We start from the raw sequence: 198087 nt of genomic DNA on the forward strand, positions 1-198087 counted from the left end.
GCCTTTGCGACGGCTGGGTGTGCCAACCGAGCGAATCGCTCTCGGGATTGGTCTGATGCTGCGTTTCGCTGAAAATTTCACTGTCCAATGGCAACGACTGGATGACGCTCACAGGGCGCGCGGTGGTCGCAGCAGCAGCTGGCGACTACTGGCACCCTTAGCCGTGCGAGCGCTACAAAGTGCCGAGCGTGTGGCCGATGCACTGGCAGCGCGACTCGGGCATTAATTTTATTTTTCACTTTCAGGCAAGATACCGATGAACCGCACCGCCTCCCTGACTTCTACCCGCTCACTCTCCTATATTGCGCTGTTTGCTGCCGTGATGGCCGCATTCGGCCTGATCCCCAAAATCGATATGCCCTTCGGTGTGCCCATTACACTGCAATCGCTGGGTGTGATGCTGGCTGGTTGCCTGCTAGGCCCGCGCCGCGGCTTCCTGACCCTGCTGCTGTTTTTGACGGCGGTCGCGCTGGGCCTGCCCCTGCTGACTTCAGGTCGCGGCGGACTGGCCGTTTTTGTTGCCCCGTCTGCAGGTTTTTTGCTCGGCTGGCTGGTCGGTGCCTGGGTCTGCGGACTGTGCATGCGGCGCATGGCGCGGGCACGAGGCAAGGCACTGCTGGTTGCGGCCTTCGTCTCTTCGGTCATCGGCGGTATCGTGGTGGTTTACCTGTTCGGGATCGTTGGCCTGATGCTGGCAGCGCACATGGGCTTTGCCCAGGCAGCACTGGCAGTACTGGTATTCATCCCCGGCGATCTTGTCAAATGTGCAATTTGCGCTATTCTGGTCAATAGCGTGGTCCGTGCCATGCCAAGCTGGCGTCTCGACCGGGACTGATCATTTCGGTAGCGCGTTCTGCGCTACCAATCAATTTCCCAAAAACAATAAAAATCCCACTGCACTCTCGGTGCAATGGGATATGGCCCTTTTGCAGCCTGAATTGATCGTTTTTATTATCAAAAAGACAATTTTAAGCATCAAAATTTCTTATTACGGGCTAGTTTTTCACGAAATGCCCTCCCATATTATAAAATTGCAACGGAGCCGCATCAGTTTCGTGACAGGAAGCGCCATTACAATGAGGCAGGACAGTCAACTAACCGCAAGGACAATATCGTGACCGCAGATAAATCAACCATCATCTATACGCTTACCGACGAGGCGCCGCTGCTGGCGACGTACTCCTTACTCCCAATCATCCGCACCTTTACCGCACCGGCGGGCGTGAACGTGGTCGAGAGCGATATTTCGGTGGCGGCACGGATTTTGGCCGAATTTCCAGAATTCCTGAATGATGACCAAAAAGTCCCTGACAACCTGGCTGCGCTGGGCGCACTGACTCAGGATCCCAACGCCAACATCATCAAGCTGCCAAACATCAGCGCCTCCGTACCGCAGCTGCAAGCTGCCATCCGTGAACTGCAATCGCGCGGTTACAAGATTCCTGACCTGCCAGAAGATCCAAAGACTGACGCTGACAAAGACATCCTCAAACGCTACTCCAAGGTACTCGGCAGCGCCGTCAACCCAGTGCTGCGTGAAGGTAACTCGGACCGCCGTGCACCAGCCTCCATCAAGCGTTATGCACGCAAGCACCCACACAGCATGGGCGAATGGAGCATGGCATCGCGCACCCACGTTGCCCACATGAAACATGGCGACTTCTACCATGGCGAAAAGTCGATGACGCTGGAAGCGGCACGCGACGTCAAGATGGAACTGGTCACCAAGAGCGGCAAGGCGATCGTGCTCAAGCCAAAGGTCGCGCTGCAGGCTGGCGAAATCATCGACAGCATGTTCATGAGCAAGAAGGCACTGTGCGACTTCTACGAAGAACAGTTCGAAGATGCACGCAAGACCGGCATCATGCTGTCGTTGCACGTCAAGGCAACCATGATGAAGGTGTCCCACCCGATCGTCTTCGGTCACGCCGTCAAGATTTTCTACAAGGAAGCGTTTGCCAAGCACGGCAAGCTGTTCGATGAACTGGGCGTGAACGTCAACAATGGTCTGGTCAATCTGTACGAAAAGATTGATACCCTGCCGTCGTCCAAGAAGGAAGAAATCATCCGTGACCTGCACGCCTGTCACGAACATCGTCCTTCGCTGGCGATGGTTGATTCGGCCAAGGGCATTTCCAACCTGCACGCACCAAACGATGTGATCGTTGACGCCTCGATGCCTGCGATGATCCGTATCGGCGGCAAGATGTGGGATGCTAACGGCAAGCCACAAGATACCAAGGCGCTGATTCCAGAAAGCACTTTTGCCCGTATTTATCAGGAAATCATCAACTTCTGCAAAACCAACGGCAACTTCGACCCAACCACCATGGGCACCGTGCCAAACGTTGGCCTGATGGCGCAAAAGGCGGAAGAATACGGTTCACATGACAAGACCTTTGAAATCGCTGAAGACGGCGTAGCCAACATCGTTGACCTGGCAACTGGCGAAGTGCTGCTGTCGCAAAACGTCGAAGCGGGCGATATCTGGCGTATGTGCCAGGTCAAGGATGCGCCGATCCGTGACTGGGTCAAGCTGGCCGTCACCCGCGCCCGCAACTCCGGCATGCCTGCCGTGTTCTGGCTGGACCCATACCGTCCACACGAAGCGGAACTGATCAAGAAGGTACAAACCTACCTGAAAGATCACGACACAACCGGCCTGGACATCGAAATCATGTCGCAAGTACGCGCCATGCGTTACACCCTGGAACGCGTGATTCGCGGTCTGGACACCATCTCGGTGACCGGTAACATCCTGCGCGACTACCTGACTGACCTGTTCCCGATCATGGAACTGGGCACCAGCGCCAAGATGCTGTCGATCGTGCCACTGATGGCCGGTGGCGGCATGTACGAAACCGGTGCCGGCGGCTCCGCACCGAAGCACGTCAAGCAGCTGGTGGAAGAAAACCATCTGCGCTGGGACTCGCTGGGTGAATTCCTGGCACTGGCCGTGTCGCTGGAAGACATGGGCATCAAGAATGGTAACAACAAGGCCAAGGTACTGGCCAAGACGCTCGATGATGCGACCGGCAAGCTGCTCGACAACAACAAGTCGCCTTCCCCGAAGACCGGCGAGCTGGACAACCGTGGCAGCCATTTCTACCTGGCGATGTACTGGGCACAGGAACTGGCAGCACAAAAGGATGACGCGGAACTGGCAGCCAAGTTTGCGCCACTGGCAAAGACACTGACCGAGAACGAGCAAAAGATCGCTGCCGAACTTAAGGCAGTGCAAGGTCAGCCGGTGGAAATCGGCGGCTACTACCTGGCCGATGCGGCCAAAGTCAGCGCAGTGATGCGTCCAAGCGCCACCCTCAATGCTGCACTGAAGTCGGTAGCGGGCTAAAACCTGGCAGCCGGGGCGTATTCAAGCTGCCCCGGTTGCCTGAAGCCTGAAGCATTGTTGCCAGCAAGACCAGACAAGGCGGATCTGCACCGGTTGCAGATCCGCCTTGTTGCATCTGAGGCCTGCTTTACCATCGATTTAGTCAAGCAAGTTCAGACCAAACCTCCTGCCATCGGCGATTTTTCATTAGAATGCGCGTAGACAGTTTTTTGCGGCCATTCTGGCCGCTCACCTGATTCGATCCTCATCTGCATGGCAACCAAAAAAACCACTCCGTCCGATTACAGTGAATCCTCCATCCGCGTCCTCAAAGGACTGGAACCGGTCAAACAGCGCCCGGGGATGTATACCCGCACTGAAAACCCGCTGCATATCCTGCAGGAAGTCATCGACAATGCCTCCGATGAAGCACTTGGCGGCCACGGCAAGAACATCCTGGTCACGCTCAATGCCGACGGCAGCATCAGCGTTGAAGATGATGGCCGCGGCATTCCCGTTGGCCTGCATCCGGAAGAAAAGGTCCCAACGGTCGAAATCGTCTTCACCCGCCTGCATGCCGGCGGTAAATTCGACAAGGGTAGCGGCGGTGCTTACGCGTTCTCGGGTGGTTTGCACGGCGTCGGTGTTTCGGTCACCAATGCCCTCGCCTCCCGTCTGGAGATCACGGTATGGCGCGAAGCTGGCGTACACAATCTGGCCTTTGCCGATGGCGATCTGATCGAAAAGCTGCAATCGCGCCCAATGACCCGCGAGGACAAGAAGTCCGGTACCCGCGTGACTGTCTGGCCGAATCCCAAATACTTCGATTCCCCCAATATTTCGCAACAGGAACTGCAACGCCTGCTGCGCTCCAAGGCTGTACTGTTGCCGGGTGTCAAGGTCTCGCTGGCTAATGCCAAGACCGGCGACGTCCAAAGCTGGCAATACGACCAGGGCTTGCGCGGCTATCTGCTGGAGTCGTTGGCGCAATCAACCAGCGCCGAACCGCTGATTCCCCTGTTTGAAGGCGAGCAATATGCCGGCACCGACAACGATGGCTTTGCCGAAGGCGAAGGTGCAGCCTGGGTTGTGGCATGGACCGAAGAAGGCAACGTAGTGCGCGAATCCTACGTCAACCTGATCCCAACCTCCGCCGGCGGTACGCATGAGTCCGGCTTGCGTGAAGGCTTGTTTGGCGCCGTCAAGAGCTTCGTTGAAATGCACTCGCTGCTACCCAAGGGCGTCAAGCTGCTCCCGGAAGACGTGTTTGCGCGGGTCTCCTTCGTACTCTCGGCCAAGGTGCTGGATCCACAGTTCCAGGGCCAGATCAAAGAACGCCTCAATTCACGCGACGCGGTACGACTGGTTTCAACCTTCTCCCGGCCGGCGCTGGAGTTGTGGCTTAACCAGCATGTCGAATACGGCAAAAAGCTCGCCGATCTGGTCATCAAGCAGGCTCAAAGCCGCCTGCGCTCGGCACAAAAGGTCGAGAAAAAGAAATCTTCCGGTGTCGCCGTGCTGCCCGGCAAGCTGACCGATTGCGAGTCCAACGATATCACCCGCAACGAACTATTCCTGGTCGAGGGAGATTCGGCGGGTGGTTCCGCCAAGATGGGGCGAGACAAGGAGTTTCAGGCCATTCTGCCGTTGCGCGGCAAGGTCTTGAACGCCTGGGAAACCGAACGCGACCGCCTGTTTGCCAACAATGAAATTCATGACATTGCGGTTGCCATCGGTGTTGATCCGCATGGCAATCATGACAATCCAGACCTGTCCGGCCTGCGCTATGGCAAGATCTGCATCCTCTCCGATGCGGACGTTGACGGCTCGCACATTCAGGTCTTGCTGCTGACACTGTTCTTCAAGCATTTCCCCAAGCTCATTGACCACGGCCACATCTGCATCGCCCGACCACCGCTGTATCGGGTGGATGCCCCGGCACGCGGCAAGAAACCGGTGCAAAAACTGTATGCGCTTGATGACGGCGAGTTGGAGGCAATTGAAGACAAACTGCGCAAGGAAGGCCTCAAGGAAGGTGCCTGGAGCATCTCCCGCTTCAAAGGTCTGGGTGAAATGAATGCTGAACAGCTCTGGGAAACCACCATGAACCCGGATACCCGTCGCCTGTTACCGGTGGCGCTGGGCGAGTTCGACCATGATGCCTCCCAGGCGCGTTTCACAATGCTCATGGGCAAAGGAGAAGCCTCATCCCGCCGTGCCTGGATTGAGGAGCATGGTAATGAAGCAGAGGCAGATATCTAGCGAGATCGAGAACGGGATGCTCGCTGCGTTGCTGCCGACTTGCAGTACTTGCGTACCATCTGCGTCAGCGCCTTGCTAGCGGCCCGTTCTCGACCTCGCTGTCTTTTTTGAAATTGCGACTGGCTGCGCCGTCGCGCCGTATTCAACTGAACTGTAATCGCAAGCGATACCCATGACTGAACAAGCCAACCTGTTTGAAACCGCACCACCGCCAGACGGTGAAGCGCTAACGCTATCGACCTTTGCCGAACGCGCCTACCTCGACTACGCCATCTCGGTGGTCAAGGGGCGCGCCCTGCCGGATGTGGCCGATGGTCAGAAGCCGGTACAGCGCCGTATCCTGTTTGCCATGAACGAGCTGGGCCTGAACGCTACCGCCAAGCCACGCAAGTCCGCGGCAGTGGTCGGTGATGTGCTGGGTAAGCTGCATCCCCATGGTGACCAGTCCGTGTACGACGCGCTGGTGCGTATGGCCCAGGATTTCTCGCTGCGCTATCCCTTGATCGATGGTCAGGGCAACTTTGGCTCGCGCGATGGCGACGGTGCAGCAGCGATGCGCTACACCGAAGCACGCCTGACGCCGATCAGCAAACTGCTGCTTGATGAAATCGACATGGGTACGGTCGATTTCCAGCCTAACTACGATGGCTCAACCGAAGAACCGAAGCTGCTGCCGGCACGTCTGCCGTTCCTGCTGCTCAATGGTGCCTCCGGTATTGCAGTCGGTATGGCGACGGAAATTCCTTCGCACAATCTGCAGGAAGTTGCGCGCGCCGCAGTCGCCATGATCCGCAATCCACAGATCAGCCATGCTGAATTGATGACCTATATCACCGGCCCGGATTTCCCCGGTGGTGGCCAGATCATCACACCACAGTCAACCATTGCCGAGATGTACCAAAGTGGACGCGGCAGCCTCAAGGTGCGTGCACGCTGGAAGATCGAAGATCTGGCACGCGGTCAGTGGCAAGCGGTCATTACCGAACTGCCACCGGGCGTCTCGTCGCAAAAGGTGCTGGAAGAAATCGAGGAACTGACCAATCCCAAGGTCAAACTCGGCAAGAAGACACTCACGCCCGAACAGCAGGTCCAGAAGCAAAGCATTCTGGCGCTGCTCGATGCGGTACGCGACGAATCCGGTCGCGAAGCACCGGTACGACTGGTGTTCGAACCAAAGTCCAAGAATCAGGACCAGACCGAGTTCATGAACACCCTGCTGGCCCATACCTCACTGGAAACCAGTTCCTCGATCAATCTGGTCATGATCGGTGGCGATGGTCGTCCACGTCAAAAGGGACTGGGCGACATTCTTGGTGAGTGGATCAGCTTCCGCTTCGAGACCATCACCCGTCGTAGCCGCTTCCGTCTGCAAAAGGTAGATGACCGTATCCATATTCTGGAAGGCCGCGAAGCAGTCTTGCTCAATATCGACAAGGTCATCAAGATCATCCGCGAATCCGATGAACCAAAGCCGGCACTGATTGCCGCCTTCAAATTGTCGGATCGTCAGGCCGAAGACATCCTGGAAATCCGTCTGCGCCAACTGGCGCGACTGGAAGCAATCAAGATTCAGCAGGAACTGGCCGAGTTACGCAATGAGAAGGCCAATCTGCAGGATTTGCTGGACAACCCGAATTCGATGAAGAAACTGCTGATCAAGGAAATCGAAGCCGACAACAAGCAGTTTGGCGATGCCCGTCGCACCATCATCGAAGCGGCAGAAAAAGCCGTTGTCGAACAAAAGATCGTCGATGAACCGGTCACGGTCATCATTTCGCAAAAGGGCTGGGTGCGCGCACGTAGCGGTCACGGCCATGATGCCAGCCAATTCACCTTCAAGGCCGGTGATTCCCTGTACGGCGCGTTTGAATGTCGCACGGTCGACAACCTGCTGACCTTTGGCTCCAATGGCAGGATCTACGCAGTCGGCGTCAATGCCTTGCCTAATGCACGCGGGGATGGTGTGCCCATCACGACACTGATCGAACTGGCCAGCGGCAGCAGCCTGCTGCATTATTTTGCCGGCCCGGTCGACACGCCATTGCTGCTGGCCTCGGATGCTGGCTACGGCTTTACCGCCAAGCTGGGTGACATGCTGAGCCGCTTCAAGGGTGGTAAGGCCTTTATCACCGTTGACGAGGGTGACCTACCCTTGCCACCGCGTGTCATCCCGGCTGATGCCAGTGCCATTGCCTGCCTGTCGGCGCAAGGACGACTGCTGGTATTTGGTCTGGATGAAATCAAGAATCTGGCCAGCGGTGGTCGCGGTGTGATTCTGATGGAACTGGAAAAAGACGAGAAATTGCTGGCGGCACAAGCCATCAGTCAAAAGGGGGTGGTCGTCAGTGGTATAGGTCGTGGAGGCAAGGCCCAGGATGTTTCCCTGTCGGCAGCAGCACTGGGACTGCATATTGGTAAACGTGCGCGCAAGGGCAAGGCAATCGAATCGCGACTCAAGCCTGCGGCACTGACGGCACTGTGATCATATCCTCTATCGCGTGACCAGCGTGCTCACGCGACAGAGGATGAAATGGCAGGAGAAAACAACGCTGTTGGCAGTGCAAAGACTGCCAACAGCAGCACCAAACTCAGGTGAGTAACTCCACTCTGCCAGTGCTTAGATTATAGACACCACCGACAATTTTCAGCTTCTTCTCGGCGACCAGCTTGCTCAGCAATGGCGCCGCATGTTTCAGTCGCTCGACATTGAGCAGTACATTTTTGCGCGTTACATTGGCCAATCGGTCACCTGATTCTTTCGCGGTCGCCTTGACTGCCGGTGCAATCGCCGTCGTGATGGTCTGAATATGGCCAGGAAAATCCTGATGCTTTTCAGTGGCAGCGATCGAGGCGACTACCGCGCCGCAACCCTGATGACCGAGCACCATGATCAGCGGTACACCGAGCACCACTGCTGAAAACTCCAGGCTGGGCAGGATGTCGGCTGTCACGTAGTTCCCTGCCACCCGGGTCACAAACAAGTCACCGCGCTGCTCATCGAAACACAACTCTGGCGTAATCCGGGAATCGGCACAACTGACGATGCTGGCGTAAGGGTTTTGCCCATCCACCAATGCAGCACGATCACGCTGAAAATCAAACGGGTGTGAAGCGCCTGTCGCATAGCGTTCATTACCTGCCATCAGGCGAGCAAAAGCAGCTTCCGGTGTCATCACGTTGTCCGGCTTGGGTACTGCAGCAAGCACCTCCCGAGTTGACAGACCTGCCATTGCCAGCCCTGAAACAGAGATTGTCTTGAGAAAATTCCGCTTACTGATCTGATGATCGGAAACCGCTGATTCGTTATCGCATTGCTGGCACATAGTTGCTCTCCTCCCCCACTGCAGAAGCGGGACATCAATCCATCGATTAAATGAAACACGCCATTTATCACAGCGTGGCACAACAGTCGATAAGCCGTCATCGACCGTGCAGTCAATGCTAGGGCAGTACTAATGGAAAAATCGAATCACGCGGAAATCAGAGCTAGACCGACGATGCTGTCGACGCCATCCGTTGCAGATGGCACGTGCAATGCAAACCGCCCACACAGGGTGGGCGGCAATGACTACGAGCTAATTGCTAAACTTGGTGTGACGTTTCGATCAGGCTGCATCACGTTGCAGACGATGGATATTGTCGGCGTTGATTTCGATCTTGCGTGGCTTCAGTGCTTCAGGCACTTCACGTACCAGCTCGATGTTGAGCAAGCCATTTTCCAATTGTGCACCAACCACCTTGATGTGGTTAGCGAGCTGGAAGCGCTGCTCGAAATCACGCGCGGCAATTCCGCGATGCAAGAAGGTGGCGGAGCTTTCTTCCTTCTGCTTGCGACCGATCACCTTGAGTGTGTCGTTCTCGGCTTCGATGTCGATTTCAGCGCTGCTGAAACCAGCTACGGCCATGGTGATCCGGTATTTGTCGTCGGTGACCAGTTCGATGTTGTAAGGCGGGTAACTTGGTTGCGAATCAGCGCGTTGCGCATTATCGAACAATTGTGCCAGACGATCAAAACCGATGGCGGAACGATACAGGGGGGAGAAATCATAAGTACGCATGGCGATATCCTTTCAATAATTAAGCGATATATAAGCGATATAAAAACGCGAACCTCTCTTGAGCATCCGCTGGGGTAGCAACAAAAACATTCGTTATTTACACAGAATTTTTACTGTGTTGTCGCTGCCTTGTTTCCGATATACGGCCATGATTTTTGATTTCAAGAGTTTTTTATTGCGCTCACCAACAACCGCAACACGGCCGACGGTCGGGGCGCATTGACCTCATCGATCTTGCTGTGCAGCATCACTTGTGCCAATGGCAAGTTTGGCAAATCCAACTGTTTGCCAATATCGATCGCTCCCGGTGGACGTACCCTGTAGAGCAAGGCCGAGATGGCGAGACCTGCCGAAATAGCGGCCGCCACCGCATTGACACCACCACCAATGAATACTTCGGCCCAGACAATGCCGGCATCGTCCAGACGACGTACTGCCAGCTCACGGATGGCACAGACCGAGGAAAACATCGCCAGCGGCAGCGGTCGGCCCGGCTGCGGCTGCCAGTGCGGGGCAGCGAACCAGCCCATTTTCTCCACCTGGATCAGTTCACCGTCGTCGCGATCCCCTTCCCTGCGCACGATCACCGCAGCCAGTTCGCCGCGATCGTACATCGCCAGCAGGTCCCGCGAACTGGCGATACGCACCTCCAGTAAAACACCCGGATCAAATGCATTGACCTGCGCCAGCATGGCAGGCAGGCTGGCACCGGCAACGTGGTCACTGATACCCACGGCGAGCCGCTCGCTGGCAACCGTCACCTGCCCCAGCGCTTGCTCATGCGCAATCAGCAAGGCACGTGCTGCGTCCAAAAATTGCAATCCGTCAGCAGATAGCCTTACCAAGCGCGGGCTCCGTTCCAGCAAACGCCGACCGAGACGACTCTCCAGACGTTTCAGCTTGAGGCTGATGGCTGACTGTGTCGTTTGCAGCGCTTCGGCGGCGCGGGTAAAACTTTGCATTTCCGCGACCAGTACGAAGGCCTGTACAGCATCCAGATCGAGGGGGCGCAGTTGAGGTTCCATCGTGAATTTCTCTCACTCATTGATTCATTCATTTTCAAATGAAATTTCTGAAATATTCAGTGATATATTTTTAAAATGATACGCGATGTTTAGGATAAGGCCATACCGTCAATCAACCTATGACGCCATTTGTTTCATTCAATCTGGGAGAAACACCATGCCTTTCGTCCGAGTCCATCTACGCCGCGGCCAAACTCTCGCCTTCCGCCAAGCCATCGCGGAGAATGTCTATGAAGCACTGCGCGAGACCTTCAATGTGCCTGAGGAAGATAAATTCGTCGTGATCGACGAGATTGACCCGGCCAACTTCATCTATAGCAAGTCATATATGAACATCGCCCGCAGCGATGACTTCGTGCTCCTGCAACTGACGGTCAGCAATACCCGAACGGTGGAGCAAAAGAAGGCACTGTTTCAGCGTATCGTGGAGCGGCTGGTCGACAACCCGGGACTGCGGGCGGAAGATATCTTCATCAATCTGGTAGAGGTGCAGAAGGAAAACTGGTCCTTTGGCCTTGGATTGGCACAGTACGAGCTGTAGCGCACCTAAGAGCTGGCAAGCGTCCAATTGAAAACGGCGCACATGGTTGATGTGCGCCGTTTTCGTTAGATCAGAATGAACCCAGGTTACAGCTTGCTGGCGATCAGCTTGCCCAGACGTTCGATACCGACACGGATCTTCTCCGGCGGCACCGTCACAAAGCTCAGACGCAGCGTATTCTTCTGTGGTGCATTGGCGTAGAACGGTGCACCTGGTACGAAGGCGACATGCTGCTCCACCGCTTCCTTGAGCAGCTCGCCGGTGTCGATATGATCTGGCAGCGTCACCCAGATGAACATGCCACCTTCTGGACGGGTCCAGCTGGCGGCTGCCGGGAAGTAGGTCTGCAATGCATCCAGCATGGCCTGACACTGGTCGGCATACAGCTTGCGGATGGTCGGGATATGCTGATCCAGGAAACCATCCTTGATCGCTTCGTAGACCACCATCTGGGTCAACTGCGCGGTGTGCAGATCGGTTGCCTGTTTGGCCTGTTCCATCTTGGCGATCAGCGGCGTTGGTGCCACCACATAGCCCAGACGAATACCTGGTGTGAGGACCTTGGAGAAGGAACCCATGTAAATCACGCCACCTGGATTCATGTTGAGCATCTTCGGCAGCGGATCGTTGCGGTAGCTCAGCGCGCCGTACGGATCATCTTCGATCAGCGGCAAGCCATTGCGGGCGCAGGCCTCAACCAATGCCAGACGACGCTCCAGCGGCAATGTGCGGCCAGTAGGATTCTGGAAGTTCGGCAACGAATACAGCAGACGTGCATCCTTACCAAGAGTATCGACACCAGACGGAATCAAGCCTTGCTCATCGCTAGGCAACGAAACGAATTCGGGACCATACACCGAGAAGGCCTGCAAAGCACCCAGATAGCTCGGTGTTTCGACCAGGACCTTGCTGCCTTCGTCGATCATGACCTTGCCCAGCAGATCGAGACCTTGCTGGGAACCAGAGACCATCAGCACCTGCTCGGGCAGGATCTTGCCATCGCTGGTGGACAAGGAATTAGCCACCCATTCACGCAGTGGACCGTAACCATCGGTCGGGCCGTATTGCAGCGCGATCTTGCCTTGCAGCGATAGCACCTTGTCAAAGGCCGCCTTCATCTGCTCGACCGGGAAGGTCGCTGGCGACGGCAAGCCACCGGCAAAGGAAGTGATTTCCGGGCGCATGGTGATCTTCAGGATTTCCCGGATAGCGGAGCTCTTGAGCTGCTGCGAACGCTTGGAGAAATGCCATTGAAGCGGGTTAGGATTTTCGATTTTCATAGGAACCTGCGAAAAATAGAGGGGCAGTAGACAGATGGGAAGGCGCACGACAGCGCATCCCGATCAATATGACGCTGAGCTGGCAAGCACTACCGTGCTACAGTCATGCTCAACGTCGAGCACGCAAATCAGGCGATTTCAGCAATCAGTTCGATTTCTACACAAGCACCAAACGGCAGCTGGGCAACGCCAAACGCTGAACGCGCATGCTTGCCCTGCTCACCAAAGACTTCACCGATCAGTTCCGAGGCACCATTGGTCACCAGATGATGTTCGGTGAACTCGCCAGTGGAGTTGACCAGGCTGAGCAGCTTGACGATACGCTTGACGCGTGTCAGGTCACCACCACAAGCTGCCTGCAAGGTTGCCAGCAGATCGATTGCCACCGCACGCGCGGCTGGCTTGGCTTCTTCAGTGGTCATGTCCTTGCCCAATTGACCAACCCAGACCTTGCCGTCCTTCTTTGCCAGATGACCGGACAGAAAGACAGTATTGCCAGTTTGTGCGTACATGACGTAGGCGGCTGCCGGTGCGGCAACGGCTGGCAGTTCAATATTCAAGGCTTTGAGTTTCTCGTAGACGGACATGCGGTGCTCCTGTTGACAATAGCTGCATGACGGGCGCCATTAGATTGACGCCGGGCAAGACAACAAGTTAAAAAAAGTTTAGTCGGTCATTATCGCAAATATCCCAACTTTTTATCGGACAACGTAAGTAAAAACATCGACAACATCCTTAACGTTTAACGCTCATTCTTCGCCCTGTTGCCACAACGGCAAGTACCGCAGCAGCAAACACCAGATTGCGCGTATCCAGTGCCTCGCCAGCAATGAGGCTGGCTCCCAGCAGCGACAAAAAGGGCTGCAGCAACTGCACCTGCCCCACACGGGCAATCCCGCCCAATGCCAGACCCTTGTACCAGAAGAAAAAACCGATAAACATCGAAAATACCGAAACGTACGCAAATGCCAGCCAGGCCTGCGGCGACGCCGTTACTCCATAGTGCCAGCCTAGCCAGAGCGTGACCGGCAACAACAGGGGCAAGGACAGCACCAAGGCCCAGCAGATCACCTGCTCGCCGCCCATGCTTTGTGCCAGCCGACCACCCTCGGCATAGCCCATGGCAGCGGCGAACACCGCTGCCAGCAATGCCAGATCGGCAGGCTGCAGACTGCCCCCTCCCTGACGCAGGGCAAAAGCAACCACAATCGCACTACCTGCAGCGGCCGCCAGCCAAAAGCCGGTCGATGGACGTTCACCGAAGCGCAACGCGCCAAACAAGGCGGTTGCCAGTGGCAAGATACCCAACACTACCGCACCATGTGCAGCCGGGACCTGTTGCATGGCCATCGATGAGAACAACGGAAATCCCACCACCACCCCCAGCGAAGTGATCAGTAATGCCCGCCATTGCACCCTGCTTGGTAACGGCGTGCGGCGATACCAAAGCACACCCAGCGACAATCCAGCCGCCACGACAGCACGACCAAAGGCGATGAAAGCCGGGTTCAGTTCAGTCACCGCCAATCTCGTAAACGGTAACGTCAAACTGAAAATGGCAACGCCGACGAAACCAAGCCACATGCCTTTCGTTTCGATTTGTCTGCTCATAGCCAGATCGACAGTGCCGCGTAGATTGTCAGGAGCACCATCACCGCACTGAACAGCTTGCGCCACAATGCTTGCGTCAAAAAGCGACGCAGCAATGAGCCAGCCCCGGCCCAGACGCTCACACAAGGCAGATTGACCACACTGAACACCAGGCAGTACACGGCAATGGCCAGCCACGTCGGCCGCATCGATGGTAAAAATGCAGCGGCACCAGTGATGGCCATCATCCAGGCTTTAGGGTTAGCAAACTGAAACATGGCTGCTGCCGTGAAGCTCATCGGCTTCGCCGCGACGGGGGCTTCGCTCACCGCTCCCATGCTGCGCAGTTGCCAGGCCAGATACAACAGATAACCGGAGCCACCGACCTTGAGCACCACGTGCGCGGCCGGCACGGCCATCACCAGACTGCCTATCCCAGCGGCGCAAATAGCCAGCAACACCGCAAAACCGCAGGTGATGCCCAGCATATGCGGAATCGAGCGGATAAAGCCGAACCAGATGCCTGATGAAGTCAACATGATGTTGTTCGGCCCGGGCGTGATCGAACTGACAAATGCATACGTTGCCAGCGGCCAGAGAAACTCCATTTCACACCCCTTTTTGCTTAACGCGGTGACGTCTGAGCGGACGCCCCAGCAGATGGGATATCGCCCGCCCAAGCGTCGCGGCAACTTCAGAAAACCAGTTAGCGGCAGCGGCAAACTGCGCTGAGGGCGCAGGTTCCAGCGCCAGCTCACTATCGTGCTCAGCCTCAATCACCAGTAACTGCGTCGACGAGACAATGATGCCGTCACCGGCACGTAGCCAGAAGTCTTCGCTACGGCCTTCCTGCGTGATCCACACCATTCCGCGCCTAACGACCAGCAAGCGTGCGCTAGCCAGGCGGAAACTGACGACGTTACCTGCCGACAACTGATATTGCAGACGTTCTTGATCAAGTATCTTCATGCTGCTCTCCTGTCATCCTCAAAACCTGTCGTGCTACGACTTACCATTGCCGGACGCTGCAAAATACGGGCAAACATATCGTGGTCAACATTCCCGCCTGACAGCGTCAGGCCAATACGCTGCCCGCGCAAGCGGTGACGCTGCTGCATGGCCGCCGCCAGCGATGCCGCGCCGGCACCTTCGGCAACATTGTGCGTCGCTGTGAAATACAGCTTCATGGCCTCAGCAACCTCGTCGTCACTAACGGCCACTACCTCGTCCACCTGATCCATGATGACTGCCAACGCGGCGTCATCAGGCACCCTACAGGCCATGCCGTCGGCAATCTCGGTGGTGACTGGCGACTCCATCTTGCGACCTTGCTCGAACGACAATTTATAGGCTTGTGCATGCGACGACACCACGCCAATAATTCGGGTACGCAGATTCAAGGCACGTCGCGCTGCCACGGCGGCACAGATGCCCGAACCCTGACCAATCGCTACGAACAGCACATCGAGCTCTGGCTGGGCGCGCAACAGCTCCATCCAGTAAGTCGCCACGCCGCCAACCAGATCCCGATGAAACGATGGGATCATGTGCAAGCCCTGCTCCCTTGCCAGCAACGCAGCATGTTCACGACTTTCCTGAAACTCACCACCGTGCTCAATCAGCTGTACGCCAAGTGCCTGCATGGCAGCGTTCTTTTCCTTGCTGTTGCCACGCGGAACAACAATAGTGGCGGGAATGTCATAGCGACGCGCCGAGAGGCCGACCGACTGACCGTGATTGCCGCGTGTGGCCGAAATAACCCCAGCCACGCGCTGACTGGCTTGTGCCAGGCCGTGCAGATAAACCAGGCCACCGCGAATCTTGAAGGCACCGGTTGGCGTGTGGTTCTCATGCTTGACCCAGACTTGCGCGCCCAATGCTGCACTCAGCAGTGGCCAGCAATACTGCGGGGTGGCCGGCATCGCCGCGTAGACGATACGAGCGGCTTGTTCAATGTCGTCGTGATTTGGCAATAATTCGGTCATGCTGGCTCTCCATTGGGTCATCAATGTTGCAATAAAATTAGTCGTGATCGTCGTGGCCGATCAGGCAGCGTAGGCATATCAAAGTGTATCGATGCCTATCAACAAGATTGACTGCACTGGTGACATGGGTCTATCCTACTCGACATGACCGATACAGTACCAGTACAGTCAGTCAAATAATCTCACACAGTGTTACGGCAATATGACCAATACAGCTCCCTTACTCACACCTGCCACTTCCAGCGCTGTCGCGCCAGCCCTCCCCTTGTTGTCGCGCGAAAGCGGAGATTCTCTGGTCGATCAGATTGTGCGCACGGTCAAATCACGGATCGACGACAAGCTACTTCGCACCGGTGCGAGGATGCCATCCATCAGACAGTTCTCAGATACACACGGGGTATCGCGCTTTACGGTGGTGGAAGCTTATGACCGCCTGGTCGCACAGGGATTTCTGGAATCGCGCCGTGGTTCGGGGTTTTACGTGCGCGAACGCTCACCGGTTGCCGGCGGCAACAATACCAGTACAGTTGCCCGATCACTTAGTCAGGAGCTTGATCAACAAAGCTTCGACACCTCAGCACCTTCACTAGATGTCGTCTGGCTGGTACGTAACATGTTCCGTCAGATGCCTGCCTACAAAATGCCCGGAGCCGGGCTCTTGCCGCCCGACTGGCTCGATGGCGAACTGCTGGGTAACGCGGTACGCGCTGTTGGCCGCCAGAATCAAGCCTTGTTGCTGACCTATGGCACGCCGCAGGGCTTTTTACCGCTGCGTCAGCAGTTGCAGCTAAAACTGGCAGAACTTGAAATTGCAGCGCCGCCAGAGCAAATCGTCATGACGGCGGGCGTCACGCAGGGGCTGGATATTGTGGCGCGTCATTTTCTGCGTCCGGGCGATGTGATTTTCGTTGATGATCCGGCATGGTTCCTGATGTTTGGCTCATTTTCTGCCTTGGGTGCCAAGGTAGTCGGTATTCCCCGGCTCGCAGATGGACCCGACATTGTTAAACTGGCTGAACTGGCAGCGCTGCACAAGCCGCGTTTGTATGTGATCACGTCCGTACTGCACAACCCGAGTTCGACCTCGCTGTCTGCCGCCAAGGCCTTTCAGATCCTCAGGATTGCCGAGGAATACGATTTCACCATCGTCGAGGATGACGTCTACTGCGACATGCACCCTGGTGCTGGCATCCAGCCAGCGACCCGGCTGGCGGCACTGGACCAGTTGCATCGGGTGATATATCTGGGGGGCTTTTCGAAGACGCTGTCAGCCAATCTGCGCGTCGGATTCATCGCCACCTCTCCCGAGCTGGCGCGGCATCTGGCGGATCGCAAGATGCTCTCGACGCTGACCACCAGTGAACTGGGCGAACGCGTCATCTACAAGATCCTCTCGGAAGGCCATTACCGCAAACATACCGAGCGCCTGCGTAACCGCCTTGGCACCGTTCGCGACAAGGTTATCCGCCAGATGGAGCGGGTCGGACTGGATACCGGGAACCCCAGTCCGATCGGCATGTTTGTCTGGGTTGATGCCGGTCGCGACACCAATGTACTGACCGAAAAAGCCATGGCTCAAGGCTTTTTGCTGGCGCCGGGCAGCCTGTTCTCGCCCAACCAGTTGCCGTCCAGCAAAATGCGCATCAACGTTGCCGCCATGGCAGATCCTGGCATCTGGCGTTTTCTTGAGAGTGAAATCAAAAGCGCCTGAGGATGCAATCAGGCAGATCCGGCACCTGCCCCGGCTATTGCATTGCGGATCAGCTGGGCGACTGAGCCATCGTGGGTAAATCCCACCGCTTGTGCTGTCCTTGCATCGAGTGGCGGTTGCCGGCCAAAGCCTGCTTCTAGTTGTGCGTTCGGCGCATACTCCACCAGCGCCAGCCGGTCTGTGCCGTAAGTTTGCGCCAATGCGTCAATCAACTGCGCCATGCTCAGATGCAATACTGGCAGAGTGTAGTCACGCCGCTGCGCAAGCTGCTCTTGCGACAAGGTAGTCGCATGCAACAGATTGTCGACACAACAGTGAACAGACATCCACCAGGCAGTCGCCTCCCGCGATACCGGACAGACAAAGCGTTCACCAGCGGCCAACCGCCAAAACACCTCGCTCATGAAGGCCGACAATAGACCCGACGGTGCCGGTGGGCGGGCAACGATACCCGGTAGCCGGAGAATACGGCCGTCGACCCAGCCACGCCGGCTGTAATCCTTGATCAGAATTTCACTCGCCAGCTTGTGCGCACCGTAGCTAAGATGCGGCTGCATCGGTGTGGCATCATCAATCGTCTGCTGTCCCGGCTCACCGTAGACGGCAATGGAGCTGGAAAATATCATCATTGGGGCATGGGCATGCTGTTGCGCCTGCTTGCGCGCCTGTTCCAGCAAACCGAGGGTGGCACCAAGATTGACCTCCAGTCCAGCCGCAAAGTCCTTCTCTGCAGCCCCGCCTGGCAGGCTGGCAAGGTGAAACAGAATATCCACCGGTTGCGCAAAAGCTTGCTCCAGTATCGCAGGGTCAGTGATACTGCCAATAATCTGGTGTACCGCCGATGCTGCAGGCTCCGCCGCGAAACGGCGATCAATCAGCGTCAGCCGCGTCAATTTTTGCCCGGCCACCCCGTCTGCCAACAAGCGTTGCTGCAAAGCGCAAGCCACAAATCCGTCGCCCCCTGTAATCAAGACATGCATGCTTGCACCTCTGGTTTGGTCATCTGGATGCTCATGCCTGATCACCGGCAAAGAGCACATGCTGGTGGGTCAGTAAAATACTGCTCCTTGCTGCGACCAACGCATCTGGTGCAGTGGCGGCATCGGACTGATCGATCCAATATTGGCCAAGCGCCCGTGCGGCCTGATCATCACGCAGCCACACCTCATCGACGACATCGGCAGCCGCAGGCAGGCCATCTCGACGCAGGACGATATTGCGGACAACCGTATCGATAGCATTGCCAAAATCCTGCAAAGCCTTGTCCCATAAGGGAGTCGTTGCCGTTGCCAGGTCTTCTCCGCTCACGCCCTCGCCTGCGCGATGGAACACGAACAGCTTGCTGGTGCTACGACGCCTGCCTGCACCTTCTGCACCCTCTGCTCCCAGTGGCGAGCGTACTTCCAGCTCACGTACGGGAAGGCGAATCACACTCTCCTGATCGACAAAGCGATCTTCATCCGGCTGCAAATGACTGAGGTAAAACGGCGCCTGCATCGCCGCAGCAGCCTGCTGAGGATGATCGAACCAGACCTGCGTGACAAAGTCACGGTTCAGTGCGAAGAAATCATTGCGATCCACGCCGAGCCGATAACTGCCGTCGAATACGTGATTCTGGATATAACGCCGAGGCGCTAGCTCAGGCTGCTCACGAATCATCCCAACAACAGCCGTACCATGCACTTCCAGCATGTAACGATGCGCCTCTGCCAGCGTGATCCCTGCGCGACGTCGCCCTATGATCATCAGCTTCATTGTGTGTCTCCTTGGTAGTTAGTGGTCTGCAAGAGCGAGTGCAGGTGTCGCTACTGCCGGTATTGCTACCTGTCTTGCAGACAAGCTGACGACGGTCTGCTCAATCACACCAAAAGGACCTGCGCGGCCGTCATCGTGCCATGACTGTAGTCGGACCCGATCACCAAACCTGAGAAACGGCGTCTGTGCAGCACCCTGATCAATCATCTCAATCACACGGCGCTCTGCAATGCAGGCAGACCCGGCAGTACGCGCCTGATTCGAGACGGTACCTGAGCCGACAATGGTGCCAGCGTGCAAGCGCCGGGTACGTGCTGCATGGGCAATCAATTCGGGAAAACTGAAGTGCATCTCACCGCCATGCGGTGCGCCAAAATAGCTGTCGTTACGGTCAACCTGCAAGCGCAGGTGCACGCGCCCGTCTCGCCAGGCGTCTCCCAACTCATCTGGCGTCACTGCCACAGCAGCAAAACTGGTAGAAGGCTTGGCCTGCAAAAAACCGAAGCCACTCTTCATTTCACGCGGACCGAGTGCGCGCAAACTCCAGTCGTTGATTTGCACAATCAGGCGTACCGCGTCGAGAGCCTGACTGGTTGACGCCGCCATCGGCACCGGCCCCACAATGACACCAAACTCTCCCTCAAAATCAATCCCATCCTCTTCACTCGGTAAAACAACCTCGGCCATCGGCCCCAAAAAGTCATCGCTGGCGCCCTGATACATCACGGGAATACGATCAAAATCGGGGATGGGCGGCGTCTTGAAGGCTTGCTCCATCAAGCGGCCATGATGTAGAAAAGCCGACGCATCCAGCCATTGCGGTGCACGCGGCAGAGGGGCAAGGCAATGCTGCGCATGGAAATCAAACTGATCTGCGAGACTGCCCGCATTGAGCTCCTGGTAGCGTTTTTCCAGCAGCGGATTAACCTGCTCCCAGCGTTCCAGTGCCGTTAATAGATTCGGTGCAATCATGCTGGCATCAATTGCGCTGCGCAAATCGCGTGATACCAGCAGCAATTGACCGTCGGCAGTACCGTTATTCAAAGTAGCGAGTTTCATGGAATGACTTTCTATCAAGCGCCAGCGTGTGGCAGCGTTGCTGCAATGACTGGATCGTATTGTCCGCTCACCAGCACAAACAACATGCGACACGGACGCCCGGAGCGATTGGCCCAGGCGTGATTGGTGCCGCGCTGGATCACCACGCTGCCGGGCTTCAGAACGACTTCGCCGTCATCAACGATCAACGTCATTTCACCTTCCATGACCACACCGTAATCAACCGATTCGGTGCGATGCATCAGCGGATGCGGCGAGTCGGCTGCGACGGTCGAAGCGCTTGCATCCCCAATCTGGGTGAATGCATCTTTCATCCGGGCAGCACCATGCTGAAGCAGCTCTTCACTGTCCGGTGGAATATCAACGAAACGTAGACGGGTACCGCCGGCTGGTGGTGGCAGCGTCAGCGGACCCAGGGTCGGATCGACACCGTTATCGACCAAGGCCGGTGTACGGTCGGTACTCCAGACTTCGTGAAATACGGTACCCGGGATGGCTGCAATTTCAGCCACGCTCGGGAGCGGTCCGGCGCTACTGATAATGGCGCGACCACTATTATCGTGACCAGTCACCACACGGTGTATAGCGGGAAATGTCATACCTGAATCCTTCCTGTTCATTCAAAAATAGCAACTGCACGTGTCCAGCCGGCTGAGGCACGGCGGATCTTGTGGGGGAAACAACTGATGGTGAAACCGTGTGCTGGTAGTGCTTCCAGGTTATGCAGCTTTTCGAGATGGCAGTAACCAATGTCACGCCCGGCCTTGTGGCCTTCCCAGATCAGCGACGTGTCACCCGTTTCGGCGATTTTCTTTGCGGTATACGAGAACGGTGCGTCCCAGCTCCAGGCATCGGTACCGGTCAGACGGACACCACGTTCCAGCAAATACATGGTGGCCTCATAGCCCATACCGCAGCCAGCTCCCAGATAATCCTGATGCCCATAGCGTGCGCCAGCACGTGTGTTGACGACCACGATATCGAGCGGTGCCAACTGGTAGTCGATACGCTGGAGTTCGGCCTCAACATCGGCGGCAGTCGCTACATAGCCATCCGGAAAATGCCGGAAATCGAGCTTCACACCCGGCTGAAAGCACCACTCCAGCGGCACCTCATCAATCGTGATGGAGGGCTTGCGCTCACCCAGCGCAGCATCCATGGTTGAATGAAAGTGATACGGTGCATCCAGATGCGTACCGTTGTGTGTGGTCAGCGTGACCCATTCGGCAGCAGCAGCCTCGCCATCGGGATAATCGGATGCCTTGGTACCCGGCAACATGCTCATGAACTCGGGCAAGGTATCGGCATGACGCTGATAGGTAATTTTCGGCGCCAGTGGTGGTGGATCGGAGAGGACATCATTCTCCAGATAAATCGACAGGTCGACAAAACGGTAAGCAGGTTTGCTGCGCATAGAAACACCTCAGACAGAAGGAACAAGATCAGGATGCTGACGTACCTGACGAAAGCAGGTTATGGCCATCAATGCCAACAGCATCGCGGCAAAACCCAGACTGCCATAGCCCGCACTCTTGACCAGTGTGCCGCCCAGCACAGGTCCGATGGCGGCACCAATCATCAGCGTCGCCGGTGTCGAGGCTGCGGCGCGCCCGGTCGCATCCAGCTGGGCCAGTACGCCGAATGCAAACGTATGGGTGAAGATCTGAATACTCACCAGGACCGATGCCGCCAGCGCATACGGAATAAACGTCGAACTCTGGCTGATGACCAGCACCAGCATTGCCTGTAGCAATGGTCCTGCGAGCAGCACGGTATGCGGTGACAGGCGGCGCTGTAACAAGGCGGCTAGCGGAGCCGGTATCAGATTGACCAAGCCGAGTGCAATCAGCACAGCAGCGACCGCATCAAAGCCAAAGCCGCGATCAATACCAATGCGTTCAACAAAACTGAAGGTCATCGACTGCACAACACAGATACAGACCACTCCCAGCACCACGTACCAGACTGCCGGATCAAGACGGGCGTGAGTAGCAGTGGGGATGGTGGATACCTGCTCAGTTTGGGCATCGGAGGGAAATCCAAGTGCACTCATCAGCGTCGCAACGGCCATGACGAACGCAAACAGATAAAACATCGCCGATCCGCCAAGATGTTTCAGCAACTGGGGCGCCAAGGCATAGAACAGCACACCAAAGAAACCAATGGCAATACCGACCGTCGCAAACAGGCGGTGTGGATTTTTGCTGCGACCAATCATGCCGTGCGTAAAAGTCAGCCCGCAACCTGAGCACATCCCGGCCAGCGCATGCAGCAACAGCATCGCACCAAAACTTGATACCTGCGTGACGACCAGAAACCAGACGGTCGCCAGCGCGAATCCAATAGTCACCATCCTGCGTGCCTGAAAGCGCAGCACCAGAGGTGCAAAAATGGCGCTGCTCACGACCGTGCCCAGCAAGAATGTCGTTGCCAGCCCACCGGCCTGCTGCGGATCGAGGCCATAGTAGGAAATCAAAGCTCCCACCCAGACCGGTAGCGCCACCAGATCCAGCATTCCTGCGCAATGTGCCGTCATGAGAACCAGGCGGCCTTTCCAACTGTCTATTTTGATCATGCGTGTCTCCTGATGAAGTGCTGCAATGTGTTGGTCGTGTCTTCTTCGAGACTTAGATTGGTTCTGCCAACGACATCAATGAACTACGCATGATCCCCGCATGCTCCTGTTTATCACCGCCGGCGATCTCGATCTCGCCCAGGCGTGCCGAGTTTTCGACGACCATCCGGCAGCGCTCATAACGTCGCGCCTGAAACTGTTGCAAGCCCTGCATGACGTCGCTCGCACGACCCAACTCATCGGCCAGAACAAGACCATCCTCAATGCCGATACAGGCCCCAGAGGCAAGGTGTGGCGTTGTCGCGTGGACAGCATCGCCAATCAGGACAATGCGGCCATTGAACCAGGACTGTTTGATCAAGAGACTTTCAAGTGGGCGGTAGATGACCTGTGAATGCTCACCAATCTGCTCGCGCACTGTCTGCATCAGCGCTACCGGGAAATGTTGCAATAAATCGCGCAGCATCTGCGGTTGATCGGCTGCCGGAATATGAATTTTCTGTTCGCGATCTTCGGTTACAAACAGGTACATCTCGTTCTGAGTCACCGGACTGACGCCCGTTTTAACCTTCTGCCCCAGCCACATCGCTGGCCGCACCAGCTCCTGCGGGCGCGGGAACACGGCGCGCCATACCCCCTGGCCGGAATAGCCTGGTTGCGGTGCGTCCGGGAAAAATGTGCTGCGTACTCTGGAATACAGGCCATCGGCACCGATGACGACATCGTAACGCCCACTGGTGCCGTCAGTGAACACGACATCAACACCTGCAGCATCCTGCTGGATGTGACTGAAACTGCATCCGAGGCGAACATTGACACCTGCGCTTCGCGTCGCTGTCGCCATCAGTTGCGCCAGCGCTGGACGCATCACGCCAGCGCCACCAGGAACATCAGGTCCGGCCAGGCGCGGCGTCGGCAATTGGGCCAGAGAATGACCAGTCGGCGTATACAGATCGACGCCATCTGCGGCATACCCAATGCGCAGGAATGGATCGAGAATGCCCAGCTCCTTGAAGGCACGCAAGGTGGCGCCGCCAAGGCTGATGCCAGCACCATAGGAACGCCAGCCCGCATCAATCTCCACCAGATCGACAGCGACACCGCGTTTGCGTAAGGCGATCGCCGCCGCCATCCCGGAAAATCCACCGCCAATAATCAGTGCCTTGCTCAGGTGTTGTGGTGCAGTACTCATATTGTTGTCTCCTTATCGTTAGTGGTTATTCGTTATTCGTTATAGGTCTGACCAAGGTCAGCGCGCCATCTTCATGCTGCTGCAATGCCACTGTCGTGAGCGCCTGTCCCAGACAGGGCCCGAGCACACAAACGCCGGTGGCCGGTAAAAACTCAGCACCATGGGCGGCGCAGATAATGCGCGTGCCATCGGCATTCAAATACGCATCACGTCGCCAGGCCAGTGGTGTGTTGCCATAATGTGGGCAGGCATCCTGATAGGCATAGACCTGCCCTTGAACTCGCAGCACAAAAATCAGCTGCTGCTGGCCATCCGGCAAAAAGCCGCGACTGCTCCCTTCAGGTAGTTCCGCGACATGGCACAGATAGCCGGGTCGATTCATTTGACGTGTACTGCCAGTTCGTCAGGGGACACCGCAGCCGATTTCGGTGGCGGTCCGCCGGGAGCCCATTTGTCACGCTGCTGAAACAGGAATAACTGGGATGCATCAGCACTCATGCCAGCCTCACGGGCAACCCACTGTGTATCGTGCAAGTCCATATCGGCGTCATACTCAACATGACATCCGAGCGGGCTATTGAAGTACCAGAACCAGTTGGAGCCAAACCGATGGCGTCCCGGCCCCCAGAAAGATTGATACCCTTTGTTCACCATATTGGTACCGGCCTGCATGACCTCAGTGGGGCCACCCATGTGGAAGGTAAAGTGCTCACAACCCTTCATGACCGGCGGCGTCTGAATCAGGAACAAGGTGTGATGATCCTGCGTACCTGCTGGTCGTAGAAAAGGCCCGACGCCTGTGAAGCGGTCGGTACAGACGAAGCCAAGCCGCGTATAGAACGCTTCGGCATGGGCTGCATCCGGCACAAAATAAACAACGTGGGATAAGGAGCGTGGGCGTGGAATTGCGTCCGGGTTCACACCGAGCTGATTGATACCGCGCTGTGCCGGTGCACCGGGGGCGTTGACGGATTCCGCTGCCAACGCCAGTGGACGTCGGCAGGTAATCTGGAAGCCGAGCATGAAGCCCGCATTATCTTCTGCCTCGATAGCGCCATCGGCCAGACGGCGTACTGCGCGGTCGCGTCCGATCTCGGCAGCAATCGCATCCAGGCTGGCCTGATCAGCCACCCCATAAACCGTCTTGCGCAGTTTGCTAGCGGTTGGCATGGCAGGTGGCAATGTCAGATCATCGTGACGCGCCAGAATGACAGCTGTCCCATCGAGTGCTTCAAAGCGTTGGGGACTGACTTGCTGCAGACCATAATCGATCAGATACTGGATGCTCGCCGCCAGGTCATCGACCCCAAATACCAGAGCATCAGGTCCAATAATATTCATCAGTTTCTCTCGATCTGTCAGTGACTTTTGGTTGAAGGTTCGCTACCGGTATGTCCACCCAAGGCCTCAGCGACCCAATCGGCGATATACATGCCGGCGTTGGCTGAATTATCGAAACTTGAGTGCTGCACACCTCCCTCACGCTGGGTAAAAATTTTCAGTTCGCGTCGTGGGCTATTGGTCAGTTGTGCATAGGTGCGCTCGGCCCAATGCACAGGAATCTGGCTATCCTTTTCGCCGTGCGTGACCAGAAACGGCACCTTGATACGGTCGAGCACACCATCCAGATGCACCTGTTCGGCAATGCGCAGAAAGTCATCCATATCCTTGGCACCCCATACCCAGAAAACGTGTTCCCAGTAATGCGGTACCGGCAGATTGCCTTCGCGTGCCAGACGTTTTTTCTGGACATCACGCCAGTCGTGGTTGGCACCCCACACCACGCCGCAGGCAAACCGCGGCTCAAACGCCACTGCTCGTGGGCAGTAGTAACCGCCCAGCGAGACCCCTTCCATTCCGATCCGCTTGGGGTCTACATCGCGACGCTGTTCAAGCCAGTCAACAATACGGCTGGCCCAGTGCTCACTGTCATAACGCGCCGTCAGGCCGCGCAGACGCAATGCATCACCGGTCCCCGGCTGATCAACAATCAAGGAAGCTACCCCGCGCCGTGCCAGCCAGCCTGGCAGGCCAACCAGGTATTTCATTTCCTTGGTGGAATCGAGTCCATTGACCTGGACCAATACCGGAGCCGGTCCTGTGACTCCTTCTGCGGGTACGTACAGGGCACTCAAAAAGCTGTCGCCATAAGGAATCTGGACCTGCTCGCAACGCGCCCCAGACAGCGTGAGACCGCGCGCAAAGATCTCCTGAAAACGCTGGTACAGCGCGAGACGGCCCGGCGCATGGCGCCCCTGAAGCCGTTCACAGGTCAGCAGGTAATTGGCTGCCCGCAGATATTTCTCACCTGCTGAATAATGGCGCTGTGCCGCTTCATCCTCTGTGGCCAGATCACACAATTTCTCCGCCATGGTTTGCCAGGTGGCGCGAAAAGCCGCCGTACCGGCGGCATCGGGCTGGCGTGCGGCCTCTTGCAAAGGCGCGCACATCTCCTCAATCTCACCAATCCGGGCACCCATTTCTATGGAAAGGTCTACCGAAAGATTCCAGACGTAATTAGTAGGAAAATAACGAAACATAAAGTGATTCTCTTTGCTGTAAAAATTAATCGTGCTGCTGCCAACGCCGCGCACCCGCCGGTCAGCGATGGCGCCGTTGGTCAGAATTTGTAAAAGCCATTAATAAAGATCACATCTCCCTTGGCAGCATTACGGGCCACGACCTGACGCTGCCAGGCCGCGTAGGCACCATATTTTTCTGTTCCCCAACCAAACTGAGGCCCAATCACCAGTTCGCGTACGCGGTTACCTCCGTTGTAAGAAACACCGTTCTTGGTATCGTCCGTGAGCTGGTTGTGAAGGTAGCCTCCGAGACCTGCAAACCACTGCGGTCCAATGTGATAATTGAGCGCGTAGTCAGACTCGAACTCGACGCCGGAGCGATAGTTGGTTGCGTTATTTTTGGCGTTGTAGACCAGCTTGGCCAAGGCGCTCAACTCCCAGTCCGGCGCGAAGAACCAGGTCATCGCATAGTCCAGCTGCAGAGCGTAATAGTTGCGACCAATGTTGACGCTGCGATTCGCATCGTAAGCACCAGTGGGACTGATGGTCAGCAGCGACACCATCTGGTGGTAATTCTGTCCATGCCAGCCAATCGAGCCACCGACTTCAAGATCTCCGCCACCTTTGGCGCTACTGCTGCCATACAGAGAGGAGAGAGAGGACTCGACATAGGAACTGGATGTTTCAAACGCCGGTGTGCCGCCCAGAATATGAATATCGTCGAACACATGCAGATAACGCAGTGCATGTACTGCCACGCTCAGCGATGCACCCGGCAAGGCATTGTTACCCTTGCTATCGGTGATCTTGTAGGATTTGATCCACTCGTTGTAGGTCAACAGATAGTCACCAGGCTCCTGCAAGACGCCTGTCATAATGGTCTGCACTCCCACCGGAACTACCGACCCGCCACCCTCAGTGGCCTGTACCGCCGGTGCGAATGTTGCAGCTAATGTGGCAGCGACAGTGCCGGCCACGGCCCTTCCAAATGCGTGCTTCATGTTGTCTCCATGTTGTAGTTTTTGGATAACGCACGTTGTTGCACATTAGCAATCAGGCAAGCCGCTGCCACTGACTGGCAAAAGCGCTTCAGCCCAAGCCATTTCCTGAATGCAATAACCTCTTGCACCGGTCTCACCGGGCTGGTTTGCTGCCAGATGCATTGATGTCTCCAATGTGTCGTTGTTGTTCTGCTCTTGCGCCTGATTGGCGCAGTTATTTATGTGGATTCTTGAGCAGATGACGCAGTGTACGAAGCACAATCCATTTAGTAAAATTGCATCCATCAATACCATTCATCGATTTCATGAATGGGTTGATGTGCAATTTTTCTCAGAATCGGGAGAGCTCGACATGCGTTTAAACAAGCTGGACTTGAACTTGCTGGTCGCACTGGACGTGATGCTCTCCGAGGTCAGCGTGACTGCCGCTGCGGAGCGAATGCACATGAGCCAGTCGGCCATGAGCAATGCGCTGGGACGCTTGCGCGAGCACTTTGGCGACAAGTTGCTGGTCCAGGTGGGACGGCGTATGGAAATCACACCGCGTGGCTTGATGTTGCGCGAGGCAGTGCGCGACGTCTTGATGCGTATCGACACCAGCATCATGCAGCAGCCTGAATTTGATCCCGCCAGCGCCACACGGGAATTCAAAATTCTGGTTTCCGACTATTCACTCATGACCTTCATCCCCCACCTGATTACACTGGCAGCGCAGCAAAGCCCGGGTACCCGCTTCCACCTGCTGGCCCAGGTTGAGGGACCGGAGCACAAACTCGAGCATGGCGAAGCCGACATGGTGATCATCCCGGGCAATTACTGCAGCAAAGACCATCCGCAGGAGTTTCTCTGGCAAGAGGAATTTGTCTGCCTGATGTGGGATGGCAATCGCCTGGCGCAGGGAGCGCTGACGCTCAACGATTATCTCGCCGCAGGCCATATCCGCATGCAGCCCGCCATTACCACGCCCAGTATTGAATCAGCCTACTTAATGCGTGCCGGGATTGAACGGCGTATCGAAATTACGACCCATAACTTCCTTTCGGTGCCGGCCATGCTGATCGGTACCGAGCGCATCGCCACCGTGCACCGGCGTCTCGCGCATATGGTGCAGCGGATTATGCCCGTGGCAATCCAGCCGTTGCCGATCAACATTGCCCACATGGAGCAATGTGTGCAATGGCATAAATACCGCACCATGGACCCTGGTTTGATCTGGCTGCGGGACATGATGCAACAGGCGGTTAAACGCATGAATCATGATCTGCTGCCAGCGCCCTGAAAAATGCCGATGCGCGGGTTATTGAAATAACGTCTACCGCCCCAATAATGGCAAAATACGCCGCTAAATTGCTCACATTGAGCCCAAAACAACCCAGATAGCGTTATTCCAGTTGAATCAAGTAACGACAAGCAATTTCAGGTAATCAAAGCAGTCCTTTTTCCATTGATGAGGTAATTACACATGGCAACGTCCGAGACAACGTCCGAGAAACAAACCCTTGGCTTTCAGGCCGAAGTCAAACAGCTGCTACAGCTGATGATTCACTCCTTGTATTCCAACAAGGAAATTTTCCTGCGCGAGCTGATCTCCAACGCGTCTGACGCCTCCGACAAGCTGCGCTTTGAGGCCATCAACAATAGCGCCCTGTTCGAAAACGATCCGGAACTGAAGATCAAGGTCAGCTTCGACAAGGCTGCACGCACCATCACCATCTCCGATAACGGCATTGGCATGAGCCGTGATGAGGCCATCTCTCATCTGGGTACCATTGCCAAGTCGGGCACCAAGGAATTTTTCTCCAAACTGTCGGGCGACCAGCAAAAAGATGCGGCACTGATCGGTCAGTTCGGCGTCGGCTTCTACTCTGGCTTCATCATTGCTGACCGCATCACTGTGCATACCCGTCGCGCCGGCGCTCCCGCCAGCGAAGGCGTCAGCTGGGAATCCGAAGGTGCTGGCGAGTTCTCCATCGAAACCATCAATAAAGCCAATCGCGGTACGGACATCATCCTGCACCTGCGTGAAGGCGAAGACGAGTTCCTGTCGTCCTGGCAGCTCAAGACGATCATCCGCAAATACTCGGACCATATCTCCCTGCCAATCCTGATGCAAAAGGAAGAATGGGATGCCGAGAAGAATGAAACCGTGGTCAAGGACGAGCTGGAAACTGTCAATCAGGCCAGCGCATTGTGGACCCGCAGCAAGTCGGATATCACACCAGAGCAATACGAAGAGTTCTACAAGCATATTTCGCATGACTTTGGTGCGCCGCTGGCCTATACCCACAACCGCGTCGAAGGTCGTAGCGAATATACCCAGCTGCTGTACATCCCTACCCGCGCGCCGTTTGATATGTGGGATCGCAACAAGCGTGGTGGCATCAAGCTGTACGTCAAACGCGTGTTCATCATGGATGATGCCGAACAGCTGATGCCGGTCTACCTGCGTTTCGTCAAGGGCGTGATCGACTCGGCTGATCTGCCGCTGAACGTATCGCGTGAAATCCTGCAAGAGTCACGTGACGTCAAGGCCATCCGCGAAGGCTCAACCAAGCGCGTGCTGGGCTTGCTGGAAGAACTCGCCAACAGCGACGAACAGGCACAGAAAGACAAGTACGCCAGCTTCTGGGCCGAATTTGGTCAAGTGCTCAAGGAAGGTATCGGCGAAGATGCGGCCAACAAGGACCGTATTGCCAAGCTGCTGCGCTTTGCGTCGACCAGTCAGGATGGCGAAGCACAAACCGTCTCGTTCGCTGATTACATCGGCCGTATGAAGGAAGGTCAGGACAAGATTTATTACGTCACTGGTGAAACCTTCCATGCTGCAAAGAATAGCCCGCACCTTGAAATCTTCCGCAAGAAGGGTGTTGAAGTCCTGCTGCTGACAGATCGCGTCGACGAATGGATGCTGTCCTTCCTGACCGAATTCGATGGCAAGGAACTGGCATCGGTTGCCAAGGGCGGACTGGATCTGGGCAAGCTCGAGAACGAGGAAGAAAAGAAGCAGCACGAAGCGACTGAAACCGAGTTCAAGGACCTGGCCGAGAAGATGAAGACTGCACTGGCCGACAAGGCCAAGGAAGTGCGCGTGACGTTCCGCTTGACCGATTCGCCAGCCTGCCTGGTGGCCGACGAGAACGAACTCTCGGGCAATCTGGTGCGTATGCTCAAGGCGGCCGGTCAAAACGCACCAGACTCCAAACCGATCCTGGAAATCAACCCGGACCATCCGCTGGTGCAACGTCTGAAATACGAAGAAGCCAAGTTTAACGACTGGTCACACATCTTGTTCGATCAGGCACTGCTGGCAGAAGGTGGCGCGTTGGCGGACCCGTCCGGTTTCGTCAAACGCCTCAACGAGATGCTGCTCGGCATGGCATCGAGGTAATCAGCACTACATTGAAAGCCAGGCCCCTCGGGATCTGACCTGACAAACATGCAACGGCGACCATATGGTCGCCGTTGTTGCATTGGTCGCATTGGCGAGCATTTTCCGTTACATTTCATGACACATTTTGTATCATGCCCTGAACGAGCAATCTGGCTACCCTCACTGTCGACCATGGAACTGCCCACCCTGCCAACCATTACGCCGCGCAAAAATTCACTGGTTTATCTGGTCAAGATCCTGTCCGGATCACTGATTCTTTGGTTTGGCCTGCGCGCAATTGGCTTTACCTCGCCCTACTGGGCCATGATCTCGCTGATCATTGTGACTGAACCGGACATCACCCAGGCCAAAGCGAATTTTCGCGCACGTCTGATCAATACCCTTTCTGGCTGCGTAGTCGCCTGCGCGGCGCTAATCATTTTTGGCGCGACTTTCTGGGCCATGCTCATTGCGCTGACCGGTGCAGTCATCATCGCCATGCTGTGGCAAAACTATCCCAGCAACTGGCGTCTCGGCCCGGCTACCGTGGTGATTCTGATGTCAGCGGCGTTCAGTGGCGCCGGTCTGCATGAGGAACTCAATCTGGCGCTGCTAAGAGTGGTCGAAGTCATTGCCGGCAGCACCCTGGCCTTACTACAGACCGTGATTTACATTGGTCTGGTCAATCGCAGGCAGCGCCTTGGCTGAGCTCATGCTAGCCACCACAATCACACCGCTCAGAGGGCCGCGCGTGGTGTTACGTGCCTGGCGCAAGGAAGATCTGGCTGCTTGCGCAGCCATGAATGCCGATCCTGAAGTGATGCGTTATTTCCCGGCTCCGCTGACAAGCGCTGAAAATGACATCATGGTGCAACGTATCATTGCCCATTTTGCGCAACATGGATTTGGTTTGTGGGTACTGGAGATTCCCGGCGTGCTCCCGTTTGCAGGCTTCGTCGGCTTGCTGCAGGTCGGCTTTAATGCCCACTTCACACCTGCGGTGGAAGTCGGCTGGCGCCTGGTACGTTCGGCATGGGGAAATGGCTATGCAACAGAGGCTGCGCAATGCGCGCTACAGCACGCGTTCATGACGCTGCAACTCAAGGAAATTGTGTCATTGACGGTGCCTGCCAACAAGCGCTCACAGGCTGTGATGCAACGACTGGGGATGGTCAGCAGGGTTCTGGACACCTTTGAACACCCTAGACTACCTCACGGTCATCCCTTACGGGTACACCTGCTCTATCGATTGACTCGTGAAGACTGGCTGGCACAACGTTATGGTCGCGCCAGCCGTTACGTGACGATTCGCGATAACACCTGAACAACACTGTTCAGGCGGCAGCAATCAGTGTGTCACGCGAGTCACGCCGCCAGCTGTTAACAGTCGCACACGGTCACCGACGCGAAACATTTCATCCGCATCCTGCGTAATGGCACGCAATTCACCACTATCAAGGCGCACAGTAATTTCAAGACCAGGACGGTTGGCCCTGCTTGATTCGATCTGATTTCCGACGGCGCCACCGGCCAATGCACCGACGATACCGGCGGCCAATGCGCCATTGCCGCGACCAATCGTCGAACCTGCCGCAATACCACCCAATGCAGCCCCAGCAACGGTACCAACACCACTGGCACCCTTGTCGATGGTGACGTTGCGAACAGACTCGACCACAGCCATACGCACAGTTTGCTCACCCTGAGTCTGGCGTGCGCTATAGACATTCGAAGAGTTTGGGGTAACGGCACAGCCAGCGATACTCAGCGCTGCGGTGGCGATCAATAACAGTTTTTTCATACGAGAACTCCCAAGAAAATAGCCCACTTAGCGTGGGTAACAAGGCTGTTGAGAAGACGCAATAATTGACAATCTACCAGCCAACTTCGGCGCATAAACGGCCGCTATTTTAAAGGAGTGAAACTGTGGCGCTATCAAGAACTGTACAGATCGCATCGAGAATCGATCAGGTATTCATGGATACAATCCGCAGAGGAATTAGCGCCCACCGGAAACATCAATAAAGCTTCCTGTTGCATAGGAAGCTTCGTCAGAAAGCAGCCATAGAACAGCGTTAGCCACCTCCTGTGCCGTGCCACCGCGCTGCATTGGCACACCACTTTTGAGCCTCTCGACGCGGCCAGGCTCGCCGCCACTGGCATGAATATCGGTATGAATCAGTCCTGGACGCACAGCGTTCACACGTATTCCCTCTGCTGCCACTTCACGTGCCAGGCCGATGGTAAACGCATCAATTGCTCCCTTGGAAGCGGCGTAATCAACGTATTCGTTCGATCCACCGAGTTTGGCTGCCATCGATGAGAGATTCACGATCGCACCGCCCCTCCCGCCATGCCGGATCGACATCCGTTTTATCGCCTCTCTGGCACACAGAAAGCTACCCGTCACATTCGTCAGCAATACCCGATTGATGCGTTCCGCAGTCATTACCTCGACCCGTTGTTGCTGCTCCAGGATGCCCGCATTGTTGACCAGCGCAGTAACCGGCCCATACTCCCGGTCAACGGTCTCGAAGAGGTAATTGATATCAGCTTCCACGGCGACATCGGCACGCACGGCAATAGCCCTGCCTCCGGCTTGCTCAATGTCGCGTACGACGCCATCGGCAGCCTCACTGTTGCTCACATAGCTGATACAAACAGCGTAGCCATGCCGTGCAGCCGCGCGCGCAACTGCGGCACCAATACCACGACTACCTCCTGTGACGATAATGACTTTCCCCTGCATTAATCCACCTTTATCTGATTGTTCACGATTCAATGAGCAATAGCACAGCGAGAACGCCGGATGTTCAGAGCAATAGTGTAGCGCGGAGTACAGCGTCGATGCCAGCTACCCCGATTTCGGATGTGATCCCAGTCTGACTGGACTCACCCCAAAGATGAAGTTCGCCGCATAGGCCAAATTTGTCACATCTATTCGCGGGGAAACACAGACGCATTGCCAGCCATCAATCAGTGTTCTCCCAAAGGTCGCAAAACTTGTCGGAGTAAGCAATGAAATCAACCGATATCAACATCAGCACCAGACTAGGCTTCAGTTTTGGCACATTGATTCTCATCATGTGCATCATCGCAGGCATAGGTATCAGAAGCCTGTTGCGAGCCAGCGAAGCAACGGGAGAAATCGTCGGCGATCGCCAGGTCAAAGTCACACTTGCTACTGCCACAGCCGACCAGGTCAACATCTCCGCCCAAAACTTGAGGAACGCAATACTGGCACGCAATCAGCAGGAGCTCAATCTGTACCTCGACCACCTAGAGAAAAACACCGCTACTGTAGGCACCTTGCTGGCAAGGATAGAAAAGACGATCAATACATAAAGAGGACAATGCACAGCAAGCTAATACACTGGCGTTATCCGCATCCACGATTGCCATTGAGGGTGATAGCGTCGTCGGGCAAGTAGTAGAAGCGATGTGTGAAATCAACGAATCGTCACGCAAGATTGTCGACATCATCAGCGTCATTGACGGCATTGCCTTCCAGACCAACATTCTTGCATTGAATGCCGCTGTTGAGGCTGCTCGGGCCGGCGAGCAGGGGCGTGGCTTTGCAGTCGTCGCCTCCGAAGTACGCAGTCTGGCCCAGCGCAGTGCCGCCGCAGCCAAGGAGATCAAGGGACTGATTGATGCATCGGTGGAAAAGGTCGACAACGGCAGTCGACTGGTCGCTCAGGCCGGCACGACCATGGATGAGGTCGTCACCAGCGTCAAACGCGTCACCGACGTCGTAGCCGAAATCTCTGCAGCCAGCAAAGAGCAGAGTGACGGTCTGGAACAAATCAATCTGGCGGTCACCCAAATGGATGAGATGACGCAGCAAAATGCAGCACTAGTCGAACAAGCCGCGGCCGCCGCACAATCCTTGCGTCAGCAATCAAGTCATCTGATCAACACGGTCAGTGTCTTCAAGCTGGGGGCGATTCATGGTGAACTGGTTGGAGTTCATTAAGAGCGATGTTAACAATATCGATTTCGACTTTATTGTCTGTCCCAACGACAGACATGGCTTCGCACCGATAGCCTGTAACTTTTAATTTGCCATCTTCCTGATAGATAATCACGGACAGACTTTAACCGTCGGCATCTGTCCGCGCGATCATCACATGTCCTCCAAACAGAGTTTTCCACCTGTCGTCGATACCCACACCCACACGCTTATCCTTGGCAGCCTGCCGGGCGACAAATCCTTGCTGCAGCAGCAGTATTATGCCCATCCGCAAAATAAGTTTTGGAAATTGGTGGGCGATTCGATTGGAGTAGAACTAGCGACGCTGGATTATCCAGCGCGATTATCAACCTTACTGGTCCATCAAATAGGCTTGTGGGATGTGATTGCCAATGCACGACGTAGAGGCAGTCTCGACAGTGACATTCGAGAGCATACCCACAACGACCTGCCTGCGCTGATCGATACCCTGCCCGAACTGAAGACAATTGCATTCAATGGCGGCACTGCCGCCAGGATCGGGATGAAAACCTTGGGAGAGCGTGCCAGAGATTTCCGGATACTGCTACTGCCGTCAAGCAGCTCGGCATATGCGACGTTATCATTCGCCCAGAAACTCGACATGTGGCAACAACTAACAACAACTGGCAACAGCTGCTGACCTGAAGCCGGAAAGATGGACGCTACACGCCTTTTGCTTGCCCTTCACTGAAGGAGACATGCAGCCACAAAATGTGCTAATTTCGCTGTTCTTTTCCTCCTAAAATAACCGCCATGCGCTACCTGCTTTTACTACTCAGCCTGCTGTCATTGCACGTGCAAGCCGAGACTTATGCCACCGATCTGCACGAATCCGTCGCATCCATCGATGTGTCCGTGAAGGATATGTATGGTCGGGAAGCAAGTGGTAAAGTCACCATTACTCAATTCAAGCCGGATGGTGACGGGCCCTTCCCTATCATGATCCTCAACCATGGCCGCAGCGTCAGCAATCATGGTGAACCACCGCGCTTCCGCTATACCGCACAAGTCCGTTTTTTCACCAGTCGGGGGTTTGCGGTATTTGTACCAACCCGCATTGGCTACGGTGCCATGGGTACCAGTTTTGACCCGGAAACTAGCGGCAACTGCGTCTCCCCAGACTATGCCCCCATGGCTGAAGCCGCCAGCAAGGAAATTCTGGCAGTACTGGATTACGCCAAACAACAGCCCTACGTCGACCCGCACCGGGTACTTCTGGTCGGCCAGTCAGTCGGCGGCTACACCACCACCGCTGCGGCAGCCAAGAATCCAGATGGGTTAGTCGCTGCCATCAATTTTGCAGGTGGCTCCGGTGGGGATCCAGACAAACACCCCGGCATCCCCTGCCAGGGACAAAAGCTGGAAGAAATGTACAGCCATTTCGGTGCGACCACCAAGGTACCAATGCTGTGGATTTATACTCAAAATGATCGCTTCTTCAATCCTGATCACAGCCAAGCCTGGCACGCCGCTTTCGTCAAAGCGGGCGGCAATGCCGAGTACCATCTGATGCCAGCATTCAAAGAAAACGGTCATTTCCTGTTCGCCGGCGGCATCAATATCTGGTCGCCGGTCGTCGCTGAATTTCTGGGCAAGATGGGATTCCCTGCTGAACCACTGACGCATTAATTTTTTCGTGTCACGCTTCATGATCGGCATGTCGGCCGGCATTTTTTGGCCGGCTTGCTGGTCAGTACTGTGTTGACGAAATCCTGCCTGCAATGCACAGGCCCGATCAGCTAAACTTGCGAACATGCTCAAGAAAATTCTCTTCGTCCTCAAACTGGCACTGGTATTTGCTGCCATCGTTCTGTTCGCCAAGGCCATGGAGTTTCTGATTTTCAATGGCGGTTTTTCGGGCGCCTTCTACGACATTATTTTCTTCAGGAAATAAGATCCCGGTTCACACTTAGCAATACCGAAATGACATTAGCAAAACGCACCAAACTAGAACATTAAAGATACTGCCCATGATCTTTAATGGGGCAAGCACCCCATCAGTTTCCACAAGGAAACCACTCCTAATCCCCCGCGTCATCAAGTGTTGCGCCGACACCCCAAATTAGCGCCAGCACTTCCGTCATCGATAAAAACAGAGCTAAACTAAATGCACCAGGATGAAACATCCTGCACAAAAACAGAACAAGAACAGGAAAGTAATCGCCGTGATAACGCCAGTCATCTTTGTCGCCCAGTGCCACAGTAAAGGTACTGATGTCATTGAGGTAAAGCGCTCGAGAACGCATATCAACGAGAGTATTGACTTACAGAAAAACTTGTTCATTCCCCTCCACACCATAGCCTGAGAGAACCAGGAAAATGGTCATGCAACACTCCATCCTCTGCATGCTCTGCCCAGGTTTACCCTGTTTGCTTGCCACCGCCCTCAACTGGCTCGCCCGGTGCCACTCTCCTAAGACCCATGCTGACCGCAGACGCTCGCATTCCAGCGTTTTCCGCGACCAGCAATTGTTCCTGAATCGCTATCCATTGATGTTGTTAGAGAGCTGAGGTTACTTATCGAAGCTACTGATTGACTACTTTTTGGCTGCACATTGGCTGCTTATAAGCATGTATTGACCACAGGAGGGTAAAAACATGAAGTTGACGCTGAAGGCACGCTTGAGCGTGGTGGGACTCATTTTCATTTTATTGGCGGTAGGCGGCACCAGCATTGGCCTGTATGGGATGTACCGTTCAAATCAGGGCCTCAAAACGGTCTATGAAGACCGTACTGTGGCACTCGAACAGGTATCCCGAATCGACCGGCTCATGGTCAGAAACCGTCTCGCATTAGCCGAAGCCGTCCTCAATCCTAATGCTGACTGGCTCAAGTCAGAGATCGCTCTGATAGAAAAAAACGATGCTGAAATCAATCAGACCTGGGATGACTACATGGCGACCTATCTGACACCAGAGGAAAGTCAGATTGCACAAAAATTCACTATCGACAAAGCCAAACTGCTCAAGGAGTGGTTCATCCCGGCGGTAGATGCGTTAAAAAATGGCAAGTTCGATGTTGTCAACCGGCTGCAGCACCAAAGCGACTATCTGGTCAAGCCGACGACCGAAGAAATCTCTGCCTTGCGCCAGATTCAGGTCGACGTCGCCAAGGATGAATACGGTCTGGCAAGCAACCGCTACATCGTCATCAAAAATTGGCTGGTGGCTGGCATGATCATTGGCCTGAGCGCGGCATTGGCCATTGGTGCCCTGCTGATCCGCAATATCTATCGCGAACTCGGTGGCGAACCTGAATACGCAGCGCAGGTTGTACGCAGCATTGCCAACAGCGATCTGACCGTATCCGTGGTAACCCGCAACGACGACAACAGCAGCCTGCTGTTCTCCATGCGCCACATGCAAGAGAACTTGCTCAAGTCTGTCAAGGACATCCGTCTGGCCACAGAAACCATTGCGACCGCCTCCGTGCAAATTGCCAGTGGCAATCTGGATCTCTCTTCACGAACCGAGCAACAAGCCGGATCTTTAGAAGAAACAGCATCCGCCATGGAACAACTGACCGCTACCGTCAAACAGAACGCCGACCACGCCCGCGAAGCCAACACACTTGCCGAATCAGCTTCTGCCGTCGCCGTCGAGGGTGGCAGCGTCGTGGGCCAAGTGGTCAATACCATGGGTGCGATCAACGACTCCTCACGCAAAATCGTCGATATCATCAGTGTCATTGACGGTATAGCATTCCAGACCAATATCCTGGCACTGAACGCCGCAGTCGAAGCTGCCCGTGCTGGCGAACAGGGCCGAGGATTTGCGGTAGTCGCCACCGAGGTGCGCAATCTGGCGCAGCGCAGCGCCGGTGCGGCCAAAGAGATCAAGAGTCTGATTCATGCCTCGGTAGAAACCGTCGAGAACGGTACCCGACTGGTAGAACAAGCCGGTAGTACCATGCAAGAAGTGGTTGAACGAGTCAAACGTGTCACGGAGGTGATGTCCGAAATGACCTCGGCCAATCGTGAACAAAGCGAAGGCATTGAACAGATCAACCTGGCCATTACCCAGATGGATGAGGTGACCCAGCAAAATGCTGCTCTAGTGGAAGAAGCCGCCGCCGCTGCCCAATCGCTACAGGATCAGGCTGGCCGACTGAACCAGATCGTCAGAATCTTCAAGCTCAGCGCTAACGATCTGTTACCGCCGCCAGAAAGTCAGCCAGGTTCCTATGCCTTCAGTTCGCAAGGGATCGCACGCCCAGCAACGCATCTTTCAAGCTTGCCAGGCCGAGCCGCCTCACGATCAGCGCCGGGTGAGCTGGCTAACCCCGAGTTGAGCACAAGGCTAGAAACAACAGACGTCTAAGCAACAATACCAGGTACATCAGACAACATGACAACGCAACTCCGGCCCAACAGCCGGAGCTGCATTAGCTGCGCCGGACCATGCCGCGGCAAGGTATCATTCGGCAATTCGAATTCAGGCACCGTCATGTTGATCAAAAGAAAATCCATTGAGGCGCAAGCCAATACCAAGGCTGGCCCCGGCCCCAGCGCAGCCAAGGAAAAGTCGAAACCAAAAACAGGCGCAAGCACCGGCACCACCCGCAAGCCCAAATTTGCGCCGGTGACCCTGTCCGAGCAGGATGGCGTGCGCTTCCTGCATTTTGGGACGGAATGGGTACAAGGCGCGATGCGTATCCGTAAGCCGGACTGGATTGAACTCGAATATGCGCAGCAAATGATGAGCTGGATGCTCTTCAACGATCAGCCTGCCAGCATTGTGCAACTCGGCCTCGGCACGGGCGCATTGACCAAGTTCGGCTACCGTCAATTCCCGCAGGCACAAGTCACGGCGGTGGAGCTGAATCCTTCCGTGATTGCCATCTGCAACAGCATGTTCAAGCTACCGCCAGAAGATGCACGTCTGAACATTCTCGAAATGGATGCTAACGACTTCATTCATGACCCCAAACGTATCAGCACCATCGATGCGCTACAGGTTGACCTCTACGACGCGACAGCGCGCGGCCCGGTACTGGATACCCCGGAGTTTTATGCCGCCTGTCGCGACAGTCTCAGCGAGCATGGCGTGATGACGGTCAACCTGTTTGGCGACCATCCAAGCTATGCCAAAAACCTCAAGGCAATGCGCTATGCCTTCGACCAGGTGATTTCGCTGCCTGAAGTCCACGATGGCAACGTCGTCGCCATTGCTTTCAAAAACGCCGTTGCGCCAGACTTCCCGGCGCTCTATGAGCGCGCAGCAGCAATTACGGCAGCAACCAAATTACCCGCCAAATCGTGGGTGAACGGGATCAAGAGCAATTTTCAGGATGAGAGCAAGAAAAAGTAACCCCCGCAAAGTGCTGTGACGAGTGGCTGCGATGCGGGAAGACAATAATTTATGACAAAAGTATTAAAAAACACTTGCACAGCTAAAAACCTCATCCTATAATGCGTGCTCTCTCAAACAGAGAGGGGCGTTAGCTCAGTTGGTAGAGCAGCGGACTCTTAATCCGTAGGTCGAGTGTTCGAGCCACTCACGCCCCACCAGAACTCGAAATCCCAACCACCTGTGGTTGGGATTTTTTTTGCCCGTAGCGCCAGTCCTGGCGGGACATCCCGGATTGTTCTCTTGAACATGACTAGTCGACATGACTCAGTTTTGAGACGAATTATGGCGTTTCCCTCTCTCCGTTCTCTGTTTTTCTCTTGTACACTCAGCAACAAAATCAGCCATTCGAGCTGACTCACGAGCTGCCAGTTTGTTTTAACAACTGCCCAGGGACATGCAACCCAATCCCAAACTGAGCCAGACCACCTTACTCCTCACTCTTCAGGGGTGGCCGCATCGGCCGGGATGACGCACTGGCGGGCGAATTCCGTAGGTGTCATCCATTGCAATGCGGAGTGAGGGCGAGCCTCGTTATAGTACTCGCGCAGGGATGGTTCATAATGTCGCTGGGGATTAGTCAAAATCAATAATAAGGGGACGGCATGCAGCTCATTAAGGTCAAGATAAGAAACTTCCGGTCCATTGAGGATTTATCTTTGAGTTTCGACAGTCTGGCAGTGGTGTGCGGCCCGAATAGTTGCGGCAAATCGAACGTGATGCGGGCCATTCAGTTTGCATTGCAGGAAACGATTAGTACGTCTGATATCGCCCAAAACATTACTCAATGGAGGACTGGGGCACGCACTTCGATCTCTATTGAGCTGACGTTTTCGCAGTGTGATCCTATCTTGGCTGCGCTTGCAGAAGCGGATGGAACCTTGAAGTGCGTTTTCAAGTACCTACGTAGTGGAACAACCACAAGACAAATAGGAACTTCTTCTACCCCACAGGACTTTGCACTCCTAAGGAGTAGATTCCAGATCATGTATGTCCCTCCAATTCGTGATCTCAATGCTGGCGGCCTTGAACCTTTTAGAAGGTTACTGAAAGAAGCGCTTCTTCGAATAAAAGGTGCGGGGAACGTTAATGGACTACGCACACAAGCTGAAGACTTCTTTAAACGCAAAGCCCGTTTGGTGCTATCAAACAGTTCCGTCGGTGTATCCAAATTGCTCAGTGATTCTACGATTGAGCTAGATTTCTCCAGCATGGAAATAGATGCACTGGCGTCCCAGATATCCCTTAAGGTGAAACGTGCGAATGTCCAAATACCCCTCAGTTCTGTGGGAACCGGGCATCAGAGCACAGTGATCATGGACCTTTTCAAACAGCTCGGGAGCACCTATGAAGGTAGCCTTTTGTTTATGTTCGAAGAGCCGGACAATCATTTGCATCCATCAACGATTCGTTGTGTAGCCGACGATTTCATTGAGTTGAGTCAGCAACATCAAGTACTCCTTAGTACCCATTCACCATATCTTTTGAACCATTTTGAACTGACTAAGTTGAAACGCCTCGGAATCAAAAGTAATGCTACGACCTACTTTCCTCTTGATAACCTCTTAGCGAAGTACCCACCGAAGACACTCCATTACATCACCGAAACCTACGGACTGAAATGTATTGAACCATTGCTATCTAAACTAGTGATCGTGGTCGAAGGTGCCACGGATCGGACAGTCTTACAAACGTTATATGAGTTGCGCCAAGGAATGACAATTGACGCGGCCGATATTCTCATTATCACGGCAGGCGGAAAAGATCGGGTAGCTCAGTTCTGTGAGATTCTCAATTTGATGAAGGTGGAATGGCGTGCCGTCTTTGATTGGGACTCGGTGTTCTCAAGCGCGGTCCCACATTTCTTGCCGTTGACCCCCATAGAAAAGCCAGACCTGTTAGCAGCGGCCCAGCTTCTGCTATCAAAACTTGAAGTTGATAGGAAGCGTGGGAAAGTAGCGGCGAAAGCTGTCCACGCGTTCATTGATGAATTAAATGCAGCAGCACCCTTGATGGCTCAATTCGATGGTTCAGCAGTCGAAAACCTGATTACTTCATCGGGGGGATTAACTGTTGCGGAACGTACTGCATTGAAGAAAGCGTTGAAACAAGGTGCCGTGAAAACCTATCGGACACTTCTACAAAAGGCAAATTGCTGGATTTGGCCTGACGATTTGGAAGCTGAGTTATTAAGAAATGCGAACTCGCAGGATATAGTGGAGGCGGAGTTAATAGCGCTGGGTGCTATCAACGCTCCTTTTCCAGCTGCGACTCGACAGCGAGCCTTAGATAACAAGTTACACGGAATGGCAAACGAGCCAGATCGACTCGCGGCTATCATCACAAAGCTCCAAGAACAAAACGCATTTGCAAGAAGTGGAATGAATGCATGCTTCAAAATGCTGTTTGCCGAAACGTGAGCAAGAATGAGCCCCCGTCAACGCAATCTGGAATCTGGAATCTGGTAGGATCGTACTCCAAGCTGTTACACAACTATGCTCCACAGGGTTCAGTAACCCTAACGTAACTCATTGATTTTTAAAGACCTCGTGGTCCCCGGTTCGATTCCCGCCGGCTCCACCAAAACACGGTAGTACGAAAGACCATCAAAGACCACGTAAGACATTGATACTAAATGTTTTTTCGTGGTCTTTTTTGTTTGTAGGGGTGCTCTTTAATTGTCTCTGACTTAGCACGTATTTAGCACGCAAAAGCTAGGGATCCCCACTTCAAGAACTATTACAACAGCAATTTATGCAAGATGTTCTTGAAGAGAGTAATGCTAAACAGCTATTGGTTGATTGGCTTAAATCGCAATTCAATGTAAAACTTTCGCTAAAAAACAAAGCAGAACCTAGCGATAAATAATTTAGCTAACTCTAATTTATAACAATAGTCTTTTTGAATACTGGCTCGAGGACTTGCTCCCTGATTACGAATTGTAAGTGCAAGTCTAATCGGCGAGCGAAGCCCTTACTTCAGCGATGAACTCTTCAGCCAGTAATACTTGGTACTGTCCCTGAAATTTTATCGCTGCAGTCTTGATCATAGAAATTGGAATTGCCTTTTCTGACCACCACCACGTAGGTGACTTAGCAACAAGTCTTCCAGTATGCAATGACTCGATTGTTTCAAGCATTTCCTCATCACTGTACACGCCTAATGGGAAATGAGCCGTAACGTCCATTGCTAGGAGCTGAATAGGGTCATATGAGTCAATGACTCTCTTAACTCTATATTCTCCCCAAAGAGCATCGGGGATGTCGATTTCCAGCCTAACTTCCGTGTGGTCTACACAAAAATAGCCCCCATTGCCATCTGGATCCAAAGCGAAGTTGGCCGGTGCATTCTTCAGTAGATATTGAAACTCTTGGTCGCTGACTTTTCTTCCGTCTGGAAGACCATGCCCATCTGGTTGGTCCGACGTTGTAAGCGAAACTCCGGATCGTGCGGACAGCTCTTTTTCAAACGCGGGCAGTCTGCCCAATTGAATTTCGCTTGTTCTGACGATTTCTCGTGCACCGACAGCAGTTGTAAAATGATAGAAAATCAAAACAGTATGCAAAAGCTTGTGTATGTGCGCTTAGATTATAGCAACTGAAAATATTTTCCACCAATACGAAAACTTACACTCGAAAAATAGCTGGAATACAACATTGAAATACGGGTGGATTAGTTGAATGGCCAGCGATACACGAAACAAAAAAGGACTTGTGCCTTATCGATAACAAGTCCTTTTAAATATTAGCGCTAGCTACAGAGCTTGAACTATCCCCTAGTGACAAGTCAGACGAGCATGTGTAAAGCCTGCCGCACAGTGAAATTGCTCCATTTTCAGCCTCGACAGGCCGGCAGTAGTTGGCACTGGGCATGCCAGGAGAACGATATTTTTCGTCGCAAAAGCTGACTACCGTATAAGTGCTCATGACCAGCTAAGATAGATTCAATCAGTTCAGGGGCCAACTGTGCCAATCTGGCTATTCTGCTGGCCCTACCCAGATCAAGACCCTCAGCAGCCGCGATCTCGGTCACCGACTTGACAGCTCCATCATGCAGTAAGCGTTGCCAGTAATGTGAGAGACCTACTGCTCTTAGGATCCGGCTAACATCACTATACTCGTCAAGATGTCGCGTTCGTTTCACCTTACCTGCCAAATCCTGTGTTGGATCCAACGGCGTAATAACCGCCCTCTTCACCTCTCGTCGCACCAGCATCCATGGCATAAATGTCTCAATCTGCACTCCGCCTGCTGGCAGTGGTATCTCATACGCCATAGCTTTACCTGTAATTTTCCCTCGATGCTTAAAACTCATACATCTTCCTCAAAGCTGGCAATAAGCTGTCGCTGGACATGCCAGTCGACCTTCAGCCAACACCGCTGAAACCACGTCAACGTCAAGCTCCGTGGCTGTTCCCCTGTCATGAATTGCTCAATAATATCGGGAGCAAGTAAAGTCAAACGCAGGAGTTCGCAAACCACGGTGTGGTGCAGATTCTCGGCTCTGGCAATTGCCCGAGCGCTCGGCATGACGCCTGTATCAAGCAAATACTGCCAATAAAAAGCACGGCCTACGCCGGTTAGCAACGTAGCGTCATGAACACGGTTGTCGGCATTCACGTGTTTTATGCCTCGACGACGCAACGTCAGTGGCACAAAGCTTGGCATATCCTTGCTAATCATTTATCGACCTCCAGCAGTTCGGCACCGATACTGCCAGAAGAGAATTCCGCGATCAGTGTATTCCAGCCCAGCTCACGCCATTTCACCTTGATCCCCTGGATCTCTCCAAGATGAACCAGATCAATACGCTCAATCATCAGGTTCACGATGCGATGGCGCTCTACCTGGAACAATTGATCCCAGACATTGTTGAGTCGGCCCATTGCAAGCACGATCGTCGCCTCATCGACTTGTGCGCCGTTGCGCTGGATATGGCTCACTACTGCTGCAACCGCTTCTGGGCTTGTAAGAACTGAACGGATCTGGGCAACAACTGCAGCTTCTATCTCTGGCGCAGGAAGACGCTGGTGACTCTTACCAGCGGCACCGAACCTCGCCTCCGATTTTGATACGTAGTAGTAATACTTGCGTGTGTTCTTGTCACTGCTCTTGCGCGAGTAGGTCGAATACATCCGTTCCCCTGAGGGCGTGTATAGCAGGCCGCGCAGTAGCGCATCAGAGCGTGACCGGATTTTGGTTTCTACTGACCGCGCATGGCCATCGATGGATATTAACGTCTCAACCCGGCTCCATAACTCCGGGTCGATGATGGCCTGATGTACTCCCGGGTACCAGGTACCCTTATGCGGCATTTCACCCAGGTAGACACGGTTACATAACAGCTTCTGCACATACCTCGTGCTGATACGTCGGCCCGGGCGAACTTGCCCCTCTTGCGTGGTCCAGGCCTTGGTGGTGATCCCCTCTTCCGTGAGCCTGTTGGCAATCTTGGTCGGCGAACTAACCGTCAGCATGTCCTCAAAGACACGCCTTACCAATGCAGCTTCAGCCTCGTTGACGACCAGCAGGCGCTTGGCGACGTCATAGCCTAGAGGTGTCCGCGAAGAATTACGCGATCTCACCGGCACAGCCACCGCAGAGGACAGACGAGATGCTATCGGACGCCAATATCAATCACTGATCGAACGCTTGCAGGCAGAGGGAGATACTGAAGGACAAGCCGCCGTATCCCGGCTCATTGATGTCAAAGTGGCGGCAGCAGATCTGGCCGCCTACGAGCGTCAGTTCAACGAGACACTCAGCCGCATGCGCGCCAGCGAGGAAGCCATCAACCTGCAGCGGCAATCCGGCTTACTCAGCGAGTCACAGGCACGGTCACAAATCCTGGCGTTACACCGGGAAACAGGCGTCGCACTCGAGGCATTATTGCCACAACTTGAAGCCAGTGCGGCCGCCATCGGCCCGCAGGCGCTGACACACGTTCAGGCTTGGAAAAACGAAATTACACAGCTCAGACTGGTCGTGGATCAGGTCGCTGTGGCAATTGACGCTTCGCTTCACGACGGACTCACGCAGATGTTCACTGAGTTCGGCAGCGGTGCCAAGTCTGCGCAGGATGCCTTTGCCGGTTTTACCAAGTCCGTGCTTACCTCGATCAATCGTATCGCCTCCCAAAAACTCGCCGATGCCTTGATCGGGAGCTTATTCGGGGCCGCTCCAGGAGGCACAGGTGTTACTGGCGGTGCTGGTAGCGTGGGTGGAATGGGTGCACTGTTCTCATCCTTACTCAAAGGATTCGCCAGTGGCGGGTTGGTGACCGGCCCCGGCACATCGACTAGCGACTCGGTTCCGGCGCGCTTATCTGCAGGGGAATACGTTCTCAATGCCGCAGCAGTGAAACGGGTCGGCGTGGCATTTTTGCAGGGCATCAATGGTCTGTCCACAGGCCCTGAGGTGGCCGGTCCGATACGGAAGTTTGCTGCCGGAGGACTAGTGCCTGCGCCCGCGTCTTCCCCGGCACAGACGACGGGTCAGTCCATGCGTATCGTCAATGTGATTGATCCGGCAATGGCTGCCGATTATCTGACCTCATCGGCAGGAGAAAAAACTATTCTCAACATTTTGCAGCGTAACGCCGGTGCCGTCCGGCAGGTACTTGGCTAAATTGAAGGAGACTCACCATGACAGCTTACATTGATTATGTTGACAACACGATGATGCTGGCGCATTTCAAGATGCTCGAAGCAATCCGGGATGCCTGTCAGACGGAAGGCTGGACCATCCTGCGCTATGACAGTAACCTCCACGAACTGATTATGATGGCGCCGGGTTTGTCCAGTCGTGAACAAATCTTTTGCGGCATCTATTGCTATCAGGACCATGATGCGGATTACTACAATCTGGCGGTAGCCACCATGAAAGGTTATGTCGCTGCCAATGCATTTCTGACCCAGCCGGGAATTTCACCGGTACTCGGGGTACCGGCCCATAATCTGCGTATCGACTACTGGCTCGCTGTGAACGGACAGCGCCTGAATGTGGCCATGAAAGTCGGTACACCGGTCTATGAGTCGTTCGGGATTGGTAAATTTTTTCCGTATGCATCACCCGGCCAATATCCCCAGCCTTTATTCGCGGCAGGTATGCTGAGCACCGTGTCGGCCACCCGCTACTCGGAAATTACCCACACCATGCCATGGAAAGGTCAACGCAACAATCTTCGCATGCATTTCAACGATGGCAGCTGGAAGACGCCACAGGCAACGCCGTGGTGCTCACCAACCGACGCATCATGGGTCCTGCCGATATTAGCCCATAACTGCCGACCGACAGAAGATACCTACGCTTTGTACCCGGTCATTCTGTATGACGCAAAGAATATCTACGGTGTGCTCGATGGGATTTACCACATCACGGGATTTAACAATGTCTCTGAAAATACCCTCGTCATTGATGGCAAAAACTATGTAGTCCTGCAAGACGTCAGCCGAACCTCGTTTGGCGACTACTTCGCACTGGAGCTTTCCTGATGCCTTATGTCACCGGAATCGCCAATAGCGCCGCAGATCTGTGTAATGCCGTAGTCAGTCTCGCTACCGATCATGGCTGGCGCTGGGATAACAGCAACCACATACTGTGCAAAGGTGACATCAATGGACAGCTGACGTCCAGTGACTGCAATCTTCTGGTCCAGTTGGCTATCGGTTATTCGGGCAACACACTGGTCTCTCCCGCTCCTCAAAAAACAGGGATCACTGATCGCCTCGGTTATGCCGGCAATACACTGCTGAGCTACCCACTGACCTACCATATCTTTGTGCATACCGCGCCTGATGAGATCATTGTCGCGGTGAATTACCAACTGATGTGGTGGCAGTGGCTGGCACTGGGTCAGGCGAACAGTTTTGGTGTGCTAGGCAATGCAGTGTGGCAATGGGGCAGCACCACTTCTGATATGAAAATCCAGGCTGGTATCGCGCTGAACGTCGATGGCAGTAGCAGCGGCGGTTATTACGGACATACCTCTGGCGCACCGTTTTGGCAGCCCAATGATGGTAGCGGCGTACCAAATAGTTCAATTTACCTGAACGTCAATGGACACGGCTGGTGGAATAACTCAGTCGGCTACTACAGTGCCAATCCGAACAACGCCCGTGCCTCGATTACCGCAGCTCCTCTGCTGATGACACAACCCAATGCCTGGAACGGAGAAGCTGTACTGATACGCCTCCACATCATGGTGGCGCAACCATCTAATTTCTGGTCACTGGCCGCAGAACTTCCGCATCTCAGGATGCTACGTAACGATTACATCAGTGACGGACAAATCTTGACGATCGGTGCTGAACGCTGGTTTATCGCCCCGGTATATCGCAAGAATACCGTGAGCCGTAGCACATCAGCCTATAAAGATGCGACGCACTCCGGGACGATCGCCATCGCTGTCCGCTACGACGGCCCCTGAACATACATTGTCATGGCAGTCCTGATGGGCGCACGCATCGGCGGGCCACAAGGCGGATCGCATAATCCGAACCTGAGCAGGGACGCAGATTCGCTTATCGCTATTTATCCTTTCGCTGCCAGTGACACCGCGCCTGCGGTGCGCGGCACTTACCGTCGGCAGACACAGATCAGCGTGCCGGCGCGGCGGCAACTGCGTTGTCGTCTGGCACCTGGCTATTTCGAAGATTATTATTTTCGGATGCACCTGCGGCCCGGGCTGATTGATCTCGGAAGTGTGGCTTCTGAGCAAAGTCATACGATTGAGATCTGGAATGCCGGACTGACACCGAATCACCTGATGTCATCCGTCAGTACCGGAGCGCAGGGAATGCGCCTACTTGGCCCCATCCCTGCCCCAACCTGGTTTGCGGCCAATGAGTCCCGGATTTACACGCTGTCAGTCAAACCTGACGGGCCACCAACCGTGAATGCTGTTTTTCTGTTCACGTTCTCACATGGCACAGCCAGCTTGCGCGCCAGCGGACGTCGTATCGTTGCCTGGATTTTTGCGCCGAACTGGACCCGACCAGTCATTGAACGCCTGGAGTGGCTTACTGATGTGATGCAGTCTCATGCTGGCCATGAACAACGCGTGCGGCTGCGGGCTGGTCCCAGACGCAGTGTTGAGTATAGCGTCCTGGTCGGCTGCGACAGCGAACGGGTCCATTTAGAAAATCTGCTCCTTTCCTGGCAGGCCAAAATATTTGGCCTGCCGGTCTGGACCGACGTAGCCCTCGCAACAGAACCTCTCCTAGCTGGCAGCACATCCATTGCACTCACAACAGCAGGTAAAAATTTGACCGTCGGCGGATTACTGGGGCTGGTGTGCGGGATGGCGTATGAATTTGCCGAGATTACCGACGTCCTCCCTTCGTCAGTGACCATCAAAAGTCCCTTGATACAGCGCTGGCCAACAGGCAGTAAAATTCTGCCGGTCTTACCCGCTCGCATTCAGAATGAACTTGGCCTGATTTACCTCAGTAACGCCATCGCTCAGGCTACGGTCCGTTTTCAGTTTGAAGATGAATACTTGCTTCCCAATCTGCCGGAGACACCCGATTACAGAGCTTATCCGGTGTTACTCACGCCCTCGAACTGGGCTGAGGATATTGCGTCTGACTACTCTCGCAAGTGTCAGGAGCTGGACTTTCTGACCGGCCGAAGGATGGTTGACGACCTCTCAGGGATTGCCACAGTACGTCGTACTCACCACTGGTTCCTCAACGGACGCACCCAGATCATGGCGTTTCGCACGTGGTTAGAAAATCGTGCAGGAAGGCTGGGCGCATTCTGGCTACCCAGCTTTCTAGCTGACCTGAAGGTACTGCGTCCAATCAGTGCCTTCGATGCTGCCATCACGGTAGAAAACAGGGCTTACACCACAAACGTACCGGCAGTTGCCGGACGACGCGACATCATGATCACGACGCTCTCAGGCACTACTTACTACCGGCGCATTACCGGTTCGAGCGTGCAGTCTGCAAGTGCCGAGCAGATCGCCATTGACCACGCATTGGGGTGTTCACTGTTGCCGGAGGAAATCGTCAGTGTGTCTTTTATGAAACTGGTGCGTCTGGACAGCGATGCTGTCGAAATTTGTCATCACACCGATGCATTAGCAGAGGCCTCCATTTCCCTTCAAAGTCTGAGAGAGGATTGATGAGCTACGCTGACAAGGAAGCATCTGTTGATGGTGGTCATCCGGTTGAGTTATTCGAATTCCGCCGGGGCGGCAATTCCTGGTGTTATACCAGTGCGGCGCAGGATACCAGTTACGCTTCCTCGCGCTATCTGGCGATCCCGATGAAACGCGGCAGCATCGATCAAAGCGGCGAAATGGGCCGCGCGGGTCTGCGCATCTCGATGACACGTGATGCCGAGATCGTACGCACATTCATTGCCACACCACCGTCAGAGGTCACCCTGCTCACCATCTACCGCCTGCACCGTCACGATGCAGAAGCCATCGCGGTGTGGATGGGACGTGTACTCAATGTGGAATGGCGCGGGAGCGAGGCGGAAATGAACTGTGAGCCGGTCTATACCAGCTTGCAGCGGACCGGTCTGCGCCGGCTCTATCAGCGCAACTGCCCGCATGTTTTATACGGTACGTCATGTCAGGTCAGTTCGGTGATTGTGCGTCTCCCGGCCAAGGTCGCAGGGATAGAAGGCGTGGTGTTGAACGTGCCATCCGCAGCCGGATATCCGGAGGGACATTTTGCGGGCGGTTTTGCGACATGGGCCGCCAGTGGCCTGACCGAGAAACGCATGATCGTCGCCCATACGCGGGATCTCATCACGCTGTCCACGGTACCGCCCAGTCTCACCTCGGGTGATTCCATCCTGCTGTATCCCGGTTGCGACCACACACTGAGCACCTGTGACGCCAAATTTGGGAACAGCGCCAACTTCGGCGGCTTCCCTTTTATTCCCCCCAAAAATCCCTTTGGTGGCGGATCCGTTTACTGAATTCAGATCGTTTAAGTATTGAGATGCCCTGGAGCTACATCGCTGTATGGATCGTCACTGCACTGATCCAGTACGCACTACAACCCAAGCCGCCGCAACCGCAAGCGGCTGAACTCAAGGACTTAGACGCACCGACGGCGGATGAAGGTCGTCCGATACCGGTGGTTTTCGGTACCGTCCTGGTACGCAGCGCTAATGTGGTCTGGTACGGTGATTTACGGACGACGCCGATTAAATCTGACGGAGGAAAGAAATGAAAAATATCCTGGTTACCCACGGCGACATGCGCAGTCTGGGCTATTGCAACCGGGGCGCAAGAGCGTGGTTCAAAAGACACCAGCTCGACTGGTGCGTTTTCCTCGATCACGGACTCCCTGCCCCGACACTGCTGGCAACTCGGGACGGCATGGCAGAAGAAGTCGTCGCTGTGGCCAGGTCAAGAACTCAGGCATGGGAAAACGATGGGTGCTAACGGCAAAGCCCAGACCATCGGCTACCGCTACTACCTTGGCATGCATCTGGTGATCTGCCACGGTCCGGTCGATGCCATCACCGAAATTCAGATCGGAGAGAATATCGCCTGGAGCGGCCAGCTCGGCACCAGCGGCCAGATCCACATCGGCGCCCCCGGATTGTTCGGCGACATCAAACGTGAAGGTGGCGTTTCCGGCAAAGTCGATGTCGCGTTTGGATCAGCGGATCAGCTACCAAATGACTATCTCGAGTCAAAGATAGGCCGCCCCCAGCCAGCCTATCGCGGCGTGCTCAGCCTGATCCTACGCCAGCTCTACATTGCTGCCAATAATCCGTATATCAAACCATGGGCAATACGCGTGAAACGCTGCATGCGGGAATGGAACGGTGCCCAGGCAGAAATCAAGGGAGCGGCCAACCCAGCCCACATCATTTATGAATGTCTGACCAATGATACCTGGGGCATGGGTTATCCCGCAGCCAGTATGGATGAAGAGGCGTTCCGGGTGGCTGCCGATAAGCTTTTCCGGGAAGAATTCGTGCTCAACCTGATCTGGGTACAACAGAGCAAGATCGAGCAGTTCGTCAAAGAAGTGATCGATCATATCGGCGCTGTACTCACTACCTCACCATCCACAGGACGCTTCATCCTGAAACTGATTCGAGCCGACTACCAACTTGCCGGGCTTCCAGTCCTGAATGCGCGCAATGTCATCGAACTGGAAAGCTATCAGCGTGCCGCCTGGGGCGAGACAACCAACGAAGTCGTACTCATCTATACCAATCCAGACAACTTCAAAGATACGAGTATCACCGTACAAGACATTGCCAATATTCAGGCCCAGAGTGCCGTGGTCTCTCAGACCCGGCGCTACCCGGGAATCTGTTCAGACCAGCTCGCTGCCCGCGTAGCGATGCGTGATCTGGCGGCAGTCTCCAACCCGCTGGCCACCGTCAGGCTCAAGGTCAACCGCTCCGCGTGGAATTTAACGCCGGGTGACGTCTTTAAGCTCGAATGGCCGGCATTAGGTATCAATAGTTTAGTCATGCGGATTGCCACCATAGACGGCGGCACACTGACCAACGGCACGATCAGTATTGATGCGGTCGAAGATGTGTTCGGGCTACCTTCAGCGGCCTATACCGCATCGCAAGCAAGCGGCTGGATTGATCCTGTTCCGCTACCGTCGGTCATGCCTCACCGGCGACTGACCGAGGCACCGTATTGGGATCTGGTCCATGCGCTGTCAGCATCCGAGCTGGATTATCTGGATGCGAGCACCTGCTTCATGCAGAGCTTCGGTGTGCGTCCGGCTCCCGGCGCGATGAACTATGACCTGTACAGCAAGACAAGCTCAGCGACCGGCTATCAGCAACGCGGACAGGGCGAGTTTTGTCCGACTGCTGTGCTGGCTACGGCACTGTCACAGGAGACGATCAGTATCGCCAGCTACCACAGTGAACTGGATATCGATCTGGTGACCGTCGGCAGCTATGCCTACATCGGCAACGAAGTTGTTCAGATCAGCGCGCTCAATGCCATCAGTTGCAGTCTGACGTTGGGGCGAGGAATTCTCGACACGGTACCGGTTAAGCATGCAAACGGCAGCCGGATCTGGTTTGCCGATGGCACCCAAGGTACGGATCAGACTGAGTATGCAGCAGGAGAAAACGTCAATGCACGGCTGCTCACCGTCACAGGTAAAGGATCGTTGGCACTGGAGAGCGCACCAACTGACTCACTCACCATGCAGCGCCGACAAAACCGTCCCTACCCGCCCGGCAACGTCAGAATTAACGGTCTGTCCTACCCGCAGCAAGTCAAAGGTGACCTGTTGATCAGTTGGTCTCACCGTGACAGGCTGAGCCAAACAGTGAACCTCGTGCCACAAAACTATTCACATATCGGGCCTGAGCCCGGTGTGACCTACACCCTGCGCATCTATGGAGAAACCGGCAAGCTGTGCCGTACCTACCGTGGTTTGAGCGAAGCCAGTCAGAGCTATAGCCTGGCCGATGACACTACCGAGTCCGGATTGGGCAGGCCCAATACATCCTTGCGCATTGAACTTGAAGCGGACCGCAATGGTGTCGTTAGCCTGCAGAGACATTCCATTTCTTTTGAGCGAATGATCGACGACTCTCAGGCAATACAAGCTAAATAGATGATGTTTATAGAGGACGAACGAGAGCAGAACTTACTCCGGGCAGACCTCCGGAGCGCACGGCATTTGCGTTAGATAAATTAACAATACACAGAGGTGAATAGTGATCGAGACACTTTTTGGGGGACTGCTCGGAGGCGTGTTCCGGTTAGCACCAGAATTACTCAAATGGCTGGACCGTCAGGGCGAGCGCCATCATGAACTGGCTATGCAGGACAAGGCACTCGAATTCGAAAAGCTGCGCGGTGCGCAACGTATGGCTGAGATCGGTGCGAATGCAGATGCGGCGTGGAATACGGGAGCGCTGGCCAGCCTGCGTGAAGCCATACGCGCGCAAGGCGAATCAAGCACCGTACGCTGGGTGGATGCACTCTCCTCCAGTGTACGACCTGTGATTACCTATTGGCTGATGGCCTTGTACTGTGCAGCAAAGTCCGCAGTGTTCGTTGCAGCAATCAATGCTGGCGCAGGATTGATTACTGCCATCGTGCATGCCTGGACTGAATCAGATCAGGCGCTATGGGCCGGCGTATTGAATTTTTGGTTTCTCGGGCGTGTGTTTGACAAGGTAAAACTATGATCGCAGTCCCACAAACAGCAACTGATTTGGTTAAACAATTTGAAGGACTCGAACGCAGGATCAGACGCGGTAGCGTCATTACGGTTGTCCCCTACCGCTGCCCTGCTGGATTCTGGACGATAGGTTATGGTCATCTTTGCAACGCGAATCATCCGCCCATTTCCAAGGCAGAAGCTGATGCGTATCTGCTTGCTGATCTGGATAAGGCGCTTGCAGCTACCTTGCGCTGCTGCCCTGTTCTCTTGCTCGAGTCAGAGAAGCGATTAGCTGCGATGGTGGACTTTTGTTTTAACCTGGGGGCCGGGCGGCTGCAGACGTCTACTCTTCGTCGCAGAGTCAATCAGCGTGACTGGAATGCTGCGGCGCAAGAGCTACGGCGTTGGATCTACGCTGGCGGTAAAGTCTTGCCTGGCTTGGTGACCCGGCGTGAGACTGAGGTACGTATGCTCAGTGCCGGCAGCTGAGTCCAGCAGATCAGAGACACCTCGCGTTTGTAATAAAAGATTGATAACAAGACCTTGCTTTCAGAGAAAAATAGTTTATAAATAACAATGTTTCTCATTATGCAATTTCTCTCCTCACTAAGTGCTCAAGCTAGTCGAATCCGATGTAAGCCGTTCTGCAGACCAGCAACGGCTCTCGGAGAATTTCCACTCAGTGACGCGCGACCATTCTGATGGATTGAGTTCGCCATAAGAAAACAGATACCCAGAATATTCCAACGGTGTTAAGTGTCTGACGCTGGACGGAATCCGCTTACAACTCAGTCAGTAAGGAATAATCCGATGCCAGTCGATTTTGGAGGAGTTGCGCTTTATGATCTGACAGAGGTTCAAGAGCTAAAAAACGTAGTTCCCAACGTCTTGATGCTGCGCGTTTTAAAAATTGATGCGTCGGATTTTTTGATCGGAATCATCGCGGTCGACGATCAGTGTGATTTCACGACTGCGGATGTCTATGGCTTGGTTCGAGATCACGATTCTGAATACCCTTCAACCTACTCGCATAAGGCTATCAAATCTGCGATGACTGATCTGGCAGATTATTTGAAAGTGCCGATCGTCATGTGATTGAGATCATTACTTGAGACTGCGGACCAATTGGTGGTCGGCATCGTTTGGCACCGACTGCAAGGTGCGCGACTTAATCAACTTCCACATACCCGCCAGCCCAGTCTCGTCATGAAATATGCCTGGCTGCTGCCACAGACCCTAACTGAATTGAGCGCCTGCTTGCTCAGCCCGACGCGCCAGCAGGATGAACAGTGCTAGCTGCGCCAACCTTGGCGCTCCCAATTGCGCCGGTCCACCATCGAACAACCCGACGCTGCGCAAGGATTGCAGACGCAGGGCCGGTTCCGGGCCGATAAATAACAGCTCGCCGCTAGCGGCGCGACGAATCGAGTTTCTTGGTAGGGCTCATCCAAGTTGTAAAAATATAATTTTACGACATTGTGCATTTATGATTTAATTATAGAAAAAATTTCACACCCACCAAAATTAATATCCTTAGCTCCGAAAATATTATAGCCACCCGACCATCTTTCCTTAAAAAATATAACTTTTCAAAAAATTAAATCACATACAATAATAAATATAAATTTTATAAATTTACATAAACAGTTGATATGCTATTTTCCACAGAAAAAATAAAAAAAATATTTACAATTATTTCCTGCTCTGGACTGATTACTGTATTCACAAACCCAACTCAAGCAGTTGAACCAACTGCTGAATCTAATCAAATTCAATCCACTAGGCAGGAAATAAGTGCATGGAAAGTCGACACAATTCCATTACAAAAAATGACCGATATCGGGGATGCTAGCATTGATGTCGCCGTTCGCGAACCGTCTACAAACATTCCCATTAAGAGTATTCTTTTGTATGCATCTGCAGATAATAAATCTGCAATCAATCTTCATCTGAGAGCCAATACCCCTTGGATAAGAATATCGTCCAACCTGAATGATAAGGGTATTGTCGTTGCATTTTCTGATGTAGCCAGCGATGCTAACGGCAGATATCCTCAAGTACGTTCGAGCGAATTCAAAAGAGACCTGATACAAACCATAAAATATTTAAAAAATAAGTATCCAGACATTCCCATAGATCTAGGAGTTTATTCAAATACCGCAATACCTACTCTCGATGCATTAGATTCAATTGAAGATGTGCGCAAAACAATTATTCTGAATGGAGATTTTATTTTTGGTAGAACACATGAATGGGGAAATTTGAAATCACCTGTTTTATTGATTCAGACTCCAACATCAAAATGCTTCCGCTCCCCCACTTATGAAGCACAATTTGTTGCTAAGAAAAACCATTTTTTGTTTATAACTGCAGGCTATGCCGAAACTGAACTCAGTCCGACTTGTAATCTACTGTCCCAATACGGTCTGCACGGCTTGGATAAAGAACTTACAGAATCGGTTGCAAATTGGTGCAATGGTCAGGAAGCCCCCAAAAATATCGGCTATGCGCACCCGCAAGTTGCATGGCATGAAGAGATCGTCCATTACGAAGCACCGGGAATGATAGGAAAAAAACAATTGGAAATGACATTGATGTTCCCAGAAGGAACCAGTCCGTTTCCTATTTTCATATTCAATCATGGTGACATATTGCCTGCATCTACTGAGATGAAAGAAAAAGTAAGGGTACGCATAATGCAAGTTGCGTATGAGTTTCTAAAATATGGAATTGCGGTAGCATTTCCAAGTCGTCCAGGGGTTGGATTTTCTGAGGGAGTTTACCCGACCGGGCACGGCCCCAATGATGGCGACCCACTCTACATTGCAAGATTTCACACAGATAGTATTTTGCCTGCGATTGACTACCTTAGAAATCGGCGAGAGATCGACACCCATAAAATCATCATAGGCGGGCAATCTGCAGGTGCCTACGCCGCAATGTATATCGCCAGTCAAAATATTGATGGAATTATTGGAGCGGTCAATTTTTCTGGCGGTCGAACCGACGCGAATCTGAGACAGGCTGCAAGCTATAGCAATCCAACAATGATAGCTGGGTTCGAAGAACTCGGAAGGACTACACATATCCCGTCAATCTGGATCTATGCAGAAGACGATAGCAAATTTACTGTAAATACTATCCGTACTAGCTATAAAGTGTATACAGATGCTGGCGGTAAGGCGGACCTACTATTAGCGCCTTCGATACCAGGAGATGGTCACTTCGTATTCCTATATCCAACGCTGTGGAGTTTAGCCCTCACAAAATTTTTTGAAGAAATAGGGATTCCCAAACCAGAAAATATCCAATTGACCGGAAAAAGCGATACTTCTTCGCAATAACTAGAATCAAATTACGCAGCCTACTCAAGGCTGCGCAATATTCCACATCCCCAGTTTCCCGAGCGTAGCGGCCAACTGTAAACGAGCAGTGCGCCAGTCTGTCAGTGATTGAATACGCTGTTTCTTAGCTCCAGCCAATGCTGCTTGTGAGTTTAGTAATTCCAAAATATTTCCAACACCTGCCAGATAACGATGCAAAGAAGCGTCGAACGATCGTTGCGCAATATCTAACAGGGTCGCGCTATTGCCCACATTCTCCGTCGCTGTGCGCAAAGCATGCTCGCTCGACCAGACATCCAGCCCTACTTTCTGTCGCGCTTCTTCCAGCGTAGCACGTGCAAGTTCGGCTTGAGCTTCCGCTTGTCTCACTTGGTAGGTTCGAGCAAATCCCTCGAATATCGGCATTGTGAGCTGCACTCCAATATATCTGTCACTCGCTGTGGAGGGCAAACCTGGCTGCCCCAGACTAGGACTAACAGGCTGATTGTTCCAACTATACTTGCCCGTCATGCTCACCTGCGGTAGTCCTTCAGCAACGACCTGTCGCACTTTCTCCAGAGCGGCATTTAATTGTGCCTGCGCTGCACGAACATTGGGATGAGTCTGCTTGGCATCCAGAATCAAATCATCCAGTGACTGCCTAAATTCTGAGGGCGTCACCACGCCTTCAGTCACATCTGGCAAATCGATTGGCAAATTGGGATCAAGATCTAAATCCGACATCAGGGTACCCAAAGCAACTTCCCAGTCTCCTTCAGCCTTGGTCCGACTGAAAACTGCCTGAGCATAAACCGTCTGTGCCTGCAACTGGTCGCTGATGGGAGCAACGCCTTTGTCGACACGACCACTCGCAGCCTTGAAACTATCCTTGGCTGATTGCTCAATATCGTTAGCGGCAATCAAGCCACCATAGGCTGCCTGAGCCGCATAAAAGTCCTTGGCCGCCGTCATAAACGTGCTTTGCAATGCAGCCTCATGATTCGCTTGGGCAGCAGCCAACAATTCAGAAGCGTTGTTTAACGCCGCGCTACGACCACCAAAATCATAAAGTAACCAACTCAGAGAAACACTGGCCGAACGCTCAGATGCTGTTTGCCTGGAACTCAAGTCTGGGAAACCACTGATAGTCGTCCGGGAATTGTCCCTGATTGCCTGCCAGGTTGACGATACCGTCGGCAGGTAGGCTGCCTTGGCGATACCGACATTCGCCGTTTGTATCTTGACTGTCGCCCATGCTTCTCTGGTCTTGGGGTTATTGCATAAGGAGCGCTCTATCGCTTCCTTCAAAGTTAAAGGTTTGCCGACAGGACCAAAAGTGCACACGCCTTGTGAGCTCTCCGCTACCAACATCGAGCCCGCGACTTCTGGTGGTACCGCCAGATCCGTACGAAACACATCTAGTGCGCTAACTACCGGTGCCAAGGCCAGCAATGTAATTCCCAGCAATACTTGCCGATACTGTTTGCAGGTTTTACTTAAATCAACGCTCACGCATACTCTCCTGCGATGTCTGCATCAGCGGATCCAGGAAGTAATACACAACACTACGTTTGCCTGTTTTGATTTCAGCGGTTACTTCCATTCCGGGTGTCAGTGCAACCCATTTATCGTGAATATGCATCCTGTTCGTGGGCAACTTGATATGTGCCATGAACGTCAGCCCCAGCTTCTTGTCCTGCACGGCATCGTTAGAGACGGACACGACCTTGCCTGTCAGGTAGCCATATTGTGTATAAGGAAAAGCTTCGAGCTTGACCACCGCATCCTGCCCGACATTCACAAAGCCAATATCCTTGTTCTCGACACTGACTTCTACCTCTACGGCATCGTCTGGCACAATTTCCATTACCGATTGTGCGGCTGTCACTACACCGCCCAAGGTATGTACGACCAGTTGCTGTACCGTGCCAGACACAGGTGCCGTCAAGCTCATCAATTTTTGGCGAGTATCTGCCTTGGTTTCGTTATTGCTGCTTTGTGCAGCCTGCTGGCTCGCCTTATCCAATAAATCCAGTTGCTCGCGCCTGAACTGAGACGTAATCGAAGCAATCTCTGCATGCTGCTGGACGATGGCTGCCGAGAGCTGGTGGGCATGACTGCGTAAGGCCGTCAGCTCATGCTCCTGTCCGAGTGCGTTTTGTTCCTTGTCCAGATAGTCATTTTTAGCGACATATTTTTCAGCCAACAATGCCTGATAATTATCTGCCTGTTGTCTTGCAAGCGGTGCCGTCGCTTGCAGCTTGGCGATTTCTTTATTGGTGTTGTCCAGTTCTGCCTCCCGTTTGGCCAGTTCAGCCTGGGCACTGGCATATTTATCCTGATACTCACGGTACAAGCCATCTGCAAAATGTTGTGCTTGTTGTTGCTCTTCAGCAGAGGCACCTTGGACCATCGCGACCAGCGGTACTTTCTGTGCTTTCTGCGCATCTAGTAGCGCCTGCGATCTGACCATGGCCAGTTGCGCGCTGATTTTGGCGGATCTTGCGTTGTCGGCATCTGCCGCAGCCTGCGTCGGATCCAGCTCCATCAGCAATTGACCTGCTTTCACACGTTGGCCGTCACTCACCAGAATGCGTTTTACCACGCCAGTAATAGCTGGCTGAATGACCTTTACGCGCGCATCCGGTAATAACTTGCCTTTGGCCACAGCGACGATGTCGAGTTGACCAAAAATGGCAATACCAAGAATGATGATCGTTAACACAACGATGCTAATCATGGTCCAGCGCGGTAAGGGATGTACCGGTGTTTCAACCAGCTCGAGATTGGCTGGCAAAAATGCTAGCTCATGTGACTGGCGTGGTTGCGTATCGAGTTGATGACGTACCGCCCAGGCGGCCTTAAAAACAGCTTGATATCGGCGCATCAGATCAGTGAGCGCCTTAACTCTCAAAAATTGCATGGTTTAAATCGACTCAGCTATTTTGAAGGGAGACCAGATGGGCGTAGTAACCCGCTTGTTTGAGCAATTGGTCATGCGTGCCACTTTCCACAATCAATCCCTTATCCATGGCGACGATATGATCAGCATTACGGACCGCCGACAGGCGATGCGCAATGATAATCACCGTGCGTCCCTGGCAGATCGAACGCATGTTCTGCTGGACAATACGCTCCGTTTCAAAGTCCAGTGCACTGGTTGCTTCATCAAAAATCAGAATGCGGGGGTTACTCACCAATGCACGTGCAATCGCAATACGTTGCCGCTGACCACCTGATAAGCTAGAACCATGTTCACCAACCATGGTGTCGTAACCCTCTGCCAACTCCAGAATAAATTCATGCGCCCCAGCCAGCTTTGCGGCATGAATCACATGATCAAGCGAAATACCGGGATCGCTGACTGCAATGTTGTCCCGTATGGAGCGGTTAAACAGCATGTTTTCTTGCAACACGACGCCAATCTGCCTTCGCAGCCATGCAGGGTCGGCTAACGCCAGATCGATGCCATCAACACGGACTCGGCCATGCTCAGGTACGTACAGACGTTGCAGCAATTTAGTCAATGTACTTTTACCTGATCCCGAACGCCCGACGATGCCAATCACCTGCCCAGCATGAATATTTAAGGACACACCATTTAAAATTGGTGGCCCATCGGCCCGATAGCGAAAACGTATGTCTTCAAAACTAACATCGCCACGAATGGCTGGCAGTGCTTGACGACTTTGCGGCAACTCATTACGTGTATTCAAGATATCACCGAGTCGCCCCATCGAGATCCCGACCTGCTGGAAATCCTGCCATAGCTGGGCCAATCGCAACACAGGAGCGGCGACGCGCTGCGACATCATGTTAAAAGCAATCAACTGACCCACCGACAGCTTGCCGTCGATCACAAGTTTGGCACCAAAGTACAGGGTTAATAAGGTCACCAATTTACCGACCAGCTGAATCAGCTGCTGTCCGATATTACCAAGCGAACTGACTCTAAAACCTGCCGCAACATACGCTGATAGTTGGTTATCCCAGCGCCGCGTGAATTGTGGCTCGACTGCCATCGATTTCACTGTTTCTGCACTGGATACCGTCTCCACCAAGAAAGATTGGTTATCGGCGCTGCGTGCAAATTTCTCATTGAGTCGGTTACGCAGTATCGGATTGAGCACCATCGAGATCATGCCGTAGATCGGCAAAGAGATCACCACAATCAGCGTCAACCAGACACTGTAAATACACATCACCCCGATAAAGATGACGGAGAAGATCAAGTCCAGCACTGCCGTTAAGGCCTGACCAGTGAGAAAACTGCGAATATTCTCCAGCTCACGCATACGCGCTACGGTGTCACCAACACGACGTGAACCAAAATAGCTCAGGGGTAACGTCAACAGATGGCGGAACAAGCGCGCACCTAGCTCTACATCAATACGATTGGTCGTATGCGCAAAAACATAATTGCGCAGGCCTGTGAGTAATATCTCGAACACCGAGCTGACCAATAAGGCTACACAAACAACGTTCAAGGTACTGAATGCGCGGTTGACCAGCACCTTGTCCATCACCACCTGGAACATCAATGGCGAGACCAAGCCGAAAAGCTGCAATATTGCCGAGACGATAAATACTTCAAGCAATAGGCGGCGATATTTCACGACCGCCGGAATAAACCAGGAAAAATCGAAGCGAGCTAACTCTCCTGCAAGAGATGCCCGCGACGCAAATAGCAACATACGTCCATCGGATCTTGCGATAACTTCACTCGGTGGTTTTACCGTGGGACTGCTCTCTGTAACTTCCAGAACGAGCGCCTTCTCAGCATCGCAGCCCGCCAGAATAAAGTGCTGACCATCATGACTTAATACCAATGCGGGAAATGGCGTATGAGGGAGGCGCTCTGGATCTATTTTGACATTGCGGGTCTTCAACCCGATTGAGCGTGCGGCCAACGCCAAATCACGGTCACTGAAGGCCTGAGAGCTTGTACCTGCAGCGTGTTGCAACTGGGCGGCATCTACCGCAATGCCGTGATAGCGGGCGATTAAAACCAATGCGGCCAAACCTGGATCAATGGGTGGCGCCATTTCCACTGGCGCTTCTTGTAACTGGACGCTCATATTCTTAATACATTAACGTGATACTTGTTTTGGACGATATACAACCTGCCAAGCCCCATCATTAAAAATGCCCGTAACCGAAGTCACGGGCATTTTTTGCTGATGAAAAGAACGATCAATGCCAGTTGGCAGCGATCACTGGTTCGAGCTTGCTTTCGTAGGCGGCAGGTAATGCGGTACTACCAGCAGCTGGCGCGCTAAATGATGCCATTGCACTGACCAGGGCCTGTACCTGGGTATCCGCCAGGGTCTTGCCATCTGATGCGACGATGGATTGCACCTGATTACTGGTGGAACTAAACCAGGACGCCACATCAATCTTCGTCGAAGTACCAATCACACTAACGATCAGATCTTTCCCGGACTTGGTGAACCAAAGTTGACTGCTGCTAGCATCGGCAAACAAGAGTTCGCTGGTTCCACCCGAGTTAACCTGCAATTTTGCTTGTTCCACATCCTTGGTATTACCCGCATTGGCAGTCACTACGATGGTGTCAGCACCGCTCCCCATGTCAACCGTGTCCTTCTTATTACCAAGGACGACGGTATCGTTGCCGTTACCGAGGTCGACAAAGTTACCACCGTTACCAAGCGTGATGACTTCATTTCCGTTACCGGTATTGATCGAACTGGCACCATTGCCCACAGTGATCGTGTCCGTGCCATCACCGACCTGAATCGTATTGCTGCCGTTACCAGCGTAGACCGTATCGTTGCCGTTGCCAAGTGTGATGCTGGCCCCACCGTTACCAGCCGTAACACTGTCGTTGCCGTTACCAGCTGTAATAACATCGAAGCCATTACCTGCAATCACGACATCTTTACCATCGCCCACGGTAAGGTTAGTACCACCGTCACCGAGAGTAATGTTGTAATTACCATTGACGCCATTGGTCTGGTTATAGCCGCTACCCGAGGTCACCACATCCGTACCTTTACCGAGCGTGATATTGCTGGTTCCCGTGCCGAGCGAAATGTTGTCGTTGCCGTCACCGACAGTAACAACCTTATAGCCATTGCCAATGGAAATGGTGTCATTGCCATTTCCGACCGTAACAGTGGTGCCTCCGGCATTGCCCACAGTGACACTGTCCGTACCATTGCCCAGGGTGACTGAGCCATTGCCATTCATGGTAACTTGATCATTGCCGTCACCAGCAGTGATGCTGTCTCCGCCGGTACCGGTTGTAACAACATCATTACCACCGCCGAGCAAGACATTGGTGTCACCGTTACCCAAGGTAATTTGGTCATTGCTGTTGTTGCTCGACAAATCAATCGAGCTGTTGCCATCTCCAAGCTTGATCGTTTCAACGCCACCACCGTTGCTGGTCAAATTGACATCGGCATTGCCCGTATCGCCGGTCACTACGCTAGTGCCCTGACCCAAGGTAATGTCATCGTCGGCATTACCAAGAACATAGGTGTCGTTACCAGCACCGCCAATCAACTGATCATAGGCAGTACCAGCCACCAAAGTATCGTTGCCAGCGTTGGCCGTGATGACGTCAGCCCAGGCATTGCCGGTAAGTGTCAAGTTGGCGGTACCGATACCAGTCAGATTAACCACTTCATCGGAGGCGGTATAGCTGACTGACGTGAGCTCAGTATTATTACTGCTATTGTCTAGAGCATCGACTGTGTCTGCTACGTTGTTGATCACGAAGGTATCGTTACCGGAATTACCGATCAAGGTATCCACGCCGCTATTGGAAGTAATGACGTCACTGAGGGTATTACCTGTGAGGGTCAGATTGGCACTACCCGTTCCCGTCAATGCCTGTACGTTCGCCGATGCCGTGTAACTCACCGAGGTCGTAATGGTATTGCTCTTGGCACCACTTTGGGCTTTCACAACATCAGCGATGTTGTTAACAACAAAGTTGTCGTTACCCGAACCACCAGTCAGTGTTGCCACACCACTACCAGCAATCAGTGTGTCATTGCCACTGCCAACGGTAATCTGGGATGCCTGTCCGCCACCTTGCAGTACATCATTACCATTGCCTGCGACGATCTGTTCGGCACCACTGCCACCAACAACGGTATCGTTACCGTTGCCCAGTGTGATGGCATTGTTACCGCTGCCTACGGTTACCTGATCAGCACCATCCCCGAGTTGAATGGTGTTGTTACCATTCCCAACGACAATGGTGTCATTTCCACTGCCAGCAGTAAGAACGTCGTTACCGTTGCCAAGCGAGACATTGTTCTGGCCATTGCCAAGCGTAATTTGATCGTTGCTGTTGTTGCTCGCCAAATTGAGTGAGCTATTGCCATTAGCCAAAGTGATTGTCTCGACACCGCCACCGTTGCTGCTCAAGCTAAGGTTGGCATTGCCGGTATCCGCAGTCACGACGCTGTTGCCTTGCCCCAGAACAATGGCATCGCCTGCATTTCCCAAATCATAGGTGTCGTTGCCGGCGCCACCAATTAGTTGATCGTAGGAGCTACCCGCTACCAATGTGTCGTTACCCGTGTTGGCAGTAAGCGTGTCGTTCAAACCATTAGCTGTTAAGGTGACATCGCCGCTTCCGATCGCAGTCAAGATTTGTACATTGCTGGAAGCGGTGTAGCTCACTGAAGTTTCAATGACATTGCTATCGGCACTGCTTTGAGCCTCGACAACATCAGCTGCATTGTTGACAACAAAGACATCGTTCCCCGAGCCACCGATCAAGGTGGCCACACCGCTACCGGCGATCAATGTGTCGTTGCCGTTTCCTACCGTGAGCTGCGATGACTGACCACCACCTTGTAAGACATCATTGCCATTACCCGCCACGATCTGCACAGAACCGCTACCAGCAGTCACATTATCATTGCCATTGCCGAGGGTAACAATATCGTTTCCACTACCCAGAGTGACAATGTTTTGCCCATCTCCCAGTGTGATCTGGTCATTACCGCTGTTATTCGATAAGTTCAGCGAGTTGTTACCGTTGCCGAGATTGATCGTTTCAACACCACCACCGTTGGTGCTTAACGTGACATTGGCATTATCTGTATCAGTAACAAGGCTATTACCCTGCCCCAATACAAGGGTGTCAGCGGCATTCTCCAGCGTGTAGGTATCATTGCCTGAACCACCGGTAATCTGACCATACCCCGTGCCAGCGACTGACACCGCATCACTAGTTCCGCTGAGAACAACATTGTCACTCACGCCGTTAAGCACCACGGAGTCAGACGTACCGTTACCAGCCAAGGTCACAGTATTCGCATTGCCATTCACCGTCAGCGATAAGGCGTTACCCGTTACAGTGATCGCATTACCATTACCATTCGCAGTGATCGCACTGGAAGTGGCACTCATTGCATATGAACCGTTATTACCGCTGGCAGTGACGGTGTCGTGGCTTCCACTAACGTTTATGGATTCGTTGTCACCATTAGTATTGAGTACCGAATTATTACCAGCGAGCGTTGTCTGGAAGCTACCACCATTGATTGTCAATTGATCGTTATTGCCCAGAGTGACCGTCTCACTGGTGCCATCCAGCGTAGCCTGAGTGCCGTCAACAACATTCACACTGCCGTTGGCGTTGGTCAGCACATCGTTCAGTCCCGACAGCGTTACAGTATCCCCTTGACCATTGCCATTGAGATTGTCGTTGTTACCTGCGATAGACAACGTATCGTTGTTACCTGCTGCGACCACCGCTGAATTACTACCAGTAAAGCTCACGCTATTGCCGTTACCGTTGAACGTCACATTGTCGTTACTGCCTGTCATGGAAACGGTATTGGAATCACCTTGCCCCATCAACGATGATGTCGATGCTGTCAGTGTCAGCGTGTTTGACAAGCCATTCACAGCAACAGTATCCAAGGTGCCTGAGACAGAAAGCGTATTGTTGTTACCAGAAACAGTGACGGCCGAGCTGTTACCTGTAAAGTTCAAGCTATCACTTTGACCGTTGACTGCTACCGTGTCATTACTCCCCTGGACAGACAAGATATTGGTACTGCCATTGATGGTCACAGTACTGTTGTTGCCAGTCACAGTATCGTTGCCTGTGTTGACCGCAATAGTATTAGTACCCTGGTTCACGACAACTGTGTCAGCGCCATTACCCAGTACAATATTATTAATACCATTGCCAACAGCTAGCTGATCATTCCCGTTGCCAAGCGTGATGTTGAAACCGCCACTGCCAACCGCAATCGTGTCGGCACCATTACCTAAGCTGACGGTGCCACCACCATTGCCAACCGTCACCTGGTCATTGCCATCGCCTGCAGTAATTGTGTCGCTACCATTTCCTGCTGTGACTGTATCGCTGCCTTCACCGAGCGCAACGGAGTTGCTACCGTTACCTACAACAATGGCATCGTTACCATTGTTACTGGCCAGATTGAGCGTGCTATTGCCATTGCCCAAGGTAATGGATTCAGTACCACCGCCATTACTGTTGACATTGAGATTAGCATTATCCGAATCACCAGTTACGACGCTATTACCCTGTCCAAACGTAATTGAATCAGCGGCATTGCCAAGGGAATAGGTGTCGTTACCAGCACCACCGATCAATTGATCTTCGCCTGCTCCCACCACCAAGATGTCATTACCAGCATTAGCTGTAATCACGTCACTCAGTGTGTTACCAGTGAGAATCAAGTTAGCAGCACCCATTCCTGTCAATGCTTGTACATTCGCCGATGCCGTATAGTTCACGGACGTTGTAATCGTATTGCTAGCTGCACCGCTCTGGGCGTCGACCACGTCAGATACGTTGTTGACGACAAAATTATCATTGCCTGAACCACCAACAAGGGTAGCGACACCGGCTCCCGCTATCAAAGTATCATTTCCGCTATTTGCAGTGATGACGTTTGTTTCGCTATTACCAGTCAATGTGAGATTGGCATTACCAGTGCCTGTGATATTGCTCACACCGTTAGAAGCGGTATATGTGACCGATGTGAGTTCTGTATTCTTAACGCTACCGCTCAACACCTCGACAACGTCAGCTACATTGTTAATAACGAAGGTATCGTTACCAGAGTTGCCGATCAACGTATCCACACCACTATTGGAAGTAATGACGTCATTGAGGGTATTACCGGTAAGGGTCAGGTTTGCACTACCAGTACCAGTCAAAGCCTGAACGTTCGCGACGGCCGAATAAGTCACTGAGGTAGTGATTGTGTTGCTCTTTGCCCCGCTCTGCGCCTGCACCACATCCGCAGTATTGTTCACGACAAAATTATCGTTACCCAGACCACCGATCAGTGTAGCCACACCGGAGCCAGCGACTAGATTATCGTCACCGTTTCCTGCAGTAATTTGAGCAACGCCTGCACCGCCTTGCAGCAAATCGTTGCCATTTCCCGCAAAGATCTCGATTGAACTATTCCCTGCAATTACGCTGTCATTTCCATCACCGACAGAGATAAGGTCATTTCCGTTTCCAGCATAGATAAGATCATTACCGTTACCGGCAAAAATGATGTCATTGCCGCCACCTGCAAATATATTGTCTGCACCGTTGCCAGCAACGATCAGATCTGTACCACCACCAGTGTAGATAACGTCATTCCCATCGCCAACTTTGATGACATCCTTGCCGTTACCTGCATAAATTACATCGTTACCCTTACCCACAGTGATAGTGTCATCTCCATCTCCAGAGAACACAACATCGGTACCATTACCCCCCGTAATCGTTGTATTACCGATGTTACCCAGTAAAACACCGTCTCCAGACACTACTGCGTTAGACGCACTCGGGGTCTGCGCAACGATACTGGTCGTACCATTCGCATTTGTTATTTGCACCTGATTAGACATTTGCAAAGTGACCTCGTCAGCCTGAATCTGACTCCCATCAGTCATACTGACTGAAAAGCCACCGCTGATTACATTATTATTTTGGACACTGAAGGTTCCAGTGTTTTGTAATGAAATTTGGCTGATCCCTACTTGCGCCAGACTTTTCATTTCTCCAGGATCGACGGTTCCATTCCCATTTGCATCATCCCAAACAAATAAGTCGTTCCAAATCGCATCAGACGAATTTAGTGCACCGGTGTGATTTGTATCAAATGACGCCAATGCCGCGAGATCGCTAGTAGCGTCGGGTACATAGTTCATCAAATTGAGCTGTTTGCCGCTCGTCAACACTCCCTTCCCGGTTGGGTCATAGACGAGAAACGCGTCCTGCGCACCGATCCAGCCGACGCTGTTCTTATAGCCATCACCACTCAGGTCAAAATAGACATTACTATTTTGTGCGGAAGTCGTGACGATGCCCGTTTTATGGAGATCAAGAACGATTGGATCACCGCCCTCCCCGCCTTCCCCGCCTCCTCCTCCCCCTCCTTCTGCGCCTTCTGTTTCTCCCGACTCAGCTCCCGATCCGCCAGTGCCACCAACGCCAGTTCCCTCAGTATCTCCACCATCGGTTTCCCCGGACCCAGCCGTATCGTCGCCACCACCGCCTTCACCATAAGTTGGGCTAACAGCTGGAGGTATAGGCACTGTAATAGTATCAACAGCCGACATACCATAAGAATCAGAGACCTTCACCTGAAACGCATCAGTTTCAGTCGAATTGATAGTGTAATTACTGTCCAAAGAAAAGGACCAATTTCCATTTACGTCAATCGTAGCGACGCCATCACGTCCCTGATTTACTATCGAATAAGAAAAGTGAGTGTCATCTGGATCGACGACTTGGAGCTGTCCATTGTATGGAGCATTGGAGGTTGCACCTGTTCCAGTAATGGAGAGCGGCTGAGCAACAAAAGATACATCTACGCCGACCTTACCCTGGGCAATATTTCCGAGATTGTCTTGTTCTGTGTAGGTGAAGCTTGCCTGATTACCTGAGTAGTCAGAATTGGGATCAAAATGAACAACACCATTCACTAAAGATACTGTGCCGTCAACTGCTCCACCCACGGCAGTAATTGTCAATCCCGTGACACCTGGTCCTGTTGCAACGTCGACCTGCGTCAAAACACTAACAGGAATATCGACTTCCACATTCTCTGGTGTAGTCACCTGATGATTACCTGGCGTAATCGTTTGAATCTGACTAGTGTTATCGATAACCAATGTAACTTGGCCGTCACTAGCATTTACCAGCAGACCGTTACTGGTTTCTGTCGTCTTAACCCCTTGTGCATCGGCTGTCAAATCAGCAGTTGCCATTTGATAAACCTGCCCATTGCGAACCATTGTACCGTTCGCATAATCTAATTCTGTGATTCCTAGGCTACTCAATGAATGCAGCTCGCTCGCTTGAGCAATACCGTCGCCATTTACATCTTGCCAAACCTGCAGAGAATTCCATACAGGATCAGCAGAGGTCAAAATTCCATCATTATTAGAATCGATCCAACTCAGTGATGCGACTCCACGATCTCCTGGGACTACCTGTGAATTTGAAAATAAATCACTTCCAACATTAATATCGCCTGTACCATTTACGTCGAGCACTAAAAATCCGTCGTTTGGACTAAGCCATGCCGTATTTTTTAAATACCCTGAATCGTCGACATCAAACGACACATTACTCTGTGCCAGAGGAACCGTTTGAATACCATTTCCGGTCAAATCCAGGGCAATCGGATCAAACTGCTGGGTAGTTGCCGTAGCGGCGATAGGCTGAGCCAAACCGCCAGTTGCGGCATCACGCTGAACCTCTGATTCACCAGCTTGAGGCAGGCCATTTTGGGACTGATCAAACATGGTTCGAGCTTCCCACTCGGGCGCGATTGCATTATTCGCTAGAGCTGCCTCGACATACTGCTGGGTCAGACTCAGATAATAATTCTTCGATCCGACAGTGGCATCCAAAGGATTGCCATTTTGATCGAATTTAAAAGTCGACGTCACACCAGTGACAGGATTAATCTCCGTCAGAGTAAAGACATAATTGTTATAAGACAACGTCGGCAAACGGCTTGCGATGAGACCGACTTGTTCGTTCGGAGAATGTGAATTTGCAGAGCTGACTTGCTGTTCGAGATACCCCAATACTGCATTCATCTCGTTTGCTACATCATCTGCTCCGCCATTTTCCCCCGTAACTTGCAAGCCAACCGAACCATCACTATTCCATACAAAATTCCCTGATCCCCAAGGGACCGGAGGATCGTCATCCCCAAAAAGGCTAAAGATTGTATCAACAACATCTAAAGCAATTCCGAGTGGAGGATTCACGACGGTAATTGCGGCAATAGCAGCACCGACATAATTGTGTTCAGTAAGATCAACCGCAACACCAATGTACGATGCATCAGTAGCGATATTGGTTGCAGTAGCCGACGCTGCCTGTGCAGCCTCAGCTGCACTAGTGGCCGCAGCAGTGGCAGTACCTGCACTAGCCAAATCGGCAGCTGCTGATGCTTCAATCGAAGCATATAGTTGAGCTCCAGCAGCAACTGCGCTTGCAGCATCTCCAACTGCTGCTGCGTAGTTATCATTCTTTATAGCTTGCTCTAACCCAAGAAGCGAAACTGCACCACCAGCTACGCTCGCAGCTTCGTTGAGGTAAACGTTTGGTGACAAGGCATTAGCAAGTGTCAGCCCGGATGCAAGAATCGGAAGTGGCTGACCTTGTTGGATTGCCTGGACCAATTTCAAAGCATCATCAACATCCGATAAAGTTTGCAGTGTGGATGTGTTCGTAGATAACTGCACAACTGACTTCGACGTCCCATTGTCTTGAATGTAATACCCGGGAGTAGAAGTAGCTGTAGTACTGATGTCACTTAAAATATTTCCGTTTGAATCTTTTGTTATGACTGTCGTGACGTTGGGATCGTTTGCATTATTGTATGCCGTCGAAACACTTGAGCCATCTGGCTGAGTTACATTGACAGATTGAAGCGTGTTATTGCCGTTGTAATTTTTTGTTGTGACGGCCCCGCTTCCATCTGCATTAGATGAAGTTTCAATACGGCTGATAATCAATCCGGTGCCGTTGTAATTGACTTGAGTAACAGTTTTGATGCCATCAATACTAATCGCTATGGAAGTATCTTGGCTACTAATTGGATTGCCGCTGCCGTCTGTAACCGACGTATGATAACTATTTGAATCACTTCCGGCTGTCGTCAAAGAAATCTGTACGACTTGCCCAGTTTGATCTCGCGACGTTACTGTCGTGAGATTGCTATCAGTAGCACTGTTATATACCGTTTGTACCGAAGCACCGCTCGATTGTGTAACCGTCTGGGATTGCAGGAAGGTGCCAGTACCATCATAAACACTACTAACAACAGTGCCCGTGGCAGCGTCCAAATTAGTTTTAACAACACTAGTTGGAACCCCATTTAAATTAAAATTTGTCAAAGATGTTGCAGAGTTCCCAGTAATCGCATCAATTTTTGTCACGGAAGAATTGGTAATTAAATATTGCGAATCGACATAAGTGTACGAATTAGTCGATTGAGTTAAATTACCGTTGCTGTCTAATGAAAATGTATTATCGGTGCGAGAAATTGGCTGCTGGGAACTACCAAATGTAATCTCACTATAGCTACCAGCACTATCTATCTGAGTACGTTTCGTTCCAGATAAATCTGCATTAAAATTAATGATCACCCCATTGTCTCCAACTACAACAATAGTCCCATCGGCATTGTTCCCTATTTTAAAATTTCCAGTCATCCCAGTGAGTTGAGTACTGAGTGCCTGAGCAAGCGAGCTATTTGCATAGGCATTGACATTGCCACCAGAACTATTATCACCGGCAGAAATATTATTCTCTGGAAATATTATATCAGCCAAACTCTGTGCTGCGGCGACGACTGAATTATCATTTCCTGATGTTTGATCAGACGGTATATTTACTGCATCCCCTAGCAAATTGAAGCTGCTTGGATCCTTAATGCTACGAAGAAATGCGTTTCCAATTGCGTCGATATAGGGAGTAATACCTTGATCAATAGCATCAAAAACCTTTTTTACGGTTGCCAATATTTCTGGAGAATCGACAATAATACCGCCATAGGTAATAGTCTTACCTATAACAACTGCAGCAGTTGCAACAGGTTGCGCACCCGGTATAAACGTAGCAAAGGCACCAACCAACGAAATTCCATTACCAATAATTGTTAATCCATCGCTCACCAAATTACGGGGATCTGTACCAGATTTAAAATCTATAACAAACTTATAAGTTGCCGTAAGCATCAAGCCGGGCGCAGTTGCAATTGTTGCACCAGGTGACACTGAAGTTAAAACTCCAATTACTTGGCCAACAGAGTTTACGACTGTTGCTCCATTAAAAACACCTCCGTTAAATGCACTGCTTGCATTATCACCAATCGCTAGAGCATTAACTATTAAAGTTGAAGTTGTAGATGGCATTATAATAATCTATTAAAGAAAATAAATTCTGATTTTAAAAATAAAAACAAAAAACATTGCTATTAACAAACCAGCAATTAAACTGAATAAATTATTTCTTAAATAATTATTTTTATCCCGATCAAACAATCTAGAAAAAAATATAGGATATTTTTTTACACATTGATATATCAACCAAAAAACACAAAATATAATTAATGGAATCGAAAAAGCAAAAAATTTTATCTTCCAACTATCATAATCAACAACAAGAATCCATTCTCCATCAACAAATTCTTTGTGATTTCCAGTTGCCACACTAAAAATCCAAAGAATTATCATAGATACAGAAAATACATTAATTATTTTTTTCATTTTTTTTATAGGAAATAAAATTAAATATATTTTCTTCTATTCTTCTAACATCACTTAAGCAATTAATTTTAGAAATCAAATACATAAAATTTTCTTTCTCCTTCTCTGATTCTAAGAGAAGATTTTCATTATTAATTAAATCTTCCATCCATAATTTCGCTAAATCCCCTCGATCTTTACCCCACATGATTGCGATCTCATCTAAAAATTTAACATCTAACTTGTTTTCAGAAGGCGCATCACGACTTTTAATTATTTTTGCCAATTTAGCTTTGTAAATGACTATTTTCTCATTTTGCAAATAACGATTATCCCCTCGACCTCGTAATTCATTGATGCATTCCAATAGCATTGCTCTTAACCTAGACTTTTCATGTACAAGTGCTTGCTCAGACAGTGGAGTTTGATGATCCATTGGGATCGTGTTGCTGATGTTATATCGAAACTCTTTCGACAATTCTGGATATAACTCTTCCAGGAGCATACTTCGCAAAGTCAGTAGCTTTTCCTGACTATCAGCCTGCTCAACAAGCAAACTAAATCGCTCGCGCACACGCTCCGTCGAAATCATTACTTTTTCCGTTTTCTCTGCACGCCAAAGAATTAGCCTAGCGGCATCATGCATCGTCAAATTTCGCGCGACAGCAGTCGCTTCCAGATAAGGATAAGTAGCTTCTGCATCAGGCTGTTCAAGAAAAAGCTTTGCCTCCTGCCGCTTACGTGCCCGCAACTCGTATCCAAAGCTATCACTCGGCAAGTACGGCTCACGTAGGCGTTGAATTTTGTCCCGAAGAATATTTTTGAGCGCTCGCTTGTTAGTCTCAATAATCTCCTCTGTCTTATTTTTTCGAGCCTGATCACCGGCATGAACAAATGTATTTCCATTAAATCGCCACGCCCAGCAATTTTGTAGAGTCATTCCCTGAGGAAGGACTCCTTGGTAAGTAGATGCAAAATACCAATCTCCTTCCATGGGCGGAACATATTGCGGATCAGTGGTGAAATACACCACGCGATACGACTTTACTTGTGTCAATACAACGTACTGTTGGCCTTCCAATTGCTCAGCGGATGAGTCAATATTTACACTCGACTTGGCCTGCTCACTATCCACAACATCAGCCGAAATTATTGTATTCATTGTTGGTAAAATTCATTAACAGAATAGACTTTGAGCCCTGCATCATTTGTAGCCAACGCCAGCAAGCCGACACTTACTGCAGGTGGTTGAAATACTCTTCCGCCAGCATGCCCCTCCCAAACCTTCAACTCTTTTTCCGAGTCCATAACAGCAATCTGACCGTCCTGAGAGACCACGATTAAATATTTTCCCATCCGAACAGGAGCCCATACTCCTGGACTGCGCAATCGATTCAACCAACGAATAGCACCAGTCTTTATGTCCAACGCAACGAAATTCCATTTGCCATCGAGAATGTACACACAGCCTTCTCCAGTCTCGACAAAGTGATGTGCTCCAGGTTTTCCATAGCGTCGCTCCCACACGGTAGCCCCGTCGCGTATGTCAAGACAATGCAACATGCCAGTTTCCGTAGCTAAGAAGAGATTATCGCCATCAATCGCTGGACGCCCACGTACCAATCCCTTGGTGCGCTCCGTCCAACGAATTACACCGGTTGATGCATCCACACAAACCACAGTTTCGTCATTGCAGGTTGCAACAACGCATTGATGAGTTCCATCATAGACAGGACTACCCGGTGGCCAGTATCGATGGGATGCAGCCCAGAGTTGACGCCCGGTATCCAAATCCAGCGCCTGTAAGTGCCCGCATGGAGAACCTCCATTCCACTGCTCAGTATTAATGAAAAGGCGCTTTTTAACCAAATCAATAGCAGGCGTCGCATGGATACTAGATCCTTGACGCCAGCGCCACTGAACCTCTCCCGTTGACGCGCGCAGCCGCGTCACAGTCCCGTCGTAGCATCCGAAAATTAGACTCTCGTCAACGTGCTGTAAAAGCTGAACGATACCCTTCAGAGGACGCTCAAGACTTTGATATTCCCATTCAAGAGCTCCGGTTTTTGCGTTATATCGGCTTACCCTACTGCTATCGTCAGCACAAAAAATTGCCTCTTCAGTGACGATTGGCGTACTTTTATAGCGATATGATTTTGTTTCATTTAACTCGAATCGCCACCATAACGGCTTTTCGATGAAGTCAGGATAAGCCCCTCTCATTTTGGGAGGTTTTGCGTCGAAGGCATCCCGCGACAAGCCAATATCGTGGCGTTTGAAGAGTGGTATAACGGGGAATTTTCTGAGACTGATCTGGCGAGAGCCTAAAGGTTGCCACATGTCGAAAAAGACAATCATGGCCACGATATCAAGATCATGACCGTCCGCCTCCAACGCCTGCTCTACGAGAGAAACGACAGAGCCAGCGTCGATGAAGTCATCAACAATGACTGCCTTGGTTCCAGCTGGATGTAATCTTCCTTCAACCCATTTTTTCTTGTTATGTCCCTTGCGCTGATCACGTACCATAAGCACATCTAGCTCGTCACCATCTTCACGAGCAGCGTGTGCAATGGAGAATAAGAGAGGAGCAGCGCCAAATCCAGGACCGATCAACAACTTCACACCGAATGGCTTTATGAGCTTCCATAATAATTGAGCGGCACGCGACGCATTATCCGCATTAAACAACATCTCGCGGAAGTCAAATGTGACGCCAGAACCAGTTAATTGAATAGCTTTACGTAAAATCTCTTTGCGCAAATCAGCCCATTCGGGCTGAGATCGCACTGCATCGTACACAGGAGGGTACAATTTTTTCTCAAGCTGTTGGTGCTCAATGTGTTGATAGTCTGCGGTGACACTCATTATTAGATACTAGTTATATATACTATATTTTTATGCATGAATTACGTGTCACTAACGCACGTCACATTTTCACTTAACTATTTAATTCAATCGAACCAGAGATTTATCAGAAGATACTTGGTAGTATTTAAAATGATGCGATAGCTGTCAGGCAATTTTGTTGTTTAATTTACGTAAGTAACCTGTCGAATCGCTGACAACTGACACCTGCAAACATACATTTACAAGTCAACGTATCTTTTTTACACTTCGCCTTCGCTATAACTAAAAAATGAATCTAGACATATACGCTTGTAACTAAGATCACAATTTTAGCCACTAATATTTTATAAAATTCGCCAAAAAAATCAAAAAATTAACAAATAAATTATTAATTTTTTAAATTCAATTAATTTAATAGAATTGTATTTTTATTGCACAATTGGTTTAAAGTGAAAAAACTCGAATACATTCAATTTTCCAAAAAACATATGACAACTTGGCTTCTTAATTTGATAATCAAAAGCGTATAAGCAAGATTTAAAATATTCATATATTACATTCCGCAGTAATACCTACTTCAATCGATAACTAAGAATTATGGGTGAGTTTCTAAACCGACGTCCGCACCTAGAGCGTCTTGCCAGCTTATTTAAAGAGGATGCCGCGCAAGGCGCCGTGGTGGTCGCGTTTGGTGCTCCCGGGGTAGGAAAATCTGCGCTGTTGAAAGAGGCGACGAAGTCCCTTTCGTCGAAATATTGCTACGTTTATTGCGATAGAAAAACCGAAGGGATTTTAAGTGGCCAACCTCTACCGGAACTACTTCAAAGACGTTTATCTGCGCTAGCAGCAGAAAGTGGTTTCATGTCATTTGATGTTTTTGTGACAGATAAACATTGGGTCAAAACCTTCGTCCGAGGGGGCGAGGCCGTAGGTCTCGTCGTAGCGAAAACACTGCTTCCTAGCAGTACTGCTGATTTCGCAGTTGAGGGCTATCAACATCTCAGAACTACGTGGGAGAAGCGGGGGCGGAACTTACCGAAATCCTTCGATATTGACGACCAGCGGCTAGTATATGCATTGACGATTTTTGAGAAAAATCCGGCCATCATTCACATTGATCATGCGCAATACCTTGAGGATGCGGAGTTAGAGATCCTGCTGCATTTGGTAGATGCGACCAAGGCAGTACTTTTCTTAGAGTACGCCTCTCCGAGCTCCTTTTCACTATCCCATCTGCCTCCCCTATTGGCCGAGCGGCAGGTGTTGGCCTTAGCTGTCGAAAAACTGGGAGATCAATACGCAGATAGACTGTTTGCAACCTTACCAGAACGATTTGCAGCGGTACTGAGAAAGCAATTTGAGCAATCAGATGGAGATTTACGCTTATTTGACCAAGCAGTCGCTATTCAGTCCCGTAAGCACAATACGGTTGAGGTCTTTGATATTGCCGAAGATAGCTTGCAGCGTACTATTTCGCTGTCGCTAGAAAGACTAGATAAGGCTCACAAGAATTTACTTATTGCGCTTTCGGCTCACGCAGGTCCAGTAGAGCGAGCGCTCCTGCAAGATTTTATCTATTCACTGCCTCCTGAAGCGGGTCTGCCCGAGTCAATCGACATTGACCACGCTATAGATCAGTTAGATGGAGACTTGTTGGTCGTGGCGACCATCAACGACGTCATGAGTCAGACGCGCGTCAACAAGAAAATTGACCTTGACCGTCAACTGTCACTTGTCAGATTAACCTTCCGCAAGTACTGGAAAAATTTCTACCAGGATCTTCCTGCTAAGCAGCTATTTGTCTCCGACGAAGAACGTTGCCGACAACTACTGCATCAGTGTGCTGAACTCGATGATTTCGTCGGTATTGCCAGAACCCTCGAAGAAGTCGGGCGGAGAGGCATTTCCCGACGCAATCCACGAACCATTGTTTCATATCTGCAAAACATCGTCAGTAAGCTGAAGTTCACCGATGACCGTCGAGCACTATCGCGTATAGCCCTGTCTCAGTGCCTATTCTTCTATCAGACTGGCTGGTTCGATGAAGCACTGACTTGCTTGCTCATGGTTGAACCGATTCCACGCGCCTATAAATATCTGTTGGCAGAACTGTATGCGTCTACAGAACAACAGCAGAAGGGACTACGCTTGGCTCAACGCTATATCGAGCAGCTTGATTCTAACGAAAAGGACGCATTGGATGCTGAGTTATGTCTGCGACTGATTATCATGCATGCGTTACGCAATTCAGATCAACTAGAATCTGCCCGCGACTATTATCTCGAGACAATCGAGCGGAAAAAATATGCATCGCTGAAAGCTTTTCCCACCTTATTGAGATATGCGGATTTTTGTTTGTTTAAAGATGAAGATCAATCTCGTTGCCTGAAGTACCTGAGGCAGGCCGCAGAACTGACTAAGAAGAATCAAGAAAAAGAAGAATACGCAAGCATATGCCTGTCGCTAGTCCAACAACTCGGTTATACCGATGCGTTAGGCGAAGCCGAAGTCTACTTGCATGAAGTCGATAGCATTGCTCAAGACTCGTGGATTCAACAAGCGACATTGTTGACGAATTGGGCCGTCCTCTCGATGTATCGTGGCATTTCCGACGTCACTGATCGCGACAGCCTAAGACAGGCGCTCCTTTTGTCCTACGATCCGCTCGATAGAATTCTCATCCAGATCAATATTCTTGCTTGGCATGCTCTTGCCGGACAGTTCGATGAAGCGGCACGTGTCGCCATACCGCTATATCGCGTGGCCCAAAATGCCACAATCGATACGGAGATCCGACGCATTGCGTTGTACAACCTAGAGCAGTTGGAACGCGCGCAAGAAAAACAAGAACAAGCGCAAGAGTTATTTGAAACTTGGTCAAAAATGGACTCTGGTATCGATGAAAAATATTGGAAGTTTCGTCGAGGCGAAACGGTGGCCTCATCCTCTTCGCCGCGCTTTCAGATGCTCTTTCATCCCGTATATTTAGCGCATTGGCATACTGGCCTTGTACCCTTTAATGCTATTGCTGACAATGCGTGAAATGAAGTTATTAAACGTTTTCTCGTCGTAGCCGTAGGCGCTACAGAACTCTCCGTCGGCGCCGAGGTAAATGTCCGGTGTCAATTCGAGGATGATGATCTCGTTATCCTTGGTGATGCGTCCGTCAATTCGTAAGAGTTCGGTCTTGCCAAGTCGATGAAAGCAATCGATAAAGGCCTCGACGGTCTCTTCCTGAAAGGATGTTTTCAGGTCCTCGAAGGCGAATCGGTAACCACTGGGCATTTTGAGATCGAAGGTATTTAATCGGTTATTAAGGAAATTCGAATCGCCGTTGATCTTCCATCCACCGATTTCCATCGCAATTTGGTCGTGTTGATTTCCAAGTAAGCAGGCTGAGAATTCACGGCCCACGATAAACTCCTCGAGAATGACCGGCTGTCCTAAGTTCTCAAAGAGCTCCGCTGCGACTGCGGACACAGCCTCCCAAGAATTACAAAGGTTTCTGTCTGTAATACCAAGCGATGTACCTTCATAGTTCGGTTTTACTACGACTGGAAGCGAAAGATAGTTGGCATATTGAATGTCCTGCACTGACGTCAACACGGCTGAATTGGGTGTCTTTAATCTCGATTGTTTGCAGATGGCTTTCGTAAGCTCTTTATCATTACAAACTACCTTAGCGTACGCGTCAGCACCAACAAACATCACGTCGTTTGCTTCGCAAATTGCGGGAACGAGTCCGTGGCGGCTACGACTGCTTTCTCCGAACCAATAGGGAAAAACGAGGCAATCTTTATATTGCTCAAGCGCTGTCGTGAACGCGGTGAGATCTGAGAACTGCACCACGTTGTCGCAAGAAGCTTTCAGTCCTTCGTAAATCATTTTGACAGTGCCTTCTAGAGGCCGATCAATACGTCTGTCAAATTCAGTGGCGGGAACATCTCCTGTCGAAGGATCTGCCACTAGCAATACGGTTCCATCCCATGTTCGCTGACGATTAAATTCATCCATAATTCTTAGTTATCGATGCATTTCAAGCCGCTTTCTAATGTTGACACGCGAAATTCGCTCTCTAAGGGCGTGATCTGCCACATGCGTATAAATCTCAGTCGTTGTGATACTTGCATGCCCAAGTAATTTTTGTACGAAACGAATATCGACACCAGCTTCTAGTAACTGTGTAGCGGCCGTATGTCGCAACATATGAGGAGTAACCTTTTTCGTCAGATCTGCATTTTGAGCGAAAATTCGAATAATTCTGCGCAAATACTGATCTGTCGCAGGCCTTCCCAGACCGTTCAAAAGAAGCGCATCAGGTATGACCTTTCCAAATCTGACGATAGCACTCTGCCGATAGTCTCGAATTCTTGTAGACGTAACTCGGTCTGGGAAAAAAACTTGCCGCTCACGATTTCCCTTGCCGAGAATTTGAATTTTTCGCAATCCGTGATCTATATCATATATACCCACCTTTGCCAGTTCTCCAATTCTCATTCCTGTCAATGTGAGCACCTCGATTGCAAGTCTCGCTGTCAACATATCCCAGTCACGTCTTGCCCACTTATTATGTAAGCCGTTGTCGACATTTACAGTCAACATTTCATGATCTATAGAGACGAGCTTTTTCATATCACTCGTTTGTAAATGACGGGGAAGGCGTTTTGGCAGTTTGATATTCAAATGTAGGCGTTCAAGGCAGTTAGATTCAAGAAATTTGTGTTGAAACAACCAGCGCGCAAAGACTTTAATACATGCTACCCGCCGCTTTACTGTTGATGCTTTTAAGTCCTGGTCGCTTCGCCAAATATGAACTACGTCGTTTATCCATAGCTCTGAAAAATTGCTCAAAGGCTGAGATAGACCTATTCTTTGCCCGAACATAAGCAAATCTCCCCGATAAGCGCTAAGCGTATAGGGACTCAGTTTTTTTTCAATTTCACAAAATTTCAGAAATAAGCTAGCCGCTTCCGATAAAACCATATGCCCTCCTAAAAAATAAGGAGGTAATAGTAGGGCCTATTTACCCTGATATATACATATAGTGCTCATGCCAAGCCAAGCCATCACCTTCAACATTGGTTCGGACCATACTAGTTTAAATAGCATCTTAGATTGCCCCGTGCATCCAAAGGCCCATTGTTCCCATCTCTTGAATACCGTACGCTATAACCGCTGTCTTTCTTTGAGCGCCGAGTTCTTTCGAAGACCTATCGCCACAATCCTCAAGAGCAGTGGATGCTATTCGAATACAATCGGAATTAATACAAGAAGAAGTGATGAAAAAATCAGGATAACTTGATGGGGTATTGAATGCACCTAACTAGCCAATCGCTGATTTATCTTCGAGCGATGCAGTTTTTTCAGTTGGCACCTAGCGTTCCGACTAGAAGGGCGCCAAATCATAAATTATTAATAGCAAGATTTACTAGGGGGCTGTAGTGACAATGTTATTACCGAAAATAAAAGATCGATTTCTCTCAGGAGATTTTGTCCTTCACTGTTCCTTAATAACTTTGGAGCAGTGTGGCACTGAAGTAGAGCCAAAAATCTACGCAGGATCAGGTTCGATTGCGCTAAATCCCCGAAAAGGATTCACTGGGAGCTTTGTGTCGCCAGTGCCCTTGGATACATTCAGGCAACTAATGGATGACCAGCAACTGGTTAGCGGCGAAATTATTCCAGATTCATATTTCTATCGTCTTCAAGCAATTTCCCTAGATGGAACAGCATGGGGCAATCCTAAAGTTGCTATTGGGCTTGAATTCGATGCTACGGGGACATTAGTTACCTTCGAACCGGACTTCCTGTCGACATTACGCCCAATAACCGAAGCATCCCAGACAGTAGCCAATTTCGTTTTTCTGGAGACACTTCCCTTTCCTTTAACTCATGGCACGAATACTATCGAGAAGGGACTGGACGGAGAACAATCCCGTTGGAAACGAGATCAAGGTGAGGCTCGCACAGCTCGGATGCACTTGAAATATCGCGAATGGAAGGAGAAGACTACTCACTCCCAAGTCACAGCGATATTTTTCGATACCGCACCGTTGGGCTTCGAACACCGACTGTTAGAGGCGATCAGGTTCTCTACGGCCGTACCCGCATCGTGGGTCATGCTGGAGTACGTTCAAGATGGACTGGTACATTTCGAACTAAGTCCGTACAGGCCTGCGCTAAACCACTTAGTCGATGAACCGCTGCAAGCTCGCGAGAACGCGCTAGATTTTTTCCGATTGTTTGATTCCTACTACGTTCATTCAAGTGAAAATGCCAAGGGCGAGGAATTTTCGCAGCTGTCCGTCGCCATAGGTGCGTTGTTCAATCTTAAGGGACTGGCCATCGGCGAAATCAGTCTCGTGATCGGCGTAACAATTGAAGCGCTGTTGAAGGAAGGATTTTCGGAGCTAGAGGAAATTGATCCCGAGATCATCGTGGAAGTAGAGGTGGTGGAAGACGTTATTAATTCTCTGACCACCATACGTGAGAAGTCCCGAGGCCGTATGAAAGGTTCAATGAGCGGCATTAAGTCAATTCGCGCTCGGGACAAACTGGAAAAACTGCAGAAACTGGGACTAGTCAATCAAATGGAGCTGCAGCACTGGAAGAAACTCCGCAATACGTCGGCTCATGGATCCCTTCGGATCGATCCTCAAAAATGGCAGCAACATCTCCAGCGGATTTTTGCGGTGACTACACTGGCGTACAAGTTGACCTTCTTGCGGATCGGGTATTTCGGTCCTTATACTGATTACGGTTCGCCAGGTTGGCCAACCGCATGGTTTCCCACTAAGGATGATGCCCAGAAACTTTCGCGTGTGACTGAGGAGCTTGCTCAATTACCTGTAGCGGATGTTAAGGGTAAGTTATACGCTTGGAAAGCGGTGGAGACGGCCCTTCGAAATACGTTTCCAGAAGGTGATGTCGGTGCGTTGCGTGCATCGGCGAGTCTGGTTCTCCTGGCAGCAATGAGAAAAGTCGGCACGCTTAGACTAGCCGAGTTAGGTTCGGGTAACTAAGATTTCATACTGAGACCGTATGTACCGGAGAAACTTGCCTTGTCATCGTAAAAGTATCCCAATACAAATTGGGCGACTATGACCTACAATCTAGTCTGGAAAAATCATAGAATAAGTTTATTTTTTGACAAAAATACTCCATCCACTTCGCACAAAACGCAGACGCTCGCTTCCCCTCACACCACCAGAACTCAAAATCCCAACCATCTGTGGTTGGGATTTTTTTTGTCCGTAGCGCCAGTCCTGGCGGGACATCCCGGATTGCCCTCTTGAACATGACTAGTCGACATGACTCAGTTTTGAGGTGAAATATGGCGCTTACCTCTCTCCGTTCTCTGTTTTTCTCTTGCACACTCAGCAACAAAATCAGCCATTCGAGCTGACTCCCGAGCTGCCAGTTTGTTTTAACAACTGCCCAGGGACATGCAACCCAATCCCAAACCGAGCCAGGCCACCTTACCCCTGACTTGACCCTATCCCACAAAGCAGTACCGACGCTTTCAAGCAATCAGCGCAGCTATTTATTTTAACTAGAATACTTAAGCGGAAGACAGTCATCCCACCTCAAACAGGCGACACCGGGAGTACCGTCCGCAATGGAACAAAATCCGTTCCACAATCAAGCGGAACCGAAGTCCCAGCCATCCCGCTGATCGTCACGTCACGCGCAGATGAAGCCATCAGGCTGGATGTAAAACTCACCGCTTCCGGCCCAAGGAAAAATGGGTTGCCGCAGGAAGCTGTTCTGGAGCACCATTGCGGCCGCGGGAAAATGTCGGTGGCGTTGCGTCGAGGACGACATTGTCTAGCGCTATCTCAAGCGAATTCCGATATCCTGCATCATCAAACCCGGCAAATGTCAGCTGGCCGCCGCCCCATTTTGCGCTTCCTACAACATGCAGGTCGCTGAATATGTTCATTGTTAACGGTGCACCAACAAGGGCGCAGCGCCGAGTTTGGTCCGCAGGCTGGCGACATCTTTATCAGACACAGCAGATGCGGCATTCCCCCATGTATTGCGGACATAAGTGGCAATGGCTGCCGCATCGACATCGGATAATTTCCAGGCAAAGGCTGGCATCTGCGCACTCGTGGGATTGGTCTGCGTCGCTGCCCCTCTGCCGCCGAGCAAGATAGCACGAATCAGGTTATTGGCACCCGGTGCCTGCGCGCCAGGACTATTGGCCAGCGATGCCACCATGGCATCCACACCCTGCCCATTGCTGGCATGGCAGGCGGCACAATTGACCTGAAACAGTTGATGGCCCAGCAGCATCGTCTGATCCGTTTGTGCCAGCGGAGCCGGTGCGGTCTGCCCGGAGCCGGGCAGACTCTTCAGATAGACGGCAATTGCCTTGAGATCATCCTGATTCAGGTATTGCGTCGAATTGCTGACGACTTCCCCCATCGAACCAGCGGCCACACTGCTACGGTTACCGCCATTGTGAAGATAATTGACGGTCTCCTGTACGTTCCAGCTGCCGATACCAAGATACGTGTTGCCACTGAGTTCAGGCGCATGCCAGCCTTCGAGATCATTGCCAAGCAAGTAATCGTTGTTGGCACCTAACAGATTCTTGCCGCTATGGCAGGCGGCGCAATGGCCGACACCATCGACCAGATAAGCACCACGATTCCATTGCACCGATTTGGCCGAATCGGGCTTGAACGGTGAGGGATTAAAGAACAGCAGATTCCAGCCAAACATCAATTGCCGGATATTGAAGGGGAATGGCAACTGCGTCGGTGGTGCAGCTTCCGGTACCGGCGGGATGCTCTTCAGGTATGCAAAGATATCCTTGATATCCTGATCTGATATCACGGCATACAGGTTGTAAGGCATGGCGGGATAAAGCAGTTTGCCGTGCGGCGCTACACCCTGCTTGATGGCGCGTATAAATTCCTCCTCGCTCCAGCTGCCGATGCCATGTTCTTTGTCTGGCGTGATATTGCTCGACACGATCACGCCAAAAGGAGTCGCCATGCGTAAGCCACCCGCAAAATCCTTGCCTCCCTGAACGCTATGGCAGGCAATACAATCTGCTGCCTGCGCCAGGTATTTACCACGTTGCACGGTGTCTTTTGAGCCGCCATGCGCCAGATCATATTGTGTGACCTGATCAAGCAAGGCCGTATCGGCTACCGTGCTGTTACGCTGCGCGCTTCTCCATTGCATCAAGCCCAGCAACACAATCAGCGCCAGCACGAAAAGCGCCACCACATACTTGACCCATCGCCTGCTTGTTGAAGGGGGCTTGTTTTGTGTCGTCACCATGTCACACCTTCACCAAGGGTCCTGGGGATTTGAGATATTGCTCACGGATTGCCTGTGCGGCATGCAAGGTCAGTGCGGCGACGGTTCCTGTCGGGTTATAGCCACCATTATTGGCAAATGCCGACGCACCACACACAAAGGTATTCGGAACATCCCAGCTCTGCAGATACTTGTTGACCGCACTGGTGCGTGGGTCATCGCCCATGCAGGCACCACCTGTGGTGTGTGAGGAGAGATTGGTCATCGGTGTATATGGCTCGGCCGTCGGTTCGCTGCGATGTTTGGTTTCAACCCCGAGTGCATCGGCCATGTCCATGGAACGATCAGCCATGAATTTACCGATGCGCTTGTCGTTTTCATTCCAGTCAAAGGTAACGCGCAGCAGCGGACGACCATGGCGATCCTTGTAGGTCGGATCGAGATCGAGGAACACATCACGGTGCGGATAACTGTTGCCCATGACATAGATCGAGTTGTAGTTCTGGTAGGCCTTCTGATAGGCCTTTTTCCATTCCGCCCCCCATTGCGGCGTCCCGGGCGGCACGCCGCCGGTCAACCCGATAGGACGACCACCGGTGGAATGAATCAGCAAGGTGCCGCCACCGATGAAATCTTCTTTGCTATGGTCGAAATTATCACCATTGAAATCATCAACCGCCTGTGCCAGCGCACCGGCACCGATGAATGGATTGAGGGTTTCATTCTTGAACCAGATTGATGCACCCGAAATGGTCTGATAGGCATAATTGCGCCCCACCACGCCCTCTCCAGTCGTGTGATCGTAAGGCTTGCCGATCCCCGACAAAAGCATCAGGCGCACATTGTCGAACTGATAGGCCGACAGCACCACGATGTCGGCAGGTTGCTCCCATTCTTGTCCTTCGTTGTCGATAAAAGTGACACCGGTGGCCATTTTTTTATCGGCCGTCAGATTCACCTGCAGCACTTCCGCGTTGGGAATAACGCTAAAATTCTTGCGCATCATCAGCGCCGGTAATACGCAGGCTTGCGGGCTACTCTTGGACCAGTTACCGCAACCGAAGAATTCGCAGTAACCACAATACGTGCACGGTGCCATCTTCACACCAAGGGTATTGGTGTATGCACCGGAGGTATTACCCGCAGGGACCGGGAAGGGATGCCAGCCGAGACTTTTGGCGGCTTTGTCAAACAGCAGTGAGGCTTGGGTACGGGCCAGTGGTGGCAAAGGGTAATCACGTTGACGCGGCCCTTCAAAAACATTGCCGCCATCGATTTTGTTGCCACCAATATTACCGGCCTTGCCGGAAGTGCCGGCTATGCGCTCGAATTTGTCGTAAAAATGTTCCAGCTCGTCGTAGGTAACACCCCAGTCCTGCACCTGCAAACCCTCGACGAATCGTTTCTTGCCATATTTCTCGATGGTGTGGCTGTAGGTAACAAAATCAGTCGGCAGGAAGCGCCAGGTCATGCCGTTCCAGTGCGATCCCGCCCCACCGACACCCCAGCCGAACTGATAGGTGTTCATCTCACGCAAAGGCAAAGCCTCTTGCGAGGGCTTGTTGCGGAAGGTCATGGTCTCCACGCTCAACGGTTGCAACAACTCTCGCCGGCGAGCATAGCGCAATTCATCGGTATCGATGGTGGTGGGAAAGTCAGTACTGGTGTCGCGCCATGCGCCGCGTTCGATCGCCACCACGTTCAGGCCGGCGTCGGTCAGTTCATTGGCCATTAATGATCCTGCCCAGCCTAAACCAACGATCACCGCATCCACTTTGGGCCGTTTATTCGCCATGCAGCACTCCCGAGTGATAGTGAAATTTACGATTGTTTGCGAATAAAGCTGACCGGTTGAATATCCAGTTTTTTGCCGGGTTGATTGAGGTAATCGCGGAAGTCGTACTGGGCTCCGGGAAAACCGACCAGCTTCCAGCCCGCCATGTCTTTGTTGCCGCCATAAATGGGATCGGCAAAGTAGCCTTCACGGACGTTCCACAACACCAGATTGAAGAAGAGTTTGGCATCCACGCCATCGAGGGCGAGGCTGCCAGCTTCCCACTGATTGATCAAGGCATCCTGTTTGTCTGGTGACAGCTCGACAAATCGCTTGCCCTGGTATTGTCCGCGTACCGCCTTGTCCAGAGCAGCGAGTCCGACACGCCAGCGCGTTGCCGGGCCGTCCTTGAACTGTGGCCCGGCTTGCGGCAGACCTTGCTTGAGTGGACCGTCGAGATAGAGATAGCTTCCCTTGCCATAGTCGCCGGCTAACTGGGCATCTATGAAGACGACACAGCCGGCTTCTTTCGCGCCGATACTCAGTTCGTCAGCAGGAATCAGACGCTCGGCAATGGCCTCTGCCAAGGCAGCTTCATCGGTGGTGAAAAATTTCCAGCCATCGGCAATGACCGGCTGTGGTGGACTGGCGGGCGGCCCATTCCATGGCATCCCGCCCCAGATCACTTTGGCTTTGGCTATCACCGCCGTACCTGCCAGAACGGCCAGAGTGAGCAGGAAATAACGTCTGCGCATGAAGTACCTCGTTTGATAATGGATGAAAGCAACTGCTTGGGAAGTTACTTGACCGCAATACAAAACCAATACTGCATATTCTTAGCAATGTCGGCCCTGACCTGCCAGTGATACTGGCCCATATCGACCAGCGAAATGCCACGTAGCATTTATATTAGCGGCAAGTTGAGCAGATTGTGCTTTTTGCGTCGTCGGGCAACAACAATCAATCCAGAAAACAGGTAAGCAAGTTTAACGTCCTGTGCCAACACCTTATCCGCCGCTGGTGGCCCTGAGCACGCCCATTATCTCTTCTGCCAGCAACAGACTGGCCAAGCCATGTTCGCGCTTCGCCCGGCGCACCAGCGAGAGCACATTCTTGCTGAAGGCGCGGTCGCGAATCTGCCGATACACCAATGTCTCCTGCCGGTATTCCTCGGCAATATCAAACTTGCTAAGAAAGGCAATGCCATCGCCGTTGGCCGCCAGTCGCTTCATGGTTTCGATCGAGTTGGTGCTGAACGCAGGCTCGCAAGGCAAGCCCGCCTCCGCAAAGGTGTCTGCGACGATGCCATGCATGAGCATGGAGCGATCAGCGAAGATCAGTGGATACGGCGTGCAATACGCCAGCGGCACCGATTCCATGCGTGCCAGCGGATGCATCGGTGCCAGCACTGCACCCAGCGTGGTATCCATTTCCCAGAGACACTCCAGCTGCGGCGAAGGAGGCAAATTAAAACTCAGTCCCAGATCGGCATCGCCATTGACCAGTGCATCATGGATCTCGCGCATGAACATGACGCGGATCGTGATCTTGATGTGCGGATGCTGTGCCCCAAAACTGGCTGCCGCAGCCGAGGCAATGCCGCTGGCCAGCCCCGTCAGCGTGGCAATGATCACCTCACCTTTTGCCATGGTTTTGAGGTCACGGATTTCGGCTTCCACCTGACGGTATTCGAGCATAGTTCTGCGCACATGGGCGAGCAGAATCTCGCCCGCGGCTGTCAGCCGCAAACCACGTGGCAGGCGCTCAAACAACTGCTCGCCAATCTCTTCCTCCAGCTGTAGCAAATGTTTGTTGATGGCCGACGGCGCGATATGCAGTTTCTCGCCGGCAGCACGGATGGAGCCGGAACGGGCCACTTCATCAAGATAACGCAGCAGTCTGGAATGCAACATGGTTGTCCCCATTGAGTTCGGCTTATCGTACTCGAAAAGTGCACACTCCGAGCAAAAAATGGTTCTTTTTAGAAGCACTCACTTCGGTTTTAATGGCATCAGTCGTGATCGTTGATGACTGAATCGACAACCGGATAAACACGGATTCTGGCGTCAGGGCTTCGCCCCGGCTGCCAGCGATGCTGTCAAGTCAGTTGGTTCGGTGCGGCATGCAGCAAACAAAACTATTTGATGAAAGTGAGACAGCCATGTATCAAGAAGTCAGTGAAAGAAACGTCACCGCAGCTGGTCAAGAAGGTCTGGTTGCAGAACATTACGACAAAGTGCGCGCCATTTTCGAGGTGCTCAACGGCAAACGGGAGGCCGATCTGCTCCTGAAGAATTTGAATATCCTCGATGTCCACAGCGAGTCTGTGTATCAAGGGTCAATTCTGGTGTATGACCAACGCATCATTGCCTTGAATCCCAATGAAACCGAGATCAAGGTACGGCAGGTGTTCGACGGTCAGGGCTTGTATGCGATCCCCGGGCTGATCGACGCACACGTCCACTTCGACGCGCAATTGGCACACCCAGCCGCCTTTGCCGAAGCCATCGTCCCTTGCGGTACTACCACCATCTTTTCCGAATGCCTCGACTTTGTCAGCGCTGCTGGCCCTGAAGCAATTCCGGCGACCGAGCAACTGTTCAAAAACCATGAGCGCCTGCCTTACCGCGTTTATGCCTTTGCACCGGGCAAAAAGACCTCAGTGGAAGTCACCGATGCCCTGCTGAAGATGGAGCCGGTGATCGGTCTCGGTGAGCTGGCGCATCTGACCTACAGCGTCGGTAACGATGATGATTTCCGCAAATCGGCGCTGGGCCGGGCCAAGGGTGGCTTCATGAATACCCATTGGGGTGTGACCACGCTGTCAGAAATGATGTTGAATTACATGCCCGCCATCGGTGCCTTTGCTAACCACGACGTCTGGAAAGAAGACGATATCGAAAAAAGCGTGCGCTATGGCTTGCAGACTCAGATCAAGTTTGGCGTCGGCAGCCCGGAAGTGATCAAGATCATGCTGCGCGCTATCGTCAAACGGCGCTGGCCGGCAGAGAACTTTCAGCTCTGTGCCGATAATATCTCGGTCGACCGGCTCCTGACCAAGGGACATATGGACTGGATCGTCTCCCTGTGTGCCGAGATGGGGATTGATCCGATCAAGGCGATCAAGATGGCCACCCTGTACACTGCGCGGGCCTTCCGCATGGATAACAAGATCGGCTCACTCACACCGGGACGTTTTGCCGACATCGTGCTGACCGATAGCCTGTCGAAGATCAATCCGCGTTTTGTTTTCAAGGATGGCGAGCTGGTGGCGCAGGATCGCAAAATGCTCAAGCAGTCTGATCTGGATTATTCCGGCATGGCCAAAAAACCAGTGCCGGGACTGGTCGATCTGACGCCGCAACAACTCGATCTGACACCATTGGAAATCTCTGCCGATGGCAAGCAGGCCAAGGTCTATCTGTTTGACGTCTATGGCCGCGGCCATGAAAAGTTCTTCCAGGAAGTCTGGGTACCGTACCAGGATGGCAAGGTGGTGCCGGAAATCAACGGCGTCAGATACAACCGTATCACGGTCGTGCAGCGTTATGCCAAGGACAAGCGCCATGTGGTCAATGGCCTGTTCAAGGGCGTCTTCGTAGACCGTGGCGCAGTAGCCACCTTCTGGCCCGCACCGAAGGCTTACTTTGTCGCTGTCGGTCAGGACAGTGCCGACATGTGTTACAGCCTCAAGCAGGTCGACGCCTATGCCGGCGGTTGCGTGGTGACCGAGAACCAGCGGGTCAAAGCAGTATTACCGTTGGAGATTTATGGCGTCATGGCCAACATGAACCTGACTGATCTGATCACGGCCACTCGCAGTATCGATGCCGCGCTGGAGGAACTGGGCAACCGCAATGAAGGTGAACCGGTGGTCAACAAATTGCTGACCCTGTTTATTTCACTCGATCGCTTCGGTTTTATGGCGTAATACCGATGCCATAGGAGAAAACCGGCCAGTGTGCTCACCTTTCACTGGCCGGAGGCATCATCCCTTGCGACAGCCGACGACAATGTTGACGCGAGGGAGCGAGCAAACACCAATACAGTGAGGCAAGATCAGGCAGCCCAACGCCATCACATAACAGCAAAACAGCAAAAACAGCAGGAAGACACGAGGAGCGATCATGGCACACCACGCAGGGGAAGCAGAAGTCATCGATACCGGTAGTCTGAAACGACGCTGGATCACCTATCTCGCCGGCATTTACATTCTGACCTTCGGCCTGAGTCTGGCCATCAGAGCCGACATCGGCATTTCACCGCAAAGCAGTCTGACCCGCTCGATGACACTGGTGTACCCGCCGCTGACGCAGGGCACCTACAATTTCATGCTGGAGATGTTCATGCTGTTGCTAACCTATCTGGTCGCCCGCAAGGACTTCAGGCTCAGCAACTTCGCCTCCCTGATCCCCGCATTCGTCCTGGCCGCCTGTCTGGATGTGAATTTGATGCTGACCAAATCGATCCACTTGCAAAGCTATTCTCTGCGCCTGCTGCTGTTGACGATTGGTGATGCCGCGCTGGCGCTTGGCTTGTTTCTGATGATTCGCGCCAACCTGGTGCTGATGCCGATCGACATGTTCGTCAACACCGTCTTCAAACGGACCGGGCGCAAATGGGGCGATATCAAGACCACCTTTGACTGTAGCTTGCTGCTGCTCAGTGCAGTGATCGGTTTGCTGTTTCTGGGTGGCCCCAAATTCATCCGTGAAGGCACCTTCATGAATGCGATTCTGGTCGGGCAATATATCAAGCTCTATTTTTACCTGTTCCACAAAGCCAAAGCCGCCTTCGGCACCCACCAACGCCAGACGCTGGAACGACAATCGTCGTAGTCACGCAGCTGGATCACACCACTACCGATAAGCGATAGGCGATAGACGACAGATACCGCCTTCGTCAGCACCTCAACCTTCGGTAACCACTACACCATTCCCGCCTTTCTCCCCAACCAGGGGGAAGGCATTCCATCGTCCAATTTTTTTAAAGAGGATTTGTCATGCGCAAGAAACAGGCTTGTCTTACCCCCTTCTACCGTATTTTCTGGCTGCTGGCGTTGTGTCCCCCTATCGGCTACTGCGCTGCGGCGCAGGCGCAATCAAGCGTACAGCTATACGGCATCGTCGATGCCTGGGTAGGAAGCCAAAAAACACCGGGTGCAGCATCCAGCTGGCAGCAAGGCGGCGGTGGTATGTCTACCTCGTTCTGGGGTATGGGTGGGCAGGAAGACCTTGGTGGTGGCTATAAAACAAGCTTTGTGCTGGAGGGCTTTTTCCGTCCGCAAAATGGTGCCTATGGTAGCTTTAATGGCGATACGTTTTTATCGCGCAATGCCTATGTCAGCCTGACCGCACCGGCGGGTACCATCGCCCTTGGGCGGCGCAGCAGCCTGTTGTATCTGCAGTCCTGTGAGTTCAACCCGTTTTATGCCTCGTTCACGTTCTCGCCCACCATCGTCCAGCTATATTCCGGCCTCGGCACCTACCCGACCTACAAAACCGATCAGGGACTCGTCGGTGGCACCTCCTGGAGCAACGCCGTCGCCTACTACTCACCAGACATGGGAGGATTCTCCGCCAATGCCATGTATGCATTCGACGACAGCACCATCGCCGGCAAACAGATGGCGCTGCAAGCGTCGTACAAGAATGGCCCGTTGGCTGCGGGTGCTACCTACCAATATGCCAGCTTCAATTCTTCCGCGGCTGATCTGACCAACCTGATCAGCAGCATGCAAAGCCAGAGCGCGACCCAGCTCGCCACCTCCTACGATTTCACAGCAGTCAAACTGTATGCGCAATACACGCTGACCAACAATACTGTTCTCAATAAAAGCTACCACGTCAATGTCTGGGAGACTGGCGTGGCGGTGCCACTCGGCGCCGGTAAAATCCTGGCCGCCTACGGCTACTCACGTGATGCCGGTGGCCTCGATCAGACCCGGCAAACAGTCTCGTTCGGCTATGACTACGCGTTGTCCAAGCGTACCGATGTGTATGCCATGTATCTGCAAGACCATTACGCTGCCATCGGTTCTGGACGGACGGTCGGCGTCGGTATCCGGACCCGGTTCTGAGAGGGAAGACCGAGCTCGTCATCCTGATGCGCTCGGTAAAACCAGATAAAAAGGAGGCCCGATTTAAACCTCGATTCAGGTATCTCAACGGTCGTGAGGAAAAATTCGCCAACTTCATTGAACTCACCCGCGACGTCAGTGCAGGCATTCCCTCTTGCCTGCATATCATTTACGCCTGCGAGCTGGTCAATGAGCTCAATCAGGATGCCGACATTGATGCTGATTCAGCAGCGCGGGCGGCGTCATCGATTGGAAAATCCGATAGCGCCAACTTGTATCGCCTCTCGCTAGCAGCAGCGACGATGCTGCGTGATGTGTCCGAGGAACATATCGCGCAGCTCAACAAGTTTTGGGATGAGTAAATAATTAACGAAGGAAGGGGCTTGCACGGTGCTTGTTACGACCGTGCTAGTGACGCCGTTGCCCCGTTGATGTCTCTCGTTGCTCATCGACTTTATCCACAGATTTTGTGGATATGCCTGTGGAAAACCTTCTACACACACACTTCAAAGCCAATTCTGTAGCGGGTTTCCGCGAATACCCCCTTCCGTGCCAAGCCGAATCAACACCCTGTCGTCCTGTGAATAACGCGCAAATCAGCGCGCAAACGCCTGCGTAGGCATTTCTATGGCGTTGCAGCGACACAAGAACTGATCTATCACCTAGAATTCGTACCTTTCCGATAGACAAATAAAAAAATACAGGTTTCAACATGTTCAAAAAATGGGGTGTCTCTCTGCTGTTTGCCGTCAGTTCTTTTGCGTCGGCGCAAAAAATCGACTTCACGCAATGTCCACAATTCTTCGCCAATGGTGCGCCGCCGGTCGTGCGGGAGATTCAGCAGTGGCAACCGCGCGCACTCTGCTTTGACGCATTCGCGGTCATGCACGCGGGAAAAACCAAGACCCCGCTCTATGTCGCAGAGCGCCTCAACCGGGCGCAATTGAACGATGCGCTGGATGAGAAGCGCACCAACCGCTTCTACCCTGAAGCCCGACTCCCCTTCGCCGAGCGCTCACAACTCGATGACTACCGCGCCAGTGGTTATGACCGTGGCCATATGGCTCCTGCGGCAGATATGCCGACGGCGCAAGCAATGGCGCAGTCGTTCTCGCTGGCGAACATGGTGCCGCAGGCACCGGTCAATAATCGTAAATCCTGGGCAGGCATCGAACGTGCAACCCGCAATTACGCAATGCGGGCAGCAGGCGATGTGTATGTGATCTCGGGACCGGTGTTTGCGCCAACACCTGCGACGATTGGCGATGGCAAAGTGGCAGTACCGGCGTATCTGTTCAAGCTGGTGTTTGATGCAACGACCAAACGCGCCTGGGCGTACTGGATACAGAATACGGATGAGGCAAAGGCTGGCAAGCCGATCTCCTATGCGGAGCTGGTTAAGCGCACCGGGACCGACTTCCTGCCCGGCGTTGCTGGAGTGCAGTAACAGCGCGTGTCAGGCTGCTTTTACCGTCAACTCACCGACCACGCAGCCAGCGTACATAGCGGTCACCAATAACCTGTACCACGGTCACCAGCACAATCAGCACCGCAATCACGATCAGCATGACCTGTGTGTCGAAGCGCTGGTAGCCGTAACGGATCGCCAGATCGCCTAAGCCGCCTGCGCCGACAGCACCGGCCATGGCCGACGAGCTGATCAGGGCAACCAGCGTGATGGTGAAACCACCAATGATGCCGGGGAGCGCCTCGGGCAGGTAGACGTGGCGGACGATGTCCCATTTTTTGCAACCAAGCGCCTGTGCGGCTTCGATGAGACCGGGATCAACCTCGCGCAGGCTGACCTCGACAATCCGCGCAAAGAATGGCGTGGCACTAATCGCCAGCGGTACGATGGCGGCCCAGACACCGATGGTGGTGCCAGCAACGAGGCGGGTAAACGGGATCAGCGCGACTAGCAGAACAATAAAAGGGGTTGCTCGAAAACCATTGATCGCCCCGCCAAGCAGCCGGTGGGTGCGCGGTGAGGCAAGGAAGCCTCCGGGTGCTGTGACAATCAATACGATCGCCAGCGGCACACCGGCGAGCAAGGCAACCGCACCGGAGATACCGACCATCATCAGCGTGTCCAGCAGCGCGTTCCAGTAGCGGTCAATGGAGATAGTCAGGTTCAGCAAGATATCCAAGCTCCTTGATGTCATGTGCAATGGCTTGCGGGCCTTGCGTCAGGGTTGTCCAATCCGCAGCGTTGGCGGTGCTTTGCAGGGCAATCAGTAACTGCCCCTGGGTATGACCTTGAATCCGGTCGACTCCACCATGCAGCAAACGCACCTTGCCACCGAGTGCTTCGGCAATGCGCGGGAAATCGGGCTCCAGTCCGTCGGCGCCGCGATAGATCAATTGCAGCACACGGCTGGTACGTCCTGCTGGTTTGTCGTTCAGGAGAGATTGTTGCAGGTCATCTGGCAAACCATGTTGCAGTGGCGCCAGCAGGGCTTGAGTGGCGGCGTGCGTTGGATTGCCAAAGACTTTCCAGACCTCACCATGCTCGACAATGCGCCCTTGTTCCAGCACCAGAACCTGATCGGCGATCTCGCGGATGACGCTCATCTCGTGCGTGATCAATATGATGGTGATCCCCAGCTGGCGATTGATGTCACGCAGCAGTTGCAGGATGGCGTGGGTGGTTTCGGGGTCGAGTGCCGAGGTTGCTTCGTCACATAAAAGAATCTCCGGGCCGCTGGCCAGCGCACGGGCAATACCGACGCGCTGCTTTTGTCCACCCGAGAGGCGGCTGGGATAAACGTCAGCCTTATCCTGCAGGCCAACCAGCGCCAGCAGCTCACGCACCCTGATGTCGATCTGGGCCTTGGCAACACCGGCTACCCTCAGCGGCAGCGCGATATTGTCATACACCGTTTTGGCCGAGAGCAGGTTGAAGTGCTGAAAAATCATGCCGATGCGTCGGCGCAAGTCCACCAGTTGCGCATCATCGAGCGTAGCGATATCGATCTCATCGACCAGCACCTGTCCTTGCGTTGGCTGTTCCAGCCGGTTGATCGTACGCAGCAGGCTGGACTTGCCTGCCCCGCTGCGCCCGATGATGCCAAAGATGCTACCGGGCGAAATCTCAAGACTGATGTCTGCCAACGCCTGCACTGATCGCCCCGACGACTGGTAGGTTTTGCCGACATTGCGAAAGGCAACTGCGCCACGTGCAGTGGCTGTGTCATTCGCCGCAGTGGGTGAGGCGCGATGCAACGTTCGCGCCTGCGTCTCCTGCACGGCAGGGCTGTGCAGAGACTGCCTGGCGGTAATTGAGAGTGCCATCCGGTGTTTCCTTGTAAAGTGGTCTGACTGGATTGCTGCTGGATTACTGCTTGAGCCAGGCCAGCGTGTACAGGCGTTTGTCGTTGGCAAAGGCGCGGTCGATATCGGCCCTCACCGCAGGAGAGTTCTGGTAGATACGGATAAATTTTTGTACCACCGGGTCCTGTGTACGGCTGGCCTTGACCACGAACTGAATGGAAAAGCGTGCATCTTCAATGCCCGAATACGCCAGACCACTGGACGGATTGAATGCCTTGGCTGCCACGATGAAATGCGGATAGCCCTGTGCGATGTCGACATCAGGTGTGATACGTACCAGCTGTGGTCCTTCGACTTCGACGAAGCTGAGTTTCTTGGGGTTCTCGACAATATCGTTGATGGTGCCAAGATAGCCAACGTTCGGCTTGAGCTTGATCAGGCCGACACTTTGCAGCAGCAACAGGCCACGCCCCTGGTTGACCGGGTCGTTGGCGATCCCCACTTTACCGCCCTGCGGTACCTCGGCAATCGCTTTGTGCTTGAGTGAATACAGACCGACGTTGGCGAGAATGCCGGTGCCGGCGCTGGCGAGCTTGTAGCCATTTTGCTTGATGGCGTTGTTGAGGAAAGGCTGATGCTGGAAGTAGTTGATATCCAGATCCCCTGAATCGACGGCGACGTTTGGTGTGGTCCAGTCAGTGAATTCAACGACATCAACATCAATCCCCTGCGCCTTGGCTTCCTTGGCAGCAGCAACGATCGAGTCGGCATAGGCACCGGGCACCACGCCGATGCGCAGTTTGTCAGCCGCATGGGCACTGAAGACGGACAAGGCCGTCAGCGAAATGGCGAACAGATGGGAAAGCTTCATGAACAACTCCAGAAAACAGATAAAACGGTCAAGGGGAAAGACAGTGGAAATGCAGCTAAAAAAGCCGCTATCAGGCGATTACTTCTTTTGCCATGCCAGACTGTAGAGCCGCTTGTCGTTGACATAGAGCGCGTCAATCTTGGCCAGTACGGCAGGTGACTCCTGATAGATCTTGATGAATTTCTGAATCCGTGGATCGTTGACTTTATCGGCGCGGGCGACGAAGACGATCGCGTATTGCAGATCATCCACGGTCGAATACTGCAAGCCGCTCTTGGCAATATCAGGACGACCGGCGGCGACGAAATGGGCTGGATAGCCTTGCGCGAGGTCAACGTCATCGAGTGCTCGCACCAGTTGTGGCCCTTCGATTTCCTTGAACTGGAGTTTCTTGGGGTTGCTGACAATATCAGCCAGCGTGGCCTTGCTGCCGATGCCTGGCTTGAGTTTGATCAGACCGGCACGCTCTACCAGCAGCAGACCACGGCCTTGATTGACAGGATCATTCGCTACTGCAACAGTCGCGCCGTCTTTCAGATCGGACAGTGTCTTGATATGAGACGAGAACAGACCAATGTTTGGCAGCACGCCATAGCCAGCCTTGGCAAACTTGTAGCCGCGATCACGGATGGCGTTTTCCAGGAAAGCGGAATGCTGGAAGTAATTCAGATCGAGATCGCCAGACTGCAGTGCAACGTTTGGAGTGGTCCAGTCTGTCATCTCGACGACACGCACTTCCAGACCTTGCTTTTTGGCTTCACGCGCGGCCACTTCGACAGAGTCGTTCAGTACGCCCGGGGTGGTACCAATGGTTAATACCTGAGCATGAAGTAGCGTAAAAGAAAGACTGATGGAAGCGGCAAGGATAAAACGGGAGAGAGTTTTTGCGTGCATGGCCTGATCGGTAAATGAAGTCCGTTCATTGCGCAGGCAATCGCCTTATAGGCCATGCCTGCTGCAATTCGATCTACAACTTTAGCATCGCGATCAATGGCTTACTACGAAGTAAAAAGTACATGGATATCCATTTTTTTCATGTACTTGAAGGCATCCAATCCGCTTCAGGATGCCGACGTCGCCGCAGTAGCGCGCACATCAAATGCCCCACCAGTAAATGAGTGCTGGCGAATCGTCACTGGCTGCTTACCCGGCAACAAGGGGTTACTGGCCTACCGAGGCCATGGACTTGAAGTTTTGTTGCGCCTGCGCGATGTCTTCGTCGGTGAGGTGGCTGATTAACGCTTCGGCAGCAGCCCAGGTTTGCACTTCGGTCTCGCGCACGATCACCTGAAAGCGCACGCCAAAGCGCACCGTACGACCAAGCTGCGCAGCACGCTTGGCAGCCTTGATATCGAAATATCAACCTTCAACATTCACGGTCTTGCCGTCAAACAGGTCGCGCCATATCGTCAGAAATTCGTCGGCGGCTGGGGTTGACGCAGCGCTGTCTTGCTGGCGCGGCTTGGCGTGCGCGTTAAACGGGTACGGCTACCGGTTCAGTTTGCTGAGCAATGATATTGACGACTTCACCGGACTGGGTCGACAGGCTCTGTCGGATGTTGCTGGCAGCATCTTGTGCCAGACGCGACAAGACCATGTCATCGTGCGGCGGATTAAAGAGGCCGCAGCGTACATCCCGCAGCAGACGCTCCAGCGGCAGCTCGCGTGACAGGCTGTGACCGCCGACGATCTTCATGGCCAGATCGACCACATTGGCAGCGTGGTTGGTGACGACCGATTTGACGATCCCGACTTCGTTATCGAGGCGGTGACGAATGTGCTCGTAGCGCTCCCAGCGGTCGGCCAGACCATAGAGCAGGTTTTTGGCAGCGCCGATCTGATACTCAATCTCGCCGATTCGCTGCTGAACCTGTGGCAGGTCCAGAATCACGCCGGGTGCGTTGCTGGCTGGATGGGCCGCGGCAAATTGCAACGCAAAGCGCCGTGCCGCCTGCGCCACACCAAGGTAGACCGCAGCAATCTGGAGACCAAAAACGCGGCTGCCGGTGGTAAAGCTGCTGGCCTTGCCGGGTTCGATCGTGTTAGCCAGCGCGCTTGCGGGGACAAACACATCGTCGAAGGCGATGTCATGACTGCCGGTACCGCGCATGCCGAGCGTATTCCAGCTCGGGATAATGCGAACTTGCTCATGGATGGGAACGATGAATTCGCCAGTCCTTTGTTGCTCTTCGATCCAGGCGTAGACGACGGCTTGTCGAATTTCTGGGGCACCGGAGCAAAACGCCTTTTGGCCGCGCAGGCGATAGCCACCATCGACCCGCTTGGCAACGGTAGTAGGACGCCCGCCGCGCAATAAATTGCCGCCTTCGCGTTCGGTGACGAGAATATTGATCAGGTGGCCTTTTTCGACAACATCACGGCACAGCTGCTCAAAATTGGCGCGTGACCATTTCAGGTCGAAGCTGAGATAGGCAAATGCCATCAGATGCCAGCCCAATGTCAGCGCGGTTGCCGCGCTGCCGCTGCCGAGCCGCTCCTGAAAAAGCAGCAAACCATACAGTGACTGCCCCTGCCCGCCCAGTTCACTTGGCAGTGTCAGCGTCAATGCACCCCGCTCGCGCAAGAAGGCGAAATGCGCATGCGGAAAGGCACCGCTCTGGTCCACCTCGGCGGCGGTGAGCGCCAACTCCTGTGCCAATTCGTCGGCATAGCGGGCAATTTCTATGTCACCGGCATGGCGCAATGTGGTGTCGAGATCAGACATGACAGCTCCTTCAGAACAGGCCGGAGGTTGGCGGCAACTGGTCTTTGAGGTAGTAGGCACCAACGACCGCTGCCTTCCAGTCACGTGGATTGTGATTGGTGACCGTGCGGGCGTTGCGCCAATGGCGATCCAGATTGTGCTTGCGCGACGTGGCAGATGCACCGGCAACATCGAATAAGGCTTGTGCGCCATCCAGCGCGGCAGCGGCGGCGATATATTGGGCTTGGGCGACGTCAATTGAAGCGGCAACCACAGCGTCATTGTCGAGCCCGGCAGCCCAGGCGGCATCAATCTTGTCGGCCGCTTGCAGCACTGCTGCACGGGCGGCGAATGCCTGTGCCGAGATATGGCCGACACGCAACGTGACATACGGATCGTCGACCGATTTCTGCGCACTGCTGTGCTTGATCGGGCGTGCCACATGGCGGGTGAATTCAATCGCGTCATGCAAGACGTTACGGGCAATGCCGGCCAAAGTTGCCGCCAAAAACAATTGAGCAAATGGCGTGACAATAGTGCGCTGCGCCTTGCCATCGCGGTATTGCGGATTGCGCACCAGCTCATTCGCATTAACACGCACGTTGTTGAGCCGGGTAGTGCCGCTGGCGGTCAGGCGCTGGCCCATGGCATCAAAATCGTCGACCAGCTCAACGCCTTCACGATCACTGGGGATGATGAAGCGGGTTTCCTGATCCTGCTCGTTGAGGGCGGTGATGGTCAGCCAGTTGCTGTACAACGAGCCGGTGCTGTAATACTTGCTGCCATTGACGCGGAAATGATCTCCCTCGGCGACGATGCGGCTGCTGATGGCGCCATTGGCACCACCAATTTCCCAACCGGCATTGCCGACAAATTCACCGGCCAGATAGTGCTTGGCCCAGTGCTGACGAGCAGCCTCGTCATCACCGGCGAGCAGGCCTTCCAGATACAGATAGGCAGGCCGCAAGCTCTGCGCAATATTGGAGTCTGCTGCGGCGACATCGATGAGCCAGTCGATCACATCACGTACCGAAGCACCAGGGCCACCATAACGACGTGGCACGCGCAAGGCCAGCAGTTTGGCCTGCGCCAGTTCTTTGACTTGCTGGTACGGTAACTGACGCTCACTCTCGCGTGCCGAGGCACCCTTGGCAAACGCTGGCAGCAACGCACGGCCATGCTGCAACAGGGTCGGTAAATCAAGGGCAATCTGTGGGTTTCTGGATTCTGCGTGCTGCGTGTGTTGTGCCTGACTCATGGCGATGCGTCCCGGTGCGGATGGAAATATGCAGGCATCCTACCTAGTGACGCCGGTTACCGGCAAAGAACTAAACCGCATTTGGATATGACATTTTTGTTTTTCGCAGGAAATGCAGCTCAATGCAGCCATTTCATCAGCAGGGTCGCAATGACGACCATCACTGCGCCGCCAATACGCGTCGATATCTGAGCAAATGGCATTAGCTCCATGCGGTTGGAGGAGGATAAGATTGCGACGTCACCAGTGCCACCCAGCCCGCTATGGCAGGCGGTGACAATGGCTGCCTCAACCGGATACATGTTGAGCCATTTGCCGACAAAAAATCCCGACATCACCATCGCCAGTACCGTGACGACGCAAATGACGAAGTACGCCAGCGAGAAAGCGGCAATCAGTTTGTCCCATGAGACAAACAAGGTGCCGAGCCCGACCAGAATGGCAAACGTCAAATTGGTGGACATGAATTTGTACATCTGACTGGCACCCGCTTCCAGTGATGCCGGCAAGATCCGCAGTACCTTGAGCAATGCAGCGGCAATGATCATCAGAACTGGTCCGGGAATGCCGGTCAGTGGCGCCAGCAAGGCGCCCAGGGTGAACAAGCTGCAGCCTAGCAGGAGCCCTGCCCCCATCAGACGCAGATCGATAGCGGTATCGGGGTTTCGGTTGTTGAGTAGAAGCTGATCCTCGCCGGTACGTACCAGGGTGCCTTCGCCACTGTAGGCAGGATGTCTTTCACCGAATCGTTTAAGTACGCCACTGATCAGGATAGCGACGACGTTGCCAATCAAAGCTGCCGGGACCATGGTCGCGACCAGATGTGCTTGTGAGGTTGACATGATGTCGGCATAGGCAATCGATAATGGCAAAATTCCCTCGCCGATACCGCCGCCTAGAATCGGCATAACGATAAAGAAAAAGGTATGTTCGGGATCATAGCCAAACAGCAAACCTGCCAAACTGCCGGCGACGACAGCGGCGAGTGTACCGACCAGCAGCGGGACAAACATCTTGAGGAAGCCATCGATCAGAATCTTTCGCTCCATGCCGAGCATGCTGCCCGCAACCAGACAGGCAATGTAGAGATATTGGAGATTGGCCGTCTTCATGGTGGTGGTGATGGCATTCAATGTCACGCTGTCCATGACGCCATAGGCGAGCAGCGCCGAGGGCAGGAACAGGCAGAGAATTGCCGGCCCACCAATATCCCTGAAAAACGGAATGCGTCCTCCGATTTCTCCCAGTAACATCCCGGACAGCATCAACACGCCGATACCGCCGATCATGTCATTGGGGAGTCGCTTGGTGATGATCGCCAGCGCGGTGACGAGCGTTAGTGCGAAAAATACCGGTAGCGCCATGCCGCCGATGCGAATCTGAATCAGCTGTGCAAGGTGTGCGACCGCTGGCAGGCGTACGTGATTTGTGGAATGTTCCATTGTTGTCTCCTGAGGAAGTCATGCGATAGCTTGGGCGCTGCGGCGCCTCGTTTAAGCTTGTTGTAGTGGCAAATTGATGCGCATCCATGGATGTGCCGCGTGGTGGCGTGTTTCAAATGCGGCAATCGCGTCGCTGTCGCGCAGAGTCATGCCGATCATGTCGCGCCCTTCAATGAACATGCGCTTTTGTCGTTCTGGCAAGGCAAAGTGGTAAGTCGCCCCATCGGACGTCAACACAGATTGCGCTTGCACATCGATCGTGAGGAAGGATTGATCAGCGCGCGCCACACGTGCCATCAGTTCAGCGACGGTTTGTGGCTCCAGCATAATCAGCAGCAGCCGATTATTGAGTGCATTGAAATAGAAAATCTCGCCAAAACTGGGAGCAATCACCGCTTCAAAGCCGGCTTGTTGCAACCCCCACACAGCATGCTCACGACTGGAGCCACAACCGAAGTTGGTGCCGCCAATAAGGATGCGGGCATGCTGGTAGTGCGGCTGATTGAGGACGAATTCGGGCCTCGGCAACCCAGCACCATCCATACGCAGATCGTAGAGAAGCCCGCCAGCGAGCCCGCTCTTGTCAATACCCAGCAGGAACTGCTTGGGCATGATCTGATCAGTATCCAGATTATTCAGTGGCAGCGGTGCGGCGATACCTGCGACAGTATGTTGTTCAGACATATTCAATCTCCTTACGTACATCTACCAGATGACCTGCCAGCGCTGCGGCAGCGGCCATGACCGGGCTCATCAAATGGGTGCGTGCACCGCGTCCCTGACGTCCTTCAAAATTACGATTGGTCGTCGAGGCGCAACGCTGGCCGGGCTGGAGGATGTCGTCATTCATTGCCAGGCACATGGAGCAACCTGGTTGGCGCCATTCAAACCCGGCATCGCGCAAGGTTTGTGCAATGCCTTCGCGTTCGGCCTGTTCACGCACCCGCCCGGAACCGGGTACCACCATTGCACGCACCGAGGCGGCAACTCTACGTCCTTTTACAACGGCTGCGACCGCGCGCAAATCTTCGATACGGGCGTTGGTACAAGAGCCGATGAACACATGGTCAATCGGCAGCCCGGTCATTGCCTGGCCAGCCTCAAGCCCCATGTAGGTGAGCGCCTTGGTGGCGTTGGCGGCGTCCAGCGCAGTCGTCGATAAAGGAGGAATCTTGTTGTCGATGGCAATTGCCTGATCGGGGCTGGTGCCCCAGGTAACAAACGGTGCAACAACGCTGGCATCAAAGCAATGCCTTGCATCGTAGGTGGCATCAGCGTCGGAGCGCAGTGCCAGCCAGTCCTCGCTGGCTGTTGCAATCGCAGCGGGCGACATATCCTTGATCCGTGCCGAGACGTAATCAAGGGTGGTCTGGTCGGGAGCAATCAACGCGCCACGCGCGCCGGCTTCGACGGTCATGTTGCACAAAGTCATGCGCGCCTCGGCGGACAAGCTGGCGATGGCTGCGCCGCCATATTCAACGACATATCCCCGCGCACCTTGTGCACCGATTTTAGAGATGATATAGAGCACCAGATCCTTGGCAGTGGTGCCGCCGGGTAGCTGACCGTCAACTTGAATATGCATGTCGCGCGCCAGTCGGTAGATAAGGGTCTGCGTCGCCAGTACGTGCTCCACCTCTGAAGTCCCAATACCAAAGCCGAGGGCACCCAGTGCGCCGTAGGTCGTGGTGTGACTATCGCCACAGAGAACGACCATTCCCGGCCGAATCAGGCCGATTTCGGGAGCCACGACGTGTTCAATACCCTGCTCTCGGTCTTGCACATCAAACAGATGAATGCCATGCCGCTGACAATTGCGGGTGAAGTTGGCCGCCTGGTGGGCTGCGGCATCAATCATGATCGTGCGCTGTTGATGAGCGACCGGGTGCGTCGGAATAACGTGATCGACCACTCCCATCTGCTTTTCGGGACACCGCACCGGTAAATGCTTTTCTGCCAGACCAGCAAAGGCCTGCGGACTGGTGTACTCATTCATGATGTGCAGATCGGCATAGAGTGCGACGTGTTGCCCATCAATCTGGAACACCGTGTGGCTTGCCACGATCTTCCGATACATTGTTTGCTGCGTTTGATTCGTATGCTTGATTTGTTTCATTTCCTCTCTCCTGCTCTGCGACGGGGCGAGTTTGGATCGCCGTGATATTGCTGACGAGAAGAAGTTTAATTTGATAACAACAACGCCATAATGCATACTTATTGAATCTATTTTTCAATTTTATTTAATAATGAATAGCATTGCCGATCTGGAGTTTTTTACGCGATTGATTGCGCAGGGCAGCCTTTCGGCGTTGGCGCGCGAGCTTGGGATCACGCCCCCAGCGGTCAGTGCACGACTGGCACAATTAGAGAAGCGTCTCGGTGTGCGACTGCTCAATCGCACAACACGACAAATCGCCATGACGCAAGAAGGTGAAATGTATTTGCGTGCGGGATCCAAACTGTTGGTGGAAGTGCAAGAGCTTGAGCAACTGGTCTCAAGCAGCCGCGATATTCCGCGTGGGCTGTTGAAGGTAAACGCCACCTTCGGCTTTGGACGCCGCCACATCGTACCGGCCTTGTCAGCATTCACACATCAGTATCCGGCAGTCCAGGTTCAGCTGGACCTGACGGATCGGCCGTTGAATCTGGCCGAGTCGGCATTTGATGTTGGCATCCGCTTTGGCGATTTGCCTGACTCGCGCCTTGTCGCCAGAAAACTTGCCGTCAATCGGCGCTTTGTCTGCGCCGCCCCTGACTACCTCAAGGTGCATGGCATGCCAACTTCACCCGAGGATCTTCGCAGTCATCGCTGCATCGTGCTGCGAGAAAACGATAGCGCCTTTGGTACCTGGCATTTCAACAAAGGCAAACGCAATCAGACCGTCAAAGTGCACGGCGTCATGAGCAGTAACGATGGAGAAGCAACGCTACAGTGGGCGTTGCAGGGACATGGTGTATTGGCGCGATCAGAATGGGATGTTGGACAGTATCTCGATAATGGCACGCTGGTGCGCCTGTTACCGGATTGGTCGTTACCGTCGGCAGACATATACGCGGTCTACCCGGAACGACTCAATCTGTCCGCCAAGGTCAGGGTCTTCATCGACTTCCTTGAAGCCTTGTTGGCGCCCTTGCAGCAAGAACGACGGTAGCCGACTTATCCACTGTTTTTGTTGACAGGCTTGTGGATAAGTACACTGATATCTTGCTATATATTTGATTCTAAAAAGATTTATGAGTTTGCTCACAGACCGGCAAAGATAAGCGCTCCACAAACAAAAACGCCCCGCTAAAAGCGGAGCGTTTTATCAGTCATCCGACACGACAATCAAAGAAGTATATTTGAGAAGATTCGCAAACCCCTACATATCTTGTAGGTGGTCTGCTCGTTGAATCTGCTCAGGTATCCCCTCTCTAATGAGAGTTTGAATCTACAGCTTGCCAGAACGGAACTAGCATGGACAAATAATACACTCTTCTTGACTTAGTGCAAGTACTAAAAGCCAGCTATTTTTTAAGACTGCACTACAATACCGCTCTCACTGAACAGCAACCATAGAATCCATTCATGCACGCAGAATTCTGGCTTGAACGTTGGCGCGACGGGCGCACACACTTTCATCAGGACAAGGTCATGCCTTTGCTTCAAAAATACTGGCCTGTCCTCGGCTTGCCTGCTGGCAGTCAGGTACTGGTACCGTTGGCAGGCAAGTCGCTGGATATGCTGTGGCTGGCAGCACAAGGCCATCGTGTGTTGGGCATCGAGTTGTCAGAGGTCGCTGTGGAACAGTTCTTCAGCGAACATGGTTTGCATCCTGAAAAGCGCACCCTCCCCTTTGGCGTCAGCTATCACAGTGACAATATTGAGCTCCTCTGTGCCGATATTTTTGCAGTACCGCCGAGCGTCTTTGCCCAATGCGAAGCCGTCTATGACCGAGCTGCGCTGATTGCCCTGCCACCGGCCATGCGCGCGCAATATGCACAGCAGGTCTATGCGCAATTACCGCCGGGCTATCGCGGTATGCTGATCACACTCGATTATCCGCAGCAGCAGATGGACGGGCCACCGTTTTCGGTGCCTGATGCCGAAGTGCAAGCCTTGATGGCCGCGCATTCGCAAGCGATTGTGCTGGACCAGCGCGCGATCCTGGATAAGGAACCGAAGTTCTCCGAACGAGGTGTGACGCGGCTCGATACCCTGCTTTACCAGTTACAAGGCAAACGCTGAATGATGCACGACCCGACTCTTACCGCCAATCCGTCACCCGACGATGACAATGCCCAGCAGCCGACGCGGCCGTGGATCGTGCTAGCGACGACCTATGACGTGGAAGCCTGGATCGACAGCTACAACCGCGACTTGCAGCAAGCCGTCAAGAAGGACAATACCAAAGGCTATGGCATCTGCTTTTTGCTGGAACTGGGTGGAGAGATCTATCTGCATACCACTTCGGAAGGCGATATTCTGCTCGATGTGAGCGAAGAAGCAAGCTGGGCTGCGCCTGTCATCACTGCTGCGACGGGCGTCGCGCCGCCGTCAACTTCCATCTGGGCACTGCCCGGCGATACGTTGACACAACTGATATTGGGATTGAGTGGCCTGATCAGCGCGACACGGATTGTGGTCAGTCATGCCTACAAGACGCCGAAACATTGGCCGCAACAGTATTGAGGATCTGAGGCGGGATGCTTGTCTGTTCTGCGCCCGATTTGTCAGCGAGCGACAGAACAGACAGGGATTCAGTACGATGAGCCTTTGGGCTTGGTGTTGAGCTCACGACGCGCATCGGCATCTCGCTCGGACTTCTTTTCAAATTCGGTGCGCTCGCAGGCACAGACAACCAGTACGATACATGCGGCCAATGCCAGAACGAAAAAGCGTTTCATGATATTCCTCTGCGGTGTTACGGTAACGTGGTGGTCAGTTGACGCTTGAATACCCTCTCCTGCAGAGAGAAGTTTACTCTACGGCCATAACAACAGCAAACGACGCAACAAAAAATGGCGTGCCGAGCAAGCAATGGCGCACGCAACGCAAGCATCAGCTTGTAATACTGCGGCCCGCAGGCAGATCGTACTTTTTCATTTTGTCATACAGGGTTTTTCTGGGAATGCCCAACTGATCCGCGGCATTGGCAACATTGGCGCCGGTTGCCAATAGGGCGCGCTCGATCAGCGCCCTTTCACAGGCATCGAGCTGCTGCGGCAGACTCATGGCAGCCGCCTCAACGACATCAGCCTCTTGATCGGCAACCAGGTCGACCACCCCCAATACCCACCGATCGGCAAAATTGCGCAATTCGCGCACATTGCCTGGCCAGTCCTTTTGCTGCCAGCCTGCCATCTGTTGCTGAGTCCACGGCGCAATTTCACGCCGATACCGCAGTGCAGCCGCCTGCATGAAATGTGCCAATAACAAGGGAATGTCGTCACGTCGGTCGCACAAGCGGGGCAACGCGATGCTGACCACGCCGATGCGATAATACAGATCCTCCCGAAAGCCCCCCTGCGCTGCCAGTTGCAGCAGATCTGACTTGCTGGCCGCAATGACACGGCAATCGAAGGCGATCAGCTCATTGCTGCCAAGGCGCTCCAGTTGTCGCTCTTGCAATACCCGTAGCAACTTGATCTGCAACGGTAGCGGCATGCTTTCGATCTCGTCCAGAAAGACCGTGCCACCCTGGGCATGTTCAAGCTTGCCGATGCGGCGCTTCTGGGCACCGGTGAAGGCGCCAGCTTCATGACCAAAAATCTCGCTTTCGAACACGCTCTCGGGCAAGGCACCGCAGTTGATGGCCACAAACGGTCCTGTGCGGCCGCTGGCAGCATGCAGCTGACGCGCCACGACTTCCTTGCCGGTTCCGGTCTGGCCGTTGATAAGAACATCCGCATTGGTTGGTCCGATACTGGCAATCAGGGTACGCAAACGCTCGATGGCAGCCGACTGCCCAACCAGAGGCGGGGTTTCAGGATGCTCGATCCAGGCTTGCCGGAGACGACGGTTTTCCAGAATCAGACGGCGCTTCTCCTGTGCACGGCGGGCGGTTTCGACCAGTCGTTCAGCGCTGAACGGCTTTTCAATAAAATCATAGGCACCCGCGCGCATGGCCTCGACTGCCATCCCGACGTCGCCATGTCCGGTGACAACAATGACCGGCAAATCGCTGTCGGCAGTATTGATCTGGTTCAGCAAGGCCAGCCCTGAGCGGCCCGGCAGACGTACATCGGTGACGATAATGCCAGGGTAGTTTGCTACGGCCGTACTCAACAAGATCAGGGCCTGCTCCGCATCGGCGCAGGCCTGCACCTGAAAGCCGCCCAGTTCAAGCGTCTGGACTGTGGCCCGGCGCACGCTCTCTTCGTCTTCAATCAGAATCGCCTGTGCGCCTGTGATCGTGCTTGTTTGCTCCATTATTTCTCCATCCCTTGCTCGGACAACGGTAAGCGGATCGTGAATTCCGCACCGCCTTGCGGCAGATTTTGTGCAGACAATTGACCATTCATGGCTTGTACGATTGATGAGGAAATCGCCAGTCCCAGTCCGAGCCCCTTGCCACTTGGCTTGGTCGTAAAGAATGCCTCGAACAGATGGGGTACGACTTCGGCGGCGATGCCGGGACCGGTATCACGTATCCGGATCAGGGCGTACGTCTGGAGATGCTCGCTGTCACGTTCAATCTCAATGCCGATGCATTTGTCATCCGCATCATTGTGCAAGCCAATCGCATCGATCGCATTGCGCAGCAGGTTGACTAGCACCTGTTCGGTACGCACCGCGTCGCCCATAACCTGCACCTGACTGCGCACTTGCACCACAATCCGAATCCCCTGCTGCTGACATTCATTACGCAGCAACAAGACGGCAGCGTCTACCGCTTGCGGCAGATCAACAACGGCGATGGCGTCACCGCTCTTGCGGGCAAAGCCCTTGAGCTGGGCAATGATTTTACCCATGCGGGCACTGGCGTTGCTGATGTGTTCGAGGTTTTCTTCGACCTGCGGTAACTGGCCACGGCGAACAAATTGCACCGCATTGTCAGCAAATGCCCGAATGGCTGCCAGCGGCTGGTTCAATTCATGCGTCACACCGGCAGCCATCTGCCCCAGCATGGCCAGCTTGCCGGCTTGCACCAGTTCACTCTGGGTTGATCGCAACAGACTTTCGGTGTCTTGCAATGCACTGTATTTGCTCTCCAGTGCCTGATTGGCCTGCCGCAGCTCCTGCACTCTGACGGCGATCGTTGCTTCGAGCTCCCGCTCAATTCGTTGCAGTGCATGGCGCGATTCCTGACGCTCCTGCAGGCGGCGCCGACGTTGATGCACGGCCCACAATGAGAGCACGGCAATCACCAAAACCAATCCAACCCACATCGACCACAACCACGCCATCCGTGCAATGCGCTGCTGCGAGGGAAACAGCATCAACTGCCAGCCCTGCTTGTCAATTTGCTGCATCACATGTTCGCCGAAACCCCGACGCAATGCTGGTGGCATGGCACCAACCGGGGTGATGCGCTGATCAGCATATTGATGCGTTCCGGCAAGCTCTTCCTGCAGCCCTGTCGCTAGCGGTGCGAGGCTATGGTACTTCCAGTCAGACCGATTGCTGAGAAATACCACACCGCTGTGATCAACCAGCGTAATTGGATCCTCACTACTGTTCCAGGTGCGCTCCAGCTCACTGAGATCAACCTTGACCACCATGACGCCTATAGGCTTGTCTGTGCCTGACGCTGCGGCCGCGTAAATCGGCTGTGCCATAAAATAACCGGGCGCGCTGGAGACATTGCCAATACCGTAAAACCGTCCTAGACGTCCGGATAGTGCCTCCTTGTAATACGGCCGGAATGCGAAATCACGGCCGACAAAGCTAGTCTGCTCGCGCCAGTTGCTGGCCGCCAGCGTGACACCGTTGGCATCCATCATGTAAATGGCGAGCACATGTGACTGTGCGCTGATTGACTCCAGCCGGTGATTCAGGCGCTTTACGGCGCTCAGATCATCCGGGTGATGCAGTACCTGCTCGACGTCAGCCAGGCCACCCAAGACAAACGGCATGCTTTCGAATTTGTCGAGAATGGATTGCAAATCCAGTGCAATGATCTGCAATTGACGACTTCCGGCAGCGTACAGATCGTCGCGCGCCTTACTGGCAGCAATGGTATAGACGGCAAAAAAAAGCACCGCCGCACAAAGTGCAGCGGCAGTGAGGGACAAAATGGCTTTGCGGGAAGTCATGTCGACAGGAGATTGTGCTGCAGGCAACAGGAAACGCGGTTCCGATGCCTACCGCACATCCTTCCGGAGACTCAGTCCTCATCCTTCAGGTAGCCGACCTTGGTAGGATCTTGCATGCGGAAGGCAATCAGCAAAGAAATCGCACACATGATCGACACGTACCAGTAAAAACTCGATTCGGATCCAGCCGATTTGAAGGACAGCGCTACGAATTCAGCCGAGCCACCAAACAGTGCATTGCCAACGGCATAGGACAAGCCGACGCACAGCGCACGCACTTCAGGCGGAAACATTTCTGCCTTGATCAAACCGCTGATGGAGGTGTAGAAGCTGACAATCGCCAACGCCAGCACCGCCAGACCAAACGCCGCGTAAGGATCGCTGACATCCTTGAGCAGATGCAGGATGGGGACGGTACAGATCGTGCCGAGCACACCAAAGATGAGCATCATGTTGCGTCGGCCAATACGGTCAGACAAGGCGCCAAATACCGGCTGCAGCACCATGTAGACGAACAGCGCGCCAGTCATCACGGCACTGGCGGTCTTGGCATTCATTCCGGCCGTGTTGACCAGATATTTTTGCATGTAGGTGGTGAAGGTATAGAACATCAGCGAGCCACCGGCGGTGAAACCAACCACGGTGAAAAATGCGCGCTTGTGTCTCCACAGTCCGGCAAAGGTCCCGGCTTCCTTTTTTTTGCGGGTTTCGTCGGTAGCGGTCTCGGTGAGCGACTTGCGCAGATACAGCGACACCAGCGCAGCGAGTGCGCCCAGCACAAACGGAATACGCCAGCCCCAGGCACGCAATTCGTCGTTGCTCAGCACTTGCTGCATGACCACCAGCACCAATACTGCCAGTAACTGCCCGCCGATCAGCGTGACGTACTGAAACGAAGCGAAGAATCCGCGGTTGGCCTTGGGCGCGACTTCACTCATGTAGGTGGCGCTGGTGCCGTATTCGCCACCTACTGACAGTCCCTGGAACAGACGCGCAACCAGTAGCAGCAACGGCGCAGCAGCACCGATGGCAGCATAGGTCGGCATGAAAGCGATCATCAGCGAACCACCACACATCATGAGCACCGAAATCATCATCGATTTGCGACGGCCATGCTTGTCAGCAATACGGCCAAACAGCCAGCCGCCAATCGGACGCATTAGAAAACCCGCGGCGAATACGCCGGCAGTATTGAGCAATTGGCTCGTGCTGTCGCCCTTGGGGAAGAAGGCCGGCGCAAAGTAGATGGCACAGAACGAGTAGACGTAAAAATCAAACCACTCGACCAGATTGCCGGAGGAAGCGCCGAGAATGGCGAAAATACGTTTGCGGGTATCCGCCGGACTGCCCGTTTCAGGGGCGGTAGAAAATACTTGTGTAGACATCATCTCTCCAGTTTTGTAGGGTGGCAGGCACACCGGCTCGTGCTCCGCTGCGCCGCCCGGACAAAGAAATCCATGCAGGAGACGCACCCCACGCCGTACTCCGATGGTCACCAGTACCGTAGAGAAACGCGCATGAAGAGGCTTTAAAAACTGTCTCCTGATTTTTTGTTTTGCTGTTCTTTATGCAGCCTTCGTGCCAGATTGAGTAAAAATATCAAGTCATTGATTTTGAAAGACTTTTATCAACAAGCTATCGATCACTGTAGCACCATCTTGCGAATTTCCGGAATTTCCCCCACACATGTTCTGGAAATCCGCCTGACTAGTGAATGATAGGGAGAGAATAGTGTCGTATCAAGCAAGATTTGATGTCAATGCAAGCAATCGGGTTCAACAAAGTTAGTCACCATGACTTGCTGCAACGCACAAGCAAACAGGTATCCGGGATTGCCCTCAATGAGCACAAGGATGACCATGAAATCAGACCACATCAGGAAATGACTGATGCAGCAAACCCTGCACAGACGCTGATTTTAATGATATAAACTATTTACGCGGATATCTGTTGCCGATATCCGATTTGTGCGGGTTATACAGGATTCAGTTTCAACTTACCTCGGGAGGACAACATGAAAACGTTCTTCACCAAGCTCTACCGCGATCTGGTCAATTATCTGAATGATTCGAGCGAGCTCGATACTGGCGCCCATCGCGGCGCGCCACATCATATCGGGCTCTATTCCGGGCTGTGGACCTCTGACCAAAACGATCACCAGCATTGAATTTGCGTTGTATAAGTCACACCGGGCGGCACTGTTGATGGGTGGTTCCGGTGCTGACTTACCCTATAATTTGCGGCATCTGATGCTTTCCGTTAGCTGCCTATGTCTGCCAATACCATCGATCTCAACAAGAGCATGACGCAATTCGACCAGCACGACAGTGTCTGGATGTTTGCTTATGGCTCATTGATTTTCAAGGTTGATTTCCCTTTTCTTGCCCGCCGCCCCGCCTTTATCTCGGGCTGGGAGCGCCGTTTCTGGCAGGGCTCGCATGATCACCGCGGCACGGTGGATGCCCCCGGCCGAGTCGCAACACTCATACCAAAACAGGGCGCGCGTTGCGCCGGGATGGCGTTTCTGATCACGCCAGCGGTATTTGCACAACTCGATTACCGGGAAAAAAACGGTTACCTGCGCTTATCGACGGAGATGACGTTTGACAATGGTGAGCATGCCACTGGGCTGGTCTACATTGCCACGGAAGAAAACAGCGCCTTTCTCGGGCCAGCCAGCGAGGAAGAAATTGCCCGACAAATCGCGACCGCCCGTGGCGCCAGCGGACGCAATGCCGATTACCTGCTAGGCCTGGCGGAGGCCTTGCGTGGGCTGGGAGAGGAAGATTCGCATGTGTTTACCATCGAGCGCCATTTACTGACGCACCGATAGTAGCAACGCACCGGCACCGATAAAAAAACCGCCGGTCGCCTTGTTCAGACGCGTTGCGCCGCGCGGCGTACGAATGAAACGGCGAATCTGGCGTCCACCAGAGGCATACACAGCGCTCGACACAAATTCGGCACACAGGTAAATAGAGCCCAGCACCAGGAATTGATGGGCCGCAGGCCGTGTTGCATCAATGAACTGCGGAAAAATAGCCGCGAATAACATGATCGCCTTCGGATTCGTGATGCCCAGCAGGAACTCCTGCATCACCAGTGCGCGAGTGGATTTGACTGGCGCTGTACCCTCTGCGGCAACGTCACCACTGTCGGACAGCGCAATGTCGTGAAAGTCCCTGCTGCGCCACGCCTTCCAGCCAAGGTAGAACAGATAGCCGGCGCCCACCCACTTGACCGCATTGAACGCCGCCTCAGAGGCTAGCAACATGGCGCCCAGACCAACCGCGGAAATCGTCAGAAAGATGGCAAATGCAGTCACGCGACCAAAGGTGGCCAGCAAGGCGGTGCCAACACCACGTCGCAAGCCATTATTGAGGGCGCAAAAATTGTTTGGCCCCGGCACCAGCGCCAGCATGATGGCGATAGGAATGAAAAAAAATGCATCCATGAGGCCTCCTGTGGCATCGAGAAGAGAAAGTCCGGCTTAAAAATACCGGTGACGAATGCAAATTCTAGCAGCGCCGGCGCGGACTCGCTTGCCTTCCTCGGGATAGCCGCAGCGCTGGTGTAAAATGCCGCTCCGCCAGCGACTTGCCCTGATCCTGCTGGTGCACGGGAATGCCATGAATATCACGATCAACGAAGAACTCCTGCAATATATCGATCCCCTCACCGCCAATGAATATGCGGCACTGGAGCGCAGCCTGCTAGCTGATGGCTGCCGCGACGCCCTGGTCCTCTGGGGCGAGGTCCTCATCGATGGTCACAATCGCTACGAAATCTGCCGTAAGCACGGCATTGAATTCAAGACTGTCCAACATCCCAGCCTGAACTCGCTGGAAGACGTCATGCTATGGATGATCGACAACCAGCTTGGGCGCCGCAGTGTGACTGACTTTCAGCGTGGCGTGCTGGCACTGCGCAAGCGCGACATCATTTCTGCGCGGGTCAAAGTAGAAATGGATGCCAACCTGGAAGCTAGACAGTCCGGCGATGGTAGTGCAGCACCGGAAGTTGCCAGCCCCGGCGCAACCAAGGCCGAGGGCACAGCCGATACCGATGCTGACCTAGGGACGGCCACCATCAAGACCCGCGAAGATATCGCACGGGTCGCTGGCATCAGCAGCAACACCATCAGTCAGATCGAGAAAATCCGCAAAACGGCGGCACCCGAATTGGTCGAAGCGGTCCGCATCGGTACCATTTCCATCAACGCCGCTGCTGCCGTGGCCTCACTGCCAAGCGAGGAGCAGGTGATCGCTGTGGCCGGTGGCAAAAAGGAATTGAGACAAGCTGCAAAGATGGTGCGCGAACAAAAAGCCGCCAGCAAACCACCTAAAGCAGAGCTCGCACCTTCTACTGCACCCGCAACATCAGGCAGTGCACCTGCCGCTGCCGACGATGCGGTTCAACTGCGCGCTGAGATTGCCAGACTGCAAGGACAAGTGGCCAGTCTGCAATCTGAAAATCAGGCGTTGCAGGCAGAACTCGCCCAGCTACGTAACAAAGCGGCCTGAGGCCCACTCCCAGCTCAACGCGCATGCCGACCTACACCATTGCTCAAGCTGTCGAGGTCGAACTGGAAATCCGCAAAAGCCGCTTCCTTGGACTGGTGCTGCCGGTTGATCACCGTGAAGCAGCACAGCGTGAGCTGGAGCAGCTGCGCGCACAACATCGCGGTGCAACCCATGTTTGCTGGGCACTGATGGCAGGCGGGCATTCGGGCATGTCAGACGACGGTGAGCCAGCCGGCACTGCTGGACGGCCGATGCTGGAGGTACTGCGCCACCATGAGCTGGAGGGTGTACTGGCAATTGTTGTGCGCTACTACGGCGGGATCAAACTGGGTGCGGGTGGATTGGTGCGGGCTTATACCGACGCTGTGGCATCGGCGCTAAAACTGGCAGTCCGGATTGAGCGCATAGCGTTTGCTGAAATTGAAATTGCGCTCGATTATTCTGACGAATCACATCTGCGCTACTGGCTGCAACAACAAAATTTTCAGCTGCTGGCGAGCCGTCATGACGACCTGGCGCACCTGCACGTCCGACTTCCCGCAACCGAGCTTGATCGACTCAGACAAGCATTGCCGCGCTTGGTGGCAGATATCACTCGCTGCTCGATCACAACATTCGATCAGGACAACGACTGAGTCAGTGACTGGCAAGTACGTCGGCTTCGTGTCAGAATCTCGGTCCAGACACAGGGCTTCTCACGTATAGACCACAACCAGTTTGCTACCAACACCGGTATCGACTGCCAGAATACCAACAAGGACGCAGCAATGAAAACCACAATTACCGCCTGCCTGATAACACTCGCGCTGGCGGCTTGCGCCGTCACGCCCCCAGGCGAAGAGCGCACTGCGGACGGCAATGTGCCGACAACACGCATTTATATCAAGGAAATGGCGATACAACGTGCAGGGCTGGCAGAAGTCCAGTTTTCGCGTCCAGAGAAATTTTATTCGGGTGAATGGCCTGTCGAGCTTGCCATTAACGATGTTGCACTGGCCAAGCTGCTACCCGGAGAAAAGCTGAGTATCTGGCTCCAACCAGGTGCAAGCTACACCTTCAGTGCCAAACCCCAGCAAAGCCTTCGCATCCCGACCTATATGCAAAATGGTGACATCACTGTCGATCTGACCAATGCAGGTGGGTATCGGATCAGTATTGATGCCGATGAGAAGGGTTATGTGTTGCACCGCGCAAATTGATCGGGCAAATAAAAACGGTATTCAATTGAATCTGTACCTATCGGTAGATATTCAACAGACAGATAACTGATATTGAGAATCAAAATTGGCGGAAGACACCGGAAACACGCATACTGCACCGCAACATAACTCACTTTCTTGCGGAGCCTGCCATGCGTATTCTGATTGACGTTTTGCCCTATACCTTGCTGATCGCTGCTATGGTTGCACGTTATTTCGCCGCAACACGCTAATCTCTCTCACTGGGAGTGAAACAAAAAGAGCAGACTCTCTGCTCTTTTTTTTCGCCTGATGTCGCATGACTTGCTCAAGGACACTATAAGTCACCACAAGTCACAACAACAAATACCAGGTTGATAACACCTTCAACAACCCATCATGGCAGTCTATAATCTGGGCGCTGTCTCATGTTGGGATATTATTTCAGCGCAGCAACTCTTTATTCTGTTTTTTGAGAGACTTTCCATGTCGCGCATCATTCCTGTCTTGCTGGCCATCACTGTTACTGTCGCGCTGTCGCTGGGTCTGTCCGGCTGCGGCTGCAATGACAGTCGCTGCTCCTTCACCAACATTCCGAGCGGCCAGCCTTGAGCTGACCTCACAGATTGACCGCTGCCGGCCGGTAGCAGGATGCATTTTCCTGCTATACATGGCGTTTCAGCCAGGCGCGCAGATCGTCCTGCGCCTGCTGTCGATATGGCGGCGCCTCATTGAATATTTCATGGTAAGCACCTGCATACCAATGGATCTCCTTAGCACCCTCAGGTACCTGGTCAAAAAACTCGCGGCTGCCTGCCGGCTCAACCAAGGCATCATCACCCGCAACCTGCATCAATAAAGGTACAGTCAATTGCTTGGCATCTGCCATCGCATGCTGGATTGCTTCAAGCATGAAATTGACCACGCGCGCGGCAACTTTGCCGTGATTGAACGGATCTTTCTCGTACTCTCTGACGACATTGACATCGTGCGACAGACCGTGCGCAGGCAAACTGGTAGCGACTGCCAGCGCTGGTGCGATATGGGTGCTGATCGCCAACAGTAACTTCTGCATCAATGTCATGCGCAGGCCCAGCGCCGGGGATGACAGCAGCAAGGCCCTGACCGGCGACCAGCCTGCGGTGGCAAAGCGCGCCGCAATCAGCCCACCGAGGCTATGACCAAACAACAATGGGGTGGTACCGGTCTGCTCAGCAAAATCGTTGAATACGAGCCGCAGGTCCGTCAGATAATCGTCGCTAAGGTGCACACTGCCACGTGGACCCTCGGAGCGACCATGGCCACGGTGATCATGCATGCGTACAGAAAGACCTAGCGCATGAAACAGCGCAGCCAGTTCACCATAGCGGCCACTATGTTCGCCCAGACCGTGCACCATCACAATGCTGCCGCGCGGGTTGGGGTGCAGATTTTCTCGATAAAACAGGCGAGTGCCGTCCACGGTGTGAAGATAATTGGTGTTGTCCTGGAATGTCGTCATCGCTTGAATTAGTCGATCGTGTTGGAGGTTCACAGACAGCACCGTCAACCTGACAAAATGACAAATCAATCAGGTTGAACATATGCGATCCACCATCAGAACACAAAATGCTTAGCGCGTCATTGTGAGGCGGCAAGCAACTGACAAAAAAACCTTTCGATCAGCGACAATCATGGTATGACCATTTCACTTCCTGTGCTTCTCAAACTGGGCAGCACCCTGCTCAGTACTGCCCTGCTATTGCCCGCCAATCTGCTGATACTGATGGCAGCTGGACTCTACTGCCAACGTCGTCACCCACGTGCAATCTGGCTTTGCTGGTCGTCGCTGGGATTATTGCTGCTCTTCAGTACCCGCGCCGGGGCACTGTTGCTGGTGGCACCACTGGAGCATCAGAATCCACCATTGCTCACGCAGCCGGGTGATGCACAAGCCATTGTCGTGCTGGCTAGCGGGCGTCTTTCGAATGCGCCCGAAGCAACTGCACAAGACCTACCTTCGGCGACTGAGCTTGCGCGTCTTCGTTACGCAGCGCAACTGCATCGCAGCAGCAATTTGCCAATTCTGGTTAGTGGTGGCAACCCCGATGGGGATGCCGAGAGTGAAGCAGCATTAATGGCACGATCATTGCTTGATGATTTTGGCGTCATTGCGACGTGGCAGGAGTCACTGTCGAACAACACCGCTGAAAATGCAATCTACTCGACGCGTATCCTGCATCAGGCTGGCGTGCATCGGCTGCTGCTGGTGACGGATGCAATTCACATGCCGCGTGCACTGGCCAGTTTCCATTACGCCGATGCCAACATGCTCATCACACCCGCGCCAACCATGTTCTTCAGTACCGAGCGCCGCTCCATCAATGACTTTCTGCCGAGTGGAGAGGGACTACGCCGATCCAGCTATGCAGTGCACGAATGGATTGGTATGCTGTGGTATCGACTCAGGGAATAAAGCTCATTCCCAAGTCGGTTCCGGTATTGATGGTGCAAGCGCAAGTTTTTGCAACGATGAAAAAATGACAACAACCACGCAAGAAATCGGTAGCAAAAATGCAAGCCCCTTGCCCCGATTTCTTACGGCATCCCCAGATCTACCTACCCCACTAAGCCTGTTCAATCCAAGGAAACTCTGGAGACACTAAAATGAAATTATCATTCAATCAACGACTTTGGGCACCCTTGGTCGTCAGCCTGATTGCTCTGCTGGCGATTGCCACCTTTGACACGTTCCAGTTACGCAGTCAGCGCCTGGAAGAACGCAAGGCCGCGCTGGTCAGTCTCGCCCAGGTGGCGATGAGCGTGATCAAGGACTACGCCGGCCAGGCACAAAATGGCACGCTCAGCAAGGAACAGGCCCAAACTCAGGCGCTGGCCCGCCTGAAGATGCTGCGTTATGGCAAGGATGGCTACTTCTCGGTATCGAATTCGAACCAGATCACATTGATGCATGCGATCAAACCTGAGCTCAATGGCAAAGACCTGTCCAACATGAAGGATCCGGTCGGCAATCTGGTCTTCGTCAACATCTCAAAAGCCGCTGCGCAACCAGAAGGTGGTTTTGTCGAGTATTTCTGGAGTAAGGTCGGTCATGACGAGCCGGTACCAAAAACATCCTTTGCTCTGCGCTATGAGCCTTGGGACTGGATCATCACCACTGGCATCTATATGGATGATGTGAACGCCGCATTTTACAAATCGCTCTCTGAGACCGGGGTAGTACTGCTGGTGGTGATCATTATCCTCAGCCTGTTCGCGGTCTATATCAATCGCAGCATCCTGCGCAGTATCGGTGGCGATCCTGGGGTCGCCGCCGAGGTAGCTAACCGTATTTCAGACGGTGATCTGACGCTGCACATTGACGTACGCGCCGATGATAGTGCGAGTTTGCTCTATGCTTTCAAGCGCATGCGCGATTCGCTGACCGATACGATCGGCAACATCAAAACTGCCGCCGAAACTATTGCCACTGCATCTAGCGAAATTGCCAGTGGCAATCTTGATCTTTCCTCGCGCACCGAGCAGCAGGCAGGCTCTATCGAGGAAACCGCCTCGGCCATGGAAGAGCTGACCTCCACCGTCAAGCAGAATGCTGACAATGCACGCCAAGCCAATCAACTCGCCGTTTCCGCATCGGAAGTGGCGGTTGCAGGTGGCAATGTCGTTAGTGAAGTGGTAACGACGATGGGCTCGATTAATGATTCGTCGCGCAAGATCGTTGACATCATTAGTGTGATCGATGGAATTGCCTTCCAGACAAATATTCTGGCGCTCAATGCTGCGGTCGAAGCAGCACGTGCCGGCGAACAAGGTCGGGGCTTTGCAGTGGTGGCCTCGGAGGTGCGCAGTCTGGCGCAGCGCTCGTCTGCCGCTGCCAAGGAAATCAAGCTGCTCATCGATGACTCGGTATCGAAGGTTGACGCCGGAAGTACCTTGGTCAAACAGGCCGGCGATACGATGAATGAAGTCGTTTCCAGCGTCAAACGTGTCACCGATATCGTCGGGGAAATCAGTTCCGCCAGCCAGGAACAAAGTGCAGGCATCAACGAGGTTGGTCAGGCAATCGGACTGATGGATCAAAGTACGCAACAGAATGCCGCCCTGGTGGAGCAGGCTGCTGCGGCTGCCAAATCACTGCAGGATCAGGCAGCCACGCTGGCGACACTGGTCGGACGCTTCACACTGGAGGCACACGCTGTGCAGCACAAGGTTGTCGTCAAGGCAAGCAATGCGCCGGTCGCTCGACCATCACCGACAACGTCCTCAGCACTGAAGACCGTCACCAAAGCCCCGACGACACGCTTGCAAGCAGCACCGAAAAAGGCGGTTGGACATGAAACCGGCAAACCTGCTGGCGGCACGGCGACCAGTGCTAGTGCCAGTTCGGAAGCGGATTGGGAAACCTTCTAGTCGGCTCCTTCAGCGCCCGACGGCGCTAACCTCACCTTACTTAAAAGGGCTTGCAATGCAAGCCCTTTTGTCTGTATCCATAGCGCACCACACCTGCCGCGCAAATTAGGCATAAAATAGTCTCGCGGGTTGCGCTTGAGTCCCGCTTCCGGTCTTCTGAACAATCCGAAGTGTGTCTGACAGGTTCCGCCTGTCGAGTCCTTTTAAGGAATAAGACATGGCGAATCCACCTAAATCAATTTCCGGCCTGATGTGCGAACTCAGTGTCGCCCTGGCAGATCTTGCTGAAAAAATGAGCAATCTGTCCATTAGCCTGGAAAACCAATACCTCGACTCTGACTGCGAAGAACCACAAGCCATGATGGAAGCAGCGCGCTCTACCATCGAAAAAGCAAAAGGCAGTTAAATCAAGGCAATCCCGCCAGGTTATGGCGTCACGACTGACAATCGTTCATGATTGTCGCGCTTTGCTGCGCACCCGACTTTCGCTTGTCAATTCCCGATCTCCCGCTTGCAAAAAACCAAAAATCTCGGCATTCTCGCCGACTGGATTGCACTCAAGCAATTCATCTGATTTATCTTAAAGGACAATCAACATGTTTGGAATTTCAATGGGTCGTCAATTGCCAGCCATTGCGCTGGTGATGTCGACGCTTTGCTTGAGCGCCTGCGTGGTAGAGCCACCACGGGTACGTATCGAACCAGTTCAGGAGCACCGCATCGTGCAGGCGCCGCCAGCACCGATCGTGGAAGTCATTCCGGCTGCTCCTTATTCCGATTCTTACTGGATTCCGGGTCACTGGCAGTGGGAACACGAGCGCTATGTCTGGAATGGTGGTCATTGGGAACGGGCTCGCCCGAATATGGTGTATCAGCATGCGCACTGGGACTTTGAGCACGGCGAATGGATTTTCCGTCCTGGTAAATGGGTCGAACTGGTGCAGGAGCGCACAGTGGCTCCCGTGCTGGTAGAGGTTGAACCGCCATTGCCGCGTGTCGAAGTGATGCCACCGCCACCAAGCCCGAATCATGTCTGGATCGGTGGTTACTGGCGTTGGGATCATGGTCATCACGTCTGGGTCGGTGGTCACTGGGAAGCGCGCCGCGAAGGCTATTTCTGGGCTCCCGCACACTGGTATCGTAGCGGCAATGGCTGGGCCATGTCTGGCGGTGGCTGGCAACGTTATTGATACCACGCTGAAAATACCGTTGTAGAAAAGAAAATCCGGCCCTTGCGTGCGCAATGGGCCGGATTTTTATGTCCTGTCGTTACTCCCTGTAGCAGCAGCTTTAGACGATTTCAGCTACCGCGATAGGTTGAATAGGACCAGGGTGAAACGACCAGCGGTACGTGATAGTTCTGTGTCGGGTCGGCGATACCAAACGCAATCACCACCTCATCGATGAAGCGCGGAGTCGGTACCGTGACGCCTTGTGACGCAAAATAGTCTCCGGCCCCAAACAGCAGTTCATAGCGACCGGCCTGAAGCTCATCACCCTGCAGCAGTGGCGCATCGCAGCGACCATCGTTGTTGGTGACAGCTTGCTTAAGGAGTTTCTTCTCGTTGCCATGGATGGCATACAGCGCCAGTTTCACGCCAGCGCCCGGCTTTCCTTGCGTGACATCCAGTACATGCGTGCTCAGTTTTCCCATTGTCTTCCCTCTCTTTAGGCCCTCAGGCCAGTTATTCAGATTGCTGCATCCACAAGGAGCGCTCGGTTTCGGTGATTGGTGCGGCACATCATATACCGCGCCCCTCCGATCAATATAGCCTCACCATTATATTGATCATCCAATCTGCAGACATAATGCGGCGACTCGCTACAACCGATTTGAAGAAGGCTGCACAACCATGAACAAGCATTATCCACGCGACTTGATCGGCTACGGCCACACCCCACCGCACGCACAATGGCCTGGCAATGCACGGATTGCCTTGCAGTTTGTGCTCAACTATGAAGAAGGTGCCGAGAACTGCGTGCTTGATGGCGATGCCGGTTCAGAAACTTTTCTCTCCGAAATCATCGGTGCCCAGAGTTTTGCGGCACGCCACATGAGTATGGAGTCGCTCTATGAATATGGCTCGCGCGCTGGCTTGTGGCGTTTATTGCGGATCTTTGAAAGCCGCCGCTTGCCGTTGACAATCTTCGGTGTGGCACGGGCACTGCAACGCAATCCGGAAGCCTGTGCAGCGTTTCTGGAACTGGGTCATGAAATTGCCTGCCACGGGCTGCGCTGGATCAGCTACCAAAACGTCGATGAAGCCACCGAGCGCGCCCATATGGCCGAAGCCATTGCCTGTATCAAGGAAATCACTGGCAATGCTCCGCTGGGCTGGTACACCGGTCGCGACTCGCCGAATACGCGGCGTCTGGTCGCCGAACATGGCGGACTGGCCTACGATGCCGACAGCTATGCCGATGATCTGCCCTATTGGGAAAGCGTCAACATCCACAACGGCGATGGCAGCATGGCAAGCACCCCGCAACTGATCGTGCCGTATACCCTCGACAGCAATGACATGCGCTTTGCAGCACCACAGGGATTCAATTCGGGCAGTCAGTTCTTTGACTACCTCAAGGATGCTTTTGACGTGTTGTATCAGGAAGGCGACCCGCACGGATTGAATCGCCCCAAGATGCTATCGATTGGCCTGCATTGCCGCATTGCCGGTCGCCCTGCCCGGGCGGCGGCGTTGATGGGTTTTCTGGACTATGTACAGCAGCACGACCAGGTGTGGATTACCCGCCGGATTGACATTGCAGATCACTGGCGTCGCCAGCATCCCTACAGCAGCTCACTCTGAGAGCACCGGCTCGACCTGATGGCGCTTGGCAAACCTGATTAACGGCACACGGCGGACGAACCATAATCCTGCCAATGCCGCCACAATCGCCAGCGCAATGCCGATGTGAATCGCGCTCACCAGGGAGGCGCGCGCTGCATCCAGCAATGCCGATCCGTTGTGACCGGCTTGCAGCATCTGCGCCAGCAAGGTCGACTGGATATCGTGATTGACCAGGATCTCCGGATCCTTGAATTCAGCCAGCCATTGCGCTGCGTGATCGCTTTCCAGTGCCTGGGTCACGCCTTTGCCATAAATCTGCGTGACCAACGTACCGGTGATGGCGGTACCCAGCATGCCGCCAATCATGCGCAGTGATTGCAACAACGCGGTAGCAATCCCAAGATGCTCGCGACTGGCCGACTGCTGTGCAAACACGGTCAGATTCGGCAATACCAGTCCCAGTCCAAGGCCTCCGGCGAGCATCGCTGCCAGAATGACACTGGTTGGGGTACTGCGATGTGACAGCACCACGCCAAGACAGGACAGCGCCACCAGCGCAAAACCGACATACATCATCAGATTCGGATTCGGAATGCGCGTAACAATACGCCCATTGATGATGCTTGCCACGGTAATACAGGCCACCAGCGGCGTAATCAGCAAACCAGCGTCGCGCGGCGACATGCCAAAGCCCCCCTGAAACAGCAGTGGCGAATACATCAGCATCGAGAACATCGCAAAACCAGCCAGAATGGAGAGCAGGAACAGACTCGACATGGCGGGATCACGGAACAGTTCAAACGGCAAAATAGGCTGTGCGGCACGCTGCTCCCATTTCCACAACGCATAGAATGCGCCAACACTGAGGATCAGCAACAAGGCCATCCCCATGGTCAAACCGCGTTTTGGCAGGAGCTCAACCAGCAACTGCAGACTGCCCAGCGCAACGGTGATCAACAAGGCTCCCAGCCAGTCAATTCGCATCTTGCCCTCATGCTTGATATGGCGGATATGCGGTAGATAACGCCAGGCGAAGAACAAGGAGAGGATGCCCACCGGCAAGTTGACGTAAAACACCCAGCGCCAGCCGAGCGACTGGGTCAGAAATCCACCCAGCGAAGGGCCAACTGAGGTGGCAATGCCGTAGGATGCACTGAGGATAATCTGCCAGCGCAGACGCACATGCGGATCTGGAAACAGGTCGGCAATGGAAGCGAATGCAGTCCCCACCAGCATGCCGCCACCAATCCCCTGCAAACCACGCGCCAGCACCAGAAAGAACATGCTCTGGGCCATGCCACACAGCATTGAGGCCACCACGAAGACGATGATCGAGGCAATCAAGAACGGCTTGCGACCAAAGTAGTCACCCAGCCGCCCAAAGATTGGCACCGTGATAACCGAAGTCAGGAGATAGGAGGTAGCAACCCAGGCATACAGATCAAAACCTTTGAGTTCAGCCACAATGGTCGGCAAGGCCGTGCCAACGATGGTTTGATCGAGGGCAACCAGCATGATCACAAAGCAGACCCCAAGGGTCGCCATCAGGGAGGCTCGGAACGGTAAGACCTGACCGCTGGAGTGAGCGGTTTCTGTAGTTGCAGACATGGAAGAATTGATTGGCCGGCGCTAGCAGAGAAGTGCATTGGCAACATGACAAGACAGATGAGATTGCGTCCTGACATCTGCCTGACCTCGCTGTGGTTCCGGCCTGCAGTGACTAAGGCGGTATTCTATCAATTCGCCGCCAAGTGTGCCAAAGCACTGGCACACCCGGTCATGTGCAACGCCGCTGGCGGGCAATTAGTCGCCAGCAATTGTCATGTTCTCCAGCAGGATGGAGCCGGTTTCCTTGGTGCCACGGATCAGTGTGTCGTTACCAACTGCTACGATATGTCGCAGCATCTCCTTCATGTTGCCAGCGATGGTGATTTCTTCGACCGGATACTGAATCACACCATTCTCTACCCAGTAACCGGAGGCACCGCGCGAATAATCACCGGTCACATAATTGACGCCCTGCCCCATCAACTCCGTGACCAGCAAACCGGTACCGAGCTTCTTGAGCATGCCTTCGAACGTATCACCGGCACGTGTCAATGACGAGGTCAACGACAGGTTATGCGAGCCACCGGAATTGCCTGTGGTACGCATGCCCAGCTTGCGCGCCGAATAGGTCGACAGGAAGTAGCCTTGCACCACGCCATTGCTGACCACGGCGCGACGTTGGGTCTTGACACCCTCATCGTCAAATGGAGAAGAGCCGACGGCACCGATAACATGCGGATCTTCGAGAATCTGAATGTGTTCAGGAAGGACTTGTTGACCGAGCGAGTTCAGCAAGAATGAGGACTTGCGGTACAAAGCACCACCCGAAACCGCCTGTACAAACGCTCCCAGCAAGCCTGCGGCCAATGGCGCCTCGAACAGGACCGGACATTTGCGGGTCGACAGCTTGCGTGCATTCAAGCGAGCCAGTGCGCGCTCTGCAGCATAGCGGCCAATCGCTTCGGGCGCAGCCAGCTTGCTGGGATCGCGCATTGAGGAATACCAGTCATCGCGCTGCATGTTGCCGCCCTTGCCGGCAATCGGCGCGACCGAAATAGTATGGCGGGAAAATGGATAGCCACCAATAAAACCACGCGAGTTGGCACTGACAAAGTGCGATTGTTGCGCGTAGACACTGGAACCTTCGCTATTGGTAATACGTTTATCCACCGCCAGAGCAGCAGCTTCGCAACGCTGGGCAATTTGTACCGCCTGTTCGGCCGTAATCAGCCAGGGCGTGCACAATTTCAGGTCACGGGGATGCATTTCGAGATCCTCAGCATCGGGCAAGCCAGCGCAGTCATCAATGGCCGTAAAGCGCGCAATGTTGTAAGCGGCTTCGACGGTCTCCTTGAGAGCCTGTTGCGAGAAATCCGAGGTACTGGCATTGCCACGACGTACATTGCGGCCCTCACCGAGGTAGACAGTGACGCCAATACCTTTGTCCTTATTCTGCTCGATGGTCTCAACGTTGCCGCGGCGCACTGCCACCGACAAGCCGCTGCCTTCACTGATATCCACCGCAGCGTCCGAGGCGCCCTTCTCTCTGGCATAGCGCAACACGTCCTGTGCCAGCTGTTTCAATTGGTCTTGACTGTGGGTAAATACGGATTCGCTCATGGGCCTGATTTTTCGAAATGCAGATAAAAGGGGGTATCATAGCAGTCGTTTAGCTTATTTATCTGAATCATGCCAAATCCCAATCGCGGATCCTGCGGATTCCAATCGAATGAATTCGAGCAGGAATACGATCGCCCCTCCAAGTCACAACTCAAACGCGAAATGACCGCGTTACAAAAGCTGGGGGAAGAACTGGTTGCCGAACCTCGCGACCGCGTCAAACGCGTCCCTATGCCAGAAGATGTGCGTGATGCCATTCTGGAATGCCAGCAAATCAAGGACCATGAAGGTCGTCGTCGCCAGATGCAATATGTTGGCAAAAAGATGCGCACGCTGGAGGAAGACGAAATCGCTGCCATCCAGCGCACGCTCGATAGCTGGCGTGGCCTGTCCAAGGCAGATACCGCTTCCATGCACGCGCTGGAACGACGTCGCGAAAAGCTGCTCAAGGACGATGGCGCTCTGACTGAACTGCTGGCGCAGCATCCTGAACTGGACGTACAGCACCTGCGTACACTGATTCGCAATGCGCGCAAGGAACAGGCAGAAAACAAGCCACCCAAGGCCTATCGCGAAATCTTCCAGATTCTGAAGCAATTGCAGGCGCAGTCACGTGCCGGCAGCACCGAGTCCGAGTCGGATGGCGACGACGCAGACGAAGACAGCGGGCATGAGCACAACGACTGACATGGCAGACACGTCAGAAACACTGCTGATCGGTCTGGTATCCATCTCGGACCGCGCCTCCACCGGCATCTATGAAGACAAGGGCATTCCTGCCTTGCAGGAGTGGTTTGGTGCGGCCCTCTCCAGCCCATGGCGTATGGAAACCCGTCTGATTCCGGACGAGCAGGCAAGCATTGAAGCCACCTTGATTGAGCTGGTCGACCAACTTGGCTGCAATCTGGTGCTCACCACCGGTGGCACCGGCCCGGCCAGACGCGATGTCACACCCGAAGCGACGCTGGCCGTTGCTACCAAGGAAATGCCCGGATTTGGCGAGCAGATGCGCCAGATCAGCCTGCAATTCGTCCCAACGGCGATTCTCTCGCGACAGGTTGCCGTGATCCGTGAAACCGCCGATCACGCGGCCCTGATCCTGAATCTGCCGGGCCAGCCCAAAGCAATCAAAGAAACACTGGAAGGCCTCAAGGATAACGACGGCAAGCAACTGGTTGCCGGCATCTTTGCAGCAGTCCCGTATTGCATCGATCTGATCGGCGGACCGTATATTGAAACCGATGAGGCCGTCTGCAAGGCATTTCGGCCCAAGTCCGCCATCCGTCCTGCGCGTTAAACCCCATCAAATAATCAGGGCGGGCATGGCAGCTCCCCCTGAGCACCACACAGACTCGCCTGATTGATCAAATCCAGATACTGCTTCAGGCGCTCGGGCCGGATGCGCCAACCAGAGTCCTTCTGATCATCTTCGGTTGCCGGACGCCAGCCAAACTGCACCAAAAACAGATTTTTCCTTCCCTCGATGATGGCAGTGAGATTACCTTCGCCATACGGTGCCACATCACCATCACGGCTGCAGAAGCCACCACCTATCGCTGCATAGGCACCACTGATCTGGGTATCCTTGGACGTCATTGGCACGAAGCGCCCCGGACATTTGGTTTGTGCCACCTGCATCAACGTCGCCAGCGCCTGCGGTGCCATATGCTGACCTGAACTCGGATTAAATGCCCCACGCTGTACCGACATGTAACCCTCGCGCCACGCCTCTTTTTCTTCTGCGTTGGGCATGAACTCAACCACGTAATTACCGTCAGGATCACCATTGGTATGAGCCAGACGCCAACCCGATGGCGGATGAATCAATAGATTCTCGCCGTTTACCTGAGGCATTTTTTCAGCTCTGGTGGCGCACGCCGCAAGGAAAGCGGCAGCCAGCGATATGGTCAATACAATCTTGATTGTTTGCTTCATTACCTATCCTTGGAGAACATGGAGGGCAGCGTCACGACCAATATCGTCGTATCATGAACACCCTGATTCACTCCACTGCAAACCTCTATTGTGCATCAAGCCCTCGGTGCTGTGATGCGAAGAAAATATCATGTCAACATCCTCCACTAACACCGCTCTGAATCCGCTTGCCACGATCGAAATTGAAACAGCCCCCAATCCCACCGCAGCCGTCATCTGGCTGCATGGCCTGGGTGCCGACGGCAATGACTTTGTACCGATCGTGCGCGAGCTTGATCTGACTGTCGCACCGGCTATTCGCTTTGTCTTCCCGACCGCGGATACGCGCCCCGTCACCGTCAATGGTGGCTATGTGATGCGCGCCTGGTACGATATTTTCGCACCGGATCTGGTGCGTCGGGAAGATGAACCGGGTCTGCGCACCTCGCAGGCACAGATCGAAGCGTTGATTGCAAAAGAACGTGCGCGCGGTATTGCTGCCAATCGCATCGTACTGGCTGGCTTTTCACAAGGTTGTGCGATGACATTGCAAACTGGTCTGCGCCACCCGGAAAAATTAGCAGGATTGATGTGCCTGTCTGGCTACTTGCCACTGGCATCCACCATCGCCGCCGAACGTGCTGCCGCCAACCAGCATACGCCCATCTTCATGGCGCACGGCAGGCAAGATCCGATTGTCGTGCTGGGACGCGGCGAACAGTCACGTGATGCCTTGCTGGCACTGGATTACCAGATCGAGTGGCATGAATATCAGATGCAACACTCTGTCTGCCAAGAAGAAGTCGACGATATCGGCCACTGGCTGCAACGTGTACTGGCCTGATCAGCTTTAAATCAACTTTGACCCAGAAAAAATAAAAAACGGCGCATTTCTTTAGAAATGCGCCGTTTTCATTGTTGCCCTGCCTTGATGGCCGATTTAACGCACTGACATCGCATCCATCACACACAATGCCGTCATGTTGACGATACGACGAACCGTAGCCGACGCGGTCAGGATATGAACCGGCTTGGCACAACCCAATAGGATCGGACCAATTGCCACACCGCTGCCGGAAGCAGTCTTCAACAGATTGTAGGCAATATTGGCGGCATCGATATTCGGCATCACCAGCAGATTGGCGTCACCCTTGAGTGGCGAATCGGGCATGAACTGCGCCAGCACCTTGGTATCGAGCGCTGTATCACCGTGCATTTCGCCATCCACTTCCAGTTCAGGCGCCTGCTCCTGAATCAATGCCAGCGCTGCGCGCATCTTGCGTGCCGACTCACTGTTGCTGGAACCGAAGTTTGAATGCGACAGCAAGGCTGCACGGGGGTGCAAGCCAAAACGACGCATTTCTTCCGCCGCCAGGATCGTGATTTCAGCCAGCTCTTCCGCTGTCGGATTTTCATTGACGTGGGTATCGACCAGCACCAGTTGTCGATTCGGCAAAATCACGGCATTCATGGCGGCATAGACATTGACGCCATCACGTTTGCCAAGCACCTGATCAATATAATGCAGATGCAATTGTGTTGTGCCGTAGGTGCCGCAGATCATGCCATCGGCATCGCCCTTGTGGATCGCCATCGAGCCGATCAGCGTATGACGGCGACGCATTTCCAGCTTGGCATATTGCTCGGTTACACCGCGACGCTTGGACATTTGCAGGAATGTCTGCCAGTAGTCGCGATAGCGGCTGTCGAAGTTAGGATTGATGACTTCAAAATCAACCCCCGGACGCAGACGCAAACCAAATTTCTGGATGCGTTGCTCCAGTACTTCCGGACGGCCAACCAGAATTGGCTTGGCCAGACCTTCGTCGACCACCACCTGTACTGCGCGCAGTACACGCTCGTCTTCGCCTTCGGCATAAACGATACGTTTTCTGGCTTCCGGCGCCTTCTTGGCAACCTGGAAGATAGGACGCATGAAGGTACCGCTGTGATAGACAAACTGTTCCAGCTTTTCGGCATAGGCATCCATGTCCTTGATCGGACGCGCCGCCACGCCCGAAGTCACCGCAGCCTGCGCAACAGCAGTTGCGATCTTGATCATCAGGCGTGGATCAAAAGGCTTGGGGATAATGTATTCAGGACCGAACGACAGGTTGCTGATGCCGTACGTCGCTGCCACCACGTCGGATTGCTCGGCTTGCGCCAGTTCGGCAATCGCGTAGACCGCTGCGATTTCCATCTCACGAGTAATCGTGGTGGCACCACAGTCCAGCGCACCGCGGAAGATATACGGAAAGCACAGAACGTTGTTGACCTGATTCGGATAGTCCGAGCGACCAGTCGCAATGACCGCATCGTCACGCACCGCCATGACTTCTTCAGGCAGGATTTCAGGTGTTGGATTGGCCAGCGCAAGCACCAGCGGACGCGCCGCCATTTGCTTGACCATGTCTTGCTTGAGCACGCCACCAGCGGAGACACCGAGGAAAATGTCAGCACCGGGAATCACATCAGCCAAGGTACGGGCTGTGGTTTCGCGGGCAAAACGCTCCTTGTCCGGATCCATCAACTCGGTACGGCCCTTGTAGACCACGCCTGCGAGGTCGGTGACGTAAATATTCTCAATCGGGAAGCCCAGATCGACGATCAGATCCAGACAAGCCAGTGCGGCCGCACCCGCGCCGGAGACCACCAGCTTGACTTCCTTCATGTCCTTGTTGACCACCTTGAGGCCATTGAGAATGGCTGCACCAACGATGATCGCTGTGCCGTGCTGATCATCATGGAAGACCGGAATCTTCATGCGGTCACGCAATTTGCGCTCGATGTAGAAGCACTCAGGTGCCTTGATATCTTCCAGATTGACACCACCGAAGGTTGGTTCCAGGGAGGCGATGATGTCGCACAGTTTGTCAGGGTCGGTCTCGTTGATTTCGATGTCGAAGACATCGATGCCAGCAAATTTCTTGAACAACACGCCCTTGCCTTCCATCACCGGCTTGGAGGCCAGCGGGCCGATATTACCCAGGCCCAGCACCGCAGTACCGTTACTGATGACCGCCACCAGATTGCCACGTGCGGTATAGCGGAAGGCGTTCGCGGGATCGGCGACGATCTCTTCACAGGCCGCAGCGACGCCAGGAGAGTACGCCAAAGAGAGGTCTCGTTGATTGGTAAGGAGCTTGGTGGGTGTGACGCTGATCTTTCCCGGGGTCGGGAATTCATGATATTCCAGCGCTGCCTGGCGAAGTTGCTGACGCAATTCTTCTTTCTTGCTTATCATCGAATCCATACTCTGCATTCTCTTTTCTAGACGTGTCGAAGACCTATGATTCTAGCAGAGGTCCCCCCCTTCTCATAGGCCACTTGTGGTGCGGCGCACCATCCAAAAAGCCAGTGGCGGCGTGGTTTCCGCGACGAAGCCATGAGCTTTCCGGGGCATCAGGATTGCCTGAATGTGCACCACTGTCAATCGTGGAAAACCCGTGGAGAAAACGTGGAATCTGCCGAAAAGCATGACGTATTGGTTACAATCGCGCCATGCTCTCCGAATTCGAACTCATCTCCCGTTATTTCACACGTCCGCTGCAACCCGGCAGCCGCACTGCGCTAGGGATTGGCGACGATTGCGCATTGCTGACACCGGCGCCCGGCTGTCAGTTGGCAATCTCCAGCGACATGCTGGTGGAAGGTCGTCACTTCTTTGCCCAGGCAGATGCTTATGCGCTGGGCCACAAGTGCCTCGCGGTCAATCTGTCAGATCTGGCAGCAATGGGGGCACAACCGATTGCTTTTACCCTGGCCCTGGCACTACCAGCAGCTGAAGAAGCATGGCTGGAGCCGTTTTCCAACGGTCTGTTAGCACTGGCAGAGGAGCACGGCTGCGAGTTAATAGGCGGCGACACCACGAAGGGGCCGTTGACCATCAGCATCACGGTATTCGGCGAAATCCCGCTTACCCAGGCATTGCGACGCGATGCGGCAAAAACAGGCGACGATATCTGGGTCTCCGGCTCGCTCGGTGATGCACGTCTGGCACTTGCAGCCTACCGGCATGAACTGCATCTGGATCCTGAGTCACTTCATACGGCAGCACAACGCATGCACCAACCTACACCTCGGGTCGCACTGGGCATGGGATTACGTGGCATTGCCCACGCCGCGATTGATATTTCTGATGGCTTGTCCGGCGATCTGGGGCATATTTTGCAGCGCTCCCGAGTCGGTGCCTGCATTGATCTGGACGCCTTGCCGGCTGGGACCGTCTTGCAACAGCAGCCGCAAGGTCTGCGGCATGACTTCATGCTCAATGGCGGCGACGATTACGAGCTTTGCTTCACCGCTTCCTCAGCTCGTCGTGAGCAGGTGTTATTGGCAGCAGCACAAGCCGGCGCAGAAGTAACCCGGGTCGGTGTCATTGAGGCAACACCCGGCCTAAGACTGGTCGACGGCAACGGCGATCCGGTAGCACTCAACCTTCATTCCTTTGACCATTTCAGCGCATGAGCACGACCTTGAATCAACATCCAGACAACAATCCGGGCAGCAAATCGGGCACAAAAATCCGGGCAACGTCTCATTTCATGCGCCAACACCCTGCGCATATCCTGGCACAGGGCTTTGGCAGCGGGCTATCACCCATCATGCCCGGTACCTGCGGTACGCTGTTTGCCTGGGTGGCCTATGTCGTCCTGAATTTCCGTTGGCCTGCTCTCTTCACGCCACTCACCTGGGGCCTGATCATTGTTATTGGTTTTGTCATCGGCATCTGGGCGTGTCACATCACAGGTCGTAACCTTGGCGCGCCCGACCATGGCAGCATGGTATGGGATGAAATTATCGCCTTCTGGCTGGTGCTGTTGATGGTTTCGCCTGCCGATTTGAAAACACAATGCTGGGCCTTTATCGGTTTCCGCTTTTTCGATATGGTCAAACCACCACCGATTGCTTATTTTGACCGTCATTTCAAAGGTGGATTCGGCGTCATGTGGGATGATATTGTTGCCGCTTTCTATACCCTGCTGGCATTTGCCATCTGGCGTACTATCTAAAGCGCTGCCAACCAGAGTATCCTTATCATGTGCACGCCTGGATTCAGTCCCGGCGCTCTGGCACACGTTGACCACCCAACCAGAAGGATGACATCAACATGGACACCACCACAGAAGTGGCTGCGCGCGTCGGCCAGGTACTCAAAACCAGAAACCTGCTACTGGCGACGGCCGAGTCGTGTACCGGCGGCGGCATCGCTCAGGCCATCACCGAAATCGCCGGTTCGTCAGAATGGTTCGACTGCGGCTTTGTAACCTATTCCAATGCGTCCAAAAATGAATTGCTCGATATTCCTGAAGCACTGATCGCCCAGCATGGGGCAGTCAGTGAGGAAATCGCGGGCGCCATGGCCGAAGCCGCAGTAGCCAACAGTAATTCCTCGGTCGCTGTGTCTACCACCGGAATCGCCGGGCCGGGCGGCGCTGTACCAGGCAAGCCTGTCGGCACCGTGTGCTTTGGCTGGCGCGTGGGCGATCAGACTTTCACCGAGCGCAAGGTATTCAGCGGTGATCGTCACAGTGTGCGCGAACAGTCGGTGATTCACTCCCTGCTAGGCTTGATCAGATTACTGAGTTGAGCGGTCTTCGCTACAGCAAAAAAACGCCGTGCTCTGCAGAGACACGGCGTTTTTTATTGGGTCGGGTTAGCGGCTATGGCGCATGATGGAGCAGGAATTTCAGCGATGGAGATTGATTGCAGCACGTGTCTCTGCGGCTACCCGTCGCGCCGCAGCAGCATAATCTTCCCCAGCTTCGGGCTTGGCGTACAGGATCGCACGCGAAGAATTGATCATCATCCCCAAGGCGTCAGCGGTCTTGCCAGCTTTCACGGTTGCCGCCACATCGCCACCTTGAGCGCCGACACCCGGTACCAGCAAGGGCATGTCGCCAATAATGCGACGTACTTGTGCCAGTTCATCAGGGAAGGTCGCACCGACCACCAGACCACATTGACCGTTGGTATTCCACTTTTCTGCGACCAGACGCGCAACGTGCTGGTACAGCGGCACGCCGTCCACCTGCAGGAATTGCAGATCAGAACCACCAGCGTTAGAAGTACGGCACAGCACGATGGCGCCACGATCCTTCCATTCCAGATAAGGCGCGACCGAATCAAACCCCATATAAGGGCTGACGGTGACAGCATCGGCGCCATAGCGCTCAAATGCTTCGCGCGCATATTGCTCAGCGGTGGCACCGATGTCACCTCGCTTGGCATCAAGCACGATCGGAATTTGGGGGTAACGGGTCTTGATGTAACGGCAAATCTCTTCGAGCTGGTCTTCTGCGCGCAAGGCCGCGAAATAAGCGATCTGTGGCTTGAAGGAACAAGCCATGTCAGCGGTTGCATCAATGATACCTTGACAGAAGGCAAGGATGGCATCCGGCCGGTTTTTCCAGTCCGCAGGGAATTTGCTGATATCCGGATCCAGACCCACACACAGCAGCGAGTCATTGGCCCTCCAGGCCGCGGATAACTTGTCGATAAATGTCACGGTAAGCTTTCAATTGCAAAGGTGCGATATTGTAACGCGGCCGCGCCCGGCTATCCGTTCTGAAATACCCATTGCAGCAAGGCATCCTGCGCTGGCTGTCCGGCAGCAGCGTTAGGGTGATTGATCAGGCACACCACCACATACATCTTGCCTGAGGCTGCCTGCACGTAACCAGCCACGGAGCGTACCTCGTTGAGCGAACCTGTCTTGATGTGCGCCTGCCCCGCCACGGCATCGCTGCGCAGGCGCTTGCGCATGGTGCCGTCATAGCCGACCAGCGGTAGCGAGGCGATGAATTCCGGCATCACCGCAGAGTGATAAGCCGTCAACAATAATTGCCCGAGTATCGCCGGCGTAATACGCTCGGTGCGAGACAGGCCTGCGCCGTTATCGATGATCACGGCATTGCTGGCAATACCTTTGCTGGAGAGCCAGGCAGAGATCGTCTGTGCACCGCGCGCGACATTGCCGGGACCTTCTGCAGCCTGGGCTGCCATAGTCAACAGCAATTGACGCGCCATGACATTGTTGCTGTATTTATTGATGTCGCGAATCACTTCAGGCACCGTCGGCGATTGCCACTCTGCCAACAAATGCGCTGCCGGTGCCACCGTTGCAGCGACTACCTGCCCGGAAAATGTCCCCCCAAGCTCGGCCCACATCTGACGAAATACGGCACCAAAATACTGGTTGGCGCTCATGCGATAAGGATTGATATACCAGACCTGCTCACCGCAAGCAGCCGGATAACTGCCAGCGAACGAGGTACTCACATCGCCAACATCCGCCTTGAGCCGGGTCCTCCAGTCACCACAGGCGACGTCAGCAGACAGCTTTGGTGGATTGACGACATAGCCAGCCAGTGGTGGCTCAACGCTGACAACAACCTGTTTGCCACTCTCGTCAGGCAGAAAATGCAGCGCAATCGTCTTGTAATTGAGCAACAAGGCGTCTGGGCCAACGTTATAAGGTTTCTGTGGATCGTCATCAAACTGAGCAGGATCGACTTCCTGTTCTGCGAAGATGCTGCGATCAAGCACCAGATTGCCGCGAATATCGCGCACGCCCTTAGCCCGTATCTGCCGCAAAAACATCCAGAAATTCTCCATCACCAGCTTCGGGTCACCACTTCCCTTGATACTCAGATCGCCTGACAACACACCATTCTGGAGCGCGCCATCAATGAATGCCTGGGTTTTCCAGCTATAGGTTGGCCCCAGTAATTCCAGCGCAGCATCGGTCGTCACCAGCTTCATTACCGAGGCAGGACTGAAGGCGGTTGCCGCACTGGCAGCCAGCACAGGCTGAGCGGTGTCCACCTGCTGTACAAACACGCCCACGCTCCGTACCGGGATTTTGGCCTGACGCAGGGCGTTGACCATGCTTGCAGGCAACTCCTGCGCACTGACTGGCAAATTGACAGCGCCGAGCGTAGTTCCGACCACGACCAGGGTGGCAAACAAACGACTCATCTTGACTATTGGCATCCGCATGACCGAACCGAAAAATAAGATGCAGCATTATAGGCGCTTCACTCAGGGATTTTGTCCTTGACCGTTTTCCGACATTGCAGCTCGGCATTCTGGCATCAAGGCAATAGATGTTGTAGTCTAGAAAAGTGGAGTTTCAGATTACCACCTGGCAATTGCGCCCCGACCCGGCTCAGGCGTCACCTCCAAGCAAAACACTATGCCCACTCGCCAACCTCACTCGCAGAACCACAGCAACAGGATACGGCTGCAATCGCTGCTGTCCCTGCTGTCTCTGGCGCATTTCAGACAAGCGCTCGGCGATGCCAGCGCACCAGATGAGCTGATCGGCAAGGGCGTTCGTTTTGCGGCGCGAATTTACCGCTTGCGCATGATTGGCCTGTCAATTGGTTTTTTTTGCGTGGCCGCAGCATTCGTGCAGAATCCTGTTCCCTGGCCCTTATGGGTGCTGCTATTTTTTCACGGCTACCTCTGGCCTCATCTGGCCTATCATCTGGCACTCAGAAACATCGTCCCCTACCGTGCCGAGCGCCGCAACCTAGTCGCCGATACCATCTTCGGCGGCTTCTGGGTCATTGCCATGCAGGGCAATCTGGTTCCCAGCACCCTGATTCTGGCCATGCTGTCGATGGACAACATTGCCGCAGGCGGACTCAAGCTATTCCTGCGCGGTCTGATTGGCAGCGTTGTGGGTGCCTTACTCGGTCTGCTGCTGCTCGACTTCCACTTTCAACCGCTGTCCGACCTGTACACCATCGTTGCCTGCATGCCGATGCTGGCGCTCTATCCACTGGCATTGGGCAAATCCACCTATGACATGTCCAAAAAACTGGCCGAACGCTCCCGCGCATTCGAGACCGTCAGTCAGCGCGATGGCCTCACCGGCTTGCTCAACCGACGTTATTGGGAAACCCTGCTGATTGAAGAGTTCGAAGCCAGCCATCACCAACAGCGCAACTCCTGTCTGTTACTGCTTGACCTTGATCATTTCAAAAGCATCAATGACAACTACGGACATCTGGTTGGTGACGCGGTATTGAAAAATTTCTCTTCACTGCTGCAGCAACATCTGCGTGCAGAAGATCTGATTGGCCGCTATGGCGGCGAAGAATTTGTCGCCATTCTGCGTAATGTCGATCTCAGTGAAGCAATCGCCATCACGGAGCGTCTGCTGCATCAGGTCCGCTTGTGCCGCGGGCAGGAAAACAGTCTATGGGGTTGCACCATCAGCGCTGGGCTGGTGCCTTTCCAGCCTGATTTGGAAGCGCATTATTCATGGCTGCAACGGGCAGACAATGCCATGTATCAAGCCAAGGGACGCGGTCGCGACTGTCTGGTCGTGGATGGCGGCAAAGAAACGGGCGCGCGCATCGGCTGCCAGCAATAAAGAAGGCCAAGCCCGGCATGGAGGATGCCTTGGCTCAGCCCTGTAAATGGAAAGGTGGAACGCCCGACGAGACGCTGAAACCGTATCACGCCCACTGACCGCAGGAAGATCATCCGGCTTCCTCCGGCGCTCCAACCGACGCCGCAGCTGCGGCGAACGAGCAAAGAAGCTCGTTTAAATTAGCACTGGCAGTACCTCCAGTACCAAAAGCGCCAACAACGCCCCACAGATTGCACCACAAGCGCGCAACACGCCACGCCATGCTTTGGATGCGACCGGAGCCTCCCCGCATAATAAGAAACCTGCCAGTGCCAACGGAATGAAGAACATCAGATTGTGTTCAATGATATGCGGCATGATGCGTCTCCTGCTCGGTGTTGTTGTGCTTTGAGTATAGGATGTGGTCGGCATAAAACAAGACAGATCCGTATTGCAACGCAACAAATCAGGCTTGACCTGATTCCGTCGACCAGCTTACAATCGGCTCGTTTTTATTTTATGGAGTCCCTCTCATGGGTACTTGTTCGAGTGGTAGTTGTTGCCGGAATGTGTTCCGGCTCGCCTCGTCAAGATAACGCAGGAGTCCTCCCTGCCGTCATCTTGTCACAGCAGATGATGGCATTTTGCAAAGCTTCCTTCTGAAGCGTTTGCTTTTCCACCAAGCAACATCCCAACGCATGCACACGGTTCGCAGTGCACATTGACGCTCTTGTATCAGACGCCTGGCGGTCATCCTGATTGTCAAACGTAGCTGCTTCGAGTTCAATGCTGCATGTACCAGCGGCGCATTATTCACATTGACTGTCAGCGATATGACCGATGTGGCCGATGTCATTGTGCGCAACAGATACCGACGAAAGGGTCTTCGCAACCTCAACCTGCGGAGCCCATATGCCAGAGCATCAACAACCCTGAGACGCATGTCATCGATATGTCACGCGGACTCGTTACAGTTTGACGTTTTCTTGCGTTTTCCACCCATGATGGCCAGAACCGGATGGCGACATCCCAGCTCCGGCCACGAACTGCTGTAAAGAAAAAGAGCTTCTTTATGAATCTGGATATACTGAAAGAAACCTTCGCCGTCTTTGTCCGTGCGCACGGCATGGACCGCCACTTCCGCCGCTTTGGTATTGATATGTTTCTCAATACCCCCAACAAGGATGTCCCGCAAAGCATTGCAGAAAACCTCGCCACTGCCTCGATGACCGATCCGGCAGTGCTGCTGAATCAACTCAATAGCCGTGCCGACGGGCTCACCGAACAGGAATCCGAAGATATCCGCGCCAAGGTCGGTCCCAACGAAGTCGGCCATGAAAAGCCGATGAGCTGGTGGGTCCATCTGTGGCAATGCTACAAGAACCCGTTCAATCTGTTACTCACCATCCTGGCTGCGGTGTCTTATTACACCGAAGACATGAAGGCCACGATTGTGATCGGCACCATGGTCGTGCTGTCCACCTTGATGCGCTTCATCCAGGAATCGCGCTCCAATACCGCTGCCGACAAGCTCAAGGAAATGGTCAGCAATACCGCAACGGTGAGCCGCCACGATGTGGTGGAAGACATCGCTGCGGAAGCGCAACGGTATTTTGATATCCGGCTCCATCCCAAGGGTGCCAAGCGGGTTGAAGTACCGATCAAGGAACTGGTGCCCGGCGATATCGTGCAACTCTCGGCCGGCGACATGATTCCAGCCGACCTGCGCTTGCTGACCGCCAAGGATCTGTTCATCAGCCAGGCGGCCATGACTGGTGAGTCACTGCCGGTAGAGAAATTCATCGAACACCGGGGTGAGCCCACCACGAATCCGCTGGAACTGGAAAACCTGTGCTTCATGGGTACCAACGTGGTCAGCGGATCGGCTACCGCCGTGGTCGTCACTACCGGTCAACGGACTTACTTCGGCGCACTGGCAGAACGTGTCACCGCGACGGATCGCACACCAACAGCATTCCAGTCGGGCGTCAACAAGGTCAGCTGGCTGCTGATCCGTTTCATGTTCGTGATGACGCCGATTGTGTTCTTCATCAACGGTTTCACCAAGGGCGACTGGGTTGAGGCGTTCCTGTTCGGGCTTTCCATCGCGGTCGGTCTGACCCCGGAAATGCTGCCGATGATCGTTACTTCCACGCTGGCCAAAGGCGCGGTAGCGCTGTCGCGCAAGAAGGTGATCGTCAAACGTCTGGATGCGATTCAGAACTTTGGGGCGATGGATGTGCTGTGTACCGACAAGACCGGTACGCTGACCCAGGATAAGATTTTCCTGGAACGTCATACCGACATCCTGGGCGAGCCTAACGACGAGGTGATGCAATATGCCTACCTGAACAGCTACTATCAGACCGGCCTGAAAAACCTGCTCGACGTCGCTGTGCTGGAGCATGCCGAACTGCAACGCGAGATGTCGATTGCCTCGGTCTATCGCAAGGTTGACGAAATTCCATTCGACTTCCAGCGTCGTCGCATGTCGGTTGTGGTCAGCGAACGTGAAGATCACCATGAACTGATCTGCAAAGGTGCCGTAGAAGAAATCGTCTCAATCTGTACCCATGCCCGTAACAACGGTGAGATTGTCCCCTTCACACCTGAGCTGCTGGCAGAAATCCGGGAAACCACTGCCAGCTTGAACGCAGAAGGTCTGCGCGTCGTTGCTGTGGCTGCCAAGGATTTGCCGCCGACCAAGGAAGTCTATAGCGTAGCCGACGAAAGTGATCTGGTACTGATCGGTTACATTGCCTTCCTCGACCCACCAAAAGAGTCGACCAAGCCAGCCCTGGCTGCATTGCGTGATCATGGCGTGACCGTCAAGATCCTGACCGGTGACAATGAACTGGTAACCGCAAAGATCTGCCGGCAGGTTGGTCTGGAGGTCGATGGCATGATGCTGGGCTCGCAAGTGGAAAAGATGAGCGATGCCGAACTCAGCGAGATCGTTGATAAAACCACTGTGTTCGCCAAGCTCAGCCCAACTCACAAGGAGCGCATTGTCCGTGTGCTGCACGACAAGGGCCATGTGGTCGGTTTCATGGGTGATGGCATCAACGACGCCCCAGCTCTGCGTGCAGCTGATATTGGTATCTCGGTCGATACTGCGGTCGATATTGCCAAGGAAGCTGCCGATCTGATTTTGCTGGAAAAGAGTCTGATGGTGCTGGAAGAAGGTGTACTGGAAGGCCGCAAGACCTTCGCCAACATGCTCAAGTACATCAAGATCACCGCCAGCTCCAACTTCGGCAACGTGTTCTCGGTACTGGTGGCAAGTGCCTTCCTGCCCTTCCTGCCCATGTTACCGCTGCATTTGCTGGTCCAGAATCTGCTGTACGACGTGTCGCAGATCTCGATTCCGTTTGACAATGTCGACAAGGAATTCCTGGAAAAGCCACAACGCTGGAATCCTGGTGAAATCGGTCGCTTTATGGTCTACTTTGGCCCGATCAGTTCGATTTTCGACATCAGTACCTACGCACTGATGTGGTTCGTCTTCGGCGCCAACTCGGTCGATCATCAAACCCTGTTCCAGTCTGGCTGGTTCATTGAAGGTCTGCTGTCACAAACCCTGATCGTGCACATGATTCGGACCAAGCGGATTCCATTCCTGCAAAGTCGCGCATCGTGGCCACTGATGGGAATGACCATCGTCATCATGGCAATTGGTATCCTTCTGCCGATGTCGCCACTGGCAAGCTACTTCAAGCTGGAAGCCCTGCCACTGAGCTACTTCCCTTGGCTGGTCGTGATTTTGCTGGCCTACGGTGGACTGATCCAATGGATGAAGGGTTGGTACGACCGCCGCTACGGCTGGCAATAGCCCTTCCTCACAGCGCCTCACCGGCGCTATGACGCAACAAAAAAGCGGGATGTGTTGATCACATCCCGCTTTTTTTATGCTGCCAGCCCGGCGGCAATATTGATGGCGAAACCCAGAATCGCCGCATTGAACAGAAAGCCGATGATCGAATGCGCCAGCACCGTCCTGCGTAAGCTGCGCGTGGCGACCGCCACATCAGAGGTTTGCACTGCGACGCTAATGGTGAACGAGAAATAGAGAAAATCCCAATAATCAGGGTTGGGCTCGTTGTCAGCAAAGCGCAGCGGCAACCGCTCAATAGCATCGTTGTAGAACAAGCGTGCATAGTGCAGCGTGAAGATGGTCCCAATCAGCAACCAGGAACCCAATACCGTGCCACCGGTGAAGGCATAGCGCAATAACTTGTGTGAACCATCGATATGCCCGACCCCGGATAATTCGATGATGATTGCCGCCAGACTGGCAATTGCCGCAACGCAGACCAGCGTCAGCACCAGCTGTGCACTTTGATCCTCAGCACCGGCCAAGCGCCGCACCTCATCCGGTCTGGCTTTGAGCATCATGAGCCAGATCGTCACCAGATAACACCAGACACCAGCGTTCCAGCCGATCAGCAAGCGCGTTACCAGACTGCGTTCAGGGACGACCATGTAGCCAAGCAAGCCAATGACAATGGCAATGATCAGACGAGGATGGATTTGAAAAAAATGACGAACGATTGGCATAGGACGACAGCAAGGTAGCAAGGTAGCAAGGTAGCAAGGTTGAGATCCCGCCACCTTATCATGTCGCCGCCGCATCAAGCCTCGGAAGTCGCTTCCTCCAGCATGTAACCAAAACCGCGAATGGTGCGGATTGCCACGCCCGAGCCAGCGGTCTTGGTCCGAATCCGCGACACATAAACCTCCACCGCATTGAGCGTGACATCTTCGCCCCAAGGCAAGACCGCATCAATAATCTGCTGCTTGGAGACAACCCGCGAGGCTTGCTGCATCAGATATTCCAGTACGGTCCATTCGCGTACGGAAAAGTCCACTTTACGCCCCTCGATGGTGGCGCGCTTGGCAGCGGTATCGAGCGATAGTGCTCCGACCGTCAATTGTGTGGGCTGGGGTGTACTGCGGCGTATCAAGGCCTTGATACGTGCCACCAGTTCTGGTGTCGCAAACGGCTTGACCAGATAGTCGTCAGCACCCAATTCAAGACCATGCACCCGGTCGGCCACGGTATCGCGTGCGGTCAGTAACAATACGGGCATATTGCTGCCCCGCGCCCGCAAACGCCGCACCACCTCAAAACCATCCATCCCCGGCAAACCGATGTCGAGTACCAGTACGGTAGCTGAATAGCGCTGCAGAAGTGCATCGGCATCCGTGCCATTGTTGACCGTATTGACGGTCAATCCATGAGTCTTGAGCATGCGTGTGAGGCCATCGGCCAATACCAGATCATCTTCGACCAGCAAAACGTTCATAGCTCAAACCACATTCAAAAATCGCTTCATGACAAAAAATAGTCCTGCACGCATGCCTCTACTGCTTACTACCAAACAACACAGTGAGTGCACCGAATTGGACCATATTGTAGCCTCCGCGCCGCCATGAATGCCGCCGGTATAGGCAAATGAATGCCTATTTTTTTGTTGCAGATCGATTTTTTTCTACAAATGATCAACATTCTAAGCAGTTTCCTTGTATCATCTCGTTACATTATCGCAAATGATAATCATAATCATTATGATGTAGAGAGTTAACACAGGATTTAGCCAGCCAAACGGCATCAGCCCGTCGTAGCCAGTTTTCCTCAGCCATGACCCAACCTGATGACAAGAAAATGAACCGTTTGACGCCTATTGCTGCCGCGCTGCTTGCGCTCTCCTCCGCCCCCCTGACACTGCACGCACAAGAAACCCCTGCCACATCTGCGGATACAACCCTCAAGGAAGTGGTCGTTGAGGGACAGCGGGATGACTTCAACGCCAGTCACTCCTCACTGACCAAAATACCGGCCGATTCGCACGACACGCCGCAATCGGTAGTGGTAGTCAACAAGGCGCTGATGCAGTCACAGGGCGTTTCCTCGCTGGCAGACGCGTTGCGCAATGTGTCCGGCATCACGCTGGGCGGCGCCGAGGGTGGTCAGATCGGCAACAACATCAACCTCAATGGTTTTTCAGCCCGTACCGATATTTATCTTGATGGCTTCCGTGATCGCGGCCAGTATTATCGCGACACCTTCGCACTCGATGAAATCGAGGTCTTGATGGGCCCTTCGTCGATGCTGTTCGGTCGCGGCTCGACCGGTGGTGCCATCAATCAGACCACCAAGAAAGCCAACCTCAAGGCGAGTACCGAAATTACCGGCTCGGTGACCACCAACGGCCTGGTACGCACCACTGTGGATACCAATCGCCCGCTGTCGGACACCTCGGCCATGCGGATCGAAGCCATGGCACAAAATGGCCCCGCTACAACGCGTAACCAGAGCCAGGTGCAGGATTGGGGGCTGGCAGGTTCCTACGTCAATGGTCTTGGCACCGCGACCGAAGTCACACTGTCGGCATTGATCCAGCACAATCACGATATGCCTGACTATGGCGTGCCCGCGCTCAACGGCCATCCGATCAATGTCGATCGCGACACGGCCTACGGCCTCAACAGTGACCGCACCAATCAAGACGTTATTGCACTCGGAGCTGGCATCAAGTACAAGGTGACGCCAGACGTCACCGTACGTAACCAGACCCAGTTCAACTACGTCCACACCGACGCAGTGGAAACGGCACCCAACACGCTCGGTACAGTTAGCGGCGGCGTCTTTACCCCCGTTACATCGAGCAGCCTGCCACTATCGAGCCTGTATGTGCGCGGCCAAAGTCACGATCGCAGCATCCACGACTATTCCATCTTCAACCAAAGTGAACTGACTGCCAAGTTTGATGCACTGGGCATACGCCATGAGGTACTGGCAGGTTTCGAAGTCGGTCATGACGGCTACGACAACCAGGCTTACTACCGCAATGGCACCTGCAACGGTACCGCGCTCAACACAAGCACGACAGGTTATGTCGACTGTATTTCAGCCACCGATCCAAGCTATAGCGCAGCCGGCAGCAGCGTTACCAGCAAGCTCGGCAATCACGCTAGCGGCAGCGCCAATACCATTGCAACCTATATCAATGACACGATGGAGCTCAACCCGCACTTCAAGCTGGTCGGTGGCTTGCGCTTTGACCACTACGTTGCCAGCATTTCCAACACCATCACCACTCCCCTCAGTGCCAGTCAGACTGTCAACTTCCTGAGCGTGCGTGGCGGCGCGATCTGGCAACCGACTACAGCACAGTCGTATTACGTGTCTTACAGCACCTCGTTCAATCCCGCGCTGGAGCAACTTGTCTCGACTTCAGGAACTACCAGCAGCAGCGCTCTGGCTCCGGAAAAGAACAAGGCCTATGAAGTCGGTGGTAAATGGGATCTGGCCGAAGATTTGTCACTCAATGCGGCGCTATTCCAGATCACCAAGGAAAACGCCCGTAGTCAGGTCGAGAGCGGCGTCTATGCACTCGACGGTACCGTACGTGCGCGCGGTGCGCGTGCCGGTGCCACCGGCCGCATTACCAAGCAATGGCAAGTCGCTGCCAATTACACTTATCTGGATGCACAGGTCATCGAAGCCTCCTCACTCGATGGCACGTTGGGTAAAATTCCTGTGAACACGCCCAAGCACACGGTCGCAACCTGGACCACTTACGACGTTGCACCGCAATGGCAGGTCGGCGGTGGTGCCACCTACATGTCCCAACGCTATGCCAACGCCACCAATACGGTACAGGTTGGAGGCTACGTGCGCTGGGATGCGACGGTCGCTTATCTGCAGAAGGATTATGATATTCGCCTGAATCTGTTCAATCTGACCAACAAGATGTATTACGATGCCCTGATCCAGTCCGACGGTGGTCGCTCAGTGCCCGGTACCGGCCGTACTGCCATGCTGTCGGTCACCTATCGTATGTAATCAAGAGAGCGCCACCCATGTTAGTTGCCATTCCCAACGTCCTCAGTGCAAACCAGCTTGACCGTTTACGTCAACACTTGCACGAAGCCGGACCAGCATGGGTGGACGGGCGCGCCACTGCTGGCTATCAGGGCGCTCCCGTCAAGTACAACCAGCAGATTGACGAACGCTCAGAAGTCGCTCACCAATGCCAGCAGATCGTACTCTCGGCGCTGGAGCGCCATCCACGTTTCATCAGCGCCAGCCTGCCCAATATCGTCTACCCACCAATGTTCAATCGTTATAGCGAAGGCATGACCTTTGGTGCGCACGTTGATGGCAGTGTGCGCATCCACCCGCACGATGGCCGTAAGCTGCGGACCGATATCTCGGCCACGCTGTTTCTGTCTGACCCAGCAGATTATGACGGCGGCGAACTGCAGATTCACGATACCTATGGTCTGCACAGCGTGAAGCTGGCTGCCGGCGATATCGTGGTCTACCCTTCCACCAGCCTGCATCAGGTCACCCCGGTGACGCGCGGCGTCCGTGTGGCATGTTTTCTATGGGTGCAGAGCCTGATTCGGGATGACGGTCAGCGCAGCATGCTCTACGACATGGACAACGCCATTCAGACCTTGAACCAGACCGGTGCCGACGAAGGCGCACGACGTACCTTGATCGGCTGCTACCACAACCTCATGCGTCAATGGGCTGAGACCTGAGTCGATCAACCGCGCAGATTAGCCTCAGCGTGACGGACTGGATTGGTTCGCAAGATTGACGAACTCATTGGTAAAGGTACGCGACAGATCAATGTGCTTCCCCTTCACATTGGGGTTGAATCCAGTAAGCACCGACAAGACCGTTTCAGGGCCACCGGCCGCCATGCGGCCGTCCGGAGAATACATGCTCAGGGAATTTTGCAAGGCTTGCACATACAAGGCCTTGTTGCTACCGACATAATCGGACGGCATCTGTGCCGCGATTTCGGCAGCACTATGCGTTTGAATGAACTTCAAGGCCCTCACCAGCGCCCGCGCCAATCTACTGGCATCCTCTCTGTGGGTGTGCAGCCAATTGGTCTGCACATACAGGCTCGCGCCAGGATATAAGCCGCCGAGTGCCTTACGCGTACCTTCAGCAGTACGCATGTCCACCAGGATTGATGCTTCACCGCTCTTGAGCATTTGCGATACAGTCGGTTCGGTGGTCATCCCTGCATCGATACGACCCTGCTTCATCGCCGCAATGAAGGTGTTGTCAGCTCCGACTGGCATGAGCGAATATTGATTTGGTGCAATACCCTGACGTGAGGCCAGATACTGGGTCAGGAAATTGGTGGACGACCCCAAGCCGGTTACACCCATGGTTCTGCCCTTGATGTCTTTCATGCTCTTGATCCAGCCTGCAGCATGGCGTGAAACCAGTACCACTTCACCCGGCACCTGCGCCAGCAATACGATGGAAGTAATGTCCTTGCCACGACTCTGCAAGTCAATCGTATGATCGTAAAAGCCGACCACCGCCTGCACCGCGCCAGCCAGCAACTCATTCTCTGCATCGACACCGGCCAGCTGGTTCTGTAACTCGACCTCCAGCCCCTCCTGCCTGAAATAACCCAGCTGCTCGGCCAGCTTGGCCGGCAGATAAATCAATTTGGTGCTGCCGCCGACCATGATGGCAATCTTGCTGGCCGCTACGGCTTGTCCCGGCATGAGCAGGCCGGCCATGGCAACGACAGCCAACAGAGCCGATAGCAGGGGCTTGAGCAGCAAAAGCAAAATTCGGTGCAATGATTGATTCATGGTTTTCTGGCCAGCGACAGTACCTGTCCATAGTTCTGCAAAAGGCAAAATTCTAAACCTAAGCACGCCGCTGTGCGTTAGCACGACGACATATACTTCCATTTTGTTGGTCGCATGACGCGTTGCATAGCGCGCTTGGCAGCTTTCCCGGATAATGCTGGCTTCTACTCAGCAACAAGATTTAGGTTCACGGCATGAAACTGCTGCTCATCGAAGATAATCCGCAGCTGGCGCACTGGCTCACGCAAATCCTGCGCGAGAACCAGTTCAGTGTCGACGTCGCCAACGATGGTGAAATGGCAGATCAGGTATTGCTGACCGAAAACTATGATGTCGTGCTGCTGGATCTGATGCTGCCCAAGATGAGCGGGAAAAGTGTTTTGCGGCGCCTGCGTGAGCGTCACAATGCCGTGCCGGTGATGATCTTGACCGCCAGCGGCTCGATTGACGAAAAAGTCGAATGTCTCGGTGCCGGTGCTGACGATTATCTGGTCAAACCATTTGAAGTCCGCGAACTGGTCGCCCGCATCAAGGTACTGATCCGCCGTCAGACCCCCGACAAGGCCGCCGAAATCCATTGCGGCGACCTCAGCTATGACAGCAACACCCGCCAGTTTGCGATTGCCTGTAAAACACTGGCACTGCCAGCCCGTGAACACGACGTCCTGGAAATCCTGATGCTCAAGCAAGGCAAGACGATCTCCAAGAATGCGCTCATGAATGGCATCTTCAATTTATCTGAAGAACCCAGCGCGGACGCCATCGAAATCTATATCTCGCGCCTGCGCAAGAAGCTCGAACATTGCCAGGCTTCCATCATGACGCTGCGTGGTCTGGGCTACCTGCTCAAGCAAAAAGATGATCGTTAGCCTACGCCTGCGCCTGCTGCTCTGGCTACTGATCCCGCTGACTGTCTACGTCGGCATCAGCACCCGCTACACCTATGACAGCGCCGTGGCTAGTGCTGACCTGGTACAGGACCGTGCGCTGCTGGCCTCGGCACGCATGATTGCCGGGCAGGTCAACTGGCAGGATGGTGCTCCCTCGGTCAGCATCCCGCCAGCAGCGCTGGAGCTGTTTGCCTCGCCCAGTCATGATCAGGTCTACTACCAGGTGTTGATGGATGACGATACCTTGCTCGCCGGTCGTCCCGACGTCCCCGTCACGATCGATTTTGCCCAGACTACACCGAGCTACAGCACGACCAGCTTCAATCAGCAGCCGCTGCGCGTGGTCAGCTACGTGCGGGCGCTGTACGACAACGGCACCTTACGCATGGTCGCAGTCTCGGTCGGTCAGACCATGCGCGGCCATCAGCAACTGCTCGACGATACCTGGCAACCGGCACTGCATCGCCAGCTCATCATGTTGCTGCTGGCCGTAGCCTTGGTAATGGTGGGCCTGACCATCGAACTGCGGCCGATTCTACGGGTCAAGGACGAACTCGCCACCCGTGAGCCAACCTCACTGACACCGCTACGCATCGGGCAACTACAACTGGAACTACGGCCCATCGTCGAAGCCATCAATCTGTATATCCAGCGACTCAACAAGCAGGTATCGGAACAAAAGCGCTTCATCACCGATGCCGCGCATCAGTTGCGTACGCCACTGACACTGATCGATTCACAGATCCAGTTTGCGCGCCAGCTCAACAATCAGGAGCGTATGCCGCAGGTATTGCAGGCATTGCAACTGAGCAGCCGCAACATGACTGACCTGACCAACAAGCTGCTCCAGCTGTCACAGGCGGAAGCGTCCAATAGCGCCACCTTCCCGCGTCAGCCGGTCGAACTGGTCGCCCTGACGGCTACCGTACTGGAAGAACTGGTCAGCCTGGCACAACGCAAGCAAATTGATCTGGGGATGGAAACCACGCTTGAAGAAAGCTGGGTGATGGGCAGCGAAACACTGCTCTCGGGCATGCTGATGAACCTGATCGACAATGCCCTACGCTACACGCCGGAACAGGGCAAAGTCACCATCAGCCTGAGCAATGATGGGCAAAAGCAGGTCGTCATCAACGTCACCGACAATGGCCCCGGCATTCCCGTCGAAGCACGCGAAAAGGTGTTTGAGCGATTCTACCGCCACGGCTCGCCAGACCAGCATGGCGCAGGTCTGGGCATGGCAATCGTCAAGGAAATCGTAGAGGCATCACAAGGCACAATTACACTCGGCACGGCCGAACCAGGTACCGGACTGGTGGTGACAGTTGCCTTGCCTGGATGCCCCGCGCCAGGAGTGTTTGACTAATCATTCACCGGCTGACAGATATCGTCAGCGAACAACGCAGCAAATTTTCAGCGCATTTCTCACCGATATTTATCCGCATATTTCTCCACAATGTCGAGGTTATCCCGTGTGATGAAACCGGGCCCGGAACTGATTCTTCCCAGACTATAGGACGGCTGCAAACCATAGTCCTCGAGGCGTTTCTGATACCTAGGATTGTCGTTAAGAATCTGACGGATTTTCAGTGGAACCGAAGTCTTCTCCTGCCTTGCAATCGCCAGCGCAGCCACGGCGATATAGCCCTGTAGATAGGGTTGCTGATCGATCGCGAACTGAATGGCACCGGCCCGGATGCCTGCACCGATCACACGGGAAAAATCAAAGGTACAAAAGAATATCTTGCCAGTGAGTCCCAGATCGCGCACTGCCTCCAGCGCGGGTGCAGCCGAGGGTGGCCCCAGTGCCAGCAAGGCACCCACGTTCGGATGCGCGCGCAGAAAGTTGGTGACTTCACGCTTGATGTCAGCGGGATTGGTACCGGCATAGAGCATCGCATCACGGTAATCAACACCTAACGCATCAGCAAAACCACGACAGCGATCCGCCGGCGACGTGGTATTGACAAAGTGCGTCACGCAAAGGAACGATGTCACACCCGCTGCCTTGGCCCTCCTGCCGGCCTGTTCGCCTGCCCGGTAATCATTCTGACTGATGTGCATCAAGGCACCCAGCCTGATCGCCTGCTCGTCAGTGCCGACGTTGATGGTTACCAGTGGAATTTTGTTAAGGGTTATCTGCGTAATGGACGCCTGCAACAAGTCAAAGTTTGGGATGGTCGTGATCACGCCATCATAGTTGCCCTGCGCTGCCTGGCGATTCATCTTGACCATCTGGTTAAGATCACCATTGGCCGGATTGAGATAATCGGTCTGCACACCGAAGTCCTCGTCGGCCTGACGTACCGCGTTTTTCACGATATTCCACCAGGGATCGCCGTCAGCACCATGACTGATCAGCACAAAATGGGCTTCTGCCGCCTGCGCATTGAGCTGCGAGAACGCTATCAATAGCGTATAGAAAAAGAGACGCGCCACAAAAACGAACTTCAACGACCAGCATGTATCACGGTGATTGCTCATGATTATCGACTCATGATTATTGATTCTAATTGTTGCATTGACGAGGGACGAGTTTGTCGATGTGTTCATTGACGATCCACGCTTTGCGCGGTTGTTAATGGATGAAAGAATACGCCAAAGTGGACAAAATGTCCTAACGGCAATGACGCGCCCGCATGCCCATGTGGATCGCCTCAAAAAGCAAAAAAGCCAGCAATAAGCTGGCTTTTTCACAACGACTATATCAGCGCCTGGCGCTGGTAGTTCAGCGCTTGAGCTGCTCCAGATCACGCACAGCGCCACGATCCGCGGACGTCGTCAAGGCTGCATAGGCTTGCAGCGCTTGTGACACAAAACGCTCACGATTGACGGGCTTCCAGGCATCCTGACCACGCGCTTCCATCGCGGCACGGCGGCTCGCCAGTTCCTCGGCAGAGACACGCAGGTTGATGGTACGCGCGGGGATATCGATATCCACCAGATCGCCCTCTTGCACCAGACCGATAGCACCGCCTTCAGCCGCTTCCGGCGAAGCATGACCAATCACCAGGCCCGACGAGCCACCCGAGAAACGACCGTCGGTAAACAATGCACATGCCTTACCAAGGCCCTTCGACTTGATATACGAGGTCGGATACAGCATTTCCTGCATGCCAGGGCCACCCTTAGGGCCTTCGTAACGCACGATGACCACATCACCGGCGTGTACCTTGTCACCCAGAATGCCCTCCACTGCCGCATCCTGACTTTCGAAAACCCGTGCGGTACCCGAGAATTTCAGAATGCTTTCATCCACGCCAGCCGTCTTGACGATACAACCCTTCTCGGCGATGTTGCCATACAGGACCGCCAGACCACCATCCTGCGAGTAAGCATGCGCGCGATCGCGGATGCAACCGGCAGTGCGGTCGAGGTCGTTATTTTCATAGCGTTCTGCCTGAGAAAACGCCACCTGAGTCGGCACCCCACCTGGCGCAGCGCGGAACAGCTGGAGAACTGCGGCATCTTTGCTGACACTGATATCGTATTTTTCGATCGCCTCACCCAGCGTCTTGCTGTGCACGGTCGGCAAGGAGGTATCGAGCAGACCGGCACGCGCTAGTTCACCCAGAATCGAGATAATGCCACCGGCGCGATGCACGTCTTCGATATGGAACTTGTCGGTCATCGGTGCCACCTTGCACAGACAAGGTACCTTGCGCGAGATGCGGTCGATGTCCGCCATCGTAAACGCCACTTGCGCCTCATGCGCAGCTGCCAGCAAGTGCAACACGGTATTGGTCGAGCCACCCATGGAAACATCCAGCGCCATCGCATTTTCAAACGCCTGCTTGGTGGCGATGCTGCGTGGCAGTACCGAATAATCGTCCTGCTCATAGTGACGCTTTGCCAGTTCGACAATCAGTCGGCCAGCGCGCAGGAACAACTCTTTGCGGTCAGCATGGGTTGCCACGATGGTGCCGTTACCAGGCAGGGCCAAACCCAGCGCTTCGGTCAGGCAGTTCATCGAATTGGCAGTAAACATACCTGAGCAGGAGCCACAGGTTGGACAGGCCGAGCGCTCAATTTCTGCCACATCGGCATCCGAAACATTGGTGTCACCGGCCTTGATCATGGCGTCGATCAGGTCCAGCTTGATGACTTTCTTGTCGTTGTTGACAACCTTGATCACCTTACCGGCTTCCATCGGACCACCGGACACAAACACCACCGGGATGTTCAGGCGCATGGCAGCCATCAGCATGCCTGGGGTGATCTTGTCACAGTTGGAGATACAGACCATGGCGTCGGCACAGTGCGCGTTGACCATGTATTCCACCGAATCTGCAATCAGATCGCGCGATGGCAGGGAGTACAGCATGCCGCCGTGCCCCATGGCGATACCATCATCGACGGCGATGGTATTGAATTCCTTGGCAACACCGCCGGAGGCTTCAATCTCACGCGCTACCAGTTGCCCCAGATCCTTCAGGTGAACGTGGCCTGGCACGAATTGCGTGAACGAATTAACAACGGCGACGATTGGTTTCTCGAAGTCGCCGTCCTTCATGCCGGTTGCGCGCCACAAAGCGCGGGCACCTGCCATGTTGCGACCTTGCGTGGTCGTGCGGGAACGGTATGTAGGCATGATGGGGTCTCCTCAGAACTGGTATCAAATCAAGGCGACAAGATTGCCGTGAGTGCTACCAACTGTCAAATATATAATTTGATGGTTATTAATACTTTTTACGTATTAATCGATGCGTTGAGCAACACGCCATGAGCGATCACTTGCATGACATCCTGAAGGCCATGCAAGTTACCTTCTCCGTGTAGTTTATTCAGCCCAGAACTTGTTGAGTGAGTCGATATGCTCTTGCGAGACGTGTTGCAACAAGGACGCGGCGGCAATCGACAGACGCATCAAATTGGCGGCATCGGTTTTGCCGATGGCCGGTGGTGAGGCTTCTTCGGCTTCACAGTCGAGATTGATTTCGCGTACCAAGTCACTGGCATAAACGATTTGCAAGCTGCTGCGGATAGCTGCGGTAACGTCACGGGTCAGTTCGATGAAATCGGCGAAGCGTCCTTCTTTGCCGGGGCCGAAGATCCAGCGGGAGTCTTCGTGGGTGGGGGGGATGGTTTGTTGATCAGGTGTTTGGGGAATGCTCATCACAGAATCCTTAGCAAATATAAACAGCAAAGCCGAAGCGCGGCCTGTTCGCCATCTATGAATTCGAGCTTCCCAACTCGGACCCGTTTTTCTCCGGGACTTGCGCAGTATCCTTTGTTGCCTCGGTTATCGTCAAGGCAATGAGTTTGACAGGCAGTGAGTTTGTTTCTTATCAGTTTTTTCGCTGAAGAGCCGCAAAAACAAAAAAGCCCGCACGAAGCGAGCTTTTAGAAATTCTGGTGGAAAGTGCAAGTTTCGAACTTGCGACCCCTGCAGTGTGAATGCAGTGCTCTACCCCTGAGCTAACCTTCCGATGGGTTTATTGCTGATGCTTTCACAAACACGTCTTATGTGAAGCGGCGCGTATTATTGCATAGAATTCATTGCCCGGGCAAGCAGCTTTCAACACCAGTTACCCGGCAGTGATTACTTACTGCGCCGGAGCAGGCGCAGCGGCGACTTCGGGCACAGGTTCCGTGCGCCATACGCAAGTGCCTCTCACCTCCTTGTCGAGCGCACCGAGCACAGCCTCATGCAAGGCCAGCTCATCTTCACTGGCAGCAACCACCATCACCTCAGCCAACGGTACCAACTCAATCTCAACAGCGCCTTCATCCTGCTCATCGGCAGCACCAAGATCCATGGTCAGACTGTTCTGACCACGCGTCATCGCCAGATAGACTTCGGCCAGCAAGGCTGCATCCAGCAAACCACCGTGCAAGGTACGGTGTGCATTGGAAATACCGTAACGGTCGCACAAGGCATCCAGCGAATTGCGTCGTCCCGGATGCTGCTCCTTGGCCATTTGCAGCGAGTCGACAATATTGTCAACGTGCTCGGCAAACGGTGGCAGACCTAACAGCTTGAACTCGGCATCCAGGAAGCCAACGTCAAAGGTCGCGTTGTGAATGATGATTTCTGCATCACGCACATAATCCCGGAACTCATCCACAATCTGCGCGAACTTGGGCTTGTCGCGAAGGAACTCGGTGGTCAATCCGTGTACCGCCAGCGCGCCCTCTTCCGAGTCGCGCTCGGGGTTGATATAGAAGTGCAGGTTGTTGCCGGTGAGCTGGCGATTAACCAGCTCGACGCAACCGATTTCGATAATGCGATCGCCACTGCGCGCATTCAGGCCCGTGGTTTCAGTATCAAGAACAATTTGACGCATGTTTTCTCCGGATGACATTAACGCACTGTCTCCACGCCACGATTGGCGAGTTGATCGGCACGCTCATTGCCAGGATGACCGGCATGTCCCTTGACCCAACGCCAGACAATCTTGTGCTCTGCTTGCGCGGCATCGAGCGCTTGCCACAAATCGACATTCTTGACCGGCTCACGCGATGCGGTCTTCCAGCCACGGGCCTTCCAGCCATGAATCCACTCGCTGATCCCTTTTTGTACGTATTGGCTATCGGTGTAGACGGTGACATCACAGCGGCGGTTGAGCGCGTTGAGCGCTTCGATTACGGCCTTGAGTTCCATCCGGTTGTTGGTGGTGTTACGTTCGCCGCCGCACAACTCCTTTTCGCGTCCGCCGGCGACCAGCAACGCGCCCCAACCGCCAGTGCCGGGATTACCCTTGCAGGCGCCATCAGCGTAAATTTCCACCTTGTCCAGACTGTCCTGCCCTGCTTGTTCTACGTTTTCCATACTGACTTCTTGTTAGACCTTCGATGTTGTTGCGTGTTGAATGGACCGGAATAGCATCCGGCCGCTATTTTATTCTCTGTGTTCGCGATGAATTCGATTGGTGGCGGGAACACCCTTGGGCACCTTCACCTTTTGCTTTTGCCAGGCCGGACCAATCAGGCGCATACCCTTGACACGCTTGATCGCCTGCACAATATAGACCGCACCAAGATAAGGCCACCAGCGGTCACCCGCCTTTTCCATGAAGTCAAAGCGCTGCAGCCATTTGTCAGTCGTGCACGGCGGCGCGTAGCAACCAAAGTGACCACGATTGACTTCCATATTGAGCAGCTGCAACCAGTCTTTAAGCCGCGGTAGGTTGATGAATTCACCATCCTGCGGCAGGAAATGCGCACCGGTCAGACGACCGACTCCTTGCCGCATGCCCCACAAGCTGATCGGATTAAAGCCACAGATAATGACTTGCCCCTCGGGAATCAATACCCGTTCGACCTCACGCAGTACCTGATGTGGCGCGGCGCTGAACTCGAGCACATGCGGCAATACCACCAGATCCAGACTTTGCGTGGCAAACGGCAACTCTGAAAAATCATGCGCGACCACCTGCGGTATTGCCCGACCATCCTGAGAAACCAGTGGCATAGCAGTATCTGTCAGCCAGCGATAAGGCATACGATTGGCGTTGAGCGCCTCAATCTGCGGCAAACCGATCTGCACCGCATTGAATCCGAAAATATCGGCTGTCAGGGCATCCAGATGCTTTTGCTCCCAGGCACGTACATAATTGCCGATGGGCGTCTGCAACCAGCTGTCGAGGTCCGTCACCGCCGCTTGCTGCGCGGACAGCCCACTGCTGCCAATAGGCTCTTCGGGAGCGGGTTTCGGCTTTTGGTCGTCACGCATCACGCCAGCCTCTCAGCGGGTACACTATGGCTGACTGACATTTCCGCCCACGCCGACCAAGATGACCATGCCTGCCCATCAGACACCAGCGACACCAGCCCTGACTGTATTAACTGTTCCTGCATTTGACGATAATTACCTGTGGTTGATCCATGATGGTGTCCATGCAGCCGTTGTCGATCCGGGTGACGCCACTCCCGTACTCGCAGCGCTCGAAGCGCATTCCCTGACGCTGGTCGCTATTCTACTGACACATCATCACGCTGACCATGTCGGTGGCGTACCGGCGTTGTTGCGACATTGGCAAGTACCGGTCTACGGCCCCGCCAGTGACAACATCCCGGCCGTCACCAACCCGCTGTGGGAGAACGATCTGGTACAACTACCTGCGCTGGGATTGTCCTTGCAGGTACTGGATGTGCCGGGCCATACGCGCGGCCATATTGCCTATGTGGCGGCTGAGCAAAGCTGGCTGTTCAGTGGCGATACGCTGTTCGCCGGGGGGTGTGGCCGCCTGTTTGAAGGCACGGCGGCGCAGATGGTGGCGTCCCTGGATAAACTTGCCAGCCTGCCAGACAACACCAGCGTTTATTGTGCCCATGAATATACCTTGAGCAACCTGCGTTTTGCACTGGAGGTTGAACCAGATAATCGTGCCCTGCAGCAACGTATGGTCGCGGAACAGGACAAGCGTGCGCAGCGAATACCAACCGTACCGTCAAACATTGCGTTAGAGAAATCCACCAATCCTTTTTTGCGTTTCCGCGAAAACAGTATCGTCACTCGACTGAAGGCCACTGAGCACCTCTCCCCATCCATCTCGAACCAGGATTCCCCCAGGATTTTTGCTGCACTGCGAGAATGGAAAAATAACTACCGATAAGCAAAAATAGAGTCTTTTAACTACCTTTTAGAAAAAGGCTTGCAAAAAGATCACGGAAGTTCGTGGTCTTTTATAGAACTTTTACTTGACGAGTGAAAAGGGGCTTACGTACACTCCGTCTATTCTGCAAATTTCAACGGCTTGCAAGCCGTTTTTAAGACAAACAGGCGATTTTGTTGCTTTTTAGCGACATCATCTTAAATGACGCTGTTGTCTCTATCTGTTCCCAACTGCTGCTTTTTCCTGCCTTCTCGCGCAGGAGGGCAAGCACATAACTGCGATTGATAGAGTGCCCGGCGTCAATGTCAATGCCAACTGAACAGGATTTCGTGCCCATGCAGCGAATACTCAAGACACTAGCGATTGCCACGCTTTTCTCTCTAGGCACGCCGCTCCTGGTTCACGCCAACGACATCTCAATCTACCCTGCCCCGTTCAACGCGATTGATCCAAATAATCCGACCGCCAATGCCACGCCAGGCATGGAAGAAATTGATGTCTGGGCGCGGATTCGCAAAGGTTTTGGCATCCCCAATCTGGAAAACCCATTAGTTGACAGCCAAACCCAGTGGTTTAGCTCACGCCCTGACTATATAGAACGTACAACGCTGCGCGCATCGCGCTATCTGTTCCACGTAGTTCAGGAACTCGAAAAGCGTGGCATGCCAACAGAACTGGCTTTGCTTCCCTTCATTGAATCAGCGTTCAATCCACAAGCGCTGTCGACGGCCAAGGCAGCCGGCATGTGGCAGTTTGTGCCAGCAACCGGGCGCGACTACAACCTGAAGCAAAACATGTTTACCGACGAGCGCCGCGATGTACTGGCCTCCACCGATGCCGCACTGACCTATCTGCAAAAGCTATATGGCATGTTTGGTGACTGGCAACTGGCACTGGCAGCTTACAACTGGGGCGAAGGCTCCGTGCAGCGCGCCGTGAACCGCAATCTGGCAGCCGGCCTGCCGATTGACTTCAATACCCTGTCAGCACAAATGCCCGTGGAAACACGCAACTACGTGCCGAAACTGCAAGCCGTCAAAAATATTATCGCCTCGCCCGGCGACTATGGCATTGACCTGCCCAAGGTCGATAACCAGCCTTATTTCGTGACCATCGGCAAGACCCGCGATATCGACGTCAAGGTTGCTGCACAGCTGGCAGAACTGTCGCTGGATGAATTCAAGGCACTCAATCCGCAATTCAATCGCCCGGTGATCATTGGTGGCGAAGATACCAAGATCCTGTTACCACAGAGCAATGCCGAGAAGTTCAAGGCCAATATTGCCAAGTTCACCCAAACCCTGTCGTCCTGGACAGCCCATACTGTCTCCAGCGCCCGCGAGCGGATTGAAACCATCGCCAGCAGGTTTGGCACCACGCCTGAAGTGATCCGTAGCGTCAACCAGATCCCGCCGCGTATGGTACTCAAGGCCGGCTCCACCATTCTGGTGCCGAAGACCGAAGACACCATGGAGCAGGATATTACCCAGGAAGTGGCTGACAACGCCCATCTGGCAGTGGCGCCGGATGTTCCAGAAACCCGCCGGATTTACGTCAAAGCTGGTCGCCGCGATACCCTCGGCTCGATTGCCAGCCGCTATGGCGTGAGCGTGATGCAGATCAAGCAGTGGAACGGTTTGCGTCGCGATGTACTGGCCAATGGTCAAAGCCTGCAACTGCAAGTACCGAACCGCGCCGCCGCACCGATACGTGCACGCCAGGTAGTGCGCGCACCAGCACGCCCGATCCGCCGGGCACCGGTGCTGGTCAAGAACACCCGCCGTCCGGTACAGGCGCCGGTACGTCGTGCGGCCAATGCAGCACCAATCACGCTGGCTTCGGAACGCGGTACACGCAAGCAGTAATACGCTGAGGCTACGTAGAGCAGCATCAGTATTATCGCTAACCAATACGCCAAACGGCTGGCTCCCTGCAAGGGCCAGCCGTTTTTGTTTGACCGATGCTTTCGAAGTCACTTTATTGTTGCAGCGCAAAATTTGATGGCACATGGCGCGCGCAAACGTTCCCAGCTGAACTACGATCTCGCAAAAACCTGTCAAAACCCGCTCATACCCGCGCCCGGCTTGTCGCAGCGCGACATAAGAGACCGCGTCATCTGCTTCTATTTCCTGAAATCTGGTGCTATTATCCATTCGCGCAAACGTTTGCGCCCAATCCAAAGACGGCATCGTCCATGATGAAGGTGCTGTCAACTACAACGAATATCTGGAGACTTTGATGAAGACACGTATCCGCCTCAAGTTGATTGCTGCAACCGTTCTGGCTTGTGCTTTGCCGTTGGCACCTGCAATGGCCCAGACAGCTGCCAAGCCGAAAGTCGCGCTGGTGATGAAGTCGTTGGCCAATGAGTTCTTCCTGACCATGGAAAATGGCGCCAAGGAACATCAGAAAGCCCACGCTGCACAATACGACCTGATCGCTAACGGCATCAAGGATGAGCAGGACACCGCTAATCAGATCAAGATCGTCGAGCAGATGATCGTGGCCAAGGTCAATGGCCTGGTGATTGCACCAGCCGACTCCAAGGCACTCGTACCGGTGATCAAGAAGGCGATTGATGCAGGCATCATCGTGGTCAATATCGATAATAAATTCGATGACGCAGCGCTCAAGGAAAAAGGTATCTCGGTGCCTTTCGTTGGCCCGGACAATCGCAAGGGTGCCAAGCTGGTGGGTGACTATCTGGGCAAGCAGCTCAAGAGTGGCGATCCAGTCGCGATCATTGAAGGCGTCTCGACCACGGTGAATGCACAACAACGTACTCTGGGCTTCCAGGATGCGATGAGCGCCATCGGTGCCAAGGTCGTCACGGTACAGTCTGGTCAGTGGGAAATCGATGCTGGCAACAAGGTGGCCGCATCCATTTTGAATGCCCATCCTGAAGTCAAGGCACTGCTGGCAGGCAACGACAACATGGCGCTCGGTGCGGTTGCCGCAGTCAAGGCCGCCGGCAAGACTGGCAAGGTGCTGGTGGTGGGCTACGACAATATCAACGCCATCAAGCCGATGCTCAAGGACGGTCGTGTGTTGGGTACGGTAGACCAGTTCGCCTCGCAGCAAGCGGTGTTCGGTATTGAAACTGCACTCAAGGCCATCAACGAGAAGAAGCCACAGAACAGCCTCGGCGGTGTCGTCGAGACCAAGGTACAACTGATCACCAAAGATACCAAGTAATCGGTAACAAGCAATGTCTGGTTCACACTACCCCACGGTGTGAACCAGACCTAATATCGTGGACGGGCACCGGTGTGCTGCCCGTCTGACGAGATGCCTTTATCCTTTGTCGTTTCACACACAGCGTCCTCTGCTGGAGCTGACATGTCTCAAGAATCCAAACAAACCGTACCTTTGCTGAGCCTCACTGGCGTTGGCAAGACCTATGTAGAGCCCGTCCTCAGTGACGTCAGCATGACGCTTGAGCCCGGTCAGATCCTGGCGCTGACTGGCGAGAATGGTGCTGGCAAAAGTACCTTGTCCAAGATCATTTGTGGTCTGGTGACACCCACCGACGGCAGCATGCTGCTTGACGGCAAAACCTATGCGCCACGCTCACGCAGCGAAGCGGAGCAACTGGGTATCCGGATGGTGATGCAGGAACTGAACCTGATCCCGACCCTCAGCATTGCCGAGAACCTGTTCCTGAACCAGTTACCTCAACGCTTCGGCTGGATCGACAGAACACGGCTGGCGGCAGCGGCGCGGGCCCAGATGGCGGCAGTTGGCCTGACCGATATCGACCCATGGACGCTGGTCGGCGAGCTCGGTGTCGGACATCAGCAAATGGTAGAGATTGCGCGCAATCTGATCGGCACCTGTCGCCTGCTGGTGCTCGATGAACCGACCGCCATGCTGACCAGCCGCGAAGTGGAATTGCTGTTTGCCCAGATTGCCCGCCTGCAGGCTGAGGGGGTCGCCATTATCTATATCTCGCACCGACTGGAAGAACTCAAACAGGTCGCTGACCGGATCGCGGTGCTGCGTGACGGCAAGCTGGTCTGTGACGATGCTATCGCTGGTTACAGCAGCGATGCGCTGGTACAGCTGATGGTCGGTCGTACCGCTGAAAGCGAACTGGACCTGGGCCAGCGCCAGATCGGCGCACCGCTGCTGCGGGTGCGTAACCTGGGGCGTGCACCGGTGGTCGCTCCGGCTTCATTTGAACTGCGCGCTGGCGAAATCCTCGGTATCGCTGGTTTGATTGGCTCTGGTCGTACCGAACTGTTGCGCCTGATCTTTGGCGCAGACCGTGCAGATCAGGGCGAGATTTTTATCGGCGACCAAACCCAGGCAGCACGTATTGACTCCCCTAAGTCTGCCATTGCGGCCGGTATCGCCATGATTACCGAGGATCGCAAGAGTCAGGGTCTGCTGCTGCCGCAATCAATCGGTATCAATGCCACGCTGGCCAAACTGGGCAATGTCAGTCGTCTGGGCATACTCGATGGCCAGGCCGAAGCGGACGTTGCCGAGGACTATATCCAGCGGCTGCGCATCCGTTCACGCAATGGCGCACAGGCTGCTGGTGAACTTTCCGGCGGTAATCAGCAAAAGGTGGTGATTGCACGTTGGCTGTATCGCGACTGCCCGATCATGCTGTTCGATGAACCGACCCGTGGCATCGACATCGGTGCCAAGTTCGATATCTATAAACTGATGGCGGACCTGTCGCGTCAAGGCAAGGGCCTGCTGATTGTCTCCAGTGATCTGCGTGAGCTGATGCTCATCTGTGACCGTATCGCCGTCATGAGCGCAGGCCATCTGGTTGATACCTATGAACGTGGCAACTGGACTCAGGAAGCGATTCTGGCCAGCGCCTTCAGTGGCTATGTCACACCTGCTGCGACTGAAGTCGCCACCTGAGCGCTTGCTCACTGACTATTTAATTCATCATGTCGACTCCACTCCCCTCTTCTACGCCAGCTTCTACGACCATGAGCACTTCTTCCCGCGCTACCTCAACCACCTCTGGCATGCTGGCCAGTCTGGCAGGACTGAAAAACTATCTGGGCCTGATCATGGCGCTACTGGCCATGTGCGCCCTGTTCGGCTTTCTGAGTGAAAACTTTCTCACGCTGGCGACCTTCAGCACCCTTTCCAACGACATACCGACGCTCGTCGTCATGTCTGTTGGCATGACCTTTGTGTTGATCATTGGCGGTATCGATCTGTCGGTCGGCTCCGTCATGGCGCTATCGGCATCGATGCTGTCAATGGCGATGGTACGTTGGGGCTGGCCGCTCGTTGGCGCCAGTATTCTGGGCATATTTGTGGGTAGTCTGTGCGGCATGCTGACCGGGCTGATTTCGGTTGGCTGGCGCATTCCCTCCTTCATTGTCTCGCTGGGTGTGCTGGAAATGGCGCGCGGCATGGCCTATCAGGTCACCAATTCACGTACCGAATATATCGGTAGCGCAGTTGACAGCATCAGCTCGCCGATCTTTCTGGGCTTGTCACCGGCCTTCATTGCGGCAATCGTGATTGTCGTCATTGGTCATCTGGTGCTCACTCGTACGGTGCTCGGCCGCCATTGGATCGGCATCGGCACCAACGAAGAAGCTGTCCGGCTGGCAGGGATCAACCCGCGCCCCAGCAAGATTCTGGTGTTTGCGTTGATGGGCTTGCTGGCTGGCGTTGGTGCCTTGTTTCAGGTATCGCGACTGGAAGCGGCTGATCCCAACGGCGGTGTCGGCATGGAACTGCAAGTGATTGCGGCCGTCGTCATCGGTGGTACCAGCCTGATGGGTGGCCGTGGCTCGGTGATCAGCACCTTTATTGGCGTGCTGATCATTTCGGTGCTGGAAGCAGGTCTGGCGCAGATCGGTGTCAGTGAGCCGATGAAGCGCATCATCACTGGTCTGGTGATCGTCGCTGCCGTGGTACTGGACACCTACCGTCGTCGCGGCGAGCGCAGTCTGCACTGATGCATGCTGTATCAATGCATTGTTATCATTTTTACTGATTGATCCGCCATGGCTACCATCAAGGATGTTGCCCGCCACGCAGGTGTTTCCTACACCACCGTCTCGCACGTGTTGAACAAGACCCGTCCAGTAAGCTGTGACGCCCGTCAACGCGTGCTGGCCGCTGCCGAGGCCTTGCACTATGTGCCCAGTGCACTGGCACGCTCGCTGCGCAGCAAGGCTACCGGCAGTATCGGCTTGATCATTCCCAACAACACCAATCCCTACTTCTCGGAAGTAGCGCGGGGTATCGAAGATTGCTGCTATGCCGCTGGTTACAGCGTCATCCTGTGCAATTCCGATGATGATCCAGCCAAGCAGCGCGATTACCTGAACGTCTTGCTGACCAAGCGTTGCGACGGCTTGATCGTCGCCACGCTGGCGCAGACCGACGGTGAGCTGTTGCGCAAGATGAAGGTGCCAACGGTCTTGCTTGACCGCGCTCCCAAGGAGCTGAGCATTGATCTGGTCGCGGTCGATAATGCCGCCGGTGGCGTTTTGGCGGCACAACATCTGCTGGCGCTGGGGCGTCGTCGCATCGCCTGCATCGCGGGGCCACAAGGTCTGGATATCTCGGAAGAACGGGTCGCCGGCATGCGTCGCGCATTGGCCGATGCTGGCATGACCTTGCCAGAACAGTTGCTGCGCTATGCCGACTTTACCAGTGCCGGCGGCTATGAAGCGGCACGCGCGCTGCTCAGTCGCGGTGAGGTACCGGACGCTATTTTCTGTTGTAACGATCTGATGGCCATTGGCACACTGCGTGCAGCTGCCGAGCTTGGCATTGCGGTACCACAGGCCTTGTCGGTGGTCGGCTTCGACGATATCGATCTGGCCCGCTTTGTGCATCCGCCGCTGACCAGCGTGGCACAAAACACCCGTCGTCTCGGTCAACTGACGGCGCAATGTCTGCTGGAGCGTATCGCTGATCCCGCCCGCCCGATCGAGCATCAGACCATCACCCCTGAATTGCATGTGCGCGGCTCGACCGTGCTTTCCTGAATTTTTACCAAGAACACTTCACCATGATAGTCATCATCGGCAGCATCAATATGGATCTGGTATTACGCGTCTCGCGCATGCCGGTCCCAGGCGAAACCATTAGTGGTGGCCAGTTCCGTACCATCCCCGGCGGCAAGGGAGCCAATCAGGCGGTCGCCTGTGCCCGCTTGTCGGCTGGCCGGTCGCCGGTCGCCATGATTGGCTGCCTCGGTGACGATGGCTTCGGAACACAATTACGCGCCGCACTACAAAAAGACGGTATCGATGACCGTCATGTCAGCACCATTGCCAATACCGCCACTGGTATCGCCACCATCATCGTAGACGACAACGGCCAAAACAGTATCGTGCTGGCGGGTGGTGCCAATGATGCCCTCAGTCCGGCACATATCGATGCCGCGCACGCAGTGATTGCACAAGCCAGCATCGTGGTGCTGCAGTTGGAAACGCCATTGGCAACCATGCGCCACGCGATTGCCGCCGCCCATGCATTAGGCAAGACGGTAATGCTCAATCCAGCGCCGGCGCAAGCCTTGCCAGCAGAATCGCTGGCCCAGGTGGATTACCTGATCCCCAATGAAATTGAGGCTGCCATGCTAGCCAGCATGGCCAAGCCCGACATTGCCAGCAACGTCGGCACACGACAGTTAGATGCGATGATCGGCACGTTGCGTGCCAAAGGATGCCGCAAAGTCTTGGTGACCTTGGGTGACAAAGGTGTCTATGCGGCACTGGACGGTGAGGCGCAGCACTTCCCGGCACAACGGGTCAACGCCATCGACACCACCGCAGCAGGCGACACCTTCATCGGTGGCTTTGTGGCAGCACTGGCAGAAGGCTTGAGTGAGACCGAAGCGATTGCCTTCGGTCAACGCGCCGCTGCGCTGAGCGTGGCAAGGGTCGGTGCACAGACGTCAATCCCTTATCGCAGCGAACTCGAACAATAAAATCTATTTCCCGGAGACTTGCATGAAAAAGACCCCTTTGCTGCACGCCGCGCTGTCACAGGTAATTGCCTCGCTTGGACATGGCGAATCCATCGTCATCGGAGATGCCGGTCTGCCAGTGCCGCCCGGTGTGCCCCTGATCGATCTGGCACTGACCCGTGGCATACCAGGCTTCATGGCAACCTTGGAAACAATACTGAGTGAAATGCAGGTAGAGCAGTACATTGTTGCGACCGAACTGGCGGAGCGCAGCCCGGAGATCGCGCAACAGATTGAGCAATTGGGTCTGCCTGGACAGCAGGCATTACCGCATGAGCAGTTCAAGGAGCGAACGAAACTCGCCAAAGCGTGTATTCGCACAGGCGAATTTACGCCTTATGCGAATATTATTTTGATTGCTGGTGTGGTGTTTTGAGTCAGGATTGAATCGGTTTGTTTATCACTTGCTGATCTCAAATAAGAAACTCCCAAAGCAGGTATTGGATATTCAATGCTTTGGGAGCGCTTTAATTATTCTTTGGTCAATCGGGAAAGCTCTGTAAGCATCTCCTCCATTTCTTGATGGACTTGTTTAGCAATCTTTATTTCGTTACCGAGAAACGAACTTGTTGTATTGAAAAGAACGTTATTACCTGTTGAATCGACAGACTCTTCGGTTTCGATATCGGCGGTGCCATCCCACCACATCTCTGAGAGGGATAGATCAAATTTCGGTTTGGCTTGATTATCGGAGACTAAACCATCATAGCCCATATCGATACCACTCTCATCAGAGCCCCACCTTTTGATTGGCACTTTTTGAGTATCCGCGGAGTTTGATTCCTCTAATATCAACTTAGGCGCATCATGCACCGTGATTGGTGTCTTGTTGACCGGGTGTGTAGTTTGTAAATGTGCAAAGTCTTTGACAACTTTTTTCACGAGGACGTTTGGTCCGATAACTTCGCCCGATTTACTCTTGTCGCCACCAGGAGGGATACCCCAATAAAAAGTACCCTGTGGATTGACAATGTTACGCCCAGGGTTTTCAGCCAGGTTATAGAATGCCTTACTTTTATCTACCTCAGTAATAATCTCAGGCACCTTGTATTTATCACCCTCATGCCGATACTTACTTCCATCGATCGCCGTGACGCCGGAACTACCTGTGCGGATAACTTTGATTTTATTAGCAGTGGAAGACGATTCTTCCATTTCTTTAATTTTCGCGGCTATTAATGGACTGATCTTTTTAGGTTCTCTCGTACCTGTTCTAGATTCTTGCTCTGACTTTTGAACCGGGGATCTGACGACGTATTGACTGCTATCTTCTGTATCACTGACCGTTTGTGAAAGCGGAGACGATTTTTTTCCTTCAAAATGTAAGTCGAACTTCTTCGCCATATCTTTTACAGGAGACCCAGAATATGCGACAACCTTATAAGGCTCTCTCTCCGCCTTTTGAACCGGAGGCCTGACGAAATGTTGGCTACTATTTTTGGCACTAATGACTTTTTGTGAAATCGGAGAAGAAGCATTTTTTTCAGAATGCTGGTCAAAAAGCGCCACCATATTTCTTACAGAAATTTCAGACCCTATTACATTACTCATTCTTACCTCACTTTGTTGGGTATCAAGACAACCAATCACACCTACTACCAAGCATGAGATTTTAGGTTTCTGCGAGGAAATTCCTATAAGACAGGAATGAAAATGAAATCTTTCTTATCTGACTGCCGTCAGTAATCCGTCAACACCAGATCGTCCGGGTCCGGATCAGCAGCATAGGTGGCCGCTGCCAGTAGGCGCTGGGTATAGGCATGTTCTGGTTGTTGTAGCACCTGCTCAACCGGTCCGCTTTCGACCACCTTACCGTCTTTCATCACCACCACCTGATGTGCCATGGCACGGATGACGGCCAGATCATGACTGATAAATAAATAGCTCAGGCCAAATTTATGCTGCAGCTGCGCCAATAACTGCAAGACCTGCTGTTGCACGGAAACATCCAGGGCCGAGGTCGGCTCATCCAGCAGTAGCAGCTCAGGTTGCAGGATCAGCGCACGCGCAATGGCGATCCGTTGACGCTGGCCGCCAGAAAATTCATGTGGATAGCGCTGCAGCATGTCCGCCGACAAACCGACCTCTTGCAAGACCTCCTGTACCGCTGCACGACGTTCGCTAATCATCAGCTGAGGACGATGCAAGGCCAGCCCTTCGGCGACGATCTGTTCTACCGTCATCCGCGGTGACAAGGCTGCAAACGGATCCTGGAACACAATCTGCATGCGCGCACGCAATGGCCGCAGCGTAGCGGCCTTCATCGCGCTGATCGACTGCCTGTCAAAGATGATGCTGCCCTCGACATTGGCGCTCGACAGGCGCAGCAGCGCCATCCCCAGCGTCGACTTGCCCGAACCGGATTCACCGACAATTCCCAGCGTCTCGCCCTTGCGCAACTGCACACTGACGTCATCGACGGCAGCGAATGTCTTCTTGCGCCACCAGCCCTGTGTCAGCTGGAAGCTGCATGTCAACTGGTCCGCTGCCAGCAGCACCGGTGCCGACTCAGCTACCGGCAGCACACTGCGCACCGGCTGGCTGGCCAGCAGCTTGCGGGTATAGGGCTGTTGCGGGTTGACATACAGGGCACTGGTGGTATTGCTCTCGACCAGCCTGCCCTGCTCCATCACCCCCACACGATCAGCAAAATGGCGTACCAGATTCAGGTCATGCGAAATCAACAGCACTGCCATGTTGTCGTCGCGCTGCAATTGATTGAGTAGCTCCAGTATCTGCACCTGAATCGTGACATCGAGCGCGGTGGTCGGCTCATCGGCAATCAGCAGCTTAGGCCGGCACGCCAGTGCCATGGCGATCATGGCACGTTGCCGCTGGCCGCCGGATAACTGATGGGGATAGGCCAAGGCACGCCGCGCTGGCTCCGCAATCCCGGTCTTTTCCAGTAACTCAATGCTGCGCAGTGCTGCTGCCTTGGCGCTCAGCGATTCGTGCTCCTGCAATACCTCGGCAATCTGATTGCCAATGGTGAATAGCGGATTGAGTGCCGTCATCGGCTCCTGAAAAATCATCGCAACATCATTACCGCGGACACCACGCATGGCGCGTTCCGATTTTTGCAGGATATCTTCGCCATTGAACAGGATACGACCGCTGTACTGGGCATCCTGATTGAGCCGCAAAATCGACAAGGCGCTCACGGTCTTGCCCGAGCCGGACTCACCAACAAGCGCAAATTTTTCCCCGGCGGCGACAGAAAAGCTGACCTGATCCACCACCTGGGCACTGCCAAAGTGCACCGAGAGATTTTCAATACTGAGCAGGCTCATGCTTTTCTCCGCACATCGAGGGCATTGCGCAGCGCATCGCCAATATTGGTCAGCAATAACAGCATGACAGTCAGGACCACGAACGTGGATAAGGCAATCCACCAGGCGTCGAGGTTGTTCTTCCCTTGCGCCAGCAATTCCCCCAGGCTGGGCGTCGATGGCGGTACGCCAAGCCCCAGAAAATCGAGACTGGTGAGTGCCAGAATCGAGGCGCTCATGCGAAATGGCAGGAAGGTCACGATTGGTGTCAGGCTATTAGGCAGGACGTGTCGCCAGATGATCTGTGCATTCGACAAACCGAGCGCACGCGCTGCCTGTACGTATTCCAGATTGCGGTTGCGCAGGAAGTCGGCACGCACATAGTCGGACAAGCCCATCCAGCCAAAGAGTGACAACAGCACCAGCAGCAAACCGATACTGGGCGCAAAGATCGAGGAAAAGATGATCAACAGATACAGCTCCGGCATGGAGCCCCAGATTTCCAGCACACGCTGCATCAGCAGATCGGTGCGACCTGCGAAGTAGCCTTGTAGCGCGCCTGCCAGCAAACCCAGCACCACACCCGTAGCAGTCAGCGCCAGACCAAACAGGATCGAGATCCGGAAGCCATACAGCAGGCGTGCCAACACATCGCGCCCACGATCATCGGTACCGAGCCAGTTATCGCTGGAGGGTGGCGCCGGATTGGGTGCCTTGGCGAAGTAATTGAGCGTATCGAAGCGGTAATGATTCAGTGGATAAATGACCCAGTTGCCATCCTTCTTGAATTGCTCCTGAATGAAGGGATCGAGATAGTCAGCTGGCGATTCGAAATCACCACCAAATACCTGCTCAGAGTAATCGTGCAGAATGGGGAAGAGAATTTTGCCGTGATAACTGGCCATGAGCGGCTTGTCATTGGAGATCAGCTCGGCACCGAGGCTGATGCCAAACAGCACGAGGAAGATGATCAAACTCCAGTAGCCGCTACGGCTCTGGCGGAAACGCAGCCAGATGCGACGCCCCGGAGAAATCGATGGTTTAGCACTCATTTGGCAAGACTTTCAAACTGAAGGCGCGGATCAGCCCAGACGTAGCACAAATCGCCGAGCAACTTGACCACCAGACCAATCAGGGTAAACAGATACAGTGTGCCCATGACCACGGGATAGTCACGTCGGATCACCGATTCATACGACAGCAATCCCAGTCCATCGAGTGAGAACAGCGTTTCGATCAGCAGACTGCCAGCAAAGAAGGCACCGATGAAGGCTGCCGGGAACCCGGTCACCAGAGGAATCAGTGCATTGCGAAACACGTGCTTGTAGAGCACCTTGCTTTCACTGAGCCCCTTGGCGCGCGCAGTCAGCACGTATTGACGGCGGATTTCGTCGAGGAAGGTATTTTTGGTCAGCATGGTCATGACTGCGAACGCGCCAGCCACCGAGGCAATCACCGGTAAGGTGATATGCCACAGATAATCGACAACCTTGCCTGCCAGTGAGAGGCTGGCCCAATTATCCGAGGTCAGACCGCGCAGCGGGAACCACTGCAGGAAGCTGCCACCACCAAACACCACCAGCAGGAACACGCCAAGTACAAACCCAGGGATGGAATAACCGACCAGAACAAGCGCACTGGTGATGGCATCGAAACGACTGCCTTCGCGCACAGCCTTGGCAATCCCCAGAGGTATCGAGATCAGATAGGTGAGAAAGAATGTCCACAAGCCAATCGAAATCGAGACTGGCAACTTCGATTTCACCAGTTGCCAGACATCGGCATGATGATAGAAGCTCTGCCCCAGATCGAACCGTAAAAAACCCTTGAGCATGCTCCAGAAGCGCTCCACAGGTGGTTTGTCAAAGCCATAAAGTGCCTTGATTTCCTTGATCCGCTCGGCATCGACGCCTTGACTGCCACGATAGGCCGAGGCACCACCACCGGATGCTTCACCAGCGCCGCCGCGCCCCTTCATTTCCAGCAATTGCTGCTCGACCGGACCACCTGGAACAAACTGGATCACCGCAAACGTGATGGCGATCACCCCGAACAAAGTTGGCACCATCAACAGGATGCGCTTGAGGATATAGAGCCAGAGTTTCATTGTGCTTTCCTCATTTTGGCTTGACCTGCCACCAGGTTGAGATCACGTAGGGATCGGCCTGGTAATACAGCGGCAAGCGCTCCGGCATGCCGAAGCGATTGCGATAGGCGATCCGGTGTGTCGACGAATACCAGTGTGGTATCACGATGTGTTGATGCAGCAAGACCCGGTCCAGACCACGTGCGGCAGCGACCAGCTCCTTGCGGGTCGTGGCCTTGACCAGCGCCGTTACCAGTTGGTCGACTACCGGATCCTTGAGACCCCAGACATTGTTGGAACCCTTTTCATCGGCAGCCTTGGAACCGAACATATCGAACATTTCAGTGCCGGGACTACTGACATCGGGGAAGCGCACACTGGTCATGTCGAAATCAAAATTTTCCATGCGCTGAGCGACCAGTGCGTAATCGGCGGTGCGCTGAGTCACCTGCATGCCCAGCTTTTCCAGCGTGTGCGCATAAATACTGATAATGCGCGACATGGCCGACTGATCATCCAGAATCTCAAACGCGAACACTTCACCCCGCGCATTTCGCAAGGCACCATCACGATATTCCCAGCCGGCCTGACGCAGGAGTTCGCGCGCACGCAGCAAATTGGTGCGCAGCGAACCCGGTGGGTCAGTCGCCGGTGGCACGGGTGCTGCGCCAAAGACGGCGGGATCCATCCTGCCACCAGCATTGCGGAGTTGCTCCAGCAACTTCAGCTCATCGCCCTGAGGTACGCCGGTGGCTGCCAGCTCGCTGTTGTTAAAGAAGGAGTAAATACGTTTGTACTGGCCGTAAAACAGCTGCCGGTTCATCCACTCAAAGTCGAGCGCCAGCCCCAAAGCCTGCCGCACGCGGATATCCTCGAACAGCGGCCGCCGCAGATTCATCACAAAGCCCTGCATGCCAGCGCCGTTGGAATGCGCCAGCTCACGCTTGACGATCTCGCCGCTGCGAAATTTAGGACCGTTGTAGTTGCGTACCCAGTTCTTGGCGCTATATTCGACCACGACATCAAATTCACCAGCCTTGAAGGCTTCCAGTCGCGCCACATCATCCTGATAGAAGCGATAGACGATACGCTCGAAATTAAAGCTCCCCTTGCGCACCGGGATATCGTTGCCCCAATAGGCTGGATTACGTTTATAGGTAATGCTGCGACCGACATCGTAGGTGTCGATCAGGTAAGGGCCACTGGTAATCGGCGCTGCCAGTTGAATCTTGTCGAAGCTGGTGCCGGCGGCCCATTTTCTGGAAAATACGGGTACACCACCAACGATGAGCGGCAATTCGCGATTGGGGGTCTTGAACTCAAAGCGGACGGTGGCCGGACCAACGACAATGCAGTCTTTGACATCGACAAAGATCGATTTGAATTGCGGCGCGCCCTTGGCCAGCAGCGTGTCGTAGGAATATTTCACATCCTCGGCCGTAACCGGATCACCATTGTTGAAGCGCGCTCGCGGGTTGAGATGAAAGCTCATCGCCAGTCGATCAGGTGCCAGCACCATATCGTCAGCCAGCAAGCCATACATGGTGGCGACTTCGTCCGATGAAGACGTCGCCAGGGTTTCAAACATCAGCGTAGAGATACCGGCTGCGGCAACGCCTTTGAGCGAGAACGGGTTGAATTTGTCGAAACTGCTGCGGCGGTCAGGATTGGCCAGATACAAAGTGCCGCCCTTGGGCGCGTCCGGATTGACGTAATCAAAATGGGTAAAACCGGGCGGATACTTGGGCGTGTCGTACTGCGAAAAAGCGTGCGCGGCCATTGCTGTATTACTGCAGCCAGTCGCCATGACGGCCATTGACCATAAAAAGTGGAGTAAAAATTTGCGCATGCGTGATGATCGAGTCGAAGTCCTAAGAGAGTGTAAACAAATTGTTATCGCATTTTACCGACAGATGCTCTCGTGCAGTCTTGCCAAAACAAAACAATAGCGTACCTGAGCCCAAAAGTTGCCCTCGTGGCGGCAAGCCCCTACAATCTTGCCCAGTTCAGGCATAAAACGATGGCCATTGCTGGTTGACAATGCGTGTGGCGGAGGTAATCTGCTGCGCGATGTGCACGCAACAATCAGGCCAGTGGCGTGTCGGGAACCGCAATCCCTCTTACTTCGTCTGACCAGCCGCGGCAGTTGTCGCAGCGACCAGATGAATCACTCGGAGTCAACATGGCATTTTTGCAAGGCAAGAAAATCCTGATCACAGGTCTGTTATCCAACCGTTCGATCGCCTATGGCATCGCACAGGCATGCAAGCGCGAAGGCGCGGAACTGGCCTTCACCTATGTAGGCGAACGCTTCAAGGACCGTATTACCAAGTTCGCCGAAGAATTCGACAGCAAGCTGATCTTTGATTGCGACGTCGGCAGCGACGAGCAGATCAACGCCCTGTTTGCCGATCTGGGCAAGTCCTGGGACCATCTAGACGGTCTGGTACACGCGATTGGTTTTGCCCCTACCGAAGCGATTGCAGGCGACTTCCTGGAAGGTTTCTCGCGTGAAGGCTTCAAGATCGCCCACGATATCTCGGCCTACAGCTTCCCGGCGATGGCCAAGGCAGCACTGCCTCTGCTGCGTCCAAATTCGGCGCTGTTGACGCTGACTTATCTGGGTTCGGAGCGTGTCGTGCCAAACTACAACACCATGGGTCTGGCCAAGGCTTCGCTGGAAGCCAGCGTGCGCTATCTGGCTGAGTCGCTGGGTCCGAAGGGCGTGCGTGTGAACGGCGTGTCGGCAGGTCCGATCAAGACGCTGGCAGCCAGTGGCATCAAGGGTTTTGGCAAGATTCTGGGCTTCGTCTCCGACCACGCCCCACTGCGCCGCAATGTGACGATTGAAGACGTCGGCAATGCCTCGGCTTTCCTGTTATCGGACCTGGCCAGCGGCATCACCGGCGAGATTACTTACGTCGATGGTGGCTTCTCTCGCATCGTCGGCGGTATCTCGGAATAAAATTCCCGTATAGATTCGTACCAAAAGTAGTAAATTGTTGTATCATTCGGTTTGTGCATTGCAATACGATGCACGAACCGTAATCCGATGTTATTGCGACAAAGGGTGATCTGACCAGATCCACCATCGCCTTAAGTCAACGGGTTATGAACCTAGTTGTACTGAGCAGCTTCGCAAGCCCACACTGTCGCGCTAGACATTCGACAGTACGTAGTAAAAGCCCTCCCGCCTTGAGTGTCCCTCTGTGACACCGTCCCGGCGCAAAGCTTTTGTGCCGAAATTTCTTTGTTTTTCTTAGTCATTTCGTTGGTTGGCGTCGCTTTTTTGCGTTCACCGCATTTGTACTGCGCGCGTTGCCTATTCCGCAATCGCTGCGCTGCATTGCATTTGTCTGGCGCTCATATATATACCGAAAGAAAACATGACTTTTGAAACACTCGGCCTGCATCCTTCCATTATCAAAGCCCTGACTGACGCTGGCTATACCAAGCCAACAGCGGTACAGGAGCAAGCTATTCCAGCCGCCATTGCTGGCAAGGATCTGCTGGTATCGTCGCAAACCGGCTCCGGCAAGACTGCCGCTTTCATGCTGCCATCACTGCACAAATTTGCCTCCCTGCCACCTGCCCCGGCTGGTACCAAGACCCCGAATCAAGAAGCGCAAGCTGCGCGCTCCCGCGGTGATCGTCCGCGTTTTCGCGCTGCGCAGCCAAAGATGCTGGTTCTGACACCAACCCGCGAACTGGCTTTGCAAGTCACCACTGCAACCGACAAGTACTGCGGCCATATGCGCCGTATCAAGGCGGTATCGATTCTGGGTGGCATGCCGTATCCGAAGCAAATGCAATTGCTGTCGCGTAATCCAGAAATTCTGGTCGCTACTCCTGGCCGCCTGATTGACCACATGGATTCCGGCAAGATCGATTTTTCCGAACTGCAGATTCTAGTGCTGGACGAAGCTGACCGCATGCTGGACATGGGCTTCATCGAAGATATCGAAAAAATCGTAGCTGCCACACCGGCTACCCGTCAAACCATGCTGTTCTCGGCAACGCTGGACGGTGTCGTCGGCAACATGGCCAAGCGCATCACCAACGCGCCGCAGATCATCCAGATCGCTGGTTCGGCCACCAAGCATGAAAACATCGCTCAACGCGTGCATTTCGTGGACGATCTGTCACACAAGAACCGCCTGCTGGACTTCCTGCTGCGCGACGTCACCATGGATCAGGCAGTTGTGTTTACGGCCACCAAGCGTGACGCCGACACCATCGCTGATCGCCTCAATATTGCTGGTTTTGCCGCGGCGGCACTACATGGTGACATGCATCAGGGTGCGCGTAACCGCACACTGGACAGCCTGCGTCGTGGTCAGGTGCGCGTACTGGTAGCAACTGACGTTGCTGCTCGCGGTATCGATGTGCCAGGCATTACCCATGTATTCAACTACGATCTGCCGAAGTTCCCGGAAGATTACGTCCATCGCATCGGTCGTACCGGTCGTGCTGGCCGCAACGGCGTTGCCGTATCGCTGGTCAATCATGCAGAAGGCATGCACGTCAAACGTATCGAGCGCTTCACCAAGCAACCGATTCCAGTGGACGTCGTGGAAGGCTATGAGCCAAAGAAAACAGCAGCACCGGCACGTACTGGTCGCAAGCCAGGTGGCTGGCGTCCAGGCGACAACCGCAGCGGCCCACCACGTGCCGGTAGCGGCAATGGCGGTGGTCGTAGCTTCGGTGCCGGTAAACCAGGCAGCGGCCCACGCAAGGAAGGTAGCGGCGGCTACAAGGGCGGCGCAGCACGTACTGATGGTGCACGTCGCTCCTACGGTGATCGCTGATCGTTCAGATTAGCTGTTGCTAAAAATCAAAAGGCCGCTTCACTGAAGCGGCCTTTTTGCATGGCAATCTATTGCCTCAAAACCTCATTGGCTGCAACTGGCCGCAGCCCCCTCACTGAGTCCCCGAACATCCCTGGCAATAGCTTGCGCTAGATTGGCAACAACCCGTTGCACAGCTTGCACCGCACCAGCCACGTCATCACCTGCAGCAAGCTCACTGAGATGTAGTTGGCAAGCCGTATTGCCTGCCGTACCACGCTGATCGCTGCGGGTTGCCGTCCAGCTGAATTGCGCATCCACTTTGCCAGCACGAGCGGCGTCAAATTGCGTCAGCGTCACACCGATTCTGTACACCGGTATATTGGCGGGACGCGCACCGCGGGTCACATCAATTGCTCCCAAACGGTTGACCAGTTGCGCGGCCAGGGCATCGCGCAATTCGTCATTGAATGAAGAAGACCAGCGATCCTGCTCCAGAATATCGATACGCGCAGTATCGGTGCGTAGCACCAGTTGCGGGCGCATCAAACGCTCGGGAACGCTGACCGGCGCCACCTCAATGTAGAGCGGTGCAGTTGCTGCTGACGATAACGGCGTCTGCGCCGCCGGCGCCAATGTATAGAACCGCGTCGGTGCTGATGCGCATGCCGCCAGTGCGCTCACCAAGGCGGCGACCATCGCCACGGTAACTTTAGACTGCATTATTTATCCTCCTGCTTGCCGCGAATCAGTGATTCGGGATGTTGCTGCAAATAATCCGTGAGTACCCTGATCGAGGCAGCAGCACGTGACAACTCCTGCATGGTCTGACGCACATCCTGCTGCAACGGCGCATCGTCAGAGAGCGTATGCTCGGCAGCATTGAGTGTCTTGCGGGCGTCGCGCATGGCTGCGGTAATTTCAGGTGCGACGTCGTTGCTCAGTCGATCCATGGTTTTTTCCGCGCCGCGCAGGGTGTGGTCGAGCGTTGTCAGCGTGGTATGCAGTTCATTACCGATCTTGTCGAACGGTACTTTGTCGAGCTTGCGCGCGATGCTGGCAATCTGGGTCTGAATTTCATCCATCGAGTTGGGCACCGTGGGGAACACTGGCGGATTGTGATCCAGATCGAACTGAGCCTTTGCAGCATCCGGGAAAAAGTCCAGCGCGATATAAATCTGACCAGTCAACAGATTTCCGCTGCGCAATTGTGCTCGCCAGCCATGCGCGACCAGATAGCGCACCCGTTCACGTGGCGTATAGCGCGAAGTCCGCTCCTCATTGAACTTGCGCCCGAGGCGGTCCGGATACAACTCGACCAGTACCGGCATGATGAATTGCTGGGTCTGGTCATCGTATTCAATACCAACCGACTTGACCTCACCCAACTCCACGCCGCGGAAATCGATCACCGCTCCCGGTTCCAAGCCCCGCAAAGATTGATTGAAGTACATCAGAACCAGTTGCGAGCGGCCATTCGGCTCCTTCATGGCAGTGCTCTCGTCATCAGCCAGACGGAAACTGGTATTTTCGCGGGCTATCGGTACATTGTCAGCATCGTCCAGAGGACGGAAGGCAATTCCGCCAAGAATCACGGTCGCCAAAGACTGGGTCTGAAATTTGAAACCATTAGCATTGATCTGCATATCGAAGCCACTGGCATGCCAGAAACGCGAATTGATGGTCACAAACTTGTCGTACGGCGCATTCACGAAAATACGCAGTGTCACACCACGCCCATCCTGATCCAGATCATAGGCGGCCACCTGCCCGACCTGAATGCGGCGGTAGAACACAGGCGAACCAATATCAAGCGAACCCAGGTCGGCGGTATGCAGCACAAACTGCTTGCCAGAAGTATCCCGAGTGATGATCGGCGGTTGCTCAAGCCCTGAGAAATCGCGCTTGGTATCTTCGGACTTACCTGCATCAGCACCAATGTAGGCCCCCGATAGCAAGGTATTCAATCCTGAAATACCGGACGCCGCGACCCGCGGACGCACGACCCAGAAACGTGTGTCGTCGGCCGTAAAGCTCTCGGCCTCCTTGGTCAACTGGACTGTCGTTACCACGTGCGAACGGTCAGGACTAAGCTTGATGGACTGTACCTGACCGATATCAACATCCTTGTATTTGACCTTGGTCTTGCCCGCTTCCAGCCCTTCGGCAGAAATGAAGCTGATCGTAATAACAGGCCCCCGTTCAAGAATGATCTTTACCACCAGAGTCAGTCCCACGACGGCGGCGATAATTGGAATAAGCCATACCAGCGACGGCAACCATTGACGGCGAGGCTCACGTCTAGGCTCAGGAATCTGCTCGGGCAAGTTGCGTGGTGGCACAGAGGATTGACTCATTGTTGTCTTTCTTTTAATGCATTTGTTGCACTTGTTGCACTTGTAGCGCCTATTGCACTTCTTGTATTTATTGCACTTGTGACGTGACTGGCTTGCGACCCTTCCGGATCATGAACGATCTCAGTCGCCTCATCCAGCTCCCCTTCTTGTTCTTCCTCTTGCCCCTCGTCCCAGATCAGACGGGGATCGAAGCTAAGCGAAGCCAGCATGGTCAGCACCACCACAGAACCAAAGGCGGCAACGCCAAATCCGGCAGTAATCCTAGCGAAGCCCTCAATCTGCACCAACCCGGCCAGCAGCGCCACAACAAACACATCGAGCATCGACCAGCGCCCGATTGCCTCTACCAGCCGAAATAGCTTGGCGCGCTGCAAGCGTTGCCAACTGCTGCGACGACGCGCTGTCACGGTCAGCAATATGAGTGCGACCAGTTTGAACAGGGGAACCAGAAAACTGGCGACAAAGACCACCAGCGCCAGCTCCCAGGAACCGGAGAGCCAGAAATAAATGATGCCGCTCATGATCGTATCCCGCTGCTGATCGAGCAATGTCGATGTCACCATGACCGGCAACAGATTGGCCGGAATATACATGATGCAGGCAGCAATGAGAAAAGCCCAGGTACGATTGAGACTATCTGGCTTGCGGCTGTGCAAAGTACCGCCACAAACGCCGCAGTGCGCGTTGTCCGCCGCATCCTGCCAGACCGTACGACAGTGATGACAGCTGACAAGCCCGCATTCAGCTGCGGTGACGACCGAAACTGTCATGGTGCGGCCTCGCGATCTGCATGATGCAATCCGGTGGTTACCGCGGGCGCAACAACCAGCAACTGCCACAAATAGTGAGGACTGAAGGAGACCACAGCAGTCAACAAAATAGTCAGCGCAGCAAAGGCCCAAAGCGCCATGCCGGGAATCACATTAGCGATATGCGATAGCTTCACCAGCGCGACCAGCACGCCCAGCAGGAAGACTTCCACCATGCCCCAGGGACGAATCGCGTGCATCATTCGCAACAGCCACTTGAAACCCGGTCTCGGGGACTGCCTCACGGAAGGGACCAACAAGTAGAGCAGAATCAGTAACTGCACTAATGGAAAAAGGATCGTTGTCGCCAGTACCAACATTGCCACCAAAGACATGCCATCTTGATTAAGTGTGAACACGGCACCCAGTAGCGTGGTGCGACTACTCAGGCCCTGCAACTCGATCTCCACGATCGGGAAGCTGTTGGCGATCACAAACATGATCAGACTGGCCACCGTCAACGGTAGCAAGCGCTCATAACGGCGACCGATATGACGCTCCAGCTCGGCCCCACAGCGCTGACAACGCGCGATTTCACACGCGCCAGGTGGTTGCCTGTGATGCACCGCATCACACTGCTCACAGACAATCAGGTCAGGACGTTCAAGCATGAGATGAGTTCAAGGTAAATGTTGCTTCCGGTTAATCACGATAGAACGCATCGTTTCACATCGCGAACCCTGTTCGCAAGAGATGCTTGCGCAAGCGCTTCGCTGAAATGCTATCGCTGTGATTCTAGCAACAAATGACAGATTGAATGGTTTAGGTTTAGATAAAGCTTGACAATCACGGCGTCAATCTTCTACAGTGGCCAGATGAACTCCGCAACACAATTCTCCCTGACACTACTAAACGGCGCTGGCGCACTGCTATCGCTGCTACTAGTGTCGCTACTACCAGCTTCGCGCTAATTCAGTTTCAAGTCTGTTTTTCCCTGTTTTTCCAGTCGTTTTTTGCAGTTTCCAGCCCGCGTTGGTTTGATTGAGTTGATAGTACTCTTTCGGCATCGCAGCTCGATTAACTAGTTGCACGTTTTCTGAAAAGCCGCTCATGCATTTCAAAGCCATCAACGCTACCCTGACTTCCGGTGAATTTATTGCCGCGATGATCTTTGCACGGGCGCTTGCGCTACTGCCGCTACCGACCGGTCACCTGACCTGGCGCACGTGGCAGTCAGGTGGCCTGTCAGCCACATCGAATTCCCTGATTCATCATTTCACTGCAGTGACAAATTAAAGAGGTTTCACCATGATGTTAAGCAATCCGGCAGCAAAGTATCGCGCGTTCCCGACCATCCCATTGGCAGATCGGACCTGGCCTAATCAATTCATTTCCAAACCGCCGATGTGGATGAGTACGGATCTGCGCGACGGTAATCAGGCGTTGATTGAACCGATGAGTCCAGAGCGCAAGCTGCGCTTCTTTGAAATGTTGCTTCAGGTGGGCTTGAAGGAAATCGAAGTAGGCTTCCCTTCCGCATCGCAAACCGACTTCGACTTCGTTCGCAAACTGATCGAAGAAAATCGTATCCCTGACGACGTCACCATCATTGTACTCACGCAGTCACGCGAAGAGTTGATCCGTCGTACCATCGACTCTCTGCAGGGTGCCAAGCAGGCCATCGTTCACCTGTACAACTCGGTTGCTCCCGCCTTCCGCAAGATTGTCTTCAACATGAGCCGTGATGAAATCAAGGAAATCGCGGTCTCCGGCACACGTCTGGTCAAGGAGCTCACCGATGCCCGTCCAGAAACGCAATGGCGCTACGAGTACTCGCCTGAGTCATTCAGCACCACCGAACTCGATTTTTCCCGCGAAATCTGTGACGCAGTCTGTGCTACCTGGGGTGCCACACCAGAACGCAAAGTCATTCTGAATCTGCCATCCACCGTGGAGTGCAGCACACCCAATGTCTACGCTGACCAGATTGAGTGGATGCATCGTAACCTGCAGTACCGTGCATCCTCAATCATCTCGGTCCATCCGCACAACGATCGCGGCACTGCTGTCGCTTCGGCTGAGTTGGCAGTGATGGCTGGCGCAGAACGTGTGGAAGGCTGTCTGTTTGGCAACGGCGAACGCACTGGCAACGTCGACCTGGTCACACTGGCGCTGAATCTGTATACCCAGGGGGTGAATCCTGGCCTGGATTTTTCCGACATCGATACCGTGCGTCAATGTGTTGAAGAGTGTAACCAGATCCCGGTTCACCCGCGCCACCCTTATGTTGGCGATCTGGTATTTACGGCTTTCTCGGGCTCGCATCAGGATGCAATCAAGAAGGGTTTCGCCAAGCAACAGCCAGATGCCATCTGGGAAGTACCTTATTTGCCGATCGACCCGGCCGATCTGGGGCGTAGCTACGATGCGGTGATTCGCGTCAACAGTCAGTCCGGCAAGGGTGGTATGGCTTATCTGCTGGAGCAGGAATATGGTCTGGCACTGCCACGTCGTCTGCAAATCGAATTTAGTCGCGCGATCCAGCGCGAGGCAGACGCTACCGGCAAGGAAATCGTGGCCGAGGACATCTACAGCATCTTCAAGAGCGAATATCTGGACCGCAATGCCCCGTACATCTATCGCGGCCATCGCATGTCGGAAGATTCTGCCCACAAGGAATCAATCAAGATTGAAATCGATATCGAGCGCAACGGTGAGACCTCAACCCTGCGCGGCACTGGCAATGGACCGATTGATGCCTTCATCAATGCACTCAATCTCGACATCAAGCTGATGGACTTCCATGAACATGCCATTGGCGCCGGTGCCAACGCACAAGCGGCAAGCTATATCGAATTGCGTCTCAATGAAGCACCAACCGGTTTCGGTGTTGGCATTGATGCCAACATCGTCACCGCATCGTTCAAAGCTGTACTCAGTGCCATCAATCGCCAGATCGCGATTGATCAGAGCGCGAATCAGTCCTCCTCGTCACAAGCGAAGGCAGCTTGATTCAGCAAGATAAAAAAAGCCGCCAGCTTATCCAGCTGGTTGCTTTTTTTGTGAGTACGGATCGCTGTGCTGATGTTCAATCTTATATGTGCCTTCGTCTCTCATTGCGGCAGCGTCGATCAGCACACCATATAGGCCTGCACGCCCATTACGATTGAACAGGCTCTGCTCTTGCCAATCTGATTGCTGAAATGAATCGATGAACTGCTCTAAATCAGAGGCAATGGAATCTTTGTTTACCTCGTAACATTCAGCAATTCGTTCCATCGCCTGTGTAACAAACAATCCACATGCATTCGGAGCATGTCGCTGCAAATCGCCTGTAATCATTAAAGAATGGGATACGCCAGCCGCACCTCCCAATGCATTCAGATACTCCGCATGGTGTGGCTTTAACTCCTCCAGACTACTAAATGCCATTGCAAATTTTTCACCGCTAGTGTTGGAGCCAATACCAAAAAGAATCCAATGATCGTCCATCAACAACGGAACGAACCGTCCAGAATTAGGAGCAATCGAAGCAACATAGGGCAATAGCTGCTGAAGTGCTGACTGGTCAATTTCTCCGCTTGCCATTGCTTCTGTGGTGACTTTTCTTGCATCATTAAAATGGAAGTGCTGCGTCAGGTCATTGAGCCGGGCAGAAACCAGATTCAATTCAGCGTCGGTGATCATCCGGTTCAATCCGAAGAGAGAATTATCAATCTGATTTTCCTCAATCAAATAACCAAAAATTTCCTGCTCCTTGATCTCTTGAACGATATTACTTCTTACCTGGGAATTACCCACCGTCTCTAATCCTGCCATCACCAAAATCTTGGGAGCGATTTTCCATTGATCGCTGGAGGCCTTTCTAGCATTTCTGCTCAAGACAATCTCGCACAGTTTCAAACTGTCCTTACCGAGTTGCAACATGAGGTCATTGCTTGCACCCTCTTTGCCGGAATAAAGTGCCAAAAGGAAACTGGCCGATGCTCGCCCCAGAGGACTCCCGCTACAGGCTTTACTAAACAATAATTCAGTGGCTAGCGAATTATTACGTCGCACGGCATCTTTGATTTTCCATGATACCTGGTGAGCAGTATCGGGGAGTTCCAAAAAGGCAGAAAATTCCTCCTGCAAAGGGCTGGGATCAAGAACAGGGGGAGAAAAGGCAGGGAGTGTATTGGCAATCATGGATTCGAATCAACTGAAAAAACATACAGCATCCATTTTTTTGGACACGTGTACCTTCATTAATCAAGCCTGACGTCAAAATAGTCTGGACTGAAAGTCAACTAAAAAACTCACAAAAGCAACTGCATCTATACAGCCTAGCAATGTCTATTGCAATTTACAGCGATTGCGCCAGTCGAATTCCGCTGTACTGCCAACACGCAGTAGCAGGAAAGAAATTGCGATAACTCATGCGAGCGTGCCCCTCCGGAGTGGCCCCAGAAGCACCGCGCAATACATACTGATTGACCATGAATTTGCCGTTGTACTCACCCACCGCACCGGGTGCAATCGCATACCCTGGATACGGCGCATAACTACTGGAAGTCCATTGCCAGGCAACCCCGAACCAGTCACGTCGCAACCCGGAAACACTGCGCGCCGCGAGCTCCCATTCCGCTTCCGTCGGCAAGCGCGCTCCTACCCAACGCGCATAAGCATCTGCTTCAAAATAGGAAAGATGTAGTACTGCCGCATCCGGATCCAGTCGCTGCATTCCATGCAAAGTGAATTCCTGCCATTCACCCTCCTCGGCACTTTGCCAGTACAGTGGATGCACGAAGTTATTGCTACATCGCCAATCCCATCCTGCGGCCAGCCAGAACGCAGGATCAGCATACCCTCCCTGCTCGACAAAACGCAGGTATTCACCATTGCTCACCAGACGCGATGCAATCGCAAATGGCTCGACGAATTGGCGATGCAACGGCAACTCGTTGTCAAAGCAGAACTCACCATCAAAGGCCGGCCGATAACCAATTTCTGCCACGCTCGCATCAAATTGATGCCAGCAAAGCTCTGATGCCACAGATAAACCGATCAAGGTACCGGGCAAATAATCAGGTTTGAGTGGATTGCATGACAACAGATGCTTGATATCCGTTAGCATGAGCTCCTGATGCTGCTGCTCGTGCTGCATCCCGAGCTGCAGCAATTCCACACCTTCGGCCGGGTAGTCCGGACCAAGCACGATTGCCTGCAGACGCTGTTCAACCTCGGCACGATAGCGGCGCACCTCGGACATTGCCGGTCGCGTCAGCAACCCGCGCTGTGCCCGTGGATGACGCTCTCCGACTGCGTCGTAATAGGAATTGAACAAGTACCGATAGGCAGAATTGAAGGCCGAGAATTGTGGCTCGAAACGCGCCAGAACAAAGGTCTCAAAAAACCAGGTCGTATGCGCCAGGTGCCATTTGATCGGACTGGCGTCCGGCATCGATTGCACGACACAGTCTTCTTCGGAAAGTGGCGCAGCCAGTAACATCGAGTATTCGCGCAAGCGCAAAAAGTCATCAAACAGGGCGACGAGAGCCTCCTGCGGCTGAAGCTTTGACCCGATATTCGGCACAACGACTTCGCTTAAGCTGGACATACCATTTTCCTCGACATCAATATTTGGATGGACTAGATCGGTCGCGTGTGGCACAACATGAACCAGTGGTGCGGATCGAACCACATCTTGCTTTGCCCAAAGCCGGCGCATCGTAATAACTCACCAAAACCGTCCGGCGTGAATTTATAGCTGTTCTCGGTGTGAATACGGTCACCCTGAAGGAAACGACGGTTGCCCTTGTCAGGCCAACTTACAATGACATCGCGGCGTGCTTCAAGATGCATCTCCACACGCTCCTCGACAGGGTTGAAAAACCCGCGATGGAGCCAGTCATTCAGAACGAAATTACTACCAAGCAAACGATTGACATGACGTAACACATTGCGATTGAACGTGGCCGTCAGACCCAGATCATCATCATAGGCGGCGTCCAGCAAGGCCTTATCCTTGATCAGGTCAATGCCGATCAGGAGACCGCCATGCTGCCCCAATGGCAAGTTCTGGCGGATTCGACGCAGAAACTGCAATGCCTCTTCAGGAGCAAAATTACCCAGAGAAGAACCTGGATAAAAAAACAGACGATGCTCATGGCCCACACCAGTAGGTAAATGCAACGACGACGAAAAATCCATCGCCACTTCCACGATGGGAAGAGAGGGAAATTTTTGCCTTAATGCCGCCACTGATTCACGCAGGAAATCAGCAGAAATATCAACCGGTACGTACTGGCGGGGTTGCAACGATGCAAACAGATGCGCCGCTTTGGCACAGTTTCCCGCGCCAAGATCAATCAGGGTAACGCCTTGACCAATCGTGGCAGCAATATCTTCTGCATGGAGTGCAAAGATATCGGCCTCGGTACGGGTAGGATAATATTCGTCTAGGATACAGATGGCTTCAAATAATTTTGAGCCCAGCGGATCGTAAAGGTATTTAGGAGAAATGCTGGCTTGCGGGGCGTTTAACCCAGCTGCCAACTCCGTTTGAATGGACCAGTTGGCAGACTTCTGCGTCTGTTCCGAGGCCAGCTTGACTTGCGTATCCTGCAACAATCGTTGAGCCAATTTGCTCTCCTTTGTTGAAACAGCGAAAAAGTCTGCTACAGCGTTTTATTGGTTGATCGCCACCTCGCAGGTAGGCAAACGGGAGCATCATACCGGACGGCTGCACTACACTTGTTGCACAAAGCGAAAAGTAACAACGTGTCTGGCGAATGAACTCATGTATTTTATCCACTTGTCATTACCAATGTCGCGCACATCTTCCGAAAATCTGTGATCGTAACAGCAGCGTCAGCCACCTGGTTGCATCAATAACATCATCCAAGATTGCTAACATGTCATCTAGCACCAAACCTGAACCCGTCAAAGGCAGCATCAAAACTCTACTCGGCCTGATTCCCTTTCTGCGGCCTTATCGCCGCCAATTTCTATTGGCAGGACTGGCGCTGCTCACTGCCGCCGGCGCCACATTGGCCATTCCCTATGCCTTCCGGCAAATGATCGATCTTGGCTTTGGTAGTGCCGGCAACACAGGCGGTACCGCAGGGACCGGCACCTTGCACATCGATCTTTATTTTCTCGGCTTGTTTGGTCTGGCCTGCATTCTGGGAATAGCCACAGCGGCACGCTTTTATATGGTGTCGTGGCTAGGTGAGCGCGTCACTGCCGATTTACGGGCAGCCGTCTACGCGCATGTCGTCACGCAAAGTCCACAGTTTTTTGAAACCACCAAAACCGGGGAAGTATTGTCCCGATTGACCACTGATACCACCTTGATTCAGACCCTGGTCGGTACCAGCATTTCGATGGCTTTGCGCAACGTTCTGCTATTTGCCGGTGCACTAGTGATGTTGTTCGTCACCAGCGTCAAACTCTCCTCTCTGATTATCATCATGTTGGCGGCAGTGGTATTACCAATCGTCTTTTATGGACGGCGCGTGCGCAAGCTCTCGCGCGAGTCGCAGGATCGGGTTGCAGACGCCTCCGCGCTGGCTGGTGAAATTTTGAATGCCATGCCGACCGTACAGGCGTTTACACATGAGGAGATTGAAGCAAGCCGGTTCGGTACGTCGGTCGAACGCGCGTTTCATACGGCGATGCAGAGAATCCGGGCACGTTCGGTACTGACAATGATGGCGATTCTGCTGGTATTTGGCGCCATTGTATTTGTGCTCTGGCTGGGTGCACACGCCGTGGTACAAGGCCGCATGAGTGGTGGCGAGCTGGGGCAGTTCATTCTCTATGCCTCGCTGGTCGCTGGTGCGATCGGTGCATTGTCTGAAGTGCTTGGTGATGCACAACGCGCTGCCGGTGCGACCGATCGCTTGCTGGAACTACTGGCAGCACAATCGCCAGTCAAATCGCCCTTGCTACCGGATACTCTGCCCAAGCGTACCGCCAGTGGCGCTGCACTGCAAATTGACGACGTCGTATTTCATTATCCTTCGCGCCCCGACACCAGCTCACTGACGCATTTTTCGCTCAACATCCAGCCCGGCGAGACGGTAGCCATCGTAGGCCCTTCCGGCGCAGGCAAGACCACGCTGTTTCAATTGTTGCTCCGCTTTTACGACCCGCAGCAGGGTAGCATCCAGCTCGATGGTGTGGATATTCGTCATCTCGATCTGCATGCACTACGTAGTGCCATCGGTATCGTCCCGCAGGATACAATCATTTTCTCTGAAAACGCGCTCGAGAACATTCGATTTGGTCGTGCTGACGCCAGCGACGATGAAGTCGTTGCTGCCGCAAAAATGGCGGCAGCACATGAGTTTATCGAACGCCTTCCTGATGGCTACCATGCTTTCCTGGGCGAACGCGGTGTCCGCCTATCTGGTGGACAGCGCCAACGTATCGCCATCGCCCGTGCGCTGCTAAAAAATCCTCCACTGCTACTGCTGGATGAGGCAACCAGTGCCCTTGATGCTGAATCAGAGCGCCTGGTACAAGGCGCGCTAGAAGCGGCCATGATTGGACGCACCACACTGGTCATCGCGCATCGACTTGCGACCGTGCAAAAAGCCGACCGCATCATCGTGCTGGAACATGGACGTATTGTCGAAACCGGAACCCATGCCGAGCTGGTCGCCGCCAATGGCTTGTACGCGGGCCTCGCTGCACTCCAGTTTCATCCTGACTAGAAGCGCGTTCTCCGACAGATGTCATGCCAAATGGGCGAGCTCAAACACAGAATTAAAAAATAAAATAAACTGTATTTTTATTACACCAGTTATGCCAGAAGTAAGGAGTCTTCCATGAGCAGCAAACTATTTTCTCCCCTGACATTACGCCAGTTGACATTGCCTAACCGTATCGCCGTTTCGCCCATGTGTCAGTACTCGGCCGAGGATGGTTTAGCCAATGACTGGCATCTGGTTCATCTCGGCAGCCGCGCGGTCGGTGGTGCCGGACTCGTGATTACCGAAGCTGCCGCTATTGTCCCGGAAGGCAGAATCTCTCCACAAGACATAGGCATCTGGAGCGATGATCATATCGCCCCTTTGCGACGACTAACACGCTTCATCGAAGCACAAGGTTCATACGCAGGTATTCAGCTGGCACATGCTGGACGCAAGGCTAGTGCCTACCGTCCCTGGGCTAGTGCTGTCGGCTCCGTGCCACTGGCAGAAGGCGGCTGGGCGACAGTTGGACCTTCAGCATTGGCCTTCGATGCCGGCTTCCGCAGCCCTGCTGAAATGACCATAGCGGATATTGAAGAGCAGGTAAATGCATTTGCAACCGCAGCAAAGCGCGCCTTACAGGCAGGTTTCAAGGTCGTGGAAGTCCATGCGGCACATGGTTATCTCTTGCATGAATTTCTATCGCCACTGAGCAATCAACGCACAGACCAGTATGGTGGCAGCTTTGACAACCGCATCCGTTTTTTGCAGGAAACAGTTGTCGCCGTGCGCAAGGTCTGGCCAGATGAACTACCATTATTTGTCAGACTGTCCGCCACAGATTGGACGGAAGGTGGCTGGAACGCCGACGAAACAGTTGCGCTCTCGCGTCAATTGCACGCCCTCGGTGTAGACCTCATCGATGTCTCCAGTGGCGGTAATGTGGCCACTGCCACGATCCCGGTTGGGCCGGGATATCAGACGGCATTCGCTGCGCGCGTCAAACAGGAAGCTAACATCGCCAGCGGCGCAGTCGGTATGATCACCGATGCCATTCAGGCCGAACATGTATTGCGTACTGAACAGGCCGATCTGGTATTGCTGGCACGTGAACTACTGCGCGACCCATACTGGCCATTACACGCAGCCGACACACTCAAGGAAAATGTCGCTTGGCCACCGCAATATGTGCGCGCAGCCTCAAGCAAAACACCATTACGCAGCAGTGTTGACTACAGTGCATTCGATTGATTCGATGCCAGGTAAAGTGACGCGACTGGGCAGCATACCATTGGCCCGCTAGGGCTTTCAACAACGCCACAACGTGACGACAACAGGAAAAACCATGTATAAAAATGTTCAACTTTTCATCAACGGGCAATGGATTGATAGTTCGTCAAAACGCACTCTTCCCGTCATCAATCCAGCGACCGAGGAAGTGATCGGCCATATTGCGCATGCCAACGAACAGGATCTCCACGCAGCAGTTGCTGCGGTACAAAAGGGATTCGCCGTATGGCGTGAGACTTCGGCATTCCAGCGCTCGAAAATCATGCGTCGTGCCGCCGATATCCTACGTGAACGTGCGGGTGACGTCGCGCAATTAATGACGCTGGAACAAGGTAAGCCATTAGCAGAATCAAAAGCAGAAACCCTCGGTGCCGCTGACACCATCGACTGGTTTGCCGAGGAAGCGCGTCGCACTTACGGCCGCCTTGTTCCAGCGCGCGTGCCCGGTGCTTATCAGATGGTCATCAAGGAACCGGTTGGTCCAGTCGCAGCGTTCACCCCCTGGAATTTCCCACTTAATCAAGTGGTAAGAAAACTATCGGCAGCGCTAGCAGCAGGTTGCTCGATTATCGTAAAAGCACCTGAAGAGACGCCGGCATCCCCTGCAGAGCTGATTCGTGCATTTGCTGACGCAGGCATTCCGGAAGGCGTGATCAATCTGGTGTATGGCGTCCCTTCTGAAATTTCAGAATTTTTGATCTCACATCCAGTCATCAAGAAAATTTCATTCACTGGCTCAACACCTGTGGGCAAGCAGCTGGCGGCACTTGCCGGACTGCACATGAAGCGTGCCACGATGGAACTGGGTGGTCACGCACCCGCAATCGTATTTGATGACGCCGACATTGATGCCGCTGCCAAACAGTTGGCGATCGCGAAGTTCCGCAATGCAGGTCAGGTATGTGTGGCTCCAACACGCTTCCTGATTCAAAAAAGCGTTTTCGATGCGTTCGTCGACAAATTCATTACCGCGGTCAGTCAAATCAAGGTAGGCATCGGCAGCGAGCCGGGCACTACCATGGGGCCCGTCGCCAATCAGCGTCGCATCCCGGCCTTGGAAGCGCTGATCGAAGATGCTGTTGAGCATGGTGCGCAATTACGCTTTGGCGGCAAGCGTATTGGCAACAAAGGATATTTCTTTGAACCCACTGTCTTGACCAATATTCCCCTATCCGCGCGCGCCATGAATGAAGAACCGTTTGGACCACTTGCCCTTATCAACTCTTTTGCAACACTCGACGAGGTAATTACTGAAGCAAATCGACTGCCCTATGGGCTTGCGGCCTACGCTTACGCAAGATCAGCGCACACCAAACATGCTCTGGCGACCAGAGTGGAAAGCGGTATGCTCACGATGAATCATCTTGGGCTGGCGTTGCCTGAGGTGCCATTTGGTGGAATCAAGGATAGCGGCTACGGCTCCGAAGGTGGAACAGAAGCCATTGAGGCGTACGTCAATACTAAATTTGTGACTCAGCTCGATATTTAATCCGGCCAAGAAAACCTGAGAAGATCAATATGAACAGGTCAGGTGTGCAAGTCGGCTCTCATGCCGGCTTGCGCGAAACAGCCAGAGAAGTACCATGTCGATATGGTACCGATCAGACTGTCGCCGCAGATACCACCAGACCAACCTCCAGAGCATACTTAAACAAATCGGCATCGCTGGCTACTCCAAGTTTTTTCATCGCACTATTTTTCTGTGAACTTACCGTTTGTTTGCTGCGATGTAATTGGACAGCAATCTCATTGATTTTCAATCCGGAGACAAAGAGGCGAATAACTTCGGCCTCTCGTTTGGAAAGACTCACCTGCCTCTCTTCATAGAGAGGGAATTGTTCCAGCATCTGCACAATTGCATGAACAGTTGGTGAAAAATACTGGCCACCTGCGCTTGCAATATGAATTGCCGGAATGAGGTGACTTGCATCATCTGTCTTGCTGATGATGCATTTGACGCCCAAAGCAATCAGGGTCCGTAATACGCCTGGATTATCCATCATCGTCATGACAACGATCTTGAGATCAGGGTAACGCCGCAAAATGAACTCGAAGAGTGGCAAGCCATCGCCGAATTCACCACCAGGCATCGCATAGTCGGTAACAAGGACCTCTGCTCCTCCCTTGTCCATGAGCGCAATAATTTCTGTGGAATTACGCGCGGCATCCACCAGACTAATGGTATTGACTGCTATCGACCGTTTGATACCCTCAATGATTGCAGGATGATCATCAGCGATAACGACCTTGATTTTATAGGCATGCATTCATGACCCCTCAATCCTCTCGACGTGTTCTATGACTTTTTCACGATAATCGGACTCAACTTCATTAGAAGAGTTGGAGATAGTTGCCCACATATCCTGCATCTCTCGACGTGCTGACGGGGAGGCAATCAAATAATGGTTCATACCGGCGGTAAATTGCTTAATTTCTGCCTTGGACAGCTTGGAGAATTCCAGCAATAATTTCTCAATATTCAAAATATCATCCCATCCCAACATATATATAAACGTTATCTATTGCAGAAAGTCAGGCGCAAAGACGTTATTTCAAATTCATGCCTCTGAAATTGGCCGCCGCTTCGCGGGACTCCTGCCCCCATTACAGTTCTGTTACCACGCTTCCGGTTCCTCTTCCTCAGAACGTAGAAGCATGTCGCCAATAAATTTATCCAACATTCCGTTCGAAACAACTGAATATCCAACACATTGATTTAACGTCTTATAAAAATCCTCTCCCTCCTTCCCGTCTGCTTTAAACATCTCCATTATTTTTGCGATCGTGACCGTATGCGTTCGTATGCTTTTATAGGGCGACGTGCCATCGGCTGCGACAAATTTCGCCACATGCTGAATAATTTCGTCCGTCTTAACACCAGGAGAGCTTTTGAAAAGTTTTTGCAAGCTCGCATAGAGACCGTCAAGATACAATTTCTCGTTCGCTTTCTCTGTATCAGACATTTCTATTATTTTGTCAGCCACAACCGGCTGTGTGCTTATGTCTTGATAGGGCGATGTACCATCGGCTGCAACAAATTTCCCAACATACTGAACAATTTCGCTCGCCTTAACGTCAGCAGAACTCTTGAAGATTTTTTTCAAGCTCGCATATAGTCCGTCAAGATACAATTTCTCTTTCTTACTAACCTCATCTATGCCCAACTTTTGTTCAACATTAACAGTCTCAGAGGGACCATCGCCCGTAACATTGACCGGGGTAAAAGGTGAAACCACGTTAATCATGATTCGGTTTTTCCTTAATCTTTGTTCAGCAGTTCGTCATCGTACTGTTCTGAATTGCCAGTATCCGAAAAATGACCATCAAATAACGCCGCCAACTGCTGGCGACACTCATCTGCAATAGCGTGATGCTTAGCATGCATCAATGGAATTTCTCGCATGGCTTTAGCCATCAATTTGGAATTGAATTCGTCTGGGACAAACTCGGCAATATGATCCCCAAAACGAAATATGAAGCGAGACTCCTTGGAGTATTCAATTGCAATATCTATCTTGAGGTGTCGCTGCAGATTTTCCACGAGGCCAGAATGACTCAATCGCAAGCTCTCTGGTAAAACGATATTGAGTTCGGATATTTCGGCAAGCTCTCTATCACGGAAGGCTTCCTCAAATACACTTATCAGAACACGCGAATCGTTCATGCATTGCTTGAGAGCGCCAATGATTTCTTCGCTCAGTTGCTTACGCAAGCGCGTCGTGTGCTCTGCATTTATTACCAGATAGTGCGTCAACGCTTCAGCGGCGACCAGCATTCCCGCTGCGTATCCCTCCGCTTTCGCTTCCTGAAAGAGACTCTGGGCGCGCCGTTCGGACTCAATACTCATTTTACGGACAACCCGCTTTGCCGCTGAGACCAGCGCTGTTGCCTTGATATCATTCTGCAAATAAGCGCTACGGACGATAACCCCCGCCTCGGGGATAACGTCAAACGTCGTCTGGATAATTTTTGGCATACTCGATTGCTTGTAAGATCAATATGAGCTCAGGATATGTCGGCTGTCTGCGACGAGACGCGAACAATTTGTCAAGCTCAGGATGAAACATCAATTGCATACGACTAATTAATGTCGATGGTGCAGCTATCTGCCAGTTCAATAAACATGCCAGTCCAGCCGCCTGTAGCTGCAACTCGGAACTCAGTTCAATGCCTTCCATCTCTGATGTTGATGAGAAACGCATCTTGTCTGACCCAAAGCAGTCGTCATCATCTGCTTGCCAAAGCGGTAACGCCATAAAATTGCGAACCACAGGTGAAAGCTTCAAATTTCTCCCACCCCACGCCAGACATTCCCGGGAACGCTGTGCGCCAACTAACTTACAGATGTATGGCAGACGCGACCATTGCTTCAGTAGCTGCATATGCCGTGCGCAGCTATGCCACGACGCAGTGATATCAATGGAGAGAGGTGACGGAGGAATACTTCCCAACAATATGCGATTCATCACCGCGCGCGCCCTTGGCACTTTCAATGGAGATGGCAGCAGCAATCTCTCAGCATGGATATATCGCAAGGGATCAAACATGATTTCCTGCAGTTGGGCACTGAATTGAGAAGTATTTGGCACGCTAGCCATTAGTTCGCACCTCGCGTGTCGAAGCATGAATTTGTTGACGCTTCCACAGCCACAAGCCTCCTATAAGAGCAATGATGACACCCGCAAATGCAGCTATGAGAAAAGCGATGGAAAAATCCGTTCCTTCCGATTTCCCTGGGGCCTGATGCTGTAATGCTGTCCGCTTCGAGAGAACGACGGAAATGTTGTCGTATTCAACTTCAGCAAAACTATTTTTCAGGAATCTTTTAACATCGTTAATCATGACCGCAACATCAATATCTCCTTCATAACTTGCCAATGCAGACAAATGTATCGGGCGAGTTTTGCGACCACCATCACCCGCATCCAAATCGTAGCTCACGTGTACCCGTGCTGAAATAATGCCTGCTATCGTGTATAAAGACTGCTCAAGTCGTTGCTCAATGCCGGAATATAGCCGCGCCTTCTCTGCCCGCGGTGATGCGACCAGACTATCGACCGGAAATATGTCCGAAATCTGCAGCGGCTTACGCGAAGGCAAGTCATAAGATTTCAGGATATCTACGGCTGCAGCAAAGTCTCTCTTTCCGACTGACACACTGTAGCCACTTTTCCCTTCGTTCTTCTTGTCGGTATCGATATTGTGGCGATGCAATACCGCGATAATCTCGTTGGCCTGCCCTTGATCCAGCCCTTGCAATAAATTATCTTCACTACAAGCTGTTGATAAAAAACATAATGCCAACACTGCCAACAATTTTTTCATGCTCGTAATAATGTTTCTGCAGTAGCCACTGCCTTGCGACTCAATGCACTGATCAGCTCGACCTCCTGCTTATACTCGCCAAGCCTTACCTGCAGCTCAAACAAACCGCCCGGCGTCGAGAGAAAATCCGGGTCATTTACTTTCGCCATAATATTGAGGTACTCAGTTTGCGTCTCCACTGACTTCTCGGAGAACACATCGCGAAGCCGATCATCCAGTGATACGACATCACTATCTTTCGGTGAGATATCTACTATCTGCGTATCAGAAATTTTTGATATAGCGCTAATTTCAGCATTCATCACGTCACTATCCCTTTGAAAATTAGCGGAAATTTGCAACAATGGTTGCATCCATGTCCTTGAACACCTTGACCGTTGACGACTGGGCATTTCTCAAAATGCTGATTTCAGAAATAATCGCCTGATATTTAGCGAGCTTCGTTGGGTCTGAGGTCCCATTAGTCGTCAAATCTGCGCGCTGCTTTATTTCGTCCGCAAACAACGTACCTGCACCTACTTCAAAAGCTTGTGCTGTATCAATCATTAATCCCATAATTCACCTCATATCAAAAAGTTTGTGGAAAATACCAATGTTGTGGAGCCATTTTTACGTATCCGGAGATACCGTAGCGAAAGGACTTCCCTTTCAACCAGTCTTCTTTTAACGCTACCGAAAAATTAATATAATGCTTACCGAAATCACGATAGAACTTTTCAGAAAAATTGTGTAATTTGGCAAGATCGATATCATCCAAATTACCTTCAATAGCGTAATTAATAATGTTTTCACCACTGACACGAGCGTAGGGAATACCCAGCCGGTCAAGACCTGATTTGGCCTGTGTTTCGAGCATGGCATCGGACCACATCGCATGGTTGATGGTATCGGCGTACGGCATCCACGACATCATGTTTGCGACCAACTGACGACGCCTCTGTTCCTCGACGTATCCGCGCTCCTCACTCATGAAGAGTATAGGTTTGGCGGGATCATCCAATTTGATACGGTGAAAATTCAACGAAGGATAATTTGCCTGAATCAGATTGGTGATCCTTAACTCTTCGGTATGCAATGTCGATATCTGGACTGATTCCGCCAGACCTTCGCGCATCAATGCCTGCCGCGCCCAAGAAACGTCACGCTCGGTGTTGGCAAAGATATACGTCTGACCATCGCGCCCTCGCATCATCTGCAAGGGCTCGCTAGAGCCTGCAACTATCTTTGTCAATCTGGTATCCCGCTTCTTTTCGCTCAGTACTATCCATAACTTCACGGCACAAGCTCCAAGGGTGAGCACCAGGACAGCCACCAGGAAAGACACCAGGAGTTTGGCGCGTTTGGGGCGTTTTGTCGAAGACAGTCCGGTTGCCACCACTGAATCGGCAGCAATGGATTCTGGCTGCCACATTGTGCCAATTGGCCGAACGGAAAAATGAAGCGCGCCTACCTGACAGGACTGGTGGTAACGATGAGTAGTGACAACGGGATCAGGCAATAAGCTGCGCAGCATGAATTCATCAGCGTTCTCGTCAGAAATTGTCAGCTCAAAATTAATCCCACCTTCGACAGCAAGGACTAATGCGTTCTCCGGAAACTCAGGTATCTCGGCATCATTTTGGTGACCGGTCAGATCCTTTGCCCGCTGGGCAACTACGAGTGTAATTCCCTTTGAGATTCGATACTCACAGCCACTGAGGGGGCCGCTCAGCAGACGAATAATCGCTTTATCTTTACAACTATCTACTTCAGAAGACAATGACATGATGAGTTTCGCTGATACTTTTTATAATTGATGTGTTTAAACGAACTTGCCTTCTTCGATTAAGTGGGCAAGCCAATCTGGTATAGGAACAAAAATTTAAGTTCTAATGCCAGAAGAGATGTACCCAGTGTAGAGACTTCCGTCTGCCAGCAATATCTGACTAGACCCAAAATCCCAAACAATTTATTATGACAAGTAAGAAAAAACACTCTCGATGGTCTCCTCACCCATCTGTGATTCTTTGCATACCAGATTCAGCGGAAGCTAGCATTTCTCCCAACTTATCTCGAATTAATAGTTGGAGAAAATCTATTTGAAAAAAACTATCAAGTACTTTGTGCTTATAGACATATCCCAGCCCCTTGCATGACGAATACCCCTTTACAGCAATGAAAACCTAAGCGATTACCTTGTTTACCAAGGAGTCGGCGGCTAGTAGGGTGATCTTCTACAATCAGAATGGGCAATACAGGAACATTTGAATTTGACATGAGCAGGAGACTCATTTCGTTAGCACTGCTACTGGGAATATCAGCTAGTGATTATTTTCATTATGTACTCTGACAAAAGGATATCTAAATTCCCAATTTGAGCACGAACCACTACCCAAGAAAATGCAAGGTACATGCAGGAATACTTGCCAGACATGTTCAGCATCCGATTGAACAATCAGTGTCCACGACATCACATTGGGAGCGTGGCGAATATTTTCTTGAATCGATGATAACGATTCGAAATCCGAAGAACTTCAAATCAGGGCAAGGAGATTTTTAAATAGACTATCATAGGAAATTAATTTCCTGTTTCAAAAACAGATAGCATCAGATAAGCCCACTATCTAATAATTTTCTTACAAAGGAGCTACAGTAATTTTTATTATTTTCTCTGCAGCCACCTTTGATTATTTCAATTGATACGTACCATGCCAAATTAAGCGAGCAACAACATTTCGCTCTTCGACATTAACCAGGCGACTGAGAGCGAAGCTCTTCAACTACCTCACAAACACCACCAACGGTAAGCATTCTTGGCAAATGATCAGCAGAGATACCAATCTGAAAGATATCGCTTAATTCCTGTATCACCTGGAGCAGATCCAGAGAATCTGCGCCAAGGTCATCAACGAGGCAAGTGGCCTCTTCAAGATCGCCTTTGACCATGAAATAGTCAGCAAGAAAAGCATTTACTTTTTCGGCCGTATCAGCATGAGCAGCGTCGCCCTCACTAAATATTGACGCGAAATTTTCCATAGTTCTTGAACGGGTGGCTTTGGCAAGGATTCTCACTTGATGAGAATGGCATTTCCATCTTTGCCTGATCAGCAGTGTGAAGTGGTGCGCTCGAACGTGGTCCGGTCATAGCGAGCTGAGTATGCCGTTTAGATTCGGCTAGTATAGGAAATCCAGTTAACGATATTCTATCAGGAACGTCCACCTGCCATTTGGTCTCGGCGGTGCCTCCCCGTAGGTCTGTTCTTTCCGCCGTCGGCGAGCTACCATCGTTCACTACCTGCTCATCATTGCTCGGAACTTTTGGCACTGTGACAGATTCCCCCGTCATCTCTCGATCAGCAGTTTGAAGTGGTACGCCCGTACGTGATCCGGTCATAGCGAGCTGAGTATGCTGTTTAGGTCCGGCTAGTATAGGAAATCCAGTTAACGATATTCTAGCAGGAACGTCCACCTGCCATTTGGTCTCGGCGGTGCCTCCCCGTAGGTCTGTTCTTTCCGCCGTCGGCGAGCTACCATCGTTCACTACCTGCTCATCATTGCTCGGAACTTTTGGCACTGTGACAGATTCCCCCGTCATCTCTCGATCAGCAGTT

Annotated in this window: 171 protein-coding genes, 2 tRNA genes and 3 pseudogenes (1 of these 176 running past the window's edge); 80 read left to right on the forward strand and 96 right to left on the reverse strand. The window is 53.5% G+C overall.

The features are described 5' to 3' along the window. From FHW66_RS05265 to parC, 5 genes are all read left to right on the forward strand, one after another. Positions 1-226 carry the final stretch of an energy-coupling factor transporter transmembrane protein EcfT gene (locus tag FHW66_RS05265; RefSeq protein ID WP_183378722.1) on the forward strand. It extends 368 nt beyond the left edge of the window, so the window shows 226 of its 594 coding nt (coding positions 369-594); its start codon lies beyond the left edge, outside the window; it ends in the stop codon at positions 224-226. A 30-nt stretch (positions 227-256) separates the two neighbouring features. Next, the gene (locus FHW66_RS05270) at positions 257-835 is read left to right on the forward strand and encodes a biotin transporter BioY (RefSeq protein ID WP_183378723.1); all 579 of its coding nucleotides are present in this window, start codon (positions 257-259) and stop codon (positions 833-835) included. 279 nt (positions 836-1114) lie between these two features. Continuing rightward, positions 1115-3352 carry an NADP-dependent isocitrate dehydrogenase gene (locus FHW66_RS05275; protein WP_183378724.1) on the forward strand — a complete coding sequence of 746 codons (2238 nt, stop codon included), beginning with the start codon at positions 1115-1117 and terminating at the stop codon, positions 3350-3352. 252 nt (positions 3353-3604) lie between these two features. After that, on the forward strand, positions 3605-5593 hold the full coding sequence (locus tag FHW66_RS05280; RefSeq protein ID WP_183378725.1) for a DNA topoisomerase IV subunit B: 1989 nt from the start codon (positions 3605-3607) through the stop codon (positions 5591-5593). Positions 5594-5765: 172 nt separating this feature from the next. Continuing rightward, on the forward strand, positions 5766-8075 hold the full coding sequence (parC, locus tag FHW66_RS05285) for a DNA topoisomerase IV subunit A (protein WP_183378726.1): 2310 nt from the start codon (positions 5766-5768) through the stop codon (positions 8073-8075). 106 nt (positions 8076-8181) lie between these two features. Here the strand turns inward: parC and FHW66_RS05290 are convergent, their stop codons facing one another. From FHW66_RS05290 to FHW66_RS05300, 3 genes are all read right to left on the reverse strand, one after another. Continuing rightward, positions 8182-8823, reverse strand: a complete 642-nt coding sequence (locus FHW66_RS05290) for a carbonic anhydrase (RefSeq protein ID WP_255458831.1) — start codon at positions 8821-8823, stop codon at positions 8182-8184. Between the two features lie 375 nt (positions 8824-9198). Beyond that, the gene (locus tag FHW66_RS05295) at positions 9199-9651 is read right to left on the reverse strand and encodes an Hsp20 family protein (protein ID WP_183378728.1); all 453 of its coding nucleotides are present in this window, start codon (positions 9649-9651) and stop codon (positions 9199-9201) included. A gap of 161 nt (positions 9652-9812) precedes the next feature. Beyond that, positions 9813-10676 (reverse strand): LysR family transcriptional regulator, encoded by an 864-nt coding sequence (locus FHW66_RS05300; RefSeq protein WP_183378729.1) that lies wholly within the window; start codon positions 10674-10676, stop codon positions 9813-9815. A 157-nt stretch (positions 10677-10833) separates the two neighbouring features. On the opposite strand from FHW66_RS05300, the gene FHW66_RS05305 reads away from it, so the two are divergent. Next, entirely contained in the window at positions 10834-11217 is a 384-nt protein-coding gene (locus FHW66_RS05305) for a tautomerase family protein (RefSeq protein ID WP_183378730.1), read from the forward strand. Between the two features lie 86 nt (positions 11218-11303). On the opposite strand, the gene FHW66_RS05310 is transcribed toward FHW66_RS05305, so the two are convergent. From FHW66_RS05310 to FHW66_RS05335, 6 genes are all read right to left on the reverse strand, one after another. Further along, complete coding sequence (locus FHW66_RS05310; protein WP_183378731.1) at positions 11304-12497, reverse strand: PLP-dependent aminotransferase family protein; 1194 nt, start codon at positions 12495-12497, stop codon at positions 11304-11306. Between the two features lie 128 nt (positions 12498-12625). After that, positions 12626-13084: a RidA family protein gene (locus tag FHW66_RS05315; RefSeq protein ID WP_183378732.1), complete on the reverse strand. Its 459-nt coding sequence runs from the start codon at positions 13082-13084 to the stop codon at positions 12626-12628. 148 nt (positions 13085-13232) lie between these two features. Continuing rightward, on the reverse strand, positions 13233-14108 hold the full coding sequence (locus FHW66_RS05320) for a DMT family transporter (protein WP_255458832.1): 876 nt from the start codon (positions 14106-14108) through the stop codon (positions 13233-13235). Beyond that, entirely contained in the window at positions 14105-14695 is a 591-nt protein-coding gene (locus FHW66_RS05325; RefSeq protein WP_183378733.1) for a LysE family translocator, read from the reverse strand. Before FHW66_RS05325 ends, FHW66_RS05320 begins: the two co-directional genes overlap by 4 nt. Before the next feature lies 1 nt (position 14696). Beyond that, a complete protein-coding gene (locus tag FHW66_RS05330; protein ID WP_183378734.1) occupies positions 14697-15056 on the reverse strand; it encodes a DUF2917 domain-containing protein in 360 nt (119 codons plus the stop codon). Further along, entirely contained in the window at positions 15053-16072 is a 1020-nt protein-coding gene (locus FHW66_RS05335; protein WP_183378735.1) for a threonine dehydratase, read from the reverse strand. Before FHW66_RS05335 ends, FHW66_RS05330 begins: the two co-directional genes overlap by 4 nt. 202 nt (positions 16073-16274) lie before the next feature. On the opposite strand from FHW66_RS05335, the gene FHW66_RS05340 reads away from it, so the two are divergent. Then, positions 16275-17783: a PLP-dependent aminotransferase family protein gene (locus FHW66_RS05340; protein ID WP_183378736.1), complete on the forward strand. Its 1509-nt coding sequence runs from the start codon at positions 16275-16277 to the stop codon at positions 17781-17783. Between the two features lie 8 nt (positions 17784-17791). Here FHW66_RS05340 and FHW66_RS05345 read toward each other — a convergent pair whose 3' ends face one another. The 12 genes from FHW66_RS05345 to FHW66_RS05400 form a co-directional block, all read right to left on the reverse strand. Continuing rightward, positions 17792-18763: an NAD-dependent epimerase/dehydratase family protein gene (locus FHW66_RS05345; protein ID WP_183378737.1), complete on the reverse strand. Its 972-nt coding sequence runs from the start codon at positions 18761-18763 to the stop codon at positions 17792-17794. Between the two features lie 31 nt (positions 18764-18794). Continuing rightward, positions 18795-19538 carry an EthD domain-containing protein gene (locus tag FHW66_RS05350; RefSeq protein ID WP_183378738.1) on the reverse strand — a complete coding sequence of 248 codons (744 nt, stop codon included), beginning with the start codon at positions 19536-19538 and terminating at the stop codon, positions 18795-18797. Positions 19539-19556: 18 nt separating this feature from the next. Beyond that, on the reverse strand, positions 19557-20597 hold the full coding sequence (locus FHW66_RS05355) for a fumarylacetoacetate hydrolase family protein (RefSeq protein ID WP_183378739.1): 1041 nt from the start codon (positions 20595-20597) through the stop codon (positions 19557-19559). A gap of 14 nt (positions 20598-20611) precedes the next feature. Continuing rightward, positions 20612-21196, reverse strand: coding sequence for a cupin domain-containing protein (locus FHW66_RS05360; protein WP_183378740.1), 585 nt, complete (start codon positions 21194-21196; stop codon positions 20612-20614). Positions 21197-21213: 17 nt separating this feature from the next. After that, a complete protein-coding gene (locus FHW66_RS05365; protein ID WP_183378741.1) occupies positions 21214-22011 on the reverse strand; it encodes a cyclase family protein in 798 nt (265 codons plus the stop codon). Between the two features lie 9 nt (positions 22012-22020). Beyond that, the gene (locus FHW66_RS05370) at positions 22021-23172 is read right to left on the reverse strand and encodes an MFS transporter (protein WP_183378742.1); all 1152 of its coding nucleotides are present in this window, start codon (positions 23170-23172) and stop codon (positions 22021-22023) included. Positions 23173-23224: 52 nt separating this feature from the next. After that, on the reverse strand, positions 23225-24364 hold the full coding sequence (locus tag FHW66_RS05375) for an FAD-dependent oxidoreductase (RefSeq protein ID WP_183378743.1): 1140 nt from the start codon (positions 24362-24364) through the stop codon (positions 23225-23227). A gap of 25 nt (positions 24365-24389) precedes the next feature. Next, positions 24390-24746 (reverse strand): Rieske 2Fe-2S domain-containing protein, encoded by a 357-nt coding sequence (locus FHW66_RS05380; RefSeq protein ID WP_183378744.1) that lies wholly within the window; start codon positions 24744-24746, stop codon positions 24390-24392. Further along, complete coding sequence (locus tag FHW66_RS05385) at positions 24743-25705, reverse strand: VOC family protein (RefSeq protein ID WP_183378745.1); 963 nt, start codon at positions 25703-25705, stop codon at positions 24743-24745. Before FHW66_RS05385 ends, FHW66_RS05380 begins: the two co-directional genes overlap by 4 nt. Positions 25706-25722: 17 nt before the next feature. Continuing rightward, the gene (locus tag FHW66_RS05390) at positions 25723-26904 is read right to left on the reverse strand and encodes a S9 family peptidase (RefSeq protein WP_183378746.1); all 1182 of its coding nucleotides are present in this window, start codon (positions 26902-26904) and stop codon (positions 25723-25725) included. Between the two features lie 80 nt (positions 26905-26984). Next, the gene (locus tag FHW66_RS05395) at positions 26985-27887 is read right to left on the reverse strand and encodes a transporter (RefSeq protein WP_183378747.1); all 903 of its coding nucleotides are present in this window, start codon (positions 27885-27887) and stop codon (positions 26985-26987) included. A 45-nt stretch (positions 27888-27932) separates the two neighbouring features. Next, positions 27933-28172, reverse strand: coding sequence for a hypothetical protein (locus tag FHW66_RS05400; RefSeq protein WP_183378748.1), 240 nt, complete (start codon positions 28170-28172; stop codon positions 27933-27935). Positions 28173-28239: 67 nt separating this feature from the next. On the opposite strand from FHW66_RS05400, the gene FHW66_RS05405 reads away from it, so the two are divergent. From FHW66_RS05405 to FHW66_RS05420, 4 genes are all read left to right on the forward strand, one after another. After that, positions 28240-29166: a LysR family transcriptional regulator gene (locus tag FHW66_RS05405; RefSeq protein WP_183378749.1), complete on the forward strand. Its 927-nt coding sequence runs from the start codon at positions 28240-28242 to the stop codon at positions 29164-29166. Between the two features lie 183 nt (positions 29167-29349). Further along, positions 29350-31275, forward strand: coding sequence for a molecular chaperone HtpG (gene htpG / locus FHW66_RS05410; RefSeq protein ID WP_183378750.1), 1926 nt, complete (start codon positions 29350-29352; stop codon positions 31273-31275). 174 nt (positions 31276-31449) lie between these two features. Further along, positions 31450-31965: an FUSC family protein gene (locus FHW66_RS05415; protein WP_183378751.1), complete on the forward strand. Its 516-nt coding sequence runs from the start codon at positions 31450-31452 to the stop codon at positions 31963-31965. Between the two features lie 4 nt (positions 31966-31969). Further along, a complete protein-coding gene (locus FHW66_RS05420; protein ID WP_183378752.1) occupies positions 31970-32581 on the forward strand; it encodes a GNAT family N-acetyltransferase in 612 nt (203 codons plus the stop codon). 24 nt (positions 32582-32605) lie between these two features. Here the strand turns inward: FHW66_RS05420 and FHW66_RS05425 are convergent, their stop codons facing one another. Together FHW66_RS05425 and FHW66_RS05430 are read right to left on the reverse strand one after the other, a co-directional pair. Continuing rightward, positions 32606-33058: a glycine zipper 2TM domain-containing protein gene (locus tag FHW66_RS05425; RefSeq protein ID WP_183378753.1), complete on the reverse strand. Its 453-nt coding sequence runs from the start codon at positions 33056-33058 to the stop codon at positions 32606-32608. Between the two features lie 198 nt (positions 33059-33256). Beyond that, on the reverse strand, positions 33257-34006 hold the full coding sequence (locus tag FHW66_RS05430) for an SDR family oxidoreductase (RefSeq protein ID WP_183378754.1): 750 nt from the start codon (positions 34004-34006) through the stop codon (positions 33257-33259). Positions 34007-34275: 269 nt separating this feature from the next. Here FHW66_RS05430 and FHW66_RS21180 point away from each other — a divergent pair, with 269 nt between their 5' ends. The 8 genes from FHW66_RS21180 (at position 34276) to FHW66_RS05465 (ending at position 40761) form a co-directional block, all read left to right on the forward strand. Further along, positions 34276-34602, forward strand: coding sequence for an MCP four helix bundle domain-containing protein (locus FHW66_RS21180; RefSeq protein ID WP_255458833.1), 327 nt, complete (start codon positions 34276-34278; stop codon positions 34600-34602). A gap of 55 nt (positions 34603-34657) precedes the next feature. Next, positions 34658-35233 carry a methyl-accepting chemotaxis protein gene (locus FHW66_RS21185; RefSeq protein ID WP_370543515.1) on the forward strand — a complete coding sequence of 192 codons (576 nt, stop codon included), beginning with the start codon at positions 34658-34660 and terminating at the stop codon, positions 35231-35233. Between the two features lie 154 nt (positions 35234-35387). Continuing rightward, the gene (locus tag FHW66_RS05440; protein ID WP_183378755.1) at positions 35388-35891 is read left to right on the forward strand and encodes a DNA-deoxyinosine glycosylase; all 504 of its coding nucleotides are present in this window, start codon (positions 35388-35390) and stop codon (positions 35889-35891) included. 113 nt (positions 35892-36004) lie between these two features. After that, a complete protein-coding gene (locus tag FHW66_RS05445; RefSeq protein ID WP_183378756.1) occupies positions 36005-36880 on the forward strand; it encodes a S9 family peptidase in 876 nt (291 codons plus the stop codon). A gap of 124 nt (positions 36881-37004) precedes the next feature. Beyond that, positions 37005-37145, forward strand: coding sequence for a hypothetical protein (locus tag FHW66_RS05450; protein ID WP_183378757.1), 141 nt, complete (start codon positions 37005-37007; stop codon positions 37143-37145). A 704-nt stretch (positions 37146-37849) separates the two neighbouring features. Then, entirely contained in the window at positions 37850-39571 is a 1722-nt protein-coding gene (locus FHW66_RS21110) for a methyl-accepting chemotaxis protein (RefSeq protein WP_183378758.1), read from the forward strand. Positions 39572-39697: 126 nt separating this feature from the next. Then, complete coding sequence (locus FHW66_RS05460; RefSeq protein ID WP_183378759.1) at positions 39698-40561, forward strand: spermidine synthase; 864 nt, start codon at positions 39698-39700, stop codon at positions 40559-40561. Positions 40562-40685: 124 nt separating this feature from the next. Continuing rightward, positions 40686-40761 (forward strand) — tRNA-Lys (locus FHW66_RS05465). Positions 40762-41037: 276 nt separating this feature from the next. Here FHW66_RS05465 and FHW66_RS05470 read toward each other — a convergent pair. Beyond that, positions 41038-41148, reverse strand: a pseudogene (locus FHW66_RS05470) (integrase core domain-containing protein); the annotation flags it as partial. 57 nt (positions 41149-41205) lie between these two features. Between FHW66_RS05470 and FHW66_RS05475 the strand changes: the two are divergent. Next, the gene (locus FHW66_RS05475; RefSeq protein WP_183378760.1) at positions 41206-43020 is read left to right on the forward strand and encodes an ATP-dependent endonuclease; all 1815 of its coding nucleotides are present in this window, start codon (positions 41206-41208) and stop codon (positions 43018-43020) included. 533 nt (positions 43021-43553) lie between these two features. Here the strand turns inward: FHW66_RS05475 and FHW66_RS05480 are convergent. From FHW66_RS05480 to FHW66_RS05490, 3 genes and pseudogenes are all read right to left on the reverse strand, one after another. Then, positions 43554-44153, reverse strand: a complete 600-nt coding sequence (locus FHW66_RS05480) for a hypothetical protein (RefSeq protein ID WP_183378761.1) — start codon at positions 44151-44153, stop codon at positions 43554-43556. A gap of 757 nt (positions 44154-44910) precedes the next feature. Then, positions 44911-45282, reverse strand: a complete 372-nt coding sequence (locus tag FHW66_RS05485; RefSeq protein ID WP_183378762.1) for a site-specific recombinase resolvase — start codon at positions 45280-45282, stop codon at positions 44911-44913. Continuing rightward, positions 45279-46157 (reverse strand): annotated as a pseudogene (locus FHW66_RS05490) (recombinase family protein); the annotation flags it as partial. The gene FHW66_RS05485 and the pseudogene FHW66_RS05490, both read right to left, overlap by 4 nt. Positions 46158-46251: 94 nt before the next feature. Here FHW66_RS05490 and FHW66_RS05495 point away from each other — a divergent pair. The 11 genes from FHW66_RS05495 (at position 46252) to FHW66_RS05545 (ending at position 58075) form a co-directional block, all read left to right on the forward strand. Beyond that, on the forward strand, positions 46252-47226 hold the full coding sequence (locus FHW66_RS05495; protein WP_183378763.1) for a hypothetical protein: 975 nt from the start codon (positions 46252-46254) through the stop codon (positions 47224-47226). Between the two features lie 17 nt (positions 47227-47243). Next, positions 47244-48092 carry a hypothetical protein gene (locus FHW66_RS05500; RefSeq protein ID WP_183378764.1) on the forward strand — a complete coding sequence of 283 codons (849 nt, stop codon included), beginning with the start codon at positions 47244-47246 and terminating at the stop codon, positions 48090-48092. Beyond that, positions 48092-49027, forward strand: a complete 936-nt coding sequence (locus FHW66_RS05505) for a hypothetical protein (protein WP_183378765.1) — start codon at positions 48092-48094, stop codon at positions 49025-49027. Before FHW66_RS05500 ends, FHW66_RS05505 begins: the two co-directional genes overlap by 1 nt. 12 nt (positions 49028-49039) lie before the next feature. Continuing rightward, positions 49040-50728, forward strand: a complete 1689-nt coding sequence (locus FHW66_RS05510; protein ID WP_183378766.1) for a hypothetical protein — start codon at positions 49040-49042, stop codon at positions 50726-50728. After that, entirely contained in the window at positions 50728-51537 is an 810-nt protein-coding gene (locus tag FHW66_RS05515; protein ID WP_183378767.1) for a phage BR0599 family protein, read from the forward strand. The genes FHW66_RS05510 and FHW66_RS05515 overlap by 1 nt, the downstream gene beginning before the upstream one ends. Positions 51538-51560: 23 nt before the next feature. After that, on the forward strand, positions 51561-51794 hold the full coding sequence (locus FHW66_RS05520; RefSeq protein WP_183378768.1) for a hypothetical protein: 234 nt from the start codon (positions 51561-51563) through the stop codon (positions 51792-51794). Between the two features lie 204 nt (positions 51795-51998). After that, complete coding sequence (locus FHW66_RS05525) at positions 51999-54176, forward strand: phage tail protein (RefSeq protein ID WP_183378769.1); 2178 nt, start codon at positions 51999-52001, stop codon at positions 54174-54176. A 103-nt stretch (positions 54177-54279) separates the two neighbouring features. Further along, the gene (locus FHW66_RS05530; RefSeq protein WP_183378770.1) at positions 54280-54756 is read left to right on the forward strand and encodes a hypothetical protein; all 477 of its coding nucleotides are present in this window, start codon (positions 54280-54282) and stop codon (positions 54754-54756) included. Continuing rightward, a complete protein-coding gene (locus tag FHW66_RS05535) occupies positions 54753-55220 on the forward strand; it encodes a lysozyme (RefSeq protein WP_183378771.1) in 468 nt (155 codons plus the stop codon). Before FHW66_RS05530 ends, FHW66_RS05535 begins: the two co-directional genes overlap by 4 nt. Positions 55221-55541: 321 nt before the next feature. Next, positions 55542-55826: a hypothetical protein gene (locus tag FHW66_RS05540; RefSeq protein WP_183378772.1), complete on the forward strand. Its 285-nt coding sequence runs from the start codon at positions 55542-55544 to the stop codon at positions 55824-55826. Positions 55827-56383: 557 nt separating this feature from the next. Further along, positions 56384-58075, forward strand: a complete 1692-nt coding sequence (locus FHW66_RS05545) for a S9 family peptidase (RefSeq protein WP_183378773.1) — start codon at positions 56384-56386, stop codon at positions 58073-58075. 24 nt (positions 58076-58099) lie between these two features. On the opposite strand, the gene FHW66_RS05550 is transcribed toward FHW66_RS05545, so the two are convergent. The 7 genes from FHW66_RS05550 to FHW66_RS05580 all read right to left on the reverse strand — a co-directional run bounded on the left by FHW66_RS05550 (position 58100) and on the right by FHW66_RS05580 (position 76660). After that, positions 58100-59566 carry a TolC family protein gene (locus tag FHW66_RS05550; RefSeq protein ID WP_370543408.1) on the reverse strand — a complete coding sequence of 489 codons (1467 nt, stop codon included), beginning with the start codon at positions 59564-59566 and terminating at the stop codon, positions 58100-58102. Continuing rightward, positions 59556-60941, reverse strand: a complete 1386-nt coding sequence (locus FHW66_RS05555; protein WP_255458835.1) for an HlyD family type I secretion periplasmic adaptor subunit — start codon at positions 60939-60941, stop codon at positions 59556-59558. Before FHW66_RS05555 ends, FHW66_RS05550 begins: the two co-directional genes overlap by 11 nt. Positions 60942-60990: 49 nt before the next feature. After that, the gene (locus FHW66_RS05560; protein WP_304607803.1) at positions 60991-63132 is read right to left on the reverse strand and encodes a type I secretion system permease/ATPase; all 2142 of its coding nucleotides are present in this window, start codon (positions 63130-63132) and stop codon (positions 60991-60993) included. Between the two features lie 115 nt (positions 63133-63247). Further along, complete coding sequence (locus FHW66_RS05565; RefSeq protein WP_183378775.1) at positions 63248-73459, reverse strand: calcium-binding protein; 10212 nt, start codon at positions 73457-73459, stop codon at positions 63248-63250. 12 nt (positions 73460-73471) lie between these two features. After that, positions 73472-73756, reverse strand: coding sequence for a hypothetical protein (locus FHW66_RS05570; RefSeq protein WP_183378777.1), 285 nt, complete (start codon positions 73754-73756; stop codon positions 73472-73474). A 40-nt stretch (positions 73757-73796) separates the two neighbouring features. After that, entirely contained in the window at positions 73797-74954 is a 1158-nt protein-coding gene (locus FHW66_RS05575) for a hypothetical protein (RefSeq protein WP_183378778.1), read from the reverse strand. Continuing rightward, complete coding sequence (locus tag FHW66_RS05580; RefSeq protein WP_183378779.1) at positions 74951-76660, reverse strand: PQQ-binding-like beta-propeller repeat protein; 1710 nt, start codon at positions 76658-76660, stop codon at positions 74951-74953. Before FHW66_RS05580 ends, FHW66_RS05575 begins: the two co-directional genes overlap by 4 nt. Before the next feature lie 579 nt (positions 76661-77239). Here FHW66_RS05580 and FHW66_RS05585 point away from each other — a divergent pair. Further along, positions 77240-79684, forward strand: a complete 2445-nt coding sequence (locus FHW66_RS05585) for an AAA family ATPase (RefSeq protein WP_183378780.1) — start codon at positions 77240-77242, stop codon at positions 79682-79684. On the opposite strand, the gene FHW66_RS05590 is transcribed toward FHW66_RS05585, so the two are convergent. Beyond that, entirely contained in the window at positions 79628-80656 is a 1029-nt protein-coding gene (locus FHW66_RS05590; RefSeq protein ID WP_183378781.1) for a hypothetical protein, read from the reverse strand. The genes FHW66_RS05585 and FHW66_RS05590 overlap by 57 nt on opposite strands. A 9-nt stretch (positions 80657-80665) precedes the next feature. Next, entirely contained in the window at positions 80666-81625 is a 960-nt protein-coding gene (locus FHW66_RS05595) for a tyrosine-type recombinase/integrase (RefSeq protein ID WP_183378782.1), read from the reverse strand. Between the two features lie 662 nt (positions 81626-82287). Here FHW66_RS05595 and FHW66_RS05600 point away from each other — a divergent pair. Next, positions 82288-83664: a hypothetical protein gene (locus tag FHW66_RS05600; protein WP_183378783.1), complete on the forward strand. Its 1377-nt coding sequence runs from the start codon at positions 82288-82290 to the stop codon at positions 83662-83664. A 922-nt stretch (positions 83665-84586) separates the two neighbouring features. Here the strand turns inward: FHW66_RS05600 and FHW66_RS05605 are convergent. From FHW66_RS05605 to FHW66_RS05620, 4 genes are all read right to left on the reverse strand, one after another. After that, complete coding sequence (locus FHW66_RS05605) at positions 84587-85939, reverse strand: cytochrome c (protein WP_183378785.1); 1353 nt, start codon at positions 85937-85939, stop codon at positions 84587-84589. 1 nt (position 85940) lies between these two features. Further along, positions 85941-87713: a GMC family oxidoreductase gene (locus FHW66_RS05610; RefSeq protein WP_183378786.1), complete on the reverse strand. Its 1773-nt coding sequence runs from the start codon at positions 87711-87713 to the stop codon at positions 85941-85943. A 26-nt stretch (positions 87714-87739) separates the two neighbouring features. Beyond that, on the reverse strand, positions 87740-88447 hold the full coding sequence (locus tag FHW66_RS05615) for a gluconate 2-dehydrogenase subunit 3 family protein (RefSeq protein ID WP_183378787.1): 708 nt from the start codon (positions 88445-88447) through the stop codon (positions 87740-87742). 252 nt (positions 88448-88699) lie between these two features. Beyond that, positions 88700-89605 (reverse strand): LysR family transcriptional regulator, encoded by a 906-nt coding sequence (locus tag FHW66_RS05620; RefSeq protein WP_183378788.1) that lies wholly within the window; start codon positions 89603-89605, stop codon positions 88700-88702. 248 nt (positions 89606-89853) lie between these two features. On the opposite strand from FHW66_RS05620, the gene FHW66_RS05625 reads away from it, so the two are divergent. The 5 genes from FHW66_RS05625 to FHW66_RS05645 all read left to right on the forward strand — a co-directional run bounded on the left by FHW66_RS05625 (position 89854) and on the right by FHW66_RS05645 (position 95218). Continuing rightward, positions 89854-91623: an adenine deaminase C-terminal domain-containing protein gene (locus tag FHW66_RS05625; protein ID WP_183378790.1), complete on the forward strand. Its 1770-nt coding sequence runs from the start codon at positions 89854-89856 to the stop codon at positions 91621-91623. A 196-nt stretch (positions 91624-91819) separates the two neighbouring features. Continuing rightward, a complete protein-coding gene (locus FHW66_RS05630; protein ID WP_183378791.1) occupies positions 91820-92530 on the forward strand; it encodes a YitT family protein in 711 nt (236 codons plus the stop codon). A gap of 164 nt (positions 92531-92694) precedes the next feature. Beyond that, complete coding sequence (locus tag FHW66_RS05635; RefSeq protein ID WP_183378793.1) at positions 92695-93771, forward strand: porin; 1077 nt, start codon at positions 92695-92697, stop codon at positions 93769-93771. Positions 93772-93797: 26 nt separating this feature from the next. Beyond that, a complete protein-coding gene (locus FHW66_RS05640; RefSeq protein WP_183378794.1) occupies positions 93798-94133 on the forward strand; it encodes a hypothetical protein in 336 nt (111 codons plus the stop codon). Positions 94134-94483: 350 nt separating this feature from the next. Then, positions 94484-95218: a DNA/RNA non-specific endonuclease gene (locus tag FHW66_RS05645; RefSeq protein WP_183378796.1), complete on the forward strand. Its 735-nt coding sequence runs from the start codon at positions 94484-94486 to the stop codon at positions 95216-95218. Between the two features lie 31 nt (positions 95219-95249). Here FHW66_RS05645 and FHW66_RS05650 read toward each other — a convergent pair whose 3' ends face one another. The 4 genes from FHW66_RS05650 to FHW66_RS05665 all read right to left on the reverse strand — a co-directional run bounded on the left by FHW66_RS05650 (position 95250) and on the right by FHW66_RS05665 (position 98806). Further along, a complete protein-coding gene (locus tag FHW66_RS05650) occupies positions 95250-95933 on the reverse strand; it encodes a methionine ABC transporter permease (protein WP_221196906.1) in 684 nt (227 codons plus the stop codon). Then, a complete protein-coding gene (locus tag FHW66_RS05655) occupies positions 95884-97062 on the reverse strand; it encodes a methionine ABC transporter ATP-binding protein (RefSeq protein ID WP_183378797.1) in 1179 nt (392 codons plus the stop codon). Before FHW66_RS05655 ends, FHW66_RS05650 begins: the two co-directional genes overlap by 50 nt. A 43-nt stretch (positions 97063-97105) precedes the next feature. Further along, complete coding sequence (locus tag FHW66_RS05660; protein WP_183378798.1) at positions 97106-97912, reverse strand: MetQ/NlpA family ABC transporter substrate-binding protein; 807 nt, start codon at positions 97910-97912, stop codon at positions 97106-97108. Between the two features lie 78 nt (positions 97913-97990). Then, positions 97991-98806, reverse strand: a complete 816-nt coding sequence (locus FHW66_RS05665; protein ID WP_183378799.1) for a MetQ/NlpA family ABC transporter substrate-binding protein — start codon at positions 98804-98806, stop codon at positions 97991-97993. 96 nt (positions 98807-98902) lie between these two features. Between FHW66_RS05665 and FHW66_RS21190 the strand changes: the two genes are divergently transcribed. Then, the gene (locus FHW66_RS21190; RefSeq protein ID WP_183378800.1) at positions 98903-99151 is read left to right on the forward strand and encodes a hypothetical protein; all 249 of its coding nucleotides are present in this window, start codon (positions 98903-98905) and stop codon (positions 99149-99151) included. Here the strand turns inward: FHW66_RS21190 and FHW66_RS21195 are convergent. The 6 genes and pseudogenes from FHW66_RS21195 to leuC all read right to left on the reverse strand — a co-directional run. Further along, positions 99077-99265: pseudogene (locus FHW66_RS21195) on the reverse strand (alkanesulfonate monooxygenase); the annotation flags it as partial. The gene FHW66_RS21190 and the pseudogene FHW66_RS21195 overlap by 75 nt on opposite strands. Positions 99266-99386: 121 nt before the next feature. Further along, a complete protein-coding gene (locus tag FHW66_RS05680) occupies positions 99387-100637 on the reverse strand; it encodes an acyl-CoA dehydrogenase family protein (RefSeq protein ID WP_183378801.1) in 1251 nt (416 codons plus the stop codon). Between the two features lie 10 nt (positions 100638-100647). Further along, positions 100648-101874, reverse strand: a complete 1227-nt coding sequence (locus tag FHW66_RS05685) for an acyl-CoA dehydrogenase family protein (protein WP_183378802.1) — start codon at positions 101872-101874, stop codon at positions 100648-100650. A gap of 119 nt (positions 101875-101993) precedes the next feature. Continuing rightward, entirely contained in the window at positions 101994-103316 is a 1323-nt protein-coding gene (locus FHW66_RS05690) for a 2-hydroxycarboxylate transporter family protein (protein ID WP_183378803.1), read from the reverse strand. A 51-nt stretch (positions 103317-103367) separates the two neighbouring features. After that, a complete protein-coding gene (gene leuD, locus FHW66_RS05695) occupies positions 103368-104000 on the reverse strand; it encodes a 3-isopropylmalate dehydratase small subunit (protein ID WP_183378804.1) in 633 nt (210 codons plus the stop codon). After that, entirely contained in the window at positions 103993-105432 is a 1440-nt protein-coding gene (gene leuC, locus FHW66_RS05700; RefSeq protein ID WP_183378805.1) for a 3-isopropylmalate dehydratase large subunit, read from the reverse strand. The genes leuD and leuC overlap by 8 nt, the downstream gene beginning before the upstream one ends. A gap of 130 nt (positions 105433-105562) precedes the next feature. Here leuC and FHW66_RS05705 point away from each other — a divergent pair, with 130 nt between their 5' ends. From FHW66_RS05705 to FHW66_RS05715, 3 genes are all read left to right on the forward strand, one after another. Then, complete coding sequence (locus FHW66_RS05705; RefSeq protein ID WP_183378806.1) at positions 105563-106468, forward strand: LysR family transcriptional regulator; 906 nt, start codon at positions 105563-105565, stop codon at positions 106466-106468. Between the two features lie 416 nt (positions 106469-106884). Further along, the gene (locus tag FHW66_RS05710; RefSeq protein ID WP_183378807.1) at positions 106885-107544 is read left to right on the forward strand and encodes a thiopurine S-methyltransferase; all 660 of its coding nucleotides are present in this window, start codon (positions 106885-106887) and stop codon (positions 107542-107544) included. A 3-nt stretch (positions 107545-107547) separates the two neighbouring features. Beyond that, complete coding sequence (locus FHW66_RS05715) at positions 107548-107988, forward strand: hypothetical protein (RefSeq protein WP_370543412.1); 441 nt, start codon at positions 107548-107550, stop codon at positions 107986-107988. A gap of 68 nt (positions 107989-108056) precedes the next feature. Here the strand turns inward: FHW66_RS05715 and FHW66_RS05720 are convergent, their stop codons facing one another. The 4 genes from FHW66_RS05720 to FHW66_RS05735 all read right to left on the reverse strand — a co-directional run bounded on the left by FHW66_RS05720 (position 108057) and on the right by FHW66_RS05735 (position 112939). Then, positions 108057-108203 carry a hypothetical protein gene (locus FHW66_RS05720; RefSeq protein ID WP_183378809.1) on the reverse strand — a complete coding sequence of 49 codons (147 nt, stop codon included), beginning with the start codon at positions 108201-108203 and terminating at the stop codon, positions 108057-108059. A 154-nt stretch (positions 108204-108357) separates the two neighbouring features. Further along, on the reverse strand, positions 108358-109728 hold the full coding sequence (locus FHW66_RS05725) for a sigma-54 dependent transcriptional regulator (RefSeq protein ID WP_183378810.1): 1371 nt from the start codon (positions 109726-109728) through the stop codon (positions 108358-108360). Then, a complete protein-coding gene (locus FHW66_RS05730; protein ID WP_183378811.1) occupies positions 109728-111554 on the reverse strand; it encodes an ATP-binding protein in 1827 nt (608 codons plus the stop codon). Before FHW66_RS05730 ends, FHW66_RS05725 begins: the two co-directional genes overlap by 1 nt. A gap of 71 nt (positions 111555-111625) precedes the next feature. Continuing rightward, positions 111626-112939, reverse strand: a complete 1314-nt coding sequence (locus FHW66_RS05735; protein ID WP_183378812.1) for an MFS family transporter — start codon at positions 112937-112939, stop codon at positions 111626-111628. Between the two features lie 629 nt (positions 112940-113568). Here FHW66_RS05735 and FHW66_RS05740 point away from each other — a divergent pair. Both FHW66_RS05740 and FHW66_RS05745 read left to right on the forward strand, forming a co-directional pair. Continuing rightward, positions 113569-113721 (forward strand): hypothetical protein, encoded by a 153-nt coding sequence (locus tag FHW66_RS05740; RefSeq protein ID WP_183378813.1) that lies wholly within the window; start codon positions 113569-113571, stop codon positions 113719-113721. 102 nt (positions 113722-113823) lie between these two features. Then, the gene (locus tag FHW66_RS05745) at positions 113824-114387 is read left to right on the forward strand and encodes a gamma-glutamylcyclotransferase (protein WP_183378814.1); all 564 of its coding nucleotides are present in this window, start codon (positions 113824-113826) and stop codon (positions 114385-114387) included. On the opposite strand, the gene FHW66_RS05750 is transcribed toward FHW66_RS05745, so the two are convergent. After that, positions 114370-115008, reverse strand: a complete 639-nt coding sequence (locus tag FHW66_RS05750) for a LysE family translocator (protein WP_183378815.1) — start codon at positions 115006-115008, stop codon at positions 114370-114372. The genes FHW66_RS05745 and FHW66_RS05750 overlap by 18 nt on opposite strands. A 175-nt stretch (positions 115009-115183) precedes the next feature. Here FHW66_RS05750 and FHW66_RS05755 point away from each other — a divergent pair, with 175 nt between their 5' ends. From FHW66_RS05755 to FHW66_RS20895, 4 genes are all read left to right on the forward strand, one after another. Next, complete coding sequence (locus FHW66_RS05755; RefSeq protein ID WP_183379073.1) at positions 115184-116077, forward strand: hypothetical protein; 894 nt, start codon at positions 115184-115186, stop codon at positions 116075-116077. Between the two features lie 23 nt (positions 116078-116100). Next, on the forward strand, positions 116101-116712 hold the full coding sequence (locus FHW66_RS05760) for a YigZ family protein (protein WP_183378816.1): 612 nt from the start codon (positions 116101-116103) through the stop codon (positions 116710-116712). A 132-nt stretch (positions 116713-116844) separates the two neighbouring features. Continuing rightward, entirely contained in the window at positions 116845-117276 is a 432-nt protein-coding gene (locus tag FHW66_RS05765; protein WP_183378817.1) for a hypothetical protein, read from the forward strand. Between the two features lie 465 nt (positions 117277-117741). Beyond that, positions 117742-117867, forward strand: coding sequence for a hypothetical protein (locus tag FHW66_RS20895; protein ID WP_255458836.1), 126 nt, complete (start codon positions 117742-117744; stop codon positions 117865-117867). A 52-nt stretch (positions 117868-117919) separates the two neighbouring features. On the opposite strand, the gene FHW66_RS05770 is transcribed toward FHW66_RS20895, so the two are convergent. Beyond that, positions 117920-118789 (reverse strand): lysophospholipase, encoded by an 870-nt coding sequence (locus FHW66_RS05770; RefSeq protein WP_370543407.1) that lies wholly within the window; start codon positions 118787-118789, stop codon positions 117920-117922. A gap of 144 nt (positions 118790-118933) precedes the next feature. On the opposite strand from FHW66_RS05770, the gene FHW66_RS05775 reads away from it, so the two are divergent. The 4 genes from FHW66_RS05775 (at position 118934) to FHW66_RS05790 (ending at position 122855) form a co-directional block, all read left to right on the forward strand. Then, a complete protein-coding gene (locus tag FHW66_RS05775) occupies positions 118934-119710 on the forward strand; it encodes a YdcF family protein (RefSeq protein WP_183378818.1) in 777 nt (258 codons plus the stop codon). 191 nt (positions 119711-119901) lie between these two features. Further along, positions 119902-121665, forward strand: coding sequence for a methyl-accepting chemotaxis protein (locus FHW66_RS05780; protein ID WP_183378819.1), 1764 nt, complete (start codon positions 119902-119904; stop codon positions 121663-121665). Positions 121666-121882: 217 nt separating this feature from the next. Further along, the gene (locus tag FHW66_RS05785; RefSeq protein ID WP_183378820.1) at positions 121883-122071 is read left to right on the forward strand and encodes a hypothetical protein; all 189 of its coding nucleotides are present in this window, start codon (positions 121883-121885) and stop codon (positions 122069-122071) included. Positions 122072-122261: 190 nt separating this feature from the next. Beyond that, the gene (locus FHW66_RS05790) at positions 122262-122855 is read left to right on the forward strand and encodes a YXWGXW repeat-containing protein (RefSeq protein WP_183378821.1); all 594 of its coding nucleotides are present in this window, start codon (positions 122262-122264) and stop codon (positions 122853-122855) included. A 110-nt stretch (positions 122856-122965) separates the two neighbouring features. Here FHW66_RS05790 and uraH read toward each other — a convergent pair whose 3' ends face one another. Further along, on the reverse strand, positions 122966-123319 hold the full coding sequence (gene uraH, locus FHW66_RS05795) for a hydroxyisourate hydrolase (RefSeq protein WP_183378822.1): 354 nt from the start codon (positions 123317-123319) through the stop codon (positions 122966-122968). Between the two features lie 199 nt (positions 123320-123518). On the opposite strand from uraH, the gene puuE reads away from it, so the two are divergent. Further along, positions 123519-124472: an allantoinase PuuE gene (gene puuE / locus FHW66_RS05800; RefSeq protein WP_183378823.1), complete on the forward strand. Its 954-nt coding sequence runs from the start codon at positions 123519-123521 to the stop codon at positions 124470-124472. On the opposite strand, the gene FHW66_RS05805 is transcribed toward puuE, so the two are convergent. Both FHW66_RS05805 and pmbA read right to left on the reverse strand, forming a co-directional pair. Beyond that, positions 124464-126062, reverse strand: a complete 1599-nt coding sequence (locus tag FHW66_RS05805; RefSeq protein WP_183378824.1) for an MDR family MFS transporter — start codon at positions 126060-126062, stop codon at positions 124464-124466. The genes puuE and FHW66_RS05805 overlap by 9 nt on opposite strands. A gap of 195 nt (positions 126063-126257) precedes the next feature. Then, complete coding sequence (gene pmbA, locus FHW66_RS05810) at positions 126258-127622, reverse strand: metalloprotease PmbA (RefSeq protein ID WP_183378825.1); 1365 nt, start codon at positions 127620-127622, stop codon at positions 126258-126260. A 69-nt stretch (positions 127623-127691) separates the two neighbouring features. Between pmbA and yjgA the strand changes: the two genes are divergently transcribed. After that, complete coding sequence (gene yjgA / locus FHW66_RS05815; RefSeq protein ID WP_183378826.1) at positions 127692-128309, forward strand: ribosome biogenesis factor YjgA; 618 nt, start codon at positions 127692-127694, stop codon at positions 128307-128309. Next, a complete protein-coding gene (gene mog, locus FHW66_RS05820; RefSeq protein WP_183378827.1) occupies positions 128293-128919 on the forward strand; it encodes a molybdopterin adenylyltransferase in 627 nt (208 codons plus the stop codon). Before yjgA ends, mog begins: the two co-directional genes overlap by 17 nt. A 14-nt stretch (positions 128920-128933) precedes the next feature. Here the strand turns inward: mog and FHW66_RS05825 are convergent, their stop codons facing one another. Further along, the gene (locus FHW66_RS05825; protein WP_183378828.1) at positions 128934-129557 is read right to left on the reverse strand and encodes a hypothetical protein; all 624 of its coding nucleotides are present in this window, start codon (positions 129555-129557) and stop codon (positions 128934-128936) included. Between the two features lie 130 nt (positions 129558-129687). Here FHW66_RS05825 and FHW66_RS05830 point away from each other — a divergent pair, with 130 nt between their 5' ends. After that, complete coding sequence (locus tag FHW66_RS05830) at positions 129688-130380, forward strand: alpha/beta hydrolase (RefSeq protein WP_183378829.1); 693 nt, start codon at positions 129688-129690, stop codon at positions 130378-130380. Between the two features lie 96 nt (positions 130381-130476). Here the strand turns inward: FHW66_RS05830 and FHW66_RS05835 are convergent, their stop codons facing one another. Beyond that, positions 130477-132789: an NADP-dependent malic enzyme gene (locus FHW66_RS05835; protein ID WP_255458837.1), complete on the reverse strand. Its 2313-nt coding sequence runs from the start codon at positions 132787-132789 to the stop codon at positions 130477-130479. Between the two features lie 248 nt (positions 132790-133037). Here FHW66_RS05835 and thiL point away from each other — a divergent pair, with 248 nt between their 5' ends. The 3 genes from thiL to FHW66_RS05850 all read left to right on the forward strand — a co-directional run bounded on the left by thiL (position 133038) and on the right by FHW66_RS05850 (position 135126). Next, on the forward strand, positions 133038-134003 hold the full coding sequence (thiL, locus tag FHW66_RS05840) for a thiamine-phosphate kinase (protein ID WP_183378830.1): 966 nt from the start codon (positions 133038-133040) through the stop codon (positions 134001-134003). Further along, the gene (locus FHW66_RS05845) at positions 134000-134548 is read left to right on the forward strand and encodes a phosphatidylglycerophosphatase A (RefSeq protein WP_183378831.1); all 549 of its coding nucleotides are present in this window, start codon (positions 134000-134002) and stop codon (positions 134546-134548) included. The genes thiL and FHW66_RS05845 overlap by 4 nt, the downstream gene beginning before the upstream one ends. Before the next feature lie 98 nt (positions 134549-134646). Next, a complete protein-coding gene (locus tag FHW66_RS05850) occupies positions 134647-135126 on the forward strand; it encodes a CinA family protein (protein WP_183378832.1) in 480 nt (159 codons plus the stop codon). Positions 135127-135225: 99 nt separating this feature from the next. On the opposite strand, the gene pyrF is transcribed toward FHW66_RS05850, so the two are convergent. Both pyrF and dacB read right to left on the reverse strand, forming a co-directional pair. Continuing rightward, positions 135226-136044, reverse strand: a complete 819-nt coding sequence (pyrF, locus tag FHW66_RS05855) for an orotidine-5'-phosphate decarboxylase (RefSeq protein WP_183378833.1) — start codon at positions 136042-136044, stop codon at positions 135226-135228. Positions 136045-136094: 50 nt separating this feature from the next. After that, a complete protein-coding gene (gene dacB, locus FHW66_RS05860; RefSeq protein ID WP_183378834.1) occupies positions 136095-137516 on the reverse strand; it encodes a D-alanyl-D-alanine carboxypeptidase/D-alanyl-D-alanine-endopeptidase in 1422 nt (473 codons plus the stop codon). 217 nt (positions 137517-137733) lie between these two features. On the opposite strand from dacB, the gene FHW66_RS05865 reads away from it, so the two are divergent. Then, positions 137734-138921, forward strand: a complete 1188-nt coding sequence (locus FHW66_RS05865) for a diguanylate cyclase (RefSeq protein WP_183378835.1) — start codon at positions 137734-137736, stop codon at positions 138919-138921. A 174-nt stretch (positions 138922-139095) separates the two neighbouring features. On the opposite strand, the gene FHW66_RS05870 is transcribed toward FHW66_RS05865, so the two are convergent. Next, the gene (locus FHW66_RS05870) at positions 139096-139278 is read right to left on the reverse strand and encodes a hypothetical protein (protein WP_183378836.1); all 183 of its coding nucleotides are present in this window, start codon (positions 139276-139278) and stop codon (positions 139096-139098) included. A 694-nt stretch (positions 139279-139972) separates the two neighbouring features. Here FHW66_RS05870 and mgtA point away from each other — a divergent pair. After that, complete coding sequence (gene mgtA / locus FHW66_RS05875) at positions 139973-142732, forward strand: magnesium-translocating P-type ATPase (protein ID WP_183378837.1); 2760 nt, start codon at positions 139973-139975, stop codon at positions 142730-142732. Positions 142733-142806: 74 nt separating this feature from the next. On the opposite strand, the gene FHW66_RS05880 is transcribed toward mgtA, so the two are convergent. Then, positions 142807-143457 (reverse strand): DUF1345 domain-containing protein, encoded by a 651-nt coding sequence (locus tag FHW66_RS05880; protein WP_183378838.1) that lies wholly within the window; start codon positions 143455-143457, stop codon positions 142807-142809. A gap of 74 nt (positions 143458-143531) precedes the next feature. Next, on the reverse strand, positions 143532-144206 hold the full coding sequence (locus FHW66_RS05885; RefSeq protein WP_183378839.1) for a response regulator transcription factor: 675 nt from the start codon (positions 144204-144206) through the stop codon (positions 143532-143534). Between the two features lie 359 nt (positions 144207-144565). On the opposite strand from FHW66_RS05885, the gene FHW66_RS05890 reads away from it, so the two are divergent. After that, entirely contained in the window at positions 144566-146749 is a 2184-nt protein-coding gene (locus FHW66_RS05890) for a TonB-dependent siderophore receptor (protein ID WP_183379076.1), read from the forward strand. A 17-nt stretch (positions 146750-146766) separates the two neighbouring features. Continuing rightward, positions 146767-147453 (forward strand): Fe2+-dependent dioxygenase, encoded by a 687-nt coding sequence (locus FHW66_RS05895; RefSeq protein WP_183378840.1) that lies wholly within the window; start codon positions 146767-146769, stop codon positions 147451-147453. Between the two features lie 24 nt (positions 147454-147477). Here FHW66_RS05895 and FHW66_RS05900 read toward each other — a convergent pair whose 3' ends face one another. Beyond that, the gene (locus tag FHW66_RS05900; protein WP_183378841.1) at positions 147478-148536 is read right to left on the reverse strand and encodes an ABC transporter substrate-binding protein; all 1059 of its coding nucleotides are present in this window, start codon (positions 148534-148536) and stop codon (positions 147478-147480) included. Between the two features lie 194 nt (positions 148537-148730). Here FHW66_RS05900 and FHW66_RS05905 point away from each other — a divergent pair, with 194 nt between their 5' ends. Next, on the forward strand, positions 148731-149405 hold the full coding sequence (locus FHW66_RS05905) for a response regulator transcription factor (RefSeq protein WP_183378842.1): 675 nt from the start codon (positions 148731-148733) through the stop codon (positions 149403-149405). Beyond that, positions 149395-150792, forward strand: coding sequence for a sensor histidine kinase (locus tag FHW66_RS05910; RefSeq protein ID WP_183378843.1), 1398 nt, complete (start codon positions 149395-149397; stop codon positions 150790-150792). The genes FHW66_RS05905 and FHW66_RS05910 overlap by 11 nt, the downstream gene beginning before the upstream one ends. A 59-nt stretch (positions 150793-150851) precedes the next feature. Here FHW66_RS05910 and FHW66_RS05915 read toward each other — a convergent pair whose 3' ends face one another. The 7 genes from FHW66_RS05915 to FHW66_RS05945 form a co-directional block, all read right to left on the reverse strand. Next, a complete protein-coding gene (locus FHW66_RS05915; protein WP_183378844.1) occupies positions 150852-151910 on the reverse strand; it encodes a substrate-binding domain-containing protein in 1059 nt (352 codons plus the stop codon). 244 nt (positions 151911-152154) lie between these two features. After that, positions 152155-154017 (reverse strand): dihydroxy-acid dehydratase, encoded by a 1863-nt coding sequence (gene ilvD, locus FHW66_RS05920; RefSeq protein WP_183378845.1) that lies wholly within the window; start codon positions 154015-154017, stop codon positions 152155-152157. Between the two features lie 189 nt (positions 154018-154206). Continuing rightward, positions 154207-154542: a hypothetical protein gene (locus FHW66_RS05925; protein WP_183378846.1), complete on the reverse strand. Its 336-nt coding sequence runs from the start codon at positions 154540-154542 to the stop codon at positions 154207-154209. A gap of 237 nt (positions 154543-154779) precedes the next feature. Further along, a tRNA-Val gene (locus tag FHW66_RS05930) sits at positions 154780-154854 on the reverse strand. Between the two features lie 118 nt (positions 154855-154972). Continuing rightward, entirely contained in the window at positions 154973-155713 is a 741-nt protein-coding gene (gene dnaQ, locus FHW66_RS05935) for a DNA polymerase III subunit epsilon (protein WP_183378847.1), read from the reverse strand. 17 nt (positions 155714-155730) lie between these two features. Then, positions 155731-156165, reverse strand: a complete 435-nt coding sequence (gene rnhA, locus FHW66_RS05940; protein ID WP_183379077.1) for a ribonuclease HI — start codon at positions 156163-156165, stop codon at positions 155731-155733. A 102-nt stretch (positions 156166-156267) separates the two neighbouring features. Next, on the reverse strand, positions 156268-157101 hold the full coding sequence (locus FHW66_RS05945) for a class I SAM-dependent methyltransferase (protein WP_183378848.1): 834 nt from the start codon (positions 157099-157101) through the stop codon (positions 156268-156270). A 67-nt stretch (positions 157102-157168) separates the two neighbouring features. On the opposite strand from FHW66_RS05945, the gene gloB reads away from it, so the two are divergent. The 8 genes from gloB (at position 157169) to rbsD (ending at position 166329) form a co-directional block, all read left to right on the forward strand. Continuing rightward, entirely contained in the window at positions 157169-157984 is an 816-nt protein-coding gene (gloB, locus tag FHW66_RS05950; protein ID WP_183378849.1) for a hydroxyacylglutathione hydrolase, read from the forward strand. A 335-nt stretch (positions 157985-158319) separates the two neighbouring features. Next, a complete protein-coding gene (locus FHW66_RS05955) occupies positions 158320-159849 on the forward strand; it encodes a transglycosylase SLT domain-containing protein (protein WP_183378850.1) in 1530 nt (509 codons plus the stop codon). 373 nt (positions 159850-160222) lie between these two features. Next, the gene (locus FHW66_RS05960; protein ID WP_183378851.1) at positions 160223-161179 is read left to right on the forward strand and encodes a sugar ABC transporter substrate-binding protein; all 957 of its coding nucleotides are present in this window, start codon (positions 160223-160225) and stop codon (positions 161177-161179) included. Positions 161180-161323: 144 nt separating this feature from the next. Then, positions 161324-162865, forward strand: coding sequence for a sugar ABC transporter ATP-binding protein (locus FHW66_RS05965; protein ID WP_183378852.1), 1542 nt, complete (start codon positions 161324-161326; stop codon positions 162863-162865). A 71-nt stretch (positions 162866-162936) separates the two neighbouring features. Next, positions 162937-163926, forward strand: coding sequence for an ABC transporter permease (locus tag FHW66_RS05970; protein ID WP_183378853.1), 990 nt, complete (start codon positions 162937-162939; stop codon positions 163924-163926). Between the two features lie 48 nt (positions 163927-163974). Further along, entirely contained in the window at positions 163975-164967 is a 993-nt protein-coding gene (locus FHW66_RS05975) for a LacI family DNA-binding transcriptional regulator (protein WP_183378854.1), read from the forward strand. 23 nt (positions 164968-164990) lie between these two features. Further along, positions 164991-165914, forward strand: coding sequence for a ribokinase (gene rbsK / locus FHW66_RS05980; RefSeq protein ID WP_183378855.1), 924 nt, complete (start codon positions 164991-164993; stop codon positions 165912-165914). Between the two features lie 22 nt (positions 165915-165936). Next, a complete protein-coding gene (rbsD, locus tag FHW66_RS05985; RefSeq protein ID WP_183378856.1) occupies positions 165937-166329 on the forward strand; it encodes a D-ribose pyranase in 393 nt (130 codons plus the stop codon). Between the two features lie 95 nt (positions 166330-166424). Here rbsD and FHW66_RS05990 read toward each other — a convergent pair whose 3' ends face one another. From FHW66_RS05990 to FHW66_RS06010, 5 genes are all read right to left on the reverse strand, one after another. After that, entirely contained in the window at positions 166425-167504 is a 1080-nt protein-coding gene (locus FHW66_RS05990) for a hypothetical protein (protein ID WP_183378857.1), read from the reverse strand. 128 nt (positions 167505-167632) lie between these two features. After that, positions 167633-169243 carry an ABC transporter ATP-binding protein gene (locus FHW66_RS05995; RefSeq protein ID WP_183378858.1) on the reverse strand — a complete coding sequence of 537 codons (1611 nt, stop codon included), beginning with the start codon at positions 169241-169243 and terminating at the stop codon, positions 167633-167635. Next, on the reverse strand, positions 169240-170274 hold the full coding sequence (locus FHW66_RS06000; protein ID WP_183378859.1) for an ABC transporter permease: 1035 nt from the start codon (positions 170272-170274) through the stop codon (positions 169240-169242). The genes FHW66_RS05995 and FHW66_RS06000 overlap by 4 nt, the downstream gene beginning before the upstream one ends. Next, complete coding sequence (locus tag FHW66_RS06005; protein WP_183378860.1) at positions 170271-171329, reverse strand: microcin C ABC transporter permease YejB; 1059 nt, start codon at positions 171327-171329, stop codon at positions 170271-170273. The genes FHW66_RS06000 and FHW66_RS06005 overlap by 4 nt, the downstream gene beginning before the upstream one ends. Positions 171330-171339: 10 nt before the next feature. Further along, entirely contained in the window at positions 171340-173124 is a 1785-nt protein-coding gene (locus FHW66_RS06010) for an extracellular solute-binding protein (RefSeq protein WP_370543411.1), read from the reverse strand. 366 nt (positions 173125-173490) lie between these two features. Between FHW66_RS06010 and fabI the strand changes: the two genes are divergently transcribed. Further along, positions 173491-174273 (forward strand): enoyl-ACP reductase FabI, encoded by a 783-nt coding sequence (gene fabI, locus FHW66_RS06015; RefSeq protein WP_183378862.1) that lies wholly within the window; start codon positions 173491-173493, stop codon positions 174271-174273. 421 nt (positions 174274-174694) lie between these two features. Beyond that, positions 174695-176116 (forward strand): DEAD/DEAH box helicase, encoded by a 1422-nt coding sequence (locus FHW66_RS06020; protein WP_183378863.1) that lies wholly within the window; start codon positions 174695-174697, stop codon positions 176114-176116. A gap of 84 nt (positions 176117-176200) precedes the next feature. On the opposite strand, the gene FHW66_RS06025 is transcribed toward FHW66_RS06020, so the two are convergent. Genes FHW66_RS06025 through FHW66_RS06040 form a run of 4 tightly spaced genes read right to left on the reverse strand, consistent with a single transcriptional unit; the run spans position 176201 to position 179872 of the window. Beyond that, on the reverse strand, positions 176201-176818 hold the full coding sequence (locus FHW66_RS06025; RefSeq protein WP_183378864.1) for a membrane integrity-associated transporter subunit PqiC: 618 nt from the start codon (positions 176816-176818) through the stop codon (positions 176201-176203). Next, the gene (locus tag FHW66_RS06030) at positions 176818-178452 is read right to left on the reverse strand and encodes an intermembrane transport protein PqiB (protein ID WP_183378865.1); all 1635 of its coding nucleotides are present in this window, start codon (positions 178450-178452) and stop codon (positions 176818-176820) included. The genes FHW66_RS06025 and FHW66_RS06030 overlap by 1 nt, the downstream gene beginning before the upstream one ends. Then, positions 178449-179222: a paraquat-inducible protein A gene (locus tag FHW66_RS06035; RefSeq protein WP_183378866.1), complete on the reverse strand. Its 774-nt coding sequence runs from the start codon at positions 179220-179222 to the stop codon at positions 178449-178451. The genes FHW66_RS06030 and FHW66_RS06035 overlap by 4 nt, the downstream gene beginning before the upstream one ends. Next, positions 179219-179872 (reverse strand): paraquat-inducible protein A, encoded by a 654-nt coding sequence (locus tag FHW66_RS06040; RefSeq protein WP_183378867.1) that lies wholly within the window; start codon positions 179870-179872, stop codon positions 179219-179221. Before FHW66_RS06040 ends, FHW66_RS06035 begins: the two co-directional genes overlap by 4 nt. Before the next feature lie 439 nt (positions 179873-180311). Here FHW66_RS06040 and FHW66_RS06045 point away from each other — a divergent pair, with 439 nt between their 5' ends. After that, complete coding sequence (locus FHW66_RS06045) at positions 180312-180497, forward strand: hypothetical protein (RefSeq protein WP_183378868.1); 186 nt, start codon at positions 180312-180314, stop codon at positions 180495-180497. A 12-nt stretch (positions 180498-180509) separates the two neighbouring features. Beyond that, on the forward strand, positions 180510-182213 hold the full coding sequence (gene leuA / locus FHW66_RS06050; RefSeq protein ID WP_183378869.1) for a 2-isopropylmalate synthase: 1704 nt from the start codon (positions 180510-180512) through the stop codon (positions 182211-182213). A 27-nt stretch (positions 182214-182240) separates the two neighbouring features. Here leuA and FHW66_RS06055 read toward each other — a convergent pair whose 3' ends face one another. The 3 genes from FHW66_RS06055 to egtD form a co-directional block, all read right to left on the reverse strand. Continuing rightward, positions 182241-183389: a hypothetical protein gene (locus tag FHW66_RS06055; protein ID WP_183378870.1), complete on the reverse strand. Its 1149-nt coding sequence runs from the start codon at positions 183387-183389 to the stop codon at positions 182241-182243. 157 nt (positions 183390-183546) lie between these two features. After that, positions 183547-184800: an ergothioneine biosynthesis protein EgtB gene (egtB, locus tag FHW66_RS06060; protein WP_183378871.1), complete on the reverse strand. Its 1254-nt coding sequence runs from the start codon at positions 184798-184800 to the stop codon at positions 183547-183549. A gap of 32 nt (positions 184801-184832) precedes the next feature. Further along, a complete protein-coding gene (gene egtD / locus FHW66_RS06065) occupies positions 184833-185825 on the reverse strand; it encodes an L-histidine N(alpha)-methyltransferase (RefSeq protein ID WP_183378872.1) in 993 nt (330 codons plus the stop codon). Positions 185826-186097: 272 nt separating this feature from the next. Here egtD and FHW66_RS06070 point away from each other — a divergent pair, with 272 nt between their 5' ends. The 3 genes from FHW66_RS06070 (at position 186098) to FHW66_RS06080 (ending at position 190661) form a co-directional block, all read left to right on the forward strand. Then, positions 186098-187903 carry an ABC transporter transmembrane domain-containing protein gene (locus FHW66_RS06070; protein WP_183378873.1) on the forward strand — a complete coding sequence of 602 codons (1806 nt, stop codon included), beginning with the start codon at positions 186098-186100 and terminating at the stop codon, positions 187901-187903. Positions 187904-188017: 114 nt separating this feature from the next. Further along, on the forward strand, positions 188018-189133 hold the full coding sequence (locus FHW66_RS06075) for an NADH:flavin oxidoreductase/NADH oxidase (protein WP_183378874.1): 1116 nt from the start codon (positions 188018-188020) through the stop codon (positions 189131-189133). Between the two features lie 94 nt (positions 189134-189227). Next, a complete protein-coding gene (locus tag FHW66_RS06080; RefSeq protein ID WP_183378875.1) occupies positions 189228-190661 on the forward strand; it encodes an NAD-dependent succinate-semialdehyde dehydrogenase in 1434 nt (477 codons plus the stop codon). Positions 190662-190773: 112 nt separating this feature from the next. Here the strand turns inward: FHW66_RS06080 and FHW66_RS06085 are convergent, their stop codons facing one another. The 10 genes from FHW66_RS06085 to FHW66_RS06130 all read right to left on the reverse strand — a co-directional run bounded on the left by FHW66_RS06085 (position 190774) and on the right by FHW66_RS06130 (position 197512). Further along, positions 190774-191439 carry a response regulator transcription factor gene (locus FHW66_RS06085; protein WP_183378876.1) on the reverse strand — a complete coding sequence of 222 codons (666 nt, stop codon included), beginning with the start codon at positions 191437-191439 and terminating at the stop codon, positions 190774-190776. Beyond that, positions 191440-191676 carry a hypothetical protein gene (locus FHW66_RS06090; protein WP_183378877.1) on the reverse strand — a complete coding sequence of 79 codons (237 nt, stop codon included), beginning with the start codon at positions 191674-191676 and terminating at the stop codon, positions 191440-191442. A gap of 111 nt (positions 191677-191787) precedes the next feature. Further along, entirely contained in the window at positions 191788-192417 is a 630-nt protein-coding gene (locus FHW66_RS06095; protein ID WP_183378878.1) for a hypothetical protein, read from the reverse strand. 14 nt (positions 192418-192431) lie between these two features. After that, positions 192432-193148, reverse strand: coding sequence for a hypothetical protein (locus FHW66_RS06100; RefSeq protein ID WP_183378879.1), 717 nt, complete (start codon positions 193146-193148; stop codon positions 192432-192434). Further along, the gene (locus FHW66_RS06105) at positions 193120-193770 is read right to left on the reverse strand and encodes a hypothetical protein (RefSeq protein WP_183378880.1); all 651 of its coding nucleotides are present in this window, start codon (positions 193768-193770) and stop codon (positions 193120-193122) included. Before FHW66_RS06105 ends, FHW66_RS06100 begins: the two co-directional genes overlap by 29 nt. Continuing rightward, positions 193763-194497, reverse strand: a complete 735-nt coding sequence (locus FHW66_RS06110; protein WP_183378881.1) for an EscJ/YscJ/HrcJ family type III secretion inner membrane ring protein — start codon at positions 194495-194497, stop codon at positions 193763-193765. The genes FHW66_RS06105 and FHW66_RS06110 overlap by 8 nt, the downstream gene beginning before the upstream one ends. Then, on the reverse strand, positions 194494-194850 hold the full coding sequence (gene sctI, locus FHW66_RS06115) for a type III secretion system inner rod subunit SctI (RefSeq protein ID WP_183378882.1): 357 nt from the start codon (positions 194848-194850) through the stop codon (positions 194494-194496). The genes FHW66_RS06110 and sctI overlap by 4 nt, the downstream gene beginning before the upstream one ends. Next, positions 194822-195052, reverse strand: coding sequence for an EscF/YscF/HrpA family type III secretion system needle major subunit (locus tag FHW66_RS21115; protein WP_183378883.1), 231 nt, complete (start codon positions 195050-195052; stop codon positions 194822-194824). The genes sctI and FHW66_RS21115 overlap by 29 nt, the downstream gene beginning before the upstream one ends. 13 nt (positions 195053-195065) lie before the next feature. Beyond that, on the reverse strand, positions 195066-196262 hold the full coding sequence (locus FHW66_RS06125; RefSeq protein ID WP_183378884.1) for a PrgH/EprH family type III secretion apparatus protein: 1197 nt from the start codon (positions 196260-196262) through the stop codon (positions 195066-195068). Positions 196263-197224: 962 nt separating this feature from the next. Beyond that, complete coding sequence (locus FHW66_RS06130; protein ID WP_183378885.1) at positions 197225-197512, reverse strand: acyl carrier protein; 288 nt, start codon at positions 197510-197512, stop codon at positions 197225-197227. Positions 197513-198087: the final 575 nt, after the last annotated feature.

The organism is Herbaspirillum sp. Sphag64, from assembly GCF_014192645.1.
GTDB lineage: Bacteria > Pseudomonadota > Gammaproteobacteria > Burkholderiales > Burkholderiaceae_D > Herbaspirillum.

Bases quoted from the DNA above. Each gene is read 5' to 3' on its own strand.
- FHW66_RS05325 (WP_183378733.1), bottom strand. From the start codon at position 14,695: ATGGAGTTTCTCTGGCCGCTGGCAACGTATGCATTTGTCAGTTCGATC.
- FHW66_RS05625 (WP_183378790.1), top strand. From the start codon at position 89,854: ATGTATCAAGAAGTCAGTGAAAGAAACGTCACCGCAGCTGGTCAAGAA.
- FHW66_RS05610 (WP_183378786.1), bottom strand. From the start codon at position 87,713: ATGGCGAATAAACGGCCCAAAGTGGATGCGGTGATCGTTGGTTTAGGC.
- FHW66_RS06040 (WP_183378867.1), bottom strand. From the start codon at position 179,872: ATGCTTGAACGTCCTGACCTGATTGTCTGTGAGCAGTGTGATGCGGTG.
- FHW66_RS05870 (WP_183378836.1), bottom strand. From the start codon at position 139,278: ATGCCGCATATCATTGAACACAATCTGATGTTCTTCATTCCGTTGGCA.
- FHW66_RS05790 (WP_183378821.1), top strand. From the start codon at position 122,262: ATGTTTGGAATTTCAATGGGTCGTCAATTGCCAGCCATTGCGCTGGTG.
- FHW66_RS05475 (WP_183378760.1), top strand. From the start codon at position 41,206: ATGCAGCTCATTAAGGTCAAGATAAGAAACTTCCGGTCCATTGAGGAT.
- FHW66_RS05370 (WP_183378742.1), bottom strand. From the start codon at position 23,172: ATGATCAAAATAGACAGTTGGAAAGGCCGCCTGGTTCTCATGACGGCA.
- FHW66_RS06075 (WP_183378874.1), top strand. From the start codon at position 188,018: ATGAGCAGCAAACTATTTTCTCCCCTGACATTACGCCAGTTGACATTG.
- FHW66_RS05580 (WP_183378779.1), bottom strand. From the start codon at position 76,660: ATGAGTGTCACCGCAGACTATCAACACATTGAGCACCAACAGCTTGAG.
- FHW66_RS05665 (WP_183378799.1), bottom strand. From the start codon at position 98,806: ATGCACGCAAAAACTCTCTCCCGTTTTATCCTTGCCGCTTCCATCAGT.
- FHW66_RS05415 (WP_183378751.1), top strand. From the start codon at position 31,450: ATGGAACTGCCCACCCTGCCAACCATTACGCCGCGCAAAAATTCACTG.
- dacB (WP_183378834.1), bottom strand. From the start codon at position 137,516: ATGAGTCGTTTGTTTGCCACCCTGGTCGTGGTCGGAACTACGCTCGGC.
- FHW66_RS20895 (WP_255458836.1), top strand. From the start codon at position 117,742: ATGTCGCGCATCATTCCTGTCTTGCTGGCCATCACTGTTACTGTCGCG.
- FHW66_RS06035 (WP_183378866.1), bottom strand. From the start codon at position 179,222: ATGACAGTTTCGGTCGTCACCGCAGCTGAATGCGGGCTTGTCAGCTGT.
- FHW66_RS05315 (WP_183378732.1), bottom strand. From the start codon at position 13,084: ATGTCCGTCTACGAGAAACTCAAAGCCTTGAATATTGAACTGCCAGCC.
- FHW66_RS05755 (WP_183379073.1), top strand. From the start codon at position 115,184: ATGAATATCACGATCAACGAAGAACTCCTGCAATATATCGATCCCCTC.
- FHW66_RS06070 (WP_183378873.1), top strand. From the start codon at position 186,098: ATGTCATCTAGCACCAAACCTGAACCCGTCAAAGGCAGCATCAAAACT.
- FHW66_RS05780 (WP_183378819.1), top strand. From the start codon at position 119,902: ATGAAATTATCATTCAATCAACGACTTTGGGCACCCTTGGTCGTCAGC.
- FHW66_RS05965 (WP_183378852.1), top strand. From the start codon at position 161,324: ATGTCTCAAGAATCCAAACAAACCGTACCTTTGCTGAGCCTCACTGGC.
- FHW66_RS05380 (WP_183378744.1), bottom strand. From the start codon at position 24,746: ATGAATCGACCCGGCTATCTGTGCCATGTCGCGGAACTACCTGAAGGG.
- FHW66_RS21190 (WP_183378800.1), top strand. From the start codon at position 98,903: ATGGCTTACTACGAAGTAAAAAGTACATGGATATCCATTTTTTTCATG.
- FHW66_RS05740 (WP_183378813.1), top strand. From the start codon at position 113,569: ATGAAAACGTTCTTCACCAAGCTCTACCGCGATCTGGTCAATTATCTG.
- FHW66_RS21110 (WP_183378758.1), top strand. From the start codon at position 37,850: ATGAAGTTGACGCTGAAGGCACGCTTGAGCGTGGTGGGACTCATTTTC.
- pmbA (WP_183378825.1), bottom strand. From the start codon at position 127,622: ATGAGCGAATCCGTATTTACCCACAGTCAAGACCAATTGAAACAGCTG.
- FHW66_RS05305 (WP_183378730.1), top strand. From the start codon at position 10,834: ATGCCTTTCGTCCGAGTCCATCTACGCCGCGGCCAAACTCTCGCCTTC.
- FHW66_RS05395 (WP_183378747.1), bottom strand. From the start codon at position 27,887: ATGAAGCACGCATTTGGAAGGGCCGTGGCCGGCACTGTCGCTGCCACA.
- FHW66_RS05710 (WP_183378807.1), top strand. From the start codon at position 106,885: ATGCACGCAGAATTCTGGCTTGAACGTTGGCGCGACGGGCGCACACAC.
- FHW66_RS05845 (WP_183378831.1), top strand. From the start codon at position 134,000: ATGAGCACGACCTTGAATCAACATCCAGACAACAATCCGGGCAGCAAA.
- FHW66_RS05825 (WP_183378828.1), bottom strand. From the start codon at position 129,557: ATGAAGCAAACAATCAAGATTGTATTGACCATATCGCTGGCTGCCGCT.
- FHW66_RS05445 (WP_183378756.1), top strand. From the start codon at position 36,005: ATGCGCTACCTGCTTTTACTACTCAGCCTGCTGTCATTGCACGTGCAA.
- FHW66_RS05460 (WP_183378759.1), top strand. From the start codon at position 39,698: ATGTTGATCAAAAGAAAATCCATTGAGGCGCAAGCCAATACCAAGGCT.
- FHW66_RS06025 (WP_183378864.1), bottom strand. From the start codon at position 176,818: ATGCAGTCTAAAGTTACCGTGGCGATGGTCGCCGCCTTGGTGAGCGCA.
- sctI (WP_183378882.1), bottom strand. From the start codon at position 194,850: ATGCAACCATTGTTGCAAATTTCCGCTAATTTTCAAAGGGATAGTGAC.
- FHW66_RS05775 (WP_183378818.1), top strand. From the start codon at position 118,934: ATGACCATTTCACTTCCTGTGCTTCTCAAACTGGGCAGCACCCTGCTC.
- FHW66_RS05585 (WP_183378780.1), top strand. From the start codon at position 77,240: ATGGGTGAGTTTCTAAACCGACGTCCGCACCTAGAGCGTCTTGCCAGC.
- FHW66_RS05590 (WP_183378781.1), bottom strand. From the start codon at position 80,656: ATGGATGAATTTAATCGTCAGCGAACATGGGATGGAACCGTATTGCTA.
- FHW66_RS06080 (WP_183378875.1), top strand. From the start codon at position 189,228: ATGTATAAAAATGTTCAACTTTTCATCAACGGGCAATGGATTGATAGT.
- FHW66_RS05545 (WP_183378773.1), top strand. From the start codon at position 56,384: ATGCTATTTTCCACAGAAAAAATAAAAAAAATATTTACAATTATTTCC.
- FHW66_RS06030 (WP_183378865.1), bottom strand. From the start codon at position 178,452: ATGAGTCAATCCTCTGTGCCACCACGCAACTTGCCCGAGCAGATTCCT.
- FHW66_RS05425 (WP_183378753.1), bottom strand. From the start codon at position 33,058: ATGAAAAAACTGTTATTGATCGCCACCGCAGCGCTGAGTATCGCTGGC.
- FHW66_RS05885 (WP_183378839.1), bottom strand. From the start codon at position 144,206: ATGAACGTTTTGCTGGTCGAAGATGATCTGGTATTGGCCGATGGCCTC.
- FHW66_RS05400 (WP_183378748.1), bottom strand. From the start codon at position 28,172: ATGGATGCAATTTTACTAAATGGATTGTGCTTCGTACACTGCGTCATC.
- FHW66_RS05620 (WP_183378788.1), bottom strand. From the start codon at position 89,605: ATGTTGCATTCCAGACTGCTGCGTTATCTTGATGAAGTGGCCCGTTCC.
- FHW66_RS05385 (WP_183378745.1), bottom strand. From the start codon at position 25,705: ATGAATATTATTGGACCTGATGCTCTGGTATTTGGGGTCGATGACCTG.
- FHW66_RS06090 (WP_183378877.1), bottom strand. From the start codon at position 191,676: ATGTTGGGATGGGATGATATTTTGAATATTGAGAAATTATTGCTGGAA.
- mog (WP_183378827.1), top strand. From the start codon at position 128,293: ATGAGCACAACGACTGACATGGCAGACACGTCAGAAACACTGCTGATC.
- FHW66_RS05600 (WP_183378783.1), top strand. From the start codon at position 82,288: ATGGATGACCAGCAACTGGTTAGCGGCGAAATTATTCCAGATTCATAT.
- FHW66_RS05910 (WP_183378843.1), top strand. From the start codon at position 149,395: ATGATCGTTAGCCTACGCCTGCGCCTGCTGCTCTGGCTACTGATCCCG.
- FHW66_RS05365 (WP_183378741.1), bottom strand. From the start codon at position 22,011: ATGCGCAGCAAACCTGCTTACCGTTTTGTCGACCTGTCGATTTATCTG.
- FHW66_RS05330 (WP_183378734.1), bottom strand. From the start codon at position 15,056: ATGAAGATACTTGATCAAGAACGTCTGCAATATCAGTTGTCGGCAGGT.
- FHW66_RS06020 (WP_183378863.1), top strand. From the start codon at position 174,695: ATGACTTTTGAAACACTCGGCCTGCATCCTTCCATTATCAAAGCCCTG.
- FHW66_RS05785 (WP_183378820.1), top strand. From the start codon at position 121,883: ATGGCGAATCCACCTAAATCAATTTCCGGCCTGATGTGCGAACTCAGT.
- FHW66_RS05360 (WP_183378740.1), bottom strand. From the start codon at position 21,196: ATGACATTTCCCGCTATACACCGTGTGGTGACTGGTCACGATAATAGT.
- FHW66_RS05300 (WP_183378729.1), bottom strand. From the start codon at position 10,676: ATGGAACCTCAACTGCGCCCCCTCGATCTGGATGCTGTACAGGCCTTC.
- FHW66_RS05955 (WP_183378850.1), top strand. From the start codon at position 158,320: ATGCAGCGAATACTCAAGACACTAGCGATTGCCACGCTTTTCTCTCTA.
- FHW66_RS05555 (WP_255458835.1), bottom strand. From the start codon at position 60,941: ATGCGCCGATATCAAGCTGTTTTTAAGGCCGCCTGGGCGGTACGTCAT.
- FHW66_RS05835 (WP_255458837.1), bottom strand. From the start codon at position 132,789: ATGGATTCGATGATAAGCAAGAAAGAAGAATTGCGTCAGCAACTTCGC.
- FHW66_RS05565 (WP_183378775.1), bottom strand. From the start codon at position 73,459: ATGCCATCTACAACTTCAACTTTAATAGTTAATGCTCTAGCGATTGGT.
- FHW66_RS05510 (WP_183378766.1), top strand. From the start codon at position 49,040: ATGGCAGTCCTGATGGGCGCACGCATCGGCGGGCCACAAGGCGGATCG.
- FHW66_RS05440 (WP_183378755.1), top strand. From the start codon at position 35,388: ATGTCCTCCAAACAGAGTTTTCCACCTGTCGTCGATACCCACACCCAC.
- FHW66_RS05655 (WP_183378797.1), bottom strand. From the start codon at position 97,062: ATGGCACTCTCAATTACCGCCAGGCAGTCTCTGCACAGCCCTGCCGTG.
- FHW66_RS05390 (WP_183378746.1), bottom strand. From the start codon at position 26,904: ATGTTTCGTTATTTTCCTACTAATTACGTCTGGAATCTTTCGGTAGAC.
- FHW66_RS05345 (WP_183378737.1), bottom strand. From the start codon at position 18,763: ATGCATGTCTTGATTACAGGGGGCGACGGATTTGTGGCTTGCGCTTTG.
- ilvD (WP_183378845.1), bottom strand. From the start codon at position 154,017: ATGCCTACATACCGTTCCCGCACGACCACGCAAGGTCGCAACATGGCA.
- FHW66_RS05560 (WP_304607803.1), bottom strand. From the start codon at position 63,132: ATGAGCGTCCAGTTACAAGAAGCGCCAGTGGAAATGGCGCCACCCATT.
- FHW66_RS05640 (WP_183378794.1), top strand. From the start codon at position 93,798: ATGCGCTCGGTAAAACCAGATAAAAAGGAGGCCCGATTTAAACCTCGA.
- rbsK (WP_183378855.1), top strand. From the start codon at position 164,991: ATGATAGTCATCATCGGCAGCATCAATATGGATCTGGTATTACGCGTC.
- FHW66_RS05295 (WP_183378728.1), bottom strand. From the start codon at position 9,651: ATGCGTACTTATGATTTCTCCCCCCTGTATCGTTCCGCCATCGGTTTT.
- FHW66_RS06010 (WP_370543411.1), bottom strand. From the start codon at position 173,124: ATGGCCGTCATGGCGACTGGCTGCAGTAATACAGCAATGGCCGCGCAC.
- FHW66_RS05945 (WP_183378848.1), bottom strand. From the start codon at position 157,101: ATGCGTGACGACCAAAAGCCGAAACCCGCTCCCGAAGAGCCTATTGGC.
- FHW66_RS05735 (WP_183378812.1), bottom strand. From the start codon at position 112,939: ATGTCTACACAAGTATTTTCTACCGCCCCTGAAACGGGCAGTCCGGCG.
- dnaQ (WP_183378847.1), bottom strand. From the start codon at position 155,713: ATGCGTCAAATTGTTCTTGATACTGAAACCACGGGCCTGAATGCGCGC.
- FHW66_RS06085 (WP_183378876.1), bottom strand. From the start codon at position 191,439: ATGCATGCCTATAAAATCAAGGTCGTTATCGCTGATGATCATCCTGCA.
- FHW66_RS05925 (WP_183378846.1), bottom strand. From the start codon at position 154,542: ATGAGCATTCCCCAAACACCTGATCAACAAACCATCCCCCCCACCCAC.
- FHW66_RS05500 (WP_183378764.1), top strand. From the start codon at position 47,244: ATGACAGCTTACATTGATTATGTTGACAACACGATGATGCTGGCGCAT.
- FHW66_RS05575 (WP_183378778.1), bottom strand. From the start codon at position 74,954: ATGAATACAATAATTTCGGCTGATGTTGTGGATAGTGAGCAGGCCAAG.
- FHW66_RS05685 (WP_183378802.1), bottom strand. From the start codon at position 101,874: ATGAGTCAGGCACAACACACGCAGCACGCAGAATCCAGAAACCCACAG.
- FHW66_RS06130 (WP_183378885.1), bottom strand. From the start codon at position 197,512: ATGGAAAATTTCGCGTCAATATTTAGTGAGGGCGACGCTGCTCATGCT.
- FHW66_RS05725 (WP_183378810.1), bottom strand. From the start codon at position 109,728: ATGGAGCAAACAAGCACGATCACAGGCGCACAGGCGATTCTGATTGAA.
- egtB (WP_183378871.1), bottom strand. From the start codon at position 184,800: ATGTCCAGCTTAAGCGAAGTCGTTGTGCCGAATATCGGGTCAAAGCTT.
- FHW66_RS05350 (WP_183378738.1), bottom strand. From the start codon at position 19,538: ATGAAGCTGATGATCATAGGGCGACGTCGCGCAGGGATCACGCTGGCA.
- FHW66_RS05830 (WP_183378829.1), top strand. From the start codon at position 129,688: ATGTCAACATCCTCCACTAACACCGCTCTGAATCCGCTTGCCACGATC.
- FHW66_RS05805 (WP_183378824.1), bottom strand. From the start codon at position 126,062: ATGTCTGCAACTACAGAAACCGCTCACTCCAGCGGTCAGGTCTTACCG.
- FHW66_RS06055 (WP_183378870.1), bottom strand. From the start codon at position 183,389: ATGATTGCCAATACACTCCCTGCCTTTTCTCCCCCTGTTCTTGATCCC.
- mgtA (WP_183378837.1), top strand. From the start codon at position 139,973: ATGAATCTGGATATACTGAAAGAAACCTTCGCCGTCTTTGTCCGTGCG.
- FHW66_RS05335 (WP_183378735.1), bottom strand. From the start codon at position 16,072: ATGACCGAATTATTGCCAAATCACGACGACATTGAACAAGCCGCTCGT.
- htpG (WP_183378750.1), top strand. From the start codon at position 29,350: ATGGCAACGTCCGAGACAACGTCCGAGAAACAAACCCTTGGCTTTCAG.
- FHW66_RS05280 (WP_183378725.1), top strand. From the start codon at position 3,605: ATGGCAACCAAAAAAACCACTCCGTCCGATTACAGTGAATCCTCCATC.
- FHW66_RS05715 (WP_370543412.1), top strand. From the start codon at position 107,548: ATGCACGACCCGACTCTTACCGCCAATCCGTCACCCGACGATGACAAT.
- puuE (WP_183378823.1), top strand. From the start codon at position 123,519: ATGAACAAGCATTATCCACGCGACTTGATCGGCTACGGCCACACCCCA.
- FHW66_RS05340 (WP_183378736.1), top strand. From the start codon at position 16,275: ATGACCAATACAGCTCCCTTACTCACACCTGCCACTTCCAGCGCTGTC.
- FHW66_RS06125 (WP_183378884.1), bottom strand. From the start codon at position 196,262: ATGTCATTGTCTTCTGAAGTAGATAGTTGTAAAGATAAAGCGATTATT.
- FHW66_RS05730 (WP_183378811.1), bottom strand. From the start codon at position 111,554: ATGACTTCCCGCAAAGCCATTTTGTCCCTCACTGCCGCTGCACTTTGT.
- FHW66_RS05650 (WP_221196906.1), bottom strand. From the start codon at position 95,933: ATGACATCAAGGAGCTTGGATATCTTGCTGAACCTGACTATCTCCATT.
- FHW66_RS05630 (WP_183378791.1), top strand. From the start codon at position 91,820: ATGGCACACCACGCAGGGGAAGCAGAAGTCATCGATACCGGTAGTCTG.
- FHW66_RS05375 (WP_183378743.1), bottom strand. From the start codon at position 24,364: ATGAGTACTGCACCACAACACCTGAGCAAGGCACTGATTATTGGCGGT.
- FHW66_RS05605 (WP_183378785.1), bottom strand. From the start codon at position 85,939: ATGGTGACGACACAAAACAAGCCCCCTTCAACAAGCAGGCGATGGGTC.
- FHW66_RS05430 (WP_183378754.1), bottom strand. From the start codon at position 34,006: ATGCAGGGGAAAGTCATTATCGTCACAGGAGGTAGTCGTGGTATTGGT.
- leuD (WP_183378804.1), bottom strand. From the start codon at position 104,000: ATGTCTGAACAACATACTGTCGCAGGTATCGCCGCACCGCTGCCACTG.
- FHW66_RS06100 (WP_183378879.1), bottom strand. From the start codon at position 193,148: ATGCCAAAAATTATCCAGACGACGTTTGACGTTATCCCCGAGGCGGGG.
- FHW66_RS05515 (WP_183378767.1), top strand. From the start codon at position 50,728: ATGAGCTACGCTGACAAGGAAGCATCTGTTGATGGTGGTCATCCGGTT.
- FHW66_RS05850 (WP_183378832.1), top strand. From the start codon at position 134,647: ATGGACACCACCACAGAAGTGGCTGCGCGCGTCGGCCAGGTACTCAAA.
- FHW66_RS05890 (WP_183379076.1), top strand. From the start codon at position 144,566: ATGAACCGTTTGACGCCTATTGCTGCCGCGCTGCTTGCGCTCTCCTCC.
- FHW66_RS05645 (WP_183378796.1), top strand. From the start codon at position 94,484: ATGTTCAAAAAATGGGGTGTCTCTCTGCTGTTTGCCGTCAGTTCTTTT.
- FHW66_RS05355 (WP_183378739.1), bottom strand. From the start codon at position 20,597: ATGAAACTCGCTACTTTGAATAACGGTACTGCCGACGGTCAATTGCTG.
- rbsD (WP_183378856.1), top strand. From the start codon at position 165,937: ATGAAAAAGACCCCTTTGCTGCACGCCGCGCTGTCACAGGTAATTGCC.
- FHW66_RS06000 (WP_183378859.1), bottom strand. From the start codon at position 170,274: ATGAGTGCTAAACCATCGATTTCTCCGGGGCGTCGCATCTGGCTGCGT.
- leuA (WP_183378869.1), top strand. From the start codon at position 180,510: ATGATGTTAAGCAATCCGGCAGCAAAGTATCGCGCGTTCCCGACCATC.
- FHW66_RS05970 (WP_183378853.1), top strand. From the start codon at position 162,937: ATGAGCACTTCTTCCCGCGCTACCTCAACCACCTCTGGCATGCTGGCC.
- FHW66_RS05270 (WP_183378723.1), top strand. From the start codon at position 257: ATGAACCGCACCGCCTCCCTGACTTCTACCCGCTCACTCTCCTATATT.
- FHW66_RS05990 (WP_183378857.1), bottom strand. From the start codon at position 167,504: ATGAGTAATGTAATAGGGTCTGAAATTTCTGTAAGAAATATGGTGGCG.
- FHW66_RS05450 (WP_183378757.1), top strand. From the start codon at position 37,005: ATGCTCAAGAAAATTCTCTTCGTCCTCAAACTGGCACTGGTATTTGCT.
- FHW66_RS06110 (WP_183378881.1), bottom strand. From the start codon at position 194,497: ATGAAAAAATTGTTGGCAGTGTTGGCATTATGTTTTTTATCAACAGCT.
- FHW66_RS05520 (WP_183378768.1), top strand. From the start codon at position 51,561: ATGCCCTGGAGCTACATCGCTGTATGGATCGTCACTGCACTGATCCAG.
- uraH (WP_183378822.1), bottom strand. From the start codon at position 123,319: ATGGGAAAACTGAGCACGCATGTACTGGATGTCACGCAAGGAAAGCCG.
- FHW66_RS05290 (WP_255458831.1), bottom strand. From the start codon at position 8,823: ATGGCAGGTCTGTCAACTCGGGAGGTGCTTGCTGCAGTACCCAAGCCG.
- FHW66_RS05505 (WP_183378765.1), top strand. From the start codon at position 48,092: ATGCCTTATGTCACCGGAATCGCCAATAGCGCCGCAGATCTGTGTAAT.
- FHW66_RS05995 (WP_183378858.1), bottom strand. From the start codon at position 169,243: ATGAGCCTGCTCAGTATTGAAAATCTCTCGGTGCACTTTGGCAGTGCC.
- FHW66_RS05525 (WP_183378769.1), top strand. From the start codon at position 51,999: ATGGGTGCTAACGGCAAAGCCCAGACCATCGGCTACCGCTACTACCTT.
- FHW66_RS06005 (WP_183378860.1), bottom strand. From the start codon at position 171,329: ATGAAACTCTGGCTCTATATCCTCAAGCGCATCCTGTTGATGGTGCCA.
- FHW66_RS05905 (WP_183378842.1), top strand. From the start codon at position 148,731: ATGAAACTGCTGCTCATCGAAGATAATCCGCAGCTGGCGCACTGGCTC.
- FHW66_RS05865 (WP_183378835.1), top strand. From the start codon at position 137,734: ATGCCCACTCGCCAACCTCACTCGCAGAACCACAGCAACAGGATACGG.
- FHW66_RS05615 (WP_183378787.1), bottom strand. From the start codon at position 88,447: ATGCGCAGACGTTATTTCCTGCTCACTCTGGCCGTTCTGGCAGGTACG.
- FHW66_RS05660 (WP_183378798.1), bottom strand. From the start codon at position 97,912: ATGAAGCTTTCCCATCTGTTCGCCATTTCGCTGACGGCCTTGTCCGTC.
- FHW66_RS05420 (WP_183378752.1), top strand. From the start codon at position 31,970: ATGCTAGCCACCACAATCACACCGCTCAGAGGGCCGCGCGTGGTGTTA.
- FHW66_RS05540 (WP_183378772.1), top strand. From the start codon at position 55,542: ATGCCAGTCGATTTTGGAGGAGTTGCGCTTTATGATCTGACAGAGGTT.
- FHW66_RS05745 (WP_183378814.1), top strand. From the start codon at position 113,824: ATGTCTGCCAATACCATCGATCTCAACAAGAGCATGACGCAATTCGAC.
- FHW66_RS05720 (WP_183378809.1), bottom strand. From the start codon at position 108,203: ATGAAACGCTTTTTCGTTCTGGCATTGGCCGCATGTATCGTACTGGTT.
- FHW66_RS05880 (WP_183378838.1), bottom strand. From the start codon at position 143,457: ATGCCAATCGTTCGTCATTTTTTTCAAATCCATCCTCGTCTGATCATT.
- FHW66_RS05975 (WP_183378854.1), top strand. From the start codon at position 163,975: ATGGCTACCATCAAGGATGTTGCCCGCCACGCAGGTGTTTCCTACACC.
- FHW66_RS05635 (WP_183378793.1), top strand. From the start codon at position 92,695: ATGCGCAAGAAACAGGCTTGTCTTACCCCCTTCTACCGTATTTTCTGG.
- FHW66_RS06095 (WP_183378878.1), bottom strand. From the start codon at position 192,417: ATGATTAACGTGGTTTCACCTTTTACCCCGGTCAATGTTACGGGCGAT.
- FHW66_RS21180 (WP_255458833.1), top strand. From the start codon at position 34,276: ATGAAATCAACCGATATCAACATCAGCACCAGACTAGGCTTCAGTTTT.
- FHW66_RS06105 (WP_183378880.1), bottom strand. From the start codon at position 193,770: ATGGCTAGCGTGCCAAATACTTCTCAATTCAGTGCCCAACTGCAGGAA.
- FHW66_RS05320 (WP_255458832.1), bottom strand. From the start codon at position 14,108: ATGAGCAGACAAATCGAAACGAAAGGCATGTGGCTTGGTTTCGTCGGC.
- FHW66_RS05680 (WP_183378801.1), bottom strand. From the start codon at position 100,637: ATGTCTGATCTCGACACCACATTGCGCCATGCCGGTGACATAGAAATT.
- FHW66_RS05310 (WP_183378731.1), bottom strand. From the start codon at position 12,497: ATGAAAATCGAAAATCCTAACCCGCTTCAATGGCATTTCTCCAAGCGT.
- FHW66_RS05895 (WP_183378840.1), top strand. From the start codon at position 146,767: ATGTTAGTTGCCATTCCCAACGTCCTCAGTGCAAACCAGCTTGACCGT.
- yjgA (WP_183378826.1), top strand. From the start codon at position 127,692: ATGCCAAATCCCAATCGCGGATCCTGCGGATTCCAATCGAATGAATTC.
- FHW66_RS05760 (WP_183378816.1), top strand. From the start codon at position 116,101: ATGCCGACCTACACCATTGCTCAAGCTGTCGAGGTCGAACTGGAAATC.
- leuC (WP_183378805.1), bottom strand. From the start codon at position 105,432: ATGAAACAAATCAAGCATACGAATCAAACGCAGCAAACAATGTATCGG.
- FHW66_RS05960 (WP_183378851.1), top strand. From the start codon at position 160,223: ATGAAGACACGTATCCGCCTCAAGTTGATTGCTGCAACCGTTCTGGCT.
- parC (WP_183378726.1), top strand. From the start codon at position 5,766: ATGACTGAACAAGCCAACCTGTTTGAAACCGCACCACCGCCAGACGGT.
- FHW66_RS05485 (WP_183378762.1), bottom strand. From the start codon at position 45,282: ATGATTAGCAAGGATATGCCAAGCTTTGTGCCACTGACGTTGCGTCGT.
- thiL (WP_183378830.1), top strand. From the start codon at position 133,038: ATGCTCTCCGAATTCGAACTCATCTCCCGTTATTTCACACGTCCGCTG.
- FHW66_RS06045 (WP_183378868.1), top strand. From the start codon at position 180,312: ATGCATTTCAAAGCCATCAACGCTACCCTGACTTCCGGTGAATTTATT.
- gloB (WP_183378849.1), top strand. From the start codon at position 157,169: ATGCCTGCCCATCAGACACCAGCGACACCAGCCCTGACTGTATTAACT.
- FHW66_RS05900 (WP_183378841.1), bottom strand. From the start codon at position 148,536: ATGAATCAATCATTGCACCGAATTTTGCTTTTGCTGCTCAAGCCCCTG.
- FHW66_RS05690 (WP_183378803.1), bottom strand. From the start codon at position 103,316: ATGGAACATTCCACAAATCACGTACGCCTGCCAGCGGTCGCACACCTT.
- FHW66_RS05535 (WP_183378771.1), top strand. From the start codon at position 54,753: ATGATCGCAGTCCCACAAACAGCAACTGATTTGGTTAAACAATTTGAA.
- FHW66_RS05705 (WP_183378806.1), top strand. From the start codon at position 105,563: ATGAATAGCATTGCCGATCTGGAGTTTTTTACGCGATTGATTGCGCAG.
- FHW66_RS05915 (WP_183378844.1), bottom strand. From the start codon at position 151,910: ATGAGCAATCACCGTGATACATGCTGGTCGTTGAAGTTCGTTTTTGTG.
- fabI (WP_183378862.1), top strand. From the start codon at position 173,491: ATGGCATTTTTGCAAGGCAAGAAAATCCTGATCACAGGTCTGTTATCC.
- FHW66_RS21115 (WP_183378883.1), bottom strand. From the start codon at position 195,052: ATGGGATTAATGATTGATACAGCACAAGCTTTTGAAGTAGGTGCAGGT.
- FHW66_RS05595 (WP_183378782.1), bottom strand. From the start codon at position 81,625: ATGGTTTTATCGGAAGCGGCTAGCTTATTTCTGAAATTTTGTGAAATT.
- FHW66_RS05765 (WP_183378817.1), top strand. From the start codon at position 116,845: ATGAAAACCACAATTACCGCCTGCCTGATAACACTCGCGCTGGCGGCT.
- FHW66_RS05750 (WP_183378815.1), bottom strand. From the start codon at position 115,008: ATGGATGCATTTTTTTTCATTCCTATCGCCATCATGCTGGCGCTGGTG.
- FHW66_RS05405 (WP_183378749.1), top strand. From the start codon at position 28,240: ATGCGTTTAAACAAGCTGGACTTGAACTTGCTGGTCGCACTGGACGTG.